Source organism: Stenotrophomonas sp. (assembly GCF_032103445.1).
In the GTDB taxonomy this organism is placed as follows: domain Bacteria; phylum Pseudomonadota; class Gammaproteobacteria; order Xanthomonadales; family Xanthomonadaceae; genus Stenotrophomonas.
Genome location: NZ_DAMDFR010000003.1, coordinates 1 through 163,577 on the forward strand (window position 1 = coordinate 1; position 163,577 = coordinate 163,577).

Consider the following 163,577-nt stretch of genomic DNA (forward strand, 5'->3'; position numbering starts at 1 on the left):
TCACCTGCGTTGCCGGCGGCCGCACCGGCCCGTCCCTGGGGCTGGATCGCCGCAGCGGCTGGGTTCGCGCTGCTGTGGCTGCTGACCCTGGCATGGGGCTGGCGTCGCCGCCGGCAGCCGGTGGTCAGCGCCCCTGCTGTTGCGGCTGGGACCCGGCGGTCGCCCACGCTGGCGGAACTGCGCCAGCAACTGGATACCGGCGGCCTGGACGATGTGATTGCCACCTTGGCCCGCATGGGCGGGCTGCGGGGTCTGGACGATGTGCTGGCAGCGCTGGCTGAACCCGACCAGCGCCAGGCCCTGCAGGCCATGCAGGCCGCGCGCTGGAGCCGGAATGGCGGTGGCGTGGCCGTGGCCAGGCAGACCCTGCGCCGGGCCTTCCATGACGGACCGCACTGGCGGCCGGTGGCGTCGACTGACCACACTGGCCTGGCACCCTTGTATCCCCCGGGCCGTTGAGGGGTGCCCGGTAGTCCCTGCCGGCTTTGCTAAGCTGTCCGATCACCATAGGAACACCGCTCGATGACTGAGGCCGCAACCCCCGGGCAGACGCCGCCCCGGCAGAAACTCCCCCTGCACTGGAAAATGTTCATCGGGTTCGGACTGGGCCTGGTCCTGGGCCTGATCGTGCATGCCCTCGAGGGCAACATCGGTGGCCTGACCGAAGCCGCCCGCGCGGTGATGACCTACGTCACCACCCCGTTGTCGGGGCTGTTCCTCAACCTGATCTTCATGCTGATCGTGCCGCTGATCTTCTCGGCGCTGGTGATGGGCGTGTCGGAGATGGGCGACATCCGCGCCCTGGGCCGGATCGGCTGGAAGACCCTGGCCTACACCGTGGTGCTGTCCGGCGTGGCGGTGGGTATCGGCCTGGTGCTGGTCAACGTGCTCAAGCCGGGTGTTGGCGTGGACCCGGCCATGGCCGCCCAGCTGCTGCACGAGAACGTCGAGCGCAGCCGCGAGATCGTCGCCAACATCGGCGAGCAGCCCAAGGGCATGGACATGCTGCTGTCGATCGTGCCGAGCAATGTGCTGGCCGCCGCCTCCAGCAACGGCGCGATTCTGTCGCTGATGTTCTTTGCGCTGATGTTCGGCATCGGCATGGTGCTGTCACCGGAAGACAAGGTGGCCACGCTGCGCAAGGGCATCGAGGGCGTGTTCGAGATCTCGATGACCCTGATCAACCTGGTCATCCGCCTGGCCCCGTACGCCGTGGCCTGCTTCATGTTCAACCTGGCCGCGATTTTCGGCTTCGACCTGCTGGTGCGGTTGGGTGCGTATGTGGGCGTGGTGGTGCTGGCGCTGGGGCTGCACATGGTGGTCAGCTACGGCGTCGCCGTGTGGCTGTCCGGGCGTTCGCCGCTGGCCTTCTTCCGCGACACCCAGGAGGCTACGGTGATGGCCTTCTCCACGGCTTCCAGCAATGCCACCCTGCCGACCGCGCTGCGCGTGGCCGACCAGATGGGCCTGCCGCAGCGCGTCTCGCGCTTCGTGCTGACCGTGGGGGCCACCGCCAACCAGAACGGCACCGCGTTGTTTGAAGGTGTCACCGTGATCTTCCTGGCCCAGTTCTTCGGCGTGGAGCTCAGCATCACCCAGCAGCTGATGGTGATGGTGGTCTGCATCCTGGGCGGCATCGGCACGGCTGGCGTGCCGTCAGGATCGCTGCCGGTGGTGGCGATGATCTGCGCCATGGTCGGCGTCGACCCGATGGGCATCGGCCTGATTCTCGGCGTGAATCACTTCCTGGATATGTGCCGCACTGCGCTCAACGTCACCGGCGACCTGGCCCTGACCACGCTGGTGGCCAAGGGTGAAAGTGACGAGCATCACACTCCGGAATCTGTCGCGTCCGGCAATTGATCCTGCGCGGCAGGCCATGGATACTGCCCCGGCGCATGGAAGGCGCCGCGCCGGCGCCGTGCGGGGAAAGGAGCAACAAAGATGAGGAAGTATCTGATCGTGGCGGCACTGGGTCTGCTGGCGTTCGACGCCAGCGCACAGGACGCCAGCGCTGAGAGTGCCAAAGTAAAGAAGGACTGCGAGGCCAACTACGTGCAGGAAGGTAGTTTCTTCGCAGGCCGCAAGTTCACCAACTGGGGCGTGGTGCCGGTCAGTGCAGAGACGGCTCTCAAGCGCATCAAGCGCGAAGGTGTGAAGGCTGGCCTGACCTTCACGTCCGAAGACAAGGACATCGGCATGCTGCAGTTCGAGCAGCAGACCAAGGGTGACAAGGGCATGGTAACTCTGCCGTGGAACGTCATGGTCGAGCCGCAAGGCAAGAATTCGTCCAAGGTCAGTGTGACCAAAACGACCCCGCCCACCCACAACACCAGCGAAAAGTTCCAGCGCGCCTCCACCTGTGGCGTGATTGAGGCTGCCCTGCAGGCCCCGTAATCGGACGGCTTGCAGCACCCGACGCCCCGCCCAGCGGGGCGTTTCTGTTTCCGTGCCCGCCTTCACAAGGCTGACGCTTCTGTCCTGACCCGGTCGGTCGACTGTGGGACAATAGGCTGCCCGCAAATTGCGGGAGCCTCCCGACCCCGACAGAACCATGACGCAGCCCACCCGCCGCCAGTTGGCCAACGCCATCCGCTTCCTTGCCGCTGATGCGGTCGAAACCGCCAAGTCCGGGCATCCCGGCATGCCGATGGGCATGGCCGATATCGCCGAAGTGCTCTGGAACGACTACCTCCGTCACAATCCCAACAACCCGAAGTGGTTCAACCGCGACCGCTTCGTGCTGTCCAACGGCCACGGCTCGATGCTGCAGTACGCGCTGCTGCACCTGAGCGGCTATGACCTGCCGATCGAGCAGCTCAAGCAGTTCCGCCAGCTCGGCAGCAAGACCGCCGGCCACCCGGAACGCCATGAAACCCCCGGCGTGGAAACCACCACCGGTCCGCTCGGCCAGGGCCTGGCCAACGCGGTCGGCTTCGCGCTGGCGGAAAAGCTGCTGGCACAGCGCTACAACCGCCCCGAGCATGAGATCGTCGACCACCGCACCTGGGTGTTCCTGGGCGACGGCTGCCTGATGGAAGGCGTGTCCCACGAAGCCGCCTCGCTGGCCGGCACCTGGGGTCTGGGCAAGCTGGTCTGCTTCTGGGACGACAACCACATCTCCATCGACGGCAACACCGAAGGCTGGTTCACCGACAACACCCCCGAGCGTTTCGAGGCCTATGGCTGGAACGTGGTGCGCGGCGTCGATGGCCACGACCCGGACAGCATCAAGGCGGCGATCGACAGCGCGCTGGCGCAGTTCGACAAGCCGACCCTGATCTGCTGCCGCACCACCATCGGTTTCGGTTCGCCGGGCAAGGCCGGCAAGGAATCCAGCCACGGCGCACCGCTGGGCAAGGATGAGCTGGAAGCCACCCGCAAGGCGCTGGGCTGGAACTACGGTCCGTTCGAGATTCCGGAAGAAATCTACGCCGGCTGGCGCGCCGGTGGCACCGGCACCCTGCGTCAGGCCGAGTGGGAACAGCAGTTCGACAAGTACGCGGCGCAGTTCCCGGCCGAAGCTGAAGAACTGACCCGCCGTTCGCGTGGCGAACTGCCGGAAGACTTCCTGGCGAAGGCTGACGCCTACATCGCCCAGGTGCAGGCCGAAGGCCCGACCATCGCCTCGCGCAAGGCATCGCAGCTGGCGATTGAAGCATTCGCTCCGCTGCTGCCGGAACTGGTCGGTGGTTCGGCCGACCTGGCGCATTCGAACCTGACCCTGTGGAAGGCCAGCAAGTCGGTCGCCACTGACGACCCGAACGCCAACTACGTGTACTACGGCGTGCGCGAGTTCGGCATGACCGCCATCGCCAACGGCCTGGCCCTGCACGGCGGCTTCATTCCGTTCGACGCCACCTTCCTGGTGTTCAGCGATTACGCCCGCAATGGCGTGCGCATGAGCGCGCTGATTCCGGCGCACGCGATCCACGTCTACACCCACGACTCGATCGGTCTGGGCGAAGACGGTCCGACCCACCAGCCGGTGGAGCACCTGGCCTCGCTGCGTTACATCCCGAACAATGACGTGTGGCGTCCGTGCGACGCGGTGGAATCGGCGGTGAGCTGGAAGTCGGCGATCACCCGCCAGGATGGCCCGAGCTGCCTGGTGTTCAGCCGCCAAAACCTGCCGCACCAGCCGCGCAACGCCGAACAGGTGGCGCAGATCGCCCGTGGCGGTTACGTGCTGGCCGACGCCGAAGGCGGCGTGCCGGACGTGATCCTGATCGGTACCGGTTCGGAAGTGAGCCTGGCGGTTGCGGCCAAGGTCGAACTGGACGCGGCCGGCATCAAGACCCGCGTGGTGTCGATGCCGTCCACCGACGTGTTCGAGCGCCAGGACGCGGGCTACCGCGAAGCGGTGCTGCCGAACGCGGTGCGCAACCGCGTGGCCGTTGAAGCCGGCGTGACCGGTTTCTGGCGTCAGTACGTGGGTCTGGACGGTGCCGTGGTCGGCATCGACACCTTCGGTGCCTCGGCCCCGGCGGACGCGCTGTACAAGCACTTCGGCATCACCACCGAACACGTGGTCGCCGCCGCCAAGGCACAGCTGGCCAACTGATCGTTGCCTGCATGAAACCCAACGGCGCTCACTGGCAACGGTGAGCGCCGTTTTTGTTTGCCATGTCCTGATTGCACGATTTCCGTAGAGCCGGGCTCTGCCCGGCTGCTGTTGGTTGTGGGCGAACAGCCGGCGGTCAACGTTGTTCTGGTTTGGCGGCTCGGGATGGGCGTTCCGGGGGACGGCGCAAGTACGTCCATGTAGCCTCGATCGCCGCATCCATGCGGCTCACGCCCCCTCCAGCCCACCCCGAGCCGCCACGACAGACCATCGGTGGCCATCGAAAATCAGATGCACGTAATCCCGGTAGCGTCGGTCGACAGACGACGGCCGTGAAATCCTCAACATCCGGTAACGCATGACCCCACATCGACATCGCCGTTGATGTTGCCGTGGCCCTCCCATGGCCACCGGCCAACTGTCTGGGGCGTGCCGGGGTGGGTTTGCGGGACCGTAGAAAACATGGATGTTTTCTACGAGCCCCCATGGACGGGTTCACGGCGTGTCCCGCAAACCCACCCCGGCACGTCCAAACACGGAAACCGATGACCACCGGCTGTTCGCCCAAAACCAACAGCAGCCGGGCAAGCCCGGCTCTACGTCACATTTGCAAGCGCACCGGCATACGCCGTCAAGCCGTCCGCGCCAACCCCAATCGCACCAACCGCGCCTCGAGCTTCTCGCCGAACGTCTTAGGTGCATCCAACCCCATGCGCTGCAGATACACCACGTCGCCATCACCGGCCGGCTGACGTAACGCCGCCAGCACCGTGCGCAGCTTTCCGCCGCGGGTGAGCGTGTTCTGCTTCAACCAGCCCAGCGCCTTCACCAAATGCTGCTCGACCTCGGTGAAATCACTGCCCAGCGGATAGTCCGGCAGTTCGCCGGAGTGACGGAACGGTGCCAATGCCGCACTCACCGCCGCCGCACTGTTGCGTTCGCGCCACCGCGCCGGCGCAGCAAACGACGTCGCCAGCTTCTTCGATGCCTTCGCCGTCTGCAGCAGATCGTCCTGAAAACCGGCATCGGCAATCGCGGTCATGTTCACCACGCAATCCTCATCGGTCAGGTTGCGCAGATCCGCAATGCCGTACTCGTTGATGTAGATGTCGCGCAGGTGCCGGGGAATGGTGGTGTGCCCGTAGTTCCAGCGCACGTTCGACTGCAGCCCCCGCGCATCCTCGCGCGTGGCCCGGAACATCAGGGCGCTGCGCGCTTCCGGCAAGGCATGTGCCATCGCCACGAAGTTGTACTGGCCGCCCACGCCCGACACCACCCGGCCATCTTCCAATGCATCCGAGGTTGCCGCGCCCAGCGCGGTGGCGATCATGCAGGAGTTGAAGAAGCGCGCATGGCGGCGCTGCAATCGCTCCAGCGTCTCGTTTCCGCCGTACAGCTGGTTGATCTCGCTGATCCGGCGCATGCCGATCGCCCGGCACTCGTCTTCCGGCAGGTCGCGCAGCCACTGGTAGAAATCCGGCGAACCCAGGTAGAACGCGCCGTGCAGATACTCGCCCTCCGCTTCCAGCGTGGCGTGGTCGATGCTCAGCGTGCTGCCGTTCTCGATCCGCTGCATCAGCGCCAGATCGTCGTGCACCTTGCGCCGGATCACCCCGGTCTGAACCAGCCGGCGGAAGCCTTCGTTGAGCATTTCGCTGCAGCCATACAGGCCCACTTCGAACGGCTCCAGCCCGCCGCATTCCAGCACTGTGGGATTCTGCTCCAGCTCCGGATCCAGCGCCCGCAGGATCTGCCGGTAGCGTGCGTTGTCGGTGTGGCGCAGTACCAGCGCGTGGCTGATCGCGTCCGCCAGCGTGCCGATGCCGATCTGCAGCGTGCCGCCGTCGCGCACCAGGGTGCTCGCGTACAGGCCAATGGCGTAATCCGCGTCGCTGACCGGCTGGCGCGGCAGCCCGAACAGGGCCGGGTAGGGCGGCGGCGGGGTGATCACCAGGTCGAAGAAGGTCACATCCACCGTGGCCGAGCCACCCAGGTACGGCAACTGCGGATCGATCTCGGCGATCAGCAGCGGGCGCGGCAGCCCGCGTGCGGCCATCGCGTCCAGCGTGTCCTGGGTGATGTCGTTGTTGCACGACAGCGACAGCCGGCGGTCGTCCGGGCGCATCGCTACCTTCTGCACAATGGCGTGCGGCGCGCGCTGCGCCACCGCATCGGCGGCATGCGTGTAGTTCAGGCTGGTGTAGCCGCGCTGTGCCTGTGACGAGCCCAGCAGCGCGCCGGACTGCATGTAGAACTCTTCCACCTGCACGTGCGCCGGCAGGCGGTCACGCGCCACGGCGTCGGCATAGGCCAGGCGCGGGAAGTCCGCACCGAAGTGACGTTCGGCGAACGGGGCCATGAAGCGGCCTTCCAGTCCCCCCGAGGGCGGCTTCGGCGGGTTGAGCGACAGCGCGGTGTACAACTGCAACGGCCGCGACGCATCGCTTTCCACCCGCGCGTACAGCGCATTGAGCAGGCGGTGCGGCTTGCCCAGCGCCAGCGGTGCGCCAATCCGCAGCGGGCCATTCACCCGTTGCAGCAGCCAATCGACGGCGGCGTCCAGGTCGGTAAGGTGATCGGTCATCCAGTGCTGTCCTGCCCAACGTGAAATCTTTTGAGATCGTGGCAGCGCGCCCATGAATCCGGTGTTGACAAAGGCTTGACATCGGGTTTGATTACGTGCGTAATCGAACCGTCGATTACGGGTGTAAATGATGAGCCAGATCAGCGAAGCCGAAGCGATTGTCATGGAAGTGCTGTGGGCGCGGCATCCGCTCGGGGCCGATGACGTGGTGGCCGCGCTGGCCGACCGCGACTGGGCCGAGCCCACCATCAAGACCCTGCTCAACCGCCTGCTCACCAAGGGCGCCATCAGCGCCAGCCGGGACGGCCGGCGCTATCTGTACTCGCCGGTGCTGCAGCGTCAGAGCTGGGTGGCCGAGCAGAGCAGCGGCCTGCTGGACAAGCTGTTTGCCGGCCGGGTCGCCCCGCTGGTCGCCCATTTCAGCCAGCGCGGGGAGCTGAGCGCGCAGGACATCGCCGAATTGAAGAAGCTGATCCAGGAGCTGGACCATGACTAGTCTGCTGCAGGTCTTGTTGCTGACCAGTGCATGGGGCTCCATTGCGGTGCTGCTGATTGCGATGGCGCGCCCGTTGCTGAAGCGGCTGGGCGGCGCGGCAGTGGTGTACCGGAGTTGGTGGTTGCTGCCGCTGGCGCTGCTGGCCCCCTTGCTGCCGGTGCCCGCAGTAGCCGTGATCGAGGCCGCACCGGTGCGCGCATTCGGGACCGTGCTGACAACCCCGCTGCTGCCGGCCGATGCACCGCTGTGGCCCGCGCTGCTGGTCGCCGTGTGGTTGGCCGGTGCCGTGGGCGTGGCGGTAGTGCAGATTCGCGCGCAACGCCGCTTCATGCAGGCAATGGGGCCGCTGTCTCCGCGTTCCGACGGCAGCTGGCAGGCCAGTGCGGACCCCGGTTTGCCGGCGCTGGTCGGCGTGCTGGAACCGCGCATTGTCGTGGGCCCGGACTTCGATCTGCGCTTCAGCGTGGCCGAGCGTGATCTCGTCCTCCAGCACGAGCGCAGCCACCGTGCCCACCGCGATCACTGGGCCAACCTCGCCGTTGCTGTGCTGCGTTGCGTGTTCTGGTTCCATCCGCTGTTGCCGTGGGCGACGCGCCGCTTCCTGTGTGACCAGGAGCTGGCCTGCGATGCGCGCACGGTGGATTCCCATCCGGCATTGCGCCGGCTCTATGCCAGCACGCTGCTCAAGGCGCAGCTGGTCCACCCGGTTGCGCCGATGGCCTGTCATTGGCGCAGCCAGCCGATGTTGAAGGAGCGAATTGCCATGTTGAAGCAGAACAAGCGGAAGGCGTTGCCGTGGGTATCCGGTCAGGTCGTGGTGGTGGGGCTGTGCATTGGACTGTGCAGCATGGCGTGGGCCAGCCAGGGCGGTGCCGGAACACCCTCGATCGGCTTTGAAGCAGAGCCCGTCCCGGCCGGCAGCGCGGAAACCGTGGGGGCCCAGGTGATCAATACCACGGCACCGAAGTACCCGACCGCAGCCTTCGAGCAAGGCGTGTCAGGCAAGGTCGACCTGCGTGTCGAGGTGGGCGCAGACGGTCGCGTCACCGATGTGCGCGTGCTGAGCGCAACGCCGGCGGGTGTGTTCGAGGATGCGGCGGTGACGTCGGCGCGCGCATGGACGTTCAAGCCGGCGCTGCGTGATGGCAAGCCGGTGGCCTCCGCACTGAAGATCCCGGTCACGTTCCAAATGAATGACGAGGCTCCTGCACCATGAGGTGGGGAGGGCTGCTGGCGGCACTGCTGCTCACCGGCTGTGCCAGCCAGCCTGCCATCACCACGGTAGACACGCGCAGCGAGAACGTCGACCACCGGCGATTGGCAGCTGCGGCACCTGGTGGCGGGAGTGGCGCGGTGGCGGCCTACGAACTGGGTGCCACCGAGGGCTATCGCATGCCGCAGTTGTATGGGGGGCCGCAGCCGGTGCTGGGCGAGCGCGATCCACGTCGGGAGCTGCCTCCCACCCAGGTCTGCCTGCAGGTGGTGGTGAACGCGGAAGGCAGGGTCGAGCGCAGCGTGCTGCTCAATGACCGGCCGGAATGTCGGGCCGGTGCTGCGGCGGAGAACACGGTGCTGGTGCAGGCGGCGCAGGAGGCGGTGGCACAGTGGCGCTTCTCACCCGCTGCAGTGTGCCATTTCGCCCCGGGCCAGGTGCCGGAAGACCGGGGGGATTGTCGTGATGCTGAACGTGTTGAGCCGGTGGCGGTCAGTCTGCTGTATGCCTTCAGCTTCGAAATCGTGAAAGGCCAGCAGATCCTGCGCCAGCACTGACGTATCGCGCGGCAACACCGACGTAACGTACGCCAACTCTGACGTATCGCGCGCCAACATTGACGTAGAGCCGGGCTTGCCCGGCTCCCGGAACAGCCGGGCAAGCCCGGCTCTACGCGCCACCCTGGATATTCGCTTTCACTGAAGGATGCATCAGCTTCGGCTCGGCCAAGGTGGCGTCACGCGCCTGCCGCGTGGCGACAAACTCCGCCTCGCTCACCCCATCGCGCAGATGGATGTTGTGCTCACGCTGCGCCCCGATGGTGGTTTCGTTGGCCACCTTGCGCCCGCCCGGACCATAGTCATGGCAGACGAACACACGGGTCGCATCGGGCAGCGCCAGCAGGCGCTGGATCGAGCGATACAGCAGCCCAGCATCACCACCGGGAAAATCGCAGCGCGCCGTGCCGCCATCCGGCATGAACAACGAGTCGCCGGTGAACAGCGCATCGCCGATCCGGTAGGCCACGCTGTCCGGGGTGTGGCCCGGCACCGCGATCACCTCGGCATCCAGCTCGCCCAGCGCAAATCGCTCGCCATCGACGAACAGGTGGTCGAACGGCGCACCGTTGGCGGGCACGTCCATCCCATAGCGCGGGGCAAACGTGCGCTGCACCTGGGTGATGTCTTCGCCCATCGCCAATGTTGCCTGCGGCCACTGCTGCTTGAGCCGGCGGCCGGCGCTCACATGATCCGCATGCGCGTGGGTTTCCAGCAGCCAGCGCACCTGCAGTCCATGCGCATCCACGTGGGCGCGCAGCGCCTGCAACGGTGCTTCACCCAGCGCGTCGGTGTCGGGATCGTAGTCCAGCACCGGGTCGATCACTGCCGCCTGCAGCGAGGCCGGGTCATGCACCACGTAGCTGAAGGTATGGCTGTCGGGGTGGAAGAAAGCGGCAACGTGCAGCGGCATGATCAGATCCTCAGCGTTTCCCCAGCGTGTCGTTGAGCAGCACGGCGAGGCGTTCGCCGGCCAGACGCAGTTCGCGCTCGGCGACCGGCAGGTAGGTGTCGGTATAGCCTGCCTCAAGCGTACGCTTCGGTGGGTAAACGCCAGGTGCAATGGCAATCCGGCAGCTGGCTTCAGCCCACGCCACTGCGTCGGCATTGATGTTGGCGCGCTTGCTGAACTTCGGCTTCGGCAGCTTGTTCAGGCGCGCGGCATAGGCGTCGTCATCCAGTTTGCGGGTATTGAGCATGCCGCTGTCCCACAGCGAATGCAGGTTGGTGCCACGACCGTTGTACTGCACCTGGAAGTCGTTGCCGCCCTTGTCGTGGCCGTAACCGGCATGCATCGGCTGGTGGATGTCGCCGACAAAATGCACCACGAACTTCAGTGCCTGCGCGCGTTCGGCATCGGAGCGGCTGCGGTCACCGAGGATGGCGGTCTGCGCCTTCAGCGCCTCGACCACGCAGTTGCCGTTGGCGCACTGGCTGGCGGGTTGGTACTGGCAGTCGTCCTCGCCCATGTTGATGTAATGCCAGCGCGCCGAGCGCCGACCCAGGCCCGGGTCCTTGGCGCGCAGTTCGTCGGCCCAAGGGGCCACGCCGGCCAGCGTTGGCACCGGTTCGTTGGCGAGCAGGCGGTCGACCTCGGCACGGGTGGTCGGGGTCAGGCGTGACTCAGCGACGCGCGCCACCAGGCGATGGCCTTGTGCGCCCCAGGCCAGGGCATCGGTGGAAACAAAGGTGAGGGCCAGGGCGAGGGTGCTGGCACGGAACAGGGAGGAGATCTTCATCGGCGCATTCTAGCGGGCGATGGTGCCGACGATCTTGACCGCATCTGGCCAGCAGCAGAACAAAAAAGCCCCGGCCGGGGCCGGGGCAAATGCTTTGCTGCGAGGGGTGTTGCTCGGTTGGGTTCTGATCCGCCGATCAGAACTTGAAGACGTAGGCCACGCCGTACACCAGCGGGTCGATGTTGACGGTGCCGATCTTTTCGCCGTTCAGCTTGACCTTGCTGTCGATGTCGATCCAGCGCACGTCAACGCGCAGCGAACCGTTCTCGGCGACCTTGAAGTCCAGGCCGGCGTGGGCGGCCAGGCCCCAGGAGTCTTCCAGCTTCAGGTCCGCGCCGGCCAGCGCGCCGGTGGTTTCTTCGCTGAAGAAGGTGGTGTAGTTGACACCGGCACCGACGAACGGCGAGACCTTGCCCTGGCTGTTGAAGTGGTACTGCAGGGTGACCACCGGCGGCAGGTGCTTGGTGCTGCCGACGCGGCCCAGGCCGTTGATGTTGATATCGTGCTTGAAGGGCAGGGCGGCCAGCACTTCAATGCCGAGGTTGTCGGCGATGAAGTATTCGCCGGTGATGGTCGGCTTGATGTCGCTGTCGACGTCGACTTCCAGGCCGCCGGCCAGGGTGCCGTTGTCGGACTTGGGGGCAACCTGGTGCACGCCGGCACTGATGGTCCAGTCGCCCTTGGACTGGGCCATGGCCGGGGCGGCGGCCAGCGACAGGGCGACGGCAAGGCTGGACAGCAGAAGGGTGGAGGTCTTGCGCATGAGGGTGTCTCGTTGCGGGGTGGAATGGGGCCAGTTTTCCCGTCCGCGCCTCACCCCGCCTTGATCCGGATCAATCCGACCCGGCCGCTCAGCCGGCGGTCAGCCAGCCGGCCCGGGGCCCCGGCTGCCGGGGGGCAGGCTTTGCTAGAATGGCGTCCCTTTCCATCGGCGCCGCACCGTCGCGGCTGCAGGAGCTTGTGAACATGGCAATCAAGGTTGGCATCAACGGTTTCGGTCGCATCGGGCGCAACGTGCTGCGTTCGGCGGTGCTGAACTTCGGCAATGACATCGAAATCGTGGCCATCAACGATCTGCTGGAGCCCGATTACCTGGCCTACATGCTGAAGTACGACTCCGTGCACGGCCGCTTCAAGGCTGACGTCAGCGTGTCCGGCAGCGACCTGCTGGTGAACGGCAAGAAGATCCGCCTGACCCAGGAACGCGACCCGGCCAACCTGAAGTGGGACGAAGTGGGCGTGGACGTGGTGATCGAATCCACCGGCCTGTTCCTGACCAAGGAAACCGCGCAGAAGCACCTGGATGCGGGCGCGAAGAAGGTGATCCTGTCGGCCCCGTCGAAGGACGACACGCCGATGTTCGTGTACGGCGTGAACGACAAGACCTACGCCGGCCAGGCGATCATCTCGAACGCGTCGTGCACGACCAACTGCCTGGCCCCGCTGGCCAAGGTGATCAACGACAAGTGGGGCATCAAGCGTGGCCTGATGACCACCGTGCACGCCGCCACCGCGACCCAGAAGACCGTTGACGGCCCGTCCAACAAGGATTGGCGCGGCGGCCGTGGCATCCTGGAAAACATCATTCCGTCCTCCACCGGTGCGGCCAAGGCCGTGGGCGTGGTGATTCCGGAATTGAACAAGAAGCTGACCGGAATGAGCTTCCGCGTGCCGACCTCGGACGTGTCCGTGGTCGACCTGACCGTGGAACTGGAAAAGGAAGCCACCTACGCTGAAATCTGCGCCGAAGTGAAGGCACAGAGCGAAGGCGCGCTGAAGGGCATCCTGGGCTACACCGAAGACAAGGTCGTGGCCACCGATTTCCGCGGCGAAACCCACACCTCGGTGTTCGACGCCGAAGCCGGCATCGCGCTGGACGGCACCTTCGTCAAGCTGGTGTCGTGGTACGACAACGAATGGGGCTACTCCAACAAGTGCCTGGAAATGGCCAAGGTTGTGGCTGCCAAGTAATTCGGTTTTTCGGTAAGTCAAAAGCGGCGCGTTCCTGAAAAGGGGCGCGCCGTTTTACGTAGAGCCGGGCTCTGCCCGGCTGCGGTTGGATCTGGGCGAACAGCCGGTGTTCACGGCATCCCTGGTTTGGCGGCTCGGGATGGGCGTTCCGGGGGACGCTGCAAGTACGTCCATGTAAGCTCGATCGCCGCATCCATGCGGCTCACGCCCCCTCCAGCCCACCCCGATCCGCCATCGACAGTGCGTCGGTGGCCATCGAAAATCAAAAGCACGTAGCCCCGGTAGCGTCGGTCGACAGACGACGGCCGTGAAATTCCCAACATCCGGTAACGCATGACCCGGACCAACATCGCCGTTGATCTGGCATTTCCCATGGCCACCGTTTGTTCGCCCAGATCCAACAGCAGCCGGGCAAGCCCGGCTCTACAGGGATCGTGCACCCTGCCGAACCGGGCACATCAGGTACGATGACCCCGTGCCGCAGGTACCCACCCTCGGGGAAGGGGCGGCGTTTGATCGAGGATGACGTGGAATGGAAGCGTTGATTGTCCTGGCCGTGCTGGTCCTGTTGGCCATGCCCGTGCTGCTGGTGGTGGCCCTGGTAATGATTGGCGGCCTGCGCCGGCGCGTGGCCGCGCTGGAAGAGGCTCGCTACGCAGCGCAGGCTGCGGCTGCGCCTGAACCGCCTGTGGCCGAGCCGTGGCGTGACAGCGCCCCCGTTTCGCCGGAAATGCCAGCCGCGCCCGTGGTGCAGGCACCCGCACCCGAACCGATTCCTACACCCGCTCCCGTCGCCGCCCGCGCCGCACCCCCGCCATTGCCGCCACGCGCGCCGGTTACCCCGCCGGCACCTGCCGTGCCGCAGGGGCCGAACGTCATCGAACGCGCCATCGATACCGTCAAAGCCTGGTTCACCGAAGGCAACGTGCCGGTCAAGATCGGCATGCTGGTGCTGCTGGCCGGTGTCGCCGCACTGCTCAAGTACGCCAGTGACCAGGGCTGGCTCAACGCGCCCATCGAACTGCGCCTGGCCGGCATCGCCGCCGGCGCACTGGGCCTGCTGGTGTTCGGCTGGGTGCAGCGCGAGCGTCGGCGGTTGTTCGCGCTGGCGCTGCAGGGCGGGGCGATCGGCATCCTGCTGCTTACCATCTTCGCCGCGTTCAAACGGTATGGGTTGGTCGACCCCGGCATTGCCTTCGCCCTGAGCGTGCTGCTCATTGCCGGCCTTGGCGTGCTGGCCGTGGTGCAGAACTCGCGCACCCTGGCCGTGCTCGGCATCCTGGCCGGCTTCATGGCCCCGATCTGGCTCTCCACCGGCAGCGGTAACCACGTCGCGCTGTTCTCGTACTACGCCGTGCTCAATGCGGCCATTCTCGCCATCGCCTGGTGGCGGCCGTGGCGCGTGCTGAACCTGCTCGGTTTTGCCTTCACGTTCGGCATCGGCACCTTCTGGGGCGTGCTGCAGTACCAGGCCGACAAGTTCGCCAGCACGGAACCGTTCCTGCTGCTGTTCTTCGCGTTCTACCTGGTCATTCCGCTGTTGTACGCCCGCCGTCAGCCGGCGGAGAAGCGTGACCTGATCGACGGCAGCCTGGTGTTTGGTACGCCGCTGATCGCGTTCTCGCTGCAGGCCGGCATGCTGCACCACGACCGCCTGCTGCTGGCCCTGTGCGCGCTGGCGCTGGCGGCGCTGTACGCCGGCCTGGGCTGGGCGCTGATCCGTCGCGAGCGCTACGCCGCACTGGGCCAGTGCCACGCAGTGCTGGCCGTGGGCTTCGCAACGTTGGCGGTGCCACTGGCGCTGTCGGCGCGTGCCACCGCCAGCATTTTTGCGCTGGAAGGGGCCGGGCTGGTCTGGCTCGGCCTGCGCCAGCAGCGTCTGCTGCCGCAGATCGCCGGTGCGCTGCTGCAGTTGGGCGCGGCGTTCGCCTTCGTGGTCGGTGCCGACTACTGGCGCTTCGACGGCACTGCCGTGGCAAATCCGACCTTCATGAGCGGGCTGCTGCTGGCGGTGGCCGGGTTTGCGTCCGCCTGGAGCTGTCGCCGCGCCGACAAGGAGGCACCGGCCATCGTCTACTACCTGTGGGGCCTGTTGTGGTGGTTGGGAACCTTCAGCCATGAAATCGGCCGATTCGTCGCACGCAGCAGCGTGCCCGACGCCATGCTGGTGCTGGTTGCCGTCACCGCCTGGCTCGCGGCTGAAATGCACCGCCGCCAGCCTGCGCGGGCGCTGGTGCTGACGACGCTGGTGATGTTGTTGTGCGCGTTCCCAATGGCGCTCTGGCAGGTGGACCTGCACCAGCAGCCCTTCGCGGGATACGGTGCGCTGGCCTGGGCGGTATTCGCCGCGCTCGGCGTGCGCAGCCTGTGGTGCCTGCGTGGCGGTCAGGGTCGTGCGGCCGTGGCCGCGCAGTTCATCTGGTGGCTGTTGTGGCCCACCGTGCTCACCCTCACCGCGAGCTGGCTGGCCGCGCGCTTTGAATTGGCCCAGGGCTGGGCGCTGGCGCTGGCCTTGTTGCCCTGGCTGCTGCTGGCAGCGGTGTCGCTGCAGCGCTGGCGTTGGCTGACCCTGCCGCTGGGCGGGCGCTTTGATCACAGCCGCCATGCCTTGCAGGGCACCGTGTTCGCGGTTCTGGCACTGGCCTGGTGCGCGTATCTGTTCGCGCCCGGTGATGCCACCCCGCTGCCATGGGTGCCGCTGTTCAATCCGCTGGAGGTGGCCCAGCTGGCGGTGCTGGCGCTGCTCGCGCGCTGGCTGTGGACCGGACAGGCTCCGCAGGACCTGCAGTCCCAGCGCATTCCGCTGCTGGCCGTGGCGGGGTTTGTTGCCCTCACCAGCATCACCCTGCATGCCGTGCACCACTGGGGCGGGGTGGACTGGAATGAGCGGCTGTGGTCCTCCACGCTGGCCCAGACCAGCCTGACCGTGGTCTGGAGCGTGCTGGGCGTGATCAGCTGGGTGTGGGGCTCGCGGCGTGGCCAGCGCGCCCTGTGGCTGGTGGGTGCCGTGTTGATGGGCGTGGTACTGGCCAAGCTGGTGCTGATCGACCGCCAGCATCTGGGCAACCTGCTCGGCATTGCCTCTTTCATCGCCTACGGCCTGTTGTGCACGGTGGTGGGCTACCTGGCACCGGCTCCGCCGCGCGCCGCCGAATCTGCTGTGGAGAATGCACCGTGAATCGTGTCTGCCAGGTCCTGACCGGACTGTTTCTACTGGCTGCGCCGCTGCTGGCGTTGGCCGATGACGCGCGCCAGAACTATCGCGAGCAGTGGCCGTTGCAGCTGTCTGCGCCGCAGGCCGGTGCGTACAAACTCACGCTCGGCGAAGCCCAGTACCGCAGTGCGGTGTCGCCGCAGTTGAAGGACATCCAGATCTTCAACGCACAGGGCCAGCCGCTGCCCTCCGCGCTGTTCAGTGCCGAGCAACCCGTGGCGCAGCTCACGCCGCTGCAGCCGCTGCCATGGTTCGCGTTGCCTGCGCAGGGCAGTGCAGGCGGCGATGACCTGCAGTTGCTGACCGAACGCAACACCGACGGCAGTGTGCGCCGCGTCGAAGCGCGTCTGGGCCGCACCGCCAGCAATGCGCAGCCCGGCGGCTGGCTGGTGGATGCCAGCAAGCTGGACGCGGCGCTGCAGGCGCTGCGGCTGGACTGGCAGTCCGGGCCGGCAGTGCAGTTGCGGGTGCGTGTGGACGTCAGCGACGACCTGCAGACCTGGCAATTGATCAATGACGACGTGCCCTTGGTGGACCTTGCGCAGGACGGCAATCGCCTGCAGCAGCGCCGCATCTTCATCGGCCGCGAAGCGAAGTACATCCGCATCCTGCCCGCGTCCAACGGCGCGCTGCCGGTACTGTCCGCTGTGCAGGCCGAACCGATGTCGACACTGCAGGCGATCGACTGGCAATGGCGTGCGCTGCCGGGCAATGCCGGCGTACCGGGCGAGTTCGAATATGTGCTGGACGGGCGTTTCCCGGTGGCGCAGGTGGATATCGCCACGGCCGACAACAGCGTGGTGCAGTGGACCCTGCTCAGCCGCGACGATGCCGCCCAGCCGTGGCAGGTGCGTGCGGGGCCGTGGGTTGCCTACCAGTTGCAGGACAGTGCGCAGCGGCGGCAGTCGCAGGCACAGGCGCTGCCGGTGCCAATCCGTGACCGCTACTGGAAGCTCACCGCTACCCAAGGGCAGCCGGCGCAGGCCCCCACCCTGAAGCTGGGCTACCAGCCGGAGACACTGGTGTTCCTCAGCCAAGGTGAGCCGCCGTTCACGGTGGCGGCCGGAAGCGTGCGCGCGGCGCGTGCCGATGCGCCGGTGGGGACAGTGCTGGCGCAGCTGCGCGAACAGCAGGGTGCGCAGTGGCAGCCCGCGACGGCCACGGTGCAGGGGCCGGCGCAGACGCTTGGCGGCGACGCCGCAGTGCGGCCCGAACGTGACTGGAAGCGCTGGCTGCTGTGGGGGCTGTTGGTGCTGGGCGTGCTGATCGTTGGTGGGTTTGCCATCAGCCTGTTGCGCACGAAGCGATAACCCCGACCTGCGCGACGCACGCGATGTGCCGGTAGCGCCGGCCGTTGGCCGGCCCATGCGATGCATCCCGCGTTCATGAGGGCCGGCCAACGGCCGGCGCTACCGGGACACATGACCGTTACAATGGCTGCTGCGCGCCGTGCGCGGCGCCCTTTCCTTTTCCGTCAAGAGCTGCTGCCCCATGTCCATCGTCCGCATGACCGACCTCGACCTTTCCGGCAAGCGTGTGCTGATCCGCCAGGACCTGAACGTGCCGATCGAGAACGGCCGCATCACCTCCGAACAGCGCATCACCGCCTCGCTGCCGACCCTGAAGCGGGCACTGGAGCAGGGCGCAGCGGTCATGGTGACCTCGCACCTGGGCCGTCCGAAGGAAGGCGTGTGGAGCGAAGCCGATTCGCTGGCTCCGGTAGCCCAGCGTCTGTCCGAACTGCTGGGTGTGCAGGTGCCGCTGGTGCGCGACTGGGTCGACGGCGTGGAGGTGGCCCCGGGATCGATCGTGCTGCTGGAAAACTGCCGCATGAACGTGGGCGAGGGCAAGGACGATGAAGCGCTGTCGAAGAAGTACGCCGCGCTGTGCGACGTGTTCGTGATGGATGCCTTCGGCACCGCGCACCGTGCGCAGGCCTCCACCCATGGCGTGATCCGCTTCGCCCCGGTGGCCGCCGGTGGCCCGCTGCTGATGGCCGAACTGGACGCGCTGGCCCAGGCCCTGCATGCGCCGGCACAGCCGCTGCTGGCCATCGTCGCCGGCAGCAAGGTCAGCACCAAGCTGGAACTGCTGGCCAACCTGGTTGGCAAGGTCGACCAGCTGATCGTCGGTGGTGGTATCGCCAACACCTTCATTGCCGCCGCCGGCTACCCGGTGGGCAAGTCGCTGTACGAACCGGATCTGCTGGATACCGCGAAGAAGATCGTGGCCGATGCCAAAGCCCGCGGTGCGGACATTCCGCTGCCCACCGACGTGGTGGTCGCCAAGCAGTTCCTGCCGGACGCCCCGGCCTCGGTGAAGGCGGTCAGCGAGGTCGCCGAAGATGACCTGATCCTGGACATCGGCCCGCAGACCGCGCAGCACTACGCTGGCTTGATCGCCAAGGCCGGCACCGTGGTCTGGAACGGCCCGGTCGGCGTGTTCGAGTTTGAAGCCTTCAGCCACGGCACCGAAGCGTTGGCCAAGGCCATTGCATCCTCGCCGGCGTTCTCCATTGCCGGTGGTGGTGACACCCTCGCTGCAGTGGACAAGTTCGATATCGCCGACCAGGTCAGCTACATCTCTACTGGTGGCGGTGCGTTCCTGGAGTTCCTGGAAGGCAAGACGCTGCCGGCGGTGGCGGCACTTGAAGCCCGAGGCAATTGATGTCGCTGATCCATCCCGGCATGGTCGCCACCCATGCCGGGCATGAACCCGACACCCTGTTCTTCGACCTCGACGGCACGCTGATCGACTCAGCGGTCGGCATCACCCAGTGCGTGGCGCATGCGTTGACCCAGATGGGTCAGCCGGTGCCGCCGCAGGAGGAACTGCGGCGCTGGATCGGTCCGTCGCTGCGGACCAGCTTTGCGCCGTTGTTCAATGATCCTGAGAAAGTGGAGCAGGCGGTCACGTACTACCGCGAGCGCTTCGATGTGGTCGGCTGGCGCGAGCACGAGGTCTACGCCGGCATCGGCCAGGTGGTGAAGGACCTGCACGCACGCGGACATCGTCTGGCGATCGTGACCGCCAAGAACGAACCGCATGCGCGGCGCATCGTCGAGCATCTGCCGTTTGGCAGCTGTTTCGAGGACGTGATCGGCGCGACCATCGATGGCAGCCGCAGCGAGAAGCCGCAACTCGTGGCCGAAGCCCTGCGACGGCTGCAGTTGCCGGCGCAGCAGTGCTGGATGATCGGCGACCGCCGCATGGATATCGAGGGTGCGCGGCATCACCAGATGCGCAACATCGGCGTGTTGTGGGGGTTTGGTGGGGCGGCGGAACTGCAGGCGGCGGGTGCGCAACATCTGGCCGCGGCACCGGACGCGTTGTTGTCATTGCTGGCCTGAACAGGCCGGAACGGCAGCGGGGCAAGCCCCGCTCTACGGTGTAGGGCGGGCGGCGGCGATCCGTACGCCGCCGCATGTCGTGGGCAGGACCTGCGCTGTCCTGTCCCGGCCTTCGGGACTGTCCGTAGGACATCTGCGAAACCCAGCAGGCGCAAAGGTGTAAACGTATTCATGGGGCGTGAAGGGTGTGCTAATTTTGACCCTTTCCAGGGAGCCCTTTAACCATGATTGAGCGTCAGCGTCGCACCAAGATCCTCGCCACCCTCGGGCCGGCAACAGACAAGCCCGGCGTGCTGGAGGATCTGTTCCGCGCCGGCGTCAATGTGGTGCGGCTGAATTTCAGTCACGGTGACCCATCCGGCCAGGCCAAGCGTGCCGCCGATGTACGTGCTGCTGCCGCGCGGGTGGGCGTGGAAGTGGGCATCCTGGCCGACCTGCCGGGTCCGAAGATCCGCATCGAGCGCTTTGCCGAAGGCAAGATCACGCTGAAGGCCGGCGACCGTTTCGACTTGGTTGCCTCGCCGGATGCACCGGCCGGTGACACCACCCAGGTGGGCGTGAGCTACCTCGGCCTGCCGCAGGATGTGGGTCCGGGCGACGTGCTGCTGCTCGACGATGGCCTGATGCAGCTGCAGGTGGTCGAAGTGCAGGGCGAACGCATCATCAACACCGTGCTCAACGACGGCGTGCTGTCTGACCGCAAGGGCCTGAACAAGCAGGGCGGTGGCCTGTCGCTGGGCGCGCTGACCGAGCGCGACAAGGAACTGATCGGCATCGTCGCCAAGATCGGCGTGGACTTCATTGCGGTCTCGTTCTGCCGCAACGCGCAGGACATGAACGACGCCCGCGCCATCGCCCAGCAGCACGGCTGCGATGCGGCGCTGGTGTCGAAGATCGAGCGCACGGAAGCCATCGAGAATCTGGAAGAGATCGTCGATGCCAGCGACGTGGTGATGGTGGCGCGAGGCGACCTCGGCGTGGAAATCGGCGACGCCGAACTGCCGGGCCTGCAGAAGAAGATCATCAAGGCCTCGCTGGCCCAGAACAAGGTGGTGATCACCGCCACGCAGATGCTGCAGTCGATGGTCGAAAGTCCGATCCCGACCCGCGCCGAAGTACTGGACGTGGCCAACTCGGTGATCGACGGTACCGACGCGGTGATGCTGTCGGCCGAAACCGCGGCCGGTGCGTACCCGGTCAAGGCAGTCGAAGCGATGGCGCGTATCTGCCTGGGTGCAGAGCGTCAGTTCCAGACCGAAACCGACTTCGGCGCGTCGCCGCGCAACCTGGAACGTGCCGACCAGGCCATTGCCATGGCCACGATGTTCCTGTCCCAGCACGTGGGCGTGCGCGCCATCGTGGCGATGACCGAATCCGGTGGCACCGCGCGCTACCTGTCGCGCTTCCGTGCCTCGGCCCCGGTGTTCGCGGTGACCCGTCACGACGGCGCACGCCGCCAGATGGCGCTGATGCGCGACGTGTTCCCGATCAACTTCGACAGCCGCGGCCTGACCCCGCGTGAAGCCGCGCGCGGCAGCATCCGCCTGCTGGTGGAAGCGGATCGCCTGCAGGCCGGCGACCGCGTGGTGTTCACCAGTGGCGAGCACATGGAGACCCACGGCGCGACCAACACCCTGCGCCTGCTGGAAGTAGGCGCGGACGGCCGCGCCAGCGGCCTGGGCGACCTGTAGAGCCGGGCTTGCCCGGCTGATGCAACCGACGCACAGCCGGGCCATGCCCGGCTGAAAGCGTTTCCAAAATCCGTGGACAGCCAGTTCAGGGAAGGGCGGGTCTATAATTGCGGTTTTCCCGCACCCGCCACAGGAAATACATGAGCATCGAACAGCTGGCCGAAACCGCCCAGGCCATGGTCGCCCCCGGCAAGGGCATCATCGCCATCGACGAATCCACCGGTACCATCGCCAAGCGCTTTGCCAGCGTGGGCATCGAGAACACCGAAGAGAACCGTCGCGCCTACCGCGAGCTGCTGCTGACCACGCCGAAGCTCAACGAGCACATTTCCGGCGCGATCCTGTACGACGAAACCATCCGCCAGTCGACCAAGGACGGCGTGCCGTTCGCCAAGTACATGGCCGATCACGGCATGATTCCGGGCATCAAGGTCGACAAGGGTGCCCACCCGCTGGCCGGCTGCCCGGGCGAACTGGTCACCGAAGGCCTGGACGGCCTGCGTGAGCGCCTGCAGGAGTACTACAAGCTGGGTGCCCGTTTCGCCAAGTGGCGCGCGGTGATCAACATCGGTGAAAGCATCCCGTCGGGCACCTGCATCGAGTCCAACGCCCACGCGCTGGCCCGCTATGCAGCGCTGTGCCAGGAATGCGGCCTGGTGCCGATGGTCGAGCCGGAAGTGATCATGGACGGCGAACACGATATCGAAACCTGTTACGAAGTCACCGAAGCTACCCTGCGTTCGCTGTTCGACGCGCTGTACCAGCAGAACGTGTTGCTGGAAGGCACCATCCTGAAGGCCTCGATGGTCATCGCCGGCAAGGGCAGCGAAGAGCAGGCCGACGTCGAAGAAGTGGCCGAGTCCACCGTGATGTGCCTGAAGAGCACCGTGCCGGCGATCCTGCCGGGCGTGGTGTTCCTGTCGGGTGGTCAGAGCGACGAGCAGTCCACCGCACACCTGAACGCGATGAACCAGATGGGCAACCTGCCGTGGCCGCTGAGCTTCTCCTACGGCCGCGCCATGCAGCAGGCCGCACTGAAGCTGTGGGCCAAGGACATGAAGGCCAACTACGCCGCCGCACAGAAGACCGTGTTCGAGCGTGCCAAGGAAAACGGCCAGGCCGCCCTGGGCAAGTGGAACGGCTGATCCACGCCTGATCCACTGCAGTAAAAAAGAATCCGGTGCCGGCCCGCCCTGCACCGGATTTTTTATGCCCACGTAGAGCCGGGCTTGCCCGGCTGCCGTTCGCGGAACACCCACAACACGCGATCACATCTGGCACGATGCGAAACTCGCACTCCGAACGGACTCCCCGCAATGCGCGCCTGGCTACTCATTGCGTTTCTGCTTCCCACTTCGGCACTGGCCTCAAAAGACCGCGCCGTAGACATCCTCCACTACGACGTCGCACTCGTCCCCGACATCGCGGGTAAACGCGTAACCGGACAGATGTCGGTAACACTGAAACCCACGCACAACGACGTCACCGCAGTGTTCCTCGACAGCGGCGAACTGAACGTCACCTCGGTCACCCACAACGACCGCGCCTTGGCCTTCGAACAACACAACGGCCACCTGCGCATCAGGCTCGATCAACCCGCGCCCACGGACGCGCCGACTACGCTGCACCTCCGCTACGAGGGCGCACCACCGTTCGGCCTGGAATTCGCCCCGGATCGCGACGAGGTCTACACCGTTTTCTCCACCAGCCAATGGATGCCGTCGGTGGATGCCCCGGATGAACGTGCAACCCTCGCGCTGTCACTGACCCTGCCGCCAGAACTGAAAGCCGCAGGCACTGGCCGCGCGATGCCATCGCGCACGTTGCCGGACGGACGGGTAGAGCACCGCTGGATGCTGGCATCGCCGATGCCGGCCTATGTGTACGGATTCGCAGCAGGCCGCTACCAGCAGGCCGCGCTGCCGCACGGCAAAAGCACGCTGCACCTGCTGTCGGTCAACCGCTCACCGCAGCAGCTGAAACAGATCTTCGCCCGCACCGGCGACATGCTCGCTTTCTTCGCCGACAAGTCCGGATTGCCCTATCAAGGCGACTACAGCCAGGCATTGGTGGCACGCACCATCGGCCAGGAAATGGCCGGGCTGTCAGTGATGTCCGAGGCGTACGGTGCCGAGGTACTGGATAAGCCGGATCAGATCGCGCTGGTCGCGCACGAAGCGGCGCACCAGTGGTGGGGCAACCGGGTGACCTGCGCGGGCTGGGAGCACTTCTGGCTCAACGAAGGGTTCGCCAACTTCATGACCGCGGCGTACCTGCAGCATGCGCAGGGCGAGGCGGGGTACCAGGCGAAGATCAAAGCGTGGCGCGAGCGGGTGGAATTACTGCGCGCGAAAGGCGCGGATCGCCCGCTGGTCTATCCGGACTGGAAGGCACCGACCGCGGATGATCGTGCGGTGGTGTACCAGAAAGGGGCGTATGTGCTGCATCTGCTGCGCGCGGAAATGGGCGAGGACGCGTTCTGGCGGGGCATTCGTGCCTATACGCAGGCGAATGATGGACGCCCGGTGGTGACTGCTGATTTCCAGCGCGCGATGGAGCAGGCGGCAGGTCGCTCGTTGCAGCCGTTCTTCGGTGAATGGATATACCCGTAGAGCCACGCCCTGCGTGGCTGCTCTTCGTCCAACACCGCGAAGCCACGCAGGGCGTGGCTCTACGGCCAATTCAGCATCGCGAAGCCACGCAGGGCGTGGCTCTACGGCCAATTCAGCATCGCGAAGCCACGCAGGGCGTGGCTCTACGGCGCGGTGGCTGGCAACGCCATACCCATACCGGGCATCGGCAAGGACCCCGCCACTTCCACCGGCTGCCCCAATGCAGCCAAGGCCGACTGATACGCCTTGAACGTGGCCGCGTTGTAGGCCACCAGGATGATCCGCTGCGGTTCGCGGTGCGAGCGCTGCCACGCCAGCGTCTCCGTCGCGGCAATGTGTGCGGCCTGGTGCAGCGGATAACCGAACACGCCGCAGCTGATCGCCGGGAAGGCAATGGAATGCAGGCCCAGGCTTTCGGCCAGCTGCAGGGACTTCCAGTAGCAGTTGGCCAGCAGTTCCGGTTCGGCGCGGGTGCCGTCGTTCCAGACCGGGCCGACCGTGTGCAGCACATGCCGGGCCGGCAGGTTGTACGCTGCCGTGGCACGTACTTCGCCGGTGGGGCAGCGGACGCCCGGCCTCACTTCTGGCAGCGCCGCGCATTCGGCCAGCAGCTGCGGGCCTGCGGCCCGATGGATTGCACCGTCCACCCCACCCCCGCCAAGCAGGGATTCGTTGGCCGCATTGACGATCGCATCCACCTCCAGGGTCGTGATGTCGCCCTGCCACACTTCGATCTTCATGCGTGCCGCTCCTTTTGATGCCGGGCCGTACTGGGGGAGATTGCTGCCTGGCTTCACGGTAACCGGCGGCAGGTAGAGACTGCGTCATTGCCGTCTCAGACCGTGCGACCCGGCCCCGCAAAGGAAAACGCCCACCGTGAAGGTGGGCGTGGGGTGGGGCGCAGCGGGGCAAGCCCCGCTCTACGGTGTACCCGCCAGCCACTCGTCGTCCGACCCCTCATTGATATCCGCGAACAGCGGCGTGGAGAAGTACCGCTCGCCGGTGTCCGGCAACATCGCCAGCAACACGCTGCCCGGTTCAGCCTTGGCCGCCACATCCAGCGCACTGGCCACCGTGGCACCGGCCGAGATCCCGACAAAGATCCCTTCCTCTGCCGCCAGCCGGCGCGAGGTCTCGATCGCGCGGGCATCATCGATGTTCAGCAACTGGTCGTACACCTCGCGGTTCAGCACATCCGGCACGAAGTCCGGGGTCCAGCCCTGGATCTTGTGCGGCTTCCACTCGGCCCCCCCCAGCAGGGCTGCGCCTTCCGGCTCGGTGGCGATGATCCGGGTTTCCGGGCGGGCCACCTTCAGCACTTCGCCCACGCCGGTCAGAGTGCCGCCAGTGCCCCAGCCGGTCACGAAGTAGTCCAGCCGCTTGCCGGCGAAGTCGCGCAGGATCTCCGCGGCGGTCGTGTTGCGGTGGTAGGCCGGATTGGCCGGGTTGGTGAACTGGCTGGCCAGGAACCAGCCGTGCTCCTCGGCCAGTTCCTTGGCCCGGCGCACCATGCCCGAGCCGCGCTCGGCCGCCGGGGTCAGGATCACCTTGGCCCCGTAGGCGCGCATCAGCTTGCGGCGCTCGATAGAGAAGGTTTCCACCATGGTGGCGACGAACTTGTAGCCGCGTGCCGCAGCCACCATCGCCAGGGCCACGCCGGTGTTGCCGGAGGTGGCTTCCACGATGGTGTCGCCGGGCTTGAGCAGGCCGCGCGCTTCGGCGTCCAGGATGATTGCCAGCGCCAGGCGGTCCTTGACCGAACCGCCGGGATTGAACGACTCGACCTTGGCATACAGGGTGACGTGCTCGGGGGCGATCCGGTTCAGGCGCACCACCGGGGTGTTGCCAACAGTGTCCAGGATCGAGTTGTACAGGGCCATGGGATGCTCCACAGTAAACGTAAGGGGGCCGGGCGGCTCAGCGCTGACCGTAGCGCTGGCATATGACCGCGCGAAATGACCTGATTACCTTCATAAACAACGTTTGGTTATAAGCTGGTGACGGCAACTGTCTTACAGTCATGCCGTCCCTTTCCCTGCCTGCGGCACGCCCATGACGCTGACCCAACTCCGTTACCTGGTCGCCATCGCCGACGCCGAGCTCAACATCACCCTGGCCGCCTCGCGGGTGCATGCCACCCAGCCGGGCCTGTCCAAGCAGCTCAAGCAGCTGGAGGACGAACTGGGGTTCCTGTTGTTTGTACGTAAAGGGCGCAGCCTGGAGGCCGTGACCCCGGCCGGGGTGGAGGTGATCGGCCGCGCCCGCGCGGTACTGGCCGAGGCCAACAACATCCGCACCTACGCCGCCAACCAGCGCCGCGAAAGCCAGGGCCAGCTGATTCTGACCACCACCCACACCCAGGCCCGCTTCGTGCTGCCGCCGGCGGTGGCACGGATCAAGCAGGCCTACCCGCAGGTCAGCGTGCACCTGCAGCAGGCGGCCGAGAGCGACGCGCTGGATCTGCTCAGCCAGGGCGATGCCGATATCGCCATCATCTCCACCGCCGGGGCCGAACCTACCGCCGGGCTGGCCATTCCGCTGTACCGCTGGCGGCGGCTGGTGCTGGTGCCGCGCGGGCATGCGCTGGACCGCCCGGGTGCCGCGCCGGACCTGAATGCGCTGGCCGGGCAGCCGCTGATCAGCTACGAGTCGTCCACGCGCGGCAGTTCGTCGCTGCAGCGCGCGTTTGCGGCCTCCGGGCTGACCCCCGACATCGCGTTGACCGCGCTGGATGCCGACCTGATCAAGACCTATGTGCGCACCGGTCTGGGTGTGGGCCTGCTGGCGGAAATGGCGGTCAATGCCAGCGATGAAGACCTGCGCGCGTGGCCGGCCCCGGCTCCGATTGATGAATGCATTGCCTGGGCAGTGTTGCCGCGCGACCGGGTGCTGCGTGATTACGCGCTGGAGCTGGTGCACGTGCTGGCCCCGCAGATCGACACGCGCGACCTGCGCCGGGTGATTGATGGGAACCAGGAGGCGAACTGGCCGGTGCCGCCCACGTGGGAAGAGCTGACGCAAACCATCACCGTCTAGCGACGGCGATGGTTTGCCCGCGCAACCGGTCCGGGCCCCAACGTGCCGTTGCCCGGCCCTGCGACGCTTGGTCGCACGCGGCGTTCGGCCGCATCGCGGTCGCTACAATTCCCCGGTGAACCGCCGTCGCCGTCCCTATGCCTTCCTGCTACAGCTCGCCTTTGTGGCGACGCTGCTGATGGCGCTGGCTCCGCTGCTGAGCCGCTGGCAGCAGGCGCACGGTGACCCGGTGATGCTGATGCCCAGCGGCATGGCGCATGTCATGCCTGCCTTGCCCAACGCCGATTCACCGCCACCGATGCACGACCACGCGGCAATGCATCACGGTGCATCGCATGCCATGCCGGATCACGCGCATCACGCGATGCCGGCCGAACCCGCGCCACCGCTGGACCCCCACGCCGGGCATGGTGAGGCCTGCGAATACTGCATGATGGCGTCACGGCTGATGCCGTGGCTGGCGGTCATCCTGGTGCTGCTGCCGGCCTTGCCGCGCATCGCGCCCCCGGTGCTACGCACCGTCCTGGCACCGCGCAGCCTGCGCTGGCCCGCCCACGCCGCCCGCGGTCCGCCACTGAACGCCTGAACACCGCCCACTGATTTTTCTGCTGTGCGCTGCCGTTCCGGCGGCGTGCACCTCCGCGTGTTCCTGGAGTTCCAACATGACGTTTGCTTCCCGTAACCCGGGCGCATTCACGCGCCTGTCTGTCTGCCTGTCCTTGGCATTGATCGCCCCCGCGCTGCATGCCGCCGAGCGTGACGACGCCCGCACGCTCGACACTCTGGTGGTCACCGCCGCCGCACCCTCGTCACCGCTGCAATGGGTCACCGACCCACGTCTGCCGCGCCAACCGGTGCCGGCCAGCGACGGAGCCGATTACCTCAAGACAGTTCCCGGCTTCTCCGCCATCCGCAACGGCGGCACCAACGGCGACCCGGTGCTGCGCGGCATGTTCGGTTCGCGCCTGAACATCGTCAGCAATGAAGGCAACCTGATCGGTGCCTGCCCCTCGCGCATGGACAACCCGCTGTCCTACATCGCCCCGGAAACCTTCGACCGCCTCACCATCATCAAGGGCCCGCAGAGCGTCCGTTGGGGAGCCGGTGCCTCCGCCGGCACCGTGCGTTTCGAGCGCGAAACGCCGCGCTTCGACGCCCCGGGCATCGACCTCGACGCCAGCGCCCTGGTCGGCTCGCGCAACCGCAACGACCAGGTACTCGACCTCACCGCCGGTGCTTCGCAGGGCTATGTGCGGGTCAACGGCAACCGCTCCGAAGCCGATGACTACAAAGACGGCAACGGTGATGTCGTGCCCTCGAAATGGCGCAAATGGAACAGCGACGTCGCCATCGGCTGGACACCGGACGCCGACACCGTGCTGGAGCTGTCCGCCGGCACCGGCGATGCCATCGCCCGCTATGCTGGACGTGGCATGGACGGTGCGGCGTTCAAGCGCACCAGCTACGCCGCCCGCTTCGAGAAGGACAACCTGCCCGGTGCGTGGGACAAGGTGCTCGCCAACGTCTACTACAACGACGCCGACCATCTGATGGACAACTACACCCTGCGCGAGCCGAACATGGCCAGCAGCATGCCCATGCCAATGGCGGCAAATGTCGATCGCCGCACTACCGGCGGCCGCGTCGCCGCCGAATGGCGCTGGCAGAACGTCGCCGTCGTCGCCGGCGTCGATGCCCAGGACAGCCGTCACCGCAGCCGCAGCGGCATGGGTCGCGACACCTATCGCCAGCAGCCGTGGAGCGTCGATGCCCGCTTTGAACAACGGGGTGTCTTCAGTGAGATCACCCTCGGCGAAGGCACGGCCCAGCGCTGGGTCGGCGGCCTGCGCATCGACCGCGCCGAGGTCACCGACGAGCGCGCCAGCGGCGGCATGATGGGCATGCCCAATCCCACCCTGGGCCAGACCCGTCGTGAAGATCTCGGCAGCGGTTTCTTCCGCTGGGAGCGCGATCTCAGCGGTGCACTCACCGCATACGCCGGTGTTGGCCACAGCGAGCGCATGCCCGACTACTGGGAACTGTTCTCGCCCGACAGCGGCCCTGGCGGCAGCATCAACGCGTTCAGCAGCATCCAGCCGGAAAAAACCACCCAGCTCGACCTCGGCCTGCAGTACCGCAGCGACCGTCTCGACGCCTGGGTCTCCGCCTATGCCGGCCGCATCCAGGACTACATCCTGTTTACCTATCACGCCGGCGGCATGATGGGCAGCAGCAGCCAGGCCAGCAACATCGACGCCCGAATCGCCGGTGCCGAAGCCGGCGCCGAACTGCAGGTCGGGCAGGGCTGGAAGCTGGGCAGCACCCTGGCTTATGCCTGGGGCGAGAATCGCAGTGACGGCACCGCACTGCCGCAGATGCCGCCGCTGGAAGCGAGGCTGACCGCCAACTGGGAGGGCGCGCGCTGGAGTGCCGGGGCGTTGGTTCGTGCGGTGGCGCACCAGCATCGCGTAGCAGCGGGGCAGGGCAATGTGGTGGCGCAGGATCTGGGGCCTAGCGCGGGGTTTGCCACGTTTGCGTTGAATGCGGCGTACCGGTTCAGTGACAGTCTTTCGGTCAGTGTCGGCGTCGACAATGTGTTTGATCGTGCTTACAGCGAACATCTGAATCTGGCTGGGAGTGCCGATTTCGGGTTCCCTGCGGATCCCGTGCGCATCAATGAGCCAGGTCGGACGGCTTGGTTGAAGGTGAATTACCGGTATTGAGGGTCGAGCGAACCGGGCACCGCGAAGCCACGCAGGGCGTGGCTCTACGGCCCATCAGTGCAGCGTAGCCATGCTGGAGGAGAGCCCCCTTCTTGTTGAAGGGGGCGCGCCGAAGGCGGGGGGTTAAGGTGGAATGCGCGGGTATCTCGAACCGCAGGTTTGAGATACCCCGGAGCGGGGCTGCCTGCCGGCCTCCCTGCACGGAACAAGCGAAACGCTGCACTTCGCGACCAAGCCCGAAGCATACCGACACGCACTGACACACGCCGACACACGCCCCGCATAGCCCAGCACGAAAGGGGTTTCCGGTGTCACCGTGCAGGCGTGAAGGCCCCGGTAAACGCTTGGCACATATGCCCTCACGGCTCGGCCGCTACACTCGGCCGTCGTAGAATCTTTGGGGTTGTTCTGCATGTTGGTACGCATCACCGCGCGCATCGCCGCTGGCCTGGGTCTGGCCCTTCTGGCCGCCTGTGGCAGCAAGGACGAGGCCGCTCGCCGGCAGGCTGAACAGGTTCCGGTAACCACCCAGGTGGTACAGACCTCTGCGTGGAACGACACCCTGCAGGCCCTCGGCACCGCCAAGGCGCGCGAATCCGTCACCGTCACCGCCAAGGTCAGCGAGATCATCGAGCAGGTTCACTTCGAAAGTGGCCAGCAGGTCGCCGCCGGCACCCCGCTGGTGACCCTGCGTGGCCAGGCCCAGGAAGCCGCCCTCGTCCAGGCCCAGGCCACCTTTGCCGAAGCCGACCAGCTGTACAGGCGCCAGCGCGAACTCGCCGCCCAGCAGCTCGTCGCCAGCGCCACCCTGGACACCCAGCGCGCCATCCGCGACGCCGCCGAAGCCCGCGTGCTGGAGATGAAATCCGACATCGGCGACCGCCGCGTGCGCGCGCCGTTCGCCGGCGTGCTCGGCATCCGCCAGGTCAGCGAAGGCTCGCTGGTCACCCCCACCACCGTCATCGCCACCCTCGACGACATCGAACGCATGCACGTCGACTTCCAGGTGCCCGAAGCCGAACTCGCCTCGCTCGCACAGGGCGACAAAGTCACCGCCACCAGCGTCGCCTATCCCGGCCGCACCTTCGAAGGCGAAGTGGCCACCATCGATACGCGCGTTGATCCCGGCACCCGTGCCGTCACCGTCCGCGCCGACTTCATCAACGCCGACCACGCCCTGCGCCCCGGCATGCTGCTGGATGTGCGCATGTTCCGCCCCGAGCGCCAGGCGCTGGTCATTCCCGAAATCGCCGTGGTCCAGGTTGGCCGCGAATCCTTCGTCTACCGGGTCAAGCCCGACCACACCGTGGAGCGCGTCGACGTGGTCAGCGGTGCCCGCCGCGCCGGTGTCGTTGAAATCCGCGAAGGCCTGAAGGCCGGCGACCGCATCGTCGTCGACGGCACCGGTAAGCTCCGCCCCGGTTTGAAGGTCAGTGACAGCCCGGCCGCCCCCGCAGCCGCCCCGGCTGCCACGCCCCCGCAGCCGCCCGCACAGAAGGCCACCGCTCCGGTGGACAGCGCCGGATGAAACTCTCCAACATCTCCATCCAGCGGCCGGTGTTCGCCGTGGTGATGAGCCTGCTGCTGGTGGTGCTCGGCATCATGTCGTTCACCCGGCTTACGCTGCGCGAACTGCCCGCCATCGACCCGCCGATCGTCTCGGTCTCGGTCGACTACACCGGTGCCTCCGCGGCCGTCATCGAAAGCCGCATCACCCAGGTGCTGGAAGACGCGCTGGCGGGTATTGAAGGCATCGACACCATCAACGCGCGCAGCTCCAACGGCCGCTCGCAGGTCAGCATCGAATTCACCTCCAACCGTGATATCGAAGCGGCCGCCAACGACGTGCGCGATGCGGTCAGCCGCGTGGCCGACCGCATGCCCGAAGAGGCGCGCCCGCCGGAAATCGCCAAGGTCGAGAGCGACGCCGACCCCATCATCTGGTTCAACATGACCTCCTCCAGCATGAACACGCTGGAGCTGAGCGATTACGCCGACCGCTATGTGGTGGATCGTTTCTCCAGCCTTGACGGCGTGGCCCAGGTCCGCATCGGTGGCCGCCAGCGCTATGCCATGCGAGTGTGGCTGGACCGCGACCAGCTGGCCGCACGCGGTTTCACCGTCGGTGACGTGGAAACCGCGCTGCGCAACGAGAACGTCGAACTGCCCGCCGGCCGCCTGGAATCCACCGACCGCGACTTCACCCTGCGCGTTGAGCGCAACTATGTGAAGCCGGAAGACTTCGCCACCATCCCGCTCGGCAAGGGCGCGGACGGCTACGTTGTGCGCATGGGCGACGTGGCCAAGATCGAACTCGCGTCCTCCGAACGTCGCGCTTACTACCGCAGCAACGGCGAGCCCGGCATCGGCCTGGGCATCGTCAAGACCTCCACCGCCAACTCGCTGGACGTGGCGCGTACCGCGCGCGCCGAAGCGGAGCGGGTCGGGCAGACCCTGCCGGACGGCACCCACATCTTCGTCGCCTTCGACAACACCACCTTCATTGAAGCCGCGGTGGATCGCGTCTACGCCACCCTGGTGGAGGCGATGCTGCTGGTGCTGGTGGTGATCTGGCTGTTCCTCGGCAGTTTCCGCGCCGCGCTGATTCCGGCCGTGACCGTGCCGGTGTGTCTGGTCGCCGCGTTCATCGCGCTGTACGCCTTCGGCTTCTCGATCAATCTGCTGACCCTGCTGGCATTGGTGCTGTGTATCGGGCTGGTGGTCGACGACGCGTTTGTGGTGGTGGAAAACGTGCAGCGCCGCATCGATCTTGGCGAACCGCCGCTGGTCGCATCCAAGCGCGGTACCGCGCAGGTGGCGTTCGCGGTGATCGCCACCACCGCGGTGCTGGTGGCGGTGTTCCTGCCGGTGGGCTTCCTGGAAGGCAACACCGGCCGCCTGTTCCGCGAACTGGCGGTGGCACTGGCCGCAGCCGTGGCGTTGTCGGCATTCGTGTCGCTGACGCTGACCCCGATGATGGCGTCCAAGCTGCTCAAGCCGCACAGCGGCCAGGCTCCGAAGGGCCTGCATGGCTTCATCAACCGCAACCTGGACCGCGTCTCGGCCAGCTACGGCCGCTTCCTGGATGCGCATGTGGGCCGCACCTGGGTCTACATCGTGGTGATGGTCCTGTCGCTGGCGGCCAGTGCACTGCTGCTGAAGGTGCTGCCGTCCGAGCTGGCCCCGGCCGAAGACCGTGGCTCGTTCCAGATCATGATCGATGGCCCCGAAGGCGCGGGCTATGACTACACCGTCGGCCAGGTGCAGCAGGTCGAGCAGATCGTCAGTGGCTTCGTCGGCGATGACAAGCCCATCGTCCGCGCCAACCCGCGCGTACCCGGCGGGTTCGGGGCCAGCGAGGAAATGCACACCGGCCGTATCAGCGTGTTCCTGCAGCCGTGGCGCGAGCGTGACACCAACACCATGGACGTGGCGGCGGACCTGCAGAAGCACCTGGATGTGATGCGCGGCGTGCGCGTACGCACCCAGGTCGGCGGCGGCCTGGTCCGCAGCCAGGGCCAGCCTTTCCAGATCGTGCTGGGTGGCCCGGAGTACGCCGAAATCGCCCAATGGCGCGACCGCATGCTGGCGCGCATGGCCGACAACCCCGGGCTGGTCGGGCCGGACTCGGATTACAAGGAAACCCGCCCGCAGATGCGGGTCAACATCGACCGCCAGCGTGCGGCAGACCTGGGCGTGTCAGTCACCGCGATCGGCTCGGCGCTGGAAACCATGATGGGCTCGCGCCGGGTTACCACCTTCGTCGACAACGGCGAGGAGTACGACGTGCTGGTCCAGGCCGGTCGCGAAGGCCGCGCCACCCCGGACGATCTGGCCGCGATCCGCGTGCGCGCCAGCAGTGGCGAACTGGTGCCGCTGTCCAACCTGGTCACCCTCAGTGAAGTCGCCGAGGCGGGCAACCTGAACCGCTTCAACCGCCTGCGCTCGATCACCATCAGTGCCGGCCTGGCCCCGGGCTACCCGCTGGGCGAGGCCATCGCCTGGGCGCAGCAGACCGCCCGCGAGGAGCTGCCGCAGCACGCCCAGATCGACTGGAAAGGCGAGTCGCGCGAGTACCAGAACGCCGGCAGCGCGGTGCTGCTGACCTTCGCCATGGCCCTGCTGGTGGTGTACCTGGTGCTCGCCGCGCAGTTTGAAAGCTTCATCCACCCGCTGGTGATCATGCTGACCGTGCCACTGGGCGTACTGGGCGCGTTGCTCGGCCTGTATGTGAGTGGCGGCACCATCAACCTGTTCAGCCAGATCGGCATCGTCATGCTGGTCGGCCTGGCGGCCAAAAACGGCATTCTGATTGTCGAATTCGCCAACCAGTTGCGCGATGAAGGGCGTGACGTGCACCGCGCCATCGTCGAGTCGTCGATGGTCCGCCTGCGCCCGATCCTGATGACCTCCATCGCCACCGTGGTCGGTGCCATCCCGCTGGTCGCTGCCGGCGGGCCGGGTTCGGCCAGCCGCGGCACCATCGGCATCGTGGTGATCTTCGGCGTCACCGTGTCCACGTTCCTGTCGCTGTTCGTGGTTCCGGCGTTCTACGCCGTGCTCGCCCCGTATACCCGCTCGCCCGAAGCCGTGGCCCGCGAGCTGGAGAAGCAGGAAGCCGAAACCCCGTCCGTAGGCGGTCACGCCTAACCTGAACGGTGCCAACCAACGGTTGGCACCTACCGGTGGGGCCTCCAATCAGCGAGAATCAAGGCGGTCCCTTCCAGCCGACGGGACGCCCTTCATTTTCCGCCGACTGGAGAGAGCGCGTGGAAGCAGCCGTACATTTCATCAATGGCATCATCTGGAGCAAGGCACTCATCGCCGTGTGCCTGCTCGCGGGGCTGTACTTCAGCCTGCGCACCCGCTTCATGCAGCTCCGCGGTTTCGTGGAAATGTGCCGCCTCACGGTGAAGGGCGAAAAGTCCGACGCCGGTGTGTCCTCGTTCCAGGCGCTGGCGATGTCGATGGCCGGGCGCATGGGCATCGGCAACATCGCCGGCGTGGCCACCGCCATCGCCTTCGGCGGCCCCGGTGCCATCTTCTGGATGTGGATCATGGGCTTCCTCGGCGCGTCCACCTCGTACGTGGAATGCACCCTGGCGCAGATCTACAAGACCAAGGACGCCGAAGGGCGCTACCGTGGTGGTCCGGCGTACTACATTGAAAAGGCCATGGGCCTGAAGTGGTATGCCATGGCCTTCGCCATCGCCACGATCATTGCCGCCGGCTTCCTGATGCCGGGCGTGCAGGCCAACGCGATTGCCGACAGCATCATCAACGCCTGCCGCGGCGGCGCGCTGTGCGGTCCGCTCGACGGCCAGGCCTTCGGCATGGATGCGGTGTCCGCACTGAAGCTGGGCATCGGCATCGTGGTCGCCCTGCTGCTGGCGGTGGTGATCTTCGGCGGCGTCAAGCGCATCGCCAACTTCGCCGAGATCGTGGTGCCGTTCATGGCCGCCGGCTTCATCCTGATGGCCGTGGTCATCATGATCATCAACTACGAGCGCGTGCCGGAAATGTTCGGCATCATCTTCAACAGCGCGTTCGGTACCCACGCCGCCTTTGGCGCGATGATGGGTCTGGCGATTGAATGGGGCGTCAAGCGCGGCATCTACGCCAACGAAGCCGGCCAGGGCTCGGGCCCGCACGCCGCCGCGGCGTCGGAAGTCTCACACCCGGCCAAGCAGGGCTACGTGCAGGCCTTCGCGATCTACTTCGACACCATGATGGTGTGCACCGCCACCGCCTTCCTGATCCTGGCCAGCGGCACCTACAACGTGTACTCGCCAGTGGAAGGCGCTGCGCCGATCTTCCAGGGCCTGGCCGGCATTCCGGAAGGCGCGGGCTACGCCCAGGCCGGTGTGGAAGCCGTGCTGCCGGGCTGGGGCGCGTCGTTCGTCTCGATGGCGATCTTCTTCTTCGCCTTCACCACCATCATGGCGTACTACTACATGGCTGAAACCAATCTCAGCTATGTAAACCACAACAAGCATCGCCCGCTGACCGTGCTGCTGCTGCGTCTGGGCATCATCGGCATGGTCATCTTCGGTGCCTTCCACAACGCCACCCTGGCCTGGGGCCTGGGCGACATCGGCGTGGGCCTGATGGCCTGGCTGAACATCATTGCCATCTTCATCATCCAGAAGCCGGCCATGCTGGCCCTGCGCGACTACGAACGGCAGAAGAAGCTGGGCCTGGACCCGATCTTCGACCCGGACGCGCTGGGTATCAAAAACGCCGACTTCTGGCGTCAACGCAAGCTGGAGCTGTCCCGTAGTGAGTGATCCCTGGAAAAACGCACGCCGCCCGTCGGCGCGTCCGCCGCGCGCCACCCCGCTGCCCCCGCGTGAGGGTGGTGGGCATGGCGGTGGTCAAGGCACGCCGCCCGGGCGTGGCAACGACGAGCTGCGCCTGTACGGTCTGAATGCCGTGCAGGCCCTGTTCGAGAAGCGCCCGCAGGCGCTGCGCAAGCTGTATCTGGCCGAAGCGATGATTCCGCGCCTGCAGCCGCTGCTGAAATGGTGCGTGGCCAACCGCGTCGGCTATCGCGTGGTCGAAGAGGGCGACCTGAACAAGCTTGCCGCCACCACCCACCACGAAGGCGTGGTCGCCGACGTGCTGCGGGCCCCGATGCTGGAGCTGGGCGAATGGCTGGACAGCCTGCCGGCCGGCAAGCCGGTACTGGCGTTGTGGCTGGACGGCGTGGGCAACCCGCACAACTTCGGGGCCATCCTGCGTTCGGCCGCGCATTTCGGCGTGGCCGGGTTGCTGCTGCCGCCGGGCGCGACGCTGGCGCTGTCCGGGGCCGCCGCGCGCGTTGCCGAGGGCGGCGCCGAAGCGGTGCCGCTGGTGCGTCTGCCGGTGTTGCCGCAGGCGATGGCGCAGCTGCGCCAGGCCGGGTTCGGTCTGGCTGCCACGCTGGTCGAGGGCGGCGACAACCTGTTTGCCAGCACGCTGCCGGCACGGCTGGTGTATGTGATGGGTGCCGAAGGCGAGGGCATGGACCGTGACCTGGCGCAGGACTGCGACCTGCAGGTGTCCATTCCCGGTAGCGGTGCGGTGGAAAGCCTCAACGTGGCCTCGGCGACGGCGGTGTTGCTGTCGCACTGGTACGCGCACACGCTGAGTTGATTGACCGGGGTGGCGCAGCTGCGCTGCCCCGCGTGGTGTGACCAACTGCTGCCATTCAGCAGTGACTACAGGCGATTCGGAGTTTTCGGATGGTGGCGCGGCGGTTGAATGCGCCACTCTGAGCACCGGTACTGTATTGCGTAGGTGAGGAGAGACACCCACGCAGTGCGGCACCGTTGTCCGGAACACGGACCGTCCGTGTCGCTCACCGCGTGGGGTGTGACGAATCCCGGTAGCCCGGTCGCCCAGCGACCGGGCTTTTTTTTGTGCCCGACACCCGTAGTGACACGCCATGCGTGTCTGCTTTCACCCAAATGCGACAACCATTGTCGCAATCAACACCAACATGCCCCCAAAGTTCACAGAACCCCCAACTTTGAACATTTAATGATTTTTCAACGCGACAGCGCCCGGCAGATTGCAGCTTCCAACACCACAGGAAGCACCCATGTCGCGACTGATTCCCCTGGCCCTGGCCACCCTGATGTTCGTTCCGGCCATGGCCTCGGCCAGCGGCCGCACCCTTGAAGGCGTCAACTTCACCGGCCCGCTGATCACCCCGAATCCGGCCGGCATGCCCAAGGGCAACGCCTACGTCGAGCCGTATCTGATCCGCACCGACAGCGACCGCTACTACGACGGCGAAGGCCGTCGCCATGACAGCCCCGACAGCAGCGCCTGGTTGATGGTGCTGCCGATCGCCTACGGTCTGGGCGAGCGTGTCACCGCACAGGTCAACCTCAGCGCGGCCCGCGTGGAGGCAGCCGGCGAACGCAGCCGTGGCTTCCGCGCCGGCGACACCACCGCCATGGTCCAGTACGCACTGCAGAAGTCGAACGAAGACGGCACCCGTCCGGCCATCTCGCTGTCGGTCACCCAGCGCTACGCCACCGGCAGCTATGACCGCATCGGCGGCAATCCGCTCAATGCGCAGGGGGACGGTGTGCAGCGCACCAGCTTCGGCCTGGGCATGCAGCAGGTCGTCTGGATGCCCAACGACCGACCGCTGCGCTGGCGCGCCCAGCTCACCGCCAGTCCGGCTCCGGCGCGTGTCGCCCTGAACGACAACAGCGTGTACGGCACCCCGGACGGCTTCCGCGGCAACTACGCCCCCGGCTCCCTGTTGGGCGTTTCCGCTGCCGCCGAGTACAGCTTCAGCTCGCGCTGGGTGGGCGTGTTCGAAGTGGCCGCCAGCCGCCAGTCCGACCGTCGCCTGAGTGGTTACTCCCCCGGTGCCGACGGCAACGCACAGCGCGTTGAACTGCGTCTGCCGGCAACCCGCGTGGTCAGTCTGGCTCCGGCCGTGGAATACCACTTCTCGCCGAACGTCGGGCTGATCGCCGGCGTGGAGTTCAGCGTGGCCGGCCGCAACACCGGCAGTTACATCAGCCCGCAGATCGCGCTGGGCATGTTCTTCTGACCGCAGGAGGTTCCTTGAACATTGAAGCCATTGTCACCTACGTCGTAGGCGTGGTCTGGAGCCCGGTGCTGGTCGGCCTGTGTCTGCTGGTCGGCCTCTACTTCAGCCTGCGCACGCGTTTCATCCAGTTGCGGGCGCTGCCGGACATGCTGCGCCTGATGACCCAGGGTCGCAGTTCCGGTTCGGGCGTGTCCTCGTTCCAGGCGCTCAGCATGTCGCTGTCCAGCCGCGTCGGTGTCGGCAACATCGCCGGTGTGGCCATGGCCATTGCCTACGGTGGGCCGGGTGCGATCTTCTGGATGTGGCTGGTTGCCTTCCTCGGCGCGGCCAGCGCGTTTGTCGAGTCGACCCTGGCGCAGATCTACAAGGAACGCGACAGCAATGGCATGTTCCGTGGCGGCCCCGCGTACTACATCGAGCGGGGGCTGGGTAAACGCTGGTACGCCGTGCTGTTTGCGCTCAGCACCCTGGTCGCGTGTGGGCTGTTCCTGCCCGGTACCCAGTCCAACGCGATTGTCAGCGCGGTGGATGAAGCCTGGGCCATTCCGGGCTGGGTAACCACAGCGGTCATCGGCAGCGGTGTGGCCCTGGTGCTGTTCGGCGGGGTGCGCCGGATCGCCCAGGTCACCCAGGTGGTGGTGCCGGTGATGGCGGTTGGCTATCTGCTGGTGGCGGGCATCGTCATGGTGCTCAACATCGATGCGGTACCGGAGATGTTCGTGATGATCCTGCGCAGCGCGTTCGGCACCGACGCCGCATTCGGCGCAATGATCGGCACGGCCATCCAGTGGGGCGTGCGTCGCGGCGTGCTGTCCAACGAGGCAGGCATGGGCAGCGGTGCCCATCCTGCCGCCGCGGCAGACGTGTCACATCCGGTCAAACAGGGTCTGGTGCAGGCGTTCTCGGTGTACATCGACACCATGGTGGTGTGCAGTGCCACCGCGTTCCTGATCCTCTCCACCGGCGCGTACAACGTCTACGATCCGCTGTCGCAGACGGGGCAGTTCATCGTGTCCAACGTCGGCGCCCTGGAAGCCGGGCCGCGGTACGTGCAGCAGGCAGTGGAATCGGCGCTGCCCGGGTTTGGCCGCTCGTTCATTGCATTGGCCATCCTGCCGTTCGCGTTCACCACCGTCCTGGCGCTTTACTACACCGCCGAGACCAATCTGGTGTATCTGAGCCGTAACCGCCCGTCGCCGAAGCTGCTGGCCGCGTTCCGGATCGCCTTCCTGGCGGCCATGAGCTATTCGGCGCTGAACACCGCGACCGTGGCCTGGACACTCGGCGACATCGGCGTCGGCATGATGTGCTGGTTGAACATCATCGCGTTGCTGCTGCTGCAGAAGCCGGCATTGGCGGCACTGCGCGATTACGAGGCCATCCGTGGCATCGGCGAGGATCCGGTGTACAGGCCGGAAACCCCGACCCGGGCGGCCCCCGATGTATGGGAAACCGCCCGGTCGTGATCGGTCATTCGTTCGGCGGCGTGGTCGGCTTGGCCTCGCTGCCGAACGAACCCTCGGCCTCGGCGGACAGGTACGCGAACACGGTGTAGGCCGCCACGTTCTGTGCCAGCGCCGCCGGGTCGATCTTGTCCAGGGTGTCGTCGGCGGTGTGGTGCAGGTGGAAGTAGTCGCTGCCGTCCTGCGCCAGCCACGCCCAGGCACCGCCCTTGGCGGCCAACGGGCCGATATCCGGTCCCGGGCCACCCTTGTCGGCCACGTACTCGATACCCAGCGGCTTCATCACTTCCGCAATCTGGCGGGTCGCTTCGCGCGAACCTTCCGGATTCGGCGAACCGGTGTTGAACGCATAGATACGACCGGCACCGAAGTCGCTCTCGGCGGCCACCTGGTGCAGGGCAATGTCCTTGGCGTGTGCTTCGGCGTATGCCTTGCCGCCGTACAGGCCCTGTTCTTCGTTGGCGAAGGCCACCACGCGGATGGTGCGCTTGGGAGCCTGCTTGAGCTGGCCGATCAGGTGGCCGGCGGCCATGGTGATGGCCACGCCTGCGCCGTCATCCACCGCGCCGGTGCCCAGATCCCACGAATCCAGATGCCCACCGATCACCACCACTTCCTTGGGCAGGCTGCGCCCGGTGATCTCGCCGATGACGTTGTAGGAGGTGGCCTTGCCGTCCCAGCCGCAATCCAAGTCGAGCTTGATGCGGGTGCTGCCCAGCGCGACCAGACGGGCCAACTGGTTGGCATCGGGCACCGACAGCGCGGCTGCCGGCACCGGGGTCAGGCCCTCGTCGAAGCGGGTGATGCCGGTGTGCGGCACACGGTGCGAATCGGTACCGGCCGAGCGCATCACAAAGCCGACCGCGCCCTTGCGGATGGCTTCAGACGGGCCCTTGCTGCGCACCGCGCCGCCCTTGCCGTAGTCGCGGCCATCGCGGTACGCGGTCATCTGGTAGTCGACGAAGGCGATCTTGCCCTTCAGCGAACCCTCTGGTGCCGCCTGCAGCGCGGCCAGATCGGCAAAGCGCACCACCTCGGCTTCGACCGAACCCCCCGGGCTGCCGCCCAGTGCGGTGATCGCCAGCGGCTGGGCATGCTTGCCGACTACCTGCGCGCTTTCACTGCGGCGTTCCCACTTCGGGAACTCCACCGGTTCGGTCCAGACCTTGTCGAAGCCCAGCGCCTTGAACTTGGCCACCGCCCAGGCCACGGCGCGTGCGTCGGCTTCACTGCCGGCGATGCGCGGGCCGATCTCGGTGGTCAGCGATTCCACCACCTTCCAACCGGTGTCGTCCTTCAGCGCCTGCTCGCGCAGCTGCGCGGCGGTGCCCAGCGAGGCCGGCGGCAGCGTGGTGGTTGAAGGGGCGGCGAAGGCCGGCGAGGCCAGCAGCGCGAGGGTGGAGGCGATGGCAAGAACGCGGCGACGCATGGACGAACTCCACAAAACGGGGCGGAAGCGTCCGAGAGTAGCAGCATCGTCCCGCCGCACATGGGCGGGAGGTCATGGTTCTGGAAGATGCTGTTTTCCATCAACGAAAAACCCCGCCGGGGCGGGGTTTTCGGGATCATTTCCTGAGGTTGTCGCGGATCTCGCGCAGCAGCAGGATTTCTTCCTTCGGCGCGGCCGGAGCCGCTTCCTTCTTCTGGGCGAGGCGGTTGATGACCTTCACCACCATGAAGATCGCAAACGCCACGATGATGAACTGGACCAGCGTGTTGAGGAAATCGCCGTAGCCGATCACCACGGCGGGAATCTCGGTGCCGTCCGCCGCCACCCGGGCGGACGACAACGTCCAGGCCAGTTCCGAGAAGTCCACCCGGCCGATCAGGTAGCCCAGCGGCGGCATGATGATCTTGTCCACCAGTGCGGTGACGATCTTGCCGAAGGCGGCACCAATCACGACACCGACCGCCAGGTCGATGACGTTGCCACGCATGGCAAATTCCTTGAACTCAGTCAGCATCCCCATCGGGTTCTCCTGTTGTCGTGCATTCAAAAGGCAAGGCAGGGTAGCCCAGCCGATGTCATCCGCCGATGATGCCGTGTCGCTCGGCCACGTTTTCCAGGCGCGCGCTGAAGCGATCTCCCGGCTTCAATGCGGCCACGCCACTGGGCGTGCCCATGAACACCAGGTCGCCAGCGCGCAGCGCCCACAGCTTGGACAGCTCGTGCAGAATCTCCGGCACGTTCCAGATCATCTGGTCCAGCAGCGACTGCTGGCGCACCTCGCCGTTGATCTCCAGCGACAGGTTCAACGCGGCCAGATCGCCCACTTCACCGGCCGGCACCAGTTCGCTCACCGGTGCGGAGTAGTCAAAGCCCTTCGCGGTGTCCCACGGATGGCCCTTGGCCTTGGCCGCCGCCTGCAGATCGCGACGGGTCAGGTCCAGGCCCACGCCGTAACCGAACACCAGTGCTTCGGCCTGGTCGACCGGCAGTTCGCCCGCCGGCGCATCACGGCCAATCGCCACCACCAGCTCCACTTCGTGGTGCAGGTCGTGGGTGGCGGGCGGGTAGGGGATCACATCGTCATGGCCGACCACGATCGCGTCGGCCGGCTTGGAGAAGAACATCGGGCGACCGCGGTCATCCGCCGCTGGCACCGCCGCTCCCATTTCGCGCGCATGGTCGGCGAAGTTGCGGCCCACGCAGTAGATGCGACGCACCGGGAAGGTGCCGCCGCCGGCAACCGGAATGCGGGGCGTTTCAGGAGTGGGGATTACATCGGTCATGCGCGCGTGTCCTGTTGCAGGGGTTCACGCGATGGTATGGCGGACCGCCGGTCCGCAACAACCTCAAACCGTCAATGGCCTCAACGCGACAACGGCAACGCCTGCTTGCGCACCACGCGGTATTCGCCTTCCACGATCTTCGGGTCGCCCGCACGCGCCGCCGCCTTGCGGCTGGCCAGCAGCTTCCAGGCCACGCCGGCAATGATCATCGCCGCGCCCACGAACACGCCCACGAACACCAATGCGGCCAGAATGGCCAGACCCAACAGGCCCACCGCAACGCGCACCAACGGATGGCGCGGCTTGCGCGGCGCGAACAGGGTGCGGAACTGGTTAAACTGGAATCGGATCATGGCGGTCATTCGGCTGAAGTCAGCAGGCGGCCAGTATCCGAGGTCACTTGGCCGCATGAGTGAAAAATACGTTAAGTGCGACAATCTGTCATTTCAAATCAATGGCTTGCGTTCATTTTCCGGCCAGCTGGCGGTCAGGCATGCGACAATTCCGCCCTCGTTCGCCGCTGTGAAACGCCATGTCCGCTGCTGAATCGCCGTCGCCCCTGATCGCCGTGGAAGCCATCGCTGACGGTGCCTTCGCCGAAGTGGAGGTGTGCCTGGACGGCGATTACGAATCGGCCGTGCTGTATCGCCACGGCGACAGCGTGCGCGGCTGGCTCAACATCTGTCCGCATGCCGGTCGCCGGCTGGATTGGGCCCCGGGGCAGTTCCTTAAAAGTCGCGAAGGGCATCTGGTATGTGCCGCGCATGGGGCTTCGTTCTCGCTGGAAGATGGCGAGTGCGTGGCGGGGCCGTGCAAGGGCGATGCGTTGCGCGCGGTGGCATTGCAGGTGCGCGACGGGCAGGTCTACCTGGCCTAGAACATCAGGTTGATCATCAACACGACCACTGCCGTGTAGATCAACGACAACGGCGCACCCACCCGCCACAGCTCGCGCGGGGTGTAGTTGGCCGGGCCGGTGATCATCGAAATCACCGGGTTCGAAGCGGTCATCAGGTTGTTGGACGCCGACAAGGCCACAATCAACGCAAACGCGGTCGGGTTGCCACCCGCCGCCAGCGCCAGATTCACCGCAATGGGTACCATCACGATGGTCGCCCCGACATGGCTGATCACCAGCGAGAACAGCGTGGTCAGCAGCGCCAGCGCGATTTCCAGCGTCCACACCGGAATGCCGGTGGGCAGACGGTCGATGGTGTGCCCCGCCACCCAGGCCGCCGCACCGCTGCTGTCCATCGCCCAGCCCAGCGGAATCAGTCCAGCCATCATGAAGATGGTCTTCCAGTTGATCGAGGCATACGCCTCGTCCATGCGCAGCACGCCGGTCAGCAGCATGCCGGCCACCCCGGTCATCAGGGTCAGCGCCACCGGCAGCTTGGAGGTCAGCGCGATCAGGATGGTGATGGCGAAGATGGTCATCGCAATCTTGAACTTGTGTGGCCGCTGCTCGCCCTTTGGATAATCGGTCACCACCACGAAGTCGCGACTTTTCGCGGCCTGCGCCAGGTCGGTCCAGATGCTGTGAAACACCAGCATGTCGCCGGCGCGCAGCGGCACGTTGCGCACGTCTTCGCGGATGACCTGCTTGTCGCGGTTGATCGCCAGCAGGCTGATGCCGCGCTGCTTGCGCAGGCGCAGCTGAGAAGCACTCTTGCCGATCACTTCCGAGGTGGGCGGCACCACGGCTTCGGAGATACCCGCGCGGCTGGGGTTGAACAGGTCGCCCAGGTGCTTCAGCCGCGAGGACATGCGCAGGAACTGGTTCTGCGCGAAGTCGCTGACCTGCTGGCGGCTGCCCATCACGCCCAGCACGCTGCCGACCCAGATACGCATCTCGGCCGGTGGTGCCAGGCGGGTGTCGTTGCCGGTTTTCAGCGCCAGCATCAGCGGCGCGTCGTGCACGGTTTCGGCTTCGCCCAGGGTCATGCCGACCAGCGGGCTTTCCGCGCTCACCACCAGCTCGAACACGTCGCCTTCGATACCGTAGGTCTTGGCAAAGTAGCTTTCGGTGCGTGCCGGGGTGACCCCGTCGTTGGCCAGGGTTTCCTCTTCGACCAGCTTGCGGTCGCCGTAGAAGCGGAAGTACAGCAGCGAGGCGATCACCAGTGCCACGCCGATCGGCAGCGGTGCGAACATGCGCAGCGGCTCGATGGTGGCCAAGCCCGAGGGCAGGTTGTTGTTGGCCGAGGCCAACAGATCGTTCAGCAGAATCAGCGGCGAGTTGCCGACCATGGTCAGCGCACCGCCCATCACGATGGCGGCGGCAATCGGCAGCAGCAGCCGCTGCAGAGTCAGCCCGGTGCGTGCCGCCAGCCGCGAGGCGACCGGCAGGTACAGCGCCATCACCGACGGGTTCTGCATGAAAGACGAGTTCAGGCCGGCGATGGCCGTGGTCATCATCAGCAGGCGCGTTTCCACCCCGTGGCCTCGCCGCAGCAGCCACGCCGCCAGCCGGTTCAGGGCCCCGGTGCGGTCCAGGCCCGCGCCGAGGATGGTGGTGGCGATGATGCTCATCACCGCGTTACCCGAGAAGCCGCCGAAGATTTCCTCCGGCGCGATCAGGCCGGTCACGCCCAGCACCACCAGCACCACCAGTGCCACCACGTCGGCGCGGATGCGCTCGAACAGGAACATCGCCATCGTGAAGCCGACCAGCCCGAGCACGAGCTTCATGTCGTTGGTCAGCGTCAGCGCGGTTTCCATGGCGGGGCGGTCCTTGCCTCAGGTCAGGTGCGGTCGTACAGCAGGTCCCACACACCGTGGCCGAGTTTCTGGCCGCGGGTCTCGAAGTGGGTCTGGGGACGCCACTCCGGGCGCTCCACCTGACCGCGTGGGCCAGCCCGGTTGACCAGCCCTTCGGTGGCCTCCAGCACTTCCCACATCTGCTCGGCGTAGTCTTCCCAGTCGGTGGCGCAGTGCAGGCGGCCGCCCGGGCGCAGCTTGCGCACCAGCAGCGCCGCGAACGCCGGCTGCAGCAGGCGGCGCTTGTTGTGGCGCTTCTTGTGCCACGGGTCCGGGAAGTAGATGCGCACTTCATCCAGCGCACCGTCGGCGATTTCCTTCTCAAGCACTTCCACGGCATCGTGGTGGTACAGGCGCACGTGGTCGGCGTTGTCGTCGGCCAGTGCGTTCAGCAGCCGGCCCACGCCCGGGGCGTGCACTTCAATGCCGATGTAGTCGCGGCTGGGATCCTGCTGGGCGGCGAAGCGCAGCGCCGCGCCGTTGCCGAAGCCGATTTCCAGCACCTTGTGCGCATCGCGGCCGAAGGTGGCGTTCAGATCGCGCGGTTCACCGGTGAAGTCCAGGCCGAAGCGCGGCCAGCGCTCGTCGAATGCGCGCTGCTGGGCCGGGGTGAAGCGGCCCTGGCGCAGCACGAAGCTGCGGATCTCGCGGCGGCCTTCGCTCACCGTGAACGGCTTGGGCGGAGCCTTGGCACCGCTGCTCGAGAACGGGTCGGTCATCAGCCGATCACTCCTTCCACCGGGGACGACGCACTGGCATAACGCTTGCGCGGAATGCGCCCGGCCAGGAAGGCTTCACGGCCCGCTTCGACGGCCTTGCGCATCGCGCTGGCCATCAGCACCGGATTGCGCGCACCGGCAATGGCGGTGTTCATCAGCACGCCGTCGCAGCCCAGTTCCATCGCGATGGCGGCGTCAGACGCCGTGCCCACGCCGGCGTCGACGATGATCGGCACCTTGGCGTTCTCGATGATTTCCAGCAGGTTGTACTTGTTCTGGATGCCCAGCCCCGAGCCGATCGGCGCGGCCAGCGGCATCACCGCCACGCAGCCGATCTCTTCCAGGCGCTTGGCCAGGATCGGGTCGTCGGAGGTGTAGACCATGACCTCGAAGCCGTCCTTGACCAGCTGCTCGGCGGCCTTGAGCGTCTGCACCACATCCGGATACAGGGTCTTCTGGTCGCCCAGCACTTCCAGCTTGGTCAGGTTGTGGCCGTCCAGCAGTTCGCGCGCCAGGCGGCAGGTGCGCACCGCGTCTTCAGCGGTGTAGCAGCCGGCGGTGTTGGGCAGGATCGTGTAGCGGTCCGGCGGCAGCACATCCAGCAGATTGGGCTCGCCCGGGTTCTGGCCGATGTTGGTGCGGCGGATGGCCACCGTGACGATCTGGGCCGCGGCCGCCTCGGTGGCGATGCGCGTTTCTTCCAGATCTTTGAACTTGCCGGTTCCGGTCAGCAGCCGGGACGTATAGGTCTTGCCGGCAATCACCAGCGAATCGGGGGAGGCATGAGCAGTCATGCGGCGAATTATCGCCCAAGCGGGCATCATCTGTCCGGTCGCATTAAACCCGTAGAGCCGGGCTTGCCCGGCTGCTCTACGCATCACGCCAACAGCAGCCGGGCAAGCCCGGCGCTACGATCAGCCCCCACCCAGCGCGTGCACGATCTCCACCACATCCCCGTCAGCCAGCACATGACCCTCATGCAGGCTCCGGGTCACGATCTCGCCATTGACCTCCACCGCCACCCGGCGCTGGGTCAACTGTTCCAGGTCCAGCAACTGCTGGACGGTGGTGCTTTGCGGAAGCTGGCGGGGTGCGCCGTTGAGCTGGATGTTCATGACGCCATTGTCCCCTAAACGTCACGCTTCCGCGTACCCTTGCCGCCCCCGTCGATGGCCGCAAAGCCCTGCGTTGGCGCGCTCCTGCAGGATTTCCGGCAGGTGCCATGCCGCAATGCAGCGTGTAACAGCCGGGGTGCAGTAGGACCATGGCACCGTGCGCCGGCGTACGTCGGCCGTTTTCACCCCCAAGGAGTGTTACATGCAGTTGAGCAAGCGACCCCTGCGTTCTCTGATGGCCGTTGCCATCGCCCTGGCTGCCATGCCGGCCATGGCCCAGTCCCCGTATTCCAAGACCGTGTTCATCGGCGACAGCCTGACGGACCAGGGTTACTTCCGTCCGTTACTGCCGGCTTCCGTGCAGCCGGTCACCGGCCAGTTCACCACCAACCCGGGTTGGGTGTGGGCCCAGTACGTGGCCGACTATTACGGCACCAATGCCACCGCCCACGGCAACGGCCAGAACGGTGACAACTACGCCATCGGCGGTGCCCGCGTCGGCGTGGACACCACCCAGGTTCTGGCAGCCGGTACCCCGGCCATCCCGGTCTACTCGCTGAAGACCCAGACCCAGCAGTACCTGCAGGCCAACGGTGGCAAGGCCGATGCCAATGCCCTGTACACCGTGTGGGGCGGGGCCAATGACCTGTTCGCCATCCAAGCCGGCGCACCGCTGCAGGCCACGCTGGGCGCGGCGGTCACCGACCAGGTCGGCATCGTTGGCACCCTGAAGGCGGCCGGCGCGCAGTACATCGTGGTGCCGACCCTGCCGGACATCGGCCTGACCCCGGCTGCCCGCGCCGGTGGCGCAGTGGGCATGGCGCAGGGCACTGCACTGGCCAAGGCCTACAACGACGCCCTGTTCGCCGGCCTGAAGAGCGCCGGTCTGCAGGTGATTCCGGTGGACACCTTCCACATCCTGCAGGAAATCGTCGCCAGCCCGGCCACCTACGGCTTCGTCAACGTGACCAGCCCGGCCTGCACCACCGCCTCGTCGCTGACCTGCAACCCGACTGCCTACGTCAACCCGAACGCAGCCAACAACTACGTGTTCGCTGACGGCGTGCACCCGACCACCGCGACCCACCAGATGCTGGGCCAGTACACCCTGTCGATCCTGGAAGCACCCCGCAATCAGCAGATCCTGACTCATTCGGCGCAGACCATCGGTCGCTCGCGCGCGGACCAGGTCAGCCTGCACGTGGGCGGCCGTCCGGCCGACGGCATGAGCTGGTGGGGCGGCGTGCGTGGCGACATGCAGCGCTACGACCACGCCGACCTGTACGACGGCCTGGCTCCGGCCGGTCTGTTCGGCATGGACTGGGCGAAGGACGGCATGGTGCTGGGCGGCTTCGCCGGCTATGGCCGCATGGACGCCGACTTCGGCAACAGCAAGGGCGATTTCACCCAGTCCGACACCACCCTGGGCCTGTTCGCCGGCTGGTACGGCGACAAGGTGTGGGTGAATGGTCAGGTCAGCTACAGCTGGCTCGATTACGACGTTACCCGCCGCGTCCAGCTGGGCCCGGCCGAGCGCACCCACACCGGCAAGCCGGAAGGTAGCAACCTCACCGCCGCGCTGAACGCCGGCTACGAGTTCGGCACCGAGGGCGGCCTGCGCCACGGCCCGATCGCTTCGGTGATCTGGCAGAAGGTCAAGCTGGACGCGTACACCGAGTCGAACCTCAGTGCCACCGCGCTGGGCTATGGCAACCAGGACGTGGACTCCACCGTGGGCCGCCTGGGCTGGCAGATGCGTTTCGACGGCGGCAGCGTCAAGCCGTACGCCCAGGTCACCTGGGACCACGAGTTCGAGGACGGCCAGCAGGCCAGTGCCTGGCTGCAGACCATGCCGGACGTGGGCATGTACAAGGTGCCGGGCCTGGAGTTCGACGAGGACTACGTGACCGCCATCATGGGCGTGCGCATGGAGATGTTCGGCCTGAACAGCAACATCGGCATCAGCACCACGGCCGCGCAGAACAGCGCCCGTGACGCCACGATCTTTGCGCAGTTCAGCGGCAGCTTCTGATGTACCGGCACGGGCGGCGCAACGCCGCCCGTTGCCTTTTGGCAGCCCGGGCGCATAGAATTCCCCGGCACCACGCGGGTGTAGCTCAATGGTAGAGCTGTAGCTTCCCAAGCTACTGACGAGGGTTCGATTCCCTTCACCCGCTCCACGGTTTGCAAGGCAAACCATGGAGCGTGGCGGCATGCCACCAGATCCCCGCGCCTGTCGGCGCGCCCCCTTGACTCAAGGGGGCTGTCATTTCGATTCCTGTTCCCGGCGCTGCACTCGCCTGATCGCTCTACCGATAGAGCGGTGTTGTCGCATCTTCCTCTGGCGTCGCGCATCAATGGTGACCATTCTCAGTGGCGGCGGAATGACCTAAACGCAGGTCGCTGCCAATCCACATGGTTTAACGGTGAGAGAGGGGGGGGCATGCATAGATTCGTTGCAGCTCTGCAGGAAGTCCTTGCTAGCATGGGTAATGCATTCCAGTGGTACCCCACGGGGCGTATCGATCAGTACGTCAAACGTCAATCGGTTGAAGCGCGAATGCACCGGAATTTCGCCCGCGTTGGGGCGCGCTTGGAGGGCGCAATGGGAAAGGTCAAGGATGAACAGCGGAAGGCGAAAGGGCGGAGCCTGGACTAAGGCAGCTGTTCACCACGCTCCTGCTAGTTGATTGTTGGCGTCTTGTTGACCGGCAGTGCATGTCGTTCTAACTCTGTGGCGTGCAGCATGTCAGCCTCGACCTGAAGACTATCGCTTGGAGTGTCTAATGATCGCTGCGGACCATAAAAGCATCCTTGAGCAGGCAAACGCCGCTGTTCGCGTCGGCGACAACGAAGGCTTCCTTGCGCACTGCACGGATGACATCCGCTGGACGACCGTGGGCGAGGGCACCCTGCAGGGCAAGCAGGCGGTGCGTGACTGGATGAAAACCGCCTATGCCTCGCCGCCGAGTTTCCGCGTTGAAAAACTGGTTGCCGAAGGCGACATGGTTGTCGCACTGGGGACGATCATGGCCGACGACGCGCAGGGTCAGCCAGCTGAATTTGCCTATAGCGACGTGTGGCGGTTCCGCGATGGGAAATTGGCCGAGCTCGATGCGTTTGTGATCCAGCCGAAGGGTTGAGTTACTGGCGCTCCCACAACTCCTGGTACGTCGTGGTCACGGTCACATTGCCTCGGTTTTCGTTTGGGGATAACTGGAAGCAGTATCGGCTCAGGCGGCCCGTGCGCCAGTGCACGGCGAACGTCAGCGACATCGTGCTCTCCGTCCAGTCGACTGCCATGACCTCGGGTCGATCGCCACTGTCCGTATCCAGTACTGACACATGCATGACGCCGTCGCGTACGTAAAACGTGAACTCAAGGTCCGAGAAGCCATCGCAGTGCTTCCAGGTGCCGACGATACGGTGTGCATTTCCGAAGGTCACAACAGTGCCCATGGCGAGGTGGCGCAGGTGGGGTAAGAGTGTCAATCGTACGCCAGCATCGACCGTCATCTGGGCATACCGCTACCGCGCTATGCTTCGCGCTTTCCTCCACTATATGCCCTGATGAAACTCGCCATCCTTTCCCGCAACAGCAAGCTGTACTCCACGCGGCGGTTGGTGGAGGCGGCTCGGTCGCGGGGGCACACCGTGCGGGTGCTGGACCCGCTGCGCTGCTACATGCGCATTGCCGCCGACGGTTTCACCATGCATTACAAAGGCCGGCCCATCACCGGGGTGGACGCGGTCATTCCGCGCATCGGCGCATCGATCACCCGCTACGGCACCGCCGTGCTGCGCCAGTTCGAGATGATGGGGGCGGTCACGCCCAATCCATCCGACGCCATCCTGCGCGCGCGCGACAAGCTGCGCGCGCACCAGATCCTGGCCTCCAAGGGCATCGACATGCCGGTGACCGTGTTCGGCGACAACCCGGACGACACCGTGGACCTGCTGTCGATGCTGGGCCCGCCGCCGCATGTGGTGAAGCTCAACGAGGGCACCCAGGGCAGGGGGGTGATCCTGACCGAGAAGGCCAGCGCCTCGCGCGGCATTGTCGAGGCCCTGCGCGGGCTGTACGCCAACTTCCTGATGCAGGAGTTCATTGGCGAAGCCCAGGGGGCCGACCTGCGCTGCCTGGTGGTCGGCGATCAGGTGGTCGGGGCGATGCGCCGGCAGGCCCAGGAAGGCGATTTCCGCTCCAACCTCCACGCCGGCGGCAGTGCCGAAGCCGTCAAAGCCACCCGCGCCGAGCAGCAGGTGGCCATCCGCTCGGCCCGCGCGCTGGGGCTGGGGGTGGCCGGGGTGGACCTGATCCGCTCCGATCGCGGCCCGCTGGTGCTGGAGGTGAACTCCACCCCGGGGCTGGAGGGTATCGAGGGCATCTGCCAAGGCGACCTGGCCGGGCGCATGATCGACCACGTGGCGGCCCAGGTGGCTGCAAAAAAATCTAATAAATCAAAGGCTTGAAAATATTTCGCGGAGGCTGGCCGGTTTTAACATGGGTTTAATCGCCCCCGGCGTAGTCTTCAACGGACCGCAGCTCTGCCCTCCTCAGCAGAAAACGGTAATCGGGAATGACTTCAGGCCCAGGCGGCTTCCGTCTGGGCCTTTTTCTTCCCCGAGCTGCTTAGGCCAAAACTCACTTGCTGCGTCTTCGCGTCCGGCATACATTCGGCATTCTGTTCATCTAACTAGGGATTGGTTGCAATGAAGCGAATGATTCTGGCTGCCGGGACTGCGGCCTTGATGTTGGTGGTGGGTGCGGCGCAGGCTGCGGATGGCGACACCGTGTTTGAACGCGGCAAGCCGCTGATTGCGCAGATCGACCGGATCGAGCTGCAGCTCAACGACGGCGAAACCTACTCTGAACTGGCCCCCGAGAAGCGTAGTGAGGTCCGCGAGACGCTGGCGCGTCTGCGTGCCATCACCGAACGCTATCCCGACCAGGCGTCGGTGCCCGAGGGCGTCAAGGTGGAGCAATTCAACGATCAGGCCCGTGTGAACGTGCTCTTGACCAAGGCGCGCGAAGATAGCCGTATGGTCTGCAAGCGGGAGAAGTCCACCGGCTCCAACCGCACCACGACCCAGTGCATGACGGTTGCCCAGCGTGAACGCGCCAAGGCAAAGGCGGAGAAGGACATGAGCAACGCACAGCGCACGGGTCATTCCCTTCTGTAAGAGGTCACATGCGAATTCTTGTAATTGAAGACAACAGCGACATCGCTGCCAACCTGGGCGACTACCTCGAAGACCGCGGCCACACCGTGGACTTCGCCGCCGATGGCGTCACCGGCCTGCATCTGGCGGTGGTGCACGAGTTCGACGCGATTGTGCTGGACCTCAATCTGCCGGGGATGGACGGCATCGAAGTCTGCCGCAAGCTTCGCAATGAAGCGCGCAAGCAGACCCCGGTGCTGATGCTCACCGCACGGGATTCGCTGGACAACAAGCTGGCCGGCTTCGACTCCGGTGCCGACGACTACCTGATCAAGCCGTTTGCGCTGCAGGAAGTGGAAGTGCGTCTGAACGCCCTGTCGCGTCGCGGCAAGGGCGTGCAGACCCGGGTGCTGGAAACCGGCGACCTGGAATACAACCTGGACACCCTGGAAGTTCGCCGCCAGGGCAAGCTGCTGCAGCTCAACCCCACCGCGCTGAAGATCCTGCAGGCGCTGATGGAGGCGGCACCGGCCGTGGTCACGCGCCAGGAACTGGAAACCCGCGTGTGGGGCGAAGAACTGCCCGATTCCGATTCCCTGCGCGTGCATATCCACGGCCTGCGCGCGGTGGTGGACAAGCCGTTTGAAGTGCCGCTGATCCAGACCCGCCATGGCATTGGATACCGCATCGCGGCTCCGGAAGTCTGATCCAATGCCGGCCACAGGGGGCCGTCGCCGCGCGCCATACCGGCGGCGGCTGCGCAGCCGCATCATCGTCTCGTTCGTGCTGTTGGGCTTCTGCCTGACCACGCTGTTTGCGTTCGCCACCAACTGGGCCCGCGCCCGGGTGGAGAACCAGCTGGTCGAGGACGTGATGAACCGGAATATCGATGAGTATGCGCGTCGGTTCCAGTTCGACCCCTCGCGCAGCCCCGATCTGCCGGTGCAGCAGATCCGTGCCTTCGTGTATACGCCGGACAAGTTTGACCGGGTGCGCGAGGAGCGCCCCGAGTGGGCCGAATTGCCCAACGGCAATCACAATGTGAGCGGTCTTGAGGAGAACGGGCAGGCGTTCTCCTACAAACTGGCCGTGCGCAAGACCCCTGAGGCCTGGTTCTTCCTCGCCTATGACATGACTGAGAGCATCCGCGTCGAGCAGCAGCTCAAGCGCGCGCTGTTCATTTCGGTGCTGGTGTTCAGCGTGCTCTCGCTGGTGCTGGGCTGGTGGTCGGCCTCGAAGGTGATGAAGCCCGTCTCGGACCTGGCCGCACGCCTGCGCGCCTACCGAGGTGGCACCAGTGACCCTGAGCCGCTGGCTCCGCGCTTCCCCGACGATGAGGTCGGGCAGCTGGCGCAGGCGCTGGATGATTACTCCGCGCGGCTCACCGAGGTGGTGCAGCGCGACCGCGAGTTCAATGCCGACGTCAGTCATGAACTGCGCACCCCGCTGGCGGTGATCCGTGGCGCGACCGAGCTGCTGCTCACCCGCCCCGACCTCGACCCCAAGGTGCTGCAGCGCCTGCAGCGCATCCAGCGTGCCGAACAGCAGTGCACCGACCTGATCGGCTCGCTGCTGCTGCTGTCGCGCAATGAGCGCGGGCAGGGCAGCAGCAACGTCGCCCGCGTCGCCGAGCAGCTGCTGGAGGCTCACCGCGCCCAGCTGGGCGGAAAGCCGCTGGAGCTCATCTTGGAAGGCGACCGCGAACTGGTCGTTGATGCACCCGAATCCGCGCTGTCCGTGGCGCTCGGCAACCTGATCGGCAACGCAGTGAAGTACTCGCAGGAAGGCTCGGTGCGGGTGAACGTAACTGGCGACCGCGTCGAAGTAACAGACAGTGGCCCGGGGCTGAGCGCTGAAGATGCCGCCAAGCTGTTCCAGCGCGGTTATCGCGGCACCCACGCCGGCCATTCGCAGGGCGGGGGGATTGGGCTTTCGATCGTCAGCCGGTTGTGCGATCTCTATGGGTGGCAGGTCAATGTGCGGCCGGGTGTGGATCGTGGTGTTGTGGCTACGTTGACGTTCACCCCCGCGGCCTAAGCATTAGGGCCGGGGGGGGGGCGCGCCGCGCCGGTTCCGTCGGCTATCCAGATTCCTGACGGTGTTATCAGTTTCTGCCTCTTTGGCGATGTAATCTCCGCTTACATCCAAGGAGGGCTTCAGATGGCATACGGAACATGCAGGTTGATTTTTGTGCTGCTACTGGCGGTGGCCGGTGCGGCCCTTGTTCCGGCTGCGAGTGCTCAAGAGGGATACGCTCCCTTTTACCGTTGGACCGTAGAGAATCATTACTCGCAGAGCAGCCCGGAATGGCATAACCGGATGTTCACAACACCGGAGGAGTCCTTCGTCATCGAATGGGCCAGAGATTCCGTGGGAAAGCCTTGCACCCCACAGAGTGTCCGTCGATGGGACTATCTGGATTGGCATTACACGGAGAGTGTTCCTTCGTTTCCTTACAAGAATTCCATAGCCAGCGCGCGCTACATGCTGGTGGAGTGCGATGGCTCGGAGGTAAACGGCCCGTACCTGTATCCGTCATACTCCATTCGTCACTGGATGTGCGCTGACGGCGAGTGGCGTGAGCCATTGATCTACACCGATTCCGAGGTGTGCACCGTGCAGGACGACGTTCCAGAACTGGCCCCCAACCTGGGCCCCCCGGACTGTGAACATCAATGCTTTGGAGATCCGATCAACTCGGCTTTGGGTAACAAGTATGAATCCCGCACAGAGTATGAGGCGGGTTCACGATTCCTGAGGCTGGACTGGACTTACAACGCTCGCGCTGTATCTGGTAGCAGCATTGCCGGCAACATTCTCGGGCGCGGCCGTAGCACCAATCTATCGCCCAGCATCAGCCACTTCACCCGGTTGCTGGTCTCCATTGGGAGAGGTGCCGCACGCGCTGCGCCGACAGAAACCACGGTCTACCTTACTCGACCTAATGGAAAGATCCTGCGCTTCCGCGATGTGGGTGATGACTGGGAGGCTGCACTTCCCGATGGCGGACGTCTGTTCCGGCATGGTGAGGAGGTATGGGAGTACCAGAGCAAGGACGGCGTTAGCGAATTCTTTGGTGCTCGCGGTCGCCTCGAGCGCATCCAGGACCTGCAAGGGCAGTTCGTGGAACTGGACTACGACGACAGGGGGCGCGTCATTCTCATGACTGATGCGCAAGGACGATCGCTGGGCTTCATCTACAATGAAAAGGACCACCTGGCCTCGCTGCTGCTCCCGGAGGGAGGAGTGACGACGTTCTCGTATACGTCCACCGGCTATCTGGAGCGTGTGACATATCCGGATGGCACAGGAATCACCTATCTCTATGATGAACCGGACTATTCGGCTTCGAGCAAGATCGGATTGCTGACCGGGGAAATCGACGAAAAGGGCGTGCGCCGCTCCACGACGTGGTATGACGGCAACGGCTTCGCCTACAAGACAGCATTGGCAGGTGGAACGGATACCCAGTCCGCACAATACACGGCATCCAACAACGGGAAATACAAGCGCAGGACGGTGGTGACCAGCGGGCTTGGCTCAACGCGTACGACGGATTTCATCGTACGGCGCGGCAAGCTTGTCACCGCGGCGAATGAAGAAAGCTGCGTCGGCTGTACACCCGTTGTATCCACCTACCTCTACAACGATGCTGCGCTGGTCTCATCTATTTCCCGAAACGGCATCGTTGAGAATCGAGAGTACGATGCGGCCGGCAACGAGCGTCTGCGGGTAGAAAATGCCGCAGGCACTGGCTCGGACAAGCGCCGTATCGAAACGTTGTGGGCTGCGGACCGCTCCAGGCGGCTTTCTGAAACGGTATACGGTCATGACGGTGCGCTCATCCGCGCAAGAGGCTGGACCTACAATGCACGCGGCCAGGTGCTCAGCGAGTCTGTCAGCGATGGCTTCGGCAGCAAGCGGACGTCCACCTTCACCTATTGCGAAGCGGGAGATGTTTCGAATGTCGCGCTGGGGTGTCCAAGCGTCGGCCTTCTGCGCTTGATCGATGGACCCCGAACCGACGTTGAAGACGTCACCCGGATTGCCTACTACCGCGCGGACGATACGGGGTGTGATACCGGGGGGGCTTGTGCATTTCGCGCGGGTGACATCGCCAGGACGACGAATGCAATGGGCCATTCGGTGGACGTTCTTGCCTACAGCGCAGCGGGTCGCCCCTCGGTCGTAAAGGACGCTAATGGCGTTGTCAGCAACTATACCTATAATGCCCGCGGCTGGGTGACGTCGCTCGCCGTACTAGTAGGCAGTGCTGGATCGATTGGCGACCACGCGACTGTCGTGGACTACTGGCCAGGCGGTCAGGTAAAGCGCATAACGGCACCAGATGGTGACTGGATTGCCTATGCCTACGACGAAGCGGACCGTTTGATTTCCATTGAAGACAATACGGGGAATCGTATCCACTACAGTCTGGATGCCGTAGGTAATCGCATAGGCGAGCAGGTTGTCGGCGACGATGGTGCCGTCAAGCTGCTGCGTTCGCGCATCTTCAACGCAATGGGGCAGTTGGTAAATATTGTCGACGCGGCGTCGAACAGAACGGCGTTCACCTACGACGCAAATGGAGATCAGGCCTCGGTGACGGACGCATTGGGCCGGCGCACGCTGCAGGAATACGACGGCCTCAAGCGATTGAAGCGGGTCATCCAAGACGCAGGTGGCATCGCGGCGGTGTCCCGGTTCAGCTATGACGCCTTGGACAATCTCTCCATGGTCACGGACCCCAAAGGTTTAGATACGACTTACCGTCACAACGGTCTGGGTGACCTTTCCGGAATGATGAGTCCAGACACAGGGGAAACTGTCTTTTCCGTCGACGCCGCCGGAAATCGCACTCTTCGTACCGACGCCCGTGGGGTGACCGCCCACTATCAGTACGATGCACTTAATCGTCTGTCGTCAGTTTCCTACCCGGATTCCAGCCAGAGCGTGCACTATACCTACGACGTGGCTCCAGATGCATGCGAGGCTGATGAGCGCTTTGCCAAGGGGCGGCTGGCTCGCGTGATGCATGCTGGAGGTGGCACGGAGTACTGCTTCGACCATTTGGGGCAAGTCACACGCAAGGTGCAGGCCGTTAACGGCGTGAGCAGCACGCTTCGCTATGCGTACACTCAGGGTGGCCACCTTGCTCGAATTACCTATCCCGATGGTAGTGTGGTCGATTATGTGCGCAACGCAATGGGGCGGATCGCTGAGATTGGGCTCATGCGTCCCGGTCAAGGTCGAGAGGTTGTCGTCACTTCAGTCATTTATGCGCCGTTTGGGCCTCCTATTCGCTGGGCTTATGGCAACGGCCGCACATTGGAACGGCCCATCGACCAGAACTACAGGCCGCTGGCGGTGCACGACGGTCAGCCGGATGGGTTGTCGCTCGGCTTCGAATACGATTCCGTCGGATCCTTGGTGAAATTGAAAAACGGCGACGGCGTCGAGACATTAGCTTCGTATGGCTATGACGCCTTGGGCCGCCTTACCCAGACACGGGACGGCGCTACTAGCACCCCGATCGAGACGTACGCCTACGACGCTACTGGGAACCGCCTCTCGCTCACGACCTCTGCCGGCATCCAGCTGTACCAGTATCCGGCCACCAGCCACCGCCTTATCGGCGTGAATGGCGAAGCGCGGCACCTGGATGCGGCAGGCAACACCCTCACCATCGGTAGTCGTGCGTTCGCCTACAACGATGCCAATCGCATGAATGAAGTGAAGCAGAGCGGCGCGGTGGTGGAAACCTATCTCTACAACCATCGTGGCGAACGCATCCAGCGCAGCCCCGCAGGAGGCGAACCCCAGTTCACCGTGTACGACGAAGCGGGGCAATGGCTGGGCAACTACAACAGCATAGGGCAGTCGCTGCAGCAGGCCATCTGGCTGGACAACTATCCAGTGGCATTGATCAATGCGCCGGCCGTGGGTGTACCGGAAGTGGCATTCATCCAACCCGACCACCTGGGCACCCCGCGTGTGGTGATTGACCCGGTGCGCAACCTGAGCGTATGGGAGTGGAGCAGCAAGAGCGAGGTGTTTGGGAACCAGGCTCCGAGTGGTGATCCGGATGGGGATGGGGTCGCGTTTGAGCTGGCGCTGCGGTTCCCGGGGCAGCAGGCAACAGATGCTAGCGGGCTGTTCTACAACTACCAGCGCGAGTATGACCCGGCGGTGGGTAGATATTCGCAGAGTGACCCGATTGGCTTGAGAGGGGGGGGTAGTATATATGCCTATGTTCGCGGAAATCCGGTAAGCCTCGTTGATCCACTGGGTTTAGCTGATCGTTACGTCTTTGATGGATCAACGCTCACGGGTTACAACAGGTATGCACCGCCGCCGTTCGACTCTGCTCTTGTGGGTTCCGGACTGCCGCAATGGACGCCTGAAATTAGCGTGCCAGCCGTGTCAGGGCCTTGGGGTGACGGCAAGCTGCCGGCAGGCACCTATGGCGGAAGGAATTTGAGGAAGCGCTCCGACAAAGCCATGACATGCCCCGGCGGCAATGGCTACAGTTTGGATTTGGATGACAAAGGTGGGAGATCACTACTTCGAATACACCCTGATGGCAATGTGCCGGGCACTCTGGGATGTGTAGGCATTGTTTGTGGGTATCAAAACCAAGTCTTCGATTCTCTCCAAGACGGATTGCAGAGAAATGGTGGTGAGATCACTCTCGAAGTGGACTATGGCCCATGAAAACTTTTGCCAGGCGAATCCAATGTGGACTGACGGTGTTGGCTCTGTTGCCGGGAGCCAGCCTTGCAGGTGATCGTGACGCAAAGACAGATTTGATAGCGGTCAGTTCAAGAATGGTGAAAATGTATGTCAGCAGCACTCCTCATAATGCAGGCGACACCGACGGCCAGTTCATCGAAGATGAAGTAATTCCGGCTGTTCATGAAGTAGTAGTGAGAGGGGGCGCGCAGTTAACTAAGGCGCAGTATTTAGCGGCGCTCGACTTCATCATCGCTTCTAAGCCGCTGGCTAGCGAGGGAGTCAGCGACATTGCAGCAGCGCTATATCTTCCGCAAAAAGCGAGGCTGTGTTCCTCCATCGCTGCCTTTAGCCAGTCGAGAAGAAAGATCGTTCTTGATCAAGTAAGGAGTGGCTTGGCCGCTGCGGGGAGACCTCTCCCTCGGGTCATTTGCAATAGCAAATAGGCGGGTATCGAACCCGCCGCGCATTAGAAGCAAGAGTACTGCGCATGAAGCCCTGCCTTGACTTGGTGGGGCTTCTTCTTTAGCGGCTAGCCGTTTGCTGTTGCAGCACGGTATCGAGCATCTGCATGACAAAGCGCTGCTGCGCCTTCGGCAAGCGGGCGGCTAAAACTAGAACAGGGTGGCGAACAGCACCGCAATGCGTTGCGTTACATCGATGAGGCCAGGGCGATACGGATGGTGCCGGAAGTAAATTTAGCCCTACGCCACGTATTGCGAAGGCGGGAACGATCCGGATTACGTCAAGGCGAAGCATTACTACTTGCGCGCAGCCCTGGCAGGTCGCTTTGCAGGCTTCTTCGGATACGCCGCTGCGTCTAGGGAGATGGGGCACAATGTTCGAGCGCATGTAGCTGATGGTCTGCGGCTCGTTGCCGGGTCATTCCTGTTCTTGTTTCTGGGAAAGAAGGCTAGAAAGACGTTGTGATGACATGAAGCCCCGCACACGCGGGGCTTCTTCGTTAGCCGCTGCGGTTGCTGTTGTTGTCAGAAGCCGCGCTTGCTCAACGCATGGCGATAGTCGTGATCCCACGCCACGCGCTTCAACGCCTGCGCGGCGTTGGCTAGCCACCGGCTGATGCCGTCCTCGCCGTAGCGTTGCAGCCACGCCGTGCCCTCGCGCTGCGCGTCGTCCGCTCCAGAGCAGCCGGGCAGAGCCCGGCTCTACGGCACTGGGAGTGAGAGTGCAAGTTATACGCGTGGACGCGCATGTCGCATCCTACAGGTGCACCCCGTGTAGTAACGGGCTATGCCCGTCAACGCATCAGACCAACCGGGTAGAGCCGGGCTCTACCCGGCTTGCACACATCAATCGATCACCCCCCCCGGCCTACGTTGCCGCACCAGCAACTGCGTCATCACCGCCCGCAGCGCAGGCGGCCTCACCGGCTTCGGCAGGAATCCCCAACCCTGTTCCGCCGCGTGCGCCTTCAACGCGTCATCGCGCTCAGCGGTCACCAGAATCAGCGGCGGCCGCACCTGCCACGGCAGGCACAGTTCTTCATACAGATCACGCCCGTGCCATTCGCCCATGCGCACGTCCAGCAGCAGCAACTGCGGTACGTTGAATGCTGAGGCAATCTCCACTGCAGCCTGCAGCCCATCGGCCAGCTCCACATTGCAGCCCCAGCGCTCCAGCAGCGCACGTGTCGCGGCACGCGCGCGCGGGTCGTCGTCGATGCTCCACACCGGGCACCGGCGCAGGGGGCTTTCATCGCCCGGGTCAGCAGGCGCAACAACCGGTGCCGGTGCAACCACCGCCTCGGCCTTGCCCAGTGCCGCGGTCACGCAGAACACGTTGCCTTTGTCCACCATGGAGCGCAGGCCGATGCGGTGGCCCAGCAGCCGCCCGATGCGCTCGACAATGGCCAGCGCCAACACCGGACCACGCTCCTGCTCCACACCATCGTTGGGGGCATCTGCGTTCAGCTACAGGGCGGCTAGATACCGATAGGTCGCATCCAGACGCTTCACCTCGGCGGCCAGCGCCTCCGGCTCCCCGTCATTCACCACCACATCATCGGCCAGCGCCAACCGGTCCTCCCGGCTGGACTGCGCGGCAATCATCCGGTCCGCCAGCTCCCCGGTCACCCCATCGCGCAGCATCAACCGTGCATGCTGCACCGCCACCGGCGCGTCGACGACTAGGATCCGGCTCAACCAGGGATATTTCTTTCGCCCACCAGCCTCGGCCAGCAACGGAATCGCCGCAATCGCATAAGGACTGGTCGCCGCCTCGCACACCTCGCGCAGCCGCTGCCGGATGGCCGGGTGGGTGATCGCCTCCAGTGCCTGCCGTTCTTCAGCGGAAGCAAAAATCCGCTCCCGCAGCGCAGCCCGGTCCAGTGACCCATCGGCCAGCAGCACCCCGTCCCCAAAGTGCCTCACGATCTGCTTGAGCCCCGGGCTTCCAGCGGCCACCACCTCGCGCGCCGCAATGTCGGCATCGGCCACGGTGATGCCCAGCGACTCGAAGCGCCGGCTGACTTCACTCTTGCCGGCGGCCACGCCGCCGGTCAATCCCACCACGAACAGGCTCATCGCCTTGCCCTCATCGCCCTACGGTCAGCGCAGGCCGGACATGCTCATATAGCTGTTGATCAACGGCTCGCCCCACATGAACACGATCCAGCCCGCTATCGCCAGGTAAGGCCCGAACGGAATGGGCGTGGCCTTGTCGCGGCCGCGCGCGTACAGCCACACCGAGCCAATGATGGCCCCGAGCACCGACGACAGCAGGATGATGGGCAGGACGCCCTTCAACCCGCACCAGGCCCCCAGCGCCGCCAGCAGCTTGAAGTCGCCATGGCCCATGCCTTCCTTGCCGGTGATCTGCTTGAACAGCCACCATACCGACCACAGCGACAGGTAGCCCACCAGGGCCCCCAGCAGGGCGGGTTTGGCCGGCATATAAAGATTGTCCACGCTGGCAATCAACCCCAGCCACATCAAGGGCAGGGTGAGCTGGTCGGGCAGCAGCTGGGTGCGCAGGTCAATACCGGACAGGGCCACCAGGAAGCAGCTGAGCACAATGGCCCCGAAGCCCTGCCAGCCAAAGCCGAACTGCCACACGCTGGCCACCACCAGCAGGCAGGTGACCAGCTCCACCAGCGGGTACTGGATCGAGATGGGGGCATGGCAATGGCGGCACTTGCCGCGCAGGGCCAGCCAGCTGAACAGCGGAATGTTCTCGAACCAGCTCAGCTTGTGCTTGCAGTGCGGGCAGTGTGACGGTTCCACCACAATACCCGGCGGTGGCGGCTCGTAGATGTCTTCCTCTTCCAGCACCTCGCGGGCGTCACGCCGCCACTGCCAGTCCAGCCGCTTGGGCAGCCGCAGGATCACAACGTTCAGGAAACTGCCAATTAGCAGTCCCAGTCCGGCCGCGGCGGGATAGCCGAGGCCGGGGTGCTGGTCAAGAAATGCCATTGTTACCTTTTAGCCGACGACGGCACCGAGTTTGAAGATGGGCAGGTACATGCCGATGACCATGCCACCGACAATGGTACCAATGAACACCATGATCATCGGTTCCAGCAGGCTGCTCAAGGCATCCACGGCGTTGTTCACTTCCTGCTCGTAGTACTCGGCCACCTTGAACAGCATGGTGTCCAGCGCACCGGCCTCTTCACCGATCGCGGTCATCTGCACCACCATGTGCGGGAACAGGTTCACCTGCTTCATCGCCATGTTGACCGGGTAGCCCACCGAGACGTCGTCGCGCATGCGCAGCACGGCCTCTTCGTAGACCTTGTTGCCTGTCGCGCCAGCCACGATGCCCAGGGCTTCCACCAGCGGCACACCGGCCTTGAAGGTCACCGCCGTGGTGCGGGCGAACCGGGCAATGGCGCTGTTGTTCATGATCTGCCCGATCACCGGTACCTTCAGGATCCAGCGATCCATCGTGTGCTGAAGCTTCGGCGACCGCTTGTAAGTGAAGATGAAGCCGAAGATTGAGCCGCCGACGATCAGGCCCATCAGCCACCAGTACGAAACCATGAACCTCGATAGATTCACGATTATCTGGGTGAAGGCCGGCAGTTCCGCACCGAAGCCCGCAAACACCTGTTCGAACTGCGGCACCACGAAGATCAACAGGATGCAGCTCACCAGAATGGCGACCACGATCACCATCGCGGGGTAGAACATGGCCTTCTTGATCTTGCCCTTCAGGGCTTCCATGTTCTCTTTATACGTAGCCACCGTGTCGAGCACGGTTTCCAGTACACCGGCACCTTCGCCGGCCCGCACAAGGTTGCGGTACAGCTCGTCGAATTGAACCGGGTGACGGCTGATTGCCTCATACAGCGAGGAACCCCCCTCGATGTCGGCGCGGATGCCATCCACCATCTTCTTCATGCGCGGGTTCTTATGCCCGCTGCCAATGATTTCCAGGGCGCTGACGATGGGCACGCCGGACTTCATCATGGTCGCCATCTGGCGGCTGAAGAAGGCGATGTCCTTGGCACCGACCGGCTTGCCCGCCTGCCCGAACAGGGGTTTAGGCTTCGCCTTGACCACTTGGGGATTGATCCCCTGGCGGCGCAACTCTGCACGCAGCAGGTTGGCGTTCTTCGCCACCTGCTCCCCTTTCATCTTAATACCCCGCTTGTCGGTCCCCTCCCAGACAAACGGTTGCATTTCCGAGGTGCTTCGCGCCACGGGCTCTTTCTTGATTGCACTACGGCTTACGGACATACACAGGCTCCCCAGCCGCGCCATCCCCAGGCGGGCTTCTCAGCCGAATGGTAGCCGGTTCCGGGCCGGAGTGGCATCCCCGCCGGGGTGGCAAACCGTGACCCTTGTCGTGGACCGGTGCCGTCACAAGGTGACGCAGGGCGTCACAATGCAGGTTCTGTCGCAAATTGCTGCGACAGGGGTTCCATTCCTGAGGATTGCTGCCATCATTGCGCCGGGGAAATGCTGGGGAGCATCGCCGAGCACTTGGCACGCAACCTGCTATCAACCACCCGCAGGAACTGGCCCTGCTCAACCGCACCAGCGGTCAGGCCTGATTCCGGTGTCCGTTTTTTACCTACCTCTAGGGGATGTACAAATGAAGAAGCAGCAGGGCTTTACCCTCATCGAACTGATGATCGTGGTCGCGATCATCGCCATCCTGGCCGCCATCGCACTGCCGGCTTACCAGGACTACACCGTCCGCTCGCGCGTTGCTGAAGGTATGGGCCTGGTGTCCGCTGCCAAGGTGAGCGTGGTTGAGAACGCTGCCAACGGCAATGCGTTTGCCAGCGGCTACACCAAGCCGACCGCTACCGTCAATACCGCTGACGTCGCCATCGCTGACAACGGCGTGATCACCCTCACCACGACTGAGCGCGCTGGTAACGGCACCATCGTGTTCACCCCGACCCCGGCTCTGGTCGCTGGCACCCCGCCGGCAACCAACGTCACCTGGGATTGCAAGACCGGTGGTTCGGTTCCGGCCAAGTACCGCCCGGCAGAGTGCCGCTAAGGCTTAGGTGCGCTTAGTTTGAAGAAAAACCCCGCACATGCGGGGTTTTTTTTGCGGTAGGTTAGGCTATACGCCTGAAGATTGTCCTGGGGAACCCATCAATGAACGCCATCGTCACCGCTAACCTTGTCGGCATCACCGGCATCGCCCGTCGCTTGGTTCAAGATGGCGTGCTTGAGGAGGCGGCTGCGCGCGATGCGATGGCCAAAGCAGCGGCGGCAAAGCAGCCGCTGCCCCAGTACTTCGCCGAGAAGAAGCTGGTAACGGCGGCGCAGTTGGCAGCCGCCAACGCACTGGAGTTCGGCATGCCCCTGTTGGATGTGGGGGTGTTCGACAGTGCGCAGAGCGCCATCAGCCTGGTTAGTGAGGAGCTGCTGCGCAAGCACCACGTGCTGCCGCTGTTCAAGCGGGGCGGCAAGCTGTTTGTGGGTACCAGTGACCCCACCCATTCGCTGGACGAGATCAAGTTCCACACCAATCTGGTGGTGGAGCCCATCCTGGTGGACGAAGAGCAGATCCGCCGCACGCTGGAACAGTGGCAGTCCAAGCACGACAACCTGGGCGGTGCGCTGGGGGGCGGTGACGACGACATGGGGGACCTGGAGGTCTCCGGTGGCGATGAGGACGGCGGCAGCACCGATTCTGGTGTGGACGCCAAGGGCGATGACACCCCGGTGGTGAAGTTCGTCAACAAGGTGCTGGTGGATGCCATCCGCAAGGGCGCTTCGGATATTCACTTCGAGCCCTACGAGGACGATTACCGCGTCCGCTTCCGCATTGACGGCCTGCTGAAGAACGTCGCCAAGGCCCCGGTCAAGCTCAATCAGCGAATTGCCGCGCGACTGAAGGTCATGTCGCAGTTGGATATCGCGGAAAAGCGCGTGCCGCAGGACGGACGCATCAAGCTCAACCTGTCCAAGACCAAGCAGATCGACTTCCGTGTAAGCACGCTGCCCACGCTGTTCGGCGAGAAGATCGTGCTGCGTATTCTGGACGGCAGCGCGGCCAAGCTGGGCATCGACAAGCTGGGCTACGAGGACGTGCAGCAGAAGCTGTTCCTGGAAGCCATCCACAAGCCCTACGGCATGGTGCTGGTGACCGGTCCCACCGGCTCGGGTAAGACGGTGTCGCTGTATACCGCGTTGGGCATCCTCAACGACGAAACCCGCAACATCTCCACCGCCGAGGATCCGGTGGAAATCCGCCTGCCCGGCGTGAACCAGGTGCAGCAGAACAACAAGCGTGGCATGACCTTTGCCGCCGCGCTGCGCTCGTTCCTGCGACAGGATCCGGACATCATCATGGTCGGCGAAATCCGCGATCTGGAAACGGCTGAGATCGCCATCAAGGCGGCACAGACCGGCCATATGGTGCTGTCCACGCTGCATACCAATGACGCCCCGCAGACCATCGCGCGACTGATGAACATGGGTATCGCCCCGTTTAATATCACCAGCTCGGTCACCCTGGTCATTGCCCAGCGTCTGGCCCGCCGCCTGTGCAATAACTGCAAGCGCCCCGTGGATCTCCCTGCGCATGCCTTGCTGGCTGAAGGCTTCACCCAGGCGCAACTGGATGCCGGCATTACCTTGTACGAAGCGGTAGGCTGCGATGAATGCACGGAGGGCTACAAGGGCCGTACCGGCATTTACCAGGTCATGCCGATGAACGAAGAAATCTCGGTGATCGTCCTGGCTGGTGGCAACGCCATCCAGATTGCGGAAGCTGCGCAGAAAGCCGGCATCAACGACCTCCGCCAGTCGGCCCTGGTCAAGGCCGCCGCAGGTACCACTAGCTTGGCTGAAATCAATCGCGTGACCAAGGACTGATCGAGACCCCTTACTTGGCACGAAACCTGCTTGGGTGTTTCCCATTACTGGGGATGAAAGGCGGGGCAGGCGTGAAAAGCACTAAGGGGTTCACCCTGATCGAGTTGATGATCGTTGTGGCGATCATCGCCATTCTGGCAGCTATCGCGTTGCCGGCGTATCAGGACTACACGATCAGAGCGCGGGTGACGGAGGCGCTGTTCCTGGCGTCGTCGGCCAAGGTGACGATTGGCGAGAACATCAACAACCTCAATGCGTTGGATGCGACAGTCTGCCAAGGGGTGGAGAACATGACCACGGCAACGCGGAATGTTGTGTCCATGGAATGCGCGGGCAATGGTGTTCTGACCATCATCACCACCGAAAGAGCCGGTGCTGTGACGTTGCTGCTGCGGCCCAGCTATGTCCCGAACGATGCCATTCGCTGGCAATGCGTGCGGACGGCGGGCGAGAACAGTCACGTACCGGCTGAGTGCCGGACATGATGTGATGGGTGCCAGGCCAGCAGCCTGGCACCCGACTTGCGCTACTTGATGCTGAAAAGGTACATGTTCACCGCGCCGACGCCGGTCGACTGATCGGCGTAGATGATGGTGAGGGGAATGGCATCCCCGGCGTTGCAGGTCCATGGGGCGGGTGCTGTCTTCAGAATCGTGGCCACACCGTTCGCGGCCACTGACATGCACCCCTTCGGTCGATAGATCAGTTTGGATGATCCGGTGACGTCCTTTGCCTTGCCATTTGGGTCGATGAGCTTGACCTTTATTTGGAACGACGAGCCCTGAGCGACCTTGGTCGGATTGATGCCGGGAGCGGTGCCGGTACCAAACTGCGACAGGTTGCCTGAAGCCATTGAAAGCTCCCACTCTCCAACCAGCTCACCTTGAGGGATCGATGCCTTCAGGCTGGAGGTGGGGCGGCCGTCGTCCTGGGCAAATACCCCGGGCGCGACAGCGAGGAGCATTAGGACTGCTGCGGCTAGACTACGCATACTTCTCCTTGCGCTTTGCTGAAATCCCTAAGTTCTACTTCCCTTGGCCGTTTACATCTTGAAGCTGAAGGGGCCAGTCCAGATCAGGAAGATGCACTACTGTACTCGGCACTTCAATGCTGCTCGCATGGTCGGCGGCTGCCTCAATTCTGAACGGAGTAGACCGGCATGGCGCAGAGGCAAAGCAGGATAGGCGCATGCCTGCTGTGGATCTTCATCCTTTCCGGCTTCTCCGGGCTGATCTACCAGTCCATCTGGACCCAGTATCTGGGCCTGTTCCTCGGACATTCCGCGCATGCACAGTCGTTGGTGCTCATGTTGTTCATGGGCGGCATGGCGATGGGGGCGTGGCTGGTCAGTCGCTGCAGCGCAAGCGTACGCCGCCCACTGTTGGCCTACGCGCTGATCGAGGTGGTGATTGGCCTGCTGGGCCTGTGCTTTGACGGTGTCTACCACGGCTTGACCGGCTGGGCGTACGCCCAGCTACTCCCCGCGTTGCCGGCCGGGCAGTTGCAAGTGGTGCGCTGGCTGCTGGCGGCCGTGCTGGTGCTGCCGCAGTGCGTACTACTGGGGGCCACCTTCCCGCTGATGAGCGCTGGCTACATCCGCCTGAAGCAGCATGCGGAAGGGCGGGTGCTGGCGGGACTGTATTTCTCCAACAGCCTGGGCGCGGCCATCGGTGCCTTGGCTTCCACTTACCTGCTGCTGCCCGCCATCGGCCTGCCCGGAACCGTGTTTGCAGCCGGTTTGGTCAACATTGCGGTGGCCTTCGTGGTCATTCCGCTGAGCAGGCGCGAGGAAGGCAATGGCGCGCCTGCATCACCTGCGCCAGTCGCGGTGCCATCCGCACCGGTACTCCCGCGTCCGCTGCTGGTGCTGCTGGTCGCCGGGCTCACCGGCGCGGCCTCGTTCGTGTACGAGGTCACCTGGATCCGCATGCTGTCGCTGGCATTGGGCACCACCATCCACTCGTTCGAGCTCATGCTGGCCGCCTTCATCCTGGGCATTGCGATGGGCGGCCTGTGGCTGAAGAACCGCGCTGACCGGCTGGCGTCGCCGTTGGTCACCGCCGGCTGGGTCCAGGTATGGATGGGCATCGCCGCGCTGGCGTCGATGTTCGTCTACGCCAATGCGTTTGAGTGGGTGGGCTGGTTGATGCGGGTGATCGCCCGCAGCGCCGAAGGCTACGGCCTGTTCAATGTGGCCAGTGCCGTCATAGCCCTGCTGGTGATGTTCCCGGCCGCGTTCTTCGCCGGCATGATCTTGCCGCTGATCACGCTGGCGCTGCTTCGCCAAGGCCAAGGCGAAAAGGCCATTGGGCAGGCCTATGCGTTCAATACGGTGGGCGCAATTGTGGGCGTGTTGGCCGCGGTACATGTGCTGATGCCGCTGCTGGGGCTGAAGTACGCGCTGCTCACCGCCGCGATTGTGGATATCGGGCTGGGTCTGGTGCTGCTGGCCCGCTATGGCCCAGCTCAGTCCAGTCGTACTGCGCCCTGGGTGCCTGCCATGGTTGTTTCAGCTGTCGCGGTTGTGGGTGCGGTTGCGCTGGTGAGCTTCAATCCTGTCGTGCTCAATTCGTCGGTGTACCGCACAGGTGCCACCACGCTGGGTGACAGTTCGAAGGTGATCTATCACCGCGACGGTAAGACGGCCACTGTGGCGGTATTCGACCACGGTGCGAAGGGGCGGGAGATCCGCCGTATTGCCACCAACGGCAAGGTGGACGCGGGCATAGCCCTGCCTGCCGGGCAGCCAGCCAGTCCCGATGAGGCCACCATGGTGCTGCTGGCAGCGCTGCCGCTCTCGATGCGCGATGAATACAAGCGTGTGGGCGTGATCGGCTTTGGCTCGGGCATGACCACGCACACCCTGATGGGCCACGCCAAGGTGGGGCGGGTGGACACGGTGGAGATCGAGCCGGCCATGATTGAAGGTGCACGCCACTTTGGTCCGCGCGTGTCGCGCGCGTTCACCGATCCGCGCTCACATCTGGTCATTGATGACGCGAAGGCCTACTTCGCCTCCGTGCCGAACAAGTACGACCTGATCATTTCCGAGCCATCCAACCCGTGGACAGGCGGTACGGCTTCGTTGTTCAGCACAGAGTTCTATGAGTACATCCCGCAGCAGCTCAATCAGGATGGCCTGTTCGTGCAATGGTTGCAGTTGTATGAGATCACGCCGGAGCTGGTGAACTCGGTGCTGTCGGCGTTGCTGGCCAACTTCAGTGACGCGCGGGCGTATCTGGCTGACGAGGGTGACCTGATCCTGGTAGCGTCGCCGCACGGCAAGGTGCCCGAGCTGGGCGGTAACCTGTTTCAGCAGCCGCTGCTGGCGAAAGACCTCGCCCGCATCGGCGTGAGCAATCTGCGCGACCTGCAGGACACGGTGGTGATGAACCGCCAAGGACTAAAGGGTTTTCTGGAGCTGTACCCCTATCGCATGAACTCGGATATGTACCCGGTGCTGAAGCTGCAGGCTCCGCGTGCGAGGTTTGAGGGCGCGCAGGTGTCTGACTTCCATGCGCTGGGCACAGCGCCGTGGCCGTTGCTGCGGTACCTGGGCGGGCCAGCGCCGCGCACGGGCGTGCAGACGGACTCAAATAGAATGTCGCTAGGGGCGGTGCAAAGCGGGCAAGTAGCGGCGGGACTGTTCACTGCGCTCGTGGAGGGCGGTGCGGGCGCGCCAGGGCTCTTTTCAGAAGTGGATGCGCTGCAGGTGGATGCATTGCGAGGGCTGGCCGCTTCCTGTCAGCTCGGTCGGCAGCCGCTGCGCGACGCGACGCTGATTCTGTCTCTGGGCAGCAAGACGACGGCCTATCTGGATCCGGAACGGCTGGAGCGCATGTGGGGAAATCCGGAATGGCTGCGTTGCCCGGCGGGTAACGCCACTGTGGACACTGCACTGGAGCTGTTGGCAGCTGTAGCTGAAGATCGTCACGCCGATGTGCTGCGCCTGGGGCAGCAATTGCTTGAGAGCGAGCACGGGGCGGTCTTGCTGCGGGACGGCGAGGCGGCGATGTACCTGATGGGAGCGATGCAGTTTGCGGCGCTTTCGTCGGGCCAGTCGGAACTGGCCCAAGCCTTGGTGCAGCGTTACTGGGCGCGGATGGATCGGCGGGTGCAGGCCAGTGGGGCGCTGCGCCTGTTGGCGTTGTTGGCTTCGCGGGTAGAGCAAAAGCCATAAAGGGGCGTACATGGGCAAGCTTGCTTCCCACGCGTGGGCCTCGGCCACGCCCGACCTGGTGTTCTGTGAGGGTCGTTCCATATCCGGCGCCTCGCACGTGGCATCATTCGCGCGAGCGTGGGCCAACACGTAACGGAACGCGGCACCGGGACCCCGCCGCACTAAAGGGATTTAGGTATGCGATCTGCAGCGGCGGATGGTTTCGAGGACGGTCTGGCAGGGGTAGTTTCGGTGCGGAAGCTCGCGCCTCTCTCAGTAGGGGCGCGCATATTGGTCCTGCTGATTGGCATCCTAGCGGTCAACATGACCGCCATGGCCCAAGCTCCTCAGGTTTGGACCGCAGAGCCCTTCTCCGACAGGACTTTTCCAAGTGAGCCGGCGGCTTTGGCTGCCGTCAGGGCGCTGGGTGGAAAGTACATTCGTGCGGAAGTCATTCAGTCGGTATCAGTCTCCTCTGGCGACAATCGCGTCATCTATCGATACATGGCGCGCCCCCGTCCTCCGGAGACGGGTGAGTGGCACTACTACGGGAACGGTGTGGATCCTGCACCTGTATCTTCAGCAGAGGCAGCTGCTGCAATTACCTTGGCGAACTTTCAGTTGAAGTATCCCGAGTGTGGGTTTCAATCCATCGAGATTGAACGAGACTGGAAGTTGTTCGGTAGCGCGCTAGGTCTTCCAAGACTGTACGACCGCATCTTGCGGATGGTTGCGACGAATCAGAATCGATGCAGTCCTGTTTGGACGGTCCAGCATTGGAAGCAGCGTAGCGTGGAATGTGCCGCCTACATGGCCTGGAACGGCACTGAATGCGTGGCGCAGTCCATCGTGTCCATCTGGTCGACCACCATTCCCTGCGACCAATGCGACCTGCGTGGTAACCCGGTAAGCGTCGTAAGCGGCAGCAAAATCCAACGCGAGAACGACTTCTCGCTGGGGTGGTTGGATTTTTATCGAACAATGAATTCCTCGTACCAGATGCAGGGCGGCATGGGTCGCTATTGGTCGCACAGCCTAGGTATGCGGCTGTACGGCGCGAGCACATCCTACTCCGTGGTGGCGTACCCCAGCGGCAGCCTGCTGCGCTTCGCAAGCGGCGAGGCCATGGACGGCTCTGGTGCCACTCTTCGGAGCGCAGGTGGGGGTGAATACGATCTCTACCAGGAAGACGGCCGCTACCGGTTTAACGCCAGCGGCCGCCTATCAAGCATCGAACGCTACGCTGGGGACACCTTGAACATCGAGTTCGACGGCAAACAGCGCATCTCCCGAGTGGTTCACTCCAGCGGCAGAAGCGTCGACTTTGGTTACGACAACGCCTCGGCCCTCGGTGAGTCCGAGCTGACCTACATCAAGGACTTGGACGGTCCCCTCGTCACATACGCCTACGACGACCAGTTCCGCCTGCAAGGCGCTACCTACCGAAACGGCACCTCGCGCCGCTACCTGTACGAACACCCGGTCTACCCTTTCGCCCTCACCGGCATCGAAGACGAATCCGGCAGCCGCTACGCGACCTACGCCTACAATGACGATGGCCTGGCCATCTCTTCCGAGCATGCGGGCGCGGCCCAGAAGGCGACGTTTAACTACCAGGCCGACGGCAGCACCACCCACACCAATGCTCTTGGCGCGGTGGAAACGGTGACCTTCACCGCCGCAGAGCCGTACCGCAAGATCGCCTCCATCACCACAGAGGCCGGCACGGAGTCATGGATATATGCGCCCCGTACCGGCACCGGTAGCGACGTTCGTCGACGCGTGAAATCGCACACGAACCGCTCCGGCAGCGTGGACACCTACGCTTATCAGACCCTGACGGACCCCGTGTACGGCGCGGTTTCCATCAAGCGCAAAACCGAAGCCAGCAACCGCCCCGAAGCTCGCACCACTGAAGTCTGGAAGCAACGCGACACCAACCAGATCGTGAAGCAGGTCAGCCCGGCCCGCACAGTCACATGGCTGCGAAACTCCCGCGGCCAGATCACCCAGGAAACCACCCAAACCCCCGCCGGCGAAAGCCGCACCACCACCCACACCTACTGCGAAGCCGTAAACGTCCAAGCCGGCTGCCCAGTCCTCGGCCTCCTGCTTTCCACTGACGGCCCAATGCCAGGCACGGACGACACCGTGCGCTACACCTATTACCCCGAGGACGCCCCCGGCTGCGCCACCAGCGACGCCGCCTGCACCTACCGCAAGGGCGACCTCTGGAAGACCATCCAGCCCCTGGGTCACGTGACCGAGGTGCTGGCCTATGACGGTGCCGGGCGCCCGCACATGGTGATGGACACCAATGGCGTGGTCACCGAGTACCAGTACACCCCGCGCGGCTGGATGGCCTCGGCCACGGTGCGTGGCGACGACGATGCCTCCGGCACCGACGACCGCGTTACCACCATGGAGTACCTGCCCACCGGTCAGCTCAGCAAGGCCACTGCCCCGGATGGCACCGTGGTCACCTATACCTACGATGCCGCTCAGCGCCTCACTGCCATCGGCGATGGCGCAGGCAACCGCATCGAGTACACGCTGGATGCGGCCGGTAACCGGGTGCAGGAGGAGTACAAGGGGGCCGGCGGTGAGGTGAAGCGCACGCTGTCACGCGTGTACAACCGCCTGAGCCAGTTGGTGACCTCGGCCGATGGCCTCGCCAACCCCACCGACTTCACCTACGACGCCGAAGGCAACTTGAACTCGGTGATCGACGCGCTCGGCCGTGTCTCACGCCGCGAGCATGATGCCTTCGGCCGCCTGACCCGTCAGGTGGACGACGAAGGCGGTATCGCCGCCACCGTCGCAATGGCCTATGACAGCGACGACAACCAGACCCAGGTCATCGACCCCAAGCAGCTGCCCACCACCTACGCCTACAACGGCTTCGGTGACCTGCTGCAGCAGGTGAGTCCGGACACCGGCACCACCACCTTCAGGGTGGACGCCGCCGGCAACCGCACCACCCGCACCGACGCGCGTGGCGTCACCGCCACCTACCAGTACGACGTACTGGGCCGCGTCACCCACATCCGCTATCCGGATCCCACGCTGGAAGTGGCGTACACCTACGACATCGCCCCGGCCGTGTGCGCGGCGAACGAGCAGTTCAGCCGGGGCAGGGTGGGCACGGTGATCCATGCCGGCGGCAGCACCCAGTACTGCCATGACCGCTTCGGCCAACTCACCCGCAAGGTGCAGACGGTCAATGGCGTGGCCACCACCGTGCGCTATGGCTACACCGCCGGCGGCCGGCTGGCCGCGCTGACCTACCCGGACGGCACCGTGGCCGACTACCTGCGCGACAGCCTGGGCCGAATCAGCGAGGTGGGCGTCACCCGCCCCGGGCAGGCCCGGCAGGTGGTGGTGACCGATGTGACCTATGCGCCATTTGGCCCAGCGACGGGCTGGACGTATGGGAATGGGCGGACCCTGCAGCGGCCTGTGGATCAGGACTACCGGACCATTGCGGTGCACGACCCGGCACCGGGCGGGTTGTCGGTGGGGTATGGGTATGATGCGGTGGGTGGGATTACTGAGCTGACCAATGGCGATGGCACGGAGGTGCTGGCGCAGTACAGCTATGACGCGCTTGGGAGGCTGACGCAGACGAAGGATGGGGCTACTGGGACGCCGATTGAGACGTATAGCTACGATGCGACTGGAAACCGTACTCAGCTGACCACGAATTCTGTAACGCAGCAATACACGTACGAAGTGGACAGCCATCGACTGACGACAGTAGGCGGCGAGGGACGCGAGTATGATGCGGCTGGCAACACCCTGAGCATAGGTGATCAGGAGTTCGAGTACGGTGATGCGAATCGCATGAGCCGCGTCGTGCAGGCCGGGGTAGTGGCGGAGGACTATGTATACAACCATAGGGGCGAGCGCATTGAACGCTCGCCTGCGGCAGGAGGGGCGCGCTACACCCTCTATGATGAAACAGGGCAATGGATTGGCGACTACACGAGCACGGGTGAGGCTTGGCAACAGTACATATGGATGGATAACTTCCCTATTGCCCTGCTTAGCGCGCCCCCGGCTGGTTCGGCGGACGCCTCCTACATGCAGCCGGATCACCTGGGAACTCCCCGTTCGGTGATTGACCCCGTTCGAGACGTGCTCATTTGGGAGTGGAGCAGCAAGGGTGAGGCCTTTGGCAGCCAAGCGCCCACCGAGGATCCTGACGGCGATGGCCGCCTATTCCAAACTGCCCTTAGATTCCCAGGTCAGCAAGCCAATGGGGCGAGTGGGCTCATCTATAACTATCAACGAGAGTACGACGCGGTCACTGGCCGATACTCGCAGAGCGATCCGCTCGGAATTGATGCGGGAATGACGACCTATTCATACGTTGATCAGTCGCCGATTACATCTGTAGATCCGCAAGGACTGTTCTCGATCTACGCATACGAGCTTTACAACGGGCAATGGCGCTTTCGGTTTGATTTCCACCAGGCTTGTGTGCTTGGAGATTCGCCAATTGGCCATCTCGATCGTGGCTTCCAAAGGATTCCGTATGTTGGAAAGGTTCGACGTAAGCAGGTTGAGTTTGAGCGGCCGACTGGGGATGTTGATGCCCTGAATAAATGTGCTTGCCGTGCATTCGATTCTGAACTCAAGTCGCTGTTCATCTCCCGAGGTTGGTCGACAGGTGATCACTACGGTGGAAGTTCTTACGATGAAGCAACGGCAAGACAGATCATCTCGGCATTCCGCCAAAGGGTGGCGCAGCGGAATCGAGGTGTCGGTGAGGAGTGTGATCGCTGTGAGATCCCTTGGGATTCATTGATCTCCAGGGCAAAGGCAAGGGGCAAGCGCTTCATTGGCAATGGGGTCTACTAATGAACGGGTCGGCTCCACGAATTCTTACCTCCATTGCGTTCTTCGCAGTTGCGTGCGGCATTCTGGGTGTCTGCACATGGGTGCTGTTGCCGCATGTAGTCGAATGGGTTCTGCGATGCAGCACGGAGCGTGGCGGCAAGCTTTGCGGTGTTGCGGCATTCTTGGCCAACTACTGGTGGATTCTATTGCTGCCCTTACTGCTCTTGCTGGCACTCGCTTCGACATGGGTGTCGCGACGAGTGGTAAAGGGGACGTAGGTCCGGAGGGAGATTGATGCGACTCTATGGTGCGGCTTATGTCGCGGGGAACAGGGAAGAACAAATGAGTGAACTGGTCACATGCACACGGAGCGTTGGATGCAAATTTCGTCTGATGGTCAAAAATCGTGTATGGCTCCTTGCTTTCATCCAGCTACACGCTTGTGGTGAGCTGTTTGCCGCCGACCTTCCGCCGAACAATCCGCCTGTGGCTACGGATTACTGCGTCTCCACCGGCGGATGCTTCAAAAGCATGGCAGAGGCCGAAGCGGAGATGAACGCTGCGACGCCACACTACAGTGGCATGATGCGGCAGAGTCGCACCATTCCAAGTGGGGAGGATGGGCTTAAGATCGAATACGCAGTCGACAATCGACCTCCGAGATTGCTCTATCCGGCCGTTTATCAGATTGCAGGCCAGCAAAATTCCAGTCCATACTGCCCGGGTATGGTGTCCGAGAGTGACCCCTATTTCCCCCTTCTATGCTACTCAGATGTTGTGGGTATTGAGCAGTACAAGGCAAAGTTCCTGGTAAACACTCAGCAATGCACCTTCACCAACATTGAAGTTGTGGGTGACTACGGCCCGACCCCAACTTGGCACAATCCCAATACTCCGGGTACGTCGGGTTACGTGAACTATTCGGCCCCCTATAAAAGGCTCGAGTGGGACATCTACTGCACTGGATGGGGTAATGTCCCGCCGGATCACAGATCCATACAGGTTGCGAAGTTTCAGACTTATGACTGTCCGCTCGCCTTCTCTGGTGTCAATTCGACGACTCCAGAGATAGCGCGGCTCTGCAGGCCGAACAGGTCCATCCCCTACATAACCGTCCGCAAAATCCGGCAGACTGACTCCGCCTCCGCCAACTGCAACCCCTGTCATCCAGACAACGGCGACAAATCCCGCGTCGAACCTGATTTCGCCTTCGCTGGCGGCAGCTTTACCCGCTACTACCATTCGCTGCGGCAGGTGGTGCTGGAGCGCGCCTTCCCGGCGGGCTGGACTTTTACCTACAGCAGCCGTCTGGAGTTCTCCAGCCGCTACCTGATAACCGATGACGGCTACTACGCCAAGCTTCACCAGCTGCCCTCCGGTAGCTTCGCGGTGGACAAGTCTGGCGGCGCGGTTCTGAACCGTATCTCCGATGCGTTGTACGAACTGAAGAGTGCCAGTGGGGAGATCCGCAGTTTCGATGGAAACGGCCGGCTGATCGCCATCCAGAACCTGAGCAATCCCGCCAGCGACGTTTCCATCACCTACCAGCCGGTGCTGATAGGCGGCACCGCCAGCACACAGCTGATTTCGCGCGTGACAGACAAGTCGGGCCGCTCCATTCAGTTCCACTATGACGACGCGCGCCTGGTGGCCATCGAGCTGCCCGACGGTGAGCTTGTGTCCTACGAGCAGGACGCCATCGGCAATCTGGTTGCGGTCGATTATGGCAACGGCCAGGTCAAGCAGTATCACTATGGTGAGCAGGGCAGCGGGCCGTACTTGCTGACCGGCATCACCGCCGAGGACGGACTGCGCTACGCAAGCTTCAGTTACGATCAATGGGGCCGGGTTGTCTCCAGCGTGCTGCATGCCGACAACCAGCGTGTGGATGGCACCTACCTGTCTTATCAGGATGATCAACACGCTACGGTCAAAACCCGCCTGGGTGAAATCCGATCGTACGTGTTCGCGAGCGACTTCTATCGGTCTCCGTTAAGCGTGGCGGACTCAAGGGGGGCGCTGGCCACGACGCACGACGCTTCCGGGCGCATTCTGAGCCGGGTGGATCGGCGTGGTGCACGCAGCATCTCCAGCTACACCGGGGCGCAGCTCACCTCAACGTCCGATGCCGTAGGTACTCCCGACCAGCGCACCACCGCCACCGACTGGGATGCCGCGCTGAACGTTCCGCTGGAACAGCGAGTAAGCGACGCTGCCGGGACGCTTCGCAACAAGACGCAGTGGGCCTACAACACCCGCGGCCAAGCACTTTCCTCCACCGAAACCGACCCGGTCACCGGCCAGTCGCGCACCGCCACCACCAGTTACTGCGAACAGGCCGACGTCACGGCCGGCACCTGCCCGTGGGTGGGCTTGGTAAAGGCAGAAGTAGCCCCGGGCGGCACGCTGCCCACCACCTACATCTACTACCCCACTGACGATATTGCCTGCGCAACGCCGGGTGCGGCGTGCACCCACCGCAAGGGAGACCTGTGGAAGGTTTCCAACGCGCTGGGCCACACCGCGGAGTACTTGGCCTACGACAATGCCGGCCGGGTAACCCAGCAGAAAGACGCCAATGGCGTGCTGACCAGCCTCACCTACCACCCGCGCGGCTGGCTGGCCAGCCGGCGCGTGCACGGTGCCTCGGCGGCACATGACCGGCTGACCCAGATCGAGTACTGGCCCACCGGCCTGACCAAGCGCGTCGTGGAACCCGATGGCAGTTTCATCAGCCATCGCTATGACAGTGCGCACCGCTTGGTTGAGGTCAGCGACAACACTGGCAACCACATCCAGTACGTGCTGGATAACGCCGGCAACCGCGTGGCCGAGAACACCCGTGACCCGGGCGGTGCCCTGAAGCGCACCCTGAGCCGCCTGTACAACACCTTGGGTGAGCTGGTGACCCAGGCCGACGCATCCGCCAATCCCACCGATTACACCTACGACAGCAACGGCAACGCCACCACGGTGACCGACGCGCTGGGCCGGGTGAGCCGCAGTGATTACGACCCGCTCAACCGCCTCAAGCGCAGCCTGCAGGACGTCGGTGGCATCGAAGCGGAGGTGCAGTACCGCTATGACGCGCTGGACTACCTGATCGAGGTCACGGACCCCAAGGGCCTGAAGACGCTCTACGCGCGCAACGCCTTTGGCGAGGTGATCACCCAGACCAGCCCGGACACCGGCGTTACCGCCATGACCTACGATGCGGCCGGCAACATGGCCACCCGCACCGATGCCCGTGGTGTTACCGCCACCTACCAGTACGACGCACTGAACCGCGTCACCCACATCAGCTACCCCGACCCCACACTGGATGTGGCCTACACCTACGACATCGCCCCGGCGGTGTGCGCGGCGAACGAGCAGTTCAGCCGGGGCAGGGTGGGCACGGTGATCCATGCCGGCGGCAGCACCCAGTACTGCCATGACCGCTTCGGCCAACTCACCCGCAAGGTGCAGACGGTCAATGGCGTGGCCACCACCGTGCGCTATGGCTACACCGCCGGCGGCCGGCTGGCCGCGCTGACCTACCCGGACGGCACTGTGGCCGACTACCTGCGCGACAGCCTGGGCCGCATCAGCGAGGTGGGTGTCACCCGCCCGGGGCAGCCCCGGCAGGTTGTTGTGACCAATGTGACCTATGCGCCGTTTGGCCCGGCAACGGGGTGGACGTATGGGAATGGGCGGGCCCTGCAGCGACCTGTGGATCAGGACTACCGGACCATTGCGGTGCATGACCCGGCACCGGGTGGGTTGTCGGTGGGGTATGGGTATGACCCGGTCGGTGAGATCACGGAGCTGACCAATGGCGATGGCACGGAGGTGCTGGCGCAGTACAGCTATGACGCGCTGGGGAGGCTGACGCAGACGAAGGATGGGGCCACTGGGACGCCGATTGAGACGTATGGCTATGATGCGACCGGAAACCGTACCCAGCTGACCACCAATGCTGGTACCCATGTGTATAGCTACCCAGCCGCCAGTCATCGACTCACGGCTGTTGACGCCGAGTCGCGCGCCTACGATCCCACGGGAAACACGCTGAACATTGGTTCAAGGGAGTATGTGTACAGCGATGCGAACCGGCTGACTCAGGTGAAGCAAGGCGGGGCAGTGGCAGAGAGCTACGTCTACAATCATCGAGGCGAGCGAATTGGGCGGTCGCCGTCGGGAGCGCCCGAACGTTATTCGGCCTACGACGAGGTCGGCCAATGGCTCGGAGACTTCAGTACTTCCGGTCAAGCGGCCCAGCAGGTGATCTGGTTGGATCGCATCCCTGTGGCTCTCGTTGGCGAGCAGCCCGAAGGTACTTCAAAACTTGCGTATATTCAGTCAGACCACCTGGGTGCTCCACGTTTGCTCATTGATCCGACGACAGGTGCCTCCCTGTGGGAGTGGAGTAGCAAGGGCGAGGTGTTCGGCAGTCAGGCCCCAAACATTGACCCTGCCGGGAATGGGGCGTCCATGGAGCTGGCGTTGCGCTTCCCTGGGCAGCAGGCAACCGTGGCCAGTGCGTTGTACTACAACCATCAGCGTGAGTACGACGCGACTACGGGCCGCTATTCACAAAGTGATCCTATCGGCCTGCGTGGCGGATCTTCCACATACTCCTACGTTGGGTCTTCGCCACTCCGTTACGTCGATCCCCTTGGTCTGGTGAAGTGGAAAGGCTATGCCCATGGCATCGCTGGCGGTGGCGGTGGATTGGCATTAGCTTTTTACAACTTCCACCTGACATCCGAGTGTGTGGGCGGAAGGATGGCCGTCGTAGACCTCGACGTCTTCTGGGGCGGTGGCGGTCTTGGGGCTCCGGTTACTTATACAGTGTCCAACGTGACGCTCGATGACGGCGCGTCGCAGGTTGACCCCAATAATCTGACAGGCCCGGCGGTACTGTATGGTGGTGGATTCGCGGCCGGCGGAGGTGCAAGCTACTCTGAGCTTGTGCTTGGTTCTGGAAGGTCAGATTTGTCCTGGAGCGGCCAAGGCGGATGGGACGCATCTCTGTATGCCTATCCTTATGGCCGGTCCCGCTTCGATGGGCAACCACGGATCATCAACTGCGGATGTGAACGGTAAGCGTATGTTCGAATTGGTTCCGTACGTCGTTTACATCCTGTTCGCGGCAATATTGAGTCGATCAATTGTCGTTCTCGTAGCTCGGTGTCAGTCACAGAAGACACCCGGCGAGGAAGCACTCGCGAAGCTGCCCATCCTTCCCTACAGGGACGTCGATGTGCAGGTGAGTACGATTCAGGCTTGCTATTTGGCTATGCGGAACGGAGGGGTATGGCGACCGGCCGGTGCTCTCGCCCTTCTTCACGTATCGCTATGGGTGGCGCTCGCGGGTGTATTCCTGCTTATGGCGATCGTTGAGATTGCGAACTTCGACTGGACGCATGCTTGACTTAAACAGCTCGCAGGCGGCCAAAGGCTGGCACTGTCGTGCGCATCGACATGATCTTGGCCCAAGAAATTCTTCCTCAAATTCCTGAATGAAAATGTGGGCAATCGCATGGAAGGATCACTGATTGGACTGATTCGGGTTGCGCTTCTGTTCGTACCGTTGGTCGCATGTTCGCAGCAGGATGTTGAGTGCGGTGGGGTCGAGCCGAGGGAGTACTCTCAATCCGAACTCGCTCTTCTCGAAGTTGCCAGGAAAGAGTCGCTTGCATACTGTGGATTGCCAAAGACGGGCTGCGAATATTCCGTTTACAAAACCCGGGCGGGAACCACCGTGCGGGTCTCCAGGCTCTCTTCTACAGGAGGTCAATGCCTCGGAGCGATAGGGGATGAGAAGTTCTACAGCTTTGACGACGTCGGTCATCTGGTTCGGGTTATTGATGGCCTTTAGGATCAGCGGCGATGACCACTTTCGATCAGCGTGCTAACAGCGGAGGAATGGTCATGCCGCCCGAGGTTCGAGTTCTTGTCATTGCGTTCAATCCAGCTACTTATGACGCGATCGAGGTGGCAAGAGTCGCGAGGGCCGAGTTCACAGATGAGAACGTCGTAGGCGCCATCCTCGAAGCTTTGGACATGGCTGCTGACGCAATTGGGCTGGAGGAGCTTGCCCTATGGGAACCTCAGGTTGATCTATGGCTGTGGAGCGACAGGGGGCAGAGGGCGGCCATGCACCTTCCTCGTGAAGTGATGCACAGGTTGGCAGTGGCGAATGCGTCGCTCGACATCGATCCATACATGTGTGAACCAGGGAGGGGATGAGTACGGAGGAGGAGTCCAGGAAGACCATGGATGAGCTGCTACAGCCATTCCGCGAGATGGCAATGTTTGAAGATTGCGAGCTGACCTCGCCGGAAAGTACCTGCCCCTGGGGCGATGCACCCGTACATGTGGCAGCCTACGACAACGATGTTGAAACGCTTGGAGCATTCCTGCCTTTTGTTCGAGACCTGAACATCAAGGGAGAGCTTCAGCTTACCCCGCTGCATAGCGCCATCCTGAACGGATCAGTGGAGGCGGCGGAGATGTTGATCGCGGCAGGTGCGGACGTTGAATGCATGAATCATCTGGATCAGAATGCGCTGACGATGATGGCCGGGAAGCCTGCGTTCATCACCATGGCTCGTAAACATGGGCTGCAGGTTTCGGGAAGGGATGAAGGGGAATAATCGTGATTGCAGGGAAGGCCTTCGATGATGTCGTTTTCCATGACGGTATCGTCCACGTCATTGCCGTATCCGTCCTTCGGCGATCCTGTGAGATCGATCTTTGCCTCGGGGATTGGGAGAGAGGGAAGCCGCGTCTGACATCGCGTTTCGCCCTTGGCGAGATGGACTCTTTCTTCGCTCGCTTTGATTTCCCAGAGTTGGCCGACAACGCGTGGGCAGGCAATGTGCAGGACGGCTCCGTAGAAGCATCCAAGCGACGGCTGAGCATGCACCTGGTGGGTGGAATGCTGGAGGCGGTTGCGGAAGACATCGAGCTGCGCGCCCCGTCCGAGTATGAAGCTCAGGCAGCGATTCCGATGCTGGTAGACGCTGCCGGGAAGCCTCAATCTCTTGAGGGAGTGGATCTGGACAGGTCGCACCTCGAGGCGATTGAGTTCTCCCCTGTGACCAATACGTGTCGTCTGGATATGCAGGTTCGTACTTCAGAGGGCATGCTTGATCGCGCGCCAGCCACGATCCTGATCGAAGGGGTTACGTCCTGCATCAGCAAGATGGACATGGCCGCTCTGAATGTGGAGCATCGGTTCGGAAACGTCATCGGAGGTCACTTTGACACCAGTCGGGGCCTGCTGAGGTTGCACCTGGAGAAGAGCTTCATCGAGATCGTGGGAGCCGGTGCATGGTTGGTCTGGCGATGAATGGATTGCCCAGCCAACTCACGGAGCAGTTCGAGGAAGCTAACGAACAGGTGGGGTCTGAGGCCGCCTTGGCCCTGCTATCTCCCCATCTTGCCATCGGTGATCCAGAGGCGCTGTACCTTCGCGCGCACATCCTTGTCGCCGATGATTCTGAGGAGAGTTCTCTCTACCTGCTCCAGGAGTCGGCGTCCAAGGGCTACCTTCCCGCCATCTTTCAGATGGGAATGAACTACTTGTTCGGCGACTGGGGTGTTGAGCGGGATGAGGCGGCGGCTGCGGAGTGTTTTGCCGAGGCGTCCGCGGGCGGGTATGCATCCGCTCACTACGAGTATGGGCTGGCATTGCTTCACGGTAAGGGTATTGAGCGCGATGTTGCCAGGGCCATGGAGTTAATCAATGCAGCTGCCGAGGCGGGGAACGAGTACGCCTTGGAGTTTCTGACTAACAGAGGCCCATGAGGCCGGGGGAACGGATGGCGACCGGTGAACCAGTGGGAGGCGCTCGGTGAAGTATGCGGATGGTCAGGAGGTGCTGCTCGGTGACGCCGTGGATCTCGGTGGCGGTTCGGTTGGCCGTGTGGTTGCCGTGTTGGATACTGGGCGTTACTCCCAGTGTTATCTTGCGGAGGAATGGAGCTATCTGAAGGAGGGCGTTCTACTTGAAGCGCACGCGTTCGGGCTGGTTCATTGCACCGAAAGCGGCCACGACTTCACACTGCTGGGTCGGGGCGAAGCCAGTTGAGGCCAATCATGTTGCTCGCAGATCTGTTGGAGGGCTACGGCCAGCTTCCTGAGTACTCGGGTATTACGCTTGCTGATGTCGATCAAATCAGCCTGTTCGGAGATGTGCCCATCAACGTGGCTGCTACTCGTGGGAGCATTGTGGAAATGGAGACGCTGCTTTCCGTCGGAGCTGACCTTGATAGTCCCGGGGAGCATGGATGCACGCCCTTGCACAACGCTGTGGAGCAGGGGGCGAGAGACGCCGTTGAGTGGTTGATCTTGAACGGCGCGAATCGGTCTGCCATCAACGACTGGGGAATGAGTCCGTCGGACTTGGCGGCTGCGCTGGGTGAGAGCTTGATTGGGGGGCTGTTAAAGTGATGCCGGCTCTGATTGATGTCAGGCATCGCGGCGGTGTATCGCCATGACAGTTGGATCGCGGGTGGCGCTGATTGCGTTGGGCTTTTTCATCCTCGGCCTCGGTGCATCGGCGATACTGTTTGAACTACTGCTTCCCGACGCTGCGGTTTGGGTAAGGCTTTGCAGCGCGGATGCTGGCGGTTACTTCTGTTGGGCGGCTGCATTCTTGGCCAGATACTGGTGGCTGCTTCTTCTGCCGTGGTTTGCCGGTCTGCTATTGATATCAGTCTTGATGGTATGTCGGGTCGTTACGGGCGTAGAGAGGAGTGATCGATGAGCGACTGGTTCGTAAACATATCTTGCTTGTTGCGTGCTGAAGGTCGAGACAGGTCGATAAAAATTCGAATCTCTGAGCCGTTTCCTGTCCAAGGGGAAGTTGAGTATCGCTGTTTGGTTCAAGCGCCTGAACTGCTTCGTCGTGATGTGGAGATTGCCGGTATCGACGCGGATCAGGCTCGAGCGCTTTCAGTTGAGTTCGTGAAGTCGATGGCGGGGGATTTTGAGTTGATTGATCAGGACGGGAATCACGTCGTTCTTTAGGTGATGGCCGTCTGTGCGTTGGGGTTGGTCGAAGCCACGCAGGGCGTGGCTCTACGGCCTGGCCGGGCAGTCCATTGCGACGGGGCGGCACCATGCGCCGCCACTGTCCCGTTTCCTCTCCAATGTGCGCTGTCAGTTCGCACTGTCGCGCCCTACCAGCGCCGGACTTTTCTGTAGATCTTGACCGCCTCCTGATCCTTCGGTGGCGGGTCCGCGTGGAAGCGGAAGCCGCGCCATTCGGGGTACAGGTACAGCCGCATTCCGGTGTCGATGCCCAGGTCTCGCATCCACAGGCCCCGTGTTTTGAAGCAGGGAACGGTGGGGCAGCCGGGGTAGGTCTTCAGGCCGTCGTGGTGCAGGGCGTTCACGATCACGCTCTTGGGCGGTCGCCAGAAGCGTCGGCGAAACTCTTTCTGTTCTTCGGTCAGGTCGTCCCAGTCTTCTGTTTCGTCGTTCATGGTGTGTCTCCGCTGTTGAACCTGCCCCGCCGGGATGGCGGGAGAGTCGGGAGGGTAAGAACCGTCAGAGGAACCGGCGCGACGTATTTCCGCGAGGGTGTTTTATTTCGTCGCCCTCCCGACACAAGTCGTCCAACATGTAATTCCTCTAGGAGTTCTTACGCTCCGAGACACACCATGCGACAGATCCAAGGGTAGCGGAGCGCGGTTGTTTTTTGCGGTGTGCTTCGGTGTGCGGCGATGCAAAACGATTTGTGTCGTAAGTGGGCCGGATGCATGGAAAAGTGTGATGGGTGCCGTGCTTATGGGCGTTGGGTGTGTCGTTTTTGGTGTTGGAAAGTTTGTTGGGTTGGGGTGTTGGGTGGGGTGGGTGGTGTGTCGGTTTTGGCGCTTATGGCGCGTGGGGAGGGGGTGTTGGATGGCCGCGGAAGAGCAGCCGGGCAAGCCCGGCTCTACGCGTAGGGTGGGATGACTGCGTAGCGCGCAGGTTGGGGTGATTGCGTAGGGTGGGGTTGGGGCGAAGCTAGGCTGCGGCGAGGTTTTGGTGAGGCGGTGCGCGCTGGGTGGTGGGCGCGGTTACCTTTTGTGTTCCGCGCGCTGTGCCTGTGAGGCTGATGCGCATCCCTTTGGAGATGGCTGATGCCTACGTATGTTGCTTATCCGAGTTCGCTGGAGGTGTTCTTTGGAACTGTGGAGAGCGAGGCGGTTTGTGCGCGAGATGGCGAGGTGGTGATTGAAGCTGTGCCTGCGCGGGGTGGTCGGCGGCGTGGGGTGCGGATTGTTGTTGCGGAGGTGCTGGATGGGGAGGAGGGGGAGGCGTAGCGACGCGCCATGCGCGTCGGGCGGAGTGTGCGCGGAGAGCCGACACGCATGGCGTGTCGCTACGGGCGATTTTTGAATTTGGAGCTCAAGCGGCCGGAGGGGGTTAGGATTCCGGCTTCGTACAACGTCCTTACGTCGTCTTCCGGCGTCATGCTTCCGTAGAGGTACGCGAGTCGCTCTTCGGTGCTTCTGAAGTAAGGTACGAGGATCGGCTTTACCCGGGTGGGACGACGTGGGCTTCCCTTGGCCCACTTGCGGGTGCTCGTCTTTACTGCTGGCTTCTTGGTAGCCATGACTGTTCCTTGGGTGATCGAGCCTATGCGCGCTTGCGTGGTTTGGGTGTGGCTGCGCACAGTGCGGCGAATCGTTCTTTGGCCGCAGTGAGTTCGGCGGCACTCAACATGCGCTCCCCCGGTGGTACGAACCAGCCCTTTATGCAGCTGAAATCGCGCAGTGCGATTTGAATGTGACTGTCGCGATGAAAGCCGGAGCTGGGGGCTATCTCGACGCCTTGGCGGAATGCGCCGCGAACGGCTTGTAGCGTACCCCTCGTCCCCATTTCCTCTCGCCTGGTGTGGATGAATCCGAACACAGTGCGATCCAGTCCACGCAGAAGAACGTCCTGATCCTGTTCTGGGGCAGGAACGTTGATGGGGAGCATCCGTCCGCTCTGCAAAAAGCCTCCTTGCAGGAGCAGGTACGCATCCTCAAACTCAAGTCGACCTGCTCGGGTTGTCATGTCGAGGCAGCGCTGCACGCTGAAGAGGCAGCCGACGACTGCCGGGGTAGCGATGGGGCGGGCTGTGAGTCGCCTTCGGGGTTGATGCGCGGCGCATTCCGCGAAAGCTCGGGCGCGCTCTTCATCGTTCTCGAACATATAGAACCCGGGCCCGAGCCAATCATATTGATTGTTGCTCTCTTCGGGTTGCAGCTGCCCCGATACCAGCCCGTCGCGTACGATCACATCGCACCCGTGGTAGCCGACCATCAGATGACCATCGATCATTTGAACTTCGAGCTCAGACGGCCGGATGGCGTAAGAATCCCTGCCTTGTAGAGAATTCTCAGCGAGTCTTCCGGGGTCATGCTGCCGTAGATGTACTCCAGTTCCTCCTCGATGGTATTGAAATACGGGTAGAAGATCGGTTCGGGCTTCGCCGATTTGCTGGTTGTGGATTGGGTGCGCTTGACAGTGGTGGTCTTGCGGGCGGCGTTCTTGACGGGGGTCTTTTTGGTAGTCATGGCCGGATCGTAGGTCCGGAGTTTGGGTTGTCTATAGAAGTGCGTGCGAATCGTTGGGGGCGACTCGATTGAGTCTGCTGGAACCGTTGGTGTGCTTGGGGTTCGGTGCCGCATGGGCCGGCCAACGGCCGGCGCTACCGGGTGTCGGTTTTGGCGGGGTGTTTGGTTGGGGGCGCGCGTTGTCGGGGTGTGCGCGGAGAGCCGACACGCATGGCGTGTCGCTACGGGGGCGTTTGATCGTTTAGAGACGCGCCTGCCGTCAATGCGGTGGTCCGGCATGGTCGAAGCCACGCAGGGCGTGGCTCTACGGAAGCGTTTGATCGTTGGTATGTGTGGAGCGTTCGATCGTTGGTATGTGTGGAGCGTTTGGTCGTTGGTACGTGTCGAGCGTTCGATCGTTGGTACGTGTCGAGCGTGGGGTCAATCCATTCCCAGCTTTTTAAGCTTGTAACGCAGCGCACGGAACGTAATGCCGAGCTGCGCGGCAGTCCGCGTCTTGTTCCAGCGATTCTCTTCCAGCGCCTTCTGGATCGCGGTGCGCTCCATCTGCTCGATGTACGAGGGCAGCGCACCGTTGCCGGCGGGTAAGTCCACCACGGCTTCTTCCTGCACCGCGGCCGCGCTGTTCACACCGGTCTGGCGCGTGGCACCGGGCTGGGGTAAGCGCAGGTCGCTGGCGCTGATGGTGTCGCCCTCGGCCAGGGCCAGGGCGCGCTCCAGAATGTTTTCCAGCTCGCGCACGTTGCCGGGGAAGTGGTACAGGCCCATGGCGTCCAGCGCCGAAGGGGCCAGCAACGGGGTGGGGCGGCCGTGTGTGCGGGCCAGGCGGGCCAGGATGGAGGCGGCCAGCTGCGGCAGGTCGCTGCTGCGTTCGCGCAGGGGCGGCACGCGCAGTTCGATCACGTTGATGCGGTAATACAGGTCGTGGCGGAAGCGGCCTTCATCCACCAGCTGGCCCAGGTCTTTATGGGTGGCCGACAGAATGCGCACGTCCACCGGAATCTCGGTGGCTGCACCGACAGGGCGGATCGACTTCTCCTGGATGGCGCGCAGCAGCTTCACCTGCATCTGCAGGGGCAGCTCGGCCACTTCGTCCAGGAACAGGGTGCCGCCATGTGCGGCCTGGAACAGGCCGGGCTTGTCGGCGTGCGCGCCGCTGAAGCTGCCCTTCTTGTGGCCGAAGAACTCGCTTTCCATCAGTTCGGACGGAATGGCACCACAGTTCACCGGCACGAAGGTGCCGGCGGCACGCGCGCTCTGCGCGTGGATGGTGCGGGCCACCAGTTCCTTGCCCACGCCCGATTCGCCCAGGATGTACACGGGGGCCTGGCTGCGGGCGACCTTTTCAATGGTGGTGCGCAGCGCGTCCATCGCGGCCGAATCGCCCAGCAGGCGGGTGGTCTGCTCGCTGGTCAGCGGTGGCGGCGCGGGGCGCTCGCTGTTGTTCAACTCCAGCGCGTGCTTCACCAGCCCCCGCAGCACCGAAATGTCCACCGGCTTGCTGACGAAGTCGAAGGCACCGGCCTTCAGCGCTTCCACCGCCAGATCCATGCTGCCGAAGGCGGTGATCATCGCCACCGGGGTACGCGGGTAGTGCTGGGCAATCTCGGTCACCAGCTCGATGCCGTTGCCGTCGGGCAGCCGCATGTCGGTGATGCACAGGTCATAAGGGTTGCTGGCCAGCAGCTCACGGGCCTCGGCGAGATTGGCGGCCGTGCTGATCCGCAGGCCCATGCGGCCCAGGGTCAGCACCAGCAGTTCGCGGATGTCGCGTTCGTCGTCGACAACGAGGGCGCTGCGGTTTTCGTTCATGGGAGTGAAGATAGCCGAGGAGTGTCACTAACGACAAATGTTTGACAGTTGTTGACCACTTTTAACGATTGGAACAGACCAAGGTGTCATTCCGGCAACATGGTGTGCGGGCCGGGCAGGATCAGCCTGAAGCAGGCCCCGCCGGCGGGAACGGCCACGTACTCCAGCTGCGCCTGGTTGGCCCGGCACAGCTCGCGGGCGATGTACAGGCCCAGCCCGGTGCCATGCTCGGAGGTGGTGAAGAACGGGCGGAACAGCTGGCTGGCCACCTTTTCCGGAATGCCGGGGCCGCGGTCCATCACGTCGATCACCGCCGAGCGCTCCATGCGCGCCACGCGCAGGCGCACCCGCGCCGGCTCCTGGCCGGTGCGGCCGTACTTGAGGGCGTTGTGCACCAGGGCGGTCAGAATCTGGTGCAGGTGGCGCGGGTCCACCAGGCCATGCACCGACGATTCGGTGATGATCGGCTCCACGCTGTCGGTTTCCAGGGTGAGGCTCTGCTTGTAGTCCAACACGAAGCGGCGCACGAAGGCGGCCAGGTCCAGGTTTTCCGGGTTGGCCCGCTCGCGCCGGGCCAGGCCCAGCACGCTCTCCACAATGCCGTTGGTGCGCTGGCACTGCTGGTGGATGATCTGCAGCAGGCGGCGGTCGGTGTCGGTGATGACAGTGGACTCTTCCAGCAGCTGCGCGGCGTAGTTGATCGCCGCCAGCGGGTTGCGGATCTCATGCGCCAGGCTGGCCGAGAACCGGCCCATGGCCGAAAGGGTCAGCGATTCGGCGCGGCGCGAAACCACGCTGGAGTCGTCCAGAAACACCAGGGTGAGGTCGCTGCCGGCCAGCAGGCGGGCGAAGCGCGGCTGCACCTCGGGCTGGTCGGGGGACAGCTGCAACGGGGTTTCCTCGTTGTTCCAGCCGTTGCGCCAGCGCTGCAGGCGGCGCAGCAGGTCGGGGGCGGCGCTGGCCAGTTCGAGCTTGCCGCTGCCGCTGTTGCCTTCGTTGTCGCCGATCAGGGTGCTGGCCGCCTCGTTGGCCAAGGTAATGCGGTTGCTGCCGTCCACCACCAGCACGCCGGTGCGCATGCGGCGGATGATCAGTTCGTTGATCTCGAACAGGTTGGCCACTTCCTCGCCACGCTGGTTGGCCAGCTGCTGGTTGCGGCGGGCACGGTTGCCGACCTGGTAGCTGACCACCGTCACTGCCAGATAGCTGGTGATGAACATGGCCAGCTCGGCCAGGGTGCGGTTGGGGTCGCCATTCTCCAGTTGGTTCCAGAGGTACTCGCCGGCGGTGGCCACGGCCGCGGCCACGGCCAGGCTGAAGCCCAGCGAGAGCGGCAGCAGGGTGGCGGCGGCGGCGATGTTGAACAGCAGGGCCATCGAAAGGCCGGCGCTCGCACCGGGCAGGGCATGGGCCAGCAGGGCGGTGGCGAGAATGTCCACGGCCACGCTGCCCACCACGATGGGGCGCAGCCAGCGCTCGTTGCGGCCCACCAGCAGAATCAGCACCGCCACGCCCAGGTAAGCCACGCTGACCACCGCGGCCAGAGCCGGGTGGGTGGACTCGCCGACCAGGCTGGCCAGCGGGCTGAATACGAGCGCGGCGATGACCGCGGCGATCAGCACGCGGTACAGGGCGAAGAAGTACAGCTCCCGCTTCGGCAAGGACTCGATGCGGTCGATCAGTGAAGCGCTGGGTGACACGCCGGAACTCCCCTTCTGGCAGGGGTCCAGTGTAGAGGGAGAGGGGCAATCGCGCGCGGAACGTCATCGCCCGGGGAACTCCGCCGGCCCCGGTGCAATCGCAACTGTCTGAAAAATCGCCGGAATCGTCCCGGAAGCGGCCAATCTGGCCGCGTGTCTTTGCGCCGTCGCCTTCGCTCGTCCACAATAGTGGGCCCGCCGCGGTCCCCAGCCGGCGCCCTGTCGAGGGAGCCCGGAAGCGCGTGCGGTCGTTCCTATTCCCACGGTGACGCATGAATTTCCACGAATACCAGGCAAAACAACTGCTTGCCGAGTACGGCATCCCGGTCCCGGCCGGCAAGGTCGCGGCTACTCCGGACGAGGCGGTTGCCGTCGCCCAGTCGCTGGGCCAGGGCCCCTGGATGGTCAAGGCGCAGATCCACGCAGGCGGCCGCGGCAAGGCCGGCGGCGTCAAGTTCTGCAAGACTGTCGATGACGTGAAGGCCGCTGCTGCCAAGATGCTTGGCACCAAGATGGCCACCTACCAGACCGCCGGCGTTGAACTGCCGATCAACCTGGTGCTGGTGACCACCGCCGGTGAGATCGTCAAGGAGCTGTACCTGTCGGTCCTGGTGGATCGTGGCACCCGCACCATCAGCTTCATCGCTTCGTCGGAAGGCGGCATGGAGATCGAACAGGTCGCCGCTGAAACCCCGGACAAGATCCACACCCTGAATGTGGACTTCGTGGAAGGCGTGCAGGGTTACCACGGCCGTGACATCGGCTTCAAGATGGGCCTGACCGCCAAGCAGGCCGGCCAGTTCGCCAACATCATGGTCAACCTGTACCGCATCTTCAACGAAAAGGACCTGGCCCTGGTTGAAATCAACCCGCTGGCCATCCTGGACGACGGCAACCTGTACGCGCTGGACGGCAAGTTCAACAGCGACGACAACGCCAACTTCCGCCACAAGGCACTGGTCGCCATGCGCGACAAGTCGCAGGAAGACGAAACCGAAGTGACCGCTTCGGAGCTGGACATCAACTACGTCACCATGGACGGCAACATTGGTTGCATGGTCAACGGTGCCGGTCTGGCCATGGCCACCATGGACGTGATCAAGCTCAACGGCGGCGAGCCGGCGAACTTCCTCGACGTGGGCGGCGGTGCCAACAAGCAGCGCGTCATTGAAGCCTTCAAGCTGATCCTGTCCTCGGACAAGGTCGAAGGCATCTTCGTCAACATCTTCGGCGGCATCGTCCGCTGCGACATGATTGCCGAAGGCATCATCGCGGCTGTGAAGGAAGTGGGCGTCAAGGTCCCGGTCGTGGTGCGCCTGGAAGGCACCAACGTGGAAGAAGGCAAGCAGCTGCTGCGCGACAGCGGCATGGCCATCATCCCGGCTGACAACATCAACGACGGCGCCAAGAAGGTCGTTGAAGCTGTCAAGAACGCCGCCTGATCCGACACCAAGGAATTCTCATGTCTGTTTTGATTAACAAGAACACCAAGGTGATCGTGCAGGGCTTCACCGGCCAGCAGGGCACCTTCCACGCCACCCAGATGATCGAGTACGGCACCCAGGTCGTCGGCGGCGTCACCCCGGGCAAGGGCGGTACCACCCACATCGACCTGCCGGTGTTCAACACCGTCGCCGATGCGGTGCAGGCCACCGGCGCTGATGCGTCGGTCATCTACGTCCCGCCGCCGTTCGCTGCCGATGCCATCCTGGAAGCCGCTGCTGCCGGCATCAAGGTCATCGTCTGCATCACCGAAGGCATTCCGGTGCTGGACATGCTGCGCGTGGACAACGTGCTGAAGGCGTCGCACCCGAACACCGTGCTGATCGGGCCGAACTGCCCCGGCGTGATCACCCCGGGCGAGTGCAAGATCGGCATCATGCCGGGCCACATCCACAAGCCGGGCAAGATCGGCATCGTGTCGCGTTCGGGCACCTTGACCTATGAAGCGGTCAAGCAGACCACCGAAGTCGGTCTGGGCCAGTCCACCTGCATCGGCATCGGTGGTGACCCGATCAACGGCCTGAACTTCGTCGACTGCCTGAAGCTGTTCAACGAAGACCCGCAGACCGAAGGCATCATCATGGTCGGCGAAATCGGCGGCGACGCTGAAGAAGCCGGTGCGGAATACATCAAGGCCCACGTGAAGAAGCCGGTTGTCGGCTTCATCGCCGGTGCCTCGGCTCCGGCCGGCAAGCGCATGGGCCACGCCGGTGCGATCGCCTCGGGCGGCAAGGGCACCGCGGAAGGCAAGTTCGCCGCCATGGAAGCTGCTGGCGTCGTCACCGTGCGTTCGCCGGGCGACCTGGGCGCTGCCATCGCCAAGCTGGTCAAGTAAGACGCAACGCGTCTTACGTAGAGCCGGGCTTGCCCGGCTTAAAACGCCGCCTTCGGGCGGCGTTTTTGTTTCCGCAATACAATGGGCCATTGCACCCAAATGGCACGGCCTCATGACCTCGATCCGCATCGCGATGGCGCAGTTTGATTTCCCGGTCGGGGCCGTCGCCCAGAACACCGACAACATCATCGCCATGATCGCCGAGGCGCGTGACGAGTTCGGGGCCGAACTGGTGGTGTTCCCGGAACTGGCCATCAGCGGCTACCCGCCGGAAGACCTGCTGCTGCGCCCGGGCTTCCTGTACGACTGCGAACAGGCGCTCAAGCGCATCGCGGCCAGCGTGCAGGGCATCACCGCCGTGGTCGGTTGGCCGCAGAGCGCCGGCACCGTGGTCTACAACGCCGCCAGCGTGCTGCAGAACGGCAAGGTGCTGCACACCTACCGCAAGCGCGAACTGCCCAATTACGCCGTGTTCGACGAGCGCCGTTACTTCGACGTCGACCCGGATGGCGGCAGCTGTGTGTTTGAACTGAAGGGCGTGCCGGTGGGTGTGCTGGTCTGTGAGGACCTGTGGTTCCCCGAACCGCTGGCCGACACCGTGCGCGAAGGCGCGCAGCTGGTGGTGGTGCCCAACGCCTCGCCGTACGAACGTGGCAAGCACGCCCAGCGCGATGCACTGCTGGCCGAGCGCACCCGCGAAAGCGGCGCGGCGCTGGCCTACGTCAACATGGTTGGCGGCCAGGACGCCTTGGTGTTCGATGGCGCGTCCGTGGTCGCCAATGGCGATGGCACGGTGCACCCGGCCGCCGCTGCGTTCACCGACCAGTGGCTGGTGGTGGATTACGACGCCGAGACCCGCAGCTTCCTGCCGCGCGAGTGGATGGACGACGGCGACGAAAGCATGGACGCGCTGGCCTGGCGTGCGGTCACCCGTGGCATCCAGGACTACTGCCGCAAGAACGGTTTCAAGAAGGTCTGGCTGGGGCTGAGTGGCGGTATCGACTCGGCGCTGGTGCTGGCGATGGCGGTGGACGCGCTGGGCGCGGAGAACGTCACCGCGGTGCGCCTGCCGTCGCGTTACACCGCCGGCATGTCCAACGACCTGGCCGCCGAGCAGTGCCGCGCGCTGGGGGTGAAGCTGGAGGCGGTGTCGATCGAGCCGGTGTTCGAGGGGCTGATGAATGCGCTCGCCCCGATGTTCGAAGGCCAGCCGGTGGATGTCACCGAGGAAAACCTGCAGTCGCGCGCACGCGGCGTGATTCTGATGGCCCTGTCGAACAAGTTCGGCGGGTTGCTGCTCACCACCGGCAACAAGAGCGAATACGCGGTGGGCTACGCCACCATCTACGGCGACATGTGCGGCGGTTACGCACCGCTGAAGGACCTGTACAAGACCGAGGTGTTCGGTCTGTCCAAGTGGCGCAACACCGTGGGGGGGGCGCCGGTGATTCCGCCGGCGGTGATCAGCCGTCCGCCCTCCGCAGAGCTGCGCGCCAACCAGACCGACCAGGATTCGCTGCCCGCGTATGACGTGCTGGACGGCATCCTGTACCGCTATGTCGACCAGGAGCAGTCGCGCGAGGAGATTGTCGCCGCCGGGTATTCGCCGGAGGTGGTGGATCGCGTGCTGCGCCTGGTGCGCACCAGCGAGTGGAAGCGCCACCAGGCCGCGCCGGGGCCGAAGGTGTCGCGGCGTGCGTTCGGCCGCGAGCGGCGGTATCCGATCAGCAATGGGTACAAGGGCTGACGCGAAACACCTGTAGAGCCACGCCCTGCGTGGCTGCGCAGCGCCCGAACGCGTTCAGCCACGCAGGGCGTGGCTCTACGGATCCCGTCAGTCAGCGCTCAGCAGCGCAGGCCGCTTCTGTTCGACAACGGTCAGGAAGGCCTCCAGCACATCGTAGGGATAGTCCCCTGGCCTGCAGGCCACTTTCCCCGGCAGCGAGCGCGCTTCGTAGAACGCCTCGCGCAACAGGGCCTTGGAGCGGGAGGAGACGAGCGCTTCATCGCGATTCCAATTCAGACACATCATCAGCTGGTTTTTGATGATGGAGGCGGGCAGCGAATCGCCATTTTCCATGAGGCACTGGGAGTGGCCCAGTGCTGTCAGATCCACGCCTACGCGCGCCGCCATTGCGCCGAATGAACTATCGACGGTCTCCTTGGCGTGATGTTCCGCGAACTGAACCCGCTTGGTGGGCTGGGGGGGCTGTGCAGGGCTAGGACGTGAGACGGCGACGGACGAGGCAGCTGACCTGAACTGCGACAGCGTGCTGCCAATATCGCGGGTGGGTTTGGCCACGTCAGGGCGTGGCGCGGTGCCCGATCCGCCAAACAGGCGGTTTTCAATCAAGCCGATATCCAGCCGACCCGGCGATCTGCCGACGAGCAGCGCTTTCGCTGGTGAAGAGACAGTGTGCGTCTGCGCGGGCGGCGTGGAGGAGGGAATCAATGTCATCGTGTGAGCACGCGTGAGGGGAGGGGAGATTGAATACCCTGCGCGCGTCGATTGCGCTTTCAACATTCTTCCGCCCGTGCGGCGGACGTGTAGGCGGCGGGTGGCACGACGTTGCAGAACGGGGCGGGATGGCGCAGCCACGCAGGGCGTGGCTCTACGTGCGGTGGCTAGCGCGTTCCGTGCACGACACGTCACCATGGAGGATGGGAACCGGGGTAGGGTCGGACGACAGTCGACCGCCGTGAACCGATCAACGCCCGGTAACGAGTGACCAGAATCGAAGCCCGCGCTGCCCTCAACCAACTGCAACAATTCTGAAAGCCCCACCCTCGAGCCAGCATTCCAATCGACGGCCCCCTCCGTCGTGGTCACTGCTCATGAAAATCCCGTCATTCCGCTCCACCACCGTAGACGAATACCGTTACGGCCTCGACAAGGCCTTTCACTGCAAAGTGCATAAGCCCGCCCATGAAGCCCTCTCCCTGAAAACCAGAGAGAAGTTTGCCTACATCGCGAACAGGAAGTTCGGCTTTGGTCTCGGCACGGTGTTCACCGGTCCCCTCGATGACGCGCCCGTCCTGAAGGCCGACATCTGCCGGTCGAGGATTGAGAGTCTGCGTAACACGATCATCAAGCAACAGGAGATGTTCCACGAAGGCACTCGCATGCACTGGTACCTGACTGAAGTGTTGGGCCGCTTGCCCAAGGCACCGCAACTTGTACAACTTTATGAGCCGGCATTGCGGCCTATTCTGAAATCAGAAACGGAAGCTCCGAAGCCCACGACAGAAGCACGGAAGGTCGGTTTTGCCGAGGGGGTTGAGTGCAATGTATTCGCAGACACCATCGAGGATGTTGTAGCGCGGTTGTCAGTAGAGCAGAAGTCCGGGCACAGGCTGCTTGGGCGGTTCAGAACCGAGCATGATGAGAACGCTTCTGTGTCAGCTGGAGAGCTGCGTCAGCTGTGGGAGTACGCCGTGGTGTCGAAGAGCAGCCGCGCGGCGGCGCTGGCTGCGATCGAGAAGGTGGTGAGCTGGGAAAGGTTCAAGCAAGGCAAGGGGGCGGTTCCGCCCATGGAGGTGCTTGTCCAGGTGCTGTCTGATCGGCCGTAACGCGCGGTCTGTCGGTCATTGCAGCTGAAAAAGAAAGGGCCCTTGCGGGCCCTTTCTCATTTCGATGATTTCAATGCGTTACCGGGCGTGGATTGGTTCACGGCAGTCGTCTGTCGAGCGACTCTACCTCGTCATGGTTCCACTTGGGCCGGCCAACGGCCGGCGCTACCGGTAAACAAAAGGCCCCTCGCGGGGCCTTTTGTTTACTTCCGTTCCATCTGCGCGTTGCGCTGGCCGGTGCTGGCGGACTTCTCGCCAGCGAACGGGTTGAGCTTGCGGATCATCCACGGGTACTTCGGCCAGTCGCCCTGCAGCCACGGGTGGTTGGGCTGGTTCAGCTCCAGCACGCGGCGGGCGTCGTCGGCCAGGGTCTTGTTGCCGAGGTGGGTGTAGGCCTCGCCCAGTGCGGCCACGGCGTCGTACTGGAACGCGCTCTGCGGGTAGGTTTCCAGCAGGTAGTTGGCGCGGCCGGCAGCGGACACGTAAGCCTCGCGGCGCAGGTAGTACAGGGCGTTGTCCAGTTCGTGCTGGGCAAACACGTCGCGCAGCACCAGCATGCGGCTGCGGGCGTCGGCGGCGTAACGGCTGTTCGGGTAGCGCTCGACCACGATGTTGAAGTCGGCGTAAGCCTGGCGCGGGGTGGACAGGTCGCGGCGGCTCGGATCCAGCGACCATACGCGGCGCAGGAAGACCGTATTGCGGTTGCTGTTGGACAGGCCGCGCAGGTAGTACATGTACGCAATGTTGCGGTGGGTCGGGTAGGTACGGATGAAGCGGTCGATGCTGGACACCGCATCTTCGTGCTTGCCGGCCTTGTACTGGGCGTAGGCGGTTTCGATCATCGCCTGCTCGGTGTACGGGCCGTACGGGTACTGGGCCACCAGGCGGCGGAACGAGGTTTCAGCCCCGGTCCAGTTGCCCTTCTGCATCAGGCCGTGGCTCTTGTCGTACAGGGTTTCGACGGGCGTGCCTTCATCCGGGTTGTCGCCCTTGGCACCCCGGTGGCAGCCGGTGGAAACGAGGGCCAGGACCACCAGCAGGGCGGCGGTACGGACGGGCGCGGACAGCAGGGACGAGCGTCGGATCATGAGGTCAGGGCGGGACGCGGCTGGAATACGAAGGGTCGATGATAGCCTAGTGGCCTGTCCAGCGACTGAAACAGGTCGTCCGGACCTCAAATTTGTCCTTTTGAAGCGTGTAGCCATGTCTGAAAACCTCGAAACTGAATCCGAATCGCCCCGTCAGGCGATCGTCCCCGACAGCGCTGCCGGTCGTCGCTTTGACGCCGTGCTGGCCGAATTGTTCCCCGAGTTCTCGCGCTCGAAGCTGAGCGAGTGGATCAAATCCGGGGACGTCCTGCTGAACGGTGAACCGGCGCGCGGGCGCGACCCGGTGCGCGGCGGCGAGGTGGCCAGCCTGACCGTGGTGCTGGACACACAGACCCACGCCGAGCCGGAGGACATCCCGCTGGACATCCTGTACGAGGACGAGCACGTCTTCGTGATCAACAAGCCGGTGGGCCTGGTGGTGCACCCGGGCGCAGGCAATCCGTCGGGCACCCTGGTCAATGCCCTGCTGTTCCGCGACCCGGGCCTGGCGGTGCTGCCGCGCGCGGGCATCGTGCACCGCCTGGACAAGGACACCAGCGGGGTCATGGTGGTGGCGCGCACCCTGCAGGCGCAGACCGCACTGATCGAGCAGCTGGCGGCCCGCGACGTGCACCGCCAGTACGTGGCGGTGGTGGTGGGCGCGCTGGTATCGGGCGGTACCGCCGATGCGCCGATCGAGCGCCACCCGCGCGACCGCATCCGCATGGCGGTGCGTGAGGACGGCAAGGACGCGGTGACCCATTACCGCCTGCGTGAGCGCTTTCGCGCGCACACCGCGCTGGAGTGCCGCCTGGAAACCGGGCGCACCCACCAGATCCGCGTGCACATGGCGCATCTGAAGCACCCGATCGTGGGCGACCCGCTGTACGGCGGTGCGCTGAAGCTGCCGAAGGGAGCCAGCGACGAGCTGGTGGCCCAGCTGCGCGGCTTCAAGCGCCAGGCGCTGCACGCGGAAACCCTGGAGTTTGCCCACCCGATCACCGGTGAGCCGGTGCGCAACAGCGCGCCGTTGCCGGCGGACATGGTGGCGCTGCTGGACGCACTGCGCGACGACACCCGCCACCACGCCGAACTGGAACGCGGGCGGCGCTGATGCAGCCCACGGTTCCGGTACTGCCGGCCGACTGGCCCGCGCCCCGCGGGGTGCGGGCGGTCACCACGCTGCGCTATGGCGCAGGCGGCTCGCTGCCGCCGTTCGACCGGTTCAACATGGGCAACCGCTACGCGGCCGACGGCGACGACCCGGAGCAGGTGCAGCGCAACCGTGACCTGCTGGTGCCGGGCCTGGCGCTGCCTTCGCGTCCTCACTGGCTGCGCCAGGTGCACGGCACCGGGGTGCTGCGTTTCGATGCCCCGCCCACTGCGCAGGGCGTGGACGTGGAGCCCACCGCCGATGCGGCCGTCACCTCGGTGCCGGGCGTGGTGCTGGCGATCCTCACCGCTGACTGCCTGCCGGTGGCGTTTGCCGCACGCGATGGCAGTGAGGTCGGCGCGGCCCATGCCGGTTGGCGCGGGCTGGCGGACGGCATGCTGGAAGCCACGGTGGCCGCCATGCGCACGCCGGCATCGGAACTGCAGGCGTGGCTGGGGCCGGCGGCCGGGCCGGCGCACTATGAAGTGGGCGAGGACGTGTATCGCGCCTTCGTGGATCTTGATGCGGGTGCGGTGAGTGCGTTCGCCGCCACCCGCCCGGGGCACTGGAAAGTGGACCTGTACGCGCTGGCCCGCCGGCGGCTGCAGGCAGCGGGGCTGGAGCTCGGCGCGATCAGTGGCGGGCAGTACTGCAGCATTGCCGACCCGCAGCGGTTCTATTCGCACCGGCGTGACCGGCGCACCGGGCGCATGGCCACCCTGGTGTGGATGGCCCGGTAACCCTGCATCACTCCATCACGGTGTACACAATCCGCCGGTTGCGCTCGCGCCCGGCTTCCATGCGGTTGTCGGCCACCGGCTGGTCTTCCCCGTAACCGCGCGGCACCAGCACGCTGGACGGCACGCCCAGGGCGCGCAGTTCGGCCACCACCGCTTCCGCGCGCTGCTGGCTCAGCCGCAGGTTGGCGTCCGATGCGCCCAGGCTGTCAGTGTGGCTGCCCACCTCCAGCCGCAGCTGCGGCCCGGCCGCGCGGATCGCCAGCGCGCTGGCGCGCAGCGTGTCCATGCTGTCGGCGCGCAGCACCGGCGACTTGTGCTCGAAACGCACGATTCCCTTGTTCAGCGCCTTGGCCAGCTGCGGCGGATCATGCGCCTCCGGCAACTGTGCCAGCGCCACCCGGCCGCGGTCCCACAGGCCGGTGACCGGCAGATGCCCGAACGAGCGCCGCAGCACATCGGAAACCGCCACCCGGTCTGCCTCAGGCAGGCGGCCCAGGTCGGCGTTCACCGCATCGCCGCTGAACGACAGCGCCAGCCCCGGGTGGTCCAGGGAAGGCAGCACCGCGACCAGCCGATCCAGCCAGCGCGGTGACTGGGTCTGCGGATCACGCTGGATGTCCCCACCCACCCGGGCCTGTCCGTACTGGGCCAGCAGCGCGGTCCAGACCCGGCGGCGGTCTGCTTCGCTGGGCAGGCGGCCGCGCACGTCCACACCGGTGTCCTTGACCACCAGGGTCAGGCGCGGCATCTGGTGTCGCTCAGCCGCCTTCACTGCCGCGGCCTGGGCGACAGTGCCGGTCGGCGCGCGGGTCTTCTGATGGATCCACCCGGTCAGGCACAGCAGCACGCCGGCCACCACCAGCCACAGGGCCCCACGTAAGGCTCCACCACGCAGTGACCGCGGCGGTGTCGTCACCGCACGCGGCTCCTGGGCGGGAACGGGCGCAGCCGCTTCCTGCGATGCTTCGCGCTCCAGCACGTCGATCAGCCCCGGAAGCAGGTCGGCCGCCACCACCGCGAACATGCCGGTGGGAAATGCGGCCAGCCGGGCCATCTCCACCAATTGAGCGCGCCCCACGATGCGTTCGAACTGACTGGCCAGCAGCCGGTGCGGTGGCGCACCGGCAGGGAACTCGTGGCCCAGCCCCGCCTGCTCGAAGCGCTGGCGCAGTCCCTCCACGCCCCCCGGCAGGCTGTGGATGTAGTCGACCAGCACTTCCACCAGGCGGCGTGCACGATGGCCCAGTCCCATGTGCAGGGCGGTGTCTTCAATGAAAGGGGCGAGCAATGACATCAATCAGGTTCCCGGTTGCTTCGCCCCGTGCGGCATGCAGGGGCTCTGCGACGTCAATGTGGGAACCGCTCGTCAACGCGAAATGAAAGTTTGTCGCGAAAAAGGTTGCGAATTGGCAGCAGATACCGGCCATTTAGGCCAACTATGGTGGCTCAACGTCGCAACCGCGCGGGTTGCAACATTCCGGGTGGGTCAAAAACGACATAGGAGTGGCTTGCCCTACAAATGACGAATGGTGCAGTTCAGAGGTTGTTTTCGGGTTGAAAGCGACATCCGCTGCGCGTCCGATTCTGTCGTGATCAACCAAATTCGAGCTGTTCCAGATAGCGCTGCCGCCACTGGTTGATGTCATTGGCGCGCAGGTGATCCATCATCGCGTTCCAGCGCTCCTTGCGCTTGTGCAGGGGCATGGTCGCGGCCGTGGCAATGGCATCGGCGACGCCGTCCAGGTCGTGCGGGTTCACCAGCAGCGCCTGTTTGAGCTCGTCGGCAGCGCCGGCCAGCAGTGACAGCACCAGCACCCCGGGGTCGTCCGGGTCCTGCGAGGCCACGTACTCCTTGGCCACCAGGTTCATGCCGTCCCGCAGCGGCGTCACCAGCCCGACGGCGGCGGCGCGGTAGAAGCCGGTCAAGGTGGCATGCGCGAAGTTCTGGTTCACATAGCGCAGCGGGGTCCAGTCCGGTTCGGCATAGCCCCCGTTGATGTGGCCGGCGGTCTGCTCCAGCTGGCTGCGCAGCTGCCGGTACTCGGTCACATCGCCACGCGACACCGGGGCAATCTGCAGGTAGGTCAGGCTGCCGCGCTGGTCCGGGTGCCGCTGCAGGTAGCGCTCGAAGCCCAGGAAACGCTCGGGCAGGCCCTTGGAGTAGTCGAGCCGGTCCACGCCAATGGCCAGCTGGCGGTCGCGCAGGCTGTTGCGCAGGTCGCGCACGGCCGGTTTGCTGGCCCCGGCCCTGGCCAGCCGCTCGATCTGCGCGGTATCGATGCCGATCGGGAACGCGGCCGCGCGGAACTGACGCCCGCCCGGAGCCTGCAGCAGCCCGCCATCCACCACCTGGCCGCCGCCGAACAGGCGCACATAGGACTGGAAGCGATCGGCGTCGCGCTGGGTCTGGAAGCCGACCAGGTCATAGGCGTACAGGCTGGAGAACAACCGCAGGTGGTCGGGCATGGCCTGCAGCAGGTCGGCCGAGGGCATCGGCACGTGCAGGAAGAAGCCGATGCGGCAGCCAATGCCGCGCTCGCGCAGCAGCGCACCCAGCGGAATCAGGTGGTAGTCGTGGATCCACACCACGTCGTCTTCGCGCAGCAGCGGGGCCAGCTTCTCGGCAAACAACGCGTTGACCCGGCGATAGGTCTCGCGGGTGGCGCGATCGTAGTCCACCAGGTCCAGGCGGAAGTGCAGCAACGGCCACAGCGTGCGGTTGGCGAAGCCGTTGTAGTAACCGTCCACGTCGCGCTTGTTGAGGTCCAGCGTGACGTAGCGGATGTCACCTTCGGTCTGCTCATGCAGCGCGCCGCTGGCTTCCTTGACCGATTTTCCGCTCCAGCCGAACCACAGCCCCCCGCGCTCCTGCAGCGCCGCCTGCAGGCCCACCGCCAGCCCGCCGGAGATCGACTGCCCGGGCACTGCCACCCGGTTGGAGACCACCACCAGCCGGCTCATGACGCCTCCTGCCAGCTGCGCGACAGCCGCATCGCGGCGGTGATCAGGCCCACATGCGAGTAGGTCTGCGGGAAGTTGCCCCAGGCCTCGCCGTTGTCGAAGGCCAGGTCTTCAGACAACAGGCCCAGATGATTGCGGCGCTCCAGCAGCATCTCGAACATCTCGCGGGCTTCGTCGAGGCGACCAATCGCGGCCAGTGCGTCGATGTACCAGAACGTGCAGATGGTGAAGCTGGTTTCCGGCTCGCCGAAGTCATCCGGGGCCACGTAGCGGTAAAGCGCGTTGCCATGCTTGAGGTCGCGGCCGATGGCATCCACGGTGGCGACGAAGCGGGCGTCGTCGGCGTCGATGAAGCCGATGTCGGCCAGCAGCAGCAACGACGCATCCAGCCGATGCCCACCGAAGGTGTCGGTGAAGTGGCCGAGGTCTTCGCTCCAGGCCTCGCGCAGGATGCGCGCGTGGATGGTGTTGGCGCGGTCGCGCCAGTATGTCGCGCGTTCGTCCAGCTTCAGCCGCACCGCGATCTTGCACAGGCGGTCACACGCGGCCCAGCACATCGCGCTGGTGTAGGTGTGCACCTCCGTGCGACCACGGAACTCCCACAGCCCGGCATCGGGCACGTCGTGCAGCGCGAAGGCCTGTTCGCCCAGCGGTTCCAGTCTTGCGAAGGTGTGGGTGTCGCCCGGGTCCTGCAGGCGCTGGTCGAAGAACAGCTGGGTCGAGGCCAGCACCACGCTGCCGTACACATCATGCTGGCGCTGCACCCAGGCCAGGTTGCCGCGGCGTACCGGGCCCATGCCGCGGTAGCCGTCCAGCGTGGCCACTTCGTGTTCATCCAGCTTGGCCTCGAAGCCAATGCCGTACAGCGGCTGCAGGCTGCCGTCGGCCGTGGCCAGGTTGAAGATGTAGCCGAGGAACTGCTCCATGGTGCGGGTCGCACCGAGGCGGTTGAGCGCACGCACCACGAATGCCGCATCGCGCAGCCAGCAGTAGCGGTAGTCCCAGTTGCGGATGCTGCCCGGCGCTTCCGGAATGGAGGTGGTCATGGCGGCGATGATCGCGCCGCTGTCTTCGTACTGGCACAGCTTCAGGGTGATCGCGCTGCGGATCACCGCGTCCTGCCATTCCAGCGGAATGGACAGGTAACGCACCCATTCGCGCCAGTAGTCGCGGGTGCGCTGGAAGGCTTCCTGCACATAGCCGCTGATCGAACGGGTCAGGGTTTCATCCACGCCCAGCACCAGATGCACCGGGTGATTGAGCACGAACGGCAGCTGGTCGCGGACGAAGCGCAGCGGCACGTCGGTGGTCAGGCGCAGCACGTGGTCGGGCAGCACCCAGCGGATGTGGTTGCTGCCCCAGGTGGCATCGGGCACGTCCGCGCCCCAGTTGGCCAGCGGGCGGGCGCGCACGATGATGCGCGGGCTGCCCTTGAGCGGGCGCACCTGGCGGATCAGACTGACCGGACGGTAGAAGCGGTCGTTGTTGCGCCAGCGCGGCGCGAAGTCGATGATTTCCAGCGCGCCGCCGTGCTTGTCGTAAAGCACGGTGCGAAGGATGGCGGTGTTGGTCAGGTACTGCTGTTCGCTGCCGGTCATGTCTTCCAGCTCGATGGCGAAGTCGCCACCTTGCTGGGTATTGGGCTGCAGCAGCGCGCAGAAGGTGGGGTCGCCGTCGAAGGTGGGCAGGCAGCTCCAGACCACACGGCCCTGGCGGTCGATCAGCGCACCGAAACTGCCGTTGCCGACCACGCCCAGGTCAAGGTTGGGTTCACTCATGCGGGGGATTTCCGGTTTCAGTAAGCGTTCTCGCGCAGCCAGCCATGCACGTTGCGGATCTGCGGCAGGGCAAACACCGCTGCGCTGGGTTCGCGCGCACCCACCAGCACGCTCCAGCCGTGCAGGGTGTTGGCGGCATCGAAGCCATATTCGTCGGTGAGGTCGTCGCCCAGGAAAACCGGCACGCGCCCGCGGAACGGGGTGTGCTGCATCAGCTGGCGGATGGCGCGGCCCTTGTCGCTGCCCACCGGTACGAACTCGACCACATGGTCACCCGGTTGCAGGCGGTAGCCGCTGTGCCCGCGGATGTGGCGTTCAGCGAACTGCTGGACGTCATTGCCCGCGTGGGGGGCTGCGCGCCAGTGCAGGGCCAGGCTGCGGCCCTTGTCTTCGACCAGCACGCCAGGGTGCCCGTGCGCGAAGCGCATCGCCTGCTGGTGCACGGCGTGCAGCCAGGTGCTGGTGTTGGTGTCATCAGCCGCGTCATGCGCGGGCGGATCGAGCGCGGGATGGGTGCGCAGTTCGTGGCCGTGCAGACCAGCGGCGGGCAGCCGTAGTGGCGCGAACAGCGCATCCAGCTGCTCCAGTGGTCGGCCGCTGATCAGCGCGACTGCGCCTTCCAGCCGGTCACTGATGCGTCCGATCGCCTCGCGCACCTCCGGCAGCAGACGCACCGCCTCGGGGTCGTCGGCAAATTCGATCAGGGTGCCGTCCACGTCCAGGAACAGCGCACAGGCATCGTCCAGCAGTGGCGGCGGCGGACGTAGGGGGAAGTCGTTGGCCATGGCGGCCAACATGCCACCGCAAATGTGATTGCCGGGTGTTTAAACAACGCGGGGCACCAGAAACTCCCGGCACCCCGCGCGTCGTGTAGAGCCGGGCCATGCCCGGCTGCACCAATGATCAGAACGTATACCGCACGCGCCCGTAATAGTAGGCACCATTGCTTCCAATCGGCGACAACACGTCATACGGCAGGTTGCCGTAGTAGTAGATGTCCTCGTTGGAAAGATCCGAGTAGTTGTCGGTCAGGTTCTGCCCACCCAGCGCCACGCTCCACTGCGGGGTGATCTTGAACTCCACTTCCGCATCCAGCTGCCACTCGGCGCCATAGGTCTGGCGCGGAATGAAGCCGTCACCAAAGTTGAACACCCGCGTGGCGCTGCCGTAGCGGGTCAGGCGGCTGTTCAGCGCCCAGCGGTCATTCGTCCAGGCCGCGGCCAGCGAACCGCGCGTGCGCGGGGTGGCATCGGTCAGCGTGTTGGTTTCTTCCACGCCGAACAGCACGTAATCCGGGTCCAGTGCGAGCAGATTGGCCGGCGTGGCCAGCACGTTCTTCAGGGTGGTCTTGTTGTAGGCATAGGTGCCGGTCAGCACCAGCTCACCGCCGCCCAGCGACTGCCGCCAGTTGCTCACCAGTTCCGCGCCGCGGGTGCGGGTGTCGGCGGCATTGACGAAGAAGCTGGCGCTCTGCAGACCGGCCACGCCGAACTGCTGCTGCACATAGTCGGTCAGTGCATCGCCGGTGATGCTTTCGGACAGCGCAATGCGGTCGTCAATGTCGATCTGGTAGAAGTCCAGCGACACATCGAAGTGGTCGCCGATGCGGCTGGTGAAGCCCAGGCTGGTGTTGATCGACTTTTCCGGCTTCAGGTCGGTGGCACCCAGGCCACGGGCAATCGGGTTGTTCACCGACAGCGTGCGGCCCTGCACCAGCTGACCGGCGGCGTTGTAGCCGGTGGAGGTGGATTCATAGCCGATCTGCGCCAGCGACGGCGCACGGAAGTTGTTGGAGATCGCACCGCGCAGCGCGAACGCCGGGGTGAACTCATAGCGCAGGCCGAGCTTGCCGGTCAGCTCGCCGCCGTAGTCGTCGCTGTGCTCATAGCGTGCGGCCAGGTCGCTGCTGAAGTGGTCGCCAAAGGTGCTGGACAGGCTGGCATAGGCGCTGGCGACATCGCGCGACAGCGAAGTCGCGTCCTGCGGGGTCAAGCCACCACCGGCCTGCGAGCCGGTTGGGCGGTCGGTGTAAGGGCCGGCGGCGTAGCTGGCCGGGTCGCCTGGGCGGGTCTGATAATGGTCACGACGCGCTTCCAGGCCCAGGCCCAGGCTGTGGCTGTTGTTGCCCTGGGTGAACACCCGGCCCAGGTCGAAGTTGCCCACGGTCAGTTCATTGCGGTAGTCGCCGGTCTTGAAGCGGGTCGGGCTGGTCGGGCCCAGCGACGCGTTCAGCGAATCGCGCAGGCGGTAGGTGAAGGTGTTGAAGCCGTAGTCCAGGCTGGCGTCGTAGTTCCACTCGCCCCACTGGCCCTTCGCACCGGCCACCGCCTGCACGTCCCGGTTCTCGCCTTCGGAGATCGGGCGGTAGCCGTTCGGATAGATCTCCTGCCAGTTGGCGTCGCTGTCGGGGTAGCGGAAGTAGTTCGCGCCTTCACTGTCGCGCTGGTTGAAGGTGCTGAAGAAATAGAACTTCGAGGTTTCGCCGAGCGGCAGTTCGCTGTTGATCCAGGCGTTCAGATCCTTGGTCTTGCCATCGCCCAGCACGTAGTTGCGCTGGCCCTGCAGGGCCAGATTGGCGTCGCTCTGGTCCCACGGCGGAATCTGGTCGAAGCCGGCGCGGTTGGTGCCTTCGCGGTTCTTCAGTTCCAGGCCCACACGCAGGAAGCCACCGTTGTCGCCGAGCCCGGTGCCGACCTTGGCGCTGAAGAAGCTGGTCTGGCCATCGGTGAGGGTGCGGTCGATCGGCTTGAGGTCGGTATGGTGCGCGCCAAAGCTGGCTTCAATCGCGCCGCCTTCAGGCGCGTTGTCCAGGATCACGTTGATCACGCCGGCCACCGCGTCGGAGCCATACAGCGCGCCGGCGCCGTCGCGCAGCACTTCGATGCGCGAGATCGCGCTGACCGGAATCGAGTTGAAGTCCACCGGCGTGGTGCCCTTGCCGATCTTGCTGTCGGTGTTGACCAGCGCGCTGGTGTGGCGGCGCTTGCCGTTCACCAACACCAGCACCTGGTCCGGGGAGAGACCGCGCAGCTGCGCGGCGCGCACATGGTCGGCACCGCCGGAGTTGGACTGGCGCGGGAAGTTGAACGACGGCAGCAGCGTCTGCAGCGCGCTGCCGAGCTCGCCGTTGACGACGCCAGCCTTGCGGATGTCCTCGGCGGTAAGCACGTCCACCGGCGAGGTGGATTCCAGCACCGTGCGGTCAATGGCGCGGGTGCCGGTGACGATCACCGTGTCCAGGGTGGTGGCCGAAGCCGGCGCGTCCTGCGCGTGAAGGTCCTGGGCCAGCAGGGGAGCGGAGAGGACCAGGGCAATGGCAAGGCCAAGGCGTGACGCGGACGGGCGGGACATGCGAACTCCAGCAGAACGACGGGGGCAGGGGGATCTGGATAGTTTCATTTACATCCATCCGGATGAAGCGATATATTATCCCCGTGTGATGCTGCACCGCAAGGTAGTGACGGGCCACGCCCGTCATGACGATTCGTTATTGCCCCCCTGCTCCGGAATATCCATGAAACCCCACACCCTGCTGCTCGCCCTCATCCTCACCGCCACCGGCTGCGCAACCGCATCGGGCCCGACGACCCGGCCGGCCGAACCCGCCGCCGTCACCGCCACCCTGCAGGGCGATGCCGCACGCCCGGATGCCGCCGCAGGCTGGGTGCGCAGTGAGCTGTACTTCGGCGTGGGCGAAGAGAGCGGGGCATCCGAACGCAAGCAGACTGATGCGATCACCGAAACGCAGTGGCGCGAATTCCTCGACAAGCAGGTCACGCCACGTTTCCCGGATGGCTTGACCGTGTTCGATGCCTACGGCCAGTGGCTGTTCCGTGGTGCGAAGGAGCCCAATCGCCTGCGCACCAAGGTGCTGGTGGTGCTGCATGAAAACACCCCGCAGCGCCGCGCCGACATCGAGGCGATCCGTCTGGCGTGGAAGCAGGCCACCGGACACCAGAGCGTGTTGTGGGCGCAGCAAGCGGTGGAGGTTTCGTTTTAAGAGGCACATACATAGGTATGAACCGGCGTGTTTTCGCACGCCGGTGTCACCTGCGCAGGACTAGGCTGCAGCTTCCCCCGGAACTGTGGATGTCCTGTCATGAGCAAGCGCGTTGCCGAAATTGTCGTTGAAACCCTGCAGGCGGCCGGTGTGCGCCACTGTTACGGAATCGTCGGCGACACCCTCAATCACGTCACCGATGCCATCCATCGCAGCGACATCGACTGGGTGCACGTGCGCCATGAAGAGGTGGCCGCGTTTGCCGCCGGGGCCGATTCGCTGATCAGCGGGCAGCTGACCGCGTGTGCCGGCTCCTGTGGGCCGGGCAGCCTGCATTTCATCAACGGCATCTTTGAAAGCAACCGCAACCGCGCGCCGCTGGTGTTGATCGCCAGCCAGATCGTCACCGCCGAACTGGGCATGGAGTTCCCGCAGGAAGTGGACTTCAAGGCGGTGTATGCCAGCTGCAGCGTGTTCTGCGAGCAGGTGCACAGCCCGGAACAGGCGCGCCGCGTGGTGGCGCTGGCCTGCCAGGCGGCGATCAGCCGCCGCGGCGTGGCGGTGGTGATCCTGCCGGCCGACATCAGCGAGGCCGAAGTAAAGCACGACGTGCCCTTCGGCGTGCACGTCACCCGGCCCGTGCTGCGCCCCAGCGACGACGAGCTGCAGCGTATCGCCGGGCTGATTGCCGAAGGAAAGCGCATCGGCATCTACGCCGGTGCAGGCTGCGAACACGCGCATGATGCGCTGGTGGCGCTGGGCGAGCGCTTGAAGGCTCCCATCGCGCACACCTCGCGGGCCAAGGACTTCGTGGAGTACGACAACCCGTACAACATGGGCATGACCGGCATCTTCGGCATCGAATCGGGATTCCACACGTTGATGGCCTGCGACACGCTGTTGCTGCTGGGGGCCGATTTCGCCTGGGGCCAGTATTACCCGGACAAGGCCACGCTGATCCAGGTGGACCGTGACGGCAGCCACCTGGGCCGCCGCCACCCGGTGCAGCTGGGCGTGGTGGGCGACATCGGCCCCACGCTGGAGGCTCTGTTGCCGCTGCTGCCACCACGAGAGGACCGCAGTTTCCTGGAGGAGTGCATCGCGCGCCGCGACAAGGCGCTGGCAACCCGCGCCGAAGAAGAGCAGCCGGGGGAGGGCACGCTGATCCATCCGCAGCATCTGACCGCGCTGATCGACCGGCATGCCAACGACGATGCGCTGTTCACCGCCGACGGTGGCTCACCGATGGTCTGGATCCTGCGCCACATCCGCGCCAACGGCCGCCGCCGCACCCTGACAAGCCTGCTGCACGGCACGATGGCCAATGCGATGCCGCAGGCGCTGGGCCTGCAGAAGGCGTTCCCAGGCCGCCAGGTGATCTCGCTGTCCGGCGATGGTGGCATTGCCATGCTGCTGGGTGATCTGCTCACAGCGGTGCAGGAGAATCTCCCGATCAAGGTGGTGGTCTACAACAACAGCTCGTTGAACTTCGTCGAGCTGGAGCAGAAGGTGGAAGGGCTGCTGGACAACTACACCGATCTGAAGAACCCCGATTTCGGCCGCCTGGCCGAGGTCATCGGCTTCTACGGCCGCACCGTGACCCGCAGCGAGGAGCTGGAACAGGCCGTGCAGGATGTGCTGGCGCACCCGGGACCGGCGCTGCTGGACGTGCACACCAGCCCCACCGAGCTGGTGATGCCGCCGCAGGTGGAGGCCAAGCAGGTGGCCGGTACCGCGCTGTATGCGGCCAAGGCGGTGCTGAGCGGGCGGGTGCGGGATGTGCGGGATCTGTTGGCGAACAATTTCCTCAATAAACCCTGATCTGCGGGGTCTGGGACCCGGTAGCGCCGGCCGTTGGCCGGCCCAGGCGGTCCATGGGCCGGCCAACGGCCGGCGCTACCCGGTGTTCCACGTGCGTACCTGTTGTTGACGGCAGCGAAGCCCTACCATCGGGTACCCCCCACCCCCGCAGCTGCCCGCATGTCCGCATCCCCCTCCGTCTCCGGACGTCCACGCTGGTTCGTCGCCGGTGACTTGAACGGCTTCTTCGGCCTGGTGGTCGACAACCTGTCGATCCTGGGCTTCATCGCCATGGCGCTGGTCGGCATTTTCCAGTTCCCGGCCGACGTGGTGTTCGGGCGCATGTTCCCGGGTACCGCCTTCGGCGTGCTGGTCGGCAACGTGCTGTACACCTGGATGGCACGGCGTCTGGCCGCACGCACGGGGCGCGACGATGTGACCGCGATGCCGCTGGGGCTGGATGCGCCGACCAGCATCGGCATGGCCCTGCTGGTGCTGGGCCCGGCGTTCCTGGCGTTCAAGGCGCAGGGGCTGGCCCCCCACGACGCGGCCATCGCCACCTGGCAGCTGGGCATGGCCTCGCTGGTGATCATGGGGGTGCTGAAGATCATCCTGTCGTTCTTCGGCGAAGCGGTGACCCGCGCGCTGCCGCGTGCGTCGCTGCTGGGCTCGATTGCCGGCATCGCGATCGTGCTGATGGGGTTCCTGCCGTTGCTGGAAACCCTGCGTTCGCCGGTGGTGGGCTTCGTCACCCTGGGCCTGCTGCTGTACGTGCTGGTGGCCAAGCGCAAGTTGCCGATCCGCGCCCCGGGCGTGCTGGTGGCGTTCGTGTTCGGCACCGTGCTGTATTACGGACTGGGCCTGGCGGGGCTGGGCGCACCGGGCTTCAAGGTACCGGAGTGGACGCCGCCGCAAGTAGTGTTGCCGTGGCCGACGCTGGGCTTCATCGAGGGCCTGCCCACCGCCATGACCTACCTGCCGCTGCTGCTGCCGTTCGGGCTGCTGATGGTGGTGGGCGGCATCAATGTCTCTGAAAGCGCACGCGCGGCAGGCGATGACTACCGCACCCGCGACATCCTGCTGGTGGAGGCGGTGGCCACGCTGGTGGCGGGTCTGTGCGGCGGTGTGGCGCAGACCACGCCGTATATCGGCCAGCCGGCCTACAAACACATGGGCGCGCGCAGCGGTTACACCCTGCTCACCGGCCTGTTCGTTGGCATCGGCGGCATGCTCGGGGTGATCTCCGGGCTGGTGCAGTGGCTGCCGCTGGCGGTGCTGGCCCCGATCATCGTGTACGTCGCCATCGACATCACCACCCAGGCCTTCCAGGCCACGCCGCGCGAGCACGCCGGCGCGATGGTGCTCGGCTTCCTGCCTTCGGTGGCCTACCTGCTGGCGATCAAGGCACCGGGCTGGATCGCGCCGGAACAGCTGGTGGCGATGACCACTACGCTGGATGGGCATGGCCTGCCGGAACTGGCGGTGATCTTCACCCTGGGCAACGGCTTCATCATCACCTCGATGCTGTGGATCGCCGCGGTGGTGGCGATGATCGACGGCAAGCTGCTGCGTGCGTCCGGCATTCTGCTGGTGGCTGCCGCGCTGACCCTGTTCGGGTTGATCCACTCGGTGGATCCGCGTGGCGGCATCTATCTGCCGTGGACGCTGGAAGGGTTGCCGAAGCTGATCAGCTGGCAGTTCACCGGGGCGTATGTGGCGTTGGCCGCACTGTTGGCCCTGCTGTCGCTGCAACGCACCGAACACACTCGCGACGCCTGACTTGTAGAGCCGGGCTTGCCCGGCTGCTCTGCAGGGTTCAACGACAGCCGGGCAAGCCCGGCTCTACAGTAGCCGTGCAGCGGCCGGCACTACCGTTCGCCATCCAACTCCGGGTAATACCGGAATATTCCGTTGGTGTTGAACGCCAACCGCCGCTCCGACGCCAGATAGGCGGCCACATTCGGCCGCCGCTGCACCCGGTCGTGCAGCGCATGCAGCAACGGCAACTCACCGCGCAGTGCCTGCATGCGGCGCGGGAACATGTAGGTCAGCCCGCTGATCAGCTGGAACAGCGACAGATCCACATACGAATGCTCGCGCAGCGGATGCAGCCCACCGTTCGCTTCCAGCACCTGCTCGAACCAGCCCAGGAACTTCGGCAGGCGCTCGGCACGCATAGACGTCGCCCGCGCCTTGGCCTCGGATTTCTGGTCCTCGTAATACTTCGAGCCGGCAATCGGGTGGTGCGTGTCGTGCACCTCGGCGACCAGATCGGCGATGGTCAGCTGCAGCTGCAGGGCCTGCATGCGCCGTGACGCGGCCTCGGGCACCAGCTGCAGTTCTGGACCAAGGTGATCGAGGATCGCCGCGACCTGCGCGATCACCTGCCGCCCACTGACCAGGAAGGGCGGCGCAAACGGCTGCAGCCCCTCCTTGCTGCACTCCAGGAAGGGGGTCATGACCTCGTCGCCGTGTTCGCGTGCCATGTCGGTATAGGAGGCACCGGCGTCTTCCAGCGCAAGGCGGATGAACTCGCCCCGGCCCTGGATGCCGGTCCAGTAGTAAAGCTGGTAGTGCATGCGGGGGCTCCTTGAAGGGGGTTCCAGCTTCCCGTCGCCGGCCGAAAGCCGCTGTGAGCGACGCGTCCCCACGGTGGCAACACACCCCCGCGGCGGAGTGTGAATAGGGTCACAAACGATGAGGGCGTGCGCTCGTCACTGTCTTGAATCACTTCGCGGCAACCGCATATCCGGTACATCTGATACGGCCGGCGACGCTGGCCATTACCTTGAAGAGGATCCCCCATGCGAATGGACAAGCTCACCTCGCGTTTCCAGCAGGCACTGGCCGACGCGCAGTCGCTGGCCGTGGGCCGCGACCACTCCATCCTTGAACCGGTGCACGTGTTCACCGCGCTGCTCGACCAGCAGGGCGGCAGCACCCGCCCGCTGCTGTCACAGGCCGGCGTCAACGTGCCGGTGCTGCGCGAGCGCCTGACCGAGGCGCTGGACGCCCTGCCCAAGGTGACCGGCCAGGCCGGCAACCTGTCGATGGGCAACGACCTCAATCGCCTGCTCAACGCCACCGACAAGCTGGCCCAGCAGCACGGCGATGCCTTCATTGCCAGCGAGTGGTTCGTGCTGGCCGCGCTGGAAGACAGTGGCACCCTCGGCATGGCGCTGCGCGCCGCCGGTGCCGACAAGGCCCGCGTTGACGCGGCCATCGACAAGATCCGTGGCGGTGAAAGCGTGCAGTCGGAAAACGCCGAAGACCAGCGCCAGGCGCTGGAGAAATACACCATCGACCTGACCGCGCGCGCCGAGAGTGGCAAGCTCGACCCGGTGATCGGCCGTGACGAGGAGATCCGCCGCACCATCCAGGTGCTGCAGCGCCGGACCAAGAACAACCCGGTGCTGATCGGCGAACCCGGCGTGGGCAAGACCGCGATCGTGGAAGGCCTGGCCCAGCGCATCATCAACGACGAAGTGCCCGAAGGCCTGCGCGGCAAGCGCGTGCTGTCGCTGGACATGGGCGCGCTGATCGCCGGGGCCAAGTTCCGCGGCGAGTTCGAAGAGCGCCTGAAGGGCGTGCTCAACGACCTGGCCAAGAGCGAAGGCCAGATCATCCTGTTCATCGACGAACTGCACACCATGGTCGGCGCGGGCAAGGCCGACGGTGCGATGGACGCCGGCAACATGCTCAAGCCGGCGCTGGCTCGTGGCGAACTGCACTGCGTCGGCGCGACCACGCTGGATGAGTACCGCAAGTACATCGAAAAGGACGCCGCGCTGGAACGCCGCTTCCAGAAGGTGTTCGTGGGCGAGCCCAGCGTGGAGGACACCATTGCCATCCTGCGTGGGTTGAAGGAAAAGTACGCCGTGCACCACGGCGTGGAGATCACCGACCCGGCGATCGTCGCGGCCGCGACCTTGTCGCACCGCTACATTGCCGACCGCCAGCTGCCGGACAAGGCCATCGATCTGATGGACGAAGCCGCCTCGCGCATCCGCATGGAGATCGACTCCAAGCCGGAGGAACTGGACCGCATGGAACGCCGGCTGATCCAGCTCAAGATCCAGCGCGAGATGCTGAAGAAGGAAAAAGACGACGCCTCGCGCCAGCGCCTGGTCGATCTGGAAACCGACATCGATGCGCTGGAGCGGGAATTCTCCGATCTGGATGAAATCTGGAAGTCGGAGAAGGCCGCGCTGCAGGGCACGACCAAGATCAAGGAACAGATCGAGCAGGTGAAGCTGGAGCTGGAATCGGCCCAGCGCCGCCAGGACTTCGGCCGCATGAGCGAGCTGCAGTACGGGCAGCTGCCGCAGCTGGAAAAGCAGCTGGCCGCCGCGCAGGAAGCCGAAGCCACCGAGTTCAAGCTGGTCCAGGACCGGGTGACCGCCGAGGAGATCGCCGAAGTGGTCTCACGCTGGACCGGCATTCCGGTCAACCGCATGCTGGAAGGCGAACGCGAGAAGCTGCTGCGCATGGAAGATGTGCTGCACGAGCGCGTGGTCGGCCAGGAAGAGGCGATCAAGGTCGTCTCCGACGCGGTGCGGCGTTCGCGCGCGGGTTTGTCCGATCCGAACCGCCCGAGTGGCTCCTTCCTGTTCCTCGGCCCTACCGGTGTGGGCAAGACCGAGCTGTGCAAGTCGCTGGCCGAATTCCTGTTCGACAGCAGCGACGCGATGATCCGCATCGACATGAGCGAGTTCATGGAGAAGCACAGCGTGGCGCGCCTGATCGGTGCGCCCCCGGGTTACGTGGGCTACGAGGAAGGTGGTTACCTGACCGAGGCGGTCCGCCGCCGGCCGTATTCGCTGATCCTGCTGGATGAGGTGGAGAAGGCGCACACCGATGTGTTCAACATCCTGCTGCAGGTGCTGGACGACGGCCGCCTGACCGATGGCCAGGGCCGCACCGTGGACTTCCGCAACACCGTCATCGTGATGACCTCCAACCTGGGCTCCCATCAGATCCAGGACATGAGCAGCGACGACAGCCCGGAGGCCTACACGCAGATGAAGGCGGCGGTGATGGGCGTGGTGCAGGCGCACTTCCGTCCGGAGTTCATCAACCGGCTGGACGACATCGTGGTGTTCCACCCGCTGGACAAGGCGCAGATCAAGCAGATCGCGCGCATCCAGATGCACGGCCTGGAGAAGCGGCTGGCCGAACGTGGCCTGCGCATCGAGGTCAGCGACGACGCGTTCGGGTTGCTGGGCAATGTGGGCTTCGACCCGATCTATGGCGCGCGGCCGCTCAAGCGTGCCATCCAGGCGCAGCTGGAGAACCCGCTGGCGCAGCGCATCCTGTCGGGTGACTTCGCCACCGGTGATGTGATCAAGGTGGACGCCGCCGAAGGCAAGCTGATCTTCGCCAAAGGCTGATGGGACTTCCGCCGACCGTAGAGCCGGGCTTGCCCGGCTAGGCAGACCGTAGAGCCGGGCTTGCCCGGCTAGGTAGACCGTAGAGCCGGGCTTGCCCGGCTGAGCGGGGCAAGCCCCGCTCTACATCAGCCTCAGCGCGGAATGAACTTCAATGGCCCGTGATAGTCCGGCCACGCAATCGAGTTCTGGTCGCGCAGGCTGATGGCGGTCGGCCGCGCGGCCTTCCGGGTCTGTTCCAGCGATACATCCGGATCGGTAAGCAGGGTCAGCAGGGTGGGGACGAAGGGCCGTACGGCGTCCTCGTCCAGGATCAACGGCTCGATGTGCAGCTGGGTGGTCTTGCCGGATTCCACGCGCACGGTGCGGATGTTCTGGGTGACAAACGCTGCCCGGTTCATCTGTTTGTCCGTGCTGTAACTCTGGCGAGGCTCAAGTCCCACCACGGTCAGCTGGTACTCACCTGCCGGCAGCTGCACGGAATGTGAGTGGCCAAATCGCGTAGTGAAGCCATAATCGTAATCGACATAGCGCGGGTCGGCCTGGACCAGTACCAGCTGTTTGCCCTGTACGCCCCAGGTGACGCCGCCCACGCGGACGTCCTCCATGACGGTCTTGCTGAGCGGTACATCCGATTGCAATCGTTCAACCTGCACGAACAGGGTCCCGGTATCGGCCAGCGCCGTGCCCGCGAACGACAGCAACAGGCCTGCAAAGGTGGTGCGTACGGCAGAATGCATGGTCGATCCTTGATGTGGGCAGGAACCCCCTGTTCCTGCTCCGTGCCGAGTATGCCTGCGCGGCCTACAGGTAGGCTACTTGCTGTTCGCCAGAACGCGCCATCGCGCTCCCGGGCGTGCAGTTGAACGCCTCCGCATACGCTGGCAGGTTGGACGCCGCGACATCGGTGCGCGGCGCACCGAAGCTGTGGGGGTTGGCGGCCAGTTCCAGGCGCAGCCGCTGTGGCGTCTGCAACCGGCGGTTGGTATGCGCCCAGCTGATGAAGAAGCGCTGCTCGCGGCTGAGTCCGTCGATCATCGGGTCGGTGGTGGCCCCGCACTGCTCACGCAGCGCCTCCAGCGCCAGCATCAGCCCGCCCAGATCAGCCATGTTCTCGTTCGCGGTCAGCGTGCCGTTGACCGGCAACCCATCAATGCGCTGCTCGTCGTACTGCGCGGCGAAGCGGCGCGATAGGTCCCGATAGCGCGCACGGTCGTCCTCGCTCCACCAGTGCTGCAGCTGCCCGTTGAGCGCGAACTGGCTGGTTTCGACAGAAAAGGCATGGCTCATTTCATGGCCGATGATCACCCCGATGGCCCCGTAGTTGAGGGCGTCATCGGCCTCCGGGTCGAAGATCGGCGGCTGCAGCAGCCCGGCCGGAAAACCCATGTCGTTGTTCATCACATCAAAGTACGCGTTCACCGAATGCGCGCTGATCCGCCAGCGCTGGCCGTCCAGCGGTTGTCCAATCCGCGCCAGGTCCGCGCGCTGCTGGAACGCCCGCAGCAGCCGCAGGTTGCGCAGATAACCGCAGCGCTCGGTACGCAGTTCCGACCAGTCCGGCCACTGGTCAGGATGGCCGATGCGCGGGTTGAGCAGGTCGGCCTTGGCCTGCGCGGTGACCCGGGTTTCCGGATCCAGCCACAGCGCGGTACCCAGCCGCCGCTTCAACACCGTACGCATCTGTTCAACCATCTGATGGATCCGCCCACGCACGTCCGCAGGGAAGTGCGCGCCGACGTAGACCTCGCCCATGGCGTCACCGGCGTAGGCATCGATGCTGCCCAGCACCCGCTGCCAGCGCGGTGCCAGGGTCTGGTTCACGCCCAGCAGGCGCTGCTGGAAGTCGTGCATGGTCTGCACGAAGCGGTCATCCAGATGGGGGCTGGCCGTGTCCAGGCAGTGGAAGCGCAGATAGGCGCGCCAGACCGCCGGGTCGGTATCGGCCAGGGCGGCGCTGACCTCACGGTGGAACCCCGGCGTGGCCAGCGAGAAGCGCACGGCCGGATCCACGCCCAGGGCCGCGAACAATCCACTCCAGCGGAAGTTCGGGGTGAGCGCGTCGGCCTTGGAAGCATTCACCGGGTTGTAGGTTTCGGCAAGATTGTCGCGCAGCTCGGCCCGGGACGTGGATGCGGCTGCCAGGCGCTGTTCCAGCGCGAACACCGCCAGCGCATCGTTGTGCGCCTGGTCGGCCGGTACGCCCGACAGTTCCAGCAGTGCGGCGATGTAGGTGCGGTAGTCACGGTGCAGCGTTGGCTGGCGCGAGGACAGGTAGTGCGCGGCGGACGGCAGTCCCAGCCCGCCCTGGTATGCATAGGCGATCTGGGTGCTGCGGTTGCCCATGTCGGGTTCGACAACCAGGCCGAACACCGGGTTGCGACCTTTGAGGGTGAGCTGCTGAAGGTGCTTCTCGATGTCCTGCGGCGAGTTCAATGCATCGATGGCGGCCAGCTCGCCGCGCAGCGGACGCAGGCGGTCACTGTTGATGTGGCTTTCGTCCATGCCGCTGGTCCACAGGTCGGCCACCACCCGTTGCGCAGGCGTGGGCGCGGGCAGGGTGGCCAGCTGCTCGGCCAGCGCACGCTGCTGGCTGCGCCCGCGCTGTTCCAGCACGTTGGAGATGTGCCAGCGGCTCTGGTTGTCCGCCAGCACGGTGCTGTTCGCCCAGCGAGCGTTGACGTGGTCGTACAGCGACACGCAGGGATCACGCGCGGGATCCAGTTGAGAGGGCCGGAAGCCCAGCATGGCGGGCGCGTCCAGCGATGCAGTCTGATTGCGCTGGTGCTGCGCCGCCTGGGATCCTTGCGCTGCTGCCGAGAGCGCCGCAACGCAGGGGCCGGGTAAGGGTGTATCGGAGGGCACGCCCCCGGCATGCTGATCACGCGCCTGCCAGCCGATCCACGCGCCTGCCGTCAGGCTGCCGACGGCGACCAGACTCGCTCCAACCAGCAGTTGCGGGCAGTTTGCCGGGCGTGCCAGACAGCCTGCCGCTGCTGTGCTGGCGGCCTGAAGCGGCGGGTCGAGGTTGACCGCGGTGTAGCCGTTGCCCGGCATGCTGGCCCGCGCTCCGGGAAGCACCGTGCCCAGCAGCAGGCCGACGGTGATGGCCTGGCCGACATTGCGTATGTGCAGCTCCGGGGGACGCCCTGCGAATCGATGTGCCCCGCCATGCCGCGGGAGCGGCTGGCGAGCGCCCAACGCGCGTTCGAAATGCCCTTGTGACCGACGATGCTGGCTGATGATGTCGCTGCGCATGGTGTAGTCCGGTCAGGCCGCCGGCTGGCGCAGCCAGACCTGTGCGGCTGCATGCACGGTATCCACCACGCGCATTGCGGTGCGCGCATCGACCTGGTCCGGCTGGTCTTCAGCGCTGTTGGGAACGCGCATCGCACGGGGGAGTCCTACCGCGCCGAAGTCGTCGCGTGCAGTGCGCCAGGCATCCAGCTGACGGCGGAAGGTCTGTTGCTCCTGGGGATCAAGCTGACGCGCGTTGTACTCCGGGTAGCGCGCCCAGTCCACGGCCGCTTCGGCAGCCAGCATGTGCTCGCGTGCCTCGAAGAAGCGTACGTCGTGTTCCATTTCGCGATCCGTGCTTTGCGTGACGCCCAGCGCGGCCACACCTTCGCGTTGCAGCGCGACCTGGTCTGACGGCAGCCGCCAGTTCGCGGTGTCGGGCAAGCGCAGGCCGTAGCGCGGCGCAGCCAGGCGCATCTGCTCGGCGAAACGGGCTTCCAATGCGCCCACCGCGCGTGCGTTTCGCTGTTCGGGAAACTCGGCCGCCTCACTGACCAGCGCATGGCGATCGGTTCCGCTGAGCGCGAGTGCGTTGCCCCAGCCCAGGCGATCCAGATTCACTGCCAGATCCGGACACGTGCCGTCCACCAGGCACTGCTGCACGAACGCCTTGGCTCCGATCATGCCGCGCTGCTGCAGGTCGGTGATCAACACCTGCACCCGGGCACCGGCCGGTAGGCCGTCGTTGCGGAATCGACGCAGCAGCGCGAGCACCCCGGCCACGCCCGAGGCGTTTTCCCAGGCACCGCTGGACCGTGACGCAATGCCGGCGACGTCGCCGTGCGCCATCAGCATCAAGGTGCGTTCGGCCGGGCCGGGGCCGTCCATCTGCAGCCACAGGTTGCGGCCGTTGTGAAGGCCGGGCTCGCCCAGGTCGGTGGTGGCGTTGATCAGGAAGGCCTGTTCCTGCAGCTGAAAGCCGTCCTGCTGGAACCGGTCGCGGATTGCGTCCATGCGCGCCTGGTTGATGTGGCGCTCATAGGCGGGATCGAAACGGCGACCAAGACGATTCACCGCAGCGTGGTGTTTGGCGTCCAGGGTGGCCTGGCTGATCTGCTCCACATCCAGTTGCAGCTGAAGTTGCTCGGCGTGGTCCAGTGCCCCCAGCAGTTCGGCCGCCTGCACCATCCAGTCCATGGCCGGCATCTGCGCCTGCGCACCCGGCGGCCAGCTGCTGGCGTCGGGTTCAACCGGCAATACCGGCAGCTGCGATTCCGACATCAGGCACTGCAGGGCGCGCTGCTGGACGGCGGGCAGGCGCGCCAGCACATCGTGGATGCGTGGCGTGGCGCAGGTCTCGGCACCGCTGCAGTCGCGCACGATCTCCAGCACGTCGGTCTGCGCCTGCGGCGGCAGCAGCGCCAGCACGTCGTCGGCGCGCAGGGCTTGCGGCGACATCGGCGCTTCGTTGGCTGGCGCAGGTGTGGTGTCCATGGCGGTGAGGCGGCCCAGCCCGAACCCGGCGATGGCGCTGCCTGCCATGCTGAGGCCGATTCCAACGCCTGTGCTCAGCAGGGCGCTGCCGCACTGCCGTGGCTGCACTACGCACACTCCCAGTGCTCCGTTACCCAGGGCGTGCAACGAACTGGACAATGGCGAAGGTGCAGGCACCTGCGGCTCCATCAGCATCTGATAGTCCGGTGCGCCGGGCAGCGCCTGCACGCCGCCAGGCATGCCCTGTGCTGGCGCAGGGAGCGCAGGCCGCGCCAGCCGCAAGGCGGGCCCGATGACCTGCAGGCAAGCGAACAGCTGCAGCGCATTGCGCACCTGCAGCGGTGTCGGGCGCGGGCCGAAGCGACCCAATGCGTTGTGATGCTGGCCGGGCTGTACGCCACCGGTCCTGCGCTCGAAGGTGCCTTGGCTGCGGCGTGCTGCATCAACATGGGAAATGCGCATGGTGACCTCATCAGGTTGGAAGAGAAGCGAACGTGCATACGTTGCCGACAGGGCTCACGCAGGGACATCGGAATCTGCGTAAAAATGCGCGTGCCTTGAGGGAAGCGCCAGCCACGCGTCCACCGTGCGACGCACCACATCGAGTGTGGCCAGCGCCTGGCGGATATCCACGTGCTCAGGTTGATCGGCAGCGGTGTGGATGCGCCGCTGCCGCTGCGACTGCGGTAGCGCCTGGTATTCCAGCGCGGCGGTGTCGGACGCCTGGATATCACGCGCCATGGCAATCGATTCGGTCTGGTTCAAGGTGCCCGCCAGGTAAGCGTCGTATCGGCTTGGGGTGACGCGCGCTTCGGCCTGCAGGTAGCGGGCACGCGCCACCTGCAGTGCGCGCTCGGGCGCGCCGTCGGCCTCGTGCATCCCGCTCACGCCCAGTGCGGCCAGACCGGCGCGCTGGAAGGCCACGTGGTCGGACTGCAGCGTCCAGCCGGGTGTGGCGTGCACCTGCATGCCAACGTCGGCGGCCGCCTCGCGCAGCAGTCGCTCCAGCTGTGCCTCGGCAGGTGTCACCGTCGCAGTGCCGTTGGCGAAAGGCGAATCGCCATCACCAAACCCCGCATGGTCGGCCGATCCGGACACGCTGATGCCATTGCCGTAGCCCAGAATGTTCAGATTCAGCGCCACATCCGGGCAAGCCGCAGCGGACTGGCAATCACGCACATAGGCTTTAGCGCCCTTCAAACCGGCCTCTTCCTTGTCGGTCACCAGCAGTTGTACGCGGGTGCCGTCTGGCAGCCCGGTGTGGTCGAGGTGCCGCGCCAGGGCCAGCAGCAGGCCGACCCCGACGCCATTGTCGAGACTGCCGGTGGAGCCGATCTCGGCACCCGCCACGTCGCCATGGGCGAGCACCATCAAGGTGCGTTGCACCGGCCCACGACCGCACAGCGTGACCAGCAGGTTCTGCCCGCTGGTACGGTACGGGTGGCTGAACAACGTGTGCGTGGTGAGGTTGAACGGTTGCCTTTCAACCGCAAACCCGTCGTTCTCAAATTGTCCGGCGATGGTGTCCAGCCGCGCACGGTTGGTCGCTTCACGCCTGGCGACGATGCTGCCCGGGCGTGCCTGGGCGGTGCGGGTGGCGTCGGCAATCGCGGCGATGTCCAGTTCCAGTGCGGCCTGTTCGGCGCTGATCTGCGTGCCCAGCAGTTCTGCCAACCCGCCAATCCAGTCCATGCCCATCGGAATGGCCAGTGCGTGGGCACCCGGGGGCCAGTGAGCGGCAGACGGAACGTGCTGGACTGCCCGGTTGCCTACGTTGTGCAGCGAGGATTGCGATCGTCCGGCGGCGCGCGGCTGCGCGCCGGCGTCAGTCGCGGGGTTGCCGGGCATGCGCAGTTGGGACAACGCCGCGCTGAGCAGCAGACCGGCCACAACGCAGTCATAGCGGTTGCGGACATGCAGCGGACCACGTCCGGTCAGCCCCTGGAATGGGCGCTGCGCGGGTGCAGTCGCCCGTTGACGCTGCGCCATCTGGGTGTGGAAGCGGCCTTGAACGCGGGCGGCGTTGGTGATGTCCTGGGGCATGAAGCGGCATCCTTCTGGAAAGAGAAAGTGCAGCCTGTGCGCCCGCGACGACGTTGCCTATCGGAGTCATTGCGGAAATGCCGCAGCGCTTGCCCGGTTACACCACCGGCAGGTGTTTCCCCAGCGTGCGGTAAGGCGGGGTGGCCATCACCATTTCCGCCAGCGAGTAAGCCAGTTCGCGTTCGGCCATCACCGTGCCATCGGCACCGTGCTCCAGCAGGTGCTTCACTTCGGCGTCGCTGTGGGCGCGCGCCAGCAGGGTCAGGCCCGGGTTGAGTGCACGCAGCTTGGCCAGGGTTTCGCCGGCTTCCAATGGTTGCGGAATCGCCAGTACGGCGATCTTGGCGCGTTCCGGATGCGCCTCGGCCAACACCTTGTCGGAAGCAGCACTGCCGCGGATGCCGGGCAGGCCGGCGGCGTGGGCCTCGGCGACGTGTTCCTTGTTGTCGTCAATGACCAGCACCGGCACGCCACGTTCGCGCAGCACCTGCGCCAGCGCGCTGCCGACCCGGCCATAGCCGATCACGATGGCGTGGTCGTGCAGGTCCAGCGACGGGCCGGGCGGCAGTTCGGTTTCCACCGCCTGGGGCATGCTTTCCTGGTGCTTGGCCAGCCAGCGGTCGAGCAGGCCGAACACCACGGGATTGAGCATGATCGAGATCAGCGCGCCAGCCAGCACCAGGGCCTGCCCGGTGGGCGGCAGGATCTGCAGGCTGACGCCGAGGCCGGCGATGATGAAGGCGAACTCGCCGATCTGCGCCAGGCTGGCGGAGATGGTCAGTGCAGTGCCGTTGGGGTGGCCGAACGCACGCACGATGAAGAAGGCGGCGGCGGACTTGCCGAACATGATGATGGCGGCGGTGGCCAGGACCTGCCAGGGGTGCTCGATCAGGATGGCGGGATTGAACAGCATGCCGACCGAGACGAAGAACAGCACGGCGAAGGCGTCGCGCAGCGGCAGCGAGTCGTTGGCGGCCTTGTGGCTGAGTTCGGATTCATTGAGCAGCATGCCGGCGAAGAATGCGCCCAGCGCGAACGAGACGCCGAACAGCATGGCCGAGCCGAACGCCACGCCCAGTGCGATGGCCAGCACGGACAGGGTGAACAGCTCACGCGAGCCGGTGCCGGCAATACGCTCGAGTATCCAGGGGATCACGCGGCGGCCGACCACCAGCATCACGGCGACGAACAGGCCGAGCTGCACGAAGGTCCAGCCGATGCTGGCCAGCACGCTGCCGAGGGTGTGGGTCTGGTTGGAGGCATCGGGGCCGAACACGCCGGCCAGCACGGGCATCATCACCAGGGCGAGGACACAGGCCAGGTCTTCGACGATCAGCCAGCCGACGGCGATCTTGCCGCGCTGGGTTTCCAGCAGGCGGCGTTCTTCCATGGCGCGCAGCAGCACGACGGTACTGGCGGTGGCGAGCGAGAAGCCGAACACGACGCCGTGCAGGGTTTCCCAGCCCATCAACCAGGCCAGGCCCCAGCCGAGCAGGGTGGCGACCAGAATCTGGCCGATGGCCCCGGGAATGGCGATGGCTTTCACGGCCATCAGGTCTTTCAACGAGAAATGCAGGCCGACCCCGAACATCAGCAGCATCACGCCCAGCTCGGCCAGCTGGTTGGCCAGCGCCTGGTCGGCGACGAAGCCGGGGGTGAACGGCCCTACACAGATGCCCGCAACCAGATAACCGACCAGCGGAGACAAACGCAGCTTGTTGGCCAGCGCGCCAAAGATGAAGGCGAGCCCCAGGCCAACGGCAACGATGTTGATCAGGTCGGCATCATGGTGCATCGGGACTCGCAAAAATGGGGGATACCCCGATTTTCACCGATGCGGCCCCATCCGGCAAATTCGGAGCGCTTGCATTGACGTAGAGCCGGGCTTGCCCGGCTGCTGTTGGCTCCTGGCGAACAACCCTCGACTGCCGATCTACGTGCTTGGGGCCGACGGGTGGGGGGTACGGGACACGCCGTTAACCCATCCATGGGGGCTCGTCAAAAACATCCATGTTTTTGACGGTCCCGTACCCCCCACCCGCCGGCCCCCCGATACATGGTCGGTGGCCGCAGAAGATCAAAAGCGGCACTTGCTTCGCACCCATCTCTCACACCCGCCGCCGAACTACTTCGATCCCCATCTCGCGCGCCTCCTGCTCCGCCGCCAACGTCGCATCCAGGTCCTGCAGCTTCTGCAGCGAGTCTTCTACCGGCTCACGCAAGGCACCCGGTACGCTCATGTACGCCCGGCGGTGCGACGCCTCCCCCAGCATCCCCTGCACGATGAACACGTTCTGCGATTCCGGTGTCGCATCGGTGGGTCGACCCAGCAGAACGTGGTCGATCTGGCTGAAGCCGGTGGCGCGCGCCAGATTCGCCAGACTGGCCGCCATCCGCTCGCTCGCCGCATCCGGTTGCCGACCCAGACTGGCGTCCAGCCGATGGACGCCATCAATGGCCTGCTGGTGCAGCCGCTGGGAGATATCACTCAGCGACCGTGCATGGAACGTCATGGGGCAACTCCGTGATGCATGCGCGGATCATGGCGGGATGCGGGTCCGGCGAGGTCAGGCGCGACATGGGATGACGTTTGCTGTTCGTCAGCGATGGACCGCCGGTAATGGCGGCTTCCAGTGGCGGTTGCGCGGGGTGTGGGTCATGGGGACGCGCATGGCGCGTCGCTACGCAGTTCGTTGGCTACGTCGTCGGCCGCCTTTTTGATGGCTTTGCTCACTGCCAGCGATTCGGTTGCGTGGGGAATCCTGACCACGCGTCGCATGAACATGCGGATGGCTTCGGAAGGCGAGTACTGCCCCTGTGTCACCACCGACTTGAAGTGGCGGCGCAGGTCGTCTTCCACTTTCGCGCGGACCCATTTCGGATTCTGCATGGTAAACCTCCAGAACGCGTTGACCCCTGCCAGGACGGCGAGGGGTCGGGAGGTTAGAAACCGCGGACGGAAAAAAACAAAAACCTAGACGGCGGGCGTATTTCCTCCTTGCGGAGGTGTTGTATTAGCCACCCTCCCGACGCGGGAGACGAGCAGTTCCAGCGCAGGACAGAATGTTTTTTTCCGGACCGGAGTTTCTACGCTCCCGGGGCCACTCTGCTGAAATGCCGTGATGGAAAAAACAGGCAATTGCGAAAGAATCGTGGCGTTTTTTTTGGCGCGTCAGCAAATGGTGTGACGTGATTGGCGCATGTGGGAGGCGAGAGGTTTGGCGCGCGGGATGTGGGCGTCGGGGCGCGGTGTCGGAATCGACCGGAGGTCGATGTTGCGAAGTGTGACGTGCTTGGAGGTTTAAGCCGGGAGGCGTGTTGGGATGCGGGTCGTGTGCGTCATTGGGGCGCGTTTCGATCCGGGGTTCATGCGTTAAAGAACGTGGGTTGTTTCACGGCGATCGTCTTTCGACCGATCCCACCAAAGCAGGTCAGTGCATGGACAGGACCAGTGCACCGACAGGACCAGTGCACCGACAGGCTCAGTGCACCGGCAGGACCAGTGCACCGACAGGGTCAGTGCACCGACAGGACCAGTGCACCGACAGGACCAGTGCACCGACAGGGTCAGTGCACCGGCAGGACCAGTGCACCGACAGGGTCAGTGCACCGACAGGACCAGTGCACCGACAGGACCAGTGCATTGACAGGATCAGTGCACCGAAAAGGTCGGTGCATTGACAGGGCCATTGCACCTACAGGCGATGCATTGATTTTGATTTTCGGTGGCCACCGATCATGTGTCGTGGCGGGTCGGGGTGGGTTGGAGGGGGCGTGAGCCGCATGGATGCGGCGACCGAGCTTACATGGACGTACTTGCAGCGTCCCCCGGAACGCCCATCCCGACCCGCCAAGCCAGAACAGCCGTCAACCGAGGGTTGTTCGCACGAATCCAGCAGCAGCCACGCAGGGCGTGGCTCTACGGATCGCATGCAATCAGGCAGGCGGGGTGCATGCAATCAGGCAGGCGAGCGGGGTGCACGCAATCAGGCGAGCCGATTGCGTGCGATCAAGCTATGCCGACGTGCGTCGAGGCATCACCACTTGTAGGTGATGCGCCCGTATACGTAGGCACCGTTGAAGCCGTACGGGGAGTAGTTGCTGTACGGCAGCATGCCCCAGGTGGAGTTCTGCAGGTCCACCGTGCGGTCCGGGTACTCGTCCAGGATGTTGTCCGCACCCAGCGTCAACGCCCAGTTCGCGCTCGGCTTGTAGCTCACCGACGCATCCAGCACCCACGAGTCGCCGTAGGTCTGGTCGCGCGTCGGCGTGGCCGAGTTGCGCACCGTGAACTCGCCGTAGCGCGTTGCCGCCAGGCTCAGGTCCCAGTGGTCCGAACGCCACGTGCCGCTCAGAATCGTCTTGTCGCGCGGGTAGCTGTCCTCGATGCGACCCACCTCGTCACGCCCGATCAGCGACTGCGTCAGCCCCAGCGTGCCGAACACCGCCGGCGAGGCGATGTACTTCTTCACCTCAGTCTCGTTGTAGCTGTACGCCGCCGTCAGTTCCAGCGAGCTTGCGCTGAACGGCACCGTGTAGCTCGCCACCGCATCCACACCGCGCGTGCGCGTGTCCACCCCGTTGGTGAAGTACGAGAACGCCGTCACCCCCGGCAGCCCCAGACCCGCCAGCAGACTGTTGGTCGCTGCATTGGTGGTGATGTTGGTCGACAGGATGATGCGGTCGTCGATGTCGATCTGGTACGCATCCACCGTCAGGTACAGCCGGTCCACCGGCTGCACCACCAGACCCAGGCTGTACGAGGTCGAGCTTTCCGCCTTCAGCGGGCTTGCCCCCAGCGCCTGCGCCGCCGCGCTGGTGGTCGGGAACGTGCCGCGTTCCACGAACGCCCCGTTCACGATCGTGCTGGTCACCGCCTGGTAGCTCTGCTGCGCCAGCGACGGAGCACGGAAACCGCTCGATGCCGTCGCACGCAGTGCCACCTTGTCGGTGAACGCATAGCGCGCCGACAACTTGCCCGAGAACTTGTCGCCAAAGTCCGAATAGTCTTCATAGCGACCGGTGGCACCGGCCGAGAACTTGTCGGTGAAGTCCGCTTCCAGCCCCGCGTACACCGCGTAGTTGTGGCGATCCGCATCCACCGCGTTGAGCGGCGTGAAACCGCCGAAGCCCTGTGCACCCGAGCCCGTGTACGAGTTCGGTTCGCCCGCGCCCTGTTCCCAGGTCTCGCGACGGTACTCACCGCCGAACGACAACGTCACCGGGTAAGCCAGACCCCAGTCCAGGCTCTTGGTGATGTCCACGTTGCCGATGTCCTGCGCGTACTTCAGCTCACCTGCATAGAACGAACGCGGGCTGTTCACGCCCAGCGCATAGTTGATCGTGTTGCGGGTGTGGAAGTCGATGGTGTTCTCACCATGGTTGTAGCTCACATCCCAGGTCCAGCCGCTTTCGGTGCTGCCCTTCAGCCCGGCCACCACCGAACGGTCCTTGGAGTACTGGTTGATCTGAGGCACGAAGCCGTCCGGGTAGGTCTGCGCCAGCAGCGCGCCTTGCCCGCTGTTGTTGCGCGAACGGTAGAACGCGAACGAGGTGATGTCGCGGTTGCTCGCCAGCACGGTGGCGTAGGCCGACAGGTTGTCGCTGAACTGGAAGCTGGCATTGGCCGACGCCGCCGTGGCGTCCACCTGCGGGTCGCCGACCACGAAGGTGGTCTGGCCGATGTCCGGGAAGTTGCCCGTGTTCGGCGTGGTGCCCTGGTAAGGCCCGGCGCGGTTGCTTTCGTCCTGCTGCAGGATCTGCCCGGCCACATGCAGCTTGCCGCGGCCGTCGGCAAAGCCTACGCCAGCGTCGCCGGACAGCTGGTAGCGGTTGCCGTCGCCGGCCGAATACTGGCCGGCGTCCAGCGCCAGGCTGCCGCCGCTGTCCGAACCCTTCAGCACGATGTTGATCACCCCGGCGATGGCGTCCGAGCCGTACTGGGCCGACGCACCGTCACGCAGCACTTCCACCCGCTCGATGGCGGAAATCGGAATCGCATTGATGTCCACCGCCGACGAGCCACGGCCGATGCTGCCGTTGACGTTGATCTGCGCCGAGGTGTGTCGGCGCTTGCCGTTCACCAGCACCAGCACCTGGTCCGGGGACAGCCCGCGCAGCTGCGCCGGGCGGATGCCGCTGGTGCCGTCGGTCAGGGCCGGGCGCGGGAAGTTCAGCGAGGGCAGGGCACGGGCCAGCGCAGTGGCCAGTTCGGTGGTGCCGGTGGCCTGCAGGGCTTCCGGGGTGACGATGTCGATGGGCGACTGCGACTCGGCCACCGTACGGTCGGCGACGCGGGTACCGGTGACGATCACCGTGTCCAAGGTGCTGGGGGAGGCGGCCGGCGCGGTCTGGGCGCTGGCGGAGAGGGCGGAAGCGCCGAGCACGACGGCAACGGCGGCGGCGAGCGTGGTCTTGCGGTTCATTGAATACGGGCCATTAACGTAGCTGAACAGGTTCCCGGTGCGGGCGCGGACGGTTCCGTGGGAGAGAACGACACCGCCGCGCGCAGACCGGGGCGCGTCAAGTATTCGTTAACGCTAGAATTGCGTCGCAGGAAAGGTGCTTACCAGCACATTCCATTCCGTTATATGGACCCCCTTGATGATCTCCCTTCGTAACTTCGCCTTGCGCCGCGGCGAGCGGCTGCTGTTGTCCAACGTCGACCTGACCCTGCATGCGGGCTACCGCGTGGGCGTGGTGGGCCGCAACGGGGCCGGCAAGTCCAGCCTGTTCGCGGCCGTGCAGGGCGAGCTGGAAGCCGACAAGGGCGACGTCGACCTGCCCGGCAAGATCCGCATCGCCAGCGTGGCCCAGGAAACCCCGGCGCTGCCCGACCCGGCGCTGTCGTTCGTGCTGGAAGGCGACACCGAAGTGGCTGCGGTGCTGCGCGAGGAAGCCGAGGCGACCGCACGCGAAGACTGGGAGGCGGTGGCCAACGCGCACCAGAAGATGGCCGAAGTGGGCGCGTACGATGCCGAAGCCCGCGCCGGCAAGCTGCTGCATGGCCTGGGCTTCCCGTCCGACACCCACACCCGCGCCGTCGGCGAGTTCTCCGGTGGCTGGCGGGCGCGCCTGAACCTGGCGCGCGCGCTGATGATGCCCAGCGACCTGCTGCTGCTCGACGAACCGACCAACCACCTGGATCTGGACGCGGTGTTCTGGCTGGAGCAGTGGCTGCTGAAGTACCCGGGCACGCTGCTGCTGATCTCGCATGACCGCGAGTTCCTCGACAACGTGGCCACCCACACCCTGCACCTGCACGGCGGCAGCGCCAAGCTGTACACCGGCGGCTATACCGACTTCGAGCGCCAGCGTGCCGAGCAGCTGCGGCAGCAGCAGATCGCGCATGAGAAGGAACAGGCCGAACGAGCCCACCTGCAGAGCTTCATCGACCGCTTCAAGGCGCTGGCCAGCAAGGCCACCCAGGCACAGAGCCGGATGAAGCGCCTGGCCAAGCTGACCGGCACCGAAGCGGTGCGCATGGAGCGCGAATTCCGCATTGAATTCGCGCCGCCGACCAAGCTGCCGTTCTCGCTGATCCGTCTGAATGACGTGGAAGCGGGGTACGGCAAGGACGCGGTGATCCTGCACAACGTCGGCTTCGGCCTCGAGGCCGGCCAGCGCATCGGTCTGCTGGGCCCGAACGGTGCCGGTAAGACCACCCTGGTCAAGACCCTGGTCGGCGAGCTGGCCCCGGTGGCCGGCGAACGCGCCGCGCACCCGGACCTGCGCATCGGTTACTTCGCCCAGCACACGGTGGAGTCGCTGCACGAAGGGCAGTCGCCGATGGACCACTTCCGCGAGATCTCGCCGGACGGCAACAACCAGTCGTTCCGCGACTTCCTTGGCAAGTGGAACTTCGCCGGTGACCGCGCGTTTGAATCCGTGGACGGCTTCTCCGGCGGCGAGCGCGCGCGACTGGCGCTGGCGATGATTGCCTGGCAGCAGCCCAACGTGCTGCTGCTCGACGAACCGACCAACCATCTGGATCTGGAAATGCGCGAGGCGCTGGCCGAAGCGCTGTCCACGTTCGAGGGCGCGATCGTGATGGTCTCGCATGACCGTCATCTGATCGGCCTGGTCTGCGACACGTTCTGGCGTGTGGCGGATGGCGTGGTGGAGCCGTTCGACGGCGATCTGGACGAATACGCGGCGTGGCTGCGTTCGCGTCCGGCCGCGCAGGGCACCAAGCAGAAGATGGCCGCAGCCGCGCCCGATCCGGTGCCGCCGACCCCGCCGATGCCCGCGCGCAAGGCCGGCAACCCGGTCAAGCTGGCGGCAGCCGAAGCCAAGGTCAATGAGCTGGAGAGCAAGCTGGCCGAGCTGGATCGTCAGCTGGCCGAGCCGGCCAACTACGCCGACGCCACCCGCATGGCGGTGCTCGGCCGCGACCGCGAAGCCACCGCGCAGCAGCTGGAAAAGGCCGAGGCGGCGTGGATGGAACTGATGGCCTGATCCAGATCGTCCGTAGAGCCACGCCCTGCGTGGCTGCGCGGTGCCCAAGGCGCACGTAGAGCCACGCCCTGCGTGGCTGCGCGGTGCTAAACAGGGTCGAAGCCACGCAGGGCGTGGCTCTACGTTACCAACCACTCCCGGAACCGCCGCGCCGCCTCGCTCTCCGCCCGCGACCGCAACCGCGTCAACCAATACCGCCCCAATTCCACGGTCTGCCCGAACGGCTGCACCAGACGCCCCTCGGCCAGATCCTGCTCGAACATCCGCAACGGCAGCAGCGCGACCCCGGCACCACCTGCCGCCGCCGCGGCCAGCGTCAGCGATGAATCAAACACCGGTCCGCGCGCCTCCACCGCCGCTGCGCCGGCGGCCTGCAGCCAACGCGGCCATTCGTCCGCGCGGTAGGAACGCAGCAACGACACCTGCACCAGATCACGCACATCGCGCAGTTCCCGCGCCAACGCGGGCGCGCACACCGGCGCGAACGGTGCATCCAGCACCGGCGTGCACACCTGCCCCTGCCAGTCGCCGTCGCCGAAACGGATGGCCAGATCCAGCCCTTCGCCGGCCAGATCAATCCGGTTGTTGTGGGTCTGCAGCCGCAGTTCGATATCCGGGTGGCGCGCGTTGAAATCGGCCAGCCGCGGCAGCAGCCAGCCGGTGGCGAAGGTGCCGACCACGCCCACGCTCAACACCTCGCGGTAGCGCCCGCCGGCAACGCCGCCAAGTCCGCTGCTGATGCGGTCGAACGCCTCGTTCAGCACCGGGTACAACCGCGCCCCTTCCTCGGTCAGCGCCACGCCACGGGGCAGGCGGTGGAACAGCACCACGCCCAGGCGATCTTCCAGCCCCCGGATCTGATGGCTGAGCGCAGCCTGGCTGACGCACAGTTCCAGCGCCGCGCGGGTGAAGTTCAGGTGGCGGGCCGCGGCTTCGAAGGCGCGCAGGGCGTTGAGCGGAAGCTGAGGGCGGAGCATGGGGAGGCGTGAGTCGGGTTGATGGCAGATGGTAACTTCTGCCGATGATGCATCAATAAATCTAATGGCTCTTCTTCAAAATTCGCGCTGGTTGCCAAGGGACCGATTGGGGATAGTGCGTTGCCAACCAGGTAGTGCCGGCCGCTGGCCGGCAACCCGACCCCGCCAAGGAGACCCCGCATGCTCGCCCGCCGCCAGTTCCTGCAGTTCACCGCCGCCGCATTGGCCTCTACGGTCGCCAGCCAGGCGCTGGCCAAGACGCCGCCGATGCCCGCAGGCGCGAAAGCCCAGGCGGCCGACTTCGCCGCCCTGGAAAAAGCCAGCGGCGGCCGCCTCGGCGTCACCCTGCTCAATACCGCCACCGGCAAGCGGCTGGGCCATCGCCAGGACGAACGCTTCCCGATGTGCAGCACCTTCAAGTTCGTGTTGGCCGCCACCGTGCTGCACCACGCCGACCGCGGCGCGCTGTCGCTGGACCGCCGCCTGCCGGTGCGCGCGCAGGACATGCTGTCGCACGCGCCGGTGACCAAGCGCCACGTGGGCAAGGACCTGACCGTGCGCGACCTGTGCCGCGCCACCATGGTGACCAGTGACAATCCGGCCGCCAACCTGCTGCTGGGCACGGTGGGCGGGCCGGCCGGCGTGACCGCGTTCCTGCGTGCCAACGGTGATGCGGTGACCCGCAACGACCGGCTGGAGCCGGAGATGAACGAGTTCGCGCCCGGCGACCCGCGCGATACCACCAGCCCGGCGGCGATGGCCGCCAGCCTGCAGCGCTTCGTGCTGGGGGAAGTGTTGAAGCCCGCCTCGCGGCTGCAACTGGCCGATTGGCTGATCGACAACGAAACCGGCGATGCGCGGTTGCGCGCCGGTCTGTCGAAGGCGTGGCGGGTGGGTGACAAGACCGGCAGCAATGGCGAAGACACCACCAATGACATCGCGATCCTGTGGCCACTGGCCGGCGGCACGCCGTGGGTGCTGACCACCTACCTGCAGGGCGCGACCGTGGACGACGCCGGCCGCAACGATGTGCTGCGGCAGGCGGCCGTCATCGCCGAACGCTTGATCGGCGCGTAGAGCCACGCCCTGCGTGGCTGCGACCCTGTTTGACACCGCGAAGCCACGCAGGGCGTGGCTCTACGGCTGTCCATCAATCAGGTTGCGTCCGTCCCCCGCACAGCGTCCAAAAACTCACGCCCCCAACGGTCCACATCGTAATACTCCACGCTGCCAAACAACTGGCGCATGCGACCGCCAGCCTCTTCCTCCGGCATCGACAACGCCTGCAGCAGACCCGCTTTCAGATCCGCCGGATCATGCGGATTGGTCAGCACCGCACCCTTCAGCTCAGCCGCCGCACCCGCGAACTCGCTCAGCACCAGCACGCCGTTGCTGCCTTCAATGCCGTGCGTGGCCACGAACTCCTTGGCCACCAGATTCAACCCATCGCGCAGCGGGGTGATCCACATCACCTGCGCCGCCGCGTAGTGCGCAACGACCTCTTCAAACGGCAATGCCTGGGCAAAGAAGCGCACCGGCGTCCAGTCCAGTCGTGAGAAGCGCCCGTTGATGCGCCCGACCGCCTGTTCGATCTGGTTCTGCAGGGTGCGGTACACGGTCATCTCACGCGCGGCCGGCACGCACACCATCAGCAGGGTCACCTTGCCCTGGCGGTCCGGATGCTGCTCCAGCAGACGCTCGAACGCTTCAAGCTTGGCCAGCGTGCCCTTGGTGTAGTCCAGCCGCTCCACCGACAACACCAGCTTGCGTGCGCCGATCTCGCGGCGCAGCTTGAAGATGTCATTGCGCACCGAAGGTTTGGCCAGCACGTTGTGGATGCGGCGCAGGTCCGTACCCACCGGGTGCGCGCCCAGCGCCACCTCACGGTCACCCACGCGCAGGCGCGTGGTCATGGTGTCCAGGCCCACCGCGCAGCCGTAGGTGAGGAAGCGCGGTGCGCAGCTTTCCCAGGCCAGGCGTTCGGCGGGCATCGCGCCGCGGACCACGTCGACGAAGTTCTCCACCTGGCGCGGAATGTGGAAGCCGATGTAATCGCAGCTCAGCAGGCTGCCGATGATCTCGCGCCGCCACGGCACCACGTTGAACACGTCGGCGGACGGGAAGTAGGTGTGGTGGAAGAAGGCGATCTTCAGGTCCGGGCGCAGTTCGCGCAGTGTGGCCGGCACCATCCACAGGTTGTAGTCGTGAATCCACACGGTGGCCCCGTGTGCGGCCTCAGCGGCGGTAGCCTCGGCGAAACGCCGATTCACCTTCAGGAACACCTGCCAGTCGTCTTCGCGAAACCGCGCGCGCTCCCAGAACACATGCAGCATCGGCCAGAACGCTTCCTTGGAAAAACGCTTGTAGAAGATGTCCACTTCCTGGCGGGTCAGCGGCACGCGTGCGGCGGTGAGCGTGGGGTAGCGTTCCGCATCGACGGTGACGTGGGTCTGGAACGGCCCGCGCTTGGGATCGTCGATGCCCCAGGCCACCCAGGAGCCCTTCTGGCCGCCTTCGAAGAAGCTCAGCAGCGATGGGATGATGCCGTTGGGCGAGCGCGGTGGGCGCTGCACCAGGGTGTCGCCCTCCATGACCTCGTCGAACGGCATGCGGTGGTAGACCATCACCAGGTCCGAGCCCTCGGCACGCGCGGTGGCCGGCGGCTTGAGGAAGGCATCGTCGGCGGCCAACAATCCGAAATGTTCGATCGCTTCCAGGATGCCGCCGCAACCCGGCGCAGTGGCGTGGTAAGTGTTGTCCAGCGCCGCAGTGGCCTCGGTCAGCGCCGGCTCGGATTCGCCCACGCACACGCCGCGGAAGCCGGAGGTGTACATCGACAGGTCATTGAGGGTGTCACCGGCCACCAGAATGCGCTCGCGCGGCAGGTCCAGAAGGCGCGCCAGCGCGGCCAGGGTGCGGCCCTTGTCGGTGTCCGGCGGCAGGATGTCCAGGTAACGATCAGCGGAATACAGCACGTCGCAGCCCAGCGCCTGCGCGGCGGCCTGGATCTGGCTGCGTAACGGGGCCAGCGTGGCCGGGTCGCAGAAATACGAACAGCGCCGCTCCTGCGGTACGTCCTGGCGCTGCAGCGCGGTGAACGGGCGCATCGCGGCGGCCACGACCTGTTCGCCGGGCCAGTGCGCGTCGATCATCGACTGCAGGGGCTGCAGCGGTTGCAGGGTGCGGCCATCGACCACGGTTGCGCCAACGTCGCAGACCACGTAATCGGGGCGGGGAATGGCGGGGTCGGAGAGCAGCGGCATCACCGCTTCCAGGCCGCGGCCGGTGATGAAGATCAGCGCGATATCAGGGTGCTGGTCCACCAGCCGGTACAGGCGGTGGCGCGCGGCGGCATCGCCAGCGAGAAAGGTGCCATCCAGATCGGTGGCCAGAATCAGTTGCGGGGCCGAAGCGGCCGGGGTGTTGCGGGTTAATGAGGGATTGGCGGGTGTGGATACAGTCAATGCACTTCCTTATTGGAGTTGAAAGAAGAAGGGGTGTCAGGCGCGGGCTGGGCGTCGGTTTCCGGCATCAGTTCCAGCGCCGCCGGTGTGGTGCGCAGCATCGGGCGGAACAGCACCGGGTGCGTGCGCAGGCGCGAGAAGCTGAGCAGGCGCGCGGTGGCGAACAACGCCAGCAGCATCAGCGCCACCGCGAAATACAGCGGCAGTGCGGCCGGTCCGAACCGCTGCATCGCCACGCCGGCGATGGCCGGGCCCAGCGCGGCACCGACCCCGTGCACAAGCAGCAGGCTGGAGCAGCCCGACAGCAGCTCCTCGCGCGGCAGGTAGTCAAGCATGTGTGCCACCGCGAATGGATACAGCGAAAACGCCAGCCCGCCGTACACGAAGATCAGGCCGAACAGCAGGTGGGTCTGCAACTGGATCATCGGCAGCGACATCACCAGCGCCAGCCCAGCGGCCACCAGGCTCAGTGCGACCAGCCCGGTGCGGCGATCATGGCCGTCGCTGATCCGGCCCAGCGGCCATTGCAGCAATGCACCGCCGGCAATCGCGGTCAGCATGAAGCGGGCCACGCCGTCCTCGTCCAGCCCGACCTGGCCGGCATACACCGGCAGCAGGCCCCAGAATGCACCCATGGCCAGCCCCGAGAGTGCGGCGGCAACGCTGGCCACCGGGGCCATGGCATACAGGCGGCTGAGTTTGAGGCGCGGCACCGACGGTACTTCCGGTTGCCGCAGCCGCGTCGCAGTGACCGGCAGCATGGCTGCACAGACCAGCATCGCAATCAGCATGAACATCGGCGTGGCTGCGGCATTGCCGAGCATCAGCAGGATCTGGCCCAATGCCAGCGCCGACAGGTTCACCACCATGTACAGCGAGAACGCACGGCCGCGTTGTTGCGGGTCGGGCTCGGCGTTGAGCCAGCTTTCGATCACCGTGTACAGGCCCACCAGGGCGATGCCGGTGATGACGCGCAGCACGCCCCATGCCCAGGCATTCACCCACAGCGGGTGCAACAGCACCGCAATGGCGGCGAGGGCGGCGAAGAAGGCGAACGCGCGGATATGGCCAATGCGGCCGATGAGCGAGGGAGCGAAAAAAGTGCCCATGAAGAATCCGGCGAAATAGCCGGACATCACCAGACCCAGCGTGCCGGCACCAAAGCCAGCCTGCGCTCCGCTCACCGCCAGCAGGGTGCCCAGAAGCCCGCTGCCCGTAAGGAGCAACGCTACGCCTGTGAGCAGGGCAGTCAGCCGCAACACGCGTGCGACCTTCGTGGGGAAGGCGAACCGGTCACGACAACGACCATAACACAGCGGGGATGAAGCCCCGGTTGCAGCGCGCTGACATGGGCGACCCTGCATTTGCGCTGCACGGCGCTGCGGGCTAGGGTGATGGCATGAATGTCATCAAACTTCTTCCGTTGACGGGCGCGCTGCTGCTCGCGGCGTGCAACGGCCAGCGTGACAACGTTGCACACGATGTGTCGCAGGCACCGGCCGACGCGTTCATGGCGGCCGTAGCAGCGCATTGCGGTGAGGCCTTTGAAGGCCACATTGCGGTGAATGAGCCGAAGACCGACGCGCCCGATCCGTTCGATGGCAAGCGCCTGGTCATGCATGTGCGCGGTTGTGAGAATTCGGCGCACGAGCTGCGCATTCCGTTCCATGTGGGCGACGACCACTCGCGCACGTGGGTGCTGATCCGCACCGAAAACGGGCTGCGGCTGAAGCACGATCACCGGCATGAAGATGGCAGCCCGGACGCGGTGACGATGTATGGCGGCGACAGCAAGCCACCGGGCACGGCGCAGCGGCAGTCGTTCCCGGTGGATGCCGATTCGGTGGCGATGTTCCGCAAGGACAACATGGCGGTGTCCACCACCAACACCTGGGCAATGGAGATCGAGCCGGACCAGCGGTTCGTCTATGAGCTGACCCGTCCGGATGGCCGCCGCTTCCAGGTGGTGTTCGACCTCAGCAAGCCGGTGGCCTTGCCGCCGGCTCCCTGGGGCGGTTGACCGTCAGCGCACCCCGAAGCGCGCCCGGCAACCGTTGCTGACCCAGATGCTGCTGCCGCGATAGCCCCAGCTGCGGCCCTGCACGCAGGGGCTGCCGGACAACTGCTCGATCAGCACCGGGCGGCCCTGGCGTCCGTCCCAGGCGCAGGTCTGGGTGCGGTTGCCGGTGCTGCTGCAGGTGACGCTGTAGTTGCTGCCACCACCACCACCCCAGCCGCCGCGGCCCTGCACGAATTCGGCGCGGCAGCCCCCGCTGACCCACACCGAACCATTGCGTGAGCCCCAGTTGCGGCCCTCGATGCAGCGGGTGTTGGAGAGTTGGCGTGACAGCCGGGCGCTGGACCAGCCGGTGGGGCAGCTGCGCTGGCGGTTGTCGTTGCTTTCGCAGCGGATCACGCTGGTATGTCCCGGGTTGGTGCCGGGCCAGCCGCCACCGCCGCCGTTCCAGCCGCCGTTGCCGCGCAGCGAGGTGGCGATGTCCTGCTTGATGCGGGAAAAGCCCCAGTTGGAGCGGTTCACCTGGTCCAGATAGAAGCGCATCTGGTCGTCCGGGATGCGGCGGCCGCCGGACTGTTCGGCGTATTCCTGGGAAATGACCCGCTGCTGGTCGTTGACGGACAGGGTTCGCAGGTTCTCGGGCGCATAGGCCCGGGTATTGACCTGGGCCTGCAGGGCCGGCGCGGCGCAGGCCAGCAGGACGGTAAGACAGACCACGAGACAACGTTTCATGACGCTTTCCCCTTGCGGTCAGTGGTGCGCGGACTATGGTCCGGCCCCTATTAAGGGGGCGTGTAAGCCGGTTCACTGTTCAGGATTTGCCCCGGCCGGGGCGCTGGCCGCAGAATAACGGGCTGACCGGTGCCAACAGGCCCGGCAATCTCCTGTGGAGCTTTTACCCCCATGCGTACCCACTTCTGCGGCCTGGTCGACGAGACCCTGATTGGCCAGACTGTCACCCTCGCCGGCTGGACCGACGTTGCCCGCAATCTGGGCGGCGTGTGCTTCATCGATCTGCGCGATCATGAAGGCATCGTGCAGGTGACCGTGGAGCCTGAGAACGCAGAAGTGTTCAAGGTCGCGGCCAGCCTGGGCTACGAAGACGTGCTGCAGGTGGAAGGCGTGGTGCGCAAGCGTCATGCCGTAAACGACAAGATCCGCAGCGGCCAGGTGGAAATCGTCGCCACCCGCATCACCGTGCTGAACAAGGCCGAGCCGCTGCCGTTCCACGCGCATGAAAACCCGGGCGAGGAAACCCGCCTGAAGTACCGCTACCTGGACCTGCGCCGCCCGGAAATGCAGCGCATGCAGCGCACCCGCATCAAGCTGGTGCAGGCGCTGCGCCGCCATCTGGACGAGAAGGGCTTCCAGGACATCGAAACCCCGATCCTGACCAAGGCCACCCCGGAAGGCGCGCGCGACTTCCTGGTGCCGGCACGCATGCACCCGGGCGAGTTCTATGCCCTGCCGCAGAGCCCGCAGCTGTTCAAGCAGATCCTGATGGTGGCCGGCTTCGACCGCTACTACCAGATCGCGCGCTGCTTCCGCGACGAGGCGCTGCGCGCCGACCGCCAGCTGGAATTCACCCAGCTGGACATGGAGTTCGCCTTCGTGCGCGAGCGCGACGTGCAGGACTTCGTGGAAAACATGATCCGCGCCATCTTCAAGGAAGTGGTGGACGTGGAGCTGGCCGCCAGCTTCCCGCGCATGACCTGGGCCGAGGCCATGCGCCGTTACGGCTCGGACAAGCCGGACCTGCGCATCGCGCTGGAACTGGTGGACGTGGCTGAGCTGGTCAAGGGCAGCGAGTTCCCGGTGTTCACCGCCGCGGCCGCCGATCCGGACGGCCGCGTGGCCGCGCTGCGCATCCCGGGCGGTGCCAGCCTGTCGCGCAAGCAGATCGACGAGTACGCCGCCCACGCCGCCAAGTACGGTGCCAAGGGCCTGGCCTACATCAAGATCGCCGACAACGGCGAAGTCAGCTCGCCGATCGCCAAGTTCTTCAGCGAAGAAGCGTTCGCTGCGCTGGTGGCCCACCTCGGTGCCGGCAATGGCGACATCGTGTTCTTCGGTGCCGGCGGCTACAACAAGGTGTCCGACTTCATGGGCGCGCTGCGCCTGAAGGCTGGCAAGGACTTCAATCTGGTGGCCGCAGGCTGGGCTCCGCTGTGGGTCACCGACTTCCCGATGTTCGAGTTCGACGACGAAGCCCAGCGCTACGTCGCCCTGCATCACCCCTTCACCGCGCCGGCCGTGGACGACATCGCCGACCTGCGCGCCAACGCCAAGACCGCCGTCTCGCGCGGCTACGACATGGTGCTCAACGGCAACGAGATCGGCGGTGGTTCGATCCGTATCCACCGTCCGGACATGCAGAGCGCCGTGTTTGAGCTGCTGGGCATCGGCGCGGAAGAGGCCGAAGCCAAGTTCGGCTTCCTGCTGGATGCGCTGCGCTACGGCGCACCGCCGCACGGTGGCATCGCCTTCGGCATCGACCGCATTGCCGCGCTGATGGCCGGCACCGAATCGATCCGCGACGTCATCCCGTTCCCGAAGACCACCAGCGCCCAGTGCCTGATGACCGGTGCCCCGTCGCCGATCCCGGACGAGCAGCTGGCCGAAGTGCACATCCAGGTCCGCCCCCGCAAGGCCTGACCGCCCACTGGCGGTTACCCGCGAACACCGTTCCCGCGGCGGCCTGCGCGGCAATCCGGGAACACCATTTCGTAGAGCCGGGCTTGCCCGGCTGAACCATCCAACACCCTCAGGAGACTCAGCAATGACCGAAGCATCCTTCAATCTGGAATGGGAAAAGCTGGGCAACGTCGGTTCCGACGCCAACCTGGTCACCGAGCGCGCCCGCGTCTTCGGCGGCTGGCTGGTCCGCGTGGGCACCAGCCCCGCCGCGATGGCACTGACCTTCGTGGTCGACGGCGAAGGCCGCTGGGACGGTGAGGACTTCGGCGTCGAAGACTATGAGGACGAAGAAGAAGACGACCTCGACGAAGACGAAGAGGAAGACGAAGAAGAATACGAGGACGAAGAGGAAGAGGACGGCGAAGAAGAAGACGCCGCCACCGATGGAGCCAAGGCCTGAGGCCTGGCCTGATCGTCCCCGTGTACACCATCCGCCGCGCCGGCCCGGACGACGCACCGACCCTGTCGGTGCTGGCCGCGCGCACCTTCGTGGAAACCTTTGGCCACCTGTATCCGCCGCAGGATCTGCAGGATTTTCTGGACGAAGCGTACGCGGAGGACCGCCAGCGGGTGATCCTCTCGCACCCGGACTACGCGGTCTGGTTGCTGGAAAAGGACGGTGTGGCCGTCGGCCACGCCGCCGCCGGCCCGTGCGGCCTGCCGCATGACGATGTGAAACCCGGCGACGGCGAGCTCAAGCGGCTGTACCTGATCAAGGACGAGCAAAGCTGCGGCTGGGGCAGCCGCCTGCTGGAAACCGCGCTGGCCTGGCTGGAGCGCGACGGTCCGCGCACCCTGTGGCTGGGGGTGTGGTCGGAGAACTTCGGCGCGCAGCGCTTCTACGCCCGCTACGGATTCAGCCAGGTGGGCACCTACGAATTCCCGGTCGGGCAACAGCGCGACCTGGAGTTCATCCTGCGGCGCGTACGCTGATTCCATGACTCCCTCTGTGTTGCTGCTGCACGGCATCTGGAATGCCCGCGCCTGGGTTGGGCCGTTGGCCTGGCGGCTGCGCGCGCGCGGCTTCCGCGTGGATACGTTTGGCTATTCCAGCGTGTTCGGCGGACCGGAGGTGGCGGTGCCGCAATTGCTCAAGCGCCTGCAGGGCAGTGAGCCGATATCGCTGGTGGGGCACAGCCTGGGCGGCCTGGTCGCCCTGGAAGCCCTGCGCCAGCAGCCCGACCTGCCGGTTTCGCGTGTGGTCTGCCTGGGCTCGCCGCTGCGCGGCTCAGGCACGGCCCGTTCGCTGGCCGATCACGGCTGGGCGATGGCGCTGGGCCGCAGTGGCGAGCTGCTGCTGGATGGTCTGCCGGCCTGGGAGGGCAGGGCGCAGGTGGGGTTGATTGCCGGCTCGGTGCCGCACGGCCTGGGCAGCCTGCTGGGCGCGATTGGCGAGGCATCGGACGGTACGGTGGCACTGGATGAAACCCGTCTGCCCGGCCTGGCCGACCACTGCGTGGTGGCCGCCAGCCACAGCGGGCTGGTGTTTTCTCCGGAGGCCGCCCGGCAGACTGCGGCCTTCCTGCGCGACGGCCGCTTCCGCCACGATCCGGCCGCCCACGCGGCCTGAACAACGCCAGCTAACACGTTCGCAGCGCCCGATCGGGTAGAATCCGCGCCCTGTTCCTGACTTCATGCACGGAAACACCCATGGGTAGAGGCCCCTCCATCGAAGCCCGCAAAAATGCGTCTGACGCAAAGCGCGGCAAGATTTTCACCAAGATCATCCGCGAGATCGGCGTGGCCGCGCGCGGCGGTGGAGGCGACCCCAACAACAACCCGCGCCTGCGCGTGGCGATGGACAAGGGCCTGGCCGCGAACATGTCCAAGGACGTGATCGAGCGCGCCATCAAGAAGGCCACCGGCGAACTGGAAGGCGTGGTGTACGAGGAAGTGCGCTACGAAGGCTACGCCCCGGGTGGCGTGGCAGTCATCGTGGACTGCCTGACCGACAACCGCGTGCGCACCGTGGCCGATGTCCGCCATGCGTTCAGCAAGTGCGGCGGCAACATGGGCACCGACGGCTCGGTGGCCTTCATGTTCAAGCGCCTGGGCGTGCTCAGCTTCGCCCCGGGTGCGAACGAAGAAGCCATCACCGAAGCGGCCATCGAGGCCGGTGCGGACGACATCGTGGTGTATCCCGATGACGGCTCGATCGACGTGGTCACCGCGCCGGATCAGTTCCAGGCCGTGAAGGACGCCATGGAGGCTGCCGGTCTGGCCGCCGACCACGCCGAAGTGACCTTCCGCGCCGACAACGACATCAAGGTCGAGGGCGACACAGCCCTGCAGGTCAAGAAGATGCTGGACATGCTGGAAGACCTGGACGACGTCCAGGACGTCTACTCCAATGCCGATCTCGGCGCGGACGCCTACGCCTGACGGCGTAGTTCCCCATGGTCCGGATCCTCGGCATCGACCCCGGTTCGCAGCGGACCGGGGTGGGCATCATTGATGTCGACCCCACCGGAAAGGTGGTGCATGTGCACCACCTGCCGCTGGTACTGCTGGGAGCCGATGACTTCCCCCAGCGCATGAAGCTGCTGGTGCAGGGGCTGTCGGCGCTGGTCGACGAGTACCGTCCGCACGAGGTGGCCATCGAAAAGGTGTTCATGGCCCGCAACCCCGACTCGGCGCTGAAGCTGGGCCAGGCCCGTGGCGCGGCGATTTCGGCGGTGGTCATGCGCGACCTGCCGGTGCACGAGTACGCGGCCAGCGAGATCAAGCTGGCGGTGGTCGGGCGGGGCGGGGCGGAAAAGCAACAGGTCCAACACATGGTCGGGCTTATGCTGAACCTGAAAACCAAGCTGCAGGCCGACGCCGCCGACGCGTTGGCGGTGGCCATCACCCATGCCCACGTAAGGGCGACGGCGCAGCGCCTGGGGGTCAATGCCCGCCAGGCCTGGAGCCGGAAATGAGGACAACTGCATGATTGGTCGTCTGCGCGGGATCCTGGCCTACAAGGCACCGCCGTGGCTGCTGCTGGACGTCAATGGCGTCGGCTATGAGCTGGAAGCGCCGATGAGCACCTTCTACGACTTGCCCGACCTGGGCCGGGAAGTGGTGCTGTTCACCCATTACGCGCAGAAGGAAGACAGCGTGTCGCTGTATGGCTTCCTGCGCGAGGGCGAGCGCCGGCTGTTCCGCGACGTGCAGAAGGTCAGCGGCATCGGGGCCAAGATCGCACTGGCGGTGCTGTCGGCAGTGAGCGTGGACGAATTCGCGCGCATGGTGCAGGCCGGCGATGTCACCGCATTGACCCGCATCCCCGGCATCGGCAAGAAGACCGCCGAGCGCATGGTGCTGGAACTGCGCGACCGCGCGGCCAATTTCGGCGGCGGCGGGGCACCGGTGTCCGGTGCGATCGGGCCCGACCCGGTGTCCGAAGCCACCGTGGCGCTGCAGCAACTGGGGTACAAACCGACCGAGGCGGCGCGCATGGCGCGCGATGCCAAGGCCGACGGCGACGATGTCGCCACTGTGATCCGCAAGGCCCTGCAGGCCGCGCTGCGCTGAGGCGCGGCTCTCCTTTTCCAGAAAAGACGCCAGACCGGAGTCCCATGTCCAGCACTTCCCATCAGCACGACAGCGGTCACGCGACCCACGGGCATGCCCCGCCGGGCAGCGGCATGGCGCTGATGATCGGTGCCATCGGCGTGGTGTTCGGCGACATTGGTACCAGTCCGCTGTACACCCTGAAGGAAGCCTTCTCCGAGCACTACGGCCTGGTCGGCAACCATGACACCGTGCTCGGCGTGCTGTCGCTGGCGTTCTGGGCGCTGATGCTGGTGGTGACGCTGAAGTACGTGACCATCATCATGCGCGCCGACAACGACGGCGAAGGCGGAATCATGGCCTTGATGGCGCTGACCCAGCGCACCATGCGCAACGGCTCGCGCTCGGCCTATGTGGTCGGCATCCTCGGCATCTTCGGGGCCTCGCTGTTCTTTGGCGACGGCGTCATCACCCCCGCCATTTCGGTGCTGGGTGCGGTGGAAGGCCTGGAGGTGGCCGCACCGGGCCTGCATGCGTTCATCGTGCCGATCACCGTGGTGGTGCTGTTGATGGTGTTTGCCGCGCAGCGCTTCGGCACCGAAAAAATCGGCAAGGCGTTCGGGCCGATCACCTCGGTGTGGTTCATCTCGCTGGCGGCGATCGGCCTGTACAACATCGTCGACGCACCGGAAGTGCTCAAGGCCTTCAATCCGTACTGGGCGGTGCGCTTCTTCATGGACCACAGCTGGCACGGCATCTTCATCCTCGGCGCGGTGGTGCTGGCGGTGACCGGTGGCGAGGCGCTGTACGCCGACATGGGCCACTTCGGGGCCAAGCCCATCCGTCACGCGTGGTATTTCTTCGTGCTGCCGTGCCTGGTGCTGAACTACCTGGGGCAGGGCGCGCTGGTGCTGAACCACCCCGAGGCGGTGAAGAACCCGTTCTTCGAGGCAGTGCCGGACTGGGCGCTGTACCCGATGATCATCCTGGCCACCATGGCCGCGGTGATCGCCTCGCAGTCGGTGATCACCGGCGCGTTCTCGGTCTCGCGCCAGGCCATGCAGCTGGGCTACATCCCGCGCATGCGCATCACCCATACCTCGCACGACACCATCGGCCAGATTTACATTCCCGGCATCAACTGGGGCATTGCGGTGATGGTGATCGGGCTGGTGCTGGCCTTCCGCAGCTCGTCCAACCTGGCCGTGGCCTACGGCATCTCGGTGTCGGCCACCATGCTGATCGACACCCTGCTGCTGGCGCTGGTGGCGCGCGCGCTGTGGCCGCGCACCCGCTACTGGATCATCCCGCTGTGCGTGGTGTTCTTCATCATCGACCTGGGCTTTGTCATCGCCAACGGGGCCAAGCTGCTGCAGGGTGCGTGGTTCCCGGTGGTGCTGGGCATCGTGCTATTTACCATGATGCGCACCTGGCGGCGCGGCCGCGAGCTGCTGCGCGACGAGATCCGCAAGGACGGCATTCGTCTGGACACCTTCCTGCCCGGGCTGATGCTGGCCCCGCCGGTGCGGGTGCCGGGCACGGCGGTGTTCCTGACCGCCGACCCGAGCGTGGCCCCGCATGCGCTGATGCATAACCTCAAGCACAACAAGGTGCTGCACGAGCGCAACGTGTTCCTGCACGTGGAAACCCTGCCGATTCCGTATGCCATGGAAGGGCAGCGGCTGAAGATCGAGTCGGTGGGCGATGAGTTCTACCGGGTATTCGTGCGCTTCGGCTTCATGGAGACCCCGGACGTGCCGCTGGCGCTGATGCGCTCGTGCGACCACGGCGGCATCTACTTCGACCCGATGGACACCACCTTCTTCGCCAGCCGCGAGACCATCGTGGCCACCGCCAACCGTGGCATGCCGATCTGGCGCGACAAGCTGTTTGCGCTGATGCACCGCAATGCCGCCCCGGCCACCGGGTTCTTCCGGATTCCGGGGAACCGGCTCGTGGAGCTCGGGGCTCAGGTGGAGATCTGACGGATCGCGGGGTGCCGGCCAACGGCCGGCGCTACCGATGCTGCAGCGATCCGGTAGTGCCGGCCGCTGGCCGGCAACCCGACACCCCCGAATCACGCGATATTGCCGCATAATCGCGGGATGACTGACGACCGCATCATCGGTGCCGGCGCGACCCGCGAGGACGACAGCACCGACGCCAGCATCCGCCCCAAGCGCATGGCCGATTACCTCGGCCAGGCCCCCGTGCGCGAGCAGCTGTCGATCTACATCGAGGCCGCCAAGGCGCGCAGCGAAGCGCTGGACCATGTGCTGATCTTCGGCCCGCCCGGGCTGGGTAAAACCACCCTGAGCCACGTGATCGCCAACGAGCTGGGGGTGGCCCTGCGGGTGACCTCGGGCCCGGTGATCGAGAAGGCCGGTGACCTGGCCGCGCTGCTGACCAACCTGCAGCCGCACGACGTGCTGTTCGTGGACGAAATCCATCGTCTGTCGCCGGTGGTCGAGGAAGTGCTGTACCCGGCGATGGAAGATTTCCAGATCGACATCATGATCGGTGAGGGCCCCGCCGCCCGTTCGATCAAGATCGACCTGCCGCCGTTCACCCTGATCGGGGCCACCACCCGCGCCGGCCTGCTGACCGCGCCGCTGCGCGACCGCTTCGGCATCGTGCACCGGCTGGAGTTCTACACGCCCGAGGAATTGACCCGGATCGTGCGCCGCTCGGCCACCATCCTGGGCATCGACTGCACCCCGGAAGGGGCGGCCGAGATCGCGCGGCGCTCGCGCGGCACCCCGCGTATCGCCAACCGGCTGCTGCGGCGCGTGCGCGACTACGCGCAGGTCAAGGCCGGCGGGCATATTGATCAAGAGGTTGCGCAGGCCGCCATGCAGATGCTCAAGGTCGACCCGGAAGGGTTCGATGACCTCGACCGGCGCATGCTCAAGACCCTGATCGACTACTTCGACGGCGGCCCGGTGGGCGTGGAATCCATGGCCGCCGCCCTGTCGGAAGAGCGGGGCACGCTGGAAGACGTGGTTGAACCCTATCTGATCCAGCAGGGCTTCCTGGTGCGCACCGCGCGCGGCCGCATGGCCACGCACAAGGCCTACCGGCACATGGGCCTGAAGCCGAAGAACCCGCCGGCCGACCTGTTCGCCGAGGTGCCCGATGGTGGTTGATCCCCGGTTCAGTTGGCCGACACGCATTTATTGGGAAGATACCGACGCAGGTGGCGTGGTCTACCACGCCCGCTACGTGGCCTTCATGGAGCGGGCACGGACCGAATGGATGCGCGCGCTGGGCTTCGGCCAGGAACGCACCCGCATCGAACACGGGCTGGTGTTTGCCGTACGTTCGATGAGCATGGATTTCCTGAAGCCGGCGCGGCTGGACGACGCGCTGGCGGTAAGTGCCCGGCTGGTGCAGTGCAAGCGCGCCAGCATGGTGTTCAGCCAGGCGGTGTGTCGCGGCGATGAGACGCTGCTGACCGCGCAGGTGAAGATCGCGGCATTGGATGCCTCCACATTCAAACCACGCGGCATGGATGATGTTCTGCATGCCGCGTTGAAACCCTACGAATTTCCAGAATCCGCATACTGAGGAACACCGGATGATCGCAATGCTCCTGGCCCTGCAGGCCACCGTGGTCGAGGCACTGCCGCAGGAAGTAACCAGCGCTGCGTCGCAGGCTGTCGCGCAGAACGCGCACGGCGGCATCAACTATTTCGAGCTGATGACCAAGGCCAGCTACCCGGTGATCTTCATCGTGCTGCTGCTGCTGGCCGGCTCGTTCATCAGCTGGATCATCATCTTCCGCAAGGCCCGTGTGTTCAGCGCGGCCAACCGCCAGGCCGACGAATTCGAAGGCCGCTTCTGGTCCGGTGCCGATCTGGGCAAGCTGTACACCGCCGCCACCGACCGCAACCGCAAGGTCGGCGGGCTGGAAGCCATTTTCGAATCCGGCTTCCGTGAGTTCACCCGTCTGCGCGAAGGCCGCCGGCTGGATGCCCGCGCGCAGCTGGAAGGGGCGCAGCGCGCCATGCGCACCACCTACACCCGCGAAGTGGACCAGCTGGAACGCAATCTGGAACTGCTGGCCAACATCGGTTCGACCGCGCCCTACGTCGGCCTGGTCGGCACCGTGTTCGGCATCATGGTGACCATGCACGACATGATCAACAGCGGCGAGCAGGCCGGTATCGCCTCGGTCGCCCCGGGCATCTCCGAAGCGCTGTTCGCCACCGCGATCGGTCTGTTCGTGGCAATTCCGGCGGTGTGGGCCTACAACCGCTTCACCACCCGGGTCGAGCGCCTGTCGGTGCGGTTTGAAACCTTCGCCGATGAGTTCAGCTCGATCCTGCAGCGCCAGACCTCGAACGACGCCTGAGCGCGGCAGACAGGAGCTCCGATATGACCGCTGCCATCGGCCGCCGCAAGCGCCGCAAGCTCAAATCTGAAATCAACGTCGTGCCCTACATCGACGTCATGCTGGTGCTGCTGATCATTTTCATGGTCACCGCGCCGCTGCTCACCCTCAGCTTCGATGTAGACCTGCCCAGCTCGCAGGCCAAGGCGCTGGAAAGCAAGCAGGACCCGGTGGTGGTCTCGGTACGCCTGGACGGGCAGCTCAGCCTCAAGCTGCCAGACGCGAAGCAGCCGGAGCCGGTGGATGCCACCCAGCTGCAGGCACAGCTCGGCGCGCTCATCAGCCAGGACAAGAACCTGCGCGTGATCGTGGCGGCCGACAAGGCCGTGGCCTATGAAAAAGTCGTGGACGCGATGAACGTGATCAAGCGCGCCAACGTGGAGAAGGTGGGTCTGGCGACCGATGCAAACTAACGTTCTGCCGCCGCCGCGTTCCCCGGAAGACGACTGGGCGTTGCCGGTCGTCCTGGCGGTTGCCGTGCACCTGCTGGTGGCGCTGGTGCTGATTGCCGGCTGGTTGTGGTCGCCGGACCGCAACACCGAGGCCGCAGTGGGCGATCCCGCGCTGGAAGCCAGCATGACCCTGACCGCGTCGGAAGCCGCCGCGGCCCGTCAGGCGCTGCGCGCGTCGGAAAAACTGCCCGACCTGCCCGAACCGGTGGAACAGCCTACCCCGGTGGAAGAGGACACCGTGCCGCCGCCGCAGCCGCTGCCGGAACCGCGTCCCCAGGATGCGCTGAGCCCGCAGCAGCAACAGGCCCAGGAGCGCATCGCGCAGCCGGACAAGGTCGACCAGGCCGCGGTCAACGCGATGGCGATTTCGGCGGAGAAGGAAAAGCAGGAGCAGGAAGCCAAGCGCCGCCAGGAACAGATCGACCTGACCGAGCGCGAGCGCCAGAAAGAAGCCGAGCAGAAGGCACGGCTGGCCAAGCAGCAGGAAGCCGAGCAGAAGAAGCTGGCGGAGCAGGCGCAGCAGGCCAACGATGCCAAGGCGGAAGCCGATCGGCAGAAGAAGATTGCCGAGATCCGCAGCCGTCGCGAGGCCGCCGAGAAGGAAGCCAAGCTGGCCGAGCAGAAGCTGCGCCAGGTCACCGCCGCACGTGCGGCGTCCGGTGCCTCTACCAGCGGGTCCGCTGGTGCTGCGCAGCCGTCCGCGGGCGCAGGTGGTACCAGCGACGACCTATTGGCCAAGTACGCCGCCGCGATCCAGCAGAAGGTGCTGGCGCAGTGGCAGCGACCGGATTCGGTGCCGCTGGGGCAGAAGTGCCAGATTGCGATCACCCAGCTTCCGGGCGGCAACGTGCTCCAGGCCAAGGTCAGCCCCAGTTGTCCGTTCGATGAGGCCGGCAAGCGCTCGATCGAGGCCGCGGTGCTCAATGCCCAGCCGCTGCCGTACCGCGGCTTTGAGCCGGTGTATACCCGTACGATCAACTTTACCTTTACCGCCCAGGATCGTTGATATCCGATGACCTCGATTGGCAAATGGATGCTGGCGGGCCTGATCGCCGGATTCACTCCAGCTTCCCTGGCCTCTACGGACCTGGAAGCGGAGTATGTGGCGGCGATCCACTCGCGCGTGCTGGCGAACTGGACCCTCCCGGCGACGCTGAAACCCGGGTCGCGCTGCGAGGTCAAGGTTGTGCAACTGCCTGGCGGGACGATCGCCAGCGCGACCGCCACGGCGGACTGCGAGTTCGACGAGGCGGGGAAAGCGTCCATCGAAGCAGCCGTGCTGCGTGCGCAGCCGCTCCCGTACCGCGGGTTTGAGTCCGTTTTCCAGCGTTGGATGATGCTGAAGTTCCAAGCACCGTTGCGCTGACGATTCAGACCTGGACGCCTGTTTCTGTTAACGGCATGTGATCAAATCGCCGCTGACCACTCGGATTTCACACCCGGTTGGTTCATGATTGCGAAACTGTTCACCGCACTGCTGTTATCCCTCGTAATTGGTTTTCTCTTACTGAGCGCTCAATGAAGAAGATGCCTCGCTGGTTTGCCGTGTTTGCGGCTCTACTGCTGCCCTTCGCCGCCGTCGCGCAACAGCGCGGTCTGGATATCGACATCATCGGCGGCAACGCCTCGGCCACGCCGATCACCGTGGTCCCGATGCCCTACCAGGGGTCGGCTGCCGCCCCGGAAACCGACGTCGCCGCCGTGGTCCGCGCCGACCTGGAGCGTTCCGGCCAGTTCCGCAACCTGCCGGTCGAGCAGATCCTGGAAAAGCCGACCCGTGGCGGCGAGATCAATTTCGCCACCTGGCGCGCGCTGAAACAGAACTACATCGTGGTCGGCCGCGTGCTCGACGCCGGTGCCGGTGCCTACCGCGTGGAGTACGAACTGTACGACGTGCCCAAGGGTGAGCGCCTGCTCGGCCTGGCCATGACCGCGCGCAGCACCGCCATGCGCGACGTGGCCCACCAGATGGCCGACGACATCTATGAAAAGATCACCGGTGTGCGCGGGGCGTTCTGGACCCGTATCGCCTACGTGACCGCCAGCGGCAAGGGCGCGGCCATGCGCTATGCGCTGATGGTGGCTGACTCGGACGGCTACAACCCGCAGACCATCGTGCGTTCGGCCGAGCCGCTGCTGTCGCCGTCGTGGAGCCCGGATGGCAACCGCCTGGCCTATGTGAGCTTCGAGCGTGGCAATTCGGCCATCTACATCCAGAACATCACCACCGGTGCCCGTGAGCTGGTGACCAGCTTCCGCGGCATCAACAGCGCCCCGTCGTTCTCGCCGGATGGCCGTCGCCTGGCCCTGTCGCTGTCGCGCAGCGGCAACCCGGAAATCTACGTCATGGACCTGGCCAGCAAGCAGCTGACCCAGCTCACCAACCACTTCGCCATCGACACCGAGCCGACCTGGAGCGCCGACGGCAGCAGCATCTACTTCACCTCCGACCGGGGCGGCCGCCCGCAGATCTACCAGGTCGCCTCCAGCGGTGGCAGCGCCTCGCGCGTGACCTTCCAGGGCAACTACAACGCCACCCCGGGCGTGTCCTATGACGGCAAGAAGATCGTCATGGCCCAGGGCAGCGGCAACACCTACAAGATCGCGATGATGGACAGCAGCCTGGGCTCCCCGCGCTGGAGCACCCTGTCCGTCGGGTCGCTCGACGAATCGCCCAGCTTCGCTCCCAACGCAAGCATGGTGTTGTACGCCGCCCGCGAGGGTGGACGTGGGGTTTTGTATGCAGTTTCGGCTGACGGGCGTGTGCGCCAGCGGCTGGTACTGGCGGATGGCGATGTTCGTGAGCCTTCTTGGTCGCCATACCGTACAAAGCGCTAACAGAGTGTTAAGATTCGCCCGTATTCATCCCCTCATCCGGCTTTAGCCCTCAAAGGTATTCTATGAACAAGTCCACCCGCGTTCTGCTTGTCTCCCTGCTGTCTGTGGCCGTCCTGGCCGGCTGCTCCAAGAAGGTGAAGGAAGAGGCTCCGGCCCCGGTCGACACCGGTTCCACCACCCAGCCGACCGGTCCGTCGACCTCCGGACTGTACGGCCCGGGCGACCTGGACACCGACGCCTGCCTGCGCCAGCGCGTGGTGTACTTCGACCTGGACAAGGAAGAAGTGAAGTCGGAATTCCAGGCCATCATGGCTTGCCACGCCAAGTACCTGCGTGACCGTCCGTCCTCGCGCATCACCCTGCAGGGTCACACCGACGAACGCGGTTCGCGCGCTTACAACCAGGCTCTGGGTGAGCGTCGTAGCGCCGCCGTGAACTCGGCTCTGCAGGCCAATGGTGGTTCGGCTCCGCAGCTGACCGACGTGTCCTACGGTGAAGAGCGTCCGGTCTGCACCGAGTCGAACGAGTCCTGCTGGTCGCAGAACCGTCGCGTCGAAATCGTCTACACCGCGCAGTAAGTCATGCGCATCGGCATCAAACTGATGCTGGTCGTTGCGGCAGCCCTCGTGGCTGCCGCACCGGCGCAGGCCCAGCGGCAGAGCCTGGCCGACCGCGTTGGCGCGCTCGAGCAGCAGATGTACAACAACAGCTCCAACCAGGACCTGTTGAACCAGATCAATGCCCTGCGCCAGCAGGTGCAGCAGCTGCAGAGCACGGTTGAACAGCTCCAGCACGACAACGCCCAGCAGAAACAATCCGCCCAGGATCAGTACCTGGACCTCGACGGTCGTCTGAACCGTCTGGAAGGCGGCGCTGCGCCGGCACTTCCGGCCGTCCCGGCCGCGAACGGCCCGGCCGCTGCCAAGCCCGCTGCGCCGAAACCGCCTGTGGTCGCCACCGAGCGACCCCCGTCCGTGCACGGCGATGCCGGTGCCCTTGCCGCCAGTGGCGACGAGCGCACCATGTACAACGTGGCCTTTGACTCGCTCAAGGCCGGCAAGTACGACGAATCGGCGCAGATGTTCCTGAGCTTCCTGGAGCTCTACCCGAACGGCGTCTACACCCCCAATGCGCTGTACTGGCTGGGTGAAAGCTACTACGCCATCCGCAATTTCCCGCAGGCGGAGGCGCAGTTCCGCGACCTCATCGCCCGCTATCCGACCCACGACAAAGCGTCGGGCGGTCTGCTCAAGATCGGCCTGTCGCAGTATGGCGAAGGCAAGGTCGACGAGGCCCAGGCAACCCTGGAGCAGGTGGTCAGCACCTACCCGGGCTCGGACGCTGCCCGCACCGCGCAGGACCGCCTGCAGTCGATCCGTCTGGGCCAGCAGATCCGCTGACGCCCCCACCGGCCCAGGCCGGTATAATTGGCCGGATAGCATGCATTTCCCGTAGAGCCAGGCCCTGCCTGGCTGCGCTCGTTTCCGAAGCAGTACCGCAGAACACCCTCATGAACGCCACCTCGTCCGCCGCCGCCGCCGCGCTTCCCAGCGACATCGTGCAGTCGCCCCTGCCCAGGCTGAAGATCACCGAGATCTTCACCTCCCTGCAGGGCGAAGCCGATGCGGCCGGCTGGCCGAGCGTGTTCGTGCGCCTGACCGGCTGCCCGCTGCGCTGCACCTACTGCGACACCGCCTACGCCTTCCACGGCGGCACCTGGTGGGATATCGACGATATCGTCGCCGAGGTGTTGGCCCAGGGTGTCCAGCACGTCTGCGTGACCGGCGGTGAGCCGCTGGCGCAGAAGCGCTGCCTGATCCTGCTGGAGAAGCTCTGCGATGCCGGCCTGGATGTCTCGCTGGAGACCTCCGGCGCACTGGACGTCAGCGGGGTGGACCCGCGGGTGTCGCGGGTAGTGGACCTGAAGACCCCGGATTCCGGCGAAATGGCCCGCAACCGGCTGGAAAACCTGCCGCTGCTGACCCGCCGTGACCAGATCAAGTTCGTGCTGTGCAGCCGGGAAGACTACGAATGGGCGCGCGGCATGGTCCGCGAGCACGCGCTGAATGAGCGCAGCATGGTGCTGTTCTCGCCCAGCAAGGGTCAGGTGACGCCGCGCCAGTTGGCCGACTGGATCGTGGAGGATCGCCTGCCGGTCCGCTTCCAGATGCAACTGCACAAAATATTGTGGGATGACGAGCCGGGCCGCTGAGCCCGCTCGTGGTCCCTTGATGTACCCCCGGCGCGGGACAGCGTGCTGGTCCCCACAACCCACCGGATGTATTCCATGAAGAACGCAGTCGTGCTTCTTTCCGGCGGCATGGATTCCGCCGCCGTCATCGCCATCGCCCGTGAGCAGGGCTTCGCCGTGCACGCCCTGAGCGTGCGCTATGGCCAGCGCCACACCTCGGAGCTGGACGCCGCCGCCAATGTGGCCAAGGCCCTGGGCGTGGTCGCTCACAAGACCGTCAATGTGGACCTGCGCAGCATCGGCGGTTCCGCCCTGACCGATGACATCGACGTGCCCGAAGCGGGCGGCGAGGGCATCCCGGTCACCTACGTGCCGGCCCGCAACACCATCATGCTGTCGGTGGCGCTGGGCTGGGCCGAGGTTCTCGGTGCCAGCGACATCTTCTGCGGGGTCAATGCGGTGGACTATTCCGGCTATCCGGACTGCCGCCCGGAGTTCATCCAGGCCTTCCAGACCCTGGCGAACCTGGCCACCAAGGCCGGCGTGGAAGGGGCGGGCATCCAGGTGCACGCGCCACTGCAGTTCCTGAGCAAGGCCGACATCGTGCGCGAGGGCGTGCGTCTGGGCGTGGATTTCGGCCTGACCGTGTCCTGCTACAACGCCGACGAACAGGGCCGTGCCTGTGGTCACTGCGACGCCTGCCGCCTGCGCGCGCAGGGCTTTGCCGACGCCGGCGTGGCCGACCCCACCCGCTACGTCTGAGCCCGGATTCACGCGGCGGGTGTGACAGGCCGCCAAAGTGGGTTAGAATGCGCACCCCCGGCGCAATGCCAGGGGCAGCAATGGGCCGTTAGCTCAGTCGGTAGAGCAGAAGACTTTTAATCTTTTGGTCGAAGGTTCGAATCCTTCACGGCCCACCAGTTGCTTCAATGATTCAAGGCGCTCATGGAGCGCCTTTTTCATGCCTGGTCATCGTGCCGCATCCGAAGCGCGACCTGCCGCAGGGCACGGTTACCAGCATTTTCCGGCAAGCCGGTTGGAGGAAGTGATGCTCTATCCCGTGTACGTCCATAAGGACGAAGACAGCGCCTATGGCGCGATCGTGCCGGACATGCTTGGTGTACACAGCGCGGCAGACAACCTTGAGGACTTGCCGGCTGCCGTGCAGGAAGCGGTCGAGCTGATGTACGAAGGCGAGGCGCTGATGCCGCCGCGACCGAATCTTGTGGACAAATATCGTCGCCAGCGCGAGTTCAAAAGCGGATTCTGGATGCTGGTCGATATCGACCTCTCCAAGATCAACACCCGCGCGGTAAGGCTCAACATCAGCTTGCCGGAAAATCTGGTTGGAAAGATCGACGCGGCCGCTGCCAGCCGGCACATGAGCCGCTCCGCCTTCCTGGCCCTCGCGGCCGAGCATGAGCTGGGCGGTCGCGGTCGAAAGGCTCCGGTCAGGTAACCCCCCCGGAGGCTGGCTTCAGTAGGTACATAAGCCGGTGCAGCTCGTGATTTCAAACGCTTCCGCCATACGTCCCAGCCCATCGCGAGCACCCGGCTCGGCCTTCTCCGCCATTTCGCGAATCCGCGCTGCAATGGAATGGCGCTTGGCCAGGTCGAGCGCCGGGGCATAGCTCGATGCAGTCTCTTCCAGTGCTGTCGCAATGGATTGCCTGAGTTGTTCTCCGGCAGCCGCACTCCCCAGGACAACCAGCCCGCTCTCATAGGCATGGGACAGCTCCGCGCGGGCCTTGAGGAGGGCGTCCCTGCGTTCGCTGATCTCTTCTTCGGAGGGCTGGGTCGAGACCTGGTTCTGGAGCGTCTTTACCGCCGGTACCTTGCAACGTAGCGCAAGTGGCATCAGCTCTGCCATCTGCGCGTCGAAGCGACCGATGTTGGCGGCCATTCCCTGCTGGGTGCGCCGCAGGAAATCGGGACTCTTCAGATCTTCCGCGCTGCTTGGTGCATTGCCATACATCATCAATGCACGCACGATGGTGGCGGCGGTCTCGCATGAACCCAGCAGATGGGTGATTTCGGCGTCGGTGTAGGTGGATTCGTCCAGCAGTTGCTTCATGCCGCCCACGGTTTTGATGCGCGCGAGGTTCTCCTCGCTGCCCAGCGACTTTGCGCCCTCCGGGCCGCTTGCCATGACAAGCTGCAAAGTGAATTCCATCGCAGCCTGGTCGGGGGCCTTCAGCCGCTCGGTCAAGGTCTCTGCGCCGGCAGCAGGGGCGACGATGGCGGCCGCAAGGATGAGTGCAGTGGCCGCCCGTCGGGATCCAGCATGTCGGGTTGAGCGGTGTGACGCCGGGCGAATCAACGGGGAAAGCATAGTGTGCAACGTCCTTGTTTCATGGTGATGGGCGAGGGTAGTGGGGATGCCGTGCACACTGCAAGTGTTGTGCCGGGTGAGGATTCTGGACGGGGCGTCGCATCGCAAGCGTGACCGCTTTCGCAGCTTGCAGCAGGGTCGCATCTGGCCCAGCCACGCAGGGCGTGGCTCTACTACAATCGCGCCATCCCGGTAGGTCCCGGGCGCTGATAAGTGCTCCACAGTGAAGATTCTTCTGACAGGAAGTTCAGGCCGGGTCGGGCGCGCCATCTTTGGTGCACTGGCCGCGCGCCACGAGGTGGTCGGCATCGACCGCACCCCCTTTGCGACCACCCGCCACGTTGGCGATGTCACCGATCCCCACGTGCTGGCGACTGCGCTGGAAGGCGTAGATGCGGTCATCCACGCGGCCGCGCTGCATGCCCCGCATGTACCGCTGCACAGCGAGAGTGAGTTCAAGCGCATCAACGTGGATGGCACGCTGGCCCTTGCCCGGTTGTCACGCGAGGCGGGCGTGCGGCGATTGGTGTTTACCAGCACGACGGCGTTGTATGGACATGCCATCACGTCGGGTCAGTGCACCTGGGTGGACGAGCAGACCGTGCCGCAACCCCGCACCGTGTATCACCGCTCCAAGCTGGCCGCTGAGCAGGGGCTGGAAGAGATTGCGGGCGAGGACTTCCAGGTGCGGGTGATCCGCATGTCGCGCTGCTTCCCGGAAACGCCCGATCGCATGTTGCTGTATCGCCTGCATCGCGGTGTGGACGTGCGTGATGTGGCCGATGCGCATGTGGCGGCGCTGGGCAATGGCGGTCCAGCGTTCCAGCGGTATATCGCCAGCGGCAGCACCCCGTTCCAGCGTGGGGATTGCGATGCGTTGGTCACCCACCCGCGTGAGGTGCTGGCCATGCGCTGCCCGCAGTGGCTGGCCGAGTATGACCGGCGCGGTTGGGCGCTGCCGGTGATTGACCGCATTCATGATGCGTCGGCGGCGCGGGAAGGGTTAGGCTGGGTCAGTCGGCGTGGGCCCGAGGCGGTGCTGGAACAGTTGGCCGTGGGCAGTATTGAAGTGCTGCCGGAGAGACACCGCGCCGATTGCGGCGTGTGACGGGGGCTGTCGTAGAGCCGGGCTTGCCCGGCTGAAGGTCTCCGTGCGTTCGCAGCCAGGCAAGCCCGGCTCTACGTGGTCTGGACGTGAGGTGAGGCAGACTGGGGCCCTCGTCAGGGTGTTGGAGCTCTCATGAAACGTCCTTTTCTGCTCGGTCTGGCTGCACTGGCGTTGGCGGCGTGCTCCAAGCCCGAACCCACGCCGGCGGAATCGCCGGCGCAGCCACCCGTAGCCGCGGAACCGACGGCCCCACCCGCGCCTGCCTCCGCCCCTGCCCCCGCCCCCGCGCAAGGTCCCTCCTTCGACTGTAATCAGGCCAGTTCCGACGCAGAAACCCAGGTCTGCAACGACGCGGAACTGTCAGCGCTGGATCGACGGCTGGGTGAGCTTTACAAGGCCGCGCAGACCAGCCCGGACGAGTTGGATATCGCCGCCGAGCAGCGCGGCTGGATCAAGGGACGCGATGCGTGTTGGCAGGCCGTCGATGCGCGCCGGTGTCTGGTGGAGGCCTACCAGACGCGCATCGTGGAACTGCAGATCGCGACCACGCCTGGCCCGGCACCCGCAGCAGTGAACTTCGTCTGCGAGGGTAGCGACAAGCCGTTGGCGGTGACCTACTACAATGAGATCGAGCCAAAGGCCGCGCTGATAAGGCTGGGGCAGGACCAGGCGATTGCGTTTCTCGCGCCCGCTGCGAGTGGCGCGCGTTACACCCGTGAGGGTGTGGAATTCTGGGAGCACCAGGGCGAGGTCACGCTGGCGTTCTATGGCACCCGGTTGAGCTGCCGCAAGCCGGCATAACGTCACGCCCGGATTCACGCCGCCAGCGGCGGCTGCAGGGTGTCCCGGATGGCGTCCAGCAGCTCGGTCATGGTGTAGGGCTTGGGCAGGAAACGCATGCTGGCGGTCAGTCGCGGCAGGACCTCCGCAGGCTGCAGTCCGGAGGTCACCAGCACCGGCAACCCCGGCTGGTATTCCTGGATGAGGTGGGCCGCCTCCAATCCACTCACGCCGCCCAGGCAGACATCGGTGAACACCAGGTCGTAGCGCTCGCCGGCGCGCAGCAGCCCCAGCGCGGCCTCGGCGGTGCTGACCGCTGCCACCTCGCAGGCCTGGCTTTCCAGGGTGATGCGGCTCAGTTCGCGGGTGTCCTCGCTGTCTTCAACCAGCAGGATACGGGGGACGGGGTGGTGCTTGGACAGCAACATGGAACGGGTTTCCTGCGGGCCGGTGGTCAAAAGGCGCGCAAGTATCGCCGCTGCGCCGGTGAGGAAATCGTGCAGGCGGAAGTATTGCATTCAGGTTACAGCCGCGCCCGGTGTTGTGCGGCGCTCAGCTGCGCGCAGGTAGAGTCAAACTTTGAATCCAGGAGTCACCTGAATGCAATGTCCCGTGTGTACCACCCAGGCGCTGGTGATGTCCGAACGCCAGGGCATCGAAATCGATTACTGCCCGCAGTGCCGCGGGGTCTGGCTGGACCGCGGTGAACTGGACAAGATCATCGAGCGGTCTGCCGCGGCAACTGCGCCGGCTCCCGTGCGCGCTGCTCCGCCGCCGCCGCCGCCGGAGGTCCGCCACCGCGATACCCGCCATCTGGGGCAGCAGCACTACGGCGACCAGCACGGTGGGTACCGGAAGAAAAAGAAAGAGAGCTTCTTGTCCGATATTTTCGATTTCTAAGGGTAGTGCCGGCCGCTGGCCGGCACCCCATCATTCCTAGAACCACACCCGCACACCGGCCACCCAGCGTGTATCACGCAGGTGTTCGCCGGCCGCGCGGTGGTAGTCGGCGGTGTCGCCAAACACGCGCTCATGGCTGATGCCGATATACGGTGCGAAACGCCGATTGAACTCGTAGCGCAGGCGCAGGCCGGCCTCCACTTTGTTCAAGCCGCTGCCAATGCCGCGCTCCGGCTCGTCCTTGGCGGCGACAGTCGCCTCCACCAACGGCTGCAGGATCAGCCGGTTGGTCAGCAGCAGTTCGTACTCAACTTCAGCCGTGGCCATCACCTGGCCGCCTTCGCCCACATAGGCTGTTGCCGAGGTCTCGAACTTGTACGGGGCCAGTCCCTGTACACCGAACGCGGCCCATGTGCGTGAATCGGCTGGGCGGAAGTCCTGCTTCACCCCGACCAGTACGTCCCACCACGGCGACACGCTGCGTCCGTACAGCACCTCCAGGTCGGCGGCGTCGGTGCGACCACCGCTGCGCTCGCCCTCGCTGCGCAGCCACAGGCGGTTGACGTTGCTGCCGACCCAGCCGCTGGCTTCCCAGGCCTGGCCGGTGCCGTGCTTCCCGTCCCAACCTTCCAGGCGGTTGATCAGCAGCAGGCTGTGGATGTCCGGCGCGTGTTCCATCGCGCCGTGATCAATCGGCGGAAAGGCCGCGGCACGGTCCGCATCGGTGACCTCGGGGATCGGTTCGCGTGGCAGATCGGTCGTGGGGGTGCCGTGGCCCATCGCGGCATGATCCATGCCTGCATGGTCCATCGTCGCGTGATCCATCTTCGAATGGTCCATGCTCGAATGGTCCATCTTCGAATGGTCCATCTTCGAATGGTCCATACCCGCATGTGACTGCGCCCATGCGGGCGCGACGATCATCAGCAGGGCTGCGCTGAGGCTGCAACGAGTGAGAATCCGGCTCATTCTTCGATCCTCACTTCGCGCATCATGCCCGCTTCCATGTGGTACAGCAGGTGGCAGTGGTACGCCCAGCGGCCGAGCGCGTCCGCGCGCACACGGTAACTGCGGCGGGTGCCGGGCGGCATGTCGATGGTGTGCTTGCGCAGCTGGAAATCGCCGTTGGCATTTTCCAGGTCGCTCCACACGCCATGCAGGTGGATCGGGTGCTGCATCATGGTGTCGTTGACCAGCACGATGCGCATGCGCTCGCCGTAGTTCAGGCGCAGGGGTTCGGCACTGGCAAAGGGAATGCCATCGAACGACCAGCTGAACTTCTCCATGTGCCCGGTCAGGTGCAGCTCGACCTCGCGGCCAGGTTCGCGTCCATCGGGATCCTCGAACAGGCTGTGCATCGCGCCGTAGGTGAGCACGGTGCGACCGTTGTCGCGCAGGCCGATGCCCGGATCGTCCAGCTTCGGATCGGTGGCGTTGCTGCGCATGTCGATCAGCGGATTGTTGTCCTCGCTGGGGGCATGACGCGGGGCCTTGGTGTCCGCGCCGCCGTGCCCAGCGTGCCCCATGTGCGCGCCGCAGCCGCCTTCCATGCCCTTCATCGCATGTCCGCCGTGGTCCATGCCGGGGCTCATGTCATGTCCCATGTCACTCATGGTCAGCAGCGGTCGTGGATCACGCGCAGGAATGGGAGCCTGAAGGCCGTGGCGCACCGCCAGCGTGCCGGCGGCGTAGCCGGTGCGGCCCATGTCCTGGCAGAACACGGTGTAGGCATCCTGGCCACTGGGCTCGACGATCACATCGAAGGTTTCCGCAGGTGCGATGCGGAACGCATCCACACTGACCGGGTGGATGTACTGCCCGTCGGCGGCGACCACGGTCATCTTCAGACCGGGGATGCGCACGTCGAAGTAGGTCATCGAGCCGCCATTGATGAAACGCAGCAACACCTTCTCACCACTGCGGAACAGGCCGGTCCAGTTGCCGGCCGGGGCCGTGCCGTTGAGCAGGTAGGTATAGGTGTGGGCGTTGATGTCGGAGATGTCAGTGGGGGTCATGCGCATGCGCCCCCACATGCCGCGGTCTGCGGTGGCCGCCGCCCAGCCATCACGACGTACATCGCGCAGGAAGTCGGGCAGGGTGCGCTTGTAGTAGTTGTCGTACTCGGCGAGCTTCTTCATGCGCCGGAACAGCGCGCCCGGATCCATGTCGGTCCAGTCCGAGAGCAGCATCACATGCTCGCGGTCATACCGGTAGGGAGCCGGCTGCAGCGGGTCGACGATCAGCGCGCCGTACAGGCCGGCCTGTTCCTGGAACATGGAATGGCTGTGGTACCAGTAGGTGCCGGACTGCTTGAGGGTGAAGCGGTAGTCGTAGGCTTCGCCGGGGGCGATGCCGTTGAAGCTCAGGCCCGGCACACCGTCCATGTTGGCCGGCAGCAGAATGCCGTGCCAGTGAATCGAGGTGGGATGCGCCTGCAGCGCATTGGCTACGCGGACGTGCACTGTGTCGCCCTCGCGCCAGCGCAGAATGGGCGCGGGCAGGCTGCCATTGACGGTAATGGCCGGACGGGTGCGGCCGGTGAAATTGGCCAGCGATTCGCCGATGTTCAGCTGAAACGCGGTGCCGGTGAGCACCTGGGGGGCAGTGACCGCGGCAGGGGTGGCCGCCAGCACGCGGTTGGGCAGCACGGCCGACAGGCCGCCGACCACGCCACCTGCGGCCAGTCCTTGAACGAACAGACGACGCGAAGGCAGTGCCGGCGTGCCGGCACCGGTGGAAAAGGGAGAACGCATGGAAACTCCAGATCGGTTCTGAATGGCACGCGCAGGTGCCACAACAACGCACGCACAAGGCGGCGTCCAGTCACGCAGAAGAAGACTGCGGCAGGGCGATCAGGCGATAGGGGGCCGGGTGATGCGGTCCAGCGGCGGCGGCGGCAATGCGGCACCGGCCGCGCGCAGCGGAGCCTGCGCCAGCGGCATGGGCGTGGGCAGCCACAGCACCTGGGCGGTCAGGCTGGGCTGCTGGGCGCAGTTGCGCAGGCAGTCCTTGAGCCGGCAGTGGTCGCCGTCATGGGGTGTCTGCGTGTCAGGGCCGGGCGTGTGCGAAAGGGCCGGCTCTGCACCATGTCCACCATGCGCCGTGGGTGCCTCGCTGTGACAAGGCGGCTCACTGGGCGCGCTCGCTACGGTTGGCAGCAGGGCCAGCGCCATGGGCGCGGCCATGCCGACGTTCAGCCCGTTGAACAACAGGCTGAGCATCAAAACCACGCGCAGGAGCAGGCCACCGGGCGACATGAACGGCATCTTGGCAGCAAATCCGGACCGGCGCACCTGCGCCTGAACGTGGGATTCAACTCTGGACCTGTGTCCGACAGGTGCCATCAGCCTTCCTCGCGCACGATCTCGATCAGCCGGTTGCCGTAGCGGGCGAGCTTGCTGCCGCCGATGCCGCCGACCCGTCCCAGCGCATCGATGCTGGTTGGCCGCTGTTCGGCAATGTTGCGCAGGGTGCTGTCGTGGAAAATCACGAACGCGGGGACGTTCTGTTCGCGTGCCAGCTCGGCACGCAGGCCGCGCAGGGCGTTGAACAGGGCGAGGTCCTGCGGCAGCACCGACAGGCCGGTGCGCTGGCCGCTGCGGTCGCGCTCACGGCTGGGAGCCTGGTCGCGGCGCATCATCACCTTGCGGCGGCCGGTCAGCACGTCGCGGCTGGCATCGGTGAGGCGCAGACCACCGTAGGCTTCGCTGTCCACTTCCAGCAGGCTGGCGGCGACCAGCTGGCGGAACACGCTGCGCCAGGTGCGGGCGTCGAGGTCGTTGCCGATGCCGTAGGTGCTGAGCTGGTTGTGGCCGAACTGGCGGATTTTTTCGTTGTCGCCACCGCGCAGGATGTCGATCAGGTGACCGACGCCGAAGCGCTGGCCACTGCGGTAGACGCAGCTGAGGGCCTTCTGTGCGGCAATGGTGGCGTCCCAGGCATCAGGCGGCTGCAGGCAGTTGTCGCAGTTGCCGCACGGCTTGGGATAGGTTTCGCCAAATCCGGCCAGCAGGACCTGGCGGCGGCACTGCATGGATTCGCAGTAGCCCAGCAGGTGGTCGAGCTTGGCGCGTTCCAGGTTCTTGCGCTCTTCGCCGGCCTCGGACTGCTCGATCATCTGCTTGAGCAGCACGACATCGCCCAGGCCGTAGCACAGCCAGGCATTGGCGGCCTCGCCGTCACGGCCGGCACGACCGGTTTCCTGGTAGTAGCCTTCCATCGACTTGGGCAGGTCAGTATGGGCGACAAACCGCACGTCGGGCTTGTCGATGCCCATACCGAAGGCGATGGTCGCGCACATGATGATGCCGTCTTCGCGCAGGAAGCGGCGCTGGTTCTCCGCGCGCACTTCGGCGGGCAGGCCGGCATGGTAGGGCAGGGCGTTCATGCCCTGGGCGCACAGGAACTCGGCGGTTTCCTCGACCTTGCGCCGCGACATGCAATAGACAATGCCGGCTTCATCGCGGTGCCCGCGCAGGAAATCGAGCAGCTGGCGCTTCGCGTTGTCCTTCTGGACGACGGTGTAGCGGATGTTGGGCCGGTCGAACGAGCTGACGAAGTGCTGGGCACCGGTCAGGTCCAGCCGTTCAGCGATTTCGCGCTGGGTGGGCGGATCTGCGGTGGCGGTGAGCGCGATCCGCGGCACTTCCGGCCAGCGCTCGTGCAGCACGGTGAGCTGGCGGTACTCCGGCCGGAAATCATGGCCCCACTGCGAGACGCAATGGGCTTCGTCGATGGCAAACAGCGCAATCCGGCTGCGGGCGAGCAGGGCCAGGAAGCGGCCAGTGAGCAGGCGCTCCGGAGCCACGTACAGCAGTTCCAGCTCGCCGGACAGCAGCTCGCGCTCGACCCGGGCGGCGGTTTCGCCATCCAGCGTGGAATTCAGGTACTCGGCCCGCACACCCAGCTGGCGCAGGGCCTCGACCTGGTCCTGCATGAGCGCGATGAGCGGCGAAATGACGATTCCGGTACCGTCACGCAGCAGCGAAGGCACCTGGTAGCACAGCGACTTGCCGCCACCGGTGGGCATGAGTACCAGCGCATCATTACCAGCCGCGACATGTTCAACGATCGCCTGCTGCGGACCGCGGAAATCGTCGTAGCCAAAGACGCGGTTGAGCAGGTCGTGCGCGGGGCGGGAGGACATCCGGCTAGTTTACCGGTTCCTTGGCTCTCTTCCCTGTCCGCCTTTGCCCCATGTCCCCGTCGGTGACATGCTCTACGTAGAGCCGGGCTTGCCCGGCTGCAGTTGGCTCTTGGCGAACAGCCGGTGTTCACGGCATCCCTGGCTTGGCGGATCGGGGCGGGCGTTCCGGGGGACGCTGCAAGTACGTCCATGTAAGCTCGATCGCCGCATCCATGCGGCTCACGCCCCCTCCAGCCCATCCAGACCCGCCATCGACAGTGGGTCGGTGGCCATCGGAAATCAAAAGCATGTGGCTGTGGCATTTCCCATGGCCACCGGCCAACTGTCTGGGGCGTGCCGGGGTGGGTTTGCGGGACCGTAGAAAACATGGATGTTTTCTACGAGCCCCCATG

132 protein-coding genes, 2 tRNA genes and 1 pseudogene are annotated in these 163,577 nt (G+C 65.1%); 84 read left to right on the forward strand and 51 right to left on the reverse strand.

Going from position 1 to position 163,577, the window contains the following annotated elements; translation table 11 throughout:
* The 4 genes and pseudogenes from RT551_RS01730 to tkt all read left to right on the forward strand — a co-directional run.
* Positions 1-459: pseudogene (locus tag RT551_RS01730) on the forward strand (protein BatD); the annotation flags it as partial.
* 63 nt (positions 460-522) lie between these two features.
* Entirely contained in the window at positions 523-1,863 is a 1,341-nt protein-coding gene (locus RT551_RS01735) for a dicarboxylate/amino acid:cation symporter (RefSeq protein WP_313455278.1), read from the forward strand.
* Between the two features lie 81 nt (positions 1,864-1,944).
* Positions 1,945-2,397, forward strand: a complete 453-nt coding sequence (locus RT551_RS01740) for a hypothetical protein (protein ID WP_313455280.1) — start codon at positions 1,945-1,947, stop codon at positions 2,395-2,397.
* Between the two features lie 157 nt (positions 2,398-2,554).
* Positions 2,555-4,564 carry a transketolase gene (gene tkt, locus RT551_RS01745; protein ID WP_313455281.1) on the forward strand — a complete coding sequence of 670 codons (2,010 nt, stop codon included), beginning with the start codon at positions 2,555-2,557 and terminating at the stop codon, positions 4,562-4,564.
* Positions 4,565-5,195: 631 nt separating this feature from the next.
* Here the strand turns inward: tkt and RT551_RS01750 are convergent.
* Complete coding sequence (locus RT551_RS01750) at positions 5,196-7,148, reverse strand: acetyl-CoA hydrolase/transferase C-terminal domain-containing protein (RefSeq protein WP_313455283.1); 1,953 nt, start codon at positions 7,146-7,148, stop codon at positions 5,196-5,198.
* Between the two features lie 130 nt (positions 7,149-7,278).
* On the opposite strand from RT551_RS01750, the gene RT551_RS01755 reads away from it, so the two are divergent.
* The 3 genes from RT551_RS01755 to RT551_RS01765 are packed head-to-tail and all read left to right on the forward strand — an operon-like array spanning position 7,279 to position 9,414.
* On the forward strand, positions 7,279-7,644 hold the full coding sequence (locus RT551_RS01755) for a BlaI/MecI/CopY family transcriptional regulator (RefSeq protein ID WP_313455284.1): 366 nt from the start codon (positions 7,279-7,281) through the stop codon (positions 7,642-7,644).
* Positions 7,637-8,860, forward strand: a complete 1,224-nt coding sequence (locus RT551_RS01760; protein WP_313455286.1) for a TonB family protein — start codon at positions 7,637-7,639, stop codon at positions 8,858-8,860. The genes RT551_RS01755 and RT551_RS01760 overlap by 8 nt, the downstream gene beginning before the upstream one ends.
* Positions 8,857-9,414 (forward strand): hypothetical protein, encoded by a 558-nt coding sequence (locus RT551_RS01765; protein ID WP_313455288.1) that lies wholly within the window; start codon positions 8,857-8,859, stop codon positions 9,412-9,414. Before RT551_RS01760 ends, RT551_RS01765 begins: the two co-directional genes overlap by 4 nt.
* A 112-nt stretch (positions 9,415-9,526) precedes the next feature.
* On the opposite strand, the gene RT551_RS01770 is transcribed toward RT551_RS01765, so the two are convergent.
* The 3 genes from RT551_RS01770 to RT551_RS01780 all read right to left on the reverse strand — a co-directional run bounded on the left by RT551_RS01770 (position 9,527) and on the right by RT551_RS01780 (position 11,916).
* Positions 9,527-10,327 (reverse strand): MBL fold metallo-hydrolase, encoded by an 801-nt coding sequence (locus RT551_RS01770; protein ID WP_313455290.1) that lies wholly within the window; start codon positions 10,325-10,327, stop codon positions 9,527-9,529.
* 10 nt (positions 10,328-10,337) lie between these two features.
* The gene (locus RT551_RS01775) at positions 10,338-11,153 is read right to left on the reverse strand and encodes a S1/P1 nuclease (protein WP_313455291.1); all 816 of its coding nucleotides are present in this window, start codon (positions 11,151-11,153) and stop codon (positions 10,338-10,340) included.
* A gap of 136 nt (positions 11,154-11,289) precedes the next feature.
* Positions 11,290-11,916 carry an OmpW family outer membrane protein gene (locus RT551_RS01780; RefSeq protein WP_282298497.1) on the reverse strand — a complete coding sequence of 209 codons (627 nt, stop codon included), beginning with the start codon at positions 11,914-11,916 and terminating at the stop codon, positions 11,290-11,292.
* Between the two features lie 203 nt (positions 11,917-12,119).
* Between RT551_RS01780 and gap the strand changes: the two genes are divergently transcribed.
* The 8 genes from gap to RT551_RS01820 all read left to right on the forward strand — a co-directional run bounded on the left by gap (position 12,120) and on the right by RT551_RS01820 (position 23,991).
* Positions 12,120-13,124 (forward strand): type I glyceraldehyde-3-phosphate dehydrogenase, encoded by a 1,005-nt coding sequence (gene gap / locus RT551_RS01785; RefSeq protein WP_282298498.1) that lies wholly within the window; start codon positions 12,120-12,122, stop codon positions 13,122-13,124.
* A gap of 532 nt (positions 13,125-13,656) precedes the next feature.
* On the forward strand, positions 13,657-16,302 hold the full coding sequence (locus tag RT551_RS01790) for a DUF2339 domain-containing protein (RefSeq protein WP_313455293.1): 2,646 nt from the start codon (positions 13,657-13,659) through the stop codon (positions 16,300-16,302).
* Positions 16,299-17,648, forward strand: a complete 1,350-nt coding sequence (locus RT551_RS01795; protein ID WP_313455295.1) for a DUF3999 domain-containing protein — start codon at positions 16,299-16,301, stop codon at positions 17,646-17,648. Before RT551_RS01790 ends, RT551_RS01795 begins: the two co-directional genes overlap by 4 nt.
* Positions 17,649-17,829: 181 nt before the next feature.
* Positions 17,830-19,005 (forward strand): phosphoglycerate kinase, encoded by a 1,176-nt coding sequence (locus RT551_RS01800; RefSeq protein ID WP_313455297.1) that lies wholly within the window; start codon positions 17,830-17,832, stop codon positions 19,003-19,005.
* Positions 19,005-19,688 (forward strand): HAD hydrolase-like protein, encoded by a 684-nt coding sequence (locus RT551_RS01805; protein ID WP_313455298.1) that lies wholly within the window; start codon positions 19,005-19,007, stop codon positions 19,686-19,688. The genes RT551_RS01800 and RT551_RS01805 overlap by 1 nt, the downstream gene beginning before the upstream one ends.
* 224 nt (positions 19,689-19,912) lie before the next feature.
* Positions 19,913-21,379, forward strand: a complete 1,467-nt coding sequence (gene pyk, locus RT551_RS01810) for a pyruvate kinase (protein WP_313455300.1) — start codon at positions 19,913-19,915, stop codon at positions 21,377-21,379.
* A 140-nt stretch (positions 21,380-21,519) separates the two neighbouring features.
* The gene (locus tag RT551_RS01815) at positions 21,520-22,524 is read left to right on the forward strand and encodes a class I fructose-bisphosphate aldolase (protein WP_313455302.1); all 1,005 of its coding nucleotides are present in this window, start codon (positions 21,520-21,522) and stop codon (positions 22,522-22,524) included.
* Positions 22,525-22,767: 243 nt separating this feature from the next.
* Entirely contained in the window at positions 22,768-23,991 is a 1,224-nt protein-coding gene (locus tag RT551_RS01820; protein WP_313455463.1) for a M1 family metallopeptidase, read from the forward strand.
* A gap of 143 nt (positions 23,992-24,134) precedes the next feature.
* Here the strand turns inward: RT551_RS01820 and RT551_RS01825 are convergent, their stop codons facing one another.
* Positions 24,135-24,731, reverse strand: a complete 597-nt coding sequence (locus RT551_RS01825) for an O-acetyl-ADP-ribose deacetylase (protein WP_313455304.1) — start codon at positions 24,729-24,731, stop codon at positions 24,135-24,137.
* Positions 24,732-24,911: 180 nt separating this feature from the next.
* Complete coding sequence (gene cysK, locus RT551_RS01830) at positions 24,912-25,871, reverse strand: cysteine synthase A (RefSeq protein ID WP_311192413.1); 960 nt, start codon at positions 25,869-25,871, stop codon at positions 24,912-24,914.
* Between the two features lie 172 nt (positions 25,872-26,043).
* Here cysK and RT551_RS01835 point away from each other — a divergent pair, with 172 nt between their 5' ends.
* The 9 genes from RT551_RS01835 (at position 26,044) to RT551_RS01875 (ending at position 39,770) form a co-directional block, all read left to right on the forward strand.
* Complete coding sequence (locus tag RT551_RS01835; RefSeq protein ID WP_313455307.1) at positions 26,044-27,027, forward strand: LysR family transcriptional regulator; 984 nt, start codon at positions 26,044-26,046, stop codon at positions 27,025-27,027.
* Between the two features lie 178 nt (positions 27,028-27,205).
* The gene (locus tag RT551_RS01840; RefSeq protein ID WP_313455465.1) at positions 27,206-27,613 is read left to right on the forward strand and encodes a hypothetical protein; all 408 of its coding nucleotides are present in this window, start codon (positions 27,206-27,208) and stop codon (positions 27,611-27,613) included.
* 76 nt (positions 27,614-27,689) lie between these two features.
* Positions 27,690-29,750, forward strand: coding sequence for a TonB-dependent copper receptor (locus tag RT551_RS01845; RefSeq protein ID WP_313455308.1), 2,061 nt, complete (start codon positions 27,690-27,692; stop codon positions 29,748-29,750).
* Between the two features lie 412 nt (positions 29,751-30,162).
* Entirely contained in the window at positions 30,163-31,278 is a 1,116-nt protein-coding gene (locus tag RT551_RS01850; RefSeq protein WP_313455309.1) for an efflux RND transporter periplasmic adaptor subunit, read from the forward strand.
* A complete protein-coding gene (locus RT551_RS01855) occupies positions 31,275-34,400 on the forward strand; it encodes an efflux RND transporter permease subunit (protein WP_313455311.1) in 3,126 nt (1,041 codons plus the stop codon). Before RT551_RS01850 ends, RT551_RS01855 begins: the two co-directional genes overlap by 4 nt.
* A gap of 119 nt (positions 34,401-34,519) precedes the next feature.
* Complete coding sequence (locus tag RT551_RS01860; RefSeq protein WP_313455313.1) at positions 34,520-36,037, forward strand: alanine/glycine:cation symporter family protein; 1,518 nt, start codon at positions 34,520-34,522, stop codon at positions 36,035-36,037.
* 52 nt (positions 36,038-36,089) lie between these two features.
* Positions 36,090-36,884: a TrmH family RNA methyltransferase gene (locus tag RT551_RS01865; RefSeq protein WP_313455467.1), complete on the forward strand. Its 795-nt coding sequence runs from the start codon at positions 36,090-36,092 to the stop codon at positions 36,882-36,884.
* Positions 36,885-37,332: 448 nt separating this feature from the next.
* Positions 37,333-38,304: a hypothetical protein gene (locus tag RT551_RS01870; protein ID WP_313455314.1), complete on the forward strand. Its 972-nt coding sequence runs from the start codon at positions 37,333-37,335 to the stop codon at positions 38,302-38,304.
* Between the two features lie 14 nt (positions 38,305-38,318).
* Complete coding sequence (locus RT551_RS01875) at positions 38,319-39,770, forward strand: alanine/glycine:cation symporter family protein (protein WP_313455316.1); 1,452 nt, start codon at positions 38,319-38,321, stop codon at positions 39,768-39,770.
* A 4-nt stretch (positions 39,771-39,774) separates the two neighbouring features.
* On the opposite strand, the gene RT551_RS01880 is transcribed toward RT551_RS01875, so the two are convergent.
* The 4 genes from RT551_RS01880 to RT551_RS01895 form a co-directional block, all read right to left on the reverse strand.
* The gene (locus RT551_RS01880; RefSeq protein WP_313455317.1) at positions 39,775-41,196 is read right to left on the reverse strand and encodes a M20/M25/M40 family metallo-hydrolase; all 1,422 of its coding nucleotides are present in this window, start codon (positions 41,194-41,196) and stop codon (positions 39,775-39,777) included.
* A 136-nt stretch (positions 41,197-41,332) separates the two neighbouring features.
* The gene (gene mscL, locus RT551_RS01885) at positions 41,333-41,737 is read right to left on the reverse strand and encodes a large-conductance mechanosensitive channel protein MscL (RefSeq protein ID WP_313455318.1); all 405 of its coding nucleotides are present in this window, start codon (positions 41,735-41,737) and stop codon (positions 41,333-41,335) included.
* A gap of 55 nt (positions 41,738-41,792) precedes the next feature.
* Positions 41,793-42,500 (reverse strand): fumarylacetoacetate hydrolase family protein, encoded by a 708-nt coding sequence (locus tag RT551_RS01890; RefSeq protein WP_313455320.1) that lies wholly within the window; start codon positions 42,498-42,500, stop codon positions 41,793-41,795.
* Between the two features lie 80 nt (positions 42,501-42,580).
* Positions 42,581-42,853 (reverse strand): hypothetical protein, encoded by a 273-nt coding sequence (locus RT551_RS01895; protein WP_311192401.1) that lies wholly within the window; start codon positions 42,851-42,853, stop codon positions 42,581-42,583.
* A 179-nt stretch (positions 42,854-43,032) separates the two neighbouring features.
* On the opposite strand from RT551_RS01895, the gene RT551_RS01900 reads away from it, so the two are divergent.
* Positions 43,033-43,377, forward strand: a complete 345-nt coding sequence (locus tag RT551_RS01900; RefSeq protein ID WP_313455322.1) for a Rieske 2Fe-2S domain-containing protein — start codon at positions 43,033-43,035, stop codon at positions 43,375-43,377.
* Here RT551_RS01900 and RT551_RS01905 read toward each other — a convergent pair.
* The 4 genes from RT551_RS01905 to thiS all read right to left on the reverse strand — a co-directional run bounded on the left by RT551_RS01905 (position 43,374) and on the right by thiS (position 47,094).
* Positions 43,374-45,221, reverse strand: coding sequence for an SLC13 family permease (locus RT551_RS01905; RefSeq protein WP_313455323.1), 1,848 nt, complete (start codon positions 45,219-45,221; stop codon positions 43,374-43,376). The genes RT551_RS01900 and RT551_RS01905 overlap by 4 nt on opposite strands.
* Positions 45,222-45,244: 23 nt before the next feature.
* On the reverse strand, positions 45,245-45,979 hold the full coding sequence (gene trmB / locus RT551_RS01910; protein WP_311192398.1) for a tRNA (guanosine(46)-N7)-methyltransferase TrmB: 735 nt from the start codon (positions 45,977-45,979) through the stop codon (positions 45,245-45,247).
* Positions 45,979-46,773 carry a thiazole synthase gene (locus tag RT551_RS01915; protein ID WP_313455325.1) on the reverse strand — a complete coding sequence of 265 codons (795 nt, stop codon included), beginning with the start codon at positions 46,771-46,773 and terminating at the stop codon, positions 45,979-45,981. The genes trmB and RT551_RS01915 overlap by 1 nt, the downstream gene beginning before the upstream one ends.
* Before the next feature lie 120 nt (positions 46,774-46,893).
* Positions 46,894-47,094, reverse strand: a complete 201-nt coding sequence (gene thiS / locus RT551_RS01920) for a sulfur carrier protein ThiS (RefSeq protein ID WP_313455326.1) — start codon at positions 47,092-47,094, stop codon at positions 46,894-46,896.
* A gap of 202 nt (positions 47,095-47,296) precedes the next feature.
* On the opposite strand from thiS, the gene RT551_RS01925 reads away from it, so the two are divergent.
* The 3 genes from RT551_RS01925 to RT551_RS01935 all read left to right on the forward strand — a co-directional run bounded on the left by RT551_RS01925 (position 47,297) and on the right by RT551_RS01935 (position 50,237).
* Positions 47,297-49,126, forward strand: coding sequence for an autotransporter domain-containing protein (locus RT551_RS01925; protein ID WP_313455328.1), 1,830 nt, complete (start codon positions 47,297-47,299; stop codon positions 49,124-49,126).
* Between the two features lie 74 nt (positions 49,127-49,200).
* Positions 49,201-49,274 (forward strand) — tRNA-Gly (locus RT551_RS01930).
* A 606-nt stretch (positions 49,275-49,880) separates the two neighbouring features.
* Positions 49,881-50,237 (forward strand): nuclear transport factor 2 family protein, encoded by a 357-nt coding sequence (locus RT551_RS01935; protein WP_313455330.1) that lies wholly within the window; start codon positions 49,881-49,883, stop codon positions 50,235-50,237.
* A 1-nt stretch (position 50,238) separates the two neighbouring features.
* Here the strand turns inward: RT551_RS01935 and RT551_RS01940 are convergent, their stop codons facing one another.
* On the reverse strand, positions 50,239-50,610 hold the full coding sequence (locus tag RT551_RS01940) for a hypothetical protein (protein WP_313455332.1): 372 nt from the start codon (positions 50,608-50,610) through the stop codon (positions 50,239-50,241).
* Between the two features lie 54 nt (positions 50,611-50,664).
* On the opposite strand from RT551_RS01940, the gene rimK reads away from it, so the two are divergent.
* The 6 genes from rimK (at position 50,665) to RT551_RS01970 (ending at position 59,435) form a co-directional block, all read left to right on the forward strand.
* Positions 50,665-51,567: a 30S ribosomal protein S6--L-glutamate ligase gene (gene rimK / locus RT551_RS01945; protein WP_313455334.1), complete on the forward strand. Its 903-nt coding sequence runs from the start codon at positions 50,665-50,667 to the stop codon at positions 51,565-51,567.
* Positions 51,568-51,816: 249 nt separating this feature from the next.
* Positions 51,817-52,278 carry a hypothetical protein gene (locus RT551_RS01950; RefSeq protein WP_313455335.1) on the forward strand — a complete coding sequence of 154 codons (462 nt, stop codon included), beginning with the start codon at positions 51,817-51,819 and terminating at the stop codon, positions 52,276-52,278.
* Between the two features lie 8 nt (positions 52,279-52,286).
* Positions 52,287-52,964, forward strand: coding sequence for a response regulator transcription factor (locus tag RT551_RS01955; RefSeq protein ID WP_070207495.1), 678 nt, complete (start codon positions 52,287-52,289; stop codon positions 52,962-52,964).
* A 4-nt stretch (positions 52,965-52,968) separates the two neighbouring features.
* On the forward strand, positions 52,969-54,294 hold the full coding sequence (locus RT551_RS01960; protein ID WP_313455336.1) for a HAMP domain-containing sensor histidine kinase: 1,326 nt from the start codon (positions 52,969-52,971) through the stop codon (positions 54,292-54,294).
* Positions 54,295-54,417: 123 nt separating this feature from the next.
* Positions 54,418-58,971 (forward strand): RHS repeat-associated core domain-containing protein, encoded by a 4,554-nt coding sequence (locus tag RT551_RS01965; RefSeq protein WP_313455339.1) that lies wholly within the window; start codon positions 54,418-54,420, stop codon positions 58,969-58,971.
* Positions 58,968-59,435, forward strand: a complete 468-nt coding sequence (locus tag RT551_RS01970; protein WP_313455341.1) for a hypothetical protein — start codon at positions 58,968-58,970, stop codon at positions 59,433-59,435. Before RT551_RS01965 ends, RT551_RS01970 begins: the two co-directional genes overlap by 4 nt.
* Positions 59,436-60,299: 864 nt before the next feature.
* Here RT551_RS01970 and RT551_RS01975 read toward each other — a convergent pair.
* The 4 genes from RT551_RS01975 to RT551_RS01990 are packed head-to-tail and all read right to left on the reverse strand — an operon-like array spanning position 60,300 to position 63,689.
* Entirely contained in the window at positions 60,300-60,872 is a 573-nt protein-coding gene (locus RT551_RS01975) for a response regulator (RefSeq protein ID WP_313455342.1), read from the reverse strand.
* Positions 60,873-60,920: 48 nt separating this feature from the next.
* Entirely contained in the window at positions 60,921-61,532 is a 612-nt protein-coding gene (coaE, locus tag RT551_RS01980) for a dephospho-CoA kinase (RefSeq protein WP_313455344.1), read from the reverse strand.
* A 24-nt stretch (positions 61,533-61,556) separates the two neighbouring features.
* Positions 61,557-62,420 (reverse strand): A24 family peptidase, encoded by an 864-nt coding sequence (locus tag RT551_RS01985; RefSeq protein WP_313455346.1) that lies wholly within the window; start codon positions 62,418-62,420, stop codon positions 61,557-61,559.
* A gap of 9 nt (positions 62,421-62,429) precedes the next feature.
* Positions 62,430-63,689, reverse strand: a complete 1,260-nt coding sequence (locus RT551_RS01990; RefSeq protein WP_313455347.1) for a type II secretion system F family protein — start codon at positions 63,687-63,689, stop codon at positions 62,430-62,432.
* A gap of 358 nt (positions 63,690-64,047) precedes the next feature.
* Between RT551_RS01990 and RT551_RS01995 the strand changes: the two genes are divergently transcribed.
* The 3 genes from RT551_RS01995 (at position 64,048) to RT551_RS02005 (ending at position 66,778) form a co-directional block, all read left to right on the forward strand.
* Positions 64,048-64,464 carry a pilin gene (locus RT551_RS01995; RefSeq protein WP_313455349.1) on the forward strand — a complete coding sequence of 139 codons (417 nt, stop codon included), beginning with the start codon at positions 64,048-64,050 and terminating at the stop codon, positions 64,462-64,464.
* Between the two features lie 101 nt (positions 64,465-64,565).
* Complete coding sequence (gene pilB, locus RT551_RS02000) at positions 64,566-66,293, forward strand: type IV-A pilus assembly ATPase PilB (RefSeq protein WP_313455350.1); 1,728 nt, start codon at positions 64,566-64,568, stop codon at positions 66,291-66,293.
* A 71-nt stretch (positions 66,294-66,364) separates the two neighbouring features.
* Positions 66,365-66,778 carry a pilin gene (locus RT551_RS02005; protein WP_313455352.1) on the forward strand — a complete coding sequence of 138 codons (414 nt, stop codon included), beginning with the start codon at positions 66,365-66,367 and terminating at the stop codon, positions 66,776-66,778.
* Positions 66,779-66,819: 41 nt separating this feature from the next.
* On the opposite strand, the gene RT551_RS02010 is transcribed toward RT551_RS02005, so the two are convergent.
* Positions 66,820-67,257, reverse strand: coding sequence for a hypothetical protein (locus tag RT551_RS02010; RefSeq protein WP_313455354.1), 438 nt, complete (start codon positions 67,255-67,257; stop codon positions 66,820-66,822).
* A 195-nt stretch (positions 67,258-67,452) separates the two neighbouring features.
* On the opposite strand from RT551_RS02010, the gene RT551_RS02015 reads away from it, so the two are divergent.
* The 10 genes from RT551_RS02015 (at position 67,453) to RT551_RS02060 (ending at position 84,315) form a co-directional block, all read left to right on the forward strand.
* Positions 67,453-70,473: a fused MFS/spermidine synthase gene (locus RT551_RS02015; protein WP_313455355.1), complete on the forward strand. Its 3,021-nt coding sequence runs from the start codon at positions 67,453-67,455 to the stop codon at positions 70,471-70,473.
* Positions 70,474-70,743: 270 nt separating this feature from the next.
* On the forward strand, positions 70,744-75,315 hold the full coding sequence (locus RT551_RS02020; RefSeq protein WP_313455356.1) for an RHS repeat-associated core domain-containing protein: 4,572 nt from the start codon (positions 70,744-70,746) through the stop codon (positions 75,313-75,315).
* Between the two features lie 321 nt (positions 75,316-75,636).
* Complete coding sequence (locus tag RT551_RS02025; protein ID WP_313455357.1) at positions 75,637-80,382, forward strand: RHS repeat-associated core domain-containing protein; 4,746 nt, start codon at positions 75,637-75,639, stop codon at positions 80,380-80,382.
* A gap of 786 nt (positions 80,383-81,168) precedes the next feature.
* Positions 81,169-81,528 carry a hypothetical protein gene (locus RT551_RS02030; RefSeq protein ID WP_313455359.1) on the forward strand — a complete coding sequence of 120 codons (360 nt, stop codon included), beginning with the start codon at positions 81,169-81,171 and terminating at the stop codon, positions 81,526-81,528.
* A gap of 26 nt (positions 81,529-81,554) precedes the next feature.
* Positions 81,555-81,935 carry an ankyrin repeat domain-containing protein gene (locus RT551_RS02035; protein ID WP_313455361.1) on the forward strand — a complete coding sequence of 127 codons (381 nt, stop codon included), beginning with the start codon at positions 81,555-81,557 and terminating at the stop codon, positions 81,933-81,935.
* A 2-nt stretch (positions 81,936-81,937) separates the two neighbouring features.
* Positions 81,938-82,633, forward strand: coding sequence for a hypothetical protein (locus RT551_RS02040; RefSeq protein WP_313455362.1), 696 nt, complete (start codon positions 81,938-81,940; stop codon positions 82,631-82,633).
* Positions 82,615-83,091: a hypothetical protein gene (locus RT551_RS02045; protein WP_313455364.1), complete on the forward strand. Its 477-nt coding sequence runs from the start codon at positions 82,615-82,617 to the stop codon at positions 83,089-83,091. Before RT551_RS02040 ends, RT551_RS02045 begins: the two co-directional genes overlap by 19 nt.
* A 46-nt stretch (positions 83,092-83,137) precedes the next feature.
* Positions 83,138-83,374 (forward strand): hypothetical protein, encoded by a 237-nt coding sequence (locus tag RT551_RS02050; protein WP_313455366.1) that lies wholly within the window; start codon positions 83,138-83,140, stop codon positions 83,372-83,374.
* Between the two features lie 8 nt (positions 83,375-83,382).
* A complete protein-coding gene (locus RT551_RS02055) occupies positions 83,383-83,736 on the forward strand; it encodes an ankyrin repeat domain-containing protein (protein ID WP_313455367.1) in 354 nt (117 codons plus the stop codon).
* 312 nt (positions 83,737-84,048) lie between these two features.
* Positions 84,049-84,315: a hypothetical protein gene (locus tag RT551_RS02060; protein WP_313455369.1), complete on the forward strand. Its 267-nt coding sequence runs from the start codon at positions 84,049-84,051 to the stop codon at positions 84,313-84,315.
* A gap of 152 nt (positions 84,316-84,467) precedes the next feature.
* On the opposite strand, the gene RT551_RS02065 is transcribed toward RT551_RS02060, so the two are convergent.
* The 5 genes from RT551_RS02065 to RT551_RS02085 all read right to left on the reverse strand — a co-directional run bounded on the left by RT551_RS02065 (position 84,468) and on the right by RT551_RS02085 (position 90,349).
* On the reverse strand, positions 84,468-84,773 hold the full coding sequence (locus RT551_RS02065) for a hypothetical protein (RefSeq protein ID WP_313455370.1): 306 nt from the start codon (positions 84,771-84,773) through the stop codon (positions 84,468-84,470).
* Positions 84,774-85,911: 1,138 nt separating this feature from the next.
* The gene (locus tag RT551_RS02070) at positions 85,912-86,601 is read right to left on the reverse strand and encodes a hypothetical protein (protein ID WP_313455371.1); all 690 of its coding nucleotides are present in this window, start codon (positions 86,599-86,601) and stop codon (positions 85,912-85,914) included.
* Positions 86,598-86,837, reverse strand: coding sequence for a hypothetical protein (locus RT551_RS02075; protein ID WP_313455372.1), 240 nt, complete (start codon positions 86,835-86,837; stop codon positions 86,598-86,600). Before RT551_RS02075 ends, RT551_RS02070 begins: the two co-directional genes overlap by 4 nt.
* 420 nt (positions 86,838-87,257) lie before the next feature.
* Positions 87,258-88,649, reverse strand: a complete 1,392-nt coding sequence (locus RT551_RS02080; protein WP_313455373.1) for a sigma-54 dependent transcriptional regulator — start codon at positions 88,647-88,649, stop codon at positions 87,258-87,260.
* A gap of 86 nt (positions 88,650-88,735) precedes the next feature.
* The gene (locus tag RT551_RS02085; RefSeq protein ID WP_313455375.1) at positions 88,736-90,349 is read right to left on the reverse strand and encodes a HAMP domain-containing sensor histidine kinase; all 1,614 of its coding nucleotides are present in this window, start codon (positions 90,347-90,349) and stop codon (positions 88,736-88,738) included.
* Between the two features lie 272 nt (positions 90,350-90,621).
* Between RT551_RS02085 and sucC the strand changes: the two genes are divergently transcribed.
* The 3 genes from sucC to RT551_RS02100 all read left to right on the forward strand — a co-directional run bounded on the left by sucC (position 90,622) and on the right by RT551_RS02100 (position 94,434).
* Positions 90,622-91,791, forward strand: coding sequence for an ADP-forming succinate--CoA ligase subunit beta (gene sucC, locus RT551_RS02090; protein WP_125362066.1), 1,170 nt, complete (start codon positions 90,622-90,624; stop codon positions 91,789-91,791).
* Between the two features lie 20 nt (positions 91,792-91,811).
* Complete coding sequence (sucD, locus tag RT551_RS02095; RefSeq protein ID WP_313455377.1) at positions 91,812-92,687, forward strand: succinate--CoA ligase subunit alpha; 876 nt, start codon at positions 91,812-91,814, stop codon at positions 92,685-92,687.
* 112 nt (positions 92,688-92,799) lie between these two features.
* The gene (locus tag RT551_RS02100; protein ID WP_313455379.1) at positions 92,800-94,434 is read left to right on the forward strand and encodes an NAD+ synthase; all 1,635 of its coding nucleotides are present in this window, start codon (positions 92,800-92,802) and stop codon (positions 94,432-94,434) included.
* A gap of 87 nt (positions 94,435-94,521) precedes the next feature.
* Here the strand turns inward: RT551_RS02100 and RT551_RS02105 are convergent, their stop codons facing one another.
* Entirely contained in the window at positions 94,522-95,145 is a 624-nt protein-coding gene (locus RT551_RS02105; RefSeq protein ID WP_313455381.1) for a hypothetical protein, read from the reverse strand.
* Positions 95,146-95,522: 377 nt separating this feature from the next.
* Here RT551_RS02105 and RT551_RS02110 point away from each other — a divergent pair, with 377 nt between their 5' ends.
* Positions 95,523-96,257, forward strand: a complete 735-nt coding sequence (locus RT551_RS02110) for a hypothetical protein (protein ID WP_313455383.1) — start codon at positions 95,523-95,525, stop codon at positions 96,255-96,257.
* A 203-nt stretch (positions 96,258-96,460) separates the two neighbouring features.
* Here the strand turns inward: RT551_RS02110 and RT551_RS02115 are convergent, their stop codons facing one another.
* Positions 96,461-97,345, reverse strand: coding sequence for an outer membrane protein assembly factor BamD (locus RT551_RS02115; protein ID WP_313455385.1), 885 nt, complete (start codon positions 97,343-97,345; stop codon positions 96,461-96,463).
* Between the two features lie 115 nt (positions 97,346-97,460).
* Between RT551_RS02115 and rluD the strand changes: the two genes are divergently transcribed.
* Together rluD and pgeF are read left to right on the forward strand one after the other, a co-directional pair.
* Positions 97,461-98,459, forward strand: coding sequence for a 23S rRNA pseudouridine(1911/1915/1917) synthase RluD (gene rluD, locus RT551_RS02120; protein ID WP_313455387.1), 999 nt, complete (start codon positions 97,461-97,463; stop codon positions 98,457-98,459).
* A complete protein-coding gene (pgeF, locus tag RT551_RS02125; protein WP_313455389.1) occupies positions 98,459-99,238 on the forward strand; it encodes a peptidoglycan editing factor PgeF in 780 nt (259 codons plus the stop codon). Before rluD ends, pgeF begins: the two co-directional genes overlap by 1 nt.
* Positions 99,239-99,245: 7 nt before the next feature.
* On the opposite strand, the gene RT551_RS02130 is transcribed toward pgeF, so the two are convergent.
* From RT551_RS02130 to RT551_RS02150, 5 genes are all read right to left on the reverse strand, one after another.
* Positions 99,246-100,532, reverse strand: coding sequence for an OmpA family protein (locus RT551_RS02130; protein WP_313455390.1), 1,287 nt, complete (start codon positions 100,530-100,532; stop codon positions 99,246-99,248).
* Between the two features lie 299 nt (positions 100,533-100,831).
* On the reverse strand, positions 100,832-102,199 hold the full coding sequence (gene otsA, locus RT551_RS02135) for an alpha,alpha-trehalose-phosphate synthase (UDP-forming) (RefSeq protein ID WP_313455392.1): 1,368 nt from the start codon (positions 102,197-102,199) through the stop codon (positions 100,832-100,834).
* Positions 102,196-103,977 carry a glycoside hydrolase family 15 protein gene (locus tag RT551_RS02140; RefSeq protein ID WP_313455393.1) on the reverse strand — a complete coding sequence of 594 codons (1,782 nt, stop codon included), beginning with the start codon at positions 103,975-103,977 and terminating at the stop codon, positions 102,196-102,198. The genes otsA and RT551_RS02140 overlap by 4 nt, the downstream gene beginning before the upstream one ends.
* Positions 103,978-103,994: 17 nt before the next feature.
* Entirely contained in the window at positions 103,995-104,762 is a 768-nt protein-coding gene (gene otsB, locus RT551_RS02145) for a trehalose-phosphatase (protein ID WP_313455468.1), read from the reverse strand.
* A gap of 118 nt (positions 104,763-104,880) precedes the next feature.
* Positions 104,881-107,328 carry a TonB-dependent receptor gene (locus RT551_RS02150; RefSeq protein ID WP_313455395.1) on the reverse strand — a complete coding sequence of 816 codons (2,448 nt, stop codon included), beginning with the start codon at positions 107,326-107,328 and terminating at the stop codon, positions 104,881-104,883.
* A gap of 163 nt (positions 107,329-107,491) precedes the next feature.
* Between RT551_RS02150 and RT551_RS02155 the strand changes: the two genes are divergently transcribed.
* The 3 genes from RT551_RS02155 to RT551_RS02165 all read left to right on the forward strand — a co-directional run bounded on the left by RT551_RS02155 (position 107,492) and on the right by RT551_RS02165 (position 111,556).
* The gene (locus RT551_RS02155) at positions 107,492-107,977 is read left to right on the forward strand and encodes a DUF3574 domain-containing protein (protein WP_313455396.1); all 486 of its coding nucleotides are present in this window, start codon (positions 107,492-107,494) and stop codon (positions 107,975-107,977) included.
* 99 nt (positions 107,978-108,076) lie between these two features.
* Complete coding sequence (locus RT551_RS02160; protein ID WP_313455398.1) at positions 108,077-109,798, forward strand: thiamine pyrophosphate-dependent enzyme; 1,722 nt, start codon at positions 108,077-108,079, stop codon at positions 109,796-109,798.
* Positions 109,799-109,957: 159 nt separating this feature from the next.
* Positions 109,958-111,556 carry a hypothetical protein gene (locus RT551_RS02165; RefSeq protein WP_313455399.1) on the forward strand — a complete coding sequence of 533 codons (1,599 nt, stop codon included), beginning with the start codon at positions 109,958-109,960 and terminating at the stop codon, positions 111,554-111,556.
* Between the two features lie 89 nt (positions 111,557-111,645).
* Here the strand turns inward: RT551_RS02165 and RT551_RS02170 are convergent, their stop codons facing one another.
* Positions 111,646-112,356, reverse strand: coding sequence for a glutathione S-transferase (locus RT551_RS02170; RefSeq protein ID WP_313455401.1), 711 nt, complete (start codon positions 112,354-112,356; stop codon positions 111,646-111,648).
* 225 nt (positions 112,357-112,581) lie between these two features.
* Between RT551_RS02170 and clpB the strand changes: the two genes are divergently transcribed.
* Positions 112,582-115,167, forward strand: coding sequence for an ATP-dependent chaperone ClpB (gene clpB, locus RT551_RS02175; protein ID WP_313455402.1), 2,586 nt, complete (start codon positions 112,582-112,584; stop codon positions 115,165-115,167).
* 131 nt (positions 115,168-115,298) lie between these two features.
* Here clpB and RT551_RS02180 read toward each other — a convergent pair whose 3' ends face one another.
* From RT551_RS02180 to RT551_RS02215, 8 genes are all read right to left on the reverse strand, one after another.
* Complete coding sequence (locus RT551_RS02180) at positions 115,299-115,904, reverse strand: hypothetical protein (RefSeq protein WP_313455403.1); 606 nt, start codon at positions 115,902-115,904, stop codon at positions 115,299-115,301.
* Positions 115,905-115,968: 64 nt separating this feature from the next.
* Positions 115,969-118,422, reverse strand: a complete 2,454-nt coding sequence (locus tag RT551_RS02185; RefSeq protein ID WP_313455405.1) for a M13 family metallopeptidase — start codon at positions 118,420-118,422, stop codon at positions 115,969-115,971.
* 12 nt (positions 118,423-118,434) lie between these two features.
* Positions 118,435-120,357 carry a M28 family peptidase gene (locus RT551_RS02190; protein WP_313455407.1) on the reverse strand — a complete coding sequence of 641 codons (1,923 nt, stop codon included), beginning with the start codon at positions 120,355-120,357 and terminating at the stop codon, positions 118,435-118,437.
* Between the two features lie 54 nt (positions 120,358-120,411).
* Positions 120,412-121,938, reverse strand: a complete 1,527-nt coding sequence (locus RT551_RS02195; RefSeq protein WP_313455408.1) for a M28 family peptidase — start codon at positions 121,936-121,938, stop codon at positions 120,412-120,414.
* 97 nt (positions 121,939-122,035) lie between these two features.
* A complete protein-coding gene (ybaL, locus tag RT551_RS02200) occupies positions 122,036-123,733 on the reverse strand; it encodes a YbaL family putative K(+) efflux transporter (protein ID WP_313455410.1) in 1,698 nt (565 codons plus the stop codon).
* A gap of 313 nt (positions 123,734-124,046) precedes the next feature.
* Positions 124,047-124,451: an XVIPCD domain-containing protein gene (locus RT551_RS02205; RefSeq protein WP_313455412.1), complete on the reverse strand. Its 405-nt coding sequence runs from the start codon at positions 124,449-124,451 to the stop codon at positions 124,047-124,049.
* Positions 124,452-124,594: 143 nt separating this feature from the next.
* On the reverse strand, positions 124,595-124,828 hold the full coding sequence (locus RT551_RS02210; protein WP_313455414.1) for a hypothetical protein: 234 nt from the start codon (positions 124,826-124,828) through the stop codon (positions 124,595-124,597).
* 1,147 nt (positions 124,829-125,975) lie between these two features.
* A complete protein-coding gene (locus RT551_RS02215; protein ID WP_313455415.1) occupies positions 125,976-128,363 on the reverse strand; it encodes a TonB-dependent receptor in 2,388 nt (795 codons plus the stop codon).
* Positions 128,364-128,541: 178 nt separating this feature from the next.
* On the opposite strand from RT551_RS02215, the gene RT551_RS02220 reads away from it, so the two are divergent.
* Positions 128,542-130,395 carry an ABC-F family ATP-binding cassette domain-containing protein gene (locus RT551_RS02220; protein WP_313455417.1) on the forward strand — a complete coding sequence of 618 codons (1,854 nt, stop codon included), beginning with the start codon at positions 128,542-128,544 and terminating at the stop codon, positions 130,393-130,395.
* A gap of 119 nt (positions 130,396-130,514) precedes the next feature.
* Here the strand turns inward: RT551_RS02220 and RT551_RS02225 are convergent, their stop codons facing one another.
* Entirely contained in the window at positions 130,515-131,372 is an 858-nt protein-coding gene (locus RT551_RS02225; RefSeq protein ID WP_313455419.1) for a LysR family transcriptional regulator, read from the reverse strand.
* Between the two features lie 180 nt (positions 131,373-131,552).
* Between RT551_RS02225 and blaL2 the strand changes: the two genes are divergently transcribed.
* Positions 131,553-132,449, forward strand: a complete 897-nt coding sequence (gene blaL2, locus RT551_RS02230) for a L2 family extended-spectrum class A beta-lactamase (protein ID WP_313455421.1) — start codon at positions 131,553-131,555, stop codon at positions 132,447-132,449.
* A gap of 77 nt (positions 132,450-132,526) precedes the next feature.
* On the opposite strand, the gene ggpS is transcribed toward blaL2, so the two are convergent.
* Together ggpS and RT551_RS02240 are read right to left on the reverse strand one after the other, a co-directional pair.
* On the reverse strand, positions 132,527-134,770 hold the full coding sequence (gene ggpS / locus RT551_RS02235) for a glucosylglycerol-phosphate synthase (protein WP_313455469.1): 2,244 nt from the start codon (positions 134,768-134,770) through the stop codon (positions 132,527-132,529).
* A gap of 62 nt (positions 134,771-134,832) precedes the next feature.
* Positions 134,833-136,098: an MFS transporter gene (locus RT551_RS02240; protein ID WP_313455423.1), complete on the reverse strand. Its 1,266-nt coding sequence runs from the start codon at positions 136,096-136,098 to the stop codon at positions 134,833-134,835.
* A 137-nt stretch (positions 136,099-136,235) separates the two neighbouring features.
* Here RT551_RS02240 and RT551_RS02245 point away from each other — a divergent pair, with 137 nt between their 5' ends.
* Positions 136,236-136,856: a hypothetical protein gene (locus RT551_RS02245; protein WP_313455424.1), complete on the forward strand. Its 621-nt coding sequence runs from the start codon at positions 136,236-136,238 to the stop codon at positions 136,854-136,856.
* Between the two features lie 3 nt (positions 136,857-136,859).
* Here RT551_RS02245 and RT551_RS02250 read toward each other — a convergent pair whose 3' ends face one another.
* Complete coding sequence (locus tag RT551_RS02250; protein ID WP_313455426.1) at positions 136,860-137,585, reverse strand: DUF3011 domain-containing protein; 726 nt, start codon at positions 137,583-137,585, stop codon at positions 136,860-136,862.
* A 171-nt stretch (positions 137,586-137,756) separates the two neighbouring features.
* Between RT551_RS02250 and aspS the strand changes: the two genes are divergently transcribed.
* From aspS to RT551_RS02355, 21 genes are all read left to right on the forward strand, one after another.
* Positions 137,757-139,508 (forward strand): aspartate--tRNA ligase, encoded by a 1,752-nt coding sequence (gene aspS, locus RT551_RS02255; RefSeq protein ID WP_313455427.1) that lies wholly within the window; start codon positions 137,757-137,759, stop codon positions 139,506-139,508.
* 124 nt (positions 139,509-139,632) lie between these two features.
* Complete coding sequence (locus RT551_RS02260; protein ID WP_311192329.1) at positions 139,633-139,950, forward strand: DNA primase; 318 nt, start codon at positions 139,633-139,635, stop codon at positions 139,948-139,950.
* 20 nt (positions 139,951-139,970) lie between these two features.
* Positions 139,971-140,483: a GNAT family N-acetyltransferase gene (locus RT551_RS02265; RefSeq protein ID WP_313455429.1), complete on the forward strand. Its 513-nt coding sequence runs from the start codon at positions 139,971-139,973 to the stop codon at positions 140,481-140,483.
* 4 nt (positions 140,484-140,487) lie between these two features.
* Positions 140,488-141,120, forward strand: coding sequence for an alpha/beta fold hydrolase (locus RT551_RS02270; RefSeq protein ID WP_313455431.1), 633 nt, complete (start codon positions 140,488-140,490; stop codon positions 141,118-141,120).
* 80 nt (positions 141,121-141,200) lie between these two features.
* Positions 141,201-141,932, forward strand: a complete 732-nt coding sequence (locus RT551_RS02275; protein ID WP_313455433.1) for a YebC/PmpR family DNA-binding transcriptional regulator — start codon at positions 141,201-141,203, stop codon at positions 141,930-141,932.
* A gap of 14 nt (positions 141,933-141,946) precedes the next feature.
* Entirely contained in the window at positions 141,947-142,468 is a 522-nt protein-coding gene (gene ruvC, locus RT551_RS02280) for a crossover junction endodeoxyribonuclease RuvC (RefSeq protein ID WP_311192325.1), read from the forward strand.
* A gap of 10 nt (positions 142,469-142,478) precedes the next feature.
* Positions 142,479-143,066: a Holliday junction branch migration protein RuvA gene (gene ruvA / locus RT551_RS02285; protein WP_313455435.1), complete on the forward strand. Its 588-nt coding sequence runs from the start codon at positions 142,479-142,481 to the stop codon at positions 143,064-143,066.
* Between the two features lie 113 nt (positions 143,067-143,179).
* Entirely contained in the window at positions 143,180-145,030 is a 1,851-nt protein-coding gene (locus tag RT551_RS02290; protein ID WP_311193707.1) for a potassium transporter Kup, read from the forward strand.
* 120 nt (positions 145,031-145,150) lie between these two features.
* A complete protein-coding gene (ruvB, locus tag RT551_RS02295) occupies positions 145,151-146,191 on the forward strand; it encodes a Holliday junction branch migration DNA helicase RuvB (RefSeq protein WP_313455436.1) in 1,041 nt (346 codons plus the stop codon).
* On the forward strand, positions 146,181-146,612 hold the full coding sequence (ybgC, locus tag RT551_RS02300) for a tol-pal system-associated acyl-CoA thioesterase (RefSeq protein WP_311192322.1): 432 nt from the start codon (positions 146,181-146,183) through the stop codon (positions 146,610-146,612). The genes ruvB and ybgC overlap by 11 nt, the downstream gene beginning before the upstream one ends.
* A gap of 10 nt (positions 146,613-146,622) precedes the next feature.
* Positions 146,623-147,399 (forward strand): protein TolQ, encoded by a 777-nt coding sequence (gene tolQ, locus RT551_RS02305; protein ID WP_311192321.1) that lies wholly within the window; start codon positions 146,623-146,625, stop codon positions 147,397-147,399.
* A 23-nt stretch (positions 147,400-147,422) separates the two neighbouring features.
* Positions 147,423-147,851, forward strand: a complete 429-nt coding sequence (gene tolR / locus RT551_RS02310; RefSeq protein WP_311192320.1) for a protein TolR — start codon at positions 147,423-147,425, stop codon at positions 147,849-147,851.
* Positions 147,841-148,896 carry a cell envelope integrity protein TolA gene (gene tolA / locus RT551_RS02315; RefSeq protein ID WP_313455438.1) on the forward strand — a complete coding sequence of 352 codons (1,056 nt, stop codon included), beginning with the start codon at positions 147,841-147,843 and terminating at the stop codon, positions 148,894-148,896. The genes tolR and tolA overlap by 11 nt, the downstream gene beginning before the upstream one ends.
* A 6-nt stretch (positions 148,897-148,902) precedes the next feature.
* A complete protein-coding gene (locus tag RT551_RS02320) occupies positions 148,903-149,256 on the forward strand; it encodes a TonB C-terminal domain-containing protein (RefSeq protein WP_313455439.1) in 354 nt (117 codons plus the stop codon).
* A 152-nt stretch (positions 149,257-149,408) separates the two neighbouring features.
* Positions 149,409-150,728, forward strand: a complete 1,320-nt coding sequence (gene tolB / locus RT551_RS02325) for a Tol-Pal system beta propeller repeat protein TolB (protein ID WP_313455441.1) — start codon at positions 149,409-149,411, stop codon at positions 150,726-150,728.
* Positions 150,729-150,790: 62 nt separating this feature from the next.
* Positions 150,791-151,306, forward strand: coding sequence for a peptidoglycan-associated lipoprotein Pal (gene pal / locus RT551_RS02330; protein ID WP_313455442.1), 516 nt, complete (start codon positions 150,791-150,793; stop codon positions 151,304-151,306).
* A 3-nt stretch (positions 151,307-151,309) separates the two neighbouring features.
* Complete coding sequence (ybgF, locus tag RT551_RS02335; protein WP_313455444.1) at positions 151,310-152,128, forward strand: tol-pal system protein YbgF; 819 nt, start codon at positions 151,310-151,312, stop codon at positions 152,126-152,128.
* A 110-nt stretch (positions 152,129-152,238) separates the two neighbouring features.
* Complete coding sequence (gene queE, locus RT551_RS02340) at positions 152,239-152,940, forward strand: 7-carboxy-7-deazaguanine synthase QueE (protein ID WP_313455446.1); 702 nt, start codon at positions 152,239-152,241, stop codon at positions 152,938-152,940.
* Between the two features lie 66 nt (positions 152,941-153,006).
* The gene (gene queC / locus RT551_RS02345; protein WP_313455472.1) at positions 153,007-153,681 is read left to right on the forward strand and encodes a 7-cyano-7-deazaguanine synthase QueC; all 675 of its coding nucleotides are present in this window, start codon (positions 153,007-153,009) and stop codon (positions 153,679-153,681) included.
* An 82-nt stretch (positions 153,682-153,763) separates the two neighbouring features.
* Positions 153,764-153,839: transfer RNA gene (locus RT551_RS02350), tRNA-Lys, on the forward strand.
* 41 nt (positions 153,840-153,880) lie between these two features.
* Positions 153,881-154,378, forward strand: a complete 498-nt coding sequence (locus tag RT551_RS02355; protein ID WP_313455448.1) for a type II toxin-antitoxin system HicB family antitoxin — start codon at positions 153,881-153,883, stop codon at positions 154,376-154,378.
* Positions 154,379-154,396: 18 nt separating this feature from the next.
* Here the strand turns inward: RT551_RS02355 and RT551_RS02360 are convergent, their stop codons facing one another.
* Positions 154,397-155,128, reverse strand: coding sequence for a hypothetical protein (locus tag RT551_RS02360; protein ID WP_313455450.1), 732 nt, complete (start codon positions 155,126-155,128; stop codon positions 154,397-154,399).
* 346 nt (positions 155,129-155,474) lie between these two features.
* Between RT551_RS02360 and RT551_RS02365 the strand changes: the two genes are divergently transcribed.
* Entirely contained in the window at positions 155,475-156,359 is an 885-nt protein-coding gene (locus tag RT551_RS02365) for an NAD(P)-dependent oxidoreductase (protein ID WP_313455452.1), read from the forward strand.
* Positions 156,360-156,491: 132 nt separating this feature from the next.
* A complete protein-coding gene (locus tag RT551_RS02370) occupies positions 156,492-157,160 on the forward strand; it encodes an MliC family protein (RefSeq protein ID WP_313455454.1) in 669 nt (222 codons plus the stop codon).
* A gap of 14 nt (positions 157,161-157,174) precedes the next feature.
* Here RT551_RS02370 and RT551_RS02375 read toward each other — a convergent pair whose 3' ends face one another.
* Positions 157,175-157,567 carry a response regulator gene (locus RT551_RS02375; protein WP_313455474.1) on the reverse strand — a complete coding sequence of 131 codons (393 nt, stop codon included), beginning with the start codon at positions 157,565-157,567 and terminating at the stop codon, positions 157,175-157,177.
* A 172-nt stretch (positions 157,568-157,739) separates the two neighbouring features.
* Between RT551_RS02375 and RT551_RS02380 the strand changes: the two genes are divergently transcribed.
* Positions 157,740-158,039 (forward strand): zf-TFIIB domain-containing protein, encoded by a 300-nt coding sequence (locus tag RT551_RS02380; RefSeq protein ID WP_313455456.1) that lies wholly within the window; start codon positions 157,740-157,742, stop codon positions 158,037-158,039.
* Positions 158,040-158,075: 36 nt separating this feature from the next.
* On the opposite strand, the gene RT551_RS02385 is transcribed toward RT551_RS02380, so the two are convergent.
* The 4 genes from RT551_RS02385 to recQ all read right to left on the reverse strand — a co-directional run bounded on the left by RT551_RS02385 (position 158,076) and on the right by recQ (position 163,185).
* Positions 158,076-159,008 (reverse strand): copper resistance protein B, encoded by a 933-nt coding sequence (locus RT551_RS02385; protein ID WP_313455458.1) that lies wholly within the window; start codon positions 159,006-159,008, stop codon positions 158,076-158,078.
* Complete coding sequence (locus RT551_RS02390; RefSeq protein WP_313455460.1) at positions 159,005-160,792, reverse strand: copper resistance system multicopper oxidase; 1,788 nt, start codon at positions 160,790-160,792, stop codon at positions 159,005-159,007. The genes RT551_RS02385 and RT551_RS02390 overlap by 4 nt, the downstream gene beginning before the upstream one ends.
* A 99-nt stretch (positions 160,793-160,891) precedes the next feature.
* Complete coding sequence (locus tag RT551_RS02395) at positions 160,892-161,305, reverse strand: CopL family metal-binding regulatory protein (RefSeq protein WP_313455461.1); 414 nt, start codon at positions 161,303-161,305, stop codon at positions 160,892-160,894.
* Between the two features lie 77 nt (positions 161,306-161,382).
* Entirely contained in the window at positions 161,383-163,185 is a 1,803-nt protein-coding gene (gene recQ, locus RT551_RS02400) for a DNA helicase RecQ (RefSeq protein WP_313455462.1), read from the reverse strand.
* Between the last annotated feature and the right edge of the window lie 392 nt (positions 163,186-163,577).

What these genes read in the sequence shown, in the direction of transcription:
- RT551_RS01735 (WP_313455278.1), top strand. Translation starts at nt 523, where the DNA reads ATGACTGAGGCCGCAACCCCCGGGCAGACGCCGCCCCGGCAGAAACTC.
- RT551_RS01740 (WP_313455280.1), top strand. Translation starts at nt 1,945, where the DNA reads ATGAGGAAGTATCTGATCGTGGCGGCACTGGGTCTGCTGGCGTTCGAC.
- tkt (WP_313455281.1), top strand. Translation starts at nt 2,555, where the DNA reads ATGACGCAGCCCACCCGCCGCCAGTTGGCCAACGCCATCCGCTTCCTT.
- RT551_RS01750 (WP_313455283.1), bottom strand. Translation starts at nt 7,148, where the DNA reads ATGACCGATCACCTTACCGACCTGGACGCCGCCGTCGATTGGCTGCTG.
- RT551_RS01755 (WP_313455284.1), top strand. Translation starts at nt 7,279, where the DNA reads ATGAGCCAGATCAGCGAAGCCGAAGCGATTGTCATGGAAGTGCTGTGG.
- RT551_RS01760 (WP_313455286.1), top strand. Translation starts at nt 7,637, where the DNA reads ATGACTAGTCTGCTGCAGGTCTTGTTGCTGACCAGTGCATGGGGCTCC.
- RT551_RS01765 (WP_313455288.1), top strand. Translation starts at nt 8,857, where the DNA reads ATGAGGTGGGGAGGGCTGCTGGCGGCACTGCTGCTCACCGGCTGTGCC.
- RT551_RS01770 (WP_313455290.1), bottom strand. Translation starts at nt 10,327, where the DNA reads ATGCCGCTGCACGTTGCCGCTTTCTTCCACCCCGACAGCCATACCTTC.
- RT551_RS01775 (WP_313455291.1), bottom strand. Translation starts at nt 11,153, where the DNA reads ATGAAGATCTCCTCCCTGTTCCGTGCCAGCACCCTCGCCCTGGCCCTC.
- RT551_RS01780 (WP_282298497.1), bottom strand. Translation starts at nt 11,916, where the DNA reads ATGCGCAAGACCTCCACCCTTCTGCTGTCCAGCCTTGCCGTCGCCCTG.
- gap (WP_282298498.1), top strand. Translation starts at nt 12,120, where the DNA reads ATGGCAATCAAGGTTGGCATCAACGGTTTCGGTCGCATCGGGCGCAAC.
- RT551_RS01790 (WP_313455293.1), top strand. Translation starts at nt 13,657, where the DNA reads ATGGAAGCGTTGATTGTCCTGGCCGTGCTGGTCCTGTTGGCCATGCCC.
- RT551_RS01800 (WP_313455297.1), top strand. Translation starts at nt 17,830, where the DNA reads ATGTCCATCGTCCGCATGACCGACCTCGACCTTTCCGGCAAGCGTGTG.
- RT551_RS01805 (WP_313455298.1), top strand. Translation starts at nt 19,005, where the DNA reads ATGTCGCTGATCCATCCCGGCATGGTCGCCACCCATGCCGGGCATGAA.
- pyk (WP_313455300.1), top strand. Translation starts at nt 19,913, where the DNA reads ATGATTGAGCGTCAGCGTCGCACCAAGATCCTCGCCACCCTCGGGCCG.
- RT551_RS01815 (WP_313455302.1), top strand. Translation starts at nt 21,520, where the DNA reads ATGAGCATCGAACAGCTGGCCGAAACCGCCCAGGCCATGGTCGCCCCC.
- RT551_RS01825 (WP_313455304.1), bottom strand. Translation starts at nt 24,731, where the DNA reads ATGAAGATCGAAGTGTGGCAGGGCGACATCACGACCCTGGAGGTGGAT.
- cysK (WP_311192413.1), bottom strand. Translation starts at nt 25,871, where the DNA reads ATGGCCCTGTACAACTCGATCCTGGACACTGTTGGCAACACCCCGGTG.
- RT551_RS01835 (WP_313455307.1), top strand. Translation starts at nt 26,044, where the DNA reads ATGACGCTGACCCAACTCCGTTACCTGGTCGCCATCGCCGACGCCGAG.
- RT551_RS01840 (WP_313455465.1), top strand. Translation starts at nt 27,206, where the DNA reads ATGGCGCTGGCTCCGCTGCTGAGCCGCTGGCAGCAGGCGCACGGTGAC.
- RT551_RS01845 (WP_313455308.1), top strand. Translation starts at nt 27,690, where the DNA reads ATGACGTTTGCTTCCCGTAACCCGGGCGCATTCACGCGCCTGTCTGTC.
- RT551_RS01850 (WP_313455309.1), top strand. Translation starts at nt 30,163, where the DNA reads ATGTTGGTACGCATCACCGCGCGCATCGCCGCTGGCCTGGGTCTGGCC.
- RT551_RS01855 (WP_313455311.1), top strand. Translation starts at nt 31,275, where the DNA reads ATGAAACTCTCCAACATCTCCATCCAGCGGCCGGTGTTCGCCGTGGTG.
- RT551_RS01870 (WP_313455314.1), top strand. Translation starts at nt 37,333, where the DNA reads ATGTCGCGACTGATTCCCCTGGCCCTGGCCACCCTGATGTTCGTTCCG.
- RT551_RS01880 (WP_313455317.1), bottom strand. Translation starts at nt 41,196, where the DNA reads ATGCGTCGCCGCGTTCTTGCCATCGCCTCCACCCTCGCGCTGCTGGCC.
- mscL (WP_313455318.1), bottom strand. Translation starts at nt 41,737, where the DNA reads ATGGGGATGCTGACTGAGTTCAAGGAATTTGCCATGCGTGGCAACGTC.
- RT551_RS01890 (WP_313455320.1), bottom strand. Translation starts at nt 42,500, where the DNA reads ATGACCGATGTAATCCCCACTCCTGAAACGCCCCGCATTCCGGTTGCC.
- RT551_RS01895 (WP_311192401.1), bottom strand. Translation starts at nt 42,853, where the DNA reads ATGATCCGATTCCAGTTTAACCAGTTCCGCACCCTGTTCGCGCCGCGC.
- RT551_RS01900 (WP_313455322.1), top strand. Translation starts at nt 43,033, where the DNA reads ATGTCCGCTGCTGAATCGCCGTCGCCCCTGATCGCCGTGGAAGCCATC.
- RT551_RS01905 (WP_313455323.1), bottom strand. Translation starts at nt 45,221, where the DNA reads ATGGAAACCGCGCTGACGCTGACCAACGACATGAAGCTCGTGCTCGGG.
- trmB (WP_311192398.1), bottom strand. Translation starts at nt 45,979, where the DNA reads ATGACCGACCCGTTCTCGAGCAGCGGTGCCAAGGCTCCGCCCAAGCCG.
- RT551_RS01915 (WP_313455325.1), bottom strand. Translation starts at nt 46,773, where the DNA reads ATGACTGCTCATGCCTCCCCCGATTCGCTGGTGATTGCCGGCAAGACC.
- thiS (WP_313455326.1), bottom strand. Translation starts at nt 47,094, where the DNA reads ATGAACATCCAGCTCAACGGCGCACCCCGCCAGCTTCCGCAAAGCACC.
- RT551_RS01925 (WP_313455328.1), top strand. Translation starts at nt 47,297, where the DNA reads ATGCAGTTGAGCAAGCGACCCCTGCGTTCTCTGATGGCCGTTGCCATC.
- RT551_RS01935 (WP_313455330.1), top strand. Translation starts at nt 49,881, where the DNA reads ATGATCGCTGCGGACCATAAAAGCATCCTTGAGCAGGCAAACGCCGCT.
- RT551_RS01940 (WP_313455332.1), bottom strand. Translation starts at nt 50,610, where the DNA reads ATGACGGTCGATGCTGGCGTACGATTGACACTCTTACCCCACCTGCGC.
- rimK (WP_313455334.1), top strand. Translation starts at nt 50,665, where the DNA reads ATGAAACTCGCCATCCTTTCCCGCAACAGCAAGCTGTACTCCACGCGG.
- RT551_RS01950 (WP_313455335.1), top strand. Translation starts at nt 51,817, where the DNA reads ATGATTCTGGCTGCCGGGACTGCGGCCTTGATGTTGGTGGTGGGTGCG.
- RT551_RS01955 (WP_070207495.1), top strand. Translation starts at nt 52,287, where the DNA reads ATGCGAATTCTTGTAATTGAAGACAACAGCGACATCGCTGCCAACCTG.
- RT551_RS01960 (WP_313455336.1), top strand. Translation starts at nt 52,969, where the DNA reads ATGCCGGCCACAGGGGGCCGTCGCCGCGCGCCATACCGGCGGCGGCTG.
- RT551_RS01965 (WP_313455339.1), top strand. Translation starts at nt 54,418, where the DNA reads ATGGCATACGGAACATGCAGGTTGATTTTTGTGCTGCTACTGGCGGTG.
- RT551_RS01970 (WP_313455341.1), top strand. Translation starts at nt 58,968, where the DNA reads ATGAAAACTTTTGCCAGGCGAATCCAATGTGGACTGACGGTGTTGGCT.
- coaE (WP_313455344.1), bottom strand. Translation starts at nt 61,532, where the DNA reads ATGAGCCTGTTCGTGGTGGGATTGACCGGCGGCGTGGCCGCCGGCAAG.
- RT551_RS01985 (WP_313455346.1), bottom strand. Translation starts at nt 62,420, where the DNA reads ATGGCATTTCTTGACCAGCACCCCGGCCTCGGCTATCCCGCCGCGGCC.
- RT551_RS01990 (WP_313455347.1), bottom strand. Translation starts at nt 63,689, where the DNA reads ATGTCCGTAAGCCGTAGTGCAATCAAGAAAGAGCCCGTGGCGCGAAGC.
- RT551_RS01995 (WP_313455349.1), top strand. Translation starts at nt 64,048, where the DNA reads ATGAAGAAGCAGCAGGGCTTTACCCTCATCGAACTGATGATCGTGGTC.
- pilB (WP_313455350.1), top strand. Translation starts at nt 64,566, where the DNA reads ATGAACGCCATCGTCACCGCTAACCTTGTCGGCATCACCGGCATCGCC.
- RT551_RS02010 (WP_313455354.1), bottom strand. Translation starts at nt 67,257, where the DNA reads ATGCTCCTCGCTGTCGCGCCCGGGGTATTTGCCCAGGACGACGGCCGC.
- RT551_RS02015 (WP_313455355.1), top strand. Translation starts at nt 67,453, where the DNA reads ATGGCGCAGAGGCAAAGCAGGATAGGCGCATGCCTGCTGTGGATCTTC.
- RT551_RS02025 (WP_313455357.1), top strand. Translation starts at nt 75,637, where the DNA reads ATGAGTGAACTGGTCACATGCACACGGAGCGTTGGATGCAAATTTCGT.
- RT551_RS02030 (WP_313455359.1), top strand. Translation starts at nt 81,169, where the DNA reads ATGACCACTTTCGATCAGCGTGCTAACAGCGGAGGAATGGTCATGCCG.
- RT551_RS02035 (WP_313455361.1), top strand. Translation starts at nt 81,555, where the DNA reads ATGGATGAGCTGCTACAGCCATTCCGCGAGATGGCAATGTTTGAAGAT.
- RT551_RS02045 (WP_313455364.1), top strand. Translation starts at nt 82,615, where the DNA reads ATGGTTGGTCTGGCGATGAATGGATTGCCCAGCCAACTCACGGAGCAG.
- RT551_RS02055 (WP_313455367.1), top strand. Translation starts at nt 83,383, where the DNA reads ATGTTGCTCGCAGATCTGTTGGAGGGCTACGGCCAGCTTCCTGAGTAC.
- RT551_RS02060 (WP_313455369.1), top strand. Translation starts at nt 84,049, where the DNA reads ATGAGCGACTGGTTCGTAAACATATCTTGCTTGTTGCGTGCTGAAGGT.
- RT551_RS02065 (WP_313455370.1), bottom strand. Translation starts at nt 84,773, where the DNA reads ATGAACGACGAAACAGAAGACTGGGACGACCTGACCGAAGAACAGAAA.
- RT551_RS02070 (WP_313455371.1), bottom strand. Translation starts at nt 86,601, where the DNA reads ATGATCGATGGTCATCTGATGGTCGGCTACCACGGGTGCGATGTGATC.
- RT551_RS02075 (WP_313455372.1), bottom strand. Translation starts at nt 86,837, where the DNA reads ATGACTACCAAAAAGACCCCCGTCAAGAACGCCGCCCGCAAGACCACC.
- RT551_RS02080 (WP_313455373.1), bottom strand. Translation starts at nt 88,649, where the DNA reads ATGAACGAAAACCGCAGCGCCCTCGTTGTCGACGACGAACGCGACATC.
- sucC (WP_125362066.1), top strand. Translation starts at nt 90,622, where the DNA reads ATGAATTTCCACGAATACCAGGCAAAACAACTGCTTGCCGAGTACGGC.
- sucD (WP_313455377.1), top strand. Translation starts at nt 91,812, where the DNA reads ATGTCTGTTTTGATTAACAAGAACACCAAGGTGATCGTGCAGGGCTTC.
- RT551_RS02100 (WP_313455379.1), top strand. Translation starts at nt 92,800, where the DNA reads ATGACCTCGATCCGCATCGCGATGGCGCAGTTTGATTTCCCGGTCGGG.
- RT551_RS02105 (WP_313455381.1), bottom strand. Translation starts at nt 95,145, where the DNA reads ATGACATTGATTCCCTCCTCCACGCCGCCCGCGCAGACGCACACTGTC.
- RT551_RS02110 (WP_313455383.1), top strand. Translation starts at nt 95,523, where the DNA reads ATGAAAATCCCGTCATTCCGCTCCACCACCGTAGACGAATACCGTTAC.
- RT551_RS02115 (WP_313455385.1), bottom strand. Translation starts at nt 97,345, where the DNA reads ATGATCCGACGCTCGTCCCTGCTGTCCGCGCCCGTCCGTACCGCCGCC.
- rluD (WP_313455387.1), top strand. Translation starts at nt 97,461, where the DNA reads ATGTCTGAAAACCTCGAAACTGAATCCGAATCGCCCCGTCAGGCGATC.
- pgeF (WP_313455389.1), top strand. Translation starts at nt 98,459, where the DNA reads ATGCAGCCCACGGTTCCGGTACTGCCGGCCGACTGGCCCGCGCCCCGC.
- RT551_RS02130 (WP_313455390.1), bottom strand. Translation starts at nt 100,532, where the DNA reads ATGTCATTGCTCGCCCCTTTCATTGAAGACACCGCCCTGCACATGGGA.
- otsA (WP_313455392.1), bottom strand. Translation starts at nt 102,199, where the DNA reads ATGAGCCGGCTGGTGGTGGTCTCCAACCGGGTGGCAGTGCCCGGGCAG.
- RT551_RS02140 (WP_313455393.1), bottom strand. Translation starts at nt 103,977, where the DNA reads ATGAGTGAACCCAACCTTGACCTGGGCGTGGTCGGCAACGGCAGTTTC.
- otsB (WP_313455468.1), bottom strand. Translation starts at nt 104,762, where the DNA reads ATGGCCAACGACTTCCCCCTACGTCCGCCGCCGCCACTGCTGGACGAT.
- RT551_RS02150 (WP_313455395.1), bottom strand. Translation starts at nt 107,328, where the DNA reads ATGTCCCGCCCGTCCGCGTCACGCCTTGGCCTTGCCATTGCCCTGGTC.
- RT551_RS02155 (WP_313455396.1), top strand. Translation starts at nt 107,492, where the DNA reads ATGAAACCCCACACCCTGCTGCTCGCCCTCATCCTCACCGCCACCGGC.
- RT551_RS02160 (WP_313455398.1), top strand. Translation starts at nt 108,077, where the DNA reads ATGAGCAAGCGCGTTGCCGAAATTGTCGTTGAAACCCTGCAGGCGGCC.
- RT551_RS02165 (WP_313455399.1), top strand. Translation starts at nt 109,958, where the DNA reads ATGTCCGCATCCCCCTCCGTCTCCGGACGTCCACGCTGGTTCGTCGCC.
- RT551_RS02170 (WP_313455401.1), bottom strand. Translation starts at nt 112,356, where the DNA reads ATGCACTACCAGCTTTACTACTGGACCGGCATCCAGGGCCGGGGCGAG.
- clpB (WP_313455402.1), top strand. Translation starts at nt 112,582, where the DNA reads ATGCGAATGGACAAGCTCACCTCGCGTTTCCAGCAGGCACTGGCCGAC.
- RT551_RS02180 (WP_313455403.1), bottom strand. Translation starts at nt 115,904, where the DNA reads ATGCATTCTGCCGTACGCACCACCTTTGCAGGCCTGTTGCTGTCGTTC.
- RT551_RS02185 (WP_313455405.1), bottom strand. Translation starts at nt 118,422, where the DNA reads ATGCGCAGCGACATCATCAGCCAGCATCGTCGGTCACAAGGGCATTTC.
- RT551_RS02190 (WP_313455407.1), bottom strand. Translation starts at nt 120,357, where the DNA reads ATGCGCATTTCCCATGTTGATGCAGCACGCCGCAGCCAAGGCACCTTC.
- RT551_RS02195 (WP_313455408.1), bottom strand. Translation starts at nt 121,938, where the DNA reads ATGCCCCAGGACATCACCAACGCCGCCCGCGTTCAAGGCCGCTTCCAC.
- ybaL (WP_313455410.1), bottom strand. Translation starts at nt 123,733, where the DNA reads ATGCACCATGATGCCGACCTGATCAACATCGTTGCCGTTGGCCTGGGG.
- RT551_RS02205 (WP_313455412.1), bottom strand. Translation starts at nt 124,451, where the DNA reads ATGACGTTCCATGCACGGTCGCTGAGTGATATCTCCCAGCGGCTGCAC.
- RT551_RS02210 (WP_313455414.1), bottom strand. Translation starts at nt 124,828, where the DNA reads ATGCAGAATCCGAAATGGGTCCGCGCGAAAGTGGAAGACGACCTGCGC.
- RT551_RS02215 (WP_313455415.1), bottom strand. Translation starts at nt 128,363, where the DNA reads ATGAACCGCAAGACCACGCTCGCCGCCGCCGTTGCCGTCGTGCTCGGC.
- RT551_RS02220 (WP_313455417.1), top strand. Translation starts at nt 128,542, where the DNA reads ATGATCTCCCTTCGTAACTTCGCCTTGCGCCGCGGCGAGCGGCTGCTG.
- RT551_RS02225 (WP_313455419.1), bottom strand. Translation starts at nt 131,372, where the DNA reads ATGCTCCGCCCTCAGCTTCCGCTCAACGCCCTGCGCGCCTTCGAAGCC.
- blaL2 (WP_313455421.1), top strand. Translation starts at nt 131,553, where the DNA reads ATGCTCGCCCGCCGCCAGTTCCTGCAGTTCACCGCCGCCGCATTGGCC.
- RT551_RS02245 (WP_313455424.1), top strand. Translation starts at nt 136,236, where the DNA reads ATGAATGTCATCAAACTTCTTCCGTTGACGGGCGCGCTGCTGCTCGCG.
- RT551_RS02250 (WP_313455426.1), bottom strand. Translation starts at nt 137,585, where the DNA reads ATGAAACGTTGTCTCGTGGTCTGTCTTACCGTCCTGCTGGCCTGCGCC.
- aspS (WP_313455427.1), top strand. Translation starts at nt 137,757, where the DNA reads ATGCGTACCCACTTCTGCGGCCTGGTCGACGAGACCCTGATTGGCCAG.
- RT551_RS02260 (WP_311192329.1), top strand. Translation starts at nt 139,633, where the DNA reads ATGACCGAAGCATCCTTCAATCTGGAATGGGAAAAGCTGGGCAACGTC.
- RT551_RS02270 (WP_313455431.1), top strand. Translation starts at nt 140,488, where the DNA reads ATGACTCCCTCTGTGTTGCTGCTGCACGGCATCTGGAATGCCCGCGCC.
- RT551_RS02275 (WP_313455433.1), top strand. Translation starts at nt 141,201, where the DNA reads ATGGGTAGAGGCCCCTCCATCGAAGCCCGCAAAAATGCGTCTGACGCA.
- ruvC (WP_311192325.1), top strand. Translation starts at nt 141,947, where the DNA reads ATGGTCCGGATCCTCGGCATCGACCCCGGTTCGCAGCGGACCGGGGTG.
- ruvA (WP_313455435.1), top strand. Translation starts at nt 142,479, where the DNA reads ATGATTGGTCGTCTGCGCGGGATCCTGGCCTACAAGGCACCGCCGTGG.
- RT551_RS02290 (WP_311193707.1), top strand. Translation starts at nt 143,180, where the DNA reads ATGGCGCTGATGATCGGTGCCATCGGCGTGGTGTTCGGCGACATTGGT.
- ruvB (WP_313455436.1), top strand. Translation starts at nt 145,151, where the DNA reads ATGACTGACGACCGCATCATCGGTGCCGGCGCGACCCGCGAGGACGAC.
- ybgC (WP_311192322.1), top strand. Translation starts at nt 146,181, where the DNA reads ATGGTGGTTGATCCCCGGTTCAGTTGGCCGACACGCATTTATTGGGAA.
- tolQ (WP_311192321.1), top strand. Translation starts at nt 146,623, where the DNA reads ATGATCGCAATGCTCCTGGCCCTGCAGGCCACCGTGGTCGAGGCACTG.
- tolR (WP_311192320.1), top strand. Translation starts at nt 147,423, where the DNA reads ATGACCGCTGCCATCGGCCGCCGCAAGCGCCGCAAGCTCAAATCTGAA.
- tolA (WP_313455438.1), top strand. Translation starts at nt 147,841, where the DNA reads ATGCAAACTAACGTTCTGCCGCCGCCGCGTTCCCCGGAAGACGACTGG.
- RT551_RS02320 (WP_313455439.1), top strand. Translation starts at nt 148,903, where the DNA reads ATGACCTCGATTGGCAAATGGATGCTGGCGGGCCTGATCGCCGGATTC.
- tolB (WP_313455441.1), top strand. Translation starts at nt 149,409, where the DNA reads ATGAAGAAGATGCCTCGCTGGTTTGCCGTGTTTGCGGCTCTACTGCTG.
- pal (WP_313455442.1), top strand. Translation starts at nt 150,791, where the DNA reads ATGAACAAGTCCACCCGCGTTCTGCTTGTCTCCCTGCTGTCTGTGGCC.
- ybgF (WP_313455444.1), top strand. Translation starts at nt 151,310, where the DNA reads ATGCGCATCGGCATCAAACTGATGCTGGTCGTTGCGGCAGCCCTCGTG.
- queE (WP_313455446.1), top strand. Translation starts at nt 152,239, where the DNA reads ATGAACGCCACCTCGTCCGCCGCCGCCGCCGCGCTTCCCAGCGACATC.
- queC (WP_313455472.1), top strand. Translation starts at nt 153,007, where the DNA reads ATGTATTCCATGAAGAACGCAGTCGTGCTTCTTTCCGGCGGCATGGAT.
- RT551_RS02355 (WP_313455448.1), top strand. Translation starts at nt 153,881, where the DNA reads ATGCCTGGTCATCGTGCCGCATCCGAAGCGCGACCTGCCGCAGGGCAC.
- RT551_RS02370 (WP_313455454.1), top strand. Translation starts at nt 156,492, where the DNA reads ATGAAACGTCCTTTTCTGCTCGGTCTGGCTGCACTGGCGTTGGCGGCG.
- RT551_RS02375 (WP_313455474.1), bottom strand. Translation starts at nt 157,567, where the DNA reads ATGTTGCTGTCCAAGCACCACCCCGTCCCCCGTATCCTGCTGGTTGAA.
- RT551_RS02380 (WP_313455456.1), top strand. Translation starts at nt 157,740, where the DNA reads ATGCAATGTCCCGTGTGTACCACCCAGGCGCTGGTGATGTCCGAACGC.
- RT551_RS02385 (WP_313455458.1), bottom strand. Translation starts at nt 159,008, where the DNA reads ATGAGCCGGATTCTCACTCGTTGCAGCCTCAGCGCAGCCCTGCTGATG.
- RT551_RS02390 (WP_313455460.1), bottom strand. Translation starts at nt 160,792, where the DNA reads ATGCGTTCTCCCTTTTCCACCGGTGCCGGCACGCCGGCACTGCCTTCG.
- RT551_RS02395 (WP_313455461.1), bottom strand. Translation starts at nt 161,305, where the DNA reads ATGCCGTTCATGTCGCCCGGTGGCCTGCTCCTGCGCGTGGTTTTGATG.
- recQ (WP_313455462.1), bottom strand. Translation starts at nt 163,185, where the DNA reads ATGTCCTCCCGCCCCGCGCACGACCTGCTCAACCGCGTCTTTGGCTAC.